The organism is Crossiella sp. SN42, from assembly GCF_023897065.1.
Classification (GTDB): domain Bacteria; phylum Actinomycetota; class Actinomycetes; order Mycobacteriales; family Pseudonocardiaceae; genus Crossiella.
Genome location: NZ_JAMHIV010000015.1, coordinates 1 through 218,267 on the forward strand (window position 1 = coordinate 1; position 218,267 = coordinate 218,267).

Annotated in this window: 176 protein-coding genes, 1 tRNA gene, 2 pseudogenes and 1 riboswitch; of the genes and pseudogenes, 96 read left to right on the forward strand and 83 right to left on the reverse strand. The window is 71.5% G+C overall.

The genetic code is table 11. The features are described 5' to 3' along the window. The 14 genes and pseudogenes from M8C13_RS18950 to M8C13_RS19015 all read left to right on the forward strand — a co-directional run. Positions 1–4,160 (forward strand): annotated as a pseudogene (locus M8C13_RS18950) (hypothetical protein); the annotation flags it as partial. A gap of 68 nt (positions 4,161–4,228) precedes the next feature. Further along, positions 4,229–4,774 carry a hypothetical protein gene (locus tag M8C13_RS18955; RefSeq protein WP_252481961.1) on the forward strand — a complete coding sequence of 182 codons (546 nt, stop codon included), beginning with the start codon at positions 4,229–4,231 and terminating at the stop codon, positions 4,772–4,774. Beyond that, entirely contained in the window at positions 4,771–5,409 is a 639-nt protein-coding gene (locus tag M8C13_RS18960; RefSeq protein ID WP_252481962.1) for a hypothetical protein, read from the forward strand. The genes M8C13_RS18955 and M8C13_RS18960 overlap by 4 nt, the downstream gene beginning before the upstream one ends. A 13-nt stretch (positions 5,410–5,422) precedes the next feature. Next, positions 5,423–5,767 (forward strand): LysM domain-containing protein, encoded by a 345-nt coding sequence (locus M8C13_RS18965; RefSeq protein WP_252481963.1) that lies wholly within the window; start codon positions 5,423–5,425, stop codon positions 5,765–5,767. 2 nt (positions 5,768–5,769) lie between these two features. Beyond that, positions 5,770–6,903: a hypothetical protein gene (locus tag M8C13_RS18970; RefSeq protein ID WP_252481964.1), complete on the forward strand. Its 1,134-nt coding sequence runs from the start codon at positions 5,770–5,772 to the stop codon at positions 6,901–6,903. 19 nt (positions 6,904–6,922) lie between these two features. After that, a complete protein-coding gene (locus M8C13_RS18975; protein WP_252481965.1) occupies positions 6,923–7,441 on the forward strand; it encodes a phage baseplate assembly protein V in 519 nt (172 codons plus the stop codon). A gap of 13 nt (positions 7,442–7,454) precedes the next feature. Next, positions 7,455–7,787 carry a hypothetical protein gene (locus M8C13_RS18980; RefSeq protein WP_252481966.1) on the forward strand — a complete coding sequence of 111 codons (333 nt, stop codon included), beginning with the start codon at positions 7,455–7,457 and terminating at the stop codon, positions 7,785–7,787. A gap of 1 nt (position 7,788) precedes the next feature. Further along, entirely contained in the window at positions 7,789–8,214 is a 426-nt protein-coding gene (locus tag M8C13_RS18985) for a GPW/gp25 family protein (protein ID WP_252481967.1), read from the forward strand. Further along, a complete protein-coding gene (locus M8C13_RS18990) occupies positions 8,211–11,339 on the forward strand; it encodes a putative baseplate assembly protein (protein WP_252481968.1) in 3,129 nt (1,042 codons plus the stop codon). Before M8C13_RS18985 ends, M8C13_RS18990 begins: the two co-directional genes overlap by 4 nt. A gap of 32 nt (positions 11,340–11,371) precedes the next feature. Then, positions 11,372–15,025, forward strand: a complete 3,654-nt coding sequence (locus M8C13_RS45455; RefSeq protein WP_252481969.1) for a putative baseplate assembly protein — start codon at positions 11,372–11,374, stop codon at positions 15,023–15,025. Further along, positions 15,025–17,154, forward strand: coding sequence for a hypothetical protein (locus M8C13_RS19000; RefSeq protein ID WP_252481970.1), 2,130 nt, complete (start codon positions 15,025–15,027; stop codon positions 17,152–17,154). Before M8C13_RS45455 ends, M8C13_RS19000 begins: the two co-directional genes overlap by 1 nt. Positions 17,155–17,169: 15 nt before the next feature. Beyond that, the gene (locus tag M8C13_RS19005; RefSeq protein WP_252481971.1) at positions 17,170–18,534 is read left to right on the forward strand and encodes a DUF6519 domain-containing protein; all 1,365 of its coding nucleotides are present in this window, start codon (positions 17,170–17,172) and stop codon (positions 18,532–18,534) included. 10 nt (positions 18,535–18,544) lie between these two features. Then, on the forward strand, positions 18,545–19,765 hold the full coding sequence (locus M8C13_RS19010) for a hypothetical protein (RefSeq protein ID WP_252481972.1): 1,221 nt from the start codon (positions 18,545–18,547) through the stop codon (positions 19,763–19,765). 51 nt (positions 19,766–19,816) lie between these two features. Next, the gene (locus M8C13_RS19015) at positions 19,817–19,996 is read left to right on the forward strand and encodes a hypothetical protein (RefSeq protein ID WP_252481973.1); all 180 of its coding nucleotides are present in this window, start codon (positions 19,817–19,819) and stop codon (positions 19,994–19,996) included. Between the two features lie 16 nt (positions 19,997–20,012). On the opposite strand, the gene M8C13_RS19020 is transcribed toward M8C13_RS19015, so the two are convergent. From M8C13_RS19020 to M8C13_RS44560, 3 genes are read right to left on the reverse strand one after another with little or no spacing between them, the layout of a single operon-like run. Then, complete coding sequence (locus M8C13_RS19020) at positions 20,013–20,207, reverse strand: hypothetical protein (RefSeq protein WP_252481974.1); 195 nt, start codon at positions 20,205–20,207, stop codon at positions 20,013–20,015. Next, positions 20,204–20,692 carry a hypothetical protein gene (locus tag M8C13_RS19025; RefSeq protein WP_252481975.1) on the reverse strand — a complete coding sequence of 163 codons (489 nt, stop codon included), beginning with the start codon at positions 20,690–20,692 and terminating at the stop codon, positions 20,204–20,206. Before M8C13_RS19025 ends, M8C13_RS19020 begins: the two co-directional genes overlap by 4 nt. Then, positions 20,689–21,495, reverse strand: a complete 807-nt coding sequence (locus tag M8C13_RS44560) for a CAP domain-containing protein (protein WP_308202819.1) — start codon at positions 21,493–21,495, stop codon at positions 20,689–20,691. The genes M8C13_RS19025 and M8C13_RS44560 overlap by 4 nt, the downstream gene beginning before the upstream one ends. Positions 21,496–21,573: 78 nt before the next feature. Between M8C13_RS44560 and M8C13_RS19040 the strand changes: the two genes are divergently transcribed. The 6 genes from M8C13_RS19040 to M8C13_RS19065 all read left to right on the forward strand — a co-directional run bounded on the left by M8C13_RS19040 (position 21,574) and on the right by M8C13_RS19065 (position 29,036). Continuing rightward, entirely contained in the window at positions 21,574–21,861 is a 288-nt protein-coding gene (locus M8C13_RS19040) for an acylphosphatase (RefSeq protein WP_252481976.1), read from the forward strand. Positions 21,862–21,902: 41 nt separating this feature from the next. Further along, positions 21,903–22,337: a hypothetical protein gene (locus M8C13_RS19045; RefSeq protein ID WP_252481977.1), complete on the forward strand. Its 435-nt coding sequence runs from the start codon at positions 21,903–21,905 to the stop codon at positions 22,335–22,337. 98 nt (positions 22,338–22,435) lie between these two features. After that, a complete protein-coding gene (gene smc, locus M8C13_RS19050) occupies positions 22,436–26,101 on the forward strand; it encodes a chromosome segregation protein SMC (RefSeq protein ID WP_252481978.1) in 3,666 nt (1,221 codons plus the stop codon). 54 nt (positions 26,102–26,155) lie between these two features. Next, positions 26,156–26,854, forward strand: coding sequence for a hypothetical protein (locus tag M8C13_RS19055; RefSeq protein ID WP_252481979.1), 699 nt, complete (start codon positions 26,156–26,158; stop codon positions 26,852–26,854). Positions 26,855–26,902: 48 nt separating this feature from the next. Beyond that, complete coding sequence (locus tag M8C13_RS19060; RefSeq protein ID WP_252481980.1) at positions 26,903–28,459, forward strand: NAD(P)/FAD-dependent oxidoreductase; 1,557 nt, start codon at positions 26,903–26,905, stop codon at positions 28,457–28,459. A gap of 163 nt (positions 28,460–28,622) precedes the next feature. Continuing rightward, positions 28,623–29,036 carry a hypothetical protein gene (locus M8C13_RS19065; protein WP_252481981.1) on the forward strand — a complete coding sequence of 138 codons (414 nt, stop codon included), beginning with the start codon at positions 28,623–28,625 and terminating at the stop codon, positions 29,034–29,036. Positions 29,037–29,102: 66 nt separating this feature from the next. On the opposite strand, the gene M8C13_RS19070 is transcribed toward M8C13_RS19065, so the two are convergent. The 3 genes from M8C13_RS19070 to M8C13_RS19080 all read right to left on the reverse strand — a co-directional run bounded on the left by M8C13_RS19070 (position 29,103) and on the right by M8C13_RS19080 (position 32,660). Further along, positions 29,103–30,626, reverse strand: a complete 1,524-nt coding sequence (locus tag M8C13_RS19070) for a sodium:solute symporter (RefSeq protein WP_252481982.1) — start codon at positions 30,624–30,626, stop codon at positions 29,103–29,105. 15 nt (positions 30,627–30,641) lie between these two features. Next, positions 30,642–31,841 carry an anhydro-N-acetylmuramic acid kinase gene (locus M8C13_RS19075; protein WP_252482115.1) on the reverse strand — a complete coding sequence of 400 codons (1,200 nt, stop codon included), beginning with the start codon at positions 31,839–31,841 and terminating at the stop codon, positions 30,642–30,644. A gap of 120 nt (positions 31,842–31,961) precedes the next feature. Further along, the gene (locus tag M8C13_RS19080; RefSeq protein ID WP_252481983.1) at positions 31,962–32,660 is read right to left on the reverse strand and encodes a hypothetical protein; all 699 of its coding nucleotides are present in this window, start codon (positions 32,658–32,660) and stop codon (positions 31,962–31,964) included. 67 nt (positions 32,661–32,727) lie between these two features. On the opposite strand from M8C13_RS19080, the gene ftsY reads away from it, so the two are divergent. The 4 genes from ftsY to M8C13_RS19100 all read left to right on the forward strand — a co-directional run bounded on the left by ftsY (position 32,728) and on the right by M8C13_RS19100 (position 38,279). Then, a complete protein-coding gene (gene ftsY, locus M8C13_RS19085; RefSeq protein WP_374213095.1) occupies positions 32,728–34,074 on the forward strand; it encodes a signal recognition particle-docking protein FtsY in 1,347 nt (448 codons plus the stop codon). Between the two features lie 137 nt (positions 34,075–34,211). Further along, a complete protein-coding gene (locus tag M8C13_RS19090; protein ID WP_252481984.1) occupies positions 34,212–35,549 on the forward strand; it encodes an ammonium transporter in 1,338 nt (445 codons plus the stop codon). After that, entirely contained in the window at positions 35,546–35,884 is a 339-nt protein-coding gene (locus M8C13_RS19095) for a P-II family nitrogen regulator (protein WP_252481985.1), read from the forward strand. Before M8C13_RS19090 ends, M8C13_RS19095 begins: the two co-directional genes overlap by 4 nt. Before the next feature lie 13 nt (positions 35,885–35,897). Beyond that, a complete protein-coding gene (locus M8C13_RS19100; protein ID WP_252481986.1) occupies positions 35,898–38,279 on the forward strand; it encodes a [protein-PII] uridylyltransferase in 2,382 nt (793 codons plus the stop codon). On the opposite strand, the gene M8C13_RS19105 is transcribed toward M8C13_RS19100, so the two are convergent. Then, the gene (locus M8C13_RS19105; protein WP_252481987.1) at positions 38,276–38,842 is read right to left on the reverse strand and encodes a TetR/AcrR family transcriptional regulator; all 567 of its coding nucleotides are present in this window, start codon (positions 38,840–38,842) and stop codon (positions 38,276–38,278) included. The genes M8C13_RS19100 and M8C13_RS19105 overlap by 4 nt on opposite strands. Positions 38,843–39,202: 360 nt before the next feature. On the opposite strand from M8C13_RS19105, the gene M8C13_RS19110 reads away from it, so the two are divergent. From M8C13_RS19110 to M8C13_RS19190, 16 genes are all read left to right on the forward strand, one after another. After that, a complete protein-coding gene (locus tag M8C13_RS19110; RefSeq protein ID WP_252481988.1) occupies positions 39,203–39,799 on the forward strand; it encodes an AAA family ATPase in 597 nt (198 codons plus the stop codon). Between the two features lie 60 nt (positions 39,800–39,859). After that, positions 39,860–41,416: a signal recognition particle protein gene (ffh, locus tag M8C13_RS19115; protein ID WP_252481989.1), complete on the forward strand. Its 1,557-nt coding sequence runs from the start codon at positions 39,860–39,862 to the stop codon at positions 41,414–41,416. Next, positions 41,413–42,498, forward strand: coding sequence for an amidohydrolase family protein (locus M8C13_RS19120; RefSeq protein ID WP_252481990.1), 1,086 nt, complete (start codon positions 41,413–41,415; stop codon positions 42,496–42,498). Before ffh ends, M8C13_RS19120 begins: the two co-directional genes overlap by 4 nt. 16 nt (positions 42,499–42,514) lie before the next feature. Beyond that, on the forward strand, positions 42,515–43,834 hold the full coding sequence (locus M8C13_RS45080; protein ID WP_305883968.1) for a CPBP family intramembrane glutamic endopeptidase: 1,320 nt from the start codon (positions 42,515–42,517) through the stop codon (positions 43,832–43,834). 71 nt (positions 43,835–43,905) lie between these two features. Continuing rightward, entirely contained in the window at positions 43,906–44,718 is an 813-nt protein-coding gene (locus M8C13_RS19130) for a CPBP family intramembrane glutamic endopeptidase (RefSeq protein ID WP_252481991.1), read from the forward strand. Continuing rightward, entirely contained in the window at positions 44,715–45,467 is a 753-nt protein-coding gene (locus tag M8C13_RS19135; RefSeq protein WP_252481992.1) for a LamB/YcsF family protein, read from the forward strand. Before M8C13_RS19130 ends, M8C13_RS19135 begins: the two co-directional genes overlap by 4 nt. Positions 45,468–45,642: 175 nt before the next feature. Beyond that, positions 45,643–46,113, forward strand: coding sequence for a 30S ribosomal protein S16 (gene rpsP, locus M8C13_RS19140; protein ID WP_252481993.1), 471 nt, complete (start codon positions 45,643–45,645; stop codon positions 46,111–46,113). Then, complete coding sequence (locus tag M8C13_RS19145; RefSeq protein WP_086789136.1) at positions 46,110–46,349, forward strand: RNA-binding protein; 240 nt, start codon at positions 46,110–46,112, stop codon at positions 46,347–46,349. Before rpsP ends, M8C13_RS19145 begins: the two co-directional genes overlap by 4 nt. Before the next feature lie 20 nt (positions 46,350–46,369). Next, positions 46,370–46,885 carry a ribosome maturation factor RimM gene (gene rimM, locus M8C13_RS19150; RefSeq protein ID WP_252481994.1) on the forward strand — a complete coding sequence of 172 codons (516 nt, stop codon included), beginning with the start codon at positions 46,370–46,372 and terminating at the stop codon, positions 46,883–46,885. A gap of 177 nt (positions 46,886–47,062) precedes the next feature. Continuing rightward, positions 47,063–47,821 (forward strand): tRNA (guanosine(37)-N1)-methyltransferase TrmD, encoded by a 759-nt coding sequence (gene trmD / locus M8C13_RS19155; RefSeq protein ID WP_252481995.1) that lies wholly within the window; start codon positions 47,063–47,065, stop codon positions 47,819–47,821. A 172-nt stretch (positions 47,822–47,993) separates the two neighbouring features. Continuing rightward, the gene (gene rplS, locus M8C13_RS19160) at positions 47,994–48,353 is read left to right on the forward strand and encodes a 50S ribosomal protein L19 (protein ID WP_252481996.1); all 360 of its coding nucleotides are present in this window, start codon (positions 47,994–47,996) and stop codon (positions 48,351–48,353) included. Between the two features lie 33 nt (positions 48,354–48,386). After that, positions 48,387–49,310 carry a signal peptidase I gene (lepB, locus tag M8C13_RS19165; RefSeq protein ID WP_374213096.1) on the forward strand — a complete coding sequence of 308 codons (924 nt, stop codon included), beginning with the start codon at positions 48,387–48,389 and terminating at the stop codon, positions 49,308–49,310. Between the two features lie 89 nt (positions 49,311–49,399). Beyond that, positions 49,400–50,176: a ribonuclease HII gene (locus tag M8C13_RS19170; RefSeq protein WP_252482119.1), complete on the forward strand. Its 777-nt coding sequence runs from the start codon at positions 49,400–49,402 to the stop codon at positions 50,174–50,176. Beyond that, positions 50,173–50,496, forward strand: a complete 324-nt coding sequence (locus tag M8C13_RS19175) for a DUF2469 domain-containing protein (RefSeq protein WP_086790123.1) — start codon at positions 50,173–50,175, stop codon at positions 50,494–50,496. Before M8C13_RS19170 ends, M8C13_RS19175 begins: the two co-directional genes overlap by 4 nt. 168 nt (positions 50,497–50,664) lie before the next feature. Further along, positions 50,665–51,066: a YraN family protein gene (locus M8C13_RS19185; protein WP_252481997.1), complete on the forward strand. Its 402-nt coding sequence runs from the start codon at positions 50,665–50,667 to the stop codon at positions 51,064–51,066. A 650-nt stretch (positions 51,067–51,716) separates the two neighbouring features. Next, a complete protein-coding gene (locus M8C13_RS19190; protein WP_252481998.1) occupies positions 51,717–53,231 on the forward strand; it encodes a YifB family Mg chelatase-like AAA ATPase in 1,515 nt (504 codons plus the stop codon). 390 nt (positions 53,232–53,621) lie between these two features. Here the strand turns inward: M8C13_RS19190 and M8C13_RS19195 are convergent, their stop codons facing one another. Further along, on the reverse strand, positions 53,622–54,755 hold the full coding sequence (locus M8C13_RS19195; protein ID WP_252481999.1) for an erythromycin esterase family protein: 1,134 nt from the start codon (positions 54,753–54,755) through the stop codon (positions 53,622–53,624). Between the two features lie 55 nt (positions 54,756–54,810). Further along, entirely contained in the window at positions 54,811–56,190 is a 1,380-nt protein-coding gene (locus M8C13_RS19200; RefSeq protein ID WP_252482000.1) for a hypothetical protein, read from the reverse strand. Positions 56,191–56,746: 556 nt separating this feature from the next. Here M8C13_RS19200 and M8C13_RS19205 point away from each other — a divergent pair. Next, positions 56,747–57,874: a class I SAM-dependent methyltransferase gene (locus M8C13_RS19205; protein ID WP_252482001.1), complete on the forward strand. Its 1,128-nt coding sequence runs from the start codon at positions 56,747–56,749 to the stop codon at positions 57,872–57,874. Between the two features lie 9 nt (positions 57,875–57,883). Here M8C13_RS19205 and M8C13_RS19210 read toward each other — a convergent pair whose 3' ends face one another. Next, positions 57,884–61,543 (reverse strand): hypothetical protein, encoded by a 3,660-nt coding sequence (locus M8C13_RS19210; protein WP_252482002.1) that lies wholly within the window; start codon positions 61,541–61,543, stop codon positions 57,884–57,886. A gap of 1,404 nt (positions 61,544–62,947) precedes the next feature. Between M8C13_RS19210 and M8C13_RS19215 the strand changes: the two genes are divergently transcribed. After that, a complete protein-coding gene (locus tag M8C13_RS19215) occupies positions 62,948–63,247 on the forward strand; it encodes a hypothetical protein (protein WP_252482003.1) in 300 nt (99 codons plus the stop codon). A 201-nt stretch (positions 63,248–63,448) separates the two neighbouring features. On the opposite strand, the gene M8C13_RS19220 is transcribed toward M8C13_RS19215, so the two are convergent. Then, positions 63,449–63,913 carry a hypothetical protein gene (locus M8C13_RS19220; RefSeq protein WP_252482004.1) on the reverse strand — a complete coding sequence of 155 codons (465 nt, stop codon included), beginning with the start codon at positions 63,911–63,913 and terminating at the stop codon, positions 63,449–63,451. A gap of 337 nt (positions 63,914–64,250) precedes the next feature. Here M8C13_RS19220 and M8C13_RS19225 point away from each other — a divergent pair, with 337 nt between their 5' ends. Beyond that, a complete protein-coding gene (locus M8C13_RS19225; RefSeq protein WP_252482005.1) occupies positions 64,251–65,912 on the forward strand; it encodes an AbfB domain-containing protein in 1,662 nt (553 codons plus the stop codon). Between the two features lie 14 nt (positions 65,913–65,926). Here the strand turns inward: M8C13_RS19225 and M8C13_RS19230 are convergent, their stop codons facing one another. The 4 genes from M8C13_RS19230 to M8C13_RS19245 form a co-directional block, all read right to left on the reverse strand. After that, positions 65,927–66,160 (reverse strand): hypothetical protein, encoded by a 234-nt coding sequence (locus M8C13_RS19230; protein ID WP_252482006.1) that lies wholly within the window; start codon positions 66,158–66,160, stop codon positions 65,927–65,929. A 232-nt stretch (positions 66,161–66,392) separates the two neighbouring features. After that, positions 66,393–66,872 (reverse strand): barstar family protein, encoded by a 480-nt coding sequence (locus tag M8C13_RS19235; RefSeq protein WP_252482007.1) that lies wholly within the window; start codon positions 66,870–66,872, stop codon positions 66,393–66,395. 177 nt (positions 66,873–67,049) lie between these two features. Continuing rightward, positions 67,050–67,373 (reverse strand): hypothetical protein, encoded by a 324-nt coding sequence (locus tag M8C13_RS19240; protein ID WP_252482008.1) that lies wholly within the window; start codon positions 67,371–67,373, stop codon positions 67,050–67,052. A 1-nt stretch (position 67,374) separates the two neighbouring features. After that, a complete protein-coding gene (locus M8C13_RS19245) occupies positions 67,375–71,034 on the reverse strand; it encodes a chemotaxis protein (RefSeq protein WP_252482009.1) in 3,660 nt (1,219 codons plus the stop codon). Between the two features lie 557 nt (positions 71,035–71,591). Here M8C13_RS19245 and M8C13_RS19250 point away from each other — a divergent pair. Next, positions 71,592–72,065, forward strand: a complete 474-nt coding sequence (locus M8C13_RS19250) for a hypothetical protein (protein WP_252482010.1) — start codon at positions 71,592–71,594, stop codon at positions 72,063–72,065. A 350-nt stretch (positions 72,066–72,415) separates the two neighbouring features. Here the strand turns inward: M8C13_RS19250 and M8C13_RS19255 are convergent, their stop codons facing one another. The 3 genes from M8C13_RS19255 to M8C13_RS19260 form a co-directional block, all read right to left on the reverse strand. Next, entirely contained in the window at positions 72,416–73,837 is a 1,422-nt protein-coding gene (locus tag M8C13_RS19255; RefSeq protein ID WP_252482011.1) for an IS1634 family transposase, read from the reverse strand. A gap of 607 nt (positions 73,838–74,444) precedes the next feature. Continuing rightward, positions 74,445–75,854, reverse strand: a complete 1,410-nt coding sequence (locus tag M8C13_RS45800; protein ID WP_374213097.1) for a tyrosine-type recombinase/integrase — start codon at positions 75,852–75,854, stop codon at positions 74,445–74,447. Positions 75,855–78,195: 2,341 nt separating this feature from the next. Further along, positions 78,196–82,116 carry a helix-turn-helix domain-containing protein gene (locus tag M8C13_RS19260; protein WP_252482012.1) on the reverse strand — a complete coding sequence of 1,307 codons (3,921 nt, stop codon included), beginning with the start codon at positions 82,114–82,116 and terminating at the stop codon, positions 78,196–78,198. 139 nt (positions 82,117–82,255) lie between these two features. Between M8C13_RS19260 and M8C13_RS19265 the strand changes: the two genes are divergently transcribed. Then, on the forward strand, positions 82,256–82,702 hold the full coding sequence (locus M8C13_RS19265; RefSeq protein WP_252482013.1) for a hypothetical protein: 447 nt from the start codon (positions 82,256–82,258) through the stop codon (positions 82,700–82,702). Between the two features lie 1,046 nt (positions 82,703–83,748). On the opposite strand, the gene M8C13_RS19270 is transcribed toward M8C13_RS19265, so the two are convergent. Genes M8C13_RS19270 through M8C13_RS45460 form a run of 3 tightly spaced genes read right to left on the reverse strand, consistent with a single transcriptional unit; the run spans position 83,749 to position 84,630 of the window. Further along, positions 83,749–84,171 (reverse strand): hypothetical protein, encoded by a 423-nt coding sequence (locus tag M8C13_RS19270; RefSeq protein WP_252482014.1) that lies wholly within the window; start codon positions 84,169–84,171, stop codon positions 83,749–83,751. 26 nt (positions 84,172–84,197) lie between these two features. Continuing rightward, positions 84,198–84,374: a hypothetical protein gene (locus M8C13_RS19275; protein WP_252482015.1), complete on the reverse strand. Its 177-nt coding sequence runs from the start codon at positions 84,372–84,374 to the stop codon at positions 84,198–84,200. Between the two features lie 13 nt (positions 84,375–84,387). Continuing rightward, positions 84,388–84,630 (reverse strand): hypothetical protein, encoded by a 243-nt coding sequence (locus M8C13_RS45460; RefSeq protein ID WP_252482016.1) that lies wholly within the window; start codon positions 84,628–84,630, stop codon positions 84,388–84,390. Positions 84,631–85,307: 677 nt separating this feature from the next. Here M8C13_RS45460 and M8C13_RS45465 point away from each other — a divergent pair. After that, entirely contained in the window at positions 85,308–85,619 is a 312-nt protein-coding gene (locus M8C13_RS45465) for a WD40 repeat domain-containing protein (protein ID WP_252482017.1), read from the forward strand. 440 nt (positions 85,620–86,059) lie between these two features. On the opposite strand, the gene M8C13_RS19290 is transcribed toward M8C13_RS45465, so the two are convergent. From M8C13_RS19290 to M8C13_RS19300, 3 genes are all read right to left on the reverse strand, one after another. Beyond that, on the reverse strand, positions 86,060–87,784 hold the full coding sequence (locus M8C13_RS19290; RefSeq protein ID WP_252482018.1) for a trypsin-like serine protease: 1,725 nt from the start codon (positions 87,782–87,784) through the stop codon (positions 86,060–86,062). Positions 87,785–87,888: 104 nt separating this feature from the next. Next, positions 87,889–88,185, reverse strand: coding sequence for a hypothetical protein (locus tag M8C13_RS19295; protein WP_252482019.1), 297 nt, complete (start codon positions 88,183–88,185; stop codon positions 87,889–87,891). Positions 88,186–88,259: 74 nt separating this feature from the next. After that, complete coding sequence (locus M8C13_RS19300; RefSeq protein WP_252482020.1) at positions 88,260–92,003, reverse strand: ALF repeat-containing protein; 3,744 nt, start codon at positions 92,001–92,003, stop codon at positions 88,260–88,262. 245 nt (positions 92,004–92,248) lie between these two features. Here M8C13_RS19300 and M8C13_RS19305 point away from each other — a divergent pair, with 245 nt between their 5' ends. Together M8C13_RS19305 and M8C13_RS19310 are read left to right on the forward strand one after the other, a co-directional pair. Beyond that, positions 92,249–92,602 (forward strand): hypothetical protein, encoded by a 354-nt coding sequence (locus M8C13_RS19305; protein WP_252482021.1) that lies wholly within the window; start codon positions 92,249–92,251, stop codon positions 92,600–92,602. A gap of 1,012 nt (positions 92,603–93,614) precedes the next feature. Next, positions 93,615–94,142 carry a cytochrome P450 gene (locus M8C13_RS19310; protein ID WP_252482022.1) on the forward strand — a complete coding sequence of 176 codons (528 nt, stop codon included), beginning with the start codon at positions 93,615–93,617 and terminating at the stop codon, positions 94,140–94,142. A 70-nt stretch (positions 94,143–94,212) separates the two neighbouring features. Here the strand turns inward: M8C13_RS19310 and M8C13_RS19315 are convergent, their stop codons facing one another. Then, positions 94,213–95,067, reverse strand: coding sequence for an EamA family transporter (locus M8C13_RS19315; protein ID WP_308202820.1), 855 nt, complete (start codon positions 95,065–95,067; stop codon positions 94,213–94,215). A 135-nt stretch (positions 95,068–95,202) separates the two neighbouring features. On the opposite strand from M8C13_RS19315, the gene M8C13_RS19320 reads away from it, so the two are divergent. From M8C13_RS19320 to M8C13_RS19330, 3 genes are all read left to right on the forward strand, one after another. Further along, positions 95,203–95,922, forward strand: coding sequence for an SGNH/GDSL hydrolase family protein (locus M8C13_RS19320; RefSeq protein ID WP_252482023.1), 720 nt, complete (start codon positions 95,203–95,205; stop codon positions 95,920–95,922). Positions 95,923–96,373: 451 nt separating this feature from the next. Further along, positions 96,374–96,835 (forward strand): MaoC family dehydratase, encoded by a 462-nt coding sequence (locus M8C13_RS19325; protein ID WP_252482024.1) that lies wholly within the window; start codon positions 96,374–96,376, stop codon positions 96,833–96,835. A gap of 499 nt (positions 96,836–97,334) precedes the next feature. Beyond that, positions 97,335–98,570 carry a cytochrome P450 gene (locus M8C13_RS19330; RefSeq protein WP_252482025.1) on the forward strand — a complete coding sequence of 412 codons (1,236 nt, stop codon included), beginning with the start codon at positions 97,335–97,337 and terminating at the stop codon, positions 98,568–98,570. A 51-nt stretch (positions 98,571–98,621) separates the two neighbouring features. Here the strand turns inward: M8C13_RS19330 and M8C13_RS45805 are convergent, their stop codons facing one another. Further along, positions 98,622–98,804: an ATP-binding cassette domain-containing protein gene (locus tag M8C13_RS45805; protein WP_374213101.1), complete on the reverse strand. Its 183-nt coding sequence runs from the start codon at positions 98,802–98,804 to the stop codon at positions 98,622–98,624. A gap of 214 nt (positions 98,805–99,018) precedes the next feature. On the opposite strand from M8C13_RS45805, the gene M8C13_RS19335 reads away from it, so the two are divergent. After that, positions 99,019–99,303 (forward strand): hypothetical protein, encoded by a 285-nt coding sequence (locus M8C13_RS19335; protein WP_252482026.1) that lies wholly within the window; start codon positions 99,019–99,021, stop codon positions 99,301–99,303. Here the strand turns inward: M8C13_RS19335 and M8C13_RS19340 are convergent. Next, positions 99,295–100,304: pseudogene (locus M8C13_RS19340) on the reverse strand (MsnO8 family LLM class oxidoreductase). The gene M8C13_RS19335 and the pseudogene M8C13_RS19340 overlap by 9 nt on opposite strands. Positions 100,305–100,368: 64 nt before the next feature. After that, a complete protein-coding gene (locus M8C13_RS19345) occupies positions 100,369–101,496 on the reverse strand; it encodes a class I SAM-dependent methyltransferase (protein ID WP_252482027.1) in 1,128 nt (375 codons plus the stop codon). Between the two features lie 137 nt (positions 101,497–101,633). Between M8C13_RS19345 and M8C13_RS19350 the strand changes: the two genes are divergently transcribed. From M8C13_RS19350 to M8C13_RS19360, 3 genes are all read left to right on the forward strand, one after another. Beyond that, positions 101,634–102,410, forward strand: a complete 777-nt coding sequence (locus tag M8C13_RS19350; RefSeq protein WP_252482028.1) for an ATP-binding cassette domain-containing protein — start codon at positions 101,634–101,636, stop codon at positions 102,408–102,410. After that, entirely contained in the window at positions 102,407–103,267 is an 861-nt protein-coding gene (locus tag M8C13_RS19355) for an ABC transporter permease (RefSeq protein ID WP_252482029.1), read from the forward strand. Before M8C13_RS19350 ends, M8C13_RS19355 begins: the two co-directional genes overlap by 4 nt. Before the next feature lie 88 nt (positions 103,268–103,355). Beyond that, on the forward strand, positions 103,356–103,541 hold the full coding sequence (locus M8C13_RS19360; protein WP_252482030.1) for a CsbD family protein: 186 nt from the start codon (positions 103,356–103,358) through the stop codon (positions 103,539–103,541). Between the two features lie 49 nt (positions 103,542–103,590). Here M8C13_RS19360 and M8C13_RS19365 read toward each other — a convergent pair whose 3' ends face one another. From M8C13_RS19365 to M8C13_RS19375, 3 genes are all read right to left on the reverse strand, one after another. Further along, the gene (locus M8C13_RS19365; protein WP_252482031.1) at positions 103,591–104,214 is read right to left on the reverse strand and encodes a LuxR C-terminal-related transcriptional regulator; all 624 of its coding nucleotides are present in this window, start codon (positions 104,212–104,214) and stop codon (positions 103,591–103,593) included. Positions 104,215–104,423: 209 nt separating this feature from the next. Continuing rightward, a complete protein-coding gene (locus tag M8C13_RS19370; RefSeq protein WP_252482032.1) occupies positions 104,424–107,255 on the reverse strand; it encodes an AAA family ATPase in 2,832 nt (943 codons plus the stop codon). Between the two features lie 430 nt (positions 107,256–107,685). Continuing rightward, a complete protein-coding gene (locus M8C13_RS19375) occupies positions 107,686–108,120 on the reverse strand; it encodes a hypothetical protein (RefSeq protein WP_252482033.1) in 435 nt (144 codons plus the stop codon). 761 nt (positions 108,121–108,881) lie between these two features. Here M8C13_RS19375 and M8C13_RS19380 point away from each other — a divergent pair. Beyond that, complete coding sequence (locus M8C13_RS19380; RefSeq protein WP_252482034.1) at positions 108,882–109,193, forward strand: hypothetical protein; 312 nt, start codon at positions 108,882–108,884, stop codon at positions 109,191–109,193. A 41-nt stretch (positions 109,194–109,234) separates the two neighbouring features. Here M8C13_RS19380 and M8C13_RS45085 read toward each other — a convergent pair whose 3' ends face one another. Further along, positions 109,235–111,304 (reverse strand): helix-turn-helix transcriptional regulator, encoded by a 2,070-nt coding sequence (locus M8C13_RS45085; protein WP_305883971.1) that lies wholly within the window; start codon positions 111,302–111,304, stop codon positions 109,235–109,237. A 64-nt stretch (positions 111,305–111,368) separates the two neighbouring features. After that, entirely contained in the window at positions 111,369–112,553 is a 1,185-nt protein-coding gene (locus M8C13_RS19390; RefSeq protein ID WP_252482035.1) for a cytochrome P450, read from the reverse strand. A gap of 144 nt (positions 112,554–112,697) precedes the next feature. Between M8C13_RS19390 and M8C13_RS19395 the strand changes: the two genes are divergently transcribed. Together M8C13_RS19395 and recQ are read left to right on the forward strand one after the other, a co-directional pair. Beyond that, a complete protein-coding gene (locus tag M8C13_RS19395) occupies positions 112,698–113,468 on the forward strand; it encodes a DUF4352 domain-containing protein (RefSeq protein ID WP_252482036.1) in 771 nt (256 codons plus the stop codon). A 179-nt stretch (positions 113,469–113,647) separates the two neighbouring features. Next, positions 113,648–115,495 (forward strand): DNA helicase RecQ, encoded by a 1,848-nt coding sequence (gene recQ / locus M8C13_RS19400; RefSeq protein ID WP_252482037.1) that lies wholly within the window; start codon positions 113,648–113,650, stop codon positions 115,493–115,495. Positions 115,496–115,498: 3 nt separating this feature from the next. Here the strand turns inward: recQ and M8C13_RS19405 are convergent, their stop codons facing one another. Beyond that, the gene (locus M8C13_RS19405; protein ID WP_374213102.1) at positions 115,499–118,732 is read right to left on the reverse strand and encodes a GH92 family glycosyl hydrolase; all 3,234 of its coding nucleotides are present in this window, start codon (positions 118,730–118,732) and stop codon (positions 115,499–115,501) included. Between the two features lie 289 nt (positions 118,733–119,021). Between M8C13_RS19405 and M8C13_RS19410 the strand changes: the two genes are divergently transcribed. Continuing rightward, the gene (locus M8C13_RS19410; protein WP_252482039.1) at positions 119,022–119,960 is read left to right on the forward strand and encodes an endonuclease/exonuclease/phosphatase family protein; all 939 of its coding nucleotides are present in this window, start codon (positions 119,022–119,024) and stop codon (positions 119,958–119,960) included. A 43-nt stretch (positions 119,961–120,003) separates the two neighbouring features. Then, positions 120,004–120,594, forward strand: coding sequence for a TetR/AcrR family transcriptional regulator (locus tag M8C13_RS19415; protein ID WP_252482040.1), 591 nt, complete (start codon positions 120,004–120,006; stop codon positions 120,592–120,594). A gap of 21 nt (positions 120,595–120,615) precedes the next feature. Here M8C13_RS19415 and M8C13_RS19420 read toward each other — a convergent pair whose 3' ends face one another. Beyond that, positions 120,616–120,837, reverse strand: a complete 222-nt coding sequence (locus M8C13_RS19420; protein WP_252482041.1) for a LuxR C-terminal-related transcriptional regulator — start codon at positions 120,835–120,837, stop codon at positions 120,616–120,618. 345 nt (positions 120,838–121,182) lie between these two features. Between M8C13_RS19420 and M8C13_RS19425 the strand changes: the two genes are divergently transcribed. Beyond that, complete coding sequence (locus M8C13_RS19425) at positions 121,183–122,160, forward strand: methyltransferase (RefSeq protein WP_252482042.1); 978 nt, start codon at positions 121,183–121,185, stop codon at positions 122,158–122,160. Here the strand turns inward: M8C13_RS19425 and M8C13_RS19430 are convergent. Next, positions 122,157–123,374, reverse strand: coding sequence for a CdaR family transcriptional regulator (locus M8C13_RS19430; RefSeq protein WP_252482043.1), 1,218 nt, complete (start codon positions 123,372–123,374; stop codon positions 122,157–122,159). The two genes, M8C13_RS19425 and M8C13_RS19430, sit on opposite strands and share 4 nt — an antisense overlap. 234 nt (positions 123,375–123,608) lie before the next feature. Between M8C13_RS19430 and M8C13_RS19435 the strand changes: the two genes are divergently transcribed. Beyond that, a complete protein-coding gene (locus tag M8C13_RS19435) occupies positions 123,609–123,914 on the forward strand; it encodes a hypothetical protein (RefSeq protein ID WP_252482129.1) in 306 nt (101 codons plus the stop codon). On the opposite strand, the gene M8C13_RS19440 is transcribed toward M8C13_RS19435, so the two are convergent. After that, the gene (locus M8C13_RS19440; RefSeq protein ID WP_308202821.1) at positions 123,911–126,988 is read right to left on the reverse strand and encodes a family 78 glycoside hydrolase catalytic domain; all 3,078 of its coding nucleotides are present in this window, start codon (positions 126,986–126,988) and stop codon (positions 123,911–123,913) included. The genes M8C13_RS19435 and M8C13_RS19440 overlap by 4 nt on opposite strands. A gap of 137 nt (positions 126,989–127,125) precedes the next feature. On the opposite strand from M8C13_RS19440, the gene M8C13_RS19445 reads away from it, so the two are divergent. Further along, a complete protein-coding gene (locus tag M8C13_RS19445; protein ID WP_252482044.1) occupies positions 127,126–127,959 on the forward strand; it encodes an aminoglycoside adenylyltransferase domain-containing protein in 834 nt (277 codons plus the stop codon). Here M8C13_RS19445 and M8C13_RS19450 read toward each other — a convergent pair whose 3' ends face one another. The 3 genes from M8C13_RS19450 to M8C13_RS19460 form a co-directional block, all read right to left on the reverse strand. Then, positions 127,960–128,565 carry a lytic polysaccharide monooxygenase gene (locus M8C13_RS19450; RefSeq protein ID WP_308202822.1) on the reverse strand — a complete coding sequence of 202 codons (606 nt, stop codon included), beginning with the start codon at positions 128,563–128,565 and terminating at the stop codon, positions 127,960–127,962. A 157-nt stretch (positions 128,566–128,722) separates the two neighbouring features. Next, positions 128,723–130,186 (reverse strand): NADP-dependent phosphogluconate dehydrogenase, encoded by a 1,464-nt coding sequence (gene gndA / locus M8C13_RS19455; protein WP_252482045.1) that lies wholly within the window; start codon positions 130,184–130,186, stop codon positions 128,723–128,725. Positions 130,187–130,282: 96 nt separating this feature from the next. After that, the gene (locus M8C13_RS19460) at positions 130,283–131,236 is read right to left on the reverse strand and encodes an alpha/beta hydrolase (protein ID WP_252482046.1); all 954 of its coding nucleotides are present in this window, start codon (positions 131,234–131,236) and stop codon (positions 130,283–130,285) included. A gap of 92 nt (positions 131,237–131,328) precedes the next feature. Between M8C13_RS19460 and M8C13_RS19465 the strand changes: the two genes are divergently transcribed. Beyond that, on the forward strand, positions 131,329–132,354 hold the full coding sequence (locus tag M8C13_RS19465; RefSeq protein ID WP_252482047.1) for a helix-turn-helix domain-containing protein: 1,026 nt from the start codon (positions 131,329–131,331) through the stop codon (positions 132,352–132,354). Here M8C13_RS19465 and cobN read toward each other — a convergent pair. Beyond that, the gene (gene cobN / locus M8C13_RS19470) at positions 132,351–135,956 is read right to left on the reverse strand and encodes a cobaltochelatase subunit CobN (protein ID WP_252482048.1); all 3,606 of its coding nucleotides are present in this window, start codon (positions 135,954–135,956) and stop codon (positions 132,351–132,353) included. The two genes, M8C13_RS19465 and cobN, sit on opposite strands and share 4 nt — an antisense overlap. A gap of 35 nt (positions 135,957–135,991) precedes the next feature. After that, positions 135,992–136,122, reverse strand: a riboswitch (cobalamin riboswitch). Between the two features lie 6 nt (positions 136,123–136,128). On the opposite strand from cobN, the gene M8C13_RS19475 reads away from it, so the two are divergent. The 3 genes from M8C13_RS19475 to M8C13_RS19485 are packed head-to-tail and all read left to right on the forward strand — an operon-like array spanning position 136,129 to position 139,372. Next, positions 136,129–137,250, forward strand: coding sequence for a hypothetical protein (locus M8C13_RS19475; protein ID WP_252482049.1), 1,122 nt, complete (start codon positions 136,129–136,131; stop codon positions 137,248–137,250). Next, positions 137,250–137,876, forward strand: coding sequence for a precorrin-8X methylmutase (locus M8C13_RS19480; RefSeq protein ID WP_252482050.1), 627 nt, complete (start codon positions 137,250–137,252; stop codon positions 137,874–137,876). Before M8C13_RS19475 ends, M8C13_RS19480 begins: the two co-directional genes overlap by 1 nt. Further along, positions 137,873–139,372 carry a precorrin-2 C(20)-methyltransferase gene (locus M8C13_RS19485; protein ID WP_252482051.1) on the forward strand — a complete coding sequence of 500 codons (1,500 nt, stop codon included), beginning with the start codon at positions 137,873–137,875 and terminating at the stop codon, positions 139,370–139,372. Before M8C13_RS19480 ends, M8C13_RS19485 begins: the two co-directional genes overlap by 4 nt. On the opposite strand, the gene M8C13_RS19490 is transcribed toward M8C13_RS19485, so the two are convergent. Continuing rightward, positions 139,347–140,099 carry a cobalt-precorrin-6A reductase gene (locus tag M8C13_RS19490; protein ID WP_252482052.1) on the reverse strand — a complete coding sequence of 251 codons (753 nt, stop codon included), beginning with the start codon at positions 140,097–140,099 and terminating at the stop codon, positions 139,347–139,349. The genes M8C13_RS19485 and M8C13_RS19490 overlap by 26 nt on opposite strands. Before the next feature lie 21 nt (positions 140,100–140,120). After that, positions 140,121–142,505: a glycoside hydrolase N-terminal domain-containing protein gene (locus M8C13_RS45090; protein ID WP_305883972.1), complete on the reverse strand. Its 2,385-nt coding sequence runs from the start codon at positions 142,503–142,505 to the stop codon at positions 140,121–140,123. Positions 142,506–142,793: 288 nt separating this feature from the next. On the opposite strand from M8C13_RS45090, the gene M8C13_RS19500 reads away from it, so the two are divergent. From M8C13_RS19500 to M8C13_RS19510, 3 genes are all read left to right on the forward strand, one after another. Then, positions 142,794–143,138 (forward strand): type II toxin-antitoxin system RelE/ParE family toxin, encoded by a 345-nt coding sequence (locus M8C13_RS19500; protein WP_252482053.1) that lies wholly within the window; start codon positions 142,794–142,796, stop codon positions 143,136–143,138. A 5-nt stretch (positions 143,139–143,143) separates the two neighbouring features. After that, complete coding sequence (locus M8C13_RS19505; protein WP_252482123.1) at positions 143,144–143,449, forward strand: helix-turn-helix domain-containing protein; 306 nt, start codon at positions 143,144–143,146, stop codon at positions 143,447–143,449. Between the two features lie 136 nt (positions 143,450–143,585). Then, positions 143,586–144,497 (forward strand): DMT family transporter, encoded by a 912-nt coding sequence (locus M8C13_RS19510; RefSeq protein WP_252482054.1) that lies wholly within the window; start codon positions 143,586–143,588, stop codon positions 144,495–144,497. Between the two features lie 6 nt (positions 144,498–144,503). Here M8C13_RS19510 and M8C13_RS19515 read toward each other — a convergent pair whose 3' ends face one another. The 5 genes from M8C13_RS19515 to def all read right to left on the reverse strand — a co-directional run bounded on the left by M8C13_RS19515 (position 144,504) and on the right by def (position 151,211). Further along, on the reverse strand, positions 144,504–146,117 hold the full coding sequence (locus M8C13_RS19515) for an AbfB domain-containing protein (RefSeq protein ID WP_252482055.1): 1,614 nt from the start codon (positions 146,115–146,117) through the stop codon (positions 144,504–144,506). Between the two features lie 103 nt (positions 146,118–146,220). Continuing rightward, positions 146,221–148,377 carry a bifunctional SulP family inorganic anion transporter/carbonic anhydrase gene (locus M8C13_RS19520; protein WP_252482056.1) on the reverse strand — a complete coding sequence of 719 codons (2,157 nt, stop codon included), beginning with the start codon at positions 148,375–148,377 and terminating at the stop codon, positions 146,221–146,223. Positions 148,378–148,732: 355 nt separating this feature from the next. Further along, positions 148,733–149,482 (reverse strand): precorrin-4 C(11)-methyltransferase, encoded by a 750-nt coding sequence (cobM, locus tag M8C13_RS19525; protein ID WP_252482057.1) that lies wholly within the window; start codon positions 149,480–149,482, stop codon positions 148,733–148,735. Next, complete coding sequence (gene cbiE, locus M8C13_RS19530) at positions 149,479–150,696, reverse strand: precorrin-6y C5,15-methyltransferase (decarboxylating) subunit CbiE (protein WP_252482058.1); 1,218 nt, start codon at positions 150,694–150,696, stop codon at positions 149,479–149,481. Before cbiE ends, cobM begins: the two co-directional genes overlap by 4 nt. Next, on the reverse strand, positions 150,696–151,211 hold the full coding sequence (gene def / locus M8C13_RS19535) for a peptide deformylase (protein ID WP_252482059.1): 516 nt from the start codon (positions 151,209–151,211) through the stop codon (positions 150,696–150,698). The genes cbiE and def overlap by 1 nt, the downstream gene beginning before the upstream one ends. Before the next feature lie 232 nt (positions 151,212–151,443). On the opposite strand from def, the gene M8C13_RS19540 reads away from it, so the two are divergent. Beyond that, positions 151,444–152,112, forward strand: coding sequence for a peptidylprolyl isomerase (locus M8C13_RS19540; protein ID WP_252482060.1), 669 nt, complete (start codon positions 151,444–151,446; stop codon positions 152,110–152,112). A 54-nt stretch (positions 152,113–152,166) separates the two neighbouring features. Here the strand turns inward: M8C13_RS19540 and M8C13_RS19545 are convergent, their stop codons facing one another. Further along, a complete protein-coding gene (locus M8C13_RS19545; protein ID WP_252482061.1) occupies positions 152,167–152,952 on the reverse strand; it encodes an oxidoreductase in 786 nt (261 codons plus the stop codon). 74 nt (positions 152,953–153,026) lie between these two features. Between M8C13_RS19545 and M8C13_RS19550 the strand changes: the two genes are divergently transcribed. Then, positions 153,027–154,130, forward strand: coding sequence for an XdhC family protein (locus M8C13_RS19550; RefSeq protein WP_252482062.1), 1,104 nt, complete (start codon positions 153,027–153,029; stop codon positions 154,128–154,130). 4 nt (positions 154,131–154,134) lie between these two features. On the opposite strand, the gene M8C13_RS19555 is transcribed toward M8C13_RS19550, so the two are convergent. Beyond that, positions 154,135–154,992, reverse strand: a complete 858-nt coding sequence (locus M8C13_RS19555) for an aldo/keto reductase (RefSeq protein ID WP_308202823.1) — start codon at positions 154,990–154,992, stop codon at positions 154,135–154,137. Positions 154,993–155,090: 98 nt separating this feature from the next. Further along, entirely contained in the window at positions 155,091–157,385 is a 2,295-nt protein-coding gene (locus tag M8C13_RS19560; protein ID WP_374213098.1) for a GH92 family glycosyl hydrolase, read from the reverse strand. Between the two features lie 650 nt (positions 157,386–158,035). Between M8C13_RS19560 and M8C13_RS19565 the strand changes: the two genes are divergently transcribed. Together M8C13_RS19565 and M8C13_RS19570 are read left to right on the forward strand one after the other, a co-directional pair. Next, positions 158,036–158,413: a hypothetical protein gene (locus M8C13_RS19565; protein WP_252482064.1), complete on the forward strand. Its 378-nt coding sequence runs from the start codon at positions 158,036–158,038 to the stop codon at positions 158,411–158,413. A 200-nt stretch (positions 158,414–158,613) separates the two neighbouring features. After that, on the forward strand, positions 158,614–158,997 hold the full coding sequence (locus M8C13_RS19570) for a hypothetical protein (RefSeq protein ID WP_252482065.1): 384 nt from the start codon (positions 158,614–158,616) through the stop codon (positions 158,995–158,997). Here the strand turns inward: M8C13_RS19570 and M8C13_RS19575 are convergent, their stop codons facing one another. Further along, entirely contained in the window at positions 158,998–159,738 is a 741-nt protein-coding gene (locus M8C13_RS19575) for a Clp protease N-terminal domain-containing protein (protein ID WP_252482066.1), read from the reverse strand. A gap of 85 nt (positions 159,739–159,823) precedes the next feature. On the opposite strand from M8C13_RS19575, the gene M8C13_RS19580 reads away from it, so the two are divergent. The 3 genes from M8C13_RS19580 to selB all read left to right on the forward strand — a co-directional run bounded on the left by M8C13_RS19580 (position 159,824) and on the right by selB (position 162,965). Continuing rightward, a tRNA-Sec gene (locus tag M8C13_RS19580) sits at positions 159,824–159,918 on the forward strand. A 12-nt stretch (positions 159,919–159,930) separates the two neighbouring features. Continuing rightward, positions 159,931–161,268, forward strand: coding sequence for an L-seryl-tRNA(Sec) selenium transferase (gene selA, locus M8C13_RS19585; protein WP_252482067.1), 1,338 nt, complete (start codon positions 159,931–159,933; stop codon positions 161,266–161,268). After that, the gene (gene selB / locus M8C13_RS19590) at positions 161,268–162,965 is read left to right on the forward strand and encodes a selenocysteine-specific translation elongation factor (protein WP_252482125.1); all 1,698 of its coding nucleotides are present in this window, start codon (positions 161,268–161,270) and stop codon (positions 162,963–162,965) included. The genes selA and selB overlap by 1 nt, the downstream gene beginning before the upstream one ends. Here the strand turns inward: selB and M8C13_RS19595 are convergent. Then, positions 162,925–163,449: a MauE/DoxX family redox-associated membrane protein gene (locus M8C13_RS19595; protein WP_252482068.1), complete on the reverse strand. Its 525-nt coding sequence runs from the start codon at positions 163,447–163,449 to the stop codon at positions 162,925–162,927. The two genes, selB and M8C13_RS19595, sit on opposite strands and share 41 nt — an antisense overlap. An 89-nt stretch (positions 163,450–163,538) precedes the next feature. On the opposite strand from M8C13_RS19595, the gene M8C13_RS19600 reads away from it, so the two are divergent. The 5 genes from M8C13_RS19600 to M8C13_RS19620 are packed head-to-tail and all read left to right on the forward strand — an operon-like array spanning position 163,539 to position 166,047. Beyond that, positions 163,539–164,252 (forward strand): hypothetical protein, encoded by a 714-nt coding sequence (locus M8C13_RS19600; protein WP_252482069.1) that lies wholly within the window; start codon positions 163,539–163,541, stop codon positions 164,250–164,252. Between the two features lie 19 nt (positions 164,253–164,271). Further along, positions 164,272–164,760, forward strand: coding sequence for a hypothetical protein (locus M8C13_RS19605; protein ID WP_252482070.1), 489 nt, complete (start codon positions 164,272–164,274; stop codon positions 164,758–164,760). Then, positions 164,750–165,310 carry a hypothetical protein gene (locus M8C13_RS19610; protein WP_252482071.1) on the forward strand — a complete coding sequence of 187 codons (561 nt, stop codon included), beginning with the start codon at positions 164,750–164,752 and terminating at the stop codon, positions 165,308–165,310. The genes M8C13_RS19605 and M8C13_RS19610 overlap by 11 nt, the downstream gene beginning before the upstream one ends. Beyond that, positions 165,307–165,447, forward strand: coding sequence for a hypothetical protein (locus tag M8C13_RS19615; protein WP_252482072.1), 141 nt, complete (start codon positions 165,307–165,309; stop codon positions 165,445–165,447). Before M8C13_RS19610 ends, M8C13_RS19615 begins: the two co-directional genes overlap by 4 nt. Positions 165,448–165,501: 54 nt before the next feature. Continuing rightward, on the forward strand, positions 165,502–166,047 hold the full coding sequence (locus tag M8C13_RS19620; protein WP_252482073.1) for a hypothetical protein: 546 nt from the start codon (positions 165,502–165,504) through the stop codon (positions 166,045–166,047). Here the strand turns inward: M8C13_RS19620 and M8C13_RS19625 are convergent. The 3 genes from M8C13_RS19625 to M8C13_RS19635 form a co-directional block, all read right to left on the reverse strand. Further along, complete coding sequence (locus M8C13_RS19625) at positions 166,004–169,114, reverse strand: S8 family serine peptidase (protein ID WP_252482074.1); 3,111 nt, start codon at positions 169,112–169,114, stop codon at positions 166,004–166,006. The two genes, M8C13_RS19620 and M8C13_RS19625, sit on opposite strands and share 44 nt — an antisense overlap. A gap of 223 nt (positions 169,115–169,337) precedes the next feature. Continuing rightward, complete coding sequence (locus M8C13_RS19630) at positions 169,338–170,933, reverse strand: ABC transporter permease (protein ID WP_252482075.1); 1,596 nt, start codon at positions 170,931–170,933, stop codon at positions 169,338–169,340. Continuing rightward, on the reverse strand, positions 170,930–171,808 hold the full coding sequence (locus M8C13_RS19635) for an ATP-binding cassette domain-containing protein (RefSeq protein ID WP_252482076.1): 879 nt from the start codon (positions 171,806–171,808) through the stop codon (positions 170,930–170,932). The genes M8C13_RS19630 and M8C13_RS19635 overlap by 4 nt, the downstream gene beginning before the upstream one ends. 178 nt (positions 171,809–171,986) lie before the next feature. Here M8C13_RS19635 and M8C13_RS19640 point away from each other — a divergent pair, with 178 nt between their 5' ends. Both M8C13_RS19640 and M8C13_RS19645 read left to right on the forward strand, forming a co-directional pair. Continuing rightward, complete coding sequence (locus tag M8C13_RS19640) at positions 171,987–172,688, forward strand: 1-acyl-sn-glycerol-3-phosphate acyltransferase (RefSeq protein ID WP_252482077.1); 702 nt, start codon at positions 171,987–171,989, stop codon at positions 172,686–172,688. A 128-nt stretch (positions 172,689–172,816) separates the two neighbouring features. Beyond that, positions 172,817–174,232, forward strand: coding sequence for a hypothetical protein (locus M8C13_RS19645; protein WP_252482078.1), 1,416 nt, complete (start codon positions 172,817–172,819; stop codon positions 174,230–174,232). A 24-nt stretch (positions 174,233–174,256) separates the two neighbouring features. Here the strand turns inward: M8C13_RS19645 and M8C13_RS19650 are convergent, their stop codons facing one another. The 5 genes from M8C13_RS19650 to M8C13_RS19670 form a co-directional block, all read right to left on the reverse strand. Continuing rightward, the gene (locus tag M8C13_RS19650; protein WP_252482079.1) at positions 174,257–175,495 is read right to left on the reverse strand and encodes a DNRLRE domain-containing protein; all 1,239 of its coding nucleotides are present in this window, start codon (positions 175,493–175,495) and stop codon (positions 174,257–174,259) included. A gap of 52 nt (positions 175,496–175,547) precedes the next feature. After that, positions 175,548–175,973: an NTP pyrophosphohydrolase gene (locus M8C13_RS19655; RefSeq protein ID WP_252482080.1), complete on the reverse strand. Its 426-nt coding sequence runs from the start codon at positions 175,971–175,973 to the stop codon at positions 175,548–175,550. Beyond that, entirely contained in the window at positions 175,970–178,072 is a 2,103-nt protein-coding gene (locus M8C13_RS19660) for an EAL domain-containing protein (RefSeq protein ID WP_252482081.1), read from the reverse strand. The genes M8C13_RS19655 and M8C13_RS19660 overlap by 4 nt, the downstream gene beginning before the upstream one ends. A gap of 257 nt (positions 178,073–178,329) precedes the next feature. Next, a complete protein-coding gene (locus tag M8C13_RS19665) occupies positions 178,330–179,136 on the reverse strand; it encodes an SAM-dependent methyltransferase (protein WP_252482082.1) in 807 nt (268 codons plus the stop codon). Between the two features lies 1 nt (position 179,137). Further along, positions 179,138–179,941 carry an SAM-dependent methyltransferase gene (locus tag M8C13_RS19670; RefSeq protein ID WP_252482083.1) on the reverse strand — a complete coding sequence of 268 codons (804 nt, stop codon included), beginning with the start codon at positions 179,939–179,941 and terminating at the stop codon, positions 179,138–179,140. Between the two features lie 211 nt (positions 179,942–180,152). Between M8C13_RS19670 and M8C13_RS19675 the strand changes: the two genes are divergently transcribed. Continuing rightward, a complete protein-coding gene (locus M8C13_RS19675) occupies positions 180,153–181,361 on the forward strand; it encodes an ROK family transcriptional regulator (RefSeq protein WP_252482084.1) in 1,209 nt (402 codons plus the stop codon). Here M8C13_RS19675 and M8C13_RS19680 read toward each other — a convergent pair. Continuing rightward, positions 181,344–182,045: a class I SAM-dependent methyltransferase gene (locus M8C13_RS19680; RefSeq protein ID WP_252482085.1), complete on the reverse strand. Its 702-nt coding sequence runs from the start codon at positions 182,043–182,045 to the stop codon at positions 181,344–181,346. The genes M8C13_RS19675 and M8C13_RS19680 overlap by 18 nt on opposite strands. Before the next feature lie 181 nt (positions 182,046–182,226). On the opposite strand from M8C13_RS19680, the gene M8C13_RS19685 reads away from it, so the two are divergent. The 4 genes from M8C13_RS19685 to M8C13_RS19700 all read left to right on the forward strand — a co-directional run bounded on the left by M8C13_RS19685 (position 182,227) and on the right by M8C13_RS19700 (position 188,190). Next, positions 182,227–183,378 carry a hypothetical protein gene (locus M8C13_RS19685; RefSeq protein WP_252482086.1) on the forward strand — a complete coding sequence of 384 codons (1,152 nt, stop codon included), beginning with the start codon at positions 182,227–182,229 and terminating at the stop codon, positions 183,376–183,378. Between the two features lie 499 nt (positions 183,379–183,877). After that, positions 183,878–185,029, forward strand: coding sequence for a hypothetical protein (locus M8C13_RS19690; protein ID WP_252482087.1), 1,152 nt, complete (start codon positions 183,878–183,880; stop codon positions 185,027–185,029). 772 nt (positions 185,030–185,801) lie between these two features. Beyond that, positions 185,802–187,217, forward strand: a complete 1,416-nt coding sequence (locus tag M8C13_RS19695; RefSeq protein ID WP_252482088.1) for a carbohydrate-binding protein — start codon at positions 185,802–185,804, stop codon at positions 187,215–187,217. Between the two features lie 157 nt (positions 187,218–187,374). Then, positions 187,375–188,190, forward strand: coding sequence for an ESX secretion-associated protein EspG (locus M8C13_RS19700; protein ID WP_252482089.1), 816 nt, complete (start codon positions 187,375–187,377; stop codon positions 188,188–188,190). A gap of 32 nt (positions 188,191–188,222) precedes the next feature. On the opposite strand, the gene M8C13_RS19705 is transcribed toward M8C13_RS19700, so the two are convergent. Together M8C13_RS19705 and M8C13_RS19710 are read right to left on the reverse strand one after the other, a co-directional pair. After that, complete coding sequence (locus M8C13_RS19705; RefSeq protein ID WP_252482090.1) at positions 188,223–189,524, reverse strand: NAD(P)/FAD-dependent oxidoreductase; 1,302 nt, start codon at positions 189,522–189,524, stop codon at positions 188,223–188,225. Between the two features lies 1 nt (position 189,525). Next, positions 189,526–190,122, reverse strand: coding sequence for a ferric reductase-like transmembrane domain-containing protein (locus tag M8C13_RS19710; RefSeq protein WP_252482091.1), 597 nt, complete (start codon positions 190,120–190,122; stop codon positions 189,526–189,528). 279 nt (positions 190,123–190,401) lie between these two features. Between M8C13_RS19710 and M8C13_RS19715 the strand changes: the two genes are divergently transcribed. The 4 genes from M8C13_RS19715 to M8C13_RS19730 all read left to right on the forward strand — a co-directional run bounded on the left by M8C13_RS19715 (position 190,402) and on the right by M8C13_RS19730 (position 195,370). Further along, positions 190,402–190,962, forward strand: a complete 561-nt coding sequence (locus M8C13_RS19715; RefSeq protein WP_374213099.1) for a sigma-70 family RNA polymerase sigma factor — start codon at positions 190,402–190,404, stop codon at positions 190,960–190,962. 6 nt (positions 190,963–190,968) lie between these two features. Then, the gene (locus M8C13_RS19720; protein ID WP_252482092.1) at positions 190,969–191,967 is read left to right on the forward strand and encodes an anti-sigma factor; all 999 of its coding nucleotides are present in this window, start codon (positions 190,969–190,971) and stop codon (positions 191,965–191,967) included. Positions 191,968–192,142: 175 nt separating this feature from the next. Next, positions 192,143–193,954, forward strand: a complete 1,812-nt coding sequence (locus M8C13_RS19725) for a family 20 glycosylhydrolase (RefSeq protein WP_252482093.1) — start codon at positions 192,143–192,145, stop codon at positions 193,952–193,954. Between the two features lie 315 nt (positions 193,955–194,269). After that, positions 194,270–195,370 carry an N-acetylmuramoyl-L-alanine amidase gene (locus tag M8C13_RS19730; protein WP_252482094.1) on the forward strand — a complete coding sequence of 367 codons (1,101 nt, stop codon included), beginning with the start codon at positions 194,270–194,272 and terminating at the stop codon, positions 195,368–195,370. Here M8C13_RS19730 and M8C13_RS19735 read toward each other — a convergent pair. From M8C13_RS19735 to M8C13_RS19745, 3 genes are read right to left on the reverse strand one after another with little or no spacing between them, the layout of a single operon-like run. Further along, positions 195,345–195,983, reverse strand: a complete 639-nt coding sequence (locus M8C13_RS19735; RefSeq protein ID WP_252482095.1) for a DedA family protein — start codon at positions 195,981–195,983, stop codon at positions 195,345–195,347. The genes M8C13_RS19730 and M8C13_RS19735 overlap by 26 nt on opposite strands. After that, positions 195,983–196,942 carry a lysophospholipid acyltransferase family protein gene (locus tag M8C13_RS45095; RefSeq protein WP_308202826.1) on the reverse strand — a complete coding sequence of 320 codons (960 nt, stop codon included), beginning with the start codon at positions 196,940–196,942 and terminating at the stop codon, positions 195,983–195,985. Before M8C13_RS45095 ends, M8C13_RS19735 begins: the two co-directional genes overlap by 1 nt. Further along, positions 196,939–197,709, reverse strand: coding sequence for a GNAT family N-acetyltransferase (locus M8C13_RS19745; protein WP_252482096.1), 771 nt, complete (start codon positions 197,707–197,709; stop codon positions 196,939–196,941). Before M8C13_RS19745 ends, M8C13_RS45095 begins: the two co-directional genes overlap by 4 nt. A 156-nt stretch (positions 197,710–197,865) precedes the next feature. On the opposite strand from M8C13_RS19745, the gene M8C13_RS19750 reads away from it, so the two are divergent. Together M8C13_RS19750 and M8C13_RS19755 are read left to right on the forward strand one after the other, a co-directional pair. Next, complete coding sequence (locus M8C13_RS19750; RefSeq protein ID WP_252482097.1) at positions 197,866–199,221, forward strand: sensor histidine kinase; 1,356 nt, start codon at positions 197,866–197,868, stop codon at positions 199,219–199,221. Continuing rightward, a complete protein-coding gene (locus M8C13_RS19755; RefSeq protein ID WP_252482098.1) occupies positions 199,209–199,853 on the forward strand; it encodes a response regulator transcription factor in 645 nt (214 codons plus the stop codon). Before M8C13_RS19750 ends, M8C13_RS19755 begins: the two co-directional genes overlap by 13 nt. Here the strand turns inward: M8C13_RS19755 and M8C13_RS19760 are convergent. The 16 genes from M8C13_RS19760 to M8C13_RS19835 form a co-directional block, all read right to left on the reverse strand. Further along, complete coding sequence (locus M8C13_RS19760; protein WP_252482099.1) at positions 199,850–200,590, reverse strand: pseudouridine synthase; 741 nt, start codon at positions 200,588–200,590, stop codon at positions 199,850–199,852. The genes M8C13_RS19755 and M8C13_RS19760 overlap by 4 nt on opposite strands. Next, positions 200,583–201,311, reverse strand: coding sequence for an SMC-Scp complex subunit ScpB (locus M8C13_RS19765; protein WP_252482100.1), 729 nt, complete (start codon positions 201,309–201,311; stop codon positions 200,583–200,585). Before M8C13_RS19765 ends, M8C13_RS19760 begins: the two co-directional genes overlap by 8 nt. After that, the gene (locus M8C13_RS19770; protein WP_252482127.1) at positions 201,308–202,153 is read right to left on the reverse strand and encodes a ScpA family protein; all 846 of its coding nucleotides are present in this window, start codon (positions 202,151–202,153) and stop codon (positions 201,308–201,310) included. The genes M8C13_RS19765 and M8C13_RS19770 overlap by 4 nt, the downstream gene beginning before the upstream one ends. A 52-nt stretch (positions 202,154–202,205) precedes the next feature. After that, positions 202,206–203,147, reverse strand: coding sequence for an AAA family ATPase (locus M8C13_RS19775; protein ID WP_349497418.1), 942 nt, complete (start codon positions 203,145–203,147; stop codon positions 202,206–202,208). 143 nt (positions 203,148–203,290) lie between these two features. Next, positions 203,291–204,220 (reverse strand): site-specific tyrosine recombinase XerD, encoded by a 930-nt coding sequence (gene xerD / locus M8C13_RS19780; protein ID WP_252482101.1) that lies wholly within the window; start codon positions 204,218–204,220, stop codon positions 203,291–203,293. A 62-nt stretch (positions 204,221–204,282) separates the two neighbouring features. Then, entirely contained in the window at positions 204,283–205,398 is a 1,116-nt protein-coding gene (gene ald, locus M8C13_RS19785; RefSeq protein WP_252482102.1) for an alanine dehydrogenase, read from the reverse strand. A 28-nt stretch (positions 205,399–205,426) separates the two neighbouring features. Next, a complete protein-coding gene (locus M8C13_RS19790; protein WP_252482103.1) occupies positions 205,427–206,080 on the reverse strand; it encodes an NUDIX hydrolase in 654 nt (217 codons plus the stop codon). Continuing rightward, positions 206,080–207,783, reverse strand: coding sequence for a CTP synthase (locus M8C13_RS19795; RefSeq protein ID WP_374213103.1), 1,704 nt, complete (start codon positions 207,781–207,783; stop codon positions 206,080–206,082). Before M8C13_RS19795 ends, M8C13_RS19790 begins: the two co-directional genes overlap by 1 nt. Before the next feature lie 172 nt (positions 207,784–207,955). Next, the gene (locus M8C13_RS19800) at positions 207,956–208,894 is read right to left on the reverse strand and encodes a copper transporter (protein WP_252482105.1); all 939 of its coding nucleotides are present in this window, start codon (positions 208,892–208,894) and stop codon (positions 207,956–207,958) included. Continuing rightward, entirely contained in the window at positions 208,891–210,075 is a 1,185-nt protein-coding gene (gene steA, locus M8C13_RS19805) for a putative cytokinetic ring protein SteA (protein WP_252482106.1), read from the reverse strand. Before steA ends, M8C13_RS19800 begins: the two co-directional genes overlap by 4 nt. Positions 210,076–210,159: 84 nt before the next feature. After that, positions 210,160–211,938 (reverse strand): DNA repair protein RecN, encoded by a 1,779-nt coding sequence (gene recN, locus M8C13_RS19810; RefSeq protein WP_252482107.1) that lies wholly within the window; start codon positions 211,936–211,938, stop codon positions 210,160–210,162. A 45-nt stretch (positions 211,939–211,983) separates the two neighbouring features. Continuing rightward, the gene (locus M8C13_RS19815) at positions 211,984–212,883 is read right to left on the reverse strand and encodes an NAD kinase (RefSeq protein ID WP_252482108.1); all 900 of its coding nucleotides are present in this window, start codon (positions 212,881–212,883) and stop codon (positions 211,984–211,986) included. A gap of 20 nt (positions 212,884–212,903) precedes the next feature. Then, complete coding sequence (locus tag M8C13_RS19820) at positions 212,904–213,719, reverse strand: TlyA family RNA methyltransferase (RefSeq protein WP_252482109.1); 816 nt, start codon at positions 213,717–213,719, stop codon at positions 212,904–212,906. A gap of 3 nt (positions 213,720–213,722) precedes the next feature. Beyond that, on the reverse strand, positions 213,723–213,872 hold the full coding sequence (locus tag M8C13_RS19825; RefSeq protein WP_252482110.1) for a hypothetical protein: 150 nt from the start codon (positions 213,870–213,872) through the stop codon (positions 213,723–213,725). Continuing rightward, on the reverse strand, positions 213,869–214,876 hold the full coding sequence (locus tag M8C13_RS19830) for an HAD-IIA family hydrolase (protein ID WP_374213100.1): 1,008 nt from the start codon (positions 214,874–214,876) through the stop codon (positions 213,869–213,871). Before M8C13_RS19830 ends, M8C13_RS19825 begins: the two co-directional genes overlap by 4 nt. 2 nt (positions 214,877–214,878) lie before the next feature. Continuing rightward, positions 214,879–215,958: a hypothetical protein gene (locus M8C13_RS19835; protein ID WP_252482112.1), complete on the reverse strand. Its 1,080-nt coding sequence runs from the start codon at positions 215,956–215,958 to the stop codon at positions 214,879–214,881. Between M8C13_RS19835 and M8C13_RS19840 the strand changes: the two genes are divergently transcribed. Next, positions 215,947–218,061: a hypothetical protein gene (locus M8C13_RS19840; protein ID WP_252482113.1), complete on the forward strand. Its 2,115-nt coding sequence runs from the start codon at positions 215,947–215,949 to the stop codon at positions 218,059–218,061. The genes M8C13_RS19835 and M8C13_RS19840 overlap by 12 nt on opposite strands. Positions 218,062–218,267 lie beyond the last annotated feature (206 nt).

Genomic DNA, 218,267 nt, shown 5'->3' on the forward strand with positions numbered 1-218,267 from the left:
GTCCGGGCCCCGCCCCCGGCCTCACGCCCACCACCCCGACCACCACGCCCGGCCCCGCCGACCCATCCCCGGGCGGCCCTGCTCCCGTCGCCCCCACCCCCGAAGCCTCCCTCGAACCCGGTGGCGGAGCCTGCGCCGGAGCCCCCGAGGCCACCACCACAGCCGCCGCCCCCGAATCCGCTCCCACCGGCGGGGGCGGCGGCCCGGCACCAGCCCCAGCCGAACCGGAACCCGCCGCCCCCGACGTCTCCGCCCAGCCCCCGGAAGCCGCGCTCGCCTCGGTCGGCGCCCTGCCGATCGACCGGATGCGACCCGCACTGTCCCAAGTGGACTCCTCGGTCACTCGCAGCGTTGGCGAGCAGCAGTCCGCGCTCCAGGCCGCGCCGCCCAGCATGGAGCGGCCGGCAGGGGCGCCGCGGACGCTCAGCGGGCCACCGCAGGTCGCGCCGCCCGCGGAGGCGGAGCGGGCGGAGCTGGAGCGGGTGCGGGCGGCGGAGGCGGATCGGCAGCAGCAGGCCAGGGCGGAGCAGGTGCGCAGCGAGCAGCAGCCGGTGCCGCGGCCGCACCTGGCCGGGGACACTCAGGGCAAGGTGACGCCGGGGGACGTGCAGAACGTGCAGCAGGCGGTGCGCAACGTGCCGACCACCGATCCGGCGATGAACACCACGGTCGCGCCGCCGCCGAAGGTCGAGCTGACCGGGCAGGCCGATCCGGCGCGCACCGACCAGCAGAAGGCCCAGCTGGCCGAGCAGTCCCAGCAGCTGCACAGCACCGGGCGCGCGGAGTCGGCCAAACCCCTTGGCGAGGACCAGGTCTTCCCGGACGTGCCCGGCGAGACGCTGGCCGCCGAGGTGCCCGGACCTTCGGGCGGCCCGGCTCCCGGTCCCGGCGGGGCTCCGGTGGACAAGGGCGTCGCCGTGGTGGCGCAACAGGAACGCGGGCCGCAGGTGCAGGCCGCGGTGTCGCAGGGACAGGGTCAGCTGGGCGCCGAGCGGCAGAACCACGAGCAGTCGGCGGCGCGGGAGAACGCCAGGCACGAGTCCGAGGTGACCCGCACGGTCGCGGAGAACTCCGAGGCGCAGGCCGCCGAGCGCGGCAAGGTCGCCACCGACGCCGCGGCCAAACGACAGGAGTGGCGGGCCGAGCAGGACCAGAAGATCGAGGAGAACAACGAGCAGGCGAGCAAGGAGCACACCAAGGCCAACGGCGAGGTGGTCAAGAAGAAGACCGAGACTGACGAGGCCAACGCGCGCAAGGAAACCGAGGAGAACCAGCGGATCCAGCGCGAGCGGCAGGAGGCCGAGCGCAAGGCCGAGGAGGAGAAGCGGCGCAAGGAGAAGGAGGCCGAGGGCGGCGGTTTCTTCAGCTGGCTCGCCTCGAAGGTCACCTCCTTCTTCAACGACCTGCTCGACGCGGTCACCGGCTTCTTCAACGCCGCGATCCAGGCGATCAACGGCATCGTGCGCACCTTCACCGACCTGGTGATGAAGGCGATCGACGTCGTCAGGGACGTGATCGTCAGCGTGATCAACGTGCTGGCCGACGTGCTGATCGCGCTGTGCGACGCGCTCGCGGTGTTCTTCCCCGAGCTGGCCGCGCGCATCCGCAAGGGCATCGAGGACCTCCGCGACGCCGCCATCGCCGCCGTCAACGCCCTCGCCGAAACCCTGAAAGCAGGCGTCAAAGCCCTGCTGGACCTGCTCGCCAAGGCCCTGACCGGCCTGCTCCGCCTGCTGGAAGCCGGACTGAAGGCCGCGGTCGAGGCGGTCCGCAGCGCGGTCAACGCCGCCATCGAGTTCGCCAAGGCCGCCATCCAAATGCTCGGCGAGTTCGCCGCGATCATCGCCGACATCGCCGCCGATGGCGTCGGCACCTGGCTCGGCAAACTCGGCGGCAGCGCCAAGGACGGCGTGCAGAACCACCTGTGGGGCGCGATCCAGACCGGCGTCAGGGAATGGTTCAACGGCAAGGTCGAAGAAGTCCTCGGCCTGGGCAAAGCCGTCATGGACATCCTCATCCGCGGCTGCCTGTCCATGGGCAAGATCGCCAAAATGGCCTGGGACGGCATCATCGCCGCCCTGCCCGTGATCATCATCCAGGTCGTCGTCGAACGCCTGGTCTCCCTGATCATCCCCGCCGCCGGCGCGGTGCTCGCCGTCGTCCAGGGCTTGATGGCCGCCTGGGGCACCATCAGCAAGATCCTGGCCGCCATCGGCGCCTTTGTCGCCTTCCTCAAGGCGGTCCGCGCGGGCCCGGCCGCCGCGCTGTTCGCCAAGGCGGTGGCCGCCGGCGTGGTCGCGCTGCTGGAGTTCATCACCAACTTCCTGATGACCAAGCTCAAGGGCGCGGCGCAGGGGGTCGGCAACACGCTCAAGGGGATCGCGGCCCGGATCGGCAAGGGGCTGGGGCGCGCGGCCCGCGGCACTCGCCGGGCCGCGGGCAACGCGGTGAACTCGGCCCGGCGCGGCCTCCGGTCCGCGAGCCAGGCGCTGCGGCCACCTCGACGGCCAGCGGCTCCGGTCCGGCGGCGGCCTGGGGCGGTGGCTGGTACCAGGGGCCGGCCTGGTGCGGAGCGGCGTCCTGCGGCCCGGCGGCCAGCCGCGCCCACCCGGCGACCGTCCATGATGGACAGAGCGAAGGGGGCGGTCCGCACCGGACTGACCCGGGTGCGCAACGCGGCCAAGGCGCTGGGCACGCGACTGCGCAACAGCAAGCTCGGCAAGGCGCTGGCCAACAGCGCCCGCCGGATCCGTGACCGCTTCAACCGGCTGCGGAACCGGTGGCGGGAACGGCAGCGCCTGCGGCAGGAGCGGCGCCGGCAGCGCGAGGAACAGCGGAACTCGCCCCAGTCGAAGCAGCGCAGGCTGGCGCAGATCATCGCCCGCATCCGGCCCCGCATCCACCGGCTGCTGGTCAAGGGCGTGCCACGGCGAGTGCTGCTGCCGGTCCTGGCCGGGATGCGCCTGTGGTACCGGCTGCGGAAGCTGACCCTCGGCCAAGGGAAACGGGCGCAGATCTCCGCGGGGCTGAGCCCGGAGCAACCGGTCGACATCGGCCTGCTACACGAGAAGACGGAGCTGTACCAGAAGATCGTTGAAGCGGCGCGGAAGAACCAGAAGAACGCCGAGCAGGCCGCGGGCGGGCCAGCCGACCCCAAGGCGACGGAACAGGCGATAGCCGAGCGCGACCTGAAACTGAAGGAAGCGCCGCTGGTGGCGCAGTCTGGTCAGTACGGTCAGCTGGTCAAGGGCCTGCAGAAGCAGGACGAGGGGATCGCGAAGAGCGATCGGCGACCTGCTCAGGTGCGGTTCGGCGACTCGGGTCTCAGCGCGGGCATCGGCTCGGGGTCCGACCCCGGCGGCGAGGTGCACCACCCAGAAGGGCCAGGCAAGGGGCGCTATCTGGACGAGGCCTTCCGCCTCGCGGAGGACGACAACGTCCGCGACGTCTTCCAGCACGCGGACCGGTTCGCTTCCGGGGCTTTCGATGCCGCGGCCAAGGGCGACCCGGTCATGAAGCGCGCGATGTTCATGGCGATGCTGCGCGACATGGTGGAGGCCCAGCGGGAAGAGGCCATGCACCTGTTCGGTCCGCTGGAGCGCAAGCACATCCTCGCCGCGCCTACCAAGAGCAAGGCCAAGGACCGAGCCGTGGAAGTCGTGACGAAGGGGCTCATGGTTCCGCCGCAAACAAAGGACGCCAGGGCAGCCATGCTGGAACTGGTGAACAGCGGTCGCCTCCGAAACATGCGGCAGACCGGAAGCGGCCTCTACGTCCCCGCGGGCGACGAGGACTACGCGTTGACGGAGCCGCGCAAGGAAACGAAGCGGCAAGGCAAGAAGACCACCGTCGAGACCTGGGTGCCACCACGGTTCAACCAGCAGGCCAGGATCGGGTTGCAGAAGGAGAAGGGCTCCGCCAAGGCGCGCGGTCTGCCGGTTCCGGAGCGGGACAAGTTCTATGAGACGGTCGAGTTCCCCCGCAGATATCTCGACCGGGTGGTCTATTGGGCGCACACCTTCCAGAACCTCTGGGGCGATGTGCTCACCACCCCTGAGGGAGGCCAGGAGTACGTGGACGAGTTGGTGCGCAGAGCGCAGGCGATCGTCGCGGCCGACCCGGAACTCAGGAACAGAGTCAAGGGGATCTGGATGCCATGACGGACACGACGACGGGACAGGCGCTGGTGAACGTGCGGGAAAGCACTCGGATGATCCTCCCGGACACGGTGCGGGAGGACGCGGTGGCCTCCTTTGCCGAATCCACCGGATTCACCAAGGTGCGTGACACCCCGGCAGGAGAAGGTCCTGGGGCCATGCGGGAAATCGTCTGGGAGATCTCGCCGGAGCTGTACTTCTGCTACGGCCTCGACGAAGACACCCGGACCGCCTTCCTCATGACCAGAGGGGTGTCCGCCGACGCCGTCACCGAGATGGCCGAGCTGGTCGGTCAGTACTTCGACGCGCTCAGCTGCCAAGACCTGCTGGACGAGCTCGACCGGGCGCGGGAGAGCGCGGATCGCGCCAGAGCCCTTGAACGACTCGGGCTGGGCGCGTCGCTGGAATACCGGGAACAGGTGGTTCGCGCGATTTCCGCCACGCTGACCGCCGAACCGGAGATTCAGCGCGCCGCCATCCGGGGTGCGCTGCTGGCGTTGTGGCGCGATTTCCTTCCGCCTCTGGACCGCGTCAGCCAGCAGGCCGACGCCGAGGACGTGCGACAGCGTGCCCAGTGGGTCGCCGGATACATCAGGGAGAACTCGGTGGAGTCATGACCCGGTATCTCGACATCCCCAAACCCATCCGCTCCGGCATCGTCATCGTCGACTCGGAACGCGGCACCCCGCAACGCGTCATCGTCCTGCAGTTCAACCCCGACACCCTCGAACGCACCCTCGCCCCCCAAGCCTTCGGCGCCGAACAAGGCGACCGCACCGAGGCCCTGCGCCTCAAAGGACCCGCGATCGAGACCTGGAAGTTCACCGCGGAGATCGACGCCACCGACCAGCTCGACGTGCCCGCGCCATTTGGCATCCACCCGCAGCTGGCGGTGCTGGAAATGCTCGTGCACCCCACCAGCGCCCAGCTCCGCGCCAACCAGCGACTGGCGGCCGCGGGCACGTTGGAGATCACGCCCATGGAAACCCCGCTGACGTTGTTCGTGTGGGGCACAAAGCGGGTGATGCCGGTGCGGATCACCGAGCTCGCGGTCACCGAGGAGGCCTTTGACCCTGAGCTGAACCCGATCAGGGCGGCGGTGAGCCTGGGGTTGCGGGTGTTGTCGGTCAACGATCTGCCCGCGGGGCATCGGGGGGCGGAGCTTTACCTGGCGCACCTGGCGCAGAAGGAGCGGTTGGTGGCCGGCAGTGGGGTTGGGCGGTTGGCGCAGCTGGGGTTACCCAGCATCTAGGGAGGGGACGAGGATGGCTGATCCGCTGGAGTTTCTGCCTGATCCGACGGCTTATCCGCGGACCAGTCGGTACCACGGGATCCCGGCCGCGGAGCTGGTGACCGGGGATGGGCGGCGGGTTCCTTTCCTGACCCGGCGGTTGTTGCCGGATCCAGCCACGTTCGCCGATCTCGGTGAGCACGTGGTGCGGGAGGGGGAGCGGGTGGACCTGATCGCGGACCGGCAGTTCGGGGACGCCGGGCAGTGGTGGCGGATCGCCGATGCCAACCCGGTGCTGGACCCCCGGGAGCTGGACGTGCCGGGGCGGCGGTTGCGGATCACCTTGCCCGCCGGGGTTCCCGGGCCGGTGCTGGACTAGCCATGGCCGCTGACCGCACGCCGATCCACCTGACCCTGTTGCTGGGCAGGCGGATTCCGGTGCCCGCGCCACGCGAGGTGACCGAGGCCCTGTTGTCCGCGCAGGTCACCGTGACCGCGGGGCAGCGCAGCGGGTTCCAGCTCTCCTTCGACCTGTCCAAGAAGGGGCTCATCCACAACGAGCTGCTGCCTGCCGGGTTCTTCGACCCGCAGGTGCGGGTGGTGCTGATGGCCACCGTGCGCGGCACGCCCTCGGTGCTGATGGACGGGGTGTGCATCCGGCAGGAGGTCGGCATCAGCAACCAGCCGGGGCAGTCCACGCTGACCGTCACCGGTGAGGACCTGACCGTGCTGATGGACCTGGAGGAACGCGCGGGCGTGCCGTTCCCGGCGATGCCGCCAGCAGCCAGGGTCGCGGCGATCATCGCGCAGTACGCCGGTTACGGCATCGTGCCGGTGGTCATCCCCGAGCTGTTCCCGCAGGCCGCGATGCCCACCCAGCGGATCGACTTCCAGAAGGGCACCGACCTCGGCTACCTCAACGAGCTGGCCAAGGCCAACGGGTACGTCTTCTACCTCGACCCCGGACCGGCGCCGGGGGTCAGCAAGGGCTACTGGGGGCCGGAGGTGCGGCTCGGGGTGCCGCAGCACGCGCTCACCGTCAACTCCGACGGATCGTCCACAGTGGACCAGCTCACGTTCAGCTTCGACGGGTCGGCGCGGGAACAGCCCGTCGCCATGGTGCAGATCCCGTTCACCAGGGTGTCCGCGCCGGTGCCGGTGCCCGAGGTCAGCGTGCTGCGCCCGCCGCTGGCGCTGCGGCCCGCGCCCGCGCTGAAGAAGAAGGTCATCGCCGACACCGCCAAGAAGGACACCCCGATGGCGCTGGCCGAGACCCTGGCCAAGGCGGCCGAGTCCGCGGACGCGGTCACCGGCTCCGGGCAGCTGGACGTGGTGCGCTACGGCCATGTGCTGCGGCCGCGCGAGCTGGTCGGCGTGCGCGGCGCCGGTATCACCTACGACGGCCTCTACTACGTCAAGAGCGTCACGCACAACCTCCAGCGCGGCAGCTACACCCAGAACTTCACCCTCGCCCGCGAAGGCCTGATCGCCCTGCAGCCCAGGGTGATCCCGTGAACCCGCCAGGAGAGCGCCGATGAGTCCTGAGCCGAACCGGTACCTCGGCAAGTTCCGGGGCACGGTGGTGGTCAACGTGGATCCGCTGCGCCAGGGCCGGATCCAGGTCCAGGTGCCGGACGTGCTCGGCAGCGTCCCGTCCTCGTGGGCGATGCCCTGCCTGCCGGTGGCCGGGCCGCAGATGGGGCAGTACGTGGTGCCGCCGGTCGGCGCGGGCGTGTGGGTGGAGTTCGAGCAGGGCGATCCGAGCTTCCCGATCTGGACCGGCTGCTGGTACGGCTCCCAGGCCGAGGTGCCCGCGGTGGCGCTGCTCGGGCCGCCGGTCGCGCCCAACATGGTGCTGCAAACCGTTGCCGGGCACCACATCCTGCTCTCCGACCAGCCCGGCAACGCGGGCATCACCCTGCGCACTGCCACCGGCGCCACCCTGTCGGTCACCGACCGGGGAATCGTGCTCGACAACGGGCAGGGCGCGGTCATCTCGATGGTCGGCGCGACCGTCACCGTCAACCGGGGAGCGCTCACCGTCAGCACCTGAATGGGGGCAAGGCATGTCGATGAACCTGTTGCACGTCAACGCGACCGTCACCTGTCCGCACGGCGGCCAGGCCACCGTGCGCCCGGGGCAGAGCCGGGTGGCGGTGAGCAGCCAGCCGGTCGCGGTGCAGACCGACGTCTACACGATCGCGGGCTGCGGCTTCACCGTCAGCGGGTCCCCGCACCCGTGCGTGACCATCCGCTGGACCCAGCCCTCGACCGCGATCCGGGTCAACGGGGTGCCCGCGCTGCTGGAGAACTCGGTCGGCCTCTGCCTGGCCGCGGACCAGGCGCCGCAGGGACCGCCGAGGGTGGTCACCGTGCAGCGCCGGGCAGGGGGACGCTGACATGGGCGCCAGAGCCGAGAAGCGAGTGGTGGAGCTGCCCGCGGCACGCACCCGGCCGGGCAGGCTGGACTGGGCGTTCCCGTTCCGGATCGACAGCCGCGGCCGCACCGCCGACCGCGGCTACGACGAGCACGTGCGGGACATGATCGAGGAGCTGCTGTTCACCAGCCCAGGGGAACGGGTGATGCGCCCGGACTTCGGCTGCGGCCTGCTGGACCTGGTGTTCGCGCCGAACAGCCCCGAGTTCGCCTCCGCGCTCCAGCTCTCCGTGCAGGCCGGGTTGCAACGCTGGCTCGGCGACGTGATCGACATCTACTCGCTGGAGGTCATCAGCGAGGAGAACCTGCTGCGCGTGCACCTGGTCTACCTGGTCCGGCCGACCGGAACCCAGCGCACCGACGTGTTCGAGCGGAGGGGGACGGCGTGACGGCACAACAGGACTGCCGCACCGACGGCAGACGCCGCAAGCTCCGCGCCGCGCGGTGGAACGGGATCGACGGCGTGGAGGTGGCCGAGGACGGCCGCACGCTTACCGTCACCTTCCTCGGCAAAGCGCCGAAAGACCTGGCCCGCAACAACTTCCGCGTTGACGGTGGCCGCCGGGTAACCGGGCTTCGGGTGGTCGAAGTCCACCTGGAGACCCAGCCGGACCCCGAGCTGGACGACCGGGTGCGCCTCACCTTGGACCGCGCCGGCGACTCCTCCAGCTACACCCTGCACCTGGTCCGCCCCAACGCCTACGGCCGCCCCGGCACCGAGCCGCTGCCCGGCTTCGACCCGCGCTACTCCAGCGCCACCTTCGACTTCCGCCGCGACTGTCAGTCCGATGTGGACTGTCTAGCGGCCCCCTGCCCGCCGGGTGACGACGGCCCGGCACCGGAGATCAACTACCTGGCCAGGGACTACGACACCCTGCGCCGCCTGCTGCTGGACCGGATGACCCTCACCGTCCCGGCCTGGCTGGAACGGCACGTGCCCGACCTCGGCGTCACCCTGGTCGAACTGCTCGCGCACGCCGGCGACCAGCTCAGCTACCGCCAGGATGCGGTAGCCACCGAGGCCTACCTGGACACCGCCCGCCGCCGCACCTCCGTCCGCCGGCACGCCCGGCTGGTCGACTACGCCATGCACGACGGCTGCAACGCCCGCGCCTGGGTGGCCCTGGAGACCGCGCACCCGCACACCATGGACGCCGGGGACTACCGGTTCGTCAGCGTCGACCTCAGCCACCTGCCGCCCGGCGAACGGCCAGAGCTGGGCACCGTGCTCTCCGACGAGCAGCTGGAAACCCTGCCGCCCGGCGCGGTGGTCGAGGTCTTCGAGCCGGTGCGGGACTGCCCGCTCACCGTCCGCCCCGAGCACAACGCGATCCGCTTCTGGACCTGGGGCGATGAGGAATGCTGCCTGCCCAAGGGCGCCACCGCGGCCACCCTGCGCGATGACAAAGACCGGCCGCTGTGCCTCAAACCGGGCGATGTGGTGATCATCGAGGAGGTCCGCGGCCCGGTCACCGGCGCGCCGGCCGACGCCGATCCCGCGCACCGCCAGGCGGTCCGGCTCACCTCGGTCACTCGCGGCTGCGACGACCTCTACGACCAGCCGGTGCTGGAGGTCACCTGGTCAGCCGAGGACGCGCTCACCTTCAGCGTGTGCCTGTCCGCGGTCGGCGGCCCGGACTGCTGCCTGCTCACCGACCTGAGCGTGCTGCGCGGCAACGTGGTCCTGGTCGACCACGGCCGCTCGCTCACCTTCTGCGGCGCGGGACCGGAGGAGGTCCTGGTGCCGCCGGGACCGGTGGCCCCGCCCAGCTGCGCGCCGCCGGAGTTCGGCTGCCCGGACCGCGCCGCCGCCGATCCCGCCGTCGGTCAGCTCCAGTCGCTGATCAGCCAGACCGGCGCGCACCAGCCCCTGGAACCCGGCGACGTCCGCGGCCTCACCGAGGTCTTCGGCGCGGCCGCGGTCGCCCGTGCCGGGCTCGGCATCTCGCTGTCCAGGGACAGCACCGAGCACGAGGTGGTGCGGCCGGAGGTCATCGCCGACCAGCACACCGCGCTGCGCACCCTGCTCGCCCAGGTCAGCTACCCGCCGCTGCCGCGCCCGTTCCGGCCGGTGCTGCGCAACGCCCCGGTCACCCAGCGAGTCGCGTTCCCGTTGCCGCGCACCGTGGCCGCGAGCCAGGCCGAGCTGCTGCGGGCCATTCCCGGCCGGGTGCACGCCTGGCTCACCGACCGGTGGCGGGCGGCCCGCGACGGCACCCCGCCCGGACGCCGCGAGCTGGCCGCGCTGGCCGTGCTGTTCACCGAGGAACTGCTCACCCGGCTGCGGATCACCGAACGCCCCGAGCCCGCGCTGCGCGAACTCCTGGCCCGCCAGCAGGAACTGCTCAAACCCAAGCTCGACCGGCTGCACGTGCTCGCCGGACGGGCCGCCGCCGGGGTGGTGCTCGGCGAGGGGATCGCCTGGGAGATCAGGCAGAGCTGGGGCCGCGAGCACGCCGAGGGCCTGCACCCCGGCTCACCAGCACTTGCCGGATCCGCCCGCTCCGCGCTGCGCACCGACCCCAGGGCCGCGCTGCCCGCGGTGCTGGTCACCGAGCAGTCCGAGGACAGTCCACAGTGGACACCTCGGCGGGACCTGCTGGCCAGCGGAGCCCGCGACCGGCACTTCGTCGGCGAGCTGACCGAGGAGAACCCGGCCCGGATGCAGCTCCGCTTCGGCGACGGGAAACGCGGTCTCGCGCCCGGGCCGGGCAGCACCATCGAGATCGCCTACCGGGTCGGCACCGGTGTTGCGGGCAACGTCGGCGCGGAGGCGATCACCCACCTCGCGCTGTGCTGCGGGGCGATGCACGACGGCGTCACCCGGGTGCGCAACCCGCTCGCCGCGGTCGGCGGCGTGGAACCCGAACCGATCGAGCAGGTTCGCCAGCTAGCCCCGCTCGCGCCCCGGCGCGGCCTGGTGCGCGCGGTCACCGCCGCCGACTACGCCCGCCTGGCCGGTGAAGTCCCTGGCGTGCAACGGGCCGCCGCCCAACTGCGCTGGAACGGCAGCGGCCGCGAGGCCCACGTGGCCATCGACCCGCTCGGCGAAGCCAGTCCAAGCTCAGCACTGCTGGCCGCCGTCTACGCAGCCCTGGAACCCGCGCGCCGCATCGGACACCGGCTCTTCGTCGGCCCGGCGGCCCTGGTGCCACTGGACATCGAGCTGTTCGTCTGCGTCGACCACGGCTACCAGCGCGGGCACGTGCTGGCCGCGTTGCGCGCGGTGTTCGGCACCCGGCGGCTGCCCGGCGGCGCGCTCGGCTTCTTCCACCCCGACGCGCTCAGCTTCGGCGAGCCGGTCCGGGTCTCCCGGCTGATCGCCCGCGCCGCCGCCGTTCCCGGCGTGGTCACCGCCCAGGTCCGCCGCCTGCGCCGCCGCTTCGGCCAGGACAACGGCGAGCTCGCCGCCGGTCTGCTGGCACTGGGACCGCTGGAGATCGCCCAGCTCGACAACGACCCCGACCGGCCGGAGAACGGCCGCCTGAGCTTCGTGCTCGGAGGTGCCCGATGACCGAATGTGACTGCTGCGCCGGGATAGCGGTCGTGACTCCCGTCGAGGTGACCAATCCGCCGTCCCGCACCGAGATCACGCACCGGGCCGGCACGCACGCCGAGTTCCTGGCCACCATGCGCGCCAGGCTGTCCAGCCCCGCCTACCCGGCGCTGGCCGCGCTCACCGTGCGCGGCACCGAGGACCCGGCGATCGGCCTGCTGGACGCGGGCGCGGTGCTCGGCGACCTGCTCACCTTCTACACCGAGCGGATCGCCAACGAGGGCTACCTGCGCACCGCCACCGAGGAACGCTCCCTCACCCTGCTCGGCCGCCTGGTCGGGCACACCCCTCGCCCGGGAGTGGCCGCCGGCGCGTTCCTGGCCTACACCCTGGACGCCGATCCCAGGCAGGGCAGGGACTTCCAGGTGCGCATCCCGCGCGGCGCGCGCACCCAGAGCGTGCCAGGGCCGGGCGAGGAGCCGCAGTCCTTCGAGACCGTGGAGGACCTGCTCGCCCGCTGGTCCTGGAACGACCTCAAGGTCCGGCAGACCCGGCCCTACCAGTTCGGCATGGCGGACCTGGCCAAACGCACCGCGGTGCACGTGGCCGGGGTGGCCGCCAACCTCAAGCCCGGCGACCAGCTGCTGTTCGTCTTCGGCGCGGAACCCGGCCGCCAGCAGCTCACCGTGGTGCCGGGGATCACCCTGGACCGCGAGCGCGATGTCACCACCATCGGCCTGCCCCAGCCCGCGCTGCCCACCCTGACCGAGCTGAACACCAGGCTCAGGAAACTGCTCAAACCCCTGGCCAACCCGGAGACCGGCGACCCGGACCCGACGCCGGAAGTCGTGCAGCGCAGCGCGATCCTGCGCCGGTTCGTCGAAGGCCCGGTGACCGAGCTGTGGAAAGACCTGGCCAAGCTGACCACGCCCACCCGGTTCGCCGACGCGGTGGCCGGGCTGCGCGGGCACACCGCGGAGACCATCGCGCTGGCCGAGCACTACCGGCACATCGCGGGCTGGCTGGAAACCTTCGACGGCCGGCTCCGCGAACTTGAGGAGACCGCCCGCAAACTGGAACCCGCCCAGGAATGGGAGCCCGACACCGAACGCCTCTACCACGCGCTCGCATTGGACGCAGAGGTCCCGGGCCGCAGCGAAGCGGTGCTCGGCCTGGGCGCCCTGCTCGGCGCGCTGCGCACCAGCACCGTCCGCCCACCGGCCGGATCGCGTTACCTGGCCCGGGAGCTCAGCCGGATCTACGCGCCCGGCTCCGACCTCGGCGCGCAGTTGCTGTCCACAGTGGACGAGCGTCTGCGGGACACCCTCTACCCGGCCTGGCGGCAGGCCGACCTGAGCGACCCGCAGGCGTTGCAGGAACTGCACGCGATGCGCGTGGTGGCCACGCCCTTCGGCGCCACCGCGCCGGCCGAGGACTCGCTGCGCACGCTGCAAACCCTGCGGGTGCAGGTCGACTACGACGAGCAGGTCACACCCGGCCGGACCCTGCTCAGCTTCGCCTCGGCCAAGGACACCTGGGAGCACAACCTCACCGACCTCACCGGGGAGGTCACCATCGACCTCGGCCCCGGCCGGTTCACCTTCAACCCCAGCGGCACCCGGCTGTCCTTCACCTTCACCAGGCAGCTGCCCGAGCGGAAGCTGGAGGTGCACCAGGAGAACGCGGAGAAGAAGATCAAGGTCCGGCTGGAGGGCCTGACCGGCTCCGGCCTGGACCCGGTCGAGCACAGCCTGGCCGTGGGCGACGCGCCACCGGGACAGGTGCACGGCAAGGGTTTTGTGGCCTGGTTCCGGCGCACCGCGGCCGATGAGAAGGACCCGCAGCGGGTCGTGTTCACCATCCAGACCTACGCGCTCAACCCGCCCACCATCCTCGCGCTGGACGGCGTGTACGAGGGGATCGGGCCGGGCAGCTGGGTGGTGGTCACCAGGCCGCGCAAGGGCCAGGAGATCGGCGGCGACGAGAAGCTGTCCACCGTCACGGCCAGGGTCACCACCGCGCGCACCGTGGCCAAGCAGGCCTTCGGCATCAGTGGCAAGGTCACCGAGCTGACCCTGGACCGGCCCTGGCTGGACGAGTACGACACGCTGCTCTCCCACCTGCGCGACGCCACCGTCTACGCCAGGGGGGACCGGCTGGAGCTGGCCGAGGAGCCGGTGCCGGAACCGGTGGCGGGCAACGTGATCGAGCTGGCCGAGCTCTACGACGGCCTCACCCCCGGCCGCTGGGTGATCGTCACCGGCGAGCGCGCCGACCTGCCGGGCGGCACCACCGGGGTGCGCGGCACCGAGCTGGCCATGATCGCCGGCGTGACCCAGACGGTCCAGCCGAAGCGGCCGGGGGAGAAGGTGCACACCACGATCACCCTGGCCGCGGCGCTCGCCTACCGCTATGTGCGCAGCACCGTGCGCGTGCACGGCAACGTGGTCCGCGCCACCCACGGAGCCAGCCGGAACGAGCCGATCGGCAGCGGTGACGCGAGCAAACCGAACCAGTCCTTCCTGCTCCGCCAGGGGCCGCTGACCTGGCTGGCCGCGGACAACCCGCTCGGCGCGGAGAGCACCCTGGAGATCAGGGTGGACGGGGTGCGCTGGCGGGAGGTGGACAGCCTGGCCGGGCACGGACCCACCGACCGGGTCTACGTGACCTCGTTGGCGGACAACGGATTCCTCAAGATCGCCTTTGGCGACGGCAGGCAGGGGGCGCGACTGCCCACCGGTGTGGAGAACGTGCGCGCCAGCTACCGGGTCGGCCTCGGCAAGGCGGGCAACCTCACCGCGGGCCAGCTCACCCAGCTCACCACCCGACCGCTGGGCGTCTCCGCGGTCACCAACCCGCTGCCCGCCGACGGTGGCGCCAACCGGGACGACGCCGGACAGCTGCGCCGCAACATCCCGTTGCGGGTCACCGCCTTCGACCGGCTGGTCTCGGTGCCCGACTACGCCGACTTCGCCCGCGCCCGCGCCGGGATCGGCCGGGCCGAGGCGCGCCGGCTGTACAACGGCACCCGGCAGGTCGTGCACGTCACGGTCGCGGGCGTGGACGACATCCCGCTGCACCCGGACTCCGACCTCGTGACCACGCTGCGGGCCGCCTTCGCCGCGCACGGCGACGCCGGGCTGCCCGCCGAGGTCGCGGTCCGGGAACCGGTGCTGCTGGTGATCGCGGCCAACATCCGGGTGCACCCCGAGCACAGCTGGGACCTGGTCGAACCCGCCGTGCGGGCCGCGCTGCTGGCCCGCCTCGGTTTCGCCGGCCGCGAGCTCGGCCAGCCCGCCTACCTCTCCGAGGTGCTGGCCACCGCGCAGGCCGTGCCCGGCGTGGACCACGTGGACGTGGACTCCTTCGCCGGGGTGCCCGGCAGCATCACACCCGTTGGCCTGCAACAGCTGGCCACCGACCTGGCCCGCGCCAACGCCTCGGTGCCCGCCCGGCTTGCCCAGTACACAGTGGACAGATACCGGGTCGAACCCGCCTCAGGCGAGACCGAGACCCTCACCGCGGTCTGCGCCAAGCACGGCATCTCACTGGCCGAGCTGCTGCGGCTCAACCCCGACCTCACCGACGCCTCGCCACTCAAGCGCGGCCGGGTGGTCGTGGTCTTCCGCGGTGTGCGACCGGCCCAGCTGGTGCTGCTGTCGCCGACCCTGCCGGACACGCTGATCCTGAAGGAGGTGCGGTGATGACCGCGCCCGGACCCGACCGCCTGTTCGACCGGCTGCCGCAGTTCCACCGGCTGCGCGACGCCGAGACCGGCGGCCAGCTGCGCGCGCTGCTGGCCGTGCTGGCCGAACAGGTCGAGCTGGTCGACGCCGATGTGCAGGCCCTGTACGAGGACTGGTTCATCGAGACCTGCGCCGACTGGGCGGTGCCCTACCTCGGCGACCTGGTCGGCTACCGCATGCTCCGCGGCTACGAGGAAGCGGTCAGTCGCGGCGACCAAGCGGCCCAACGACTCGCCGCCCGTCTGGCCCCACGCGCCGACGTCGCCGACACGGTGGCCAACCGGCGTCGCAAAGGAACCTTGCCGCTACTGGAAGAACTCGCCCGCACGGTCGCCGACTGGCCGGCCCGCGCGGTGGAGGTGCTGCCACTGCTCGCCTCTCACCAGCCGATCCGGCTCTACCCCAACCGCCCTGCCGCCGCCGACGCCCGCGCGGCCTTCGGCGGCGGCTACCTCGACCTCCGCCGCGGCGCCGACCTGGACCTGCTCGGCTCGCCCTTCGACACCAGCGCGCGCGGCCCGTCCGGGAACCAGGGACCGCCCGAGGTCAGCGTGTTCCTGTGGCGGCTCAAGGCCTACTCGGTCACCCGCGCCCCCGCCTACTGCATCGACCGCGCCCGCAACCTGTTCACCTTCTCCATCCTCGGCAACAACCTGCCCCTGGTGGCCAACCCCGAACCGGAACCCGGACCCGCGCACCTGGCCGGCGCGGCGAACGTGCCCGGGTTCATCCGCCGCCGCGCCCTGGCCGACGCCCTGCCCGACTACTACGGACCGGGCAAGAGCTTCCAGCTCTGGCGCGACCGCGAGGACGAGCCGGTGCCCCTGCCGGACCTGGTGGTGGCCGACCTGACCGGCTGGGCCTACCGCCCGCGCGGCAGGCAGGTCGCGGTGGACCCGGTGCTCGGCCGGATCGCGTTCAGCCCGCGCACCGCGCCCCGCACCGGCGTCTGGGTCACCTACCACCACGCCTTCAGCGACGACCTCGGCGGCGGCGAGTACCCGCGCCCAGCCCAACATCCGTCCACAGTGGACAAATATCTGGTCGGGCCTGGCGAGCACGGCGGGATCATGGCCGCCTTCCAGCAGTGGCGCGCCGACCAGCAGAGCGGCCAGGCCGGTCCCGAGGCGGTCATCGAGATCACGCACAGCGGCGCCTACCAGGAACAGATCGAGCTCGCCCTGACCCACGGCGAACGCCTGGAGGTCCGCGCCGCCGAGGGCGCCCGCCCGGTGATCCGGCTGCTCGACTGGTACAGCAACCGCCCGGACGCGCTGCTGGTCCGTGCTCCCGGCGCGGACGCCGAGGAGAGCTGCTGCCCGGACAAACCCCGGCTGGTGCTTGACGGCCTGATCGTGGCCGGGCGCGGCGTGCACGTGACCGGACCGCTCGGCGCGGTGGTGCTGCGGCACTGCACCCTGGTGCCCGGCTGGTCGCTGGAACCGGAGTGCCGCCCCTCACACCCGGAGGAACCCAGCCTGGTGCTGGAGGACACCACCGCCTGCGTGCAGATCGAGCGCAGCATCCTGGGCACCATCCTGGTCATCGCCAACGAGGTGGACACCGACCCACTGCCGATCTACCTCACCGACAGCATCCTGGACGCCACCGCGCCCGACCGCGAGGCGCTCTCCGCGCCGGACTGCCGCCACGCGCACGCGATCTTGGCCGTGCGGCGCAGCACCATCATCGGCGAGGTGCACACCCACGCCATCCGGCTCGGCGAGAACAGCATCTTCCACGGCCGCGCGCACGTGGCCAGACGGGGCATCGGCTGCCTGCGGTTCTGTTACAGCACACCGGGTTCGCGCACCCCGCGCCGCTACCGCTGCCAGCCCGACGGCGTGCACGGCGAGATCGAGCAGCTGCGCGTGCGGCCCCGGTTCACCAGCACCCGGTACGGCACACCGGGTTACGCCCAGCTCGCCGCCGACTGCGCCCCGGAGATCAGCCGCGGCGCCGAGGACGGCAGCGAGCTGGGCGCCTTCCACGACCTGTTCCAGCCGCAGCGCCTGGACAACCTGCGCGCCCGGCTCACCGAGTTCCTGCCGGCCGGTATGACCGCCGCGACCGTCTTCGTCTCGTAAAGGGGGACAACGAACATGCACGGCGACTTCTCCCGGCTGACCTTCCGGCCGGACAAGCGGTTCTCCGCGGTGCTCGCCCAGCAGGGCCGGGTGCAGCTCGACGCCGAGGCCAACGAGCAGGTGCTGATCAGCCAGCACCGGCACCGCACCGCGATCAGCGACCTCATCGGGCGTCGCGGCGGTCCACGGGACGCCAACGGCTTCCGGATCGCGTTTGTGCCCAAGGGCAAGGAACCCGCGGACCTGAAGATCCACGGCGGCCGCTACTACGTGGACGGCATCCTGGTCGAGGCCACCCGCCCACCCCGCGGCGTGCCGGTCCCCGACGAACCGGAAACCGATCCCGCGCCCCCACCGGCCGCCGAGTGGACCTACTGGGACCAGCCGGACGCCCACCGCGACCGGGAACGGCAGGACGAGGCGCACCACCTGCCGGACCTGCCGTTCCTGGCCTACCTGCTGGTCACCGAGCACCTGGTGACCGCGATCCAGGACCCGGAGATCAGGGAGACCGCGCTCGGCCCGGCCCTGCCGGACACCACCGCGCGCACCAAGGTCAGCTGGCAGGTGCTGCCGCTGACCGCCAAGGACGGCCTCCAGATCCCGGACCGCCCCACCCCGGAGAGCCTGACCGCCGCCTTCGACAGCTGGGTCGACCGCGGCCGCGCCACCGCCCGCCTGGCCGCCCGCGCCGAACGCCCGGCCCGCACCGAGGACGACCCCTGCCTGTCCGCCCCCGACGCCCGCTTCCGCGGCCTGGAGAACCAGCTGTACCGGGTCGAGATCCACCTCGGCGGCAAGCAGCCCACCTTCAAGTGGTCGCGGGAGAACGGCTCGGTCACCCTCCCAGTGTCCACAGTGGACAAAACCTGGGTGACCCTGGCCGAGGGCGCGCGGGACCGGAAGCTGGGCCTGTCCATCGGCGACTGGGTCGAGCTCGCCGACGACGCCTCGGTGGCCCGCGGCGAGGCCGGCCCGCTGGCCCAGGTCCGCGACCTCGACACCGAGGCGCTGCGGGTCGAGCTGTCCAGGGAGCCCGGCACCGGCGTGGGCCGACCGGGCAGGCACGCCTTCCTGCGCCGCTGGGACCAGCGCGGCGACGCGATCCGGATCGAGGAGGGCAGGTGGCTGGACCTGGAGGACGGCGTCCAGGTGTGGTTCGCCACGGGCGGGAGGTACCGCGGCGGCGACTACTGGCTGATCCCGGCCCGCACCCTCAGCGGCGAGGTCGAGTGGCCGCGCGACGAGCGCGGTGCGCCGCTGCTCCAGGACCCGCACGGCATCCGGCGCCACTACGCCCCGCTGGCCTGGATCCCGGCCGGGAACCAGCTCACCGACCTGCGCCTGACCTTCCCACCGCTGGCCCAACACGCGTCCTAGTCTCGGTGGCATGACCGCCGAGCTGACCGTGCCCGAAGCGATCGCGCTGCTCCAGCAGCACGGCCGCACCGACTACAGCGTCTGGTCCGACCGCAACGGCCTGCCGCTGCGCCGGATCGACACCGGCTGGCAGGTCACCGACACCGGCCACGACTGGCTCATCTACCGCACCGAAGGGGGCGAACGGGTCACCCCGTACCGCTGCTACACCAGCGAGTCGCAGGTGTGCGCCGAACTGCTGGCCGGCGTGCTCGGCGCACCCCCGCCACCCCCGCGCCCCGGCGCCGAGGCCGCCTTCGACACCCTGCTGACCCGCTGGCGGCACACCCCGTGGCGGCTGTGCCCGGCCACCCGCGCCCAGCTCAGGGACGCGCTGGCCCGGCTCGGCGTGCCCGGCAGCGCGTACTCGCTGCACGGCGGCGCCTTCGAGGGCAGGCTGTGCCTGGAGGAGCGAACCGAGGGCTGGCGCGTGCACCGCGTCCGCTCCGGCAGGACCGAACCCCTCACCCCCTGGACCACCGAGCCCGCGGCCTGCGCCGAGTTCTGGCGCCGCCTGGTCGAGGAGGACCTGCCCACCCTGCTCGGCGCGGACCCCGCCGCACCGCCCGCCCGCCCCGAACCCGTGGCCGCCCCCGACGACCTGACCATCCCCGAGGCCCTGGCCATCGCCCAGCGCGCCGGGTGGCGCCAACCTCTCGGCCTGCTCGCCCCCAGCCACGGCATCGACGATCCGCTGCCGGGCGACGACGTGGCCAACCTGCACGAGCTGCCCGACGGCCACTGGGAGCTCCGCTACACCGAACGCGGCCACGCCCGCGTCCAGGCCAGCTACGTGCGGGAAGGCGACGCCGCCGCCGACCTGGTCGCACCGCGCTTCACGGTCCCCGGCATCGCCTCCCCCGACCGCCACGCCGACCGCTTCGCCCCCACCCGCTACGAACAACTCCTGCACCACTGGCGCCAACACCCCTGGCGCGCCACTCCGTCCTCGATCCACGACCTGGCCATCGCCTTGCGCGACTTCGGCTTCCCGTACGACAGCTACCGGCTCGCGGGCGGCCGGGCCGGCGACGGGCTGCGGCTGGCGGAGCGGCTGGACTCGTGGCGGGTGTACCGGGTGCGCGACGGCGAGGTGCTGGGGGAGACCCGGCACGCCACGGTGGGACAGGCCTGCGCGGAGTTCTGGCGCCGCGCGGTCGACGAGCTGCTCCCGGAGTTGTTCACCCGGTAGTGCTACGCCACGGCGTGGTGTGCCCGCGTGGCAAGCACTACGAATGTAGGTATGGAGCACATCCCCGACCAGGGTGAGGCCGTCCAGGTCTCGCCGTTCGCGAGGCTGGCGGCCGAAGGGAAGATCGTCCCAGCGGCCAGGGCCGGTCCGATTCCCATGCCGACGATCCCGGGCGGCGACTGTTCCGCCTCCGATGCGCTGATCGCCATGCGTGAGGAGGAACGCTGGTGACCGCACCCATCTCCGGCTAGTCCCGCTTCGCCAGCTCCGCGCGCACGCAGTCCGGGATCCGCCCGGTGTGGTCGATCGGCGTCCACCCCTCCGACCGGATCCACTGCGACCCGCACCCCCGGCAGGCCAGCACCGGCAACCCGTCCAGCTCCGCCCTGGTCTCCGCCCACGCGCACAGTGAGCGGCACGGGTGGATGGCCAGCCCGCTCAACTGCCGGTGGGTGGCCGGGAGGCGCTGGTGGTGGTCGAGGTGGTGCTCGGCACCGTCGACTGGCTGGTGGTCGTGGAGGTCGTGGTGGTGGTCGTCGTGGTCGTGGTGGTGCGCGACGGCTGCTCGATCTGCTTGCTGGTGGTCGGCTGACCGGGGTCGGAGCTGCCGGTGGTGGTGCTGGTGGAGCTGCTGCCCGAGGTGCCCGTGCTGCCGGCCTTCGAGCTGCTGGTGGTGCCGGAGGACGGGGTGGTGGACACCGTCTCGGTGACGGTCACGGTGGTGCCGTTGGAGACCGTCGTGCGCAGCACCACGTTGTCCAGGCGACCGTTGTTCGTGGTCACCGGCGCGGGCTTGCCGGTGGAGCTGAGCGCCGCGATCCCGGCGAAGGCGGTGGCGGTGGCCAGCGCGACCGCGGCCAGCGCGGCGCCGCGCGGCACGTCGGAGCGGCGCGGGCCGGGCTCGGCAGGAGGGGTGTCCATGCTCATCGGCCGAACACCTGCACCCAGTGCGGCCCTCTGGCCTCATGGCCGACGCCGATCGCGACGAACGAACAGTTCAGGATGTTCGCCCGGTGACCTGATGAACCCATCCACGACTCCATGACCTTCTCGGCGGTGCGTTGCCCCTTCGCGATGTTCTCACCGCCTGGCGCTGGGTAACCAGCCGATCGCGCACGGTCAACGAAGGACGTGCCCTCCGGTGCGGTGTGCGAGAAGTAGCCGCGGTTGGCCATATCGGTGGCATGCCGCTGAGCGGCCGTAACCAACCGCTCGTCCACTCGGAGGCTACGGCAGCCCGCCTTGGCCCGCTCCTGGTTCACCAGCTGCACCACCCGCATCGCCGGCGAGGCCGCCGGGTTCTCCGCGGGCGGCGGGGTGGTCGGCGGCGGCTTGGCCACCGTGGTGGTGGGCGCTGGCGGCGGGCTGCTCGGCCCGATGGTCGGCGGCGGCTGCTCGGTGCTGCTCGACGAGGGCGGCGCCTCGGAGCTGCTGACCGGCTGCTCGCTGCTGGTGATGGAGGTGGGCGCGGTGCTGCTGGCCGAGGTGGTGGTCGCGCTGGTGGGGGCGGCCAGCTCACCGTTGCCGTTCCACTGCGGGAGCGCGCCATCGCGGGTCTGGCCGGTCACCTGCTCGCGGGCGGCCTCGGCACTGGCGATGAGGTCCATCCCGGTCAGCGCCTGGAAGGCGGTGGGCGCCAGCAGGGTCAGGCCGCAGGCGCCACCGGCGCCGACCATCATCGCGACGAGACCGAGCACCCCAGGGTTGCGTTCCTTGCGCCGGGTGGTCACGGCCAGGAAACGTACCACTATCGAGTTAACCCGGTTGGTCCTGCGTAGCCGATTTGTCTTGTCCGGCAGGATGAAGCGGTGTCGAACGAGGCAGAAGTGGTGCGTCTCACCGCCTGGGTGCACGGCCGGGTGCAGGGGGTCGGTTTCCGCTGGTCTACCAGGGCAAAAGCGTTGGAGCTCGGGCTGGTTGGCTGGGCCCGCAACGCCAGGGACGGCCGGGTGGAAGTGGTCGCGGAAGGAACCCGCCAGCTCTGCGGAGAACTACTGCGCTACCTCCAGTCAGGTGATACCCCAGGTCAAGTGACCACCGTGGTGGAGCAATGGGCAGGCGCTAAGGGTGGTCTGACCGGCTTTGCCGAGCGTTGAGCGAATCCCTCTCGCACGAAAGATCAAGTAAGGTCAAGCCCATGGCGGGTAGGCCCAGCTTCACCGGTGTCGCAGGTTCAGTCGCGCGCGCAGTCGACGAGATCGGCGACCTCCAAGTCCTGCTCCTCCTGGAACAACTCTTCGCGGGCACCAGCGACCAGGTCGAACTGCGCCGTGGCCTGGGCATGAAGGCAGAGGACTTCGACCCGCTGCTGGCCTACACCGTCGAGCACGGCTTCGTCCGCCGCCGCCCCCGCCCGGAAAGCGGCGCCATCGTCTGGGAGTACGTCGCCACCGAGAAGGCCGAACCCCTCCGCGAGGTCCTCTCCGCCCTGGACCGCTGCGGCCTGGCCTGGCCCGCCCTCGGCGACGTCCGGCTGCCCCGGGCCGCCCGCCGCGGCGGGGCACGGGCCAAGCCGGACGGGCCGGAGGACGAGGTCAGCCGGGTCGTGCCGTTCCCCCGACCGATTCGATAGACCCCGGCACACCAGCCCGGCTCCGACGCTCGAACGGCTGACGTGGGTACCCTTCCCCGGATACCCCCACCGGTGAGCGCGGGAAGGAGCGGGCGCACGTGCACCTCAAGAGCCTGACGCTGAAGGGCTTCAAGTCCTTCGCCTCGGCCACCACGCTGCGCTTCGAGCCGGGCATCACCTGCGTCGTCGGCCCGAACGGCTCCGGCAAGTCCAACGTGCTGGACGCGCTGGCCTGGGTGATGGGCGAGCAGGGGGCGAAAGCCCTGCGGGGCGGCAAGATGGAGGACGTCATCTTCGCCGGGACCTCCGGGCGGCCGCCGCTCGGGCGGGCCGAGGTGACCCTGACCATCGACAACTCCGACGGCGCGCTGCCCATCGAGTACACCGAGGTCAGCATCACCCGCCGGATGTTCCGCGAGGGTTCCAGCGAGTACGAGATCAACGGCAGCCAGTGCCGCCTGCTGGACATCCAGGAACTGCTCTCCGACTCCGGTATCGGGCGGGAGATGCACGTCATCGTCGGGCAGGGCATGCTCGGCCAGATCCTGCAGTCGCGGCCCGAGGAGCGCAGGGCGTTCATCGAGGAAGCCGCGGGTGTGCTCAAGCACCGCAAGCGCAAAGAGAAGGCCATTCGCAAGCTGGACGCGATGCAGGCCAACCTCACCCGGCTCACCGACCTCACCGCCGAGCTGCGCCGCCAGCTCAAGCCGCTGGGCAAGCAGGCCGAGATCGCGCGCAAGGCACAGACCGTGCAGGCCGACCTGCGGGACGCGCGGCTACGACTGCTCGCCGACGAGCTGGTCACCCAGCGCACCGACCTCGCCAGGGAAGAGGCCGACGAGGCCACCGCGCGGCGCAGGCGGGCCGAGGTCGAGCAGATGTTGCAGCTCGCCCAGTCCGAGCAGAGCGAGCTGGAGGAGCGCCTCGCGATCGAGGCGCCGATGCTGGCCAACGCGCAGGAGACCTGGTACCGGCTCTCCGCGCTGGAAGAACGGCTGCGCGGCACGGTCCGGCTGGCCGCCGAACGCGCCCGGCACCTGTCCGCGCCGGTGGAGGCCAGCCGCGGCGGCCGCGACCCCGACGACCTGGAACGCGAGGCCGAGGAGGTCGCGCTCCAGGAGGCCGAGCTCCAGGAAGCGGCCGAGATGGCCGCCGAGGCGCTGACCGTCGCGCAGGCCACCCGCGCGGAGTTCGAGCAGGCGCTGAAGAACGCCGAGCGCGCGCACCTGGCCGCGATCCGGGCCATCGCCGACCGGCGGGAGGGCCTGGCCAGGCTGGCCGGGCAGGTCGAGGCGCTGCGCAGCAAGACCGGCGCCACCGCCGAGGAGATCGAGCGGCTCTCCGTCGCGCTGGCCGAGTCGCGGGAACGCGCCGAGCTGGCCCAGGTCGAGCTGGAGGAGGCCAAGGCCGCCAGCGGGATCGAGGAGGACGACGACACCGGTATCGGCGAGCGCCAGCAGGCCACCCAGGCCGCGCACAAGCAGGCCCGCGCCAGGGTCGAGGAACTGGTCGCCGCCGAGCGCAAGGCCGAACGCGAGATCGCCTCCTGGAAAGCCAGGGTCGACGCGCTTTCCCTTGGCCTGACCCGCAAGGACGGCGCGGGCGCGCTGCTGGCCGCCGGGTCCCGGCTGCCGGGGCTGCTCGGCTCGGTGGCCGCGCTGATGACCGTGGAACCCGGCGCCGAGGTGGCCATGGCCGCCGCGCTCGGCCCGGTCGCCGACGCGGTCGCGCTCGCCGGCACCAGCGACGCCCTCGCCGCGCTGGAGCTGCTCAAGACCTCCGACTCCGGCCGGGCCGGACTGCTGGTCGGCGCCAACCAGGTGATGCCGGACCGGGCGGGCTGGCCGCAGCTGCCGCCCGGCGCGCGCTGGGCGGTCGACCTGGTGCACGTGCCGCAGCAGCTGCGTCCCGCGCTGTTCCGGGCGCTGGACCGGATGGCCGTGGTGGACGACCTGCCCGCGGCCGGCGCGCTGGTCAGGGCGCATCCCGAGGTCCGCGCGGTGACCACCGAGGGCGATGTGCTCGGCGCGGACTGGGCGGTCGGCGGCTCCGGCCGCAGCCAGAGCGTGATCGAGGTGCAGGCCGCGGTGGACGAGGCCCGCGAGCAGCTCGCCGAGGCCGAACGCAGGCTGGAGGCCACCGGGGCCGCGCTGGAAGGTGCCCGCGCCGAGGAGAAGGCCCGCCGCGAGGAGGTCAGCCTCGCCCAGGAGGCGGTCAACGACGCCCGCGTGCAGCGCGCCCGCAGCTCCGAGCGGCTGGCCAGGCTCGGCCAGGCGGCCCGCTCCGCGCTCGCCGAGGCCGAGCGGCTGGAAGGCCAGCGGGCCAAGGTCGAGCACTCCCGCGAGGAGAACCTGACCCGGCTCACCGAGCTGGAAGAACGGCTGCTGGAGGTCGAGGGCGAGCAGGAGACCGACGACGAGCCGGACACCAGCGCCCGCGACGAGATCGCGTCCAACCTGGCTGCCGCGCGGCAGGAGGAGATGGAGGCGCGGCTGGTCCAGCGCACCACCGAGGAACGCGCCCGCGCGCTGCTCGGCCGGGCCGACTCGCTGCGCCGCGCCGCCCGCGCCGAACGTGAGGCCAGGGAACGCGCCGAACGGGCCCGCGCCGCCCGCGGCCGGGGCGCCACCGTGGCCAACGCGGTGGTCTCGGCAGGCGAGACCGCGCTGGCCCGGATCGCGCACTCGCTGGCCCGCGCCGCCGCCGAACGCGACGCCGCGCAGGTGCGCAAGGCCGAGCACGAGGGCCTGCTGGGCAAGGTGCGCAACCGGGTGCGCGAGCTGGGCACCGAGCTGGAGAAGCTGACCGACGCGGTGCACCGGGACGAGGTGCTGCGCGCCGAGCAGCGGCTGCGCATCGAGCAGCTGGAAACCAAGATCGCCGACGACTTCGGCATCGGCCTGGACGACCTGGTCACCGAGTACGGCCCGATGGCCTTCATCCCGCCCAGCGCGCTGGAGGTCGCCGAGTACGAGGCGGCCAAGGAGCGCGGCGAGGAGGTCACCGCGCCGCAGCCGATGCCGTATGACCGGCCGACCCAGGAGCGCAGGGCCAAGCGGGCCGAACGCGACCTCGCCCTGCTCGGCAAGGTCAACCCCCTCGCGCTGGAGGAGTTCGCCGCGCTGGAGGAGCGCTACAAGTTCCTCTCCACCCAGCTGGAAGACCTCAAGGCCGCCCGCCGCGACCTGTTCAACACGATCAAAGAGGTCGACGAGCGGATCCTGGCCCTCTTCGCCGACGCCTACGAGGACGTGGCGCGGGAGTTCGTGCAGGTCTTCCAGACGCTGTTCCCCGGCGGCGAGGGCAGGCTGCTGCTCACCGACCCGGAGGACCTGCTCACCACCGGCGTCGAGGTCGAGGCCCGCCCGCCCGGCAAGAAGGTCAAGCGGCTGTCCCTGCTCTCCGGCGGGGAGAAGTCGCTGACCGCGGTGGCCATGCTGGTCGCGATCTTCCGCGCCCGGCCCTCGCCGTTCTACATCATGGACGAGGTCGAGGCCGCGCTGGACGACACCAACCTGCGCAGGCTGATCACGCTGTTCAGTCAGCTGCGGGAGAAGTCCCAGCTGATCGTGATCACCCACCAGAAGCCGACCATGGAGATCGCGGACGCGCTCTACGGGGTCAGCATGCGCGGCGACGGCATCAGCCAGGTGATCTCGCAGCGGATGCGCGGGGTGGACACCGCCGCGCCCGCCGCCGAGCAGCCCCCGGCGAAAATCACTCCGGAAAACGAAGCCACGGCGGAACCGGCGCCCGCTCCCTGACCCTCTAAGGTCACGCGCATCAGGAACCGCACCCACTCGGGGGAGAGCACTCTCGTGAACCAGCCCTACGGCCAGCAGCCCTACCAGCAGGGGCAACAGCCCTTCCCCGGCCAGCAGCAGCCCTTCCCCGGGCAACAGCCGTTCCCGGGCCAGCCGACCGGGCCGCAGCCCATGCCCGGCCAGCCGTTCCCCGGTCAGGCCCCCGGCCAGCCGTACCAGGGACCGCAGAGCGGCGGTTTCCCGGCGCAGCAGCCCCCGCCCGGCGCCTACCCCGGTGGACCCGGCGGCCCTGGCGGCTACCCCGGTGGTCCCGGTGGCTACCCGGGTGGTCCGGGCGCGCCCGGCATGCAGCCGCAGTTGCCGCCGCCCCCGCCCGGTCAGGGCCGCCTGCTGCTGGACACCTCGTTCTTCCCGCTGGCGTTCATCCTCAACTGGTTCAAGCCCACGCTGATCATCAACGGCAGGCCGGGCCCGATCGAGTGGGGCCAGACCCCGATCGACCTGCCGCCCGGCCAGTACCACGTGAAGGTGTTCTTCCGTTACATCTTCATGGACGCCGGACCGGCCGAGGCGATGATCCCGATCGGCGAGGGCCAGACCGTGCCGGTGTTCTACAAGGCCCCGGCGATCATGTTCGTGGACGGCGCGATCGGCCCGGTGCCGCAGCCCATCCGCGGCATCGGCGCGATGATCGGGATCATGGCCGCCATCTTCCTGCTGGCCTTCCTGATGCCGCTGCTGATCCTGCTCTGATCCATCGCCGCTACCGCGGAGCCCGCCCGCTCGGCCACGATCGCTGTCATGAACGGACACAGCGATGTGATCGTGGTCGGCGGCGGGCACAACGGACTCATCGCGGCCGTGCTGCTGGCCAGGACCGGCCGGTCGGTGCGGCTGCTGGAACGGGCCGGGCACCTCGGCGGCGCGTCCGTCGGCAACCGGGTCTTCGCCGGTCAGCCCGCCCGGTTGTCCCAGTACTCCTACCTGGTCAGCCTGCTGCCGGACGCCCTGGCCGCGGAGCTGCGGCTGCCGCTGGAACTGCGGTCCCGCGCGGTGTCCTCCTACACCCCGGTGCGCCGCGGCGGCCGGGACCTGGGCCTGCTGGTCGAACGCGCGCCCGGCCCGGCCACCGAGGCCTCCTTCGCCGAGGTCACCGGCTCCGCCGCGGCCTGGACGGCCTGGCAGCGCTTCTACCGCCGGGTGGACGCCTTCGCCGCCGCGGTCGGCCCCGCCTTGGACGGCCCGCTGCGCAGGCGGCGCGAGGTGCGGGACCGGGTGACCGCGCTGGCCGGCGCGCGGACCTGGGACGACCTGGTGGAACGGCCGCTGTCGGAGGTGCTGGCGCGGGAGTTCGACGACGACCTGGTGCGCGGGGTGGTCGCCACCGACGGCCTGATCGGCATCGACACCTCGCTGCGCGACCCCGGCCTGGCGCAGAACCGCTGCTTCCTCTACCACGTGGCGGGCAACGGTTCGGGGGAGTGGCGGGTGCCGGTCGGCGGCATGGGCGCGCTGGCCGACGCGCTCACCCTGGCGGCGCGACAGGCCGGGGTGGAGATCCACCTGGGCAGCGTGGCGGAGTCGGTGCGGGAGCACGAGGACCGGGTCGAGGTGTCCACTGTGGACGGCGCGACCTACACCGCCGGGCACGTGCTGGCCGCGGTCGCGCCCTCGGTGCTGGAGCGGCTGCTCGGCCGTCCCGCGACCGATCCCGAGGGCAGCCAGCTCAAGGTGAACCTGTTGCTGCGCAGGCTGCCCCGGCTGCGCAGCGGCGCCGACCCGCGCCAGGCCTTCGCCGGCACGCTGCACCTGGGCGAGTCCTACACCGAACTGGAGGCCGCGCACGCCCTTGTCGCGCAAGGGAAACTGCCCGACCCGCTGCCCTGCGAGGTCTACTGCCACTCGTTGACCGACCCGTCCATCCTGGGTCCGCTGGCCGCCGAGGGCTACCACACGCTGACCCTGTTCGGCCTGCACGCGCCGGCCCGCCTCTTCCGCGCGGGCGCCACCCGCGAGCAGGCCACCGCCGCCGCGCTGGCCGCCCTGCAAGCCTGCCTGGCCGAACCCCTGGCCGACGTGCTCGCCCTGGACGCCGAGGGCAGGCCCTGCGTGCAGGCATCCACCCCGCTGGACCTGGAGGCCGACCTGGGCATGCCCGGCGGGCACATCTTCCACGGCGACCTGAGCTGGCCCTGGCTGGAGGACGACGAACCGGCCGACACGCCTGCGCAGCGTTGGGGGGTGGCGGTGCCGGGACAGCGCCGGGTGCTGCTGGCCGGAGCGGGCAGCCGCCGCGGCGGCGGGGTCAGCGGGCTCGGTGGTCAGGCCGCCGCGCGTGCGGTTGCCGAGAGCGGCTGAGTTCCGCGTCTGCGGCACTAAGCCGGACGGCCCTTTTTCCTGGTGGCGGACATCACCGATCTCAAGGCGATAACGCATTGGCCTGCGATTTGTGCCTTAGGTGACAACATGTCACCATTGCGCGTCGCCCATCTGGGCGAACCTCAACAAGGAGACACTGGGGATGACTAACCCACAGCCCGACGCGCCTCAGGGCCAGCCCGTTCCGCCTGCCGCCGAGCAGGCGCCGGCGCCGAAGAAGAAGAGCGTTCTGCCCAAGGTGCTCGGCATCGTGCTGGTGGTCCTGGTCGCGGGTGGTTTCGCGATCTACCGCTACATGAACTCCGCCAGCAGCGCCCAGGTCGGCGACTGCCTTTCCGGCCAGCTCACCTCGCAGGAGAGCAACAAGCAGCTGAACAAGGTCGACTGCGGCTCCGCCGAGGCGACCCTGAAGGTGCTCGGCCGCGTGCCCGACGTCAAGGACCCCGACGTCAAGGAAGAGCTCTGCGCCCCGTGGCCGGACTTCGAGGGCTACTACTGGGAGGGCAAGCGCGGCGGCAGCGGCGCGGTCCTCTGCGTGCAGCAGATCAAGAAGTAACGGCTTCAGCCAAGCGAATGGCGCCGGCCTCGGAATGAGGCCGGCGCCATTCGTCGTTCTGCCGGACTAAGCCGCCTTCGCCGCGTCGGCGGGTTCCTCGTCCACCGGCGCGGGTGTGCGCGGATGCCGCAGCGACAACAGCCCGCCCACGATCAACGTGATCGCCACGCCCATCGGCGGATACCACGGGTACGCCAGCCCCTTGGTCCCGCTGAGCACCGGCGGCAGGATGATCGCCACCATGGTCAGCACGGTCACCAGGAACGCGATGATCGCGTCCGCCTGCCGGGCCCGTTTCACGATCAGCCCCAGCAGGAACGCGCCGAGCAGCGCGCCGTAGGTGTAGCCGGTGATGGACAGGCCCTGTTCGACGATCGGGTCGCCGCGCTTGGTGAACTGCGCGAACAGCCCGGCGAAGACGATCAGCAGCCCGGCCCAGACCACCGTCCACAGCTTGCCCTGGCGGAGCAGGTCGGCGTCGGAGAGCTTGCGCTTGACCACCCGCGCGTAGATGTCGGTCACCGTGGAGGAGGCCAGCGCGCCGAGTGAGGAGCTGAGCGCGGCGGCCAGGATGCCCGCGATGACGAACCCGGAAAGGCCGCTGGGCAGCTCGGTGACGATGAAGGTGGCGAACAGCTCGTCGTTGTTGTTCAGCCCCAGGTCCTGCACCGGCTTGGCCGCGTTGTAGAAGGCCCACAGCATCACGCCGATGAACAGGAACAGGGCGAACTGGACGAACACCACCACGCCGCTGGCGATCAGCGCCTTCTGGCTGGCCCGCACATCGCGGGTGGCCATCAGCCGCTGCACGATCAGCTGGTCGGCGCCGTGCGAGGCCATGGACAGCACCGCGCCGCCGATCACCGCGGTGATCAGCGCGTACGGGCTGTACAGCGGGTCGGAGGCGAGGTCGAAGACCTGGAACTTGTTGGCGTCAAAGGCTTTCCCGAGCCAGTCGCCGGGCAGCCGGTCGGCCAGCGCCCAGATCACCACGGCCGCGCCCAGCAGGTACCAGAGCATCTGGATCGCATCGACCCAGACCACCGCGCGCACCCCGCCGAAGAAGCTGTACACCACCATCGCGATGCCCAGCACGAACACGATGGTCCAGTAGCTGGCCTGCACGCCGTAGGCGCCGAGCACCACCTTCACCGGGATCGCGGTGGCGAACAGCCGCAGCCCGTCGGCCAGCAGCCTGGTGAACAGGAAGGTCACCGAGGCGGTGGTGCGCAGCCCGTCGCCGAACCGCTTGCCCAGGAAGGCGTAGGCGGTGACCAGGTCACCGGCCACGTACTTGGGCAGCAGCACGAAGGAGACCACGATCCGGCCCAGCAGGTACCCGATGGCCAGCGACAGGAAGGTCATCCCGCCCGCGCCGGGAGTGGCCAGGTAGGCCACCGTCGGCACGCTGAGCACGGTCAGCGTCGAGGTCTCCGCGGAGACCACGGACAGGCAGACCACCCACCACGAGATCTTGCCCTCGCCCACGAAGTAGTCGTTGGCCGACTTCTGCCTGCCGCCGATCCAGATGCCCAGCAGCGGCATGCCCACCAGGAACACCGCGATGATGGCCAGGTCGAGACTGCGCACGTCCCACCTCCTGCTCTAACCGCCGGTTCGCACCGGCTCCCCAGTGATGTGCCCCCCGTCGGCCCCCGTGTTGTTCCCCTGGACGCAGCGCAGCGCGACCGGTTGCCGCGGCCACGGCTCCGGCAGGCGCAGCGCGGTGCGCCCCGGGGTGATGCTGCCCAGCGGGCGCGGGCCAACCGCTCCTGTGGTGGCCGGCAGGTTGCCGGGCTGACCGCAGAAGGTGAGCAGGCCGAGCAGCGCCGCAAGGTAGCCCTCCTTGCCGTCGGCAGGCAGTCCCTCGGCCGCGCTGGTGACCAGCTCGGCCGGGGCGAGATGCCTGCTCAGAGCGGCCATCAGCGTGGCGTTGTGCACCCCGCCTCCGGAAGCCACCACCCGGGTGGCCTCTTGCCGTTCACACTCCCGGGCGACGGTGCGGGCGGTCAGCTCGACCAGGGTGGCGAGCAGGTCCGGTCCCTCGGGCGGCTCGGCCACCCGGTCCAGGGCCGCGCGCAGGTAGTCGGCGGTGTAGTGCTCCTTGCCGGTGGACTTCGGCGGCGCCAGCTCGTAGTAGGGATCGGCCAGCAGGATCGACAACAGGCCCGGGTGAGGGGAGCCGATGGCGGCGAGCCGGCCCCCCTCGTCGCGCTCGCGACGCTCCGGTAGCAGCCGGGTGGCCGCGTCAAGCAGCGCGTTCCCCGGACCTGTGTCGTAGGCCAGCGGCGGCACAGCGCCACCGACCACGCTGATGTTGGCGATGCCACCGAGGTTGAGCGCGGCCGTCCGCCTCGCCCGGTGGCCCAGCCAGAGCTGGTCGAACAACCCGACCAGGGGCGCGCCGTGCCCGCCCGCGGCCACGTCCCGGGCCCGCAGGTCGGCCACCACCGGCAGTCCGGTGGCCTCGGCGATCCAGGCGGGCTGGCCCAGCTGCAGGGTGCCCTCGCAGCGGCCGTCCTCCACCCAGTGGTAGATCGTCTGCCCGAGCGAGCCGACCAGGTCGGCCCGCCCGTCGCACAGTTCGGTCAGCCCGCGCAGCGCGGCCACCCCGAAGGCCCGGCCGACCATGGTGTCCAGCCGGCACAGCTGCCGGGCCGAACACTCCGCGGGCGGCAGCGCGGCCAGCAGCTCGGCGCGCAGCTCGCCGGGATAGGCCAGCTCGAGGCAGCCCAGCGGGCGCAGCTCCAGCCAGCCGTCCTCACCCATGCGGAACTCGGCCGCGGCCACGTCGATGCCGTCCATCGACGTGCCGGACAGCAGCCCGAGCACCCGCCAAGATTTCACAAGATGTGGTCTATTGCATGGCGGAAGTTTACGCAAGAGTGCGTCAAAGCCGCTGACGCAGTTGATAGCGAGTCGAGATCAGCCGGTCAGCGCGGCCACCAGCTCCTTGCCCTTGGGCAGCATGTCGTCCCGGCACCGGTCGATCTCCGGGCCGTGCGTGGCGCCGCCGGGGATGCCCGCGCCCTCCTGGTGCAGGGTCACCAGCACGTTGCCGTCGGCGAAGCGCCCGTAGCAGCCGTTGCCGCCGGTGGACTTGGGGAAGAGCACGTTCTCCCCCTCCACCCGGTCCGCGGCGGACTTGTCGATGGTCAGCCAGTACTGCGCGCCGTCCTTGGTGCCGTTGTGCTGGGGCTGGCTGTCGCTGCGGAACAGGGTGATCTCGGCCCGCAGGTTCACCTCCGGCTGCCGGGATCCCCAGTAGCAGCGGACCTCCACCGTCTGCAGGTCGCCCTGGCCCCTGGCGGCCTGGGTGTCGGTGGTCTTCTTCGAGTTCGCCGGTTCCAGGGCCGGGAACAGGGTGAGCTTGGCGTGCAGCGCGGCGCAGTCGGGCAGGTCGTTGTGCTTGTCAGCGGGACCGGCCTCCGCCGCGGCGGTGTCCTCAGGGGTGTCGGCAGAGCCGCCGGAGGTGAGCGCGATGACCACGCCGATCCCGGCGACCAGCAGCACGGCCAGGCCGACCGCGAGCGCGATCATCGGCCCGTTGGACTTCTTCGGCGGCTGTGGGTAGCCGTAGGGCGGTGGGTACTGCGGCTGCTGCTGGTACGGACCCGGTTGCATGGTCATCATCCTGGCCCAGGCACCACTCCGGCGAGGGCCGAACCGCCCATGATGCGAGGATGGGTCCGTGTCTGCCGAAGTCATGATCTGGATCGCCGTCGCCGTCGCCGCGGTGCTGCTCGTCGCGCTCGTCACCGGGGTCGTGCTGGCCCGCCGCCGCCGGGTCAGCCTCGCCGAGCAGGACAAGCCCGTGGTCGAGGGCCGTCCGGGCTACCAGGCGGACCGCAAGATCAGTTTCGCGCCCGGCGGGGAGACCGCGACGGTCACCGAGCCGAAGCCCGAACCGCCGGTGACCCAGCCGCCGATGACCGAGCACCCGGTGACCGAGCGCACCGAGGTCGACGGCCAGCCCGGCGTCGGCGACGACGCCGCGGTGCCCAGGGACACCCCGCGCCGGGACATCGTGGACGTGCCGCTGCCGCCCGCCGCCCAGGCCCCGGCCCCGATCGAGCCGATCGTGGTGGCCCAGACGCACCCGGTGCCCGAGGACATCGCGCCCACCGCCGGTCGCCTGGAGCGGCTGCGCGGCAGGCTGGCCAAGTCCCGCTCCGCCTTCGGTCAGGGCCTGCTCGGCCTGCTCGGCGCGGGCGACCTGGACGAGGACTCCTGGACCGAGGTCGAGGACACCCTGCTGCTGGCCGACCTGGGCGCGGCCACCACCGCGGAGATCATCGAGCGGCTGCGCGCGGAGATCGTCACCCGCGGGGTGCGCACCCCGGAGGCGGCCCGCGCGGTGCTGCGCGAGGTGCTGGTGGACGCGCTCAAGCCGGAGATGGACCGCTCGGTGCGCGCCCTGCCGCACGACGGCCGCCCGGCGGTGCTGCTGGTCACCGGCGTCAACGGCACCGGCAAGACCACCACCACCGGCAAGCTGGCCAGGGTGCTGGTCGGCGACGGCCGCACCGTGATCCTGGGCGCGGCGGACACCTTCCGCGCCGCCGCCGCCGAGCAGCTGGCCACCTGGGCCGAGCGCGCGGGCGCGGAGATCGTGCGCGGCAAGGAGGGCGCGGACCCGGCCAGCGTGGCCTTCGACGCGGTCAAGCGCGGGATCGAGGCGGGCGTGGACGCCGTGCTGGTGGACACCGCCGGCCGCCTGCACACCAAGACCGGCCTGATGGACGAGCTGGGCAAGGTCAAGCGGGTGGTGGAGAAGCAGGCCAAGGTGGACGAGGTGCTGCTCGTGCTGGACGCCACCACCGGCCAGAACGGCCTCACCCAGGCCAGGGTGTTCTCCGACGTGGTCGAGGTGACCGGCATCGTGCTGACCAAGCTGGACGGCACCGCCAAGGGCGGCATCGTCTTCCAGGTGCAGCGCGAGCTGGGCGTCCCGGTCAAGCTGGTCGGCCTGGGCGAGGGCCCGGACGACCTGGCCCCGTTCACCCCCGGCGCGTTCGTGGACGCTCTGCTCAGCTGAGCGTGTGCGCTCCGCGCAACGCAGCCGTAACACCGGCCTCGGCACAGTTCACTTCGGTGAAACCTCCGGCGTAACCGGACGAAACACCGCCTCTCGATCCTTCACCGCAACGTGGCAGGCACGGGAGGACTACGAGAATGAACCAAGGCGACACCGCCTGGGTGCTGATCAGCGCCGCTCTGGTGCTGCTCATGACGCCGGGGCTTGCGTTCTTCTACGGCGGCATGGTGCGCGCGAAGAGTGTGCTCAACATGCTGATGATGAGCGTCGGCAGCATGGCCGTGGTCGGCGTGCTGTGGATCCTGTACGGCTACTCCTTCAGCTTCGGCAAGGATGTGGCGGGTGGCTGGCTGGCCGACCCGGCCGAGTTCTTCGGCCTCGATGGGCTGATGAGCCCGGAGGCGGTCTCGGGCACCATCCCGACGCTGGCCTTCGTCGCCTTCCAGGCCATGTTCGCGATCATCACCGTCGCGCTGATCTCGGGCGCGATCGCCGATCGCACCCGGTTCGTGCCGTGGCTGGTCTTCGCCGCGGTCTGGGTCACCGTCGTCTACTTCCCGGTCGCGCACTGGGTCTTCGACTTCGACGGCAAGGACGCTGACGGCAACGTCACCGACCCCGGTGGCTGGATCGCCAACCAGCTGGGCGCGATCGACTTCGCCGGTGGCACCGCGGTGCACATCAACGCGGGTGCGGCCGCACTGGCCCTGGTGCTGGTGCTCGGCAAGCGGCGCGGCTGGCCCAAGGAGCCGATGAAGCCGCACAACCTGCCGTTCGTGGTGCTCGGCGCCGGTCTGCTGTGGTTCGGCTGGTTCGGCTTCAACGCCGGTTCCGCGCTGGCCGCCAACACCACCGCCGCGGTCACCTTCGTCAACACCATCGGCGCCACCGCGGCGGCCACCGTCGGCTGGCTGGTGGTGGAGCGCTTCCGCGACGGCAAGCCCACCACCCTGGGCGCGGCCTCGGGCATCGTGGCCGGCCTGGTCGCCATCACCCCGGCCTGTTCCGCGGTCAGCCCGATCGGCGCGCTGGCCATCGGCGTCATCGCCGGTGTGGTCTGCGCCCTCGCGGTGGGCCTGAAGTACAAGCTGGGCTACGACGACTCGCTCGACGTGGTCGGCGTGCACCTGGTCGGCGGCCTGGCCGGCACCCTGCTGATCGGCCTGTTCGCCACCGACGCGGCCCCGGCCGCGGCCAAGGGCCTGTTCTACGGTGGCGGTTTCGAGCTGCTGGGCAAGCAGGCGGTCGGCGCGTTCGCGGTGCTCGTCTACTCCTTCGTGCTCTCCTTGCTCATCGGGTACCTGATCAAGGTCACCATCGGCTTCCGGGTCGAGGCGGAGGCCGAGGTCGAGGGCATCGACGACGCCGAGCACGCGGAGAGCGCCTACGACTTCGCCACCTTCGGCGGTCGGGGCGGCGCGTTCAAGCCCGCGGGCTCCGCATCCACCTCGTCCCTTGAGGAGAGCAAGGCATGAAGCTGGTAACCGCGATCGTCAAGCCGTTCACCATCGACGACGTGAAGGCCGCGCTGGAGCAGCTGGGCGTGCTCGGCATGACCGTCAGCGAGGTCCAGGGCTACGGCAGGCAGAAGGGGCACACCGAGGTCTACCGCGGCGCGGAGTACGCCGTGGACTTCGTGCCCAAGATCCGCATCGAGGTGCTGATCGACGACACCGGGGTGGACAAGGTGGTCGACGCGATCGTCGAGTCCGCGCGCACCGGCAAGATCGGCGACGGCAAGGTGTGGGTGACCTCGGTGGACACCGTGGTGCGGGTGCGCACCGGGGAACGCGGCACTGACGCGATCTGAGGCGGAGCGTCGCATGAGCGCAGGGATCAGCGAGTCGGTCGGTCCCACCGCGGGCGACCTGGTGCGGGCGCGGCAGCTGCTGCTGGCGCCCGCACCGGGCCACCGCAAACTGGCCGCCGAGCCACTACGGGCGGCCCTGGTGGACCTGCACGACTTCTGGCTGGCCGCGCACGCCGGGCTGGCCGGGATCGGCGGGGCGGGCAGCGGCACCGCGCTGGTCGCGGTGGGCGCGCTGGGCCGCCGCGAGCTGGCCCCGTACTCCGACCTCGACCTGGTTCTTGTCCACAATGGACGGACCGAGGTGGGCGCGCTGGCCGACCGGCTGTGGTACCCGCTGTGGAACTCCGGCATCGGCCTCGACCACTCGGTGCGCACCACCGCCGAGGCGGAGAAGGTGGCCGCCGCCGACCTGCGCGCCGCGCTCGGCCTGCTGGAGGTGCGGCACCTGGTCGGCGACCAGTCGCTGTCCGACCGGCTGGCCGCCGGGGCCAGGCAGTCCTGGCGGGCCGGCATCCGGAACCGGTTCGAGGAGCTGGTCGAGGCGGTCGAGACGCGCTGGCAGCGCTCCGGCGAGGTCGCGCACCGGGTCGAGCCGGACCTCAAGAACGGCAAGGGCGGCCTGCGCGACCTGAACCTGCTGGACGCGCTGGCCGCCACCCAGCTGGTGGACCGGCCGGGCCGGGAGGTGCGCGAGGCCCGCACCCTGCTGCTGGACGTGCGCACCGAGCTGCACCGGGCCTGCGGCAAGGCCCGCGACATCATCCGGGCCGAGGACGGCGACGAGATCGCCCTCGCCCTCGGCCTGCCGGACCGCTTCGAGCTGGCCCGGCTGCTCTCCGCCACCGGCCGCACCGTGGCCTACGCGGTGGACGTGGCCCTGCGCACCGCGCGCAACGCCTTGCCGCGCAAGGGTTTCGCCGCACTCAGCAGCCGCGCCCCGTGGAACCGCGGACCGGCGCGGCGACCACTGGACGACGGGGTCGTGCTGCACGGCGGCGAGGTCGCGCTGGCCCGCGACGCGGTGCCGGCCCGCGATCCCGGCCTGCTGCTGCGGGTGGCCGCCTCGGCCGCGCGCACCGGCAGCCCGATCGCCGCGGGCACCCTGGCCCGCCTGGCCGACTCCGCGCCCGAGCTGCGCCGCCCGTGGCCCAGCGAGGCCAGGCAGGAGCTGCTCGCCCTGCTCGGCTCCGGCCGCGGCCTGATCGGCGTGGTCGAGGCGCTGGACCGCACCGGCCTGTGGGGACGGCTGTTCCCGGAGTGGGGCGCGGTCCGCGACCTGCCGCCGCGCGATGCCGCGCACACCTGGACGGTGGACCGGCACCTGGTGCACGCGGTGGCCAACGCGGCCCGGCTGGCCACCACCGTCTCCCGCCCCGACCTGCTGCTGCTGGCCACCCTGCTGCACGACATCGGCAAGGGCCGCGAAGGCGACCACTCCGAGGTCGGCGCGGCACTGGCCACCCAGGTCTGCGAACGCCTCGGCCTGTGGCCCTCCGACGTCGTGATCGTCGCCTCGGTCGTCCGCCACCACCTGCTGCTGCCGCACACCGCCACCCGCCGCGACGTGGAGGACCCGGCCACCGTGCACCGCGTGGTGGACACCCTCGGCGGCGACCCGGTGGTGCTGGAGCTGCTGCACGCCCTCGCCGAGGCCGACTCGCTGGCCACCGGCCCCGGCGTGTGGACGGAGTGGAAGGCCGCGCTGATCGCCGACCTGGCCCGCCGCTGCCGCGCCGCGATGGCGGGGGAGCAACTGGAGGGACCGGGCCCGCTGCCCGCCGAACAGGCCGAGCTGGCCGAGTCCGCGGTGGCCACCGGCAAACCGCACGTGGTGATCACCCCGTCCGGCCACACCGCCACGGTCACCGTGCTGGCCCCCGACCGGATCGGCCTGCTGTCCCTGGCCAGCGGCGTGCTCGCGCTGAACTCGCTGGAGGTGCACGCGGCCGAGGTCAGCGCGCACGCCGGCGCGGGCGTGGAGACCTTCACCGTGTCCCCGCGCTTCGGCACCCTGCCCGATGCCGCGCTGCTGCGGGAGCAGCTGGTCAAGGTGCTCGACGGCACGCTGTCCCTGGCCGACCGCCTGGCCGCCAAGGAACGCGACTACGGCGGGCCGCCGGAGGAGATCGCCCCGCCCAGGGTGCTGTGGTTCGACGACGAGGCCAGCGGCGCGGTGGTGATGGAGCTGCGCGCCACGGACCGGATCGGCCTGCTGCACCGCATCGCCGCGGCCCTGGAGTCCTGCAAGGTCGACGTCCGCTGGGCCAGGGTGGCCACCCTGGGCGGCACGGTCGTGGACTCCTTCAGCATCACCACCAGCGACAACGGCCTGGCCGAGCCGGGCAGCCCAGCCCGCCGCAAGATCGAGAAGGCGGTGCTGGCCGCCGCGCGTTAACCGCGCACCGCGCGCGAGACCAGCCCCGCCACGGCGTCGGCGTAGTCCCGGTCCAGCGGTCCGTGCCCGGTGAGCAGCCGGTAGTGCAGCGGCCCGAACAGCAGGTCCAGCACCGCCTCGGCGTCCAGCCGCGCGTCCAGGCCGCTGAAGGCCAGCGCCAGCCGGACCGGCTCGCGCCGCGGCCGGAACCAGCGCTCCCGCACGGCCCCGGCGAGCTCGGGGTCGTGCTGCGCCGCGCCGAGCAGCTCACGGAGCCGGTCCCCGAGCAAGGTCCCGGCGTAGAGCCGCACGAACCGCCGCGCCAGCTCGCGCAACACGAGTTCGAGCTCGCCGGTGAGCGGCTCCCCGGTCTCCCGCGGCGACCGCGCCAGGAACGCCTCCAGCACCACCTCCCCCTTCCCCCGCCACCACCGGTACACCGTCTGCTTCCCCACCCCCGCCCGCACCGCGATCCGGTCCACCGAGATCCCGCCCCACCCGTCCGCGGCCAGCAACTCCCAGGCCGCGTCCAGCACCGCCTGCCGCGCCCGCTGATCCCGCCGCAGCGGATCAGGACCTGGCATCGTCTTCCCCCTGCTCAATGGCATGCCGCGAGACGAATCGTCTCGCGCCACGGGTCAAGCTACCCCTCCGTACCGGGCGTGCCGCTGCCTAGCGGGACGTAGGTGGTTCTACCCAGGCCGGATCACGGCCCATCACGCTGCGCTGACCTGCGCGAATCGGTCAGGCTGAGCACCGTGACGCGGTTCGGGGACCACGGTGGGGAGCCGTGGCAGGAGGCCACAGCGTCACCAGCGGAGAGCCGGTGGCGGCCCGGCAGAGGGGTCCAGGCCGCCACCGGTGCTCTCCAGGCAGAACCTGTTGACTGGCTGTCGATGGGCTGTGGGCGGAACGCCCGGGTTGCCCCCGTACGTTCTTCAGTTGTGGACAGCACCGGCGTGACCTCCAGCCGCCCAGGCATCGGACCACTCGTGGTCCGCGCAGGCCCCCGCGACCTGATGCTGCTGGCCGGCCTACCCGGCGCGGGCAAGTCCTCGCTGCTCCGCAAGCTGCGCGCCAGCGGCCCGTACACCGTGCTCGACTCCGACCAGGTCCGCGACCCGCTGGCGGCCCGGCTGCCGGACCTGCCCTACCGCTGCTACCGCCCGCTGGTGCACCTGCTGCACCACCTGCGCATCATCTGGGCCGCGCTCACCACCAGGGGGCCGGTGCTCGTGCACGAGCCCGCCACCAGGGTCATCACCCGCAGCTGGCTGTCCGTGCTGGCCCGGCTCACCGGCCGCACGCCGCGGATGCTGTGGCTGGAGGTCACCCCCGAACAGGCGCGCGCCGGACAGCGCGAGCGCGGCCGGGTCATCCCCGCGCACTCCTTCGCCAAGCACGTGCGCCGCGCGCTGCGGATCAGCGCCCGGCTCACCGCCGGACGCCCGCTGCGGGGCTGGCCGAAGGCCACCGTGATCTACCGCAGTGACGTCGCCAACGGGCTGAAACTGGAGTTGGTGGGTTCGCGGTCGAGCTGACGGCTAGCCTTAGGGGCAGGAACTCTGTTGCCGTCCTGACCCCGCTGGAGCCCGTGACCCGTGTTCGACAACCTCTCCGACCGCCTCACATCGGTCCTGAAGAACCTGCGCGGCAAGGGCAAGCTGTCCGACGCCGACATCGACGCGACCTGTCGCGAGATCAGGATCGCACTGCTCGAGGCCGACGTGGCGCTGCCCGTCGTGCGCACCTTCATCGCGCAGATCAAGGAGCGGGCCAAGGGCGCCGAGGTCTCCCAGGCGCTGAACCCGGCCCAGCAGGTCGTCAAGATCGTCAACGAGGAACTGGTCGCCATCCTCGGCGGCGAGACCCGGCGGCTGAACCTGGCCAAGACCCCGCCTACGGTGATCATGCTCGCCGGTCTGCAGGGCGCTGGTAAGACCACCCTGGCCGGCAAGCTGGCCAAGCACCTGGCCGGGCAGAACCACACCCCGCTGCTGGTCGCCTGCGACCTCCAGCGGCCCAACGCGGTCAACCAGCTCCAGGTGGTCGGCCAGCGCGCGGGCGTGCCGGTGTTCGCGCCGGAGCCCGGCAACGGTGTCGGCGACCCGGTCGCGGTGGCCAGGCAGGCCATCGAGGAAGCCCGCAAGTCCCAGCACGACCTGGTCATCGTCGACACCGCGGGCCGCCTCGGCGTCGACGAGGAGCTGATGAAGCAGGCCGCCGACATCCGCGACGCGGTGCAGCCCGACGAGGTGCTGTTCGTGGTCGACGCGATGATCGGCCAGGACGCGGTCAGCACCGCGACCGCCTTCCAGGAGGGCGTCGGCTTCACCGGCGTCGTGCTGACCAAGCTCGACGGCGACGCCCGCGGTGGCGCCGCGCTCAGCGTCCGCGAGGTCACCGGCCAGCCGATCATGTACGCCTCCAACGGGGAGAAGCTGGAGGACTTCGACGTCTTCCACCCCGACCGGATGGCCAGCCGCATCCTCGGCATGGGCGACGTGCTCACCCTGATCGAGCAGGCCGAGCAGGTCTTCGACGCGCGTGAGGCGGAGAAGCAGGCGCAGAAGCTCGGCGCGGGCGAGCTGACCCTGGAGGACTTCCTCCAGCAGATGATGGCCGTGCGCAAGATGGGCCCGCTGTCCAACATCCTCGGCATGCTTCCCGGCGCCGGCCAGATGAAGGACGCCATCGCCCAGGTCGACGAGAAGCACCTGGACCGCGTGCAGGCGATCATCCGCGGCATGACCCCGGCCGAGCGGTCCGACCCGAAGATCATCAACGCCTCGCGTCGGCAGCGCATCGCCAAGGGCTCCGGCGTGCCGGTCAGCGAGATCAACAACCTGGTCAACCGCTTCTTCGACGCGAAGAAGATGATGCAGCAGATGGCAGGCCGCTTCGGCATCGGCGGCGGCAGCGCCACCAGGGGCGGCGGCAAGGGCCGCAAGGGCAAGAAGGGGAAGAAGGGCAAGGGCCCGACCCCGCCCAAGATCCGCGGCGGCTTCCCCGGCATGGGCGGCATGCCCGGCTTCCCCGGCGGCATGCCCGACCTCTCCGGCATGCCCAAGGGCCTCAACGAGCTGCCCCCGGCGCTGTCCAACATGGACCAGCTGCCGCCCGGTTTCGACCCCTCGAAGCTGAAGTTCGACAAGTGACGCAGGCTCGACCCCCGTTCCACCTGCGCGGCGTCCTCCTGCCGGAGGGCGAGCACCGGGACCTGTGGATCGCGGACGGGCTCGTCTCGCACGAGCCCGTCCGCGACGCGGTGACCCTGGCCGAGGGCGGCTACCTGCTGCCCGGCCTGGTCGACGCGCACTGCCACGTGGGCCTGGGTCCCAGCGGTGCGGTCGAGCTGCCCGAGGCGGCCGAGCAGGCCGAGACCGACCGGGACGCGGGCACCCTGCTGATCCGCGACTGCGGCTCCCCGCTGGACACCCGTCCGCTGCAGGAGCGCGCAGACCTGCCCCGGATCATCCGCGCCGGCAAGCACATCGCCCGCCCCAAGCGCTACCTCCCCTACGTCAGCGCCGACCTGGAGCACGAGGAGCTGCTGCCGGCCACCGTGGCCGAGCAGGCGGCCTACGGCGACGGCTGGGTCAAGCTGGTCGGCGACTGGATCGACCGGAGCACCGGCGACCTCGCCCCGCTCTGGTCGGACCAGATCCTCACCGAGGCCATCGCCGTCGCGCACGCCGCGGGCGCTCGCGTCACCGCCCACGTGTTCTCAGAGGACGCGGTCCCCGGCCTGGTCAACGCGGGCATCGACTGCATCGAGCACGGCACCGGCCTCACCGGGGACACCATCGCCGAGATGGCCAGGCGCGGCACCGCCCTGGTGCCCACCCTGATCAACATCGAGACCTTCCCGGGCATCGCCGCCAAGGCGGGCAAGTACCCCCGCTACGCCGAGCACATGCGCGCCCTGCACGCCCGCAACGACGCCACCGTGGCCGCCGCGATCGAGGCGGGCGTCCCGGTCTACGCGGGCACCGACGCGGGCGGCGGCATCAAGCACGGCCGCATCGCCGACGAGATCACCGCCCTGCACCGCGTCGGCATGACCACCGAAGACGCCATCGGCGCCGCCTCCTGGTCCGCCCGCGCCTGGCTGGGCAGGCCAGCGCTGGCCCACGGCGCCCCCGCGGACCTGGTCGTCTACGCCGAAGACCCCCGAGCCGACCTGCGGGTGCTGCGCGCCCCGGAGCTGGTCGTGCTGGGCGGCCACCCGTACACCTGACCCGGGGGAGGACCAGATGACAGGGGCGCCACACCAGGACGACGAGGCCACACCACCCACCGGCTTCGCCCGTCCCGCCGCCCAACCCGCGCCCGCCGGCCAGCCCCCGGCCGCCGGCGAGCAGCCACCGGCCCCGCCCGCCGCGCAGTCCCCGCCCGCCGCTCAGCCCGCATCCGCCGAGCCTCCAGCCGCCCAGCTCGCGCCCGCGGCCACCAGCTCGCCCCCGGCCGCACCCACCTCAGCCGCGCCCGCCGCACCCCTGGCCGCGCAGGCCCCGCCCACGGCCACCAGTCCGCCCCCTGCCCCGCCCGTGCCCAGCAGCCCGTCCCTGGCCCCGCCCGCGCCCGTGGCACCCCCCGTCGCGCAGCTCCCACCCGGCCTCGGCGACCCACCGGCCACCTTCCCGGCCCTCACCCACTCCCCGGCATCCCCAGCCACCCCACCCGGCCTCGACCAGCTCCCGGCCACCGCACCCCCACCCCCGGCCCCCTCGCCGGCCTTCACCCCGATCCAGGCCACCGCACCCCCGTCCTGGTCCGCCTACTCCGCCCCCATGCGCGGCGTCGACCAGAACCAGAACCCCTACCTGCACCCCCGCTTCTACGAGGCCCAGCAGGTCGCCGCCACCCGCACCAGCGTGCACTGGGGCATCCTGGTCTTCGTCCTCGGCTACGGCGCCTTCCACCTGGTCGGACTGGTCATCAGCTCGGTGATGGCGGGCCAGGTCAGCGGCTTCGACCCGGCCGAGCCCCCGGTGCTCGGCCCGCTGCTGCTGCTCTCCTTCGTGCCCAACCTGTTCCTCGGCCTGGTCCCGGCCGTCGCCAGCTGGTGGAAGGGCAGCGGCCTGCGCCGCGACTTCGGCATCGTGCCCACCCTGCGCGACGTCAAGGTCGGCCTGGTCTGCGGAGTGATCTCCATCGGCGCCGCCTTCCTGATCAACCTGATCGTGTTCGGCCTGCGCGGCGAGCCCTCCGGCCCGTCGGGTGGCCTGGTCGCCACCAACGAGGGACGCACGATCTGGCTGGCCCTGTTCGCGCTGTTCCTGTTCATCGGCGCCCCGCTCACCGAGGAGCTGCTGACCAGGGGCGCGCTCTGGGGCGCGCTGGAGCAGTACCGGGTGCCCAGGTTCGCGATCCTGGTGCTCACCGCGCTGGTCTTCTCGCTCATGCACCAGGAGCCCGAGCGCACCCTCGGCCTGTTCGCCCAGGGCATCGCGATGGGCTGGGCCAGGATGCTCACCGGACGGATCGGCGCCAGCATCGTGGCGCACGCGGTGAACAACCTGCTGCCGGCCGCGTTGATCTTCTTCGCGGCGGACCTCGCACAGGCCGGCTGAACCGGGTAGTCCTACTGGCTAAGGTGGGACAGTTCTTCCCGATCGCAACCCCCAGCTGCTCGGAGGCGCCCGTGACCGCATCGCAGACGCCGGGGCCGTTGGGCGAACCCCCGGCCGGACTCCGGTGGTGGACGACGCTGCGCTCCCTCGGCGAGCGTCCTGCCGATGCGCTCTTCGACACCCCCGCCAAGCCGCACAAGTGGGGCTTCGGCGCCTTCCTGATCTCCTTCGGCGCGTTCCTGCTGGTCTCGGTCACGCTCAGCGCCCTGTTCCGGCCCGCCCCCGGCGCCCGGATCGGCCCCTTGGAGCTGGTCGCGGTGCTGTCCCTGCCCACCCTGACCGGCGCGCTGGTCGCGGTGCTGATCACCGTGGTGCGCGGCAACGGCCCGCTGGCCGACCTGCGGCTGCGCTGGAACTGGCGGCACGCCAGCATCGGCCTGGCCATCGGCGCGATCGCCCTGGTGCCCACCCTCTACGCCACCCGGCTCTGGGCGGCCTGGGTGGGCAACGACCAGGCCACCTCCGCGGTCGGCAAGGTGCTCGACGGGGTGTCCATGTCCCCGGTGCTGGCCGGGATCGTGTTCCTGCACCTGTGGCTGGTCGGCCCGCTGTGCGAGGAGATCGTCTACCGCGGCCTGCTCTGGGGCGCGGTGGAACGGCTGGGCTGGGGCCGCTGGGCCGCGTTCGTGCTCAGCACCATGGTCTTCGCGGTCGCCCACTTCGAGCCCGAGCGCACCCCGCTGCTGCTGTTCATCGCCATCCCGATGGGCCTGGCCAGGATGTACACCGGCGGCCTGCTGGCCAGCATCGTGGTGCACCAGGTCAACAACCTGCTGCCCGCGCTGGGCATGCTGCTGATCATGACAGGGGTGATCCCGGCGTGAGGCTGGACCTCAACAGCGACCTCGGCGAGGGCTTCGGCATCTGGCGGCTCGGCGACGACGAGGCGCTGCTGGCGGTGGTCACCTCGGCGAACGTGGCCTGCGGCTTCCACGCCGGCGACCCGGCCACCATGCGCAGGGTCTGCCAGGCCGCAGCCAGCGCCGGGGTCGCGGTCGGCGCCCAGGTCTCCTACCGCGACCTCGCCGGGTTCGGCCGCCGCTTCATCGACGCCGACCCGGCCGAGCTGGCCGACGAGGTGCTCTACCAGATCGGCGCGCTGTCCGCCTGCGCCCGCGCGGCCGGGACCGAGGTCCGCTACGTCAAACCGCACGGCGCGCTCTACAACGCCGTGGTGCACCACGAGGCCCAGGCCGCCGCGGTGGTCGCCGGGGTGCGTGCCTTCGGCGAGCTGCCCGTGCTCGGCCTGCCCGGCTCCCGGCTGCTCGCCGCCGCCGAGGCGGCCGGGCTGCCCGTGGTGCAGGAGGCCTTCGCCGACCGCGGCTACACCCCGGAGGGCACCCTGGTGCCGCGTGGTCAGCCCGGCGCGCTGCTGACCAGCACCGAGGACGTGGTCGAGCGCGCGGTGCGGCTGGCCGAGCGCGGCGAGATCCTCGCGGTGGACGGGTCCGTGCTGGCCAGCGGCGCGCGCTCGCTCTGCCTGCACGGGGACACCCCCGGCGCGGTCGAGCACGCGGTCGCGGTCCGGGCCGCGCTGACCGAGGCCGGCGTCACCCTCACCGCCTTCGCCTGACCCCGAATTCGTCCCCCGGCCACCCCATCTGGCACAATGGCTGGCTGTCCGCCATGGTCGGTCCCTCTCACCGTGCCACGGCTCCGACAACCGAGCGCACCGCTCCCGCAACCCCACGCGGGCAGGCAGGCGCTCACCCGTGAGCAGCACAGAATTTCGAGGAGCACCGCTACCCGTGGCCGTCAAGATCAAGCTCATGCGCCTTGGCAAGATCCGCCAGCCGTACTACCGCATCGTGGTCGCCGACGCGCGCACCCGCCGCAACGGCAAGGCGATCGAGACGATCGGCAAGTACCACCCCAAGGACGAGCCGAGCTTCATCGAGGTCAACGCCGAGCGTGCGGCGTACTGGCTGGGTGTCGGCGCGCAGCCGACCGAGCCCGTGCAGCGCCTGCTCGAGCTGACCGGTGACTGGCAGAAGTTCAAGGGCCTGCCGGCCCCCGCCGAGGGCACCCTGAAGGTCAAGGAGCCCAAGGCCGACAAGAAGGCGCTGTTCGAGGCCGCGCTCGCCGCCGCTGGCGACGAGCCGTCGACCGACGCCACCACCCCGAAGCAGAAGAAGGCCCCGAAGAAGGCCGAGAAGGCCGCCGACGAGGCCCCCGCGTCCGCCGAGGGCGCCGAGAAGGCTGAGGACGCCGGCGCATGACGGTACTCGCGGACGCTCTCGAGCACCTGGTCCGCGGCATCGTCGACCACCCGGACGACGTGCGCGTCCAGCTGATCACGACCCGCCGCGGGCGAACCCTTGAGGTGCACGTGCACCCCGAGGACCTCGGCAAGGTGATCGGCAGGGGCGGTCGCACGGCGACCGCGCTGCGCACCGTCATGTCCGGCATCGGCGGCCGGGGCCTCCGGGTCGACGTCGTCGACACCGACCGCTGAGCACCGCGGACGTCATCTCCGTGAGCACCGAAGTGGTCGTCGGGCGCATCGCCCGGTCGCACGGCATCCGCGGCGAGCTCGTCGTGGACGTGCACACCGACGAGCCGGACGACCGGTTCGCCATCGGCACGGTCCTGACCGGCAAGCCCCGTCAGGGCGCGTCCCGGAGTCTCACCATCACAGCCGCCCGGCCACACGCCGGGCGGCTGCTGGTGACCTTCGAGGGCGTGGCCGACCGTTCCGCCGCGGACGCCCTCCGCGGGGTCCTGCTCACCGTCCCGGTCAGCGAGCTGCCCGAGATCACCGAGCCGGACGCCTTCTACGACCACCAGCTGGAGGGCCTGGCCGCGGTGGACACCACCGGAGCCGCCATCGGCGTGGTCCGCGAGGTCCTGCACGGCCCGGCAGGCGAGCTGCTCGTGCTCGACGCCAACGGCGCCGAACTGCTCGTGCCGTTTGTCAGGGCCATCGTGCCGGAGGTCGACCTCCAAGGCCGCAGGGTTGTCATCGACCCACCCGAAGGCCTCTTCGACTAGGTCGTGTCCGGTGGATACCGGCCGCGATCGCCGGGCTCAGATCGTCCCTGGCCGCACCGCCGCGGTGGCCACGTACAACACCGGTACGAGGCCACCACGGCGGCACGACCAGGAACAATCTGAACTCCGACGCTCATCGACCGGTATCCACCGGACACGACCTAGAAACGAACGCGCGTGCGCCTGGACGTCATCACCATCTTCCCCGAGTACGTCGCCCCGCTGCGCGAGGCGCTGCTCGGCAAGGCCCTCGACCGCGGCCTCATCCAGCTCGGCGTGCACGACCTGCGGAACTACGCGCACGACGTGCACCGCTCGGTCGACGACAGCCCCTACGGCGGCGGTCCGGGCATGGTGATGAAGCCGCAGGTCTGGGGCGAGGCCCTGGACGACATCTGCCCGGCCGAGCCCGCGCCCCGGCTGATCGTGCCCACGCCGGCCGGCCGCCCGTTCACCCAGGCCATGGCCCAGGCCTACGCCAGGGAAGAGCACCTGGTCTTCGCCTGCGGCCGTTACGAGGGCATCGACCAGCGCGTGGTCGACGCCGCCTCGGCGCGGATGCCGGTGGACGAGGTCTCCATCGGCGACTACGTGCTCATCGGCGGCGAGGCCGCGGTGCTGGTCATGGTCGAGGCCGTGGTCCGGCTGCTGCCCGGGGTGCTGGGCAACCAGGCCTCGCACGAGCAGGACTCCTTCTCCGACGGCCTCCTCGAAGGCCCCAGCTACACCAGGCCCGAGGTCTGGCGGGGCCTGCCGGTGCCGGAGGTGCTCCGCTCCGGCAACCACGCCGCGATCAACCGCTGGCGCCGCGACCGCGCGCTGGAGCGCACCTACCACCGCCGCCCCGACCTGCTGGCCGCGCTGACCGAGGACGCCCTGGACAAGCACGACCGCAAGCTGCTCGACCAGCTGCGCGCCGAGGACCACCAGTCCTGACCAGGTCGATTTCGTGCCCGACTACCCCGTCTGGCACACTGGACAGGTTGCTGCTGCCGGTCGCTGATCGGCGCGCACACCGGAAGCTCACCCCTGACGGGCCCTCTCGCGGACACGGCGACGGACCTAGGGCGTAAGTGAGAACTCTGAGAATGACGAGGACGGAACACCCATGAACACCCTGGACGCTCTGGACGCCCAGTCGCTGCGTTCTGACATCCCGGACTTCCGACCGGGCGACACGCTGAAGGTGCACGTTCGCGTCATCGAGGGTTCTCGTGAGCGCGTCCAGGTGTTCCAGGGCGTGGTCATCCGCCGCCAGAACGGTGGCATCCGCGAGACCTTCACCGTCCGCAAGGTCTCCTTCGGTGTCGGCGTCGAGCGCACCTTCCCGGTGCACTCCCCGAACCTGGCCAAGATCGAGCTGGTGACCCGCGGCGACGTGCGCCGGGCCAAGCTCTACTACCTGCGCGAGCTGCGCGGCAAGGCCGCGAAGATCAAGGAGAAGCGGGACACGGTCCCCGCCAAGTGATCGGGGCGAACTCCCGTCACGTAGCCTGACTTGGTGGCCGACATCGTGGCTTCCCAGCCTCAGCACAACGATCCGGATGACTCCACCCCCGCCCACGGCACCCCGCGTGCCGGGGCCGGGGCAACGGAGGAGAAGCCCTTCCATACGAAGAAGCCCAAGAAAAAGGGCTCCTTCTGGAAGGAGCTGCCGATCCTGATCGTGGTCGCGCTGCTGCTCACCTTCCTGATCCAGGAGTTCCTGGCCCGGGTGTACGTGATCCCGTCGCAGTCGATGGAGCAGACCCTCCACGGCTGCGCCGGGTGCACGAACGACCGGGTGCTGGTCGACAAGGTGACCTACCGCTTCAGCAACCCCGAGCCGGGTGACGTCGTGGTCTTCCGCGGCCCCGACTCGTGGAGCCCGGAGATCGTGGGGTCCCGCTCGTCGAACTCCTTCGTCCGCTGGCTGCAGGGCCTCGGCTCGTTCATCGGCCTCGCGCCGCCGGACGAGCGGGACTTCGTCAAGCGGGTGATCGCGGTCGGCGGGCAGACGGTGCAGTGCTGTGACGACCAGAACCGGCTGCTGGTCGACGGCAAGCCGCTGACCGAGCCGTACCTGTACTGGGAGGCCGACCGCGGCGGTCCCGAGGACCAGACCCGGTTCGGCCCGATCACGGTGCCGCAGGGCCATCTCTGGATGATGGGCGACAACCGGAACAACTCCTCGGACTCCCGTGCCGAGGGCCACGGTCCGGTGCCGGTGGACAACGTGATCGGCAAGGCGCAGGTCATCGTGCTGCCGCCGAGCCGCTGGCAGGGCATCGACGACCCGAACCCGCAGGCCGTCGCCCTTGGCGCCGCGCCGTGGCAGGCCGGCATCCCCGCCGGGGTCGGCCTCGCGGGCGCGGTGCCCACGCTCTGGCTGATCCGCCGGGGGCTACGGCCGCTGCGTTCGCGGCAGAAGCGGGAACGCGACTGACCATGGCAGGGGCGAGGACGCGTCCGGCCGGTCGCGCCCATGATCGCCGCGCCGCGCCACCCGCCGAGCTGCCCTGCCCACCGCGCGCGGTGGTCCGTGGCAGCTCGGGCAACTGGGCCTTGCAGGCCGCGCTGGACCGGCGCGGCCTTGGCCCGGTGGCCGGGGTGGACGAGGCGGGCCGGGGCGCCTGTGCCGGACCGCTGGTGGTGGCGGCCTGCGTGCTGCGGCCGGGTGACATCCGCCGGTTCGAGGGCCTGACCGACTCCAAGCTGCTCACTCCGGCCGCCCGCGACCGGATGTACGACCTGGTGCTGGACCGGGCGCTGGCGCACTCCGTGGTGGTGATCGACCCGGCCGAGGTCGACGCACTGGGCATCCACGTGGTGAACCTGGAGGGCATGCGCCGGGCGGTGGCGCGACTGGCCACCCACCCCGGTTACGTGCTCACCGACGGCTTCCGGGTGCCCGGCCTGACCGCGCCGAACATGCCGGTGGTCAAGGGCGACCAGGCGGTGGCCTGCGTGGCCGCGGCCAGCGTGCTGGCCAAGGTCACCAGGGACCGCATCATGACCGAGCTGCACCAGAAGTGGCCGCGGTACGGCTTCGAGGTGCACAAGGGCTACTGCACCGCGGAGCACAGCGCGGCACTGCGGGCGCACGGCCCGATCGACGAACACCGGTGGAGCTACGCGAACGTCATCGCGGCCGCCGCCGAACACGGCATGACCCCGCCCCGGCGGGTGAAAACCGGACTGCTCGCGACCGCCCGAAACGGCGTAGCCCCAGTAGTCCAGAATGTGTTGGTTCCACCAGGACGCCTCGCTGAGGGGGCGGCAGTGTCACGACGAGGGGTCGAAGGCGGATGAGCGCGGAGGATCTCGAGAAGTACGAGACCGAGATGGAGCTTCAGCTCTACAAGGAGTACCGCGACATAGTCGGTCAGTTCGCCTACGTCGTGGAGACCGAGCGGCGGTTCTACCTGGCCAACGCGGTGGACGTGCAGGTGCGCAACGCCGACGGCGAGGTCTACTTCGAGGTGCGCATGTCGGACGCGTGGGTGTGGGACATGTACCGCCCCGCGCGGTTCGTGAAGAACGTCCGGGTGATCACCTTCAAGGACGTCAACGTCGAGGAGCTGGACAAGCCAGACCTCCGCCTCCCCGAATCCGGCCCCTTCGGCCAATAGCACACCCCCCGCCCCACCCGCTCCAAGATCGCGACCTATCCACACCCCCCGGGTCCCCACCCCACCACCAACCCACTTATCCACACCCCGCCCCACCCCACCTGGCATTCCCCACCCGCTCCCACCAGGGTCGAAGAAGACACCCCGTCCTCCGACCCAGGAGCCCCCATGCCCCCCACGGCCACCCTCACCGCAACCCTGGAATCCCGCGCCACCGCCCACAACAAGACCCTGGGCCGCCGCGGCGAGGCCCTGGCCGCGCAATACCTGGAGTCCCAGGGCCTGACCATCCTGGACACCAACTACACCTGCCGCCACGGCGAGCTGGACCTCATCGCCACCGACGGCAAAACCCTCATCGTCTGCGAGGTCAAAACCCGCAGCGACCCGGCCTTCGAGCCCCCCGCCGCCGCCCTGACCCCCCGTCAGGCCCGCCGCATCCGCGACACCACAGAATCCTGGCTAGCCCTGCACCACGTCCCCTGGGTCCCCATCCGCTGCGACCTCATCGCCATCCAATGGCCCCCAGGCGACCCCCCAATCCTCGACCACCGCCGCGCCATCCTCTAGCGCGCCCCGCTCGAGCCCCGGCCCCGCAGGCCCGGCCCCCCGCCGGCCCGAGCCCCCGCAGGCCTGAGCCTCGCCTGCCCCTGCCCCTGCCCCTGCCCCGGCCCCTGCCCCTGCGCTGGCCTCGCGCCTCCCAGCGCCCGGCCGCCCACCCCACCCGCAGGCACCCCGCCCGGGACATCCACCCGCGGTATTCGCCCTCCCTCCCCTCCGCACGCCTCAACCCCAGCCGAGCCCGAAGGCCCCTCGGCTACCCCCGCACGCCCACCCGCGCCCCCAGCCCCTCCGCCCAAGCCGCTCAACACCTCCTCATCCGCCCCAACAGCCCCAACGCCCTCCCGTCTTCTCTGCCACCCCAAGGTCTCTCACCACCCTCGATCTCCTCCTTCCCTCTTCCTTGTCGCACCGACACCTCTCACGGCCTTCCACCTCCTCCATCCCCTCCTCATTTGCCGCACAGCCCTTCCTCCCTGCCTTTCTCCCACCGCTCCTGTTCCCCTTTCCGCCCCTCCCTCTCCCTTCCGCCCTCCCTCCGGCTTTCCCACTGCTCCCGCTCTCCCGCCGCCCCTCCCGCCCCTCCCGCCCTTCTCGTCCTCCCTTCCTCCTTCCTTCTCTCTCCTCCCTTCCCCTTCGCACTGCCTGGAGTTGTCCTCATGCCCCCGGCCCGAGCTTGGTCCGTAGCCCTCTTCGGCGTGGACGGCCTCCTCGTCGAGATCGAGGCCGACCTCGGCGGCGGCCGCCCCGGCGTACAGATCGTCGGCCTCCCCGACACCGCGCTCCAGCAGTCAAAGGAGCGGGTCAGGGCCGCCGTCTGCAACAGCGAAGAACCCTGGCCCGAGCGGAAGATCACCTTCGCCCTGTCACCCGCCGCCCTGCCCAAGACCGGTGCGGGCTACGACCTCGCCCTGGCCTGCGTGGCACTCGCCGCCGCGGCCGCCATCCCCCAGGAGGCGCTCGACTCCACCGCCCTGCTCGGCGAACTGGCCCTGGACGGCAGGCTCCGACCCATCCGCGGCGTCCTCCCGTCCCTGCTCGCCGCCCGGCGCGCGGGCATCCGCCGAGCCGTGGTGCCCACGCCCACCCTCCCCGAGGCGGGTCTGGTGTCCGACCTGGACGTCTACGGCGCCAACACCCTCGCCGAAGTCCTCCGCTGGCTCCGCGGTCAAGCCGACCTCCCCACCCCGTCACCCACCACCGGCGCGCCCACGACCCCCTGCCCCGACCTGGCCGACGTCCTCGGCCAACCCGAGGCCCGCTGGGCCCTGGAGGTCGCCGCCGCCGGTGGCCACCACCTCCTGCTCGTCGGCCCACCAGGCACCGGCAAGACCATGCTCGCCGAACGCCTCGTCGGCCTGGTGCCTCCCCTGACCAGCGAACAGTCCCTCGAGGTCACCGCCATCCACTCCCTGGCAGGCACCCTGTCCCCGGAGTCCCCGCTGGTCACCAGCCCGCCGTTCGTCGCCCCGCACCACTCGGTCTCGGTCGCCGGACTGATCGGCGGCGGCTCCGGCCTGGCCAAACCCGGCGCGATCAGCACCGCCCACCACGGAGTCCTGTTCATCGACGAGGCAGGCGAGCTCGGCCCGCAACGCCTGGAGTCCATGCGCACCGCGCTGGAACAGGGCGAGGTCCGCCTGGCCCGCCGCGACGGCCTGGTCCGCTACCCGGCCCGCTTCCAACTGGTCCTGGCCACCAACCCCTGTCCCTGCGCCCCACCCCGCGACAGCGAATGCGTCTGCCTGCCCCCAGCCCGCCGCCGGTACGCCGCCCGCCTGTCCGGCCCGCTGCTGGACCGGGTCGACCTCCAGGTCCGCATGCGCCCGCTCACCCACATGCACGTCGACCCCGACAACCCACCCGAGAACACCACCACCGTCCGCGAACGAGTCCTGGCCGCCCGCGAGCGCGCCCAGCACCGCTGGGCCAAACAAGGCTGGCTCAACAACGCCTCCGTCCCCGGCCAAGCCCTGCACCGCGAGTTCGCCCTGCCCAAATCGGCCACCACCCTGCTCGACCGATCCCTAGCCCACGGCCTCCTCTCCGGCCGAGGAGCCGACCGCTGCCTCCGAGTCGCCTGGACCCTGTGCGACCTCGACGAAGCCACCCGCCCCACCAGCGACCACGTAGCCGCCGCCCTGGAATTCCGAGACCGAGCCGCCCGCCCCTGAACACCAACCCACCTGCTGCCACCTACCCTCGGCCGCCCGACCCCACAACACCCGAGTTCGCCGCCAACCGTCTGAAAGCCCGCCAACCCTCCGAAGTCCCACCGCCCCGCGAAGCCCCACTGCCCCCCCGAAGCCCCGCCAACCGCCTGAACCTCGGCCAACCGCCCGCAGTCCCCGCCAACCGTCCGAAGTTCCCACCGACTGCCCGCAGTCCCCGCCAACCGTCCGAAGTTCCCACCGACTGCCCGCAGTCCCCGCCAACCGTCCGAAGCTCCACCGACCGCCCGACGCCCCGCCCACCGCCCGACGCCCGACGCCCAGGTGCTGGCCACCGCACTGGCCCGGCTGGTCGCTGGCACCTTGGACGAGCCGAGCCACGAGCGCGCCAAGCTAATCCGGTCGCTGACCGCCCTGCAGCGGTGCGTGCCCACTGACTTCCCGCGTCCGGGTCCGGGTGGTCCTGGCGATGTAGGCGATGCCGTCGAAGTCAGTGTCAAGACAGACCACGGCGCTCTCCTTCTTCAGCAGCGGCCAGAATCCGATGATGGACCCATAGGCGCGCATGCGGTTCTTTCCGGCCAGCCACTGCCGCATCCCGGGATCCGCCAGCGCAGTGCGCAGGTCGAGCACGCAGTCGCCGCCAGCCTGGGCCAGATGCCACTCCACCGTGCCTGGTTCGGCAGGGTCGAGCACGAACTCGGCCAGCTTGCTCGTTTTCAGTTCCACCGCCTGGAAGCTGCCCTCATTGGTGAGCAGGCACAGCGCGTAGTACGCATCCCCCAGCGCGACGCGCAGCTCAGCGCCCAGCGAGACTTCCTTGCGAGTGCGGGTGGCGGCAGCCAGGTGGCCGTTGTGTGCCCACAGCATCACTCGGGCATCTGGTTGTTCGGCCAGGATCCGCTGCACCGCCTCGCCCATGAAGCGGTCGCGCAGGTGACCGCCCTTCTGGCCCAGCAACGGAAGGGTGCGCACCTCCGCTGCGCGTTCCACGGCCCACATGTGCCACAGCGCGTCGCGCCACTGGTCGCTGTCAACCGGGTTGTCGGCCAGCCAACCGGCGATCTCCCGAACCGTGTTCCAGGCGGCGCGCGCCCGGACGCGGTCCGGGTCCTCGGGCACCCAGGGCATTCGGCGCCACACGGGCCGGAGCAACTCCACGATCACGCGGCGGGAGTCGACGGTGCGGAACTCCGGGCGCAGGTCCTTCGCTGCCGCGAGGAAGGCTTGGGCGCGTTCGCCGTCGACCATGGCCAGGAAGTCCGCCACGGCTTCCCTTCCCACCCGTTCCAGCAGCGGGTCGACGCCGCGAAAGCGCACCCGTTTTTCCAACGGCTGGGCCGCGTTGTGCTCCCGCAGCCACTCGACGAGGGCAAGTACCTCCTCGGTGTCCCAGGTCCAGAACCCGAGTCTGTTCAACGCCTGCGACGCCGAGCCGATGCCGTGCACCACGTAGTCGTCCACGGCGCGGCAGTTCGACCAGCCAGCCTCGATGGCGAACACCGTGAACCCCAACTTGGTCACCATGAACTCGACCAGCCGGTGTTTGAGGGTGAAGAACTCCCTGGTGCCGTGTGTCGCCTCACCGAGCCCGACCACCCGGATCCCCTCCAGCGCGGTGGCGAGTGGAGCCAGGTCCTCGACCCCGTTCCCAGGCTCGACCGAGCCCAGCGGAATCGTGTGCTCGGCCAACCAAGAGATGACCTCGGCGTTTTTCGATGTTTGTGACATTCAGTGACCTCCCCAGGGCAGAGAGTACCGAATCCTCGGCAGTTGATCGTCGACTGGGCGGAGAGGAGGTACCGGGGCTGTTGTCAGTGGTGCCTGGCTGCCACTGGACCGTGCTGGGGCGGCGACCGGTTCGGGTGTACTCGGCCGCTACCGCGGCACCCGCCTGGGCCAGGAACTGGCCTGGGCGGAGGCTGCGGGAACGCGGCATCGACCTGTCTGCCTCCCAGGTCCACCAACTGGTCGATACGTTGTTCAGCACTGATGAGGTTTGTGGCGTGGCCGTTCTGCGTGAGCTCCAGGTGCTCGTGCTGGTGTTGTCGTCTTCGATCCCCGCCTTGGTCTCGCCGCTGCTGGCCTGCTTCATCTCCTGGTCGCATGCGCGGAGCTCGGTGTCGCGGGTCGTCAGGTAGCGGGCGCGCATGTCGAGGTCTCCGACATGCTCGACGGCGGCGATCGCGGCGTCCAGCACACCGTCCATCCACAACCGGGTGACGTGCCGACACCCGCGGCTTCCGGCCAAGCTCACCGCCCCGGGTTTGGCCCGGTTGACTTCCCGGCTACAGGCTTTGACTGCGGCAGTGTGCACCAGCGTCCCCTCACCTGCGGGCAGGGTCAGCCTCTTCGCATCGCGCAGATGCAGTTCGTGGTCAAAGGAAGGGGTCGTTTGGCGGCGAAGCCACTCTCGCAGGGCGGAAACCAGCACATCGTGACGCAGACCCCGTCCCTGTCGCCACCAGTGCCTCGGTATGTGCAGGGCCAACCGATAGTGGTCCGTGGCCCAGCGAACCCACCGGTGGGCATCCGGAGGAAGTCCGGTGAGGCCGCAGTAGATCAGGACGGACGCAACGATCAGTGTGGCCACCACGATGGCCCACGTTGGCACTAGCGAACCGAAGACCATCACCAGCACGATCCAGGCAGGCGGCACGAGGGCCAGCGCCCTTACCTTGTACCGCTCGGACCGGGTCGGGCTCCATTCCTGGGGAAACGGCTCTGGCTGTAACCCACGGTGGAGTCGCACGGCATGGTGCCGCTCGGCCACCGGCTCGTAGGCATGCTCAAGAGCAGCTGCGGTCAGGGGATCGGCCAGCAGCTTCTGCAGGACATGTGCCGGTCGCAGCGACAGGTGCCTGATCTCGGCGGCGAACTCCGAGTCACGCACCAGGCGCCAGAGGAGTCCTGTCACCAGCAGGGTCCACCATCGCGGAGCGGTCTCGTCGTCGACCCGCATCGCTTCTGGTCCTCCCCCACGATTGTTCACCGCGGGCCATCCTTGTCTACGGTGAGTGACCTTTCGAGGCTGGTGGTGATGGTCCACCCGACTGGAGCACTAAGCGGTGATGGTTCGGCGGCTCATCGCGGCTGGGAAGCGGCACAGCCGTCACCGCCCGCTTGCCGCCCTCGATCCGACGCCGCACCGCAGGAGACGCCAGCTCGGGCGATACACCCGCCTCGGTCGAGCCGAGCTGATGACGCGGACGGTGACGTCACCGCAGATACGGGTCTGTGTAGGGAGAACTGGCGAGCGCCGCGTCGCGGCTGTGAAGCAATCCAGTCGATCGGGTGCCTCGACAGCGGCGACGGTGTCGCGGGCACCAACTACGCTGGGTCGTGTGGGCCTGCCTCTCCCCCCTTGGCGGGTCCACCCGAAGGGCGCTGGTGTGTCCACCCCCCTGGCCACCAGCGCCCCCCTCGAGGCCAACCAGCCCGCAGCCCGCCGATCAGGCGGTCTCCTCGTGGGCAGTATCGTGGCTGTGAAGCCGATCAAGGCCAGGGGGATACACACGATGCAGACTGACATTTCCCGGCTCATCGCAGCCGCGGGAGGCTACTCCGACGATCTCGCCGCTGTGATCGCTGAGCTGGGCGTGGCCCGCTGTGCCGAGATCGTGGTCGACGAGATCGCCTACCGCCTGGACCCGCCGCGTCTGGATGCCGACGCGAAGATCGAAATCCAGCTGGTCCTCACTCACAGCGGTGCAGCGGCCGAGCATGTGGTGACCGTGGCCGGCTCCGGCGCGACCCACACCGCCGGCCGGTCGGGGAACCCGCATGCCACCGTCGGCCAGGACCTGGGCGAGGTCATCCGTCAGCTGCTCGGCCCCCGCGGCGCCGCCACTGCCTCGACCCGGCGGGTGGAGCTGCGCGAGGTCGGTGACATCGCTTCCTTCCGGCGCCCGCCGGTCTGGTTCGCCGCCACGCAACGTGTGCTGGCCGCGCTGGATCACCGCGACGAGGTCACGCTGACCGAGCTGGCCAGCCGGTACGAGTCGGACAAGTGGGGCATCCACCACTACACCCCGCACTACCCGCGCTACTTCGAACCGCTGCGCGACCGGCCGCTGACCATCCTGGAGATCGGGATCGGCGGCTTCGACAACCCGGCCGCGGGCGGGGCCTCGCTGCGCATGTGGAAGCACTACTTCCCGCGCGCCACCGTCTACGGCGTGGACCTGCACGACAAGACTCCGCACGACCAGCAACGCATCCACACCCTGCGCGCCGATCAGGCCGATCCGCGGGCGCTGCTGGAGGTAGTGGCCGCAACCGGTCCGTTGGACATCATCATCGATGACGGCAGCCACCAGAACGCCCACGTGCTGACCACCTTCGCCACCTTGTTCCCGCATCTGCGGGAGGGCGGCTACTACGCCGTGGAGGACCTGCAGACCTCCTACTGGCCGCGGTTCGGCGGCACCAGCGAGGAACTCGACTCACCGCGCACCAGCGTCGGGTTCCTGAAGTCGCTGGTCGATGGGCTCAATTACGAGGAGATCCTGCCCGGCACGCGGGAGTCCGCGCCGACCGACGGGCTGATCAGGAGCGTGCACTTCCACCACAACCTCGCGGTGATCGAGAAGGGTGTGAACCTGGAGGGCGGCGGTCCGGAGTGGGTGCGCTTCGGCCCGAAGTGACCCTGCTTGTCAGGGGCGGCAGGGGTCCTGGAACGGTAGTTCCGGGGCGTGCAGGCGCCATTGGGGCTCGCTCAGGGTTCCTTGGGTGTTGGCGCAGATCCGCCGGATGACCTGGGCCTCGTCGAGGTTCCACAGCCGGGTGGTCTTGTCGTTGCCGCCGCTGGCCACGTAGCGGCCGTCGGTGGCAAAAGCCACCGACCAGACCGTGTCGTGGTGCCCGGCCAACTCCTGTCCGATCGCGCTGGGGTGGGCTGGATCTCGCACATCCCACAGGCGGATCATGCGGTCGTAGCCGCCGGAGACCAGACGCTGGCCGACGCTGTCAAAGGCCACCGACCACACGGTGTCGCTGTGACCGGTCAACGGTGGCCCGAGCCGGCTGGGACGGCTCGGGTCGCTGATGTCCCACAGGCGGATGGTGCGGTCGCTGCTGGCCGAGGCCAGAATCCGACCACCGGGGTGCAGGGCCAGTGACCACACCGCGCCGGTGTGCTCGGCCAGCGGTGTCCCGATTGGTGCGGGTTTTTGCCGGTCGGTGACTGTCCACAGGCGCACCGTTTTGTCCCCGGCCGAGGCCAGGGTCGTCCCGTCGGCGGTGAAGGCCAGCGACCAGACGATGTCGGTGTGTCCGGTCAAGGGTTCGCCGAGTGGCCGGGGCCGGGTTGGGTCGCTGATGTCCCACAGGCGGATGGTCTTGTCGGTGCTGCCGGTGGCCAGCATGGTGCCGTCGGGGCTGAAGGCCACCGAGCGCACCGCGCCGGTGTGCCCGAGGATCGGTGGTCCCAGCGGCACGGGGCGGGCGGGGTCGCGCACATCCCAGAGGCGGGCGCTGCGGTCATCGCTGCCGGTGGCCATGACGTGACCGTTGGGGCTGAAGCGGACCATCCACACGGTTTCGGTGTGTGCGGTCAACGGTGGCCCGAGGGGTTGTGCGGCCTCGGGATCCTGAAGGTCCCAGAGCCGGACGGTTTTGTCCTCGCTGGAGGTGGCCAGGACACCGCCGTGGGGGCGAAAAGAGGTGGAGAGCACGCTGGCGGTGTGGCCGGGGAGCAGTCCCGGGGATTTTCGCCAGAGGCGCCCGAGGCCGTCTTCGCTGCCGGCGGCGATGGTGTAGCCGGTGGTGCTGAAGGCCACGGAGTAGATCACGCTGGTGTGCCCGGTCAGCGGTGGTCCCATGGAGAAGGCTCGAGCCGGGTCGCGGACGTCCCAGAGCTGGATGGTCTTGTCGTAGCCGCCGGTGGCCAGCACTCGTCCGTCGAAGCTGAAGGCCAGGGTGCCGACGGCGCCGGTGTGCCCGGTCAACGGTGCTCCCACCGGCGCGGGGTTGCCGGGGTCGGTGACCCGCCACAGCCGGATGGTCTTGTCGTAGCTTCCGGTAGCCAGGGTCGCGCCGTCGGGGCTGAAGCGGACCGACCACACCGCGCCGGTGTGGCCGGCCAGTGCCGCTCCACTCCGTGTCGGGCGGGCGGGTTCGGTGAGGTCGTGGAGATGCACGGTCTTGTCATCGCTCGCGGTGGCCAGCAGCTTTCCGTTGGGACTGAAGGCGATCGAGCGCACGATGCCGGTGTGGGTGACCAGTGGCGGGCCGAGTGGTCTGGGGTGGTCGGGGTTGGTGATGTCCCATAGCCGGGTCGTCTTGTCATCCCCCGCGGTGGCCACCAGAGCTGTGTGGGGGCTGAAGGCGAGGGAGCGGATGATGCCGGTGTGCGCGGCGGGCACCTGGCCCCGTGGCTGTGGCCGCGTGGGGTCGGTGACGTCGTGGAGGTGCAGGGCGAGGTCGTCGCCGGCGGTGGCCAGCAGAGTGCCGTCGGCGCTGAAGGCGAGCGAGCGCACGGCAGCAGTGTGGGTGAGCAGCGGTGGGCCCAGCGGTGCCGGGTGGGCCCGGTCCCTGATGTCCCACAGGCGTACCGAGCGGTCGTATCCGGCGGTGGCCAGGGCGTGCCCCTGGGGGTGCAGTGCCACGGCGTAGACCGCGCCAGTGTGCCCGGTCAGCGCGGTGGCCAGTGGGGAGTGCTGGGTGGAGAGCAGTCGGGTGTAGACGGTGGCGTCGTCGGGACGCAGGTGCCGGGAGCGCACGGTGAGCAACGCCGACAGCGACGGGTCGGTCTGTTGAAGCCGGTCGGCTTCGGCGAGGAGTTGCCGGGAGCGGGCGTCGTCGCGCTGGTCGATGACGACCGCGGCGATGGTCGAGGCGATGAAGGCGCACACGACCGCGACGGCCACCGTGGCGCGCCGGGTGACGGTGCTGCGGCGGTGGTGTCGCTGTGAGGCGGCCAGGAACTGCCGTGCCGGTTCGCTCAGGGTGCCGGGACCGCTCTGGGTTGCCCACTGCTGTGCGCCCTCCAGCCGGGCGCCGCGGTAGAGAGCCGAGGTGTCGCGCCCGTCGTCGCGCCACAGCCGTGCGTCTTCTTCTAGCCGTTGACGGATGAGGTTGTCCGCGCGATCCTCCTCGATCCAGGATCGCAACCGTGGCCAGGCGTGCAAGAGCGCTTCGTGGGTGATCTCCACGGTCTGGGCGTGGGTGGTCACCAGCCGGGCGTGGACCAGGGTTTCCAGCACCGCGGCGGTGACGGCCGGGTCGCCGGTCTGGTCGAGGAGTTCCTCGCGGGTGACCCGGCGCCGGGTGTCCTGGCTGTCCTCGCCCAAGCGCACCAGCCGCAGCAGCAGCACCCGTGTCGCCGCGCGGCCGGCGGCGTCCAGGTCAGCCCAGACACGTTCGGCGGAGGCCGCTACGGAGCCGTGGATGCCGCCGGCGGCGTGGTAGCCGGTGAGCGTGAGCCGTCCGTTCTGGCGCCGCTGCCAGCTGGCGCGCAGGGCGTGGGAGAGCAAGGGCAGTGCCCCGGCGTCGTAGGGGCCTTGCTCGGGGGTGCGTGCTCGCCGCGGCCGCACGCCCAGATCGAGCAGGAGCCGGTCGATGAGCCCCGGTTCCAGCTGTAGTCCCACGGCTTTGGCCGGTGCGGTGATCGCGGAGTCCAGCTCTTTGACGTTCATGGGCCCGAGCACCATCTGCTGATGCTGCAGCCCCTCGAGGAGTTCGGGGTAGTCCAGGCAGGCGCTGTAGAAGTCCGCGCGCAGCCCGCACACCACCACCGCCGGCGCCACTTCTCCGTCGGCGGCGGTGCAGGCGCTGGCCAGTGCCCGGATGAACTGATGGCGTTGCCGCGGCTGAGTGCAGAGGGTGAAGGTCTCCTCGAACTGATCGATCACGATCACGGCTCTGGCACCGAGTCCCCCGGCGCGGTGGGCTTGCGCGGTCACCGCGCGGCGGACCTGGTCTGCGATCTCCCGGTCGTCTCCGGTGTCGGCATCGGCAGGGCAATCGGCGTCCCCGGTGGTGTCGGGGAGGACGGTCAGGCCGGGGATCAGGCGGCGAAGTTCCGCCATCGGATCCGGCCCTGGGGCCATGACCCAGATCGGTGGCCGGGCTGACAGTTCGGTGGCGAGTGCGCCGCGGCGGATCGCGGGAATGAGCCCGGCCTTGAGCATCGAGGACTTCCCGGCGCCGGAGGCACCGACCAGCATGACCATTCCGCCGGAGCACGCGGCGGCGGCGACCTGGTTGAGCAGTGCGGCGGTGCTACGTTCCCGCCCGAAAAACCAGGCGGCGGTCTGCTCGTCGAATTCCGCCAATCCCGGATAGGGACAGATGTTCGCCTCGGTGGATGCCACGCTCGGAGCGGATTCCGGGGCGGCAGCGGAAGCCGGTGCCGCGATGGCATCTTGCCACCATTTCAGCCACTGAGTTCGATCGTAGAGACCGGTGATCTGGGGTGTGGGGCGGCGTTTGCGTGCTTCTCCGATCAGCACATCCAGTACTGCGGATAGGGCTGTCCAGGATGCGGGCACATTGCGTCCGCGGCGCCAGTCGCTGATGCGCTGGCCGCTGACTCGCACCGGCCGGGCTCGATCGTCGCTGAGCTGCGCCCGCGTGATGGAGTCGGTGACGCGTTTGAGTGGTGGATCACCCGCTTCGGCGTAGAGCAGCGTGAAGCGCTCAGCGAATTCCGTACGCGGCCCCCCGGTCTCTCCCCTGTCCACTCAGCGACCCTACCGCCGGTGGCCTGGCGGGGCCGGACTCCCGGACCGGGAACCGTACTTTGGGGTCTGAGCAGGCGTGATCTCGTTCCGTTCCGGCTGGAGGTAGCCAGGGGTGAGGGTGGCGGCAATGCTGATGTTGAGCGGGGTGCTCGCCGGGGAGGGAGAGCGCCCGTTCAGTCAGGCCGTCATGGCCGGTGCCGGGATGAGCGGCGTCTGGGGCCCGGTAGGGGGGAACCCGTAGTCGCCGCGCGGGGTGCGAACGTCGATTCGATTGTCGACGTGTTCGTTCCACCCCCAGGGGACGAACATCCTCCTCCGTCATCGGTTGTGACGGCCCACCACAGGAAGAGATGAGGGACCTCGGGTGCAGGGTCGGCAGAAAGTTTGGAACAGCGCGCTGACTCCCCTGTTCTGGACAGCACGGCGATCCCCGGTCTGCGCCGACTGCACTGCTGGCCCGCACCCGCGGTTCTGTTCACAGTGGGACCGAGCGGCTTTTCTGGCCGACTCGTCATTTTGAGTTCGCTGGCGGCTTCTGAGTAGCGGCCGTATTCTGGCCATCCGATGCAGGTTGTTGCGACCATAAGTAGACCGTACGCGGGTCTTCTTGCTGCCGGTGCCGGTGTTGTTCTCCTCCGACCTCACGTTCTCGCCTCTGCTGGCGGCGCAGTGTGACGCGGGTGGACGAAACACGGATCAGCTGACTGTCTGTTGTCGCTCTGGCCCCTTGCGCGTGTCCGCTCGCATGGCGGTCATCACCGTCCTCTGCTGCGGGTCCCACCACAGTGGCCCCAGGGTGGGCGGTGCCGCGAGTACGCTTGCTCGAACGCCTCGATGATGGCGCCACGAATCCGCTCTCCGGCCGGCTAACCGGTGGCCCTGTCGTGCGCACCAGCGGTGCTTACCCATCTACTGCCAGAATGGTCAGAAGGTTGGCAGCGGAGCATCCGGTGAGCAGAGAGACGAGCCGCGTGGCATGGACGACCTGATGGTGTGCTCAGCAAGCCTTCCCCCGCTGCCGAGGGCCGAGTGGTGATGACGATCTCCGACGGGCGCTCGGTGTTGATTGACCCCGGCCTGCCCCACGATGTGATCGCCCTCCTGCACGGCGTGGCCCGAGTGGTCGTCATGCCCAAGATCGACGTCTGCTCAGCGGTGTACTTGGACGGTCCGCTCGCTGGACAGTCGTCTACATATGCGGTCAACGAACTGGGACACCGCATCACCGTCGCGTTGCAGCCGCGTCCCTGCCAGCCGACCGGTGTCTACAAGTTGACCAGGCTGGCCGGTAACGACCACCCAGCAGAGCTCCGCTTCATCGGCTGCACCACCTGACACCGAGCAATCCCGAGAGCCGTCGCCCCAACTAAGCAACCCGCGAGGACAGCCTTGAGGGGTGGGATCACCGATCCACCCACTCTCCGATGGCCTGGATGTAGTTCGACGTCAACGGGCATCTGTGCCTGAGTGCGGCTTGCCCGGCTGTAAGTGCCCGAGCCGCGCTGGACCGGTCGGGATGGCGGTGCATGTCCGCTGTCAGACCAGCAGCAGGTTGTGCGAAAGTGGACGACCACTGTGGCCTCCAGTGAGCAGTCGGCGCTGGTGCCTGGCCAGGTGTACTGCTGGGTCGCCGAGGCTACCTGCAGCGGTTGCCCGAGATGGTCGTACCCCGGTCTTGATGACGTCGCGCACGGGTGGGACCTGAGCCAGGGCGGAGGGCAGATGGTTGGCGTCCTGTCCAGAGATTGACCGCTCTCGGGCGAGCCGTTCCAGCCCTTCACCTTGGTCACGGCGGCTGAGCAGCTGTTCCAGGCGCGCAGACATTGCCTCGCCAGTCCCCGTGGCCTCCGGTGCTGGTGCAACGAGGTCAATGAAGTCCACGAGGTCAATGCCCTCAGCAGCGTCGGTGAGGCTGTCGCCCTCGTCCTCGTCGATCTGGGCTGCAGAAGACCAGGGGAACTCGCCGAGATAGGGCGAGTACGGCTCTCGCGGGTTGGGCATCCATCACGGAATCAGACTGCAAGTACTCAAGAAATCTAGTGTCGCCGCTGTGTGATCACCGCGCACGAGCCAGCTCTACACCAAGTGTCGGTCCCGTCGGTGCTCGAGCGCCAACACGCTCGGGTGTCCGATTCGTCATCACAGTACGGGTGAAGTCGAACACAAGGTGTTCACGAAAACAGCCTGGTGCCGATGTACTGCCGTAGGCCGGACACGTGATAGTGCCGTCAGGGTGGGATCAAGTGCGGCACGGTCTCCGGGTTCCGGCCCTGTGCAAGCAGTGTTGTCTTTCCGCATCAAAGGGGGAATCGTGCGACAAGCACGAGTTTTCGCGCGTGTGTCGGCTGGTCTGGCCGCCACGGCGCTCACCGTCGGGCTGGCCGCGCCCGCGCACGCCATCGCCAACGGCACCGGTGTGCCCAACGGGGCCTACACCTTTACCGCCCAGGTCGACAGTGACTTCGGTCGCTGCACCGGCGCGCTCGTCGATCCACAGTGGATTGTCACCGCGGCAAGCTGTTTCGCTGAGCCTGGCAGCAAACCCGCTGCCGGGAAGCCGGCCAAACCGGCCAAGGCGACCATTGGCCGGACGTTGCTGTCGCAGAGCAACGGCCATGTCATCGAGATCGCCGAGCTGGCTCCGCGCGCTGATCGGGATGTGGTGCTGGCCAAGCTGGCCGATCCGGTCACCGACATCGCCCCGATCCGCATCAGCACCACCGCGCCGAACAAGGGCGAGGTGGTGCGGGCCAACGGGTTCGGCCGCACCGCCACCGTCTGGGCGCCCGACCAGTTGCAGAGCGCCGACTTCACCGTCGAGACGATCACCTCACAGACCGTCGACATCCTAGGCAGCAACCCCAAGGAGGCCAGCCTCTGCCAAGGAGACGCGGGCGGTCCGGTCTTCCGCGACCGCACCGGTGTTCCCGAGCTGATCGCGATCAACAGCACCTCCTGGCAGCGCGGTTGCCTGGAGGAGAGCGAGACCCGCAACGGCGCCACCAACGTGCGGTTGGACGGCCTCAGCGACTGGATCAACACCCAGATCGTCAACGGCCGACGGGTGCCTGGCGTGGCCGTGGACAACATCGTCGAGTTGCGTGGCGTGCAGGCCGGTCGGTGTCTGGAGATCGGTGGCAGGGAGAAGGGCAATGACGCCCAGGCGATCCAGTGGGAGTGCAACGCCGGGGCGACCCAGCGCTGGGAGCTGATCGACCAGGGCATTAACACCTACCTGCTGAGGAACAACAACTCCAAGAAGTGCCTGGAGCCCCTCGGCGGCAACACCGCCAACGGGACCACCCTGGTGCAGCATGACTGCATGGGCAACCGGCTGCAGCAGCGTTGGCAGGTGGTTCCTTCCCGTGGCGGAGCGGTGGTGTTGCGCAACGAGGCCAGCGGGCGGGCCGCGGCGGTGGAGAACTCCGCCACCCACGACGGTGCCCGGCTGGTGCAGTACACCGTCGAGCACGCCCCGGGGCAGCAGTGGAAGGTCCAGGTCGTCACCGCGGCCAAGCATGACCTGGTGACCCCGCAGACTCAGATCCGTTCGCTGCGCACGGCCACACCGGGCTTGTTCGCCTCCGCCCGGCACGCCAACGGCCTTGGCCGCATCGAACGCATCGACGCCAACAGCCCGGAGCTGGACAAGCGGGATGCCACCTGGAAGATCGTGCCCGGCCTGGCCGATCCCTCTTGCTACTCCTTCGAGTCCTTCAACATCCCTGGCGCGTTCCTGCGCCATGCCAACTACCAGGTCCGGCTGGACGACAACACCAACACCGACGCCTTCAAGGGTGATGCGACCTGGTGTGCCCGCAGCGGGCTGGCCGGTGACGGGGTGAGCTTCGAGTCCTTCAACTTCCCGGAACGGCGGCTGCGCCACTACATGGGCGAGTTGTGGCTGGCCGATGCCTCCGGATCCCGGCCGTCGGATGCCGCGCACTCCTACAACGAGGACGCCACCTGGCTCATCGGCGAACCGTGGGTTGCCCGCTGAGCAACGCCGGACAGTCATGACACCAGGCGATGGCCGGGAATCATCGATTCCCGGCCATCGCTTCTGTGGTCTGCGGGTTCAATCCCGATGAGGATATCCAGCGCACTGTCCTCATCAAAGGCCAGGAAGTCACCGAACGGCCGGGAGCTGGCCTGGGACAGGTACAGCTCTGGATGATGCTCGGCCACGTCCGAGCGAAGCACCATCAGCTCGGGCAGTATCGTGACCAGCGTCGAACCGCCGGTCACAAGATCGTCCCTGTTTATCTCCAGAGATTCACCGCGGCGGTCAGCGACCAGATCGGCTACAGACTTGCCGATCCGGCCCGAAATTCCGCCACAGCACACTGATCACGTGATGCCGCCCGACTGGACACCAACGTCGTCCGGGCGCCGCACGAGGGGCGTCGTGGTCTGTCGTAGTGATCAGACCTGCGACATCCGCACCGGGCGTTCATCGCTTCAGAAGTGCTTGCTGCGGCTAGCGCAGAGCTTCCTCGACAGCGCTGCTCAGCTTCGCCTGCTGATCCTCGGGGCACACGAGAACGAAGTTAAAGGGAACCTCGCCGCCTCCCCGCTCCTCTCCGAGTGCGAACGAGTTCGCCCACCGTTTTCCTGTGTCGTGAGCGTTTCTGATGAAGGCGGGCCGATCGAGGGGAGCATCCAGGAGAAGGCGGTCCGCATTGTCGATGATCACCAGGTACGCGTGGGCCGGAAGCCACTCAAGATCGTTGATGCACTCCGCGAAGGCAGACCAGTTTCGTCCAAAATAGGTGGGGAAGCGGAAGCCGTCAGCGAACTGATCGAACAGTTCATCGACATCGGTCATCTTCTTCGCATCGAGTTGGACCACCAGGCCTGAATCAGGCAGGTGGACTGTACGCGGGCCGCCCGCTTCCGACCTGGTCAGCACATGCACCCAAGGGCGGCCCGGGCTCAGGACGGCCTCGCACCGGTTCACCGCAGCTCCTTGACGCAGTACTCACACTGGGTCGGCGCATGCCGATGGGCTGTGTTGATCCCTGTCTCGATCTGCGGAACAGGGCATTGGCGCCGCACGGCCTGGAAGCCGTGCGGCGCCGACTGCATCCGCGATGTCACCGGTCGGCCCCGACCATGGATGCGACCGGAGATCTCACTATTCGACGCTCAGCAGGGTCCTGAGGTATGGCGGCAGTTCGGCCAGTGCCTCGGCGCGGCTGCGGTCACTGTCGCTGAGCGCCGGCTGTCGGAGCAGTTCGTCGCGGTAGTTCACCGCTGAGTCGATGACGGCCTGAGCCAGGCGACCGCGACGCTCCAGCGCCACCAACTCGAAGTCAAGGCAGTTCATCGCCGCGGCCTGCTCGAGCAGGAAGCGGTCCTCAGGATCGGCGAGTTGCTTACCGGCTCGTTCACTCAGCTGACGGAGCGTTTCGTTGCGAACGCTGCGCGACTCGTGGCCGGGGATAACAATGATTGCCATATCAAAACCCGATTCGGATGATCTTTTTGATTTCTTCCGGATTGAGGCCACGCAGGTAGCGGTCAACCGCAGATCGCTGAGGCCCCGTGAAGTCGGTCAGGTCAATGATGGTGTAGTCGATTGACTTGTTGAGGTGGTGCCTGATCGAATTCAAGAAGCTTCCTTCGTTCCAATACTGGGAGGCCCGGGGGTCTCCCATCTGATCATAGGTACGTCCTGCCTTGTCGATGTACTCGCCATCCTGCTCTCTCGCAGCCGGCCGCAGCTCCCGATCAGCAAGCCGGGGATCGCTTCTCGCCCGATCCAGGGTGGTCTGTTCCGACGGTCGGAGCGATCGTGCGGGCCCCTTGTTCTCAGCGATTCGTTTGATGTCCTCAGCAGCGTTGCTGAAGCCCTCGATGGCCATGTAGAGGCCGCCGAGGGCCGCTCCGGCACCAACGACGATCTGCGGGCCACCGGTGAGCACGCAGGCGATGATGCCCACCACCGCACCTACCGCGGCACCAGTAGCCGTGCCACCTCCCGGTAGGACAACGGTGCCTCCTGCAGCACCTGTAGCGGTGGAAGCACTGATTTCGGCCCAACACGTGGCGGCACCGGTGCCCATCATGGACAGTCCGCCGAGCATGCTGCCAATGCCCGCGCCGGCCTGGATGAGGTGGCCGAACAAGGCCAGGAGCTCCCCGGCATGCTCCTGCACGAACTGCAGGGTGGCCCCGCCCATCTGGTCGATCATCGTCAGCAGTCGATCGACCACCTGCAGGTAGTCCTGCATCTTCTGCCGGAGTTCCTCTGGCAGACCGCTCTGTTGCAGAGCTTTGGCAAGCTCGTCGCGGAGCTTACTGATCGAACCCCGCGTGGCGGTGACGCCTTGGCGAGCCTCATCCAGCGCCACCTTGGACTGGGCCGCATTGCGTGCCTCCAACCCGATCTGGAGGGCTTCCGCGGCGGACTTGTTGGCAGCGGCGGCCTCGGCGCGGGCCCGCGCAGCAGCGGCGCGGGCATCGGCGGCGGCTGCTGCGGCTCGCGAGGCGGAGTAGCTGGCCTGGGCTGCAGATCGTTGCGCGGCCTGAGCGCTGGCCCAGGCGGTGGCTGCCGCCTTGCGTCCCTCCTCTGCGGACCTGGCTGCCGCACTCGCTGACAGGCCGGCCCGGTCGGCATGTTCCTGGGCTTGCTTGGCGTACTCCTGGGCGCGGTTGGCGGAGTCTCGGGCCTGTTCGGCCCACTGCCTGCCTTCCTCAGCCGCGCCGCGCGCTGTGGCGGCCACTTCGGCGGCCAACGCGGCGTTTTCCCGGGCCTTGGCGGCGGCGTGTGCGGTGTTGGACAGGTAGCCGTTGATTGTTGTCTCGTGCAGTGCGGTTTCGGCATCCCGGTGCTCGGCCTTGTAGCGACCGATCAGGAGGAACTGCTTCACCAGCGACCGGGGACCTGACAGCGCGGCATTGCCCGCGGCCTTGACCTCCGGGCCGCCGTCGGTGACAGCGCGCTGGACGGCGACCCGGTCATCGGTCTCTGCGGCCTGGTATTGGCCCGCGGCCAAGAACGTCCGGACGTCGTCGATGGTGCCCGAGAGTGCCTTGTCCGCAGCCTGCTTCGTGGCCGGTCCGCCGTTGTTGCGGATGCGCTGGACTTCGATCCGGTCGTCGTCGTCCTTGCCCGGGTAGGCACGAGTGCGTAGGAACTCCTTGACCTGGTCCTGGCTGCCAGCCATCGCGGTCTGAGCCGCTTGGCGCTGAGCCGGGACCATGGCCCCGCCGCCGATGATGCGGACCCCGTCACGCTCGTCCTTGGCTGCGGCGTGGTCGAGGTCCTGACGAACGAATGCCTGTGCCGCCGTGTCGTCGCCGGAGAGAGCAGCGGCGGCGGCGGTGATCACATGGGGACCACCGGTGCGCCAGAGCCTGGCTGCGACTTTGCGGCTGTTGGACACGACAGTCGCGGTCGGCGTTCTGGGATCACGGGCCTCGGCCAGCAGCCGTTGAGCCGAGGCGTCGAGCACGGCGGCCCGGCCAGCTTCCCAGCGCTGTTCGGCCTTGCGCTCGTTCTCCGCTGCGGTGGCTTCCTCGGCCTCGCGCATGCCCTCGCTCTGCCGCAGCTTCAACCGCTCGGCATCGGTCTTGCGCGCGATGTCGGCGATGCGCTGGGCTCGCTCATACGCGCCATCAGCAGCGTCAGCGGCGATCTTGGCCTCGTTGGCAGCCTCCTGAGATCGTTGCGCGGCATGCTCGGCTTCCCCGGCGTGCTCGGCAGCCTGTTCTGCCGCCACCGCGGCATTGTTGGCGTGGGTAGCCGCCGCGGCGGCGGCACGTCGGGCCTCCTCCGCCTGGCCGGCGGCCTCGGTGGCCAGCACTTGGGCGGCACCGGCGGCACGGGACGCCTCCGCGGCGTTGCGGCGTGCCCTGGCCGCGGCGTTGTTCGCCCGTGCCGCACTGGCACCGGCCTTTCCTGCCCAGTAGCCAGCCTGATCAGCAGAGGCACCGGCCGCCTGGGCATCCTTCGACGCAGCGACAGCGGCCTGCGCGGCGTTGACAACCTGCTGCACTGCTTCCATGGCCTTGGCGACCGCGGTCGCGGCATCCTGCGCGCCCACCGCCGCATCCTTGGCGACGCGGGCGGCATCCCGTGCCGCGTCTGCTTTGCCTCTGTCCCTGGCCGCGGCGGCGGCGGCATTGCGGGCCTGGGCCGCGGCCGCGCTGGCCTTGGATGCCGCCCACGCGGCGTGGTTGGCCGCGCTGGCCGCCTGCCTGGCGGCCGCGATGGCAGCCGCCGCGGCGTTGATCGCCGTCTGTGCAGCGGCAGCGGCCCGATTGGCCGCATCCGCTGATCGGTTTGCCGCGGCTGCGGCACGGGCGGTGGAGTCCTGCGCCAACTGCGTCTCGGCGGCAGCACGCTGCGCTGCCTCCTTGGCCGCAGCCGCTGCGGCCACAGCTTGTGCGGAGGCTTCCTTGGCCGCCTCGGTCCGCTCGGCCGAGCGTGCTTGCGCCTCCTGGGCCAACTGGGCCAGCTGGGAGACCGCGCTGGTTTCCTGATCGCGCTGCATGGCCACGGCGTAGCCGGTGCGCAGGAACTCGCGGACGTCCTCGATCGAACCGGACAGTGCCCAGTTCGCCGCTCGTTTCACCGCCGGTCCACCGGAGTTGAGCAGCCTTTGGACGGTGATCCGGTCGTCATTGTCCTGTGCCCGCTGCCACCCGGTACCCAGGAAGGTGAGCTGGTCCTCGGTGCTGCCGTTGAGTGCGGTGTTGGCTTCGGTGCGCACCACCGGCCCTGTGGCACTGGACAACAGCCGGGTCACGCGGATGCGCGCATCGTCCTGCCAGGGCTTTCTCCATCCTGTGGCCAGGAATGTCCGCACGTCCTCAACGGATCCGCTCACCGCGCGTTGAGCTGCCTCCCGCGTTGCCGGGCCGCCGCTACCGAGCATCTCGTGCACGGTGGCGCGGTCGTCGGTCTCCTCGGCCGCGGCTAGCCCAGTGGCGAGGAAGGCCCGGATGTCCTCTTCGGACCCCAGCAGCGCGGCCTCGGCGCTGCCGGAGACGGCGGCGCCACCGACACGCATCAGTCCGAAAATTTTCGCCCGGTCCGAGGGTGGTGGCCCCCCAGGTGCTGGATCGGCTGCCGCCTGTCCACCGGTGGTGGCGATCAACGCCACTACCGTCATCACGGTCACGGTGGCACGCCTGCCGGCCGCCCCCCGTCTCAGCATTGTCACAACGAACTCCATCGGTTCCGCGAGACCCGCGCGACGCGTCGGCGAGGTAGCGGACAGGCGCGAACCGGCCTGCGCAACGGCATCATCGTCCACTCTGGACACCGGCGATCACGGACTCGGTGACGCCAGCAGTTAACTGTGCGTTCGCAGGCCAGCCTTCAGCGCCGTTCGATTCCCCCTGTCAACGCGTCGCCCCCCGGTCTCGACGCACGGTTTCCAGCAGAGAACTATCAGCAAATCCGCAGTGGCACAACATTTTGCACGATCGGCCTAGCCTGTATGCGGCGTACGTCGCTTTCGGGGGACGAGGTCTAGCGAGGTGGGTCACAGATGTTTGGTGGGCGGCCGCATTGCTCTTAGGATCGCTGCGCCGGTGGCTTCGTGTGTGGTCCTTGGGGAAGGGCTTGGCTCCGGAACACGTTGGGGGGAAGTCTCCTTGGCGTGGGTGTTTTCACTCATCCGAACAGGAGTTGCGACACGTCATGCGTGTGACTGCCAGGACAATCATGATCACCGCTGGTGTCGCGGTGCTGGCCTCGGGCGTCGGCTTGGTTGCCGCGTCCGCTCAACAGGGTGATCAGCCGGACAAGCAGCCGTCGTCGGTGGAGTCTTTCGGTTACCCCGGGGCGGCCAAGGTGCTGGCCCAGCGCGGGATCAAGCTACTCAAGGGCGATGGGCACATCATGCTGGCCGCATGTGGCGCGCCTGGCTTGATCGAGGTGCGCAGCACCAGCGTTCCCGGGGACAAGGACCCCGATCCGGGGCACTTCTGTTTCACGGTCACCGGTGCCACGGGCTGGCTCACCCTGAACATTCCCAATGCCTATCAAATCAAGGGCAATGATCACTCGGTGACCGCGACTGTGACGGTCAAGGACAAGACCAGCACCGTGCCGGTGGAACGCAATGGGTGGACTGGGATCGGCCTGGGATCGGGCCCGGATCCGGCGACGCTGCTGGAGCTGCGCGCCGCCAGCTGAACTGACCGTATCGGCGCTTCCTGCAAGGCTGGACGACACTGCGGGTCGGCATGCCACCATCGCTGTTGCGTGGCACCGGGGAGGGTTCGCAGCTGCACGCTCCAGGCGGGTCCAGCAGGCTGCGCACGACGCCGCAGCACCAGCGGCGAAGACCGACGTGAGATCGGGCCATGAGGTCGCCTGCTAGCCGGGTATTCCGCACATAGGGGTTGATCAACTCTGGGTGATCGTCGGATGGGTGCTATTTGATCATCTCGGTCTGGTTGGGTCGACATCGAGCAGGGCCAGCAGCGTGGCTTGTAGTGGTGGCGGTTGAGGTATGCCGGGTGGCTGGCCGTTGATCGCGGGGATCAGGCGGAGTCGAGCCAGGCTTCGAAGATGAGCCGTCCGGTGGGTTTGGCGGGTCGTCCTACGTAGAGCCCATCAAGAGTGGTTTGTGGGGCGATCGCCAGCCGAACTTGGCGTTCGATCAGGCAGAAGATCAGTAGTGCCAGGCAGATCACGGTGATGAGGGCGGCGATGCGCCGGTTGCTCTTCAGAAACATCGGCGCCACCGCCAAGGGGCCTTTGACGGTGCCGTAGCGGCGTTCCACGACTTCCTGGCCCTTGTAGCGGATCAGCACCTCGGCCGGGTCGAGGTCGGCGGGCAGGTTGGTCAGCAGCGCGTACCAGCCGTCGGTGGCCGTCTCGGCATCCAGCGCGGCTTGGTCGAACCACCAGTGCAGGGTGGGTTTGCCGGTGGCGGGATCGGTACCGGTCTCGGTGCGGAGGTAGGCGGTGACCCGGCGGGCGGAGGCGATCGCGGTGATCCGGGCGGTCACCGCTTGGCGGTCGGGGTAGTGCCGGGATCCCAGACCGCGTTGCAGGCGTTGAAGGTCGTCGGTGGCGCGGTCGAGTTTCTTGGCCCGCGCGGTGGCTGCGGCGTGTGCCCGGGCGGTGGAGTGCACGAACACCCGCCGCAGCGTGCGCACCGGGTCCTGCTTGCGTTTGCCCGCCAGGGTCATCGTGTCCTGGCTGACACGCCACCGGCCGCGTTCGGCGGCCGATTTGGCCGCGTCGCGTTGCGCGGCGTAGTTGACCTCGGTGGCGGAGTCGAGGTCCAGCGCGGCCAGTGTCACGGCCGGCGCGTAGGCCTTCGCGGCAGGGGCGATGAAGGTGACACCGGCATCGGTCATGGCCGAGACGTTGTTGTAGGACACCAGTTTGGAGTCCCCGATCAGCAGGAACTCCCGTGGCCTGGCCATCTTCTGCAGTTCGGTCATGGCACCCACCACCTGGGCCACTTCCCCGGCGCCACCGTCGTAGGCGCGGTGGAAGACCGGTACACCGCCATCGCCGGTGACCGCCAGCCCGGCCTGGATCTGTTTCAGGTCCAGGCGGCGGTCCTTGGGATGCCCGAACATCGAGATCGCTTGTGCACCAACGGATCCGACGATGTGATCGAGTTCGGGGGCGATCGCGTCCAGTGCCCGCCCAATCCGGTCATCGTTGAGCAGAGCCGGGTTGATGCCGAAGACTTCCTCGACCGCAAGTTCGCGTGCCCAGTCGGTCATCCGGACCAGCGGCGCTGGTGAGGTCAACCGGTTCGCGACCAATGTTTCGATCACTTGTCCGTGGCTGAGATCGGCGAGATCGCGTATTGGGCAGGCCCGGTCGATGATCCCGGCGAGGTCCAGACGGCGAGCGTAGTCGGCTATCACAGGCAACGCACCCAGCTGTTTCTCGATGCTCGCTGCGACATACCGGGCCTGCCGCCGTCCACGTTTCTCCACGACTGAACACCCTGGCAGAGCCCTTGATCGGGCAGGTCGAGGGCCTGCCCGATCAATTCAACCGCCCTCATGTGCGGAAGACGGGGCTAGCGGACGTCATCTCCCGCGATTGCCTTTGCCGTGGTGAAGGCCTCATCAGCGATCGGTTCCATATAGCCGCACCAAAGGCATGACCACTGGGCTGTCCGGGCGTTGACATCCAATCACCGGGGCATGGCGGAACTGGTCCCGCGCCATCCACACCTTTCCAGGCCCTGCTAGGTGCAAGGCCGCGGCGGCTGCTCTGCTACCCAGGCACGAAGGAGTGCTGTCATCGGGCACTGAGGTCAGGTTCTGGGTGTTTCCGCCAGACGAGAACACGATTGTCACTGTTGGGAGCCGGACACTTCGTGGCTCCTACTCCGCCACCTGCGTGACGCCCTCCGTGCGCCTGGACCGTGCGAATCGGTCATCGACTACCAGTTGCAAGCTCGGGGATGCGTACGTTGGCTGCGTCGGCGGCGACACTGCGTAGCCACAATGTTTCCGTCGTGCAGCTCACGGAGATATTCGAATCCAGTCCTGATGCCCGCCTGTGGCCGCTGTGACCTTCTACTCCGGCCACGTTCTACGCCCTCTGACGCTGTCGGCGCGTTCCTCCGATCAGAACGTTTCGGCGCTGCCCAGATGGGCGCCGTTTAGGATGACAGGTGACCGCAACTCGGGACGATTTGCGGTCACGAATACGGCCGAACGCGCCCAGGGCGCTTTCATCGGTATCGACGAGGGTGTGGACGTAGCGTTCTGTCGATCGGAGGCTACTGTGTCCCAAGCGTTCTCGCACTTGCTGCAGTGTCGCACCTCCAGCAAGCATCCAACTGCCATGTGCGTGGCGCAATCCATGGAATCCGATGGGCCGTTCAACACCGCTCCTCTTCAACGCCGGCTTCCACACTGTACGCTGGAACCATTGCCGCGGGATGTGTCCATCAGTATCAATTGGCCGCCCCACAGGAGGCCTGTCCTTGCCTGCGTAGCGCCTCATGGCCCTGTAGTGGGCGTAGGCCGCGCGACATTGTGAACATCGGCAACGTCCCATCGAGTACCCAGTCAAGGTTCCATGCTGATAGCAACGGCCCGCCGAGTTGGGTTTGGTCACGCCGCTGCCGACAGCGGCACGCGGCTGTGGCGGCAGAGCCTTCTGTTGAGGCATCTGAAAGATGAGTCCATTGCTCTCCAGTCCGAGCTTCCTGACATGGTTGGTTAGCCTTGCGGAAACCCGATGACGTAGCTTCAGGATGCGAAACTTGGCGTTCTTCGTGTAGTTCTTGACGAGGAAACGGCCATGCGTTGGATGAAATCTGGGTGATACTTCCACGCATGATCGTGAAACCGTCAGGCAGCGACTGTATGTTTCGAAGTCTCCTGCGCGAAGTTCTGTCAATTCGCCCCATCTGAGCCCGGTCTCGATCTCAAGCTCGACCAGGAGCGACCATTGCTCACCCTCAACCGAGTCCAGTAAGCGACTGAATTCTATAGGCAAGATCACCCTGAGGGGAAGTACAGGTACAACAGGTATGCGCACTCCGGTACAGGGATGCAGGGTAATCAGCCGATCCGAGAGGGCGGTAGTGAAAATCCCTCCAAGTATAGTCCTACACTTCTGTATTGTCTGAGGCGTTGCACCTAATCGACGTTGACTCGCGATGAAGAATCGAACATCTGACGGAATGATCGAGTCGATCGCCATGTCGCCAAAGTATGGAACGAGGCGCTTTCTGATGACTCCATCGTATACTTCTCTGGTGTTTGCGCCAATCTGATGGTTAGGGAGCCACGTTTCGGTCACATATCGCGAGAAACTCCACCATGACTGTGGAACTGTTCTCCACTCGGTGACTAGCCCGCGCTTTGGCCTCTTGACCCCTGCTTCGGAGTAGCCCTTATGCTTCTTTGATTCCGAGATCCGCGCGGCGCGACATCGGGATACCTTGTTGACGCCTGCTTCTTTTGCGGAAGTAAAACTGGTGAATTCCATGTCGACCACCTCCGGTGATCAACCGTGTGCTGAGAGCGTGAAGCAACGGTCCGTCGTGGCGCGCCGCTTATCTAGAGATTGCCACGTGGTATCGATTCAGCGTCGCCTGAACGGATGACGGATTGTGCTCGCAGATGATCGGCCGGGGTGGTTGACGGTCGCCCTAACGGTAGGGCGTCTTGGTTCAATCCAGACGAGGGCGGGGTCGGCCGACGCAGTTGGTCACTGGCTCTTGCACGGCAAGAGGCGGGGTTCGGCGAGGTCGGCGACTCGGGACGCAAGTGCCAGCGCCCGTGATCTGCATCATGCGTGCGTCGGCCGTGAGGTCGATCGCCTCGCAAGCAGTCTGGAAAACAAGGGGTCGGCAACGTGCGTGAACGGGTGGGAACGAGCGAGAAGGCGCCAGAACGAAGGACTAGCTACCTGCTTGAACAGCGTTTTCGCAGGTCAGCGTAGGTATGACCGCTACCTTGACACGGTAGGGGTCACTGGTTCAATCCCAGTATCGTCCACCAGAAACACGCAGGTCAGAGACTCGCCGACATCGCGTCGGCGGGTCTTTCCTTCTTTCTGACCCTCAGCATGCCCGAGAGCGCCCCTGCCGATATGAGCTATCAGCACCTTCTCCGGGTAGGTCAAATCGTGACGCTGGCCAGGCCTCCGGAAGAGCCGGGGCGGGGGAGGGTTCCTCCCCCGCAGAGCACGGCGATCGGATGCGCGCAGCAAGATCTTCGTCAGTCCCGTGCTGACCGACAGGCGGGAGAAGTGGCGATCTGCTTACCGCAGTCAAGCTCAACACGACTGCGCTGTAGTCGACTACGGGCTCAGTCGGAGGGAATACTAGTTGAGCGTCGCCTGTAGGCGGCTGCTGGCGGCGGTGCTGTGGTCATCGCCGGCTCGAGGCCACCCTTGCTGGTGGCTGGCCCCGACGAGCGGCCCCTAATGGTTCAGACCGTGGCCACCGTTCGGGTTCAACTCACGTGGTTCCGGGCCGTTCCGGCGGGTGATCGCAAGGACTGCGACGTGCTTCCACCCACTCGCAGAGGTTGTGGTCCTACGGCACGGCAACGAGGTGGTTCACGCCGACTACGGGGGTGGTCCAGTCCTGAAACGTAGGGACACCTCGCTGGGTAGTGGCTTCTGGTGGGGTGTGGCCTGGGAAAGTCTTCTCTCGCACTGGATCACGTGCATTCCAGGGCCATGTCGTCGAGCCTGATGAACTGCTCGGCCCCGGTGTTGTTCTCCCACACCTCATCGCCTCGGGAGCACCCTCACGGGCCCATTGACGCGCGAAGGCGGCGGATCGTCCGCAGCACCTCCTCGCGGTGCTTCGCCGACTTCATCCACCTCGGCAGACGCGCCAGCATGCTCATACTGCCGGGATACGCGCGCCGCTCACGTAGCCGCGCCACTACGTAACCCTCCAACAGATCCAGATGGGCCTCGTTGAAGGCCCACAGCGTATGACCGCCGCAGCACTCGGCCTGCAACCACAACGGCACACGGAAAAAGGGATCTACCGGCCCACCTCACACCGAGCAACCAGGCGCCCACGCCGCCAAGTAAGAACAGCTCGTGCACACCAGACGGCGCGGCCACGACGTGACATACCGAGAGCCTGCGGACCACGGCGCGTCCACGGCAGGAGCGTCACACCGCGGACACACCACATGAATGTCCTCGGCCGCCAACATATACAGCCGGATCAACGGGTCCTCGCAACGCCCGTGATCAGCCTTCCACCGCGAGCCCACCGCGCCATCCTCCCAGCACAGGACAACGCAGTCACCCAGATTTCATTGCAGCTCATCACCGTGGACATGGCTGATTTCACCAGCGACGATGGCCCTACCTGCACCAGTCGAGGCTGCCCCCACCACGAATGAGCAAGACCTCCTGCGCTGCAACGGGTTCACCCGCTTCCAGCGGGGCCGGTACAGCGGGCGGGCTGCCTGCGGCCTGGCATCAGCCAGGCCGCCTGATCGCTCACCTGCTCGGAGGAGCTGAAGGGAAGGCGGAGGCAGTAGCTCGCGGTGGTGCCGTCGGCTGCGGTGCGGTTGGCCGGTCAGCACTAATTTCGTGGTGCCCTTCCCCTTCACGGTTGATGTGGCGCCGCTGATGGTCTGGCCGACGCGGTGAACAGCATGTTGGCTCGGTGGGACCGATCTGATGCTGGGTGGCCAGTCGTCGAGCTAAGCGAGTCGAGACCGGTTGTGGCGCCCGCGAAACGGAAACAAGGGCGGTCCTGGCAGCGAGTCCGGCCACTGGGTCAGCGTCAGCTGCCCTGGTCTCAACCGTGGCGCGGAAACGGTGCATGTGCGCTGAAGCCGAAGGCGTGAGGTCAGCGCGGCGGCGGGCAGGTTCGCTGGTAGGGCGTGTCCGGTAGGTGCTGTCGCCACTGATGCTCATCGAGTGGGTCAAGGGTGCTGCAGAGACGGGTGACTGCCCGCTCGAGGTTGAGATCCACGATGCGCACGGTGTTGGTGCCGTCACCGACAAGAAGTCGGTCTCCAGGAAGCAATGCAAGAACCGCCTCAGGCTTAGGCCCGATCAGCAGCTCACCGCCGGTCCACGCGTAATGATTCCGCTCCCCAGCTCTCCACCTCCGCACGGTCTGGTCCGCGCTGGCCGTGATGACGGTATGGCCGTCCGGTGCCCACTCCACCGCGGTGATGTCCTTGGTGTGCCCGGTCAACGGCTCCGGCAACAACACGGGAAGATTGGTCTCCCGCACGTTCCAGAGCCGCGCCACCGGTTCCGCGCTGCTTTCGGCGAGAGTGCTGCCATCGGGGCTGAAGGCCAACAATCCACCGGTTCCGGCCCCTACCGCGGACCCACGCTGCTGTGGGTGGTCGGGATCGCTGACCTGCCAGAGGGTGATGCGCCGGCCGGCGCTCACGGTGGCGACTACTTGCCCGTCGGGGCGAAAGGCCATCGAGCGGATTTTGCTGCCGTGGCGAAGTGTGCCCAGTGGCCGGGGATGGGCAGGATTGCTGATGTCCCACAGTCGTGCGGTGTGGTCGTCGTCGTTGACCATGAGCAGGCGCCCATCCGGGCTCAGCGCGAGCGCGGTGGTGGATGTACTGCCGAGCCGGATCTCTGCGCGCTGCACCGGCCGGCTCGGGTCGGAGACATCCAGCAGCCGGACCAGAGAGGTGTTGGTCAGAGCCACCAGCAGTGTGCCGTCAGGGCTGAATCGGACCTGTGTCCGGCACTGCTCACAGTGCCCGCGCACGGCTGGCGGCTCGATACGCGCCATCTCCCTTGGCCGGTGACCGGTCTCGGTGGACCAGAGGTGGATCACGTCGCGGGCGTCGCCGAATGCGATCAGGTCACCGCGCGGCCGTGTGGCGACCGCGTCGATACGGGTGTGGTGCTCGGGTAGAAGGTCGGGAGGCACGTTCCACAGCCGGATCCGTCCGTCGCTGGTCGCGGTGACCAGTGTCGCGCCGTCCGCGCTGAAGGAGACGGTCCGCATGCTGTGGCCCTCTACAGACAGCGAATGGCCGAGCTTGCTGACCCGGTTGAGGTCTGCGACGTTCCACAGCAGAACCGCGTCATTTCCGGCCGTAGCGAGCACAGTGCCCTGGTTGTTGAACTGCACACGCCACACCGGGCCGTCCTCCACCGGCAGTGGCGCGCCAAGTGGGGTGCCATCGGAGACCCGCCACAGTTGGGCGCCGCCCTGCGTGCCTCCGGTGGCGAGCACGGTTCCATCCGGGCTGAAGGCGATGCTCATCAGTCTGCTCGCTGTCGTGCTGTGCAGCACCGCAGTGCCCCGGCCCTGCCCTCGGCTCGCGTCCCCAAATCTCCAGGTCTGCGTTTCCGTTCCTTCGCCACTGGCTACACCGCGCAAGACCCGAGGCGCTCGGCCGGGACGATCGACTTGCCAGAGCTGGGTCAGCCCATCCTCACCTGCCGTGGCAAGAGTGCCCCCATCGGGGCTGAAGGCGACCGTGTGCAACGCTGCGGCGCCACTGGGCCACTCCGCGGTGAGCTTGGCGTGACCAGGGTCGCTCATCTCCCACAGACGTACAGTTCCGTCGATGTGCACTGTGGCCAGTATGCGCTCTGCGGGGTGGAAGGCGAGATCAGCGACGGGGGCACGCGCTGCGGGAAGCAGTTCGGGCAATCGCACCGGATGCGCCGGGTCGGTGATCCGCCACAGCAGGGTCCGCCCGCGCTGCCCCGCCGCCAACACACCACCGTCTGGGCTGATCTCCGGGGACGAGAGCTCGCCACCGGGGTCGGCGACGGGCTTGCCAATCGGACTGAGCCGCTGGTGCTCACGCGCGTCCCACAGCCGGACCACGCCGTCGTCACCGGCACTGACCACCAGCTTGCCATCCCTGCTGTAGTCAGCCTCAGTACTGCCGCCATGATGAGCGTGGACGCCGGTAGCCGACGGCCGGGGTCGACTGCCCAGCAACCGGGCCTGCACGGCCGCATCCTGGGGTCGTAGGCGGTGGGCGGCCAGCAGGAGCTTCGCCGACAGCGTCGAGTCTGTGTGGGCGAGCCGGTCGGCCTCGGCAACAAGCTTTTGGTAGGTGGCATCATCGCGCTGTTGCGCCGCGATCCCCCATTGCACGCTGGCGACCACCGCGGTCAGACAGGCGACCAAGGCGAAGACGACCACCGCGACGACCAGCTGCCGCTGTCTGCGGGTACGCCGTCGCCCGTGCGCGACCTCGGTGTCCCTCTCATGTCGGGAAGCGGCGAGGAACTCGCTTTCCCGCGCCGTCATGGACGACTCTGGTGTCTGTACCCAGTCCAGTGCCTGGTCCAGGCGGGTACCGCGGTAAAGACCGGCCGGGTCGCGGTCCAGGGATTCCCAGGTGGCGGCGGCCTCGGTGAGCTGGCGGTGCACGCGCAGGCCCTCGCGGTTGGTGGTGAGCCAGTCGTGCAGGCGGGGCCAGCTGCGCAACAGCACCTCGTGGCTGATCTCCAGGGTGCCGGCATCGGCGGTGATCAGGCGTGCGGCGGTGAGCGCGGTGATGACGTGCGCGGCCTGCGAGGAGTCATCGAGTTCAGCGCGGCTGACTCTGCGGCGGGTGTCCTCGGTGCCCTCACCGAAGGCGGTCAGCCGCAGGAAGAGGTCCTTGGCGAAGTCCTGACCCGCCGGGTCGAGAGCGGCGTACACGGTTTCGGCCGTGCGCGCGATGGCGTGCGCGATGCCGCCGGCCTCGTGATAGCCGCGCAGCGTGAGGGTGTTGCCGCGGCGGCGCCGCCAGGTTTCCAACAGGGCGTGAGAAAGCAGCGGCAGCGCGCCTGGCCGGCCCGCGGCCTCGGTCATCACCACCGCCAGCAGTGCGCTTTCCACCCGCTGGCCAGTTTCCAGGGCCGGGCGGGTGACGGCCTCGCGGAGCTCGTCGGTGGTCATCGCCCCGAGGAGCACTTGGGCGTCCTGCAGGGCCTTGGCCAGCTCCGGGTGTGCGGCACAGTGGGTGAGGAAGTCGGTGCGCACACCGAGCACTACGCGCACACGGCTGGTCTCAGCCCGCACCGCGGACAGGAGCAGGCCGAGGAAGGCCTCCCGTTCCCTCTGATCGGAGCAGAGGGTGAAGACCTCCTCGAACTGGTCGATGACCACGAACAAATCTTCGTCGACCTCGGCCAGCAGTTGCCGGGCCACCAGGTGCAGTCCGTCAGTCCCGGCCAGAAGATCATCGCGCAGGGCAATGGCTGAACGATGGGTGAGCACGGCCAGTCTCACCGCGCATTCCTCTACCGGCCGTTGACCAGGGGTCATCAGCAGCACCGGCCCGCGCTGGCTCAACCGGGGGAGCACCCCGGCTCGCAGCACCGAGGACTTCCCTGCTCCTGATGCCCCGAACAAAGCGAGGAACCGCTGCTCAGCGCACCGGTGCACTAGTGTGCGCACGATGTCGTCCCGGCCGAAGAATCGCGCGGAGTCCTCGATTTGGAATGCGCCCAGCCCGACGTATGGGGCGTCGCCGAAGTCGGCGTGAAGATCGGGACTTGATTCAGATCGGGGCGCGAGTTCCGCTGAAGTCGAGCGCCATCGCTGTTCCCATTCGGTCTCATCACCTCCGCACGCGCGCACGAACGCCAGCGTCGCGGCCAGGCTAGGCAGTCGCTTGCCTCCAGCGGCGTCGACGAGGGTGGTCGGCGAGTAGTGACTGCGCCTGGCCAGCTCCCGGTAGGTCGGGTTCCCCGCCGCGGCGCGGAGTTTCCGCAGTTCACGAGCGAAACAGGTGAGCGGCCCGGTGTCGGGCGGCAGCGGTTGTTCAGCGCGCGGCATGGCGTCCCCAGGTGGCCCTCTCGGTGATCGGATCCTGTTGCACGGCTCCTGCTGCCGTGACACCGATCAACTCTGCGTCCATTAGACATCACCACGTCGCACCGCCGAAGCGGTTCGGCCTCAGCAAATCTCGATCATCATGCTCATCAACAGCAAGGTCGCGGTTGATGCGACGCTCACAGCGCGCCGCTGCGTCCAGAAAGGACCGTTCATGAGGTTCAATCGTAAAATTCTTTCGGTTGTCGCGACAGCGGCAGCAGCCGTGCTCATGTCGATGGCTTCGGCCGCACCATCGTCCGCCGCACCGACATCTCCCGCACCGGCGTCCGCCACACCGGCTGCCTTGGCACACTGCCCCAACGGCGTCATGGAGGCGCGATACGACGCGAACGTCTACAGCGGCTGGAATAGCTTTCGGGTCATCGGCCACGTCAAAAGGGGCGATCGGGTCGCCTGCAACACGGGTTACGACCTCGGTCGCCGGTACACCGCATGCGGCGTGACCAAAGGCAACGGTTGGGTCCGGCTGGTTCGCAGTGACGGCGTCTTGGGCTGGTCGCCACAGGGGTGCTTCGCCGACCTGTGACCCACTGAACGACGAGGCGTTCGGGGAGTTGAATCGTCTCATCAACAGACAATCCTGAAGTATTTAAAGACAGAGTTTCAAGGAATGGAACGTGGTTCATTTCAGCAACCGCAGCATTAGTAGCTGTCACTACTACCATGCTCGGGCTAGTCCTGACACAACGCCTCCACTGCAGCTGCGGGTGTCATTTAATCGCTTGTCTGACCCGAGTCCATTGAGGTTGCCCGTCGCGCTCCTGCGGGGTTCTCATCGCGTGACACTGCACTCTGCCACCTCAATGTGAAAGTCATCGGTTTCCTGTTTTAATGTCAGACGTCGAATCATCGACCCTGACAACTCTGTCGCAGTACACCGCAATTTCCCGATTCTCTATCAGGAGGGATGCAATAGATGCGCCGCTCGCGAATAGCGGCAGCCGGTGGCGGAATTTTTATCAGCCTGGCCTCGATCGCCACTTCAACCTCCGGAGCACCTGCGCCAGCGCCAATCGCGAAATCAGCCGTCATGATCGGCTTCACGTGTTCGACCGGCCAAGTGCGGGTCGACAGAGTGCCCGTGAACTTTCGCACCGAACCTCGGGGGGATGCTCCAGTGATCGGTCGTCCTCCTCTCGGTTCGGTCTGGGTGTGCGATTGGTTTGCTGTTGGTGGCCGCGACACCTGCGACGGGGTGAATGGCAACAGCTGGCTCCGCATTTGGATCGGCGATCGATGGGGATACGCGGTGGCACATTGCTTCCGCGACATCTGACCAATCCCTAGGACTAACCCAGAGGCGGGACACGGGCCGCGCGGCAGGCGCCAGCCCGGCCAGCTGCGCTCTTCCCTCGAAGAACACGCAACTGGCCGGGCCTGGGGCAGCTCGACACGGCAACGGCAGCACGAGGTCATCCCCGCGGGGCCCTGCCATCACCGGCGAGCATCACCGGTAGGGAGGTCGATTCAACCGCGTATCTGGACGACGGTCTTCGGGTTCACCTGCACCGCTTCGCAGTCCTCCTAGACCACCCATGGATTCGGCCGAGTACTGGAAGCAGGGACGCAACCTCAGCCCAGTTGGGTCGAGCGGTGTGAGGAAATGTTGTGCCACAACGCCTGACCGGAGCCGGGACCGGTGATCGGGTCGAAGTGCCACTGGCGCAGGTCGTTCAGGATGACCCCGCGGTGGACTCCTCGGCGTGCGCCGGAGTAGTTGGTACCCCAGTGCACCCAGACGTCGTCCAGAGCTCCGGCATGGCCGTCGTTGTGCAAGGACTCCATCCGGTTCCGGCAAGCGCCCAAGTTCGAGACGTTGCCGAGATAACCACCGCAGAAGTTCGTCCGGTTAAGGCCGTTGCAGTACCTCATCTGCCCGCTGGCCTGCACTCCCGTCGGAGCGGGCTCGGCTGCGGCCTGTGCCTGGGCTGGCACGACCGCCAGGGCCGCCAGCGCCGTGGCGGCGCCGGCCAGCGCGGTTCGGATCTTGTTCACGATCTCTCCCCTGTCTCTATTCCCCATCACGCGCCCGCGATGAGGGCACGGGCTTGTGGCAGCGCGGCCGCACGCATCCGGTGATAGGCATCGACCTGCTGCTGGTGCTCGCGCTTGAGCGCGGCGGAGTGCTCGGCGGCGAGGGCCGCGGAGCACTCGCTGAGCTTGAAGCTGAGGGCGCAACTCGCCTCGGTGGTGGCCAAGACGCGTTCGGCCTCAAGTACCCTTGGGCAAGCTCGCGCGCAGTGCCTCTGGGCTGTCGAACGGGTGCCCCGCGGCTCGCATGCACTCAGCCCACGATGGCAGCGCCTCGGCGAACCGCGGATCGGCCAGTACCCGGCCGATGGTCATCGACTCCAAGGCCTCGATCGTCGATTGCGCCTGGAACCAGGCCCCGGCCTCGCCGTAGAGAACGCGGTAGGCCTCGGCCTGGCATCCCTGGTCGCTGCGGGCGAGCACGAGCCCGTCGGGGTGCGCGCCGTCAGGCCCTCTGGCCGTTCACCGTCGAGGACGACGGGCAACCGCGCGCGGCGGTGCTCCGGGAGCGAGTCGGCGTAACGGCGGTTGGGGTCGTTCTGTCGTACCGCGGCTACCTCATCGTCCAGGTCCCGGCCATAGCCGTATTGCCTGGCCCAGTCGGGGCCGTCCACGACGTAGGGGAACTCTCGCATCGCCGGCACCGGACGGGCCGGAGTGGGCCAGTACTCAAGCCCCGCGGCCCGCAAACACCGGCGCAGCAACACCTGCTCCGCGGTGTGCAAAATTTCCCGCTCGTCCACCGGCGTGGGTGTCTGCGGTGCTGGCGGGGCGCATCCCGCCAGCAGCCCCAGCCCCAGCACAACCCCAACCACCGTGCCGCTGTCATCCCCACGCCCCCTGCTCCTGTCCTCGCACCCCCACTGTGCCGGCCGCACCGAGCTGGCCGAACTGTTGTAGGAAGCCATGGTCACCGTCGGCGCGATGAGTACCGAGGAGACCCGCCAATCAATCCTCGGACCCGCCCGCGTAGTCGAAACGCCCTGCTGACCCGCCTCGCGCGCCGGATACCGCTGGAGAACTCGCTCGCCTCCGGACAGGGAAACAGCGCCTTCAGTCCGGACGGCACCCTCATCGCCTCAGCCGGCGACCAAGGTCGGGTGGAGATCCACCACTGGCAAGAGGACTCGCCTGTCCACGGACTGCAAACCAATGCCGGTGTCGCACCGCCGCTGCGGTTCAGTCCCGACGGCCGGTTCCTCGCTGCCGGAGCAGCGGGCAACACGGTCACCGTGTGGGAGACCGCGACCTTTCAGCGATGGGCGTCGCCTCGCGGCCACACCGAACGAGTGCTCGATCTGGACTGGGCGCCGGACAGCCGATCCCTGGCCAGCGCCAGCCAGGATCGCACCATCGTGCTGTGGCAGCTGGATGCTGAGGAGGTCACGGAGGATTTGTCCACCTGGCTCTGAAATTCGGTCTACGACAACAACCTGGACCAGGTACGGCACTGCCCAAGCCGATGAAATCGACCCGGACTTCGACGGGTGGTCAACCAGAAAACCTGACTACAAGCCGGTTCTTCAATGCGCTTCGGGGGTCTGCACCGACTAGGCGGTCCGGCTGGTCAGCCGCGGGGCGATTTCACCGGACAGGGACAGAGGATCTGGTGCGTTTTCTCGCCCTGCCCGGATGCTTCGACCGCTCGTCCGATGCTGGCCTCGTCCTACGCTTGTGCCGTCTTCGCAGCGCAAGTAGGCACGGGAGAGTCCGGGACCAACGTCGCCGGCGCGGCGGTGTTCTACAGCGCTGTGTGCGGCTTCGTGTCCTCTACTTGGCTGAGGAACGCACCGGCCGGTGGTGGTGAGCTCACCTCATCACCACCGGCCAACAGCTGTCGGTCCCGCTCGACTCACTTGCCCCAGGTGTCGTGCTGGACGGGTTTGCCGTTTTCCCACCACCAGTGCCCGAGTTCTCCGTCAGGGCTCATGGTGAAGGCGAACACCCGCTGTTCGTCGAACCACACGTGCGCGGTCGGGTCTCCGGTGATCGGCGTGCCCGGCCAGGTTTCGCGGTCGATGACATCGGGGCGTCGCGTGTCCCACACCCAGTGCCGCAGTTCTCCACCGGGACCGCGGCCGAAGACGTGCTGCTGCTCGCCGTAGGGGAATCCGGCGGGCTTGCCCTCGATCTGGCCGCCCCAGTTGTCCTGCTTGAACGCATCCGCCCACAGCCAGTGCTCCAGGGTGCCGTTGAGCCCGCGGGCGAAGACGTGCTGCTGTCCCTGCCACAGGTAACCGGTGGGATCGCTGCTGATCTTCGGGCCCTGCCACACCTCAGAAGTCAGGCGTTCGGCACGGGCGTCCCACACCCAGTGCACCAGCTGGGAGTCCTTGTCCCTGGCGAAGACGTGCTGTTGCTCGCCGTCGGCGAACCCGGCCGGGTTGCCGACCAGCTGCCCGCCCCAGCTGTCGTGCCGGAGCGACCCGGCCCAGATCCAGTGCGCCAGCGAGCCGTCCTCGGCGCGGGCGAAGACGTGCTGTTCGCCCTTCCAGGTATAGGCCACCGGGTCGCTGGTGATTTTCGGGCCGTTCCAGGTCTCGTGCCCGACTACCTCGGGGTTGGCGGCGTTCCAGTTCCAGTGGCGCAGGCTGCCGTCGGGGCCGCGGCCGAAGACGTGCTGCTGGTCGCCGTCAGCGAAGGCGGCGGGGTTGCCGAGGAGCTGATGGCCCCAGGAGTTGCGTTCGACCCGGCCGTCGCGGGTCAGCCACCAGTGGGCGAGTTCGCCGTTTTGGGCGCGGGAGAAGACGTGCAGCTGGTTCTGCCAGGCGAACCCGACCGGGCTCGGGCGGTCGACGGTGGTGGTGCGCACCCAGTCGGCGATGCTGTCCACCCGCGCCAGCGTGCCGGTGCGCCGGGTCTCGGTCTCTTCCAGGCAGCCGCCTTGCCAGGCGGCGCTGACCAGTCCGAGCAGTTCCACCGCCTGGCCGCGCTGACGCAGCGCCGGCCCGCCGGCATCGCCCTTGCAGATACTGGCCGCGCTGGTGGTGGGTGAGACTGCGACGGAGGAAGCGCTCACGGAGGTCACGCCGTAGGTTCCGCTGTGCGGAGCACCCGGCACCCATTCGATGGCCGTACGCCCGTATCCGGCCACCCGCAACACGTCACCGTCGGTGGGCGCCGTGCTGGTCACCGGCACCGGGGCGATGTCGGTGACCGGGAAGGCCAGCTTGACCAGGGCGACGTCCCGATCGTCCCTGGGCACGACCTCGAGCACCGGTGCTCGGTGCCCGGTCTTGCTTGAGAGAGGGTTGCGGCCCACGGTGACGGTGGTGAGCAGCTCCGGCGGGCCCGGCCGGACCTGCGTCCCTTTGCCGTCCTCGGCGAAGCAACTGCGGGCGGTGAGCACCCACTGCGGGGCCACCAGGGCACCGGAGCAGCTCCGTGTCTGTTCGCCGACCTCCACCTTCGCCAAGAACGGATAGGCACCTGCCGCCACCGGCTCCCCTACGGCAGCGTGTGCGGTGGTCACAGTGCCGGCGCCGATGACGCCGGCGCTGAGCACGGTCACCGCGGTGATGGCGGCGCCGAGGGCACGCCTTGTTCGCTGTTTGTTCTGCACTGCTGTCACATCCACCACTTCACCTGCGGTCCAGTGAACATTTGCGACCATTTCTCGGTTTCTGAGGCACATGCCTCTTGTCAGCTGGAATCCCTGGTCCTAAAAGGAGACCCGGGTACCTACTCAGACCGTGTCACTGGTCCGGATTTCATCCAGGGGGCGAGCAACTCATCGAAGCCTTCGTCAGAGAGGGCCAGCGGGTGGGGTGCCCGCCCTTGCCAGTTCTGTGCGCGAGTCATGGTGGCGATCGGGATGTCAAAGGCGCGTCTGAACGCGGCGATGAACACAATCGCTGAGACCGCGCTGCACTCGCTGAGCAGAGCCTGGGCGAGATCGACCGCGCGGATGCCCGGCGTCCACCGCTGACGAAGCACGCTCTCCGCGGTCTCCACGGATACAAATTCCGGCGTACCCATACCAGTTCACCCTTCTAACGAAGGCCGGCCCGTCGGTGTGGCGGACCGGCCTTCGGTCATCATGCCGGATTCACTCAGGTGAAGCGGAGGTGAACCTCTTCGTAGTTGCCGTGCTCACCCTTTCGACCGAGGATCTCTACCTTCTTGAAACCGAGTCGTCCGGCCATGATTCCAGTGAAGGTTCCTCGCGCAGCGTCCGTGATGTTCTTTCCTTCGCGGAGCAGCCGGTTGAAAGTGTTGATGTTGTCGCCCATGTCCTTGCCCGCGATCCACACGCCGTCGATACCCTTGAGCCGCGGGCCGAAGTGCTCTGCGGCCGCGGTGAGCATTTTCCCGCCGACTCCGGCGATGCCCGTCTTGTTCATGATGGCCATCGTCATGTATCCGCCATTGTCCAGACTCGCGGTGATGCCGGTCTGGCCGTCTTTCAGGAACATCGAGAACTCATCGGCGCTACGGCTAGTCCGGCCGGCTGTGGCCAGCAGTTCTCCGAGTCGGAGAAACTTGGGGTGTGGCATCAACGCGAGCGCGGTCCAGCCGCAGGCTTGAGCCTGCGCGCCGCCCTTTTCCGTGGCGCACTTCCGGAAGTCCTCGATGGTCGCCTTGGCGATCTGCGCCAAGAACTCGGCGGTCATCTCGGCGGTGCTGAAGTGTCCGACGGTGGTGTAGGTGAAGTCGATCGGACTGGTCCCGATTTCGACCCGCTGGCACTGCTCCTTGGCTGTGGCTCCCGCAGGGCAGTTGTAGGTGAACAGCCTGAGGGTCCCGGTGATGTGGTGGTTGACCTTGAAGGTGCAGGTGACGAATCCCTCCGCGCGACCGCCCCAGCAGTCGGCAGAGGACTTGTCCACCGTGACGTTGTCTTTGAGGTTCTCAGGGGCCTTCTCGACACCGAAGGGACTGATGGTCTTCTCGTCGGGAACCTCGCCGGCGTTCTCCCGGGTCTCCTGCAGCAGCGCGAGTTCCGCTGCGGCGTGGCGGGCCTCGCTGGCCGCCCGTTCGGCTGCTTCGGCGTCCTTGCCCGCTTGAATGGCATCAGCGCGGGCTCGCTGGGCATCGGCCTGGGCGGCCGCGGCCGCGGCGCGAGCCCGGGTGGCTGAGGCGGAGGCGCGTGCTGCGGCTGCACTGGCTTCGCGCGCGCTGCCCTCAGCGGCCTTGGCCGCCTCCCTGGCTCGCCTGGCCGACTCAGCGGCCTGGTCGGCAGAGCGTTGGGCGGCGGCGGCGGACTGCTGGGCTGCACGCGCGGCCGCCGCGGCCTGCGCGGCCGATTCCTCGGCTTTGCGGCTCCACTCCTGAGCCTCATCAGCCGCCTGCCGCGCCAGCGCGGCCTGGCTGGCGGCCTGGTTGGCGTTTTCCCGAGCCAGCGCCGCGGACTGGTCAGCCTTGGCCAGATAGCCCGCGATCTGGGCGACGTGTGTAGCGGTGTCGGCATCGCGCAACTGCGCCTTGGGCAGCCCCACCTTGAGGAAGCGCTTGAGGTGGGAGTGCGGACCGGTCAGCGCGGCTTGAGCGGCTGCCTGGACCTCGGGGCCGCCGGTGGCGATGGCGCGGTTGGCTGCCTTGCGGTCGTCATTGACCGCTGCGGTGTGCTGACCTTGTTCAAGAAAACGGCGAAGGGCTTGGGCATCGCCGCGAGAATCCGCGGTCAGCGCCTCGTTACCGGCGGCGTAGACGGCGGAGTCCGCTCCAGCGGCCGCCATGATCTGGTTGACCAGTTTGCGGTCGTCGTTGGTCTTGCCCTCATAGGACCGGGTCCGGAGAAATTCCCTAACCTGCTCCAGACCGGCCCGCAGCGCGGTGACCGCGGCCTCGCGCTCGGCCTGCTTGTCGGTGGTCAGGGCGATGATGTTCGCGCTGGCCCGATCATCGAGCTCCACTGCGCGGGCTACTCCGGTGCGCAGGAAGTCCAGCACGCCGGCGTCGGTACCACCCAACGTCTCCTCGGCCGCACCGCGAACCCAGGGGCCGGCCCGGCTGTAGAGACGCAGTGCCGCCCTGCGAGTGGCGCTCAGCGCGAGCGGAGCCGCAGTGTCCGGATGGGCCGCCTCGGTGAGCAGACGCTGGGTTTCCTCATCCAGCACCGTGGCCTGGCCTGCCTGCCACACCGGCTCGGTGCGCACCCGGCTTGCCTCGTCCTCGACAGCCTCTTGCGCTTCCCGGAGGGCTTGGGACTGCTGCTGGGCCAAGCGTTCGGCGTCAGCGGCTCGCGCGGTGTCCGCGACCTGGTGGGCCTTGTCGGCCGCGGACTTGGCGGCCACCGCTGCCTTGTCGGCCTCGGCCGCCGCAGTGGCGGCACGCTGTGCGGCGTGTTCGGCTTCCCCGGCGTGTGCGGCGGCCTCGTCGGCGGCATCGGCGGCCCGGTTGGCATGCTCGGCGGCAGAGTTGGCCGCATCCCGTGCCTCGAAAGCAGCCTGGGCCGCCTGCTGGGCCAGGGACTGGGTCTTCGCGGAAGCGCGCTGCGCCTCGGCTGCGGCTTGCCGCGCGCGCCGGGCGGCGCGTTCGGCCTCAGCGGCGCTGGCTCCGGCTCGTTTCGCCGAGGCCGCGGCATCCTCAGCGGCCTTGGCCGCATCGTCGGCGAACTTGCCCGCACCCCGCGCGGCGTCCCCTGCCTTGCCTGCTTCGCCGGTGGCCCGGCCGGCCGCGTCGGCGGCCTTGGCGGCCTCGGTGGCGCTCTTGGCCACGTCCCTGGCCTGCTCCGCGGCGACCCGGGCGTCGTGTGCCTTGCCCTTCTCCCGGGCCGCGCCTGCTGCCGCGTCGTGGGCACGAGCGGCGGCGCGTTCGGTCAGCGAGGCGGCAATCGCGGCCTGTCCCGCGGCGTTGGAGGCGACCCGGGCCGCATCGCTGGCCCGGCCCGCGGCGTTGATCGCGGTCTGCGCGGCCGCCGCGGCTCCCTGTGCCGCGTCCGCGGCCCGGGAGGCAGCTTGAGCGGCGCGGCGCGCATCACCCTGGGCCGCAGCGGTTTCCGCCGCAGCCCGCTCGGCCGCTTCCTTGGCTTTCTGCGCCGCGGCGATGGACTGGTTCGCCGCTTCGGTGGCAGCTTCGGTCTGTTCGGCCGCCTTGGCCTGACTAGCCGCGGCGAGCTCAGCCAGTCCCTTGACGGTCAAGGACTCCTCGTCGCGCTGCACAGCGACCTGCCAACCGCTGCGCAGGAACTCCTCGATGTCCTCCACGGTGCCATCCAGCGCACGCTGGCAGGCCACGTAGACCGCGGATCCTTCCCGCGCCGCGGCAAGGATCTTCGTGACCCGGACCCGGTCATCTTGAGCCGCGGCCGCGGTCCACCCGGTGGCGAGGAAAGTCCGGACATCCTCCGCGGTGCCCTTGAGCGCGGCATCGCCCGCGCGGACCACCTGCGGTCCGCCGCGTGCCATGAGCTGGTTGACGCGCCTGCGCTGGTCGTTCTCCCAGGGCTGGCGCCAGCCGGTGTCGAGGAAGGCGCGGACCTCGGAGACGGAACCGCTGAGGGCGGTGTTGGCCGCGTCGCGAACCGCCGGGCCGGCGTCGGCGAGCATGCGCACGAGCCGGATCCGGTCGTCGTGCTCAGCCGCGGTCGGTTGTTCCTCGGTGAGGAACCGGCGTACGTCAGCATCCGTGCCGACCAGTGCGGCTTCAGCCGCACGACCCACCACGGGCCCTGCGGAGGAGTACAGCGCCAGAACGCGGGCACGCTCGGACGGCGCCGGTGCGTTCTGTGTGGCCGCGGGCGAAGGTGCTGCGACCGCACCCGAGGACAGCTCGGGGACCATGCTTGGCCCGAGAGTCAGGCCGAAGACTGTTGTCAGGACGGTGGCGGCGCGCGCCCACCCGGCATCGCGCATAGTTGTGCGCATGCTTATTGAGTCCCCCCTTTTGGACTACAACGAGATCTGCCGATCGAGATCACACTAGCGCCACAGCGGTCGGCATGCCTAGTATCAATCCACCGGATAGGGGGGTGGCCGTGCGGCCTGTTTCGCGATGGACTTTTGTTGGTGTTGCAACCTGCTTGGGGCTGATTAGCGGTGTTGTTGCTGTCTATGCCGCACAGCCGACGCGAGGGGTTGCCGACGAGCAGCCATCGGCGGTGGAACGTTACCTCTACCCTGGCTCTGATCGGATCTTCGCTGAACGCGGAATCCGCCTGATCAGCGGTGATGGCCATATCGTGCTGACCACCTGCGTACCAGGCGGTGCCGGCCAGGTGGTGGTCAACAGCACCAAGTTCGCCGATCCGGTCTGCTTCCAGGTCACCGGCGCGACCGGGTCGCTGACCATGTCGATCCCCGAGGTGTACTCGATCAAGGGAGACGGGCATTTCGGCAAGGCGACGGTGACCACGGGCAGCGCTCAGACCACGACTGAGATCAAGAAGAACAGCTGGACGCCTATCAACGGCGGCGACGGAGCGACACTGCTGAAGATCGAAACGTGGAGCTGACTCTCGTCACCACTGTCGAGCAGGCATCAGTAGCCACTCGAGGCAACATCATTCGCATTTCAGTGAACTAAATCACACGCGCGTAACGCTGGCTGTTTGTTCTGCGATGGAGTGCGCGACTGAATTGAGGCCAGGTCTTATCTTCGGGTCCGTCTGAATTGTGCCAGGTTCACGCTGCGGAATTCGGTGTCGTTTTCCACAGCGTTGAGAACTGTGCTGCACGGGCGGAGTTTCGCAAGTTCGCCAACTGGCATTGCCGGAACCGTGCTCCGGGTGCCGGGGGTGGACGGCCGGCAGCGAACCGGAGGCCGCGGCAGAGGAGACGCGGCGGCTTACCGTCGGCGCAGGGCTGCTTGACGGTGGGCTTCGCAGATGGTGGTCTCCTCCAGGCCGAAGGCTTGTGCCAGGACGAGGCCGTCGATGGTGGCCATGGCCTCGATCGCCCCGGTTTCCAGCTGCCGTAGCGCTCGCGGGTCATGACTTCCCCAACGGATACTCCGAAGCGCGGTTGAGGATGTCCTCGACAGTGAGCCCGGCCGTGATCCGCAGCGCCTGCAGTCCGGACTGGAGGGCACTGTCGTTGAGCAGGGCGGTCGGCGTGACTCCGAGGGCGCGTGCCAGGGCGATGAGGGTGTCGGCATCCAGTCGACCTGACCGGCTTCGCAGCGGGCGAGGAAGCAGGCTGAGGTTTGCGCGAGACGGGCCAGGCGTTCGAGGGTGAGAACGCGCTGCCTGCGCAGCAGGCTTAGCTGGCCGCCGGAGAACGCGGAAACGGGACGGTGCCGCCAGTCCTGGCCACGGCGCTCTGTCGTGGTGGTGTCGCGGGCGACTGGTTCGTCCAGCCCCAGCAGCTTGAGCACGGGGGCGACGGGCACGACGTAGCGGCGGCCGTACAGCCGGGGGCCCGAGCGCCGCTGTCGGCGCTTGTGCCCTCGGGGGAAAGTGTTCAGGGCGCGGGGAAGAAGGTGTTGATCTCGGTCAGGACGCGGTCGGGTGCTTCGCGGACGAGGAAGTGTCCGGCGCCGGGGACGTCGGCGGCGGTGGCGGCGGGGCGGCGTCCTGGAAGGGCGGCACCATCGGCAGCGCCCTCTGGCTGCTCGCCACCCACCCGGAGGCCTGGCAGGCGCTGCGCGCCGACCCCACGCTCGCCCGCCCCGTGGTGGAGGAGATGCTCCGGCTGGAGACACCGCCCAGGTTCATGGCCCGCGCCGCCACCCGCGACGTCGACTTCCACGGAGTGCCACTCGCCCAAGGCGACCGGGTGCTGGCCATGATGGCCTCCGCCAACCGCGACGAGCACCACTACGCCGCCGCGGACACCTTCGACATACACCGCAACCCCACCGACCACCTGGCCTTCGGCTACGGCATCCACGGCTGCGGCGGACAAGGCTTGGCCCGCATGGAGGTGACCGCCAGCCTCACCGCCCTCGCCGAACAGGTCGAACGCATCGAGCTCTCCGGCGAACCGGCCCGCCTGCTCAACAACACGATGCACGGCTTCGAGCACCTGCCGGTGACCTTCGTGCCCGCGGCATAGCCGCACAGCGGGCACGTGGCCGCGCACCTGGGGCACCGGGGCCATGACCGCCCGCTGTGCTGGGTTGGCGTCAAGCCGTCGCCACCGCGGCGATTCCGGCCAGCACCAGGGCCGCGCCGATGAGTCTGCGCACCGGGTTCGCCTCGCCGAACCAGCGCCAGGCCAATAACGCACCGAGCACAATGGACAGTTCCCGCATCGGCGCGACCACACTGAGCGGGGCCAGTCGCATCGCGTACAGCACCAGCACGTAGGCCAGCGGGGAGAGCACCGCGATCACCAGGACCTCGGTGCGGTGCGCCCGCCACACCGCGCGGGTCCGTTCGGGCTGGCGCAGCGCCACCGGGGCCAGGAATAGGCTCTGGGCAAGGGAACCGAGGCAGAAGTAGACCAGCGGCGGGACCGCGAGGGTGGTCACCGAGTAGGCGTCCCACAGGGTGTACCCGGCGATCGCGACGCCGGTCAGTCCACCGTAGACCAGGCTGGTGTTCAGCGCGCCGCGCCGGCCGGTGGGACCGAGGCCGATCACGAACACCCCGGCCACGATCGCGCCGGCGCCGAGCAGTCCGGTCCAGCCGGGGCGTTCGCCGAGCACCAGCACCGCGGCCAGCACGGTCAGCAGCGGGCCGCTGCCGCGCGCCACCGGGTAGACCACCGACATGTCGCCGACGGCGTAGCCGTGCTGGAGCACCAGCGCGTAGGCGGCGTGCAGCACGGCGCTGACCGCGACCGCGAGCAGCCAGGTCCACTGGGCCGGGGTGTCGCCGAAGAGGAAGGCGAGCACCGCGGCCGGTCCGCAGATCACCACCGAGGCGACCTGGTAGAGCCACACGAACGGCGCTCCACCCGCCCCGGCGCGCTTGGCGGCGAAGTTCCACAGCGCGTGCATCACCGCGGCCAGCAGTACCAGGACGATCGCGGTCACCAGCCCATCCTGTGCCCGCGGGCCAGGCCAGTCGAGTGATTTGTGTGTGCGGTCATGCTGATCGATTGACAGCGGCGATCTTCAGGCGCGACAGTTCAGGCAGAGCGAACGCCTTGTGGCCCAAGGGAGTTCGGCATGACGATGCGCAGAGTCGGCAGAGTTCCGGCGATACTGGTCGCGCTGAGCGCGGTGGTCGCCATGGCCTGGGTGGTGCCGCCGCCACAGCTCCGCATCCTGCCCCTGGGCGACTCGATCACCGGCGCGCCCGGCTGCTGGCGCGCCGAGCTCTGGCACCGGTTGCGAGAACGCGGGCACACCGCCATCGACTTCGTCGGCACCAGGACCGGCGGCGCCTGCGGCCCGACCTACGACCGGGACCACGCCGGCTACAGCGGCTTCCAGGCCACCGTGATCGCCAGGCGGAACCTGCTGCCGTCCTGGCTGGCCACCGCCCGGCCCGATGTCGTGCTGATTCATTTAGGTACCAACGACCTGTGGCACGGGGTCGGCACCGAGGCGGTGCTGGCCGCCTACGGGAAGCTGGTCGAGCAGATCCGCGCGCACAACCCGGCCACCCGGATCCTGCTCGCGCAGATCATCCCGATGGCGCCGCGCGGCTGCGCCTCCTGCGGGCAGCGGGTGGTGGCGCTGAACCGGGCAATCCCCTGCTGGGCGGCGGCGCGGTCCACGGCGCGCTCGCCGATCGTGGTGGTGGACCAGTGGACCGGGTTCGACCCGGCCAGCGACACCAACGATGGCGTGCATCCGGTCGACTCCGGATTCCGCAAGATGGCCGCCCGCTGGCTTCCCGCGGTGGCCGCGGCCCTCGCGACGCCCGTCACGTCACCCCGGTGACAGGGCAGCGCGGACCGCACCACTCTTAGCCGAAAAATATGCCCAGCTATCTTGGTCACGGCCTCTTGTGGTCAGCGGCAGAACCGAAGGCCGGTAACGGAATGGCCAAGATTGCCGGAAACTCCGGCGCGTTCTTCAGGTCATTGACGCTGAGAATGGCCCTCCCTAAGCTGCCGACCACGCTGGATTCGATCTGGCGTCTCCGGGAGAGGCAGACTCAGCGCGACGCGGGGCGAAAGCGGTGCGATTCACCGCGTGCTGTTCCCGGGTTGGCACCGATCATGGGGGCTTCATGTGGAGTGGGCGGATTCGCGCTGCCGAGGCGACGTTCGATGACGGGCCGGAGAGCGCTCGTCAGCGGCGGTAACAGCGGTATCGGGCTGGCGACCGCGCGGACGCTGTCCGATGCGGGCGACCGGCTGACCAGCCGACTGAGCCAGGGAGCCGCCCGATGACCGCGATGCAGGTCAAACCGGACGAGCTGGCCGACCTGGCCGGGACCAGCCTCGGCTACAGCGGCTGGCGGCAGATCACCCAGGACCGGATCACCCAGTTCGCCGAGGCCACCGACGACCACCAGTGGATCCACCTGGATGCCGAGCAGTGCGCGCAGGGGCCCTACGGCAGGCCGATCGCGCACGGCTTCCTGATCCTGTCCCTGCTGCCCGCCTTCATCGGCGAGGTGTTCGAGGTCGCGGGCGTCGCGCTGAGCCTGAACTACCGGGTGGACAAGGTGCGCTTCCGCAAGCCGGTCGCGGCCGGGGAGTGGATCAGGGCGAAGGTCGGCATCGGCGCGGTCCGGCAGCGCCCGCACGGCTACCTGGAGGTCACCGCCACGGTGTCGGTGGAGCTGGACGACGGCTCGGTGGCCTGCACGGCGGAGCAGACCAGCCTCTACCCGGGCACGGGGTAGGCGGGCACAGTGGTCGACCTGGTCAGCGGCCCGCTGGTGCAGCAGTTGTCAGCCACTGCCTGACAACGCTTCTCCCCACGAAACACACAAACACACAACTGAGTGTCCCGGTGGAGGATGTCCGGCCGGAGAAGTCCTTCGGCGATGAACTGGACCGGTCCGCATTTCGGACGATGACGCGCTTGGTCTCAAGATCGTCGAGGACACGGTGGCGACAGCCTCGCCCACGGCTGACCGCCCGCCGGTGGGCGGAATCCGAAAGGAAAATCCGGAGAAATCCTCAAGAGTTTGCTGTGCGCCGATTCGGTGCGGAGTTCCGAGGAACTACGGGACCGGGTGGTCCGGACAGCCCAGGTGCTCACCGAGTCCCGCGGGGTCACCCCGGGACCCGCAGGAGCCGCTGACCGCCGAGGGCGGCCGGGGCCGGCACGCGTGGGCACGTGCCGGTTCCGGCGAAGGGCTTGACCCTGACGGTGCGTCAACGTTGGAGGCTGGTCCCATGCCGAACCCGACGACGCACACTGACGCCACCCCGCGCAGCCTGCCGACCGACCGCGACGCCGGTCCCTTCGTGCCGCCCAGCCACCTCACCCGGATGCGCGAGGCCCGCCCGGTCAGCCCGCTGGTCTTCCCCGACGGGCACGAGGGCTGGATCGTCACCGGCTACGACGAGGTCCGCCAGGTCATGGCCGACACCCGGTTCAGCTCCCGGCAGGACCTCGGCGTCGTGCACGAGCCGTACGTGGTCCCCGGCATGCCCGTGGTCACCGAGCCCTCGCCGCAGGTGCCGGGCCTGTTCATCGCCATGGATCCGCCGGACCACACCCGCCTGCGGCGCAAGCTCACCGGCGCCTTCACCGTCAAACGCATGCGGCAGCTGGAAGAGCACATCAACGAGATCGTCGAACGGCAGCTGGACGAGCTGGCCCGGCTGACCCCGCCGGTCGACCTGGTCAAGGAGTTCGCGCTGCCGGTGCCCTCGCTGGTGATCTGCGAACTGCTCGGCGTCCCCTACGCCGACCGCGCCGACTTCCAGGCCAACTCCACCAGGTTCCTGGACATGACCCTGACCATCGAGGAGAAGATGGCCGCCTACGGCGCCCTGGCCGGCTACCTCGCCGCCCTGGTCACCGGCAAACGCGCCGAGCCGGGCGAGGACATCCTCTCCGACCTGGCCGGCCAGGAGGACCTGAGCATCGAGGAGCTGACCGGCATCGGCTTCCTGCTGCTGCTCGCCGGTCACGAGACCACCGCGAACATGTTGGCACTGGGCACTTTCGCGCTCGTGGAACACCCCGACCAGCTGGCCGAGCTGCGCGCGAACCCGGACCTGCTGCCCGGCGCGGTCGAGGAGCTGCTGCGCTACCTGTCCATCGGCGACATCTTCTACCGCTACGCCACCGAGGACCTCGAGCTCGGCGGCGAGACCATCCCCCAGGGCGCCACCGTCGTGGTCTCCCTGCTCACCGCCAACCACGACCCCCACCGCTTCGACAATCCCGCCGCCCTGGACATCCACCGCAACGCCCGCGGCCACCTGTCCTTCGGCCACGGCATCCACCAGTGCCTCGGCCAGCAACTGGCCCGCATCGAGATGCGCGCCGGTTTCGCGGGCCTGCTGCGCCGCTTCCCGACCCTCCAGCTGGCCATCCCGGCGGCCGAGGTGAAGCTGCGCACCAACATGCGGATCTACGGCGTGCACGAGCTTCCGGTCACCTGGACGGAAACAGCCTGAACCGGTTGGCGGGCCACTAGCGATGGTGGTCACCGCCGCGCACCGAGTGCATCAGCGCGGCATACCCGTCCTCCAGCGTCGGCTCCTCCACCGGCGCTCGTCCACCACCAGCAAGCGGGGCTCGCCGAGCAGCGCCTGCGCGATGCCCAGCCTGCGTTTGGCGCCGGTGGAGTACCGGCCGACGCGCTGGTCGGCGATCCCGGTCAGCGCGGACTGGGCCAGCAGGCGCTCGATCTGGTCCGCACGGACTCGACCCGGTCGGCATCCGGGACAGGCACGGCCTGATCCGCGCCATGGCCGAGCGGGGACAGGCGGTGCTGGTGTCCAGTCACCACTTGCCCGAGGTGGCGCTCACCTGCGACCCGGTGGCGGTGCTGGTCTCCGGCAGGATCCGTTATCAGGGCTGGCCGGGACGGGACTGCGCAACCAGGACATGCTGGGCTGCGCGTTGCTGTTCGACGGATACGCCCGCAGCACGGCCCTGCTCGCCCGCAACCTCGCCGGCAACGCCGCGCCCGTGCAGTCGCTGTCCGGCTTCCTGCAGCCACGCCTGCGCGACTTCCCCAGGGTCGCCTCGATCATGGCCAGCGGCGAGTACCGGGACGAGGAGGACGCCGCGCCCGACCTCAAGGAGGACGTCGAGTTCGGGCTCGGCCGCATCCTGGACGGCATCGAGATCCTCATCGCGAACCGGACGGGCCGGCCACCGGGATCCGGCGCGGTGTCAGGCTGAGCGCTCGCCGTTCGCGGTGAGCCGCGCCGGGATGGTCAGCTCGGCCAGGCGGCGGTAGGAGTCGAGCATGTCGGCGCGGTCGTAGGTGCTCATGGTCACCAGGATCTCGTCCGCGCCGGTGCGTTCGAGGAGCTCGCCCAGGTTCGTGGCCACCTCGCCGGGGGTGCCATGCAGCTGGCCGCGCAGCGCCTCCGCCAGCAGCGTTCGTTCCCGCTCGGTCAGCTCCATCGCCAGCACGTCCTCGGGGGAACGCAGCGGCGGGAACTCACCGCGGGTGCGGGAGTGCGCGGTGGACCACGCCTCCGGCAGCAGCAGCCGCCGGGCCTGCTCGGTGGTCTCGGCCACCGCGACCGTCGCGGCGACCACCACATACGGCTCCCGCGCCCACTCCGAGGGCCGGAAAGCGTTGCGGTACCGGGCAATCGCCTCGGTCGAGCGCGGTCCGCCGACCACCAGCGGCAGCCCGAACGCGGCCGCGATCTCCGCCCCCGCCCCGGTCGCCAGCAGGAACGGCGAGACCGTCATCCCCTCCCCCGGCCGGGCGTGCACCCCGGGATGCGCCGACTGCTCCCCGGTGAAGTACCCGAGCAGCTCACCCAGCTGGTCGGCGAAGGCGTCCACGGCCTCCTTGTCCTGCCCCAGGGCCCGCCGCACCCGTTGGTGAACCCGACCGAACGCCCCAGCCCCATGTCGATCCGCCCCGGGTACAACGCCTCCAGCACGCCGAACTGCTCGGCCACCACCAACGGCCGGTGGTTGGGCAGCATCACCCCACCGGTGCCCACCCGGATCCGCTCGGTCGCCGCCGCCACCGCCGCGGCCAGCACCGTCGGCGCCGACCCGGCCAGCCCCGGCACACTGTGGTGCTCGGACACCCAGAACCGGTGATACCCCAGCTCCTCGGCCTGCCGCGCGAACCGCACGGTGTCCCGCAACGCCCGCGCGTCATCCTGGCCCTGCCTGGTGCTCGACCGGTCAAGCACGGAAAGTCGTACCGTCACACCAGGGACAACGCGGGCGGCGGGCGGAGATTCCCGTGGGTGGTCAAGGCCACCGCGGATGCGCTCACTTCGGCCCGAAGCGCACCCAGTCCGGTCCCCCGCCCTCCACGTTCACGCCCTTCTCGATCACCGCCAGGTTGTGGTGGAAGTGCAGGCTCCTGATCTGCTGGTCCGTCGGCGCGGGCCGTCGGCTGCCCGCCAGGATCTCCTCGTGGTTGAGGCCGTCGACCAGCGACTTCAGGAAGCCGAGGCTGGTGTGCGGCGCGTCGAGCTCCGCGCTGGTGCCGCCGAAACGGGGCCAGTACGAGGTTTGCAGGTCCTCGATGGCGTAGTAGCCGCCTTCGCGGAGGTGCGGGAACAGCGTGTGGAAGGTGGTCAGCACATGGTCGACGCGGTGGCTGCCGTCGTCGATCACGATGTCCGGCGGGCCGGTCCTGGCCACCACCGCCAGCAGCGCCTCGGGGTCGGACTGGTCGGCGCGCAGGGTGTGGATGCGTTGGCACGCATGGGGAGTCTTGTCGTGCACGTCGACGCCGTAGACGGTGGCGCGCGGGAAGTAGTGCTTCCACATGCGCAGCGAACAACCGCCGGCGGCGGGGTCGGCGAAGCCGCCGATGCCGATCTCCAGGACGGTCAGGGGGCGGTCGCGCAGCGGCTCGAAGTAGCGCGGGTAGTGCTGGGTGTAGCGGTGGATGCCCCACTTGTCCGACTCGTGGCGGCTGGCCAGCTCAGTCAGGGTCACCTCATCGCGATGGTCCATTGTGGACAGAAGGCGCTGGGCGGCGGCGAACCAGACCGGCGGGCGGCGGAAGGAGGCGATGTCGCCGGAGTCGCGCAGTTCCACCTGGCGGGTGGCCGGACCTGCCGCGCCACGGGGGCCGAGGAGCTGGCGGATCGCTTCCCCGAGCTGCTGGCGGATGGTGGCGTGCGGGGTCGCGGACCGGCCGGCGGCGTGGATGGCGCTGGAGCCGGTGACCGTGACCAGGCAGGCGGTGGTGGTGTCGCGGTGGCCGAACAGGAGCTGGATCTCGATCTCCGTGCCGGGGTCCAGGCGTGGTGGGTCGAGGCGGAAGGCGATCTCGTCGGTGGCGATCTCGGCGCAGCGGCCGGGGCCCAGGTCGTCGATGAGTGCGGCGAGGTCGTCGGGATGGCCGCCCGAGGCGGCGGCGAGTCGCATGACGTCGGTGCGCATCTGTGTCCCCCCTGGATCACGTCGTGTGCCGCCCAGTTCTAGCAGGTTCGTTTCCCGGTGACCGCACGGCGACTGGCCAAGCGATATCCGGGCGGGCAGAGCGCCGTCGTCGATCTCGACCTGCGGGTGCGCCGCGCATGCTGATGGGACTTATCCGGCCCACCGCCGGGCACGCGTCCGTGCTCGGTGAAGCGCCGGGGAATCCGCGCGGACTGGCCGGGATCGGCGCGCTGATCGAGTATCCGGCCTTCTACCCGCACCTGTCCGGCCGGGACAACCTGCGCGTGCTGGCCCGGTCCTGCGGCATGCCCGACTCCCGGGTGGAGCGGGCGCTCGCCCAAGTGGAGCTGGCGGAGCGGGGCGGTGACCGGTTCCGCGCCTACTCGCAGGGCATGAAGCAGCGGCTGGGCACCGCGGCGGCGCTGCTGAAGGACTGCGAGCTGCTGATCCTGGACGAGCCGACCAACGGCATGGACCCGTCGGGCATGGCCGCCATGCGGGAGCTGATCCGCTCGCTCGGCTCGGCCGGGCGCACGGTGCTGCTGTCCAGTCATCTGCTCGGCGAGGTGGAGCAGGTGTGCGACCGGGTGGGCGTGATCCAGCAGGGGCGGCTGATCGCCGAGGGCAGTGTCGCCGAGCTGACCTCCTCGCTGGACGCGGGGCGGCTGATGATCACCGCGAGTCCCCGGCAGCGCGCGGCCGAGGTGCTGCGGCGGCATCCCTCGGTCCGCGCTGTCCGGCAGGAGGGGGAGGATCTGCTGGTCAGCGCGCCGGTGGAGCTCATCGGCGCGCTGAACCGGGAGCTGGTGCTGGCGGAGGTGACGGTGACCCACCTGCGTGCGGTGCGCCATTCGCTGGAAGAGGTCTTCCTGGAGCTCACCGTGGACCAGGAGCCTGCGGCGGTGCCGTCATGACCGCCGCGCTGCGCTCGGAGCTGCTCGCCATCCGCAAGCGCCCGGCCGCCTGGCTGCTCGGCGCCTGCTGGCTGGCGCAGACCTTGCTGTTCACCTTCACCGTGCCCTACCTCGTCTACCGCGCCCAGTCCGGCAGCGCGGCGGCGAACCCGGAGCAGATCGGCGCGATGCTGGGCAACCTGCTGCCGGAAAGCCTGGTGGCCAACACGCTCATGTCCTTCCCGATGTTCGGCGGCGCGATCATGGTGATCCTGGGCGCGGTGCTGATGGGCGGGGAGTACCGGTGGCACACCTGGGGACCGCTGTTCACCCAGGGGCCCGGCCGGATGGCGGTGCTGCTGGCGAAGTTCCTGACCATGGCGCTAGCAGTGCTAGGGATCGTGCTGGCCACCTTCGCGTTCAGCTCGGTGCTGCGCCTGGTCGTGGCCGGCCTGGAGAACGGGCCGGTGGTCTTCCCCGACCCGCTCACCGTGCTGGCCGGGATCGGCGCCTGCTGGCTGCTCGGCCTGGCCTGCGCGACGCTCGGCTTCTTCCTCGCCTCGGCCTTCCGCAGCACCGGCACCGGCCTGGCCGTCGGGCTGGTGTGGTTGCTGGCGCTGGAGAACGCGGTCAACGGGCTGACCTTCGCGCTGCCCGCGGTCAAGGCGGTGCAGACCCTGCTGATCGGGCCGAGCGGCGGCGCGATCGCGGCGGAGCTGGGCGCGCGGCCACAGGGTTCGAGCGGCGGCGTGGCGATGCTGGTGGTCGACGTGACCAGCGCGCCGGTCGCGGTGCTGGTGCTTCTCGGCTACGTGCTGGTCTTCCTCGGGCTCAGCCTGCGCCTGGCCCGCGGCCGGGACATCCAGGGAGCCGGTTAGTCAGGCCACAGCCACGATCGTGGTTGAACCGGCCTGGGGTGGGCACCCTGCTGCTCGTACAGCCGCTGTCTAGCAGGGGAGCTGACATATGAGTACCGGAGACAAGATCGACGCCAAGGCCGACCAGGTCAAGGGCAAGATCAAGGAAGCGACCGGCCGCGCCACCGATGACGAGGGCATGGAGGCCGAGGGCCGTGGCGACCAGGCCAAGGGCGACCTGAAGCAGGGTGTGGAGAAGGCGAAGGACGCGGTCAAGAACATCGTCAAGGACTGACCCGTCCGGCTCGGCGGCGGGTGAGGCCCTCATCACCCGCCGCGCCGGGTCAGATCATCCCGGCGCGCATCGCGTAGGCCACCGCGTGCGGCCGGTTCTTCAGCTTCAGCCGCTGGGTGACACCGGAGATCACGTTCTTCACGGTCCGCTCGGAGTAGCAGAGCCGGGTGGCGATCTCCGCGGTGTCCCAGCCGTCGGCCATCAACCGCAGCACGTCGACCTCGCGCGGACTCAGCCCCGCGGCGTTCATGCCCTTGGGCGCCAACAGTTCCCGTTGCAGCCGCTCCACGTGCTTGAGCAGCTCGCCGAGCATCGCCGGCGGCAGCACCCCGCCGCCCGCCGCGGCCGCCCGGACCCCGTGCACCAGCCGGTCGCCGGTGGTCGCCGCCCTGGGCAGCACCGCGACCACCCGGCACTCCACCGCCGCGAGCAGTTCGGACTCCTCTAACTGGTTGACCACCAGTACAACCGGTACGCCACCGTTGTTGGCCGCCCGGCGCAGCAGCGAGAGCAGCTCGGGGGTGAGCGCGTCGGCGGCGACCACCCGGACGTCGGCGCGTGGCGACTGCAGGCCTTCCTCGACCACCATCTCGGCGCAGGCGCGCAGCGTGCCGGAGAGGCCGGCGGCGGTCAGTGGATCTGGTGCGTAGACCGCGACGCGGATTGCTTCCACTGCGTTCTCCCCGTACGTGGTGGGCCAACGCCGTCAATCCTCACCCTGAGTGACGCCGAAGACATCGGTCACCTGACGGTGTCCCCGCGGCAGTGGGTTGACCTGCGCTGATCGTGGTCCGCAGGGGCAACTGCGCTGGTGCGCGAGGGCAACCTGCGGATACCTGCGGTGGCCACCTGTGGACGACGTGCCTCGTCATCCGCCCCGGGTCAGCCGGCGCGGCGGCGGAAGACCTCTCTGGCGATCTCCACCCGGCCGCGCATGCCGAGCTTGCCGAGGATGTGCGAGATGTGGGTCTGCACGGTCCGCGGGGAGAGGAAGAGCCCGGCGGCGATGCCGGGGGTGGACTGACCGTCGGCGACGAGCTCGGCGATGCGCAGTTCGGTGGGGGTCAGCGCGTCCCAGCCGGTCAGCTCGCGGGCGGCGCGGCGGCCGCGCACACCCCGGCGGACCCCGTGTTCGCGGAGCCTGCCCTCGGCGCGGCGGATGTCCCACTCGGCGCCGAACTCGCCGTAGCGGGTGACCGCCTCGTGCAGCGCCTCCCTGGCCTCGGCGTGCGCACCGGTGGCGGCGAGCACGGTGGCCAGGTCCTCCAGGGTCGCGGCCAGCTCGACCGCGGGACCGGTGGCGCGGTAGTGCTCGACGGCGGCGCGCAGCGGCTCGGGGTCGCCGTCGAGAAGTCCTTGGCAGCGCAGCAAAGCCGCGGCGGCCCGGCCGGGCGCGGACTCGGCGTCGGCCTCGGCGCGGCAGGCGGCCAGCGCGGCGCGGGCGGTGTCCGGGTCCTCGTTGGCCAGGGCGAGGCGGAGCAGGTCGGGCAGCCACTGGTGGATCAGCGACATCTCGCCCGGCCGCCGGTCCAGCAGCGTGCCGGCCAGGGTGGTCATGGCCGCGCGCGGGTCGCCGTCCTGTTCCAGCACCACGCTGCGCGCGGCGATGAGGAAGTCCTGGTTCTCCCGGTCGCCGATGGTGCTGACCGGCAGGGCGGCGCCGTCGCGCAGGTGCGCGCGGGCGGCGTCGCGCTGGTCCTGGCGGGCAGCGATCAGCGCGGCCACCCCGTGCCACAGCAGCGACGGCCCGGGCTCCCGCAACCCTGAGTAGGTGAAACCAACCTCGGTCAGGTGCTCCGGGTCGAGCTCGGCGCGAGCGTCCGCCCACTCGCCGAGCCAGTACCGCAGCACCGCCGTGGTCACCCCCGGCCTGACCGCGGCCGGACCCCGCACGCCGCTGTCGCGTTCCTGGCGCAGCGCGGCCGCGGCCTCCGGCCAGCGGGCCAGGTTCTGCAGGGTGAAGATCCGCGCGTCCTGGGCGAAGGCCAGCAGGTCGGTGTGGTCCGGTCCGGCGCGCAACACCTCCAGCGCGCGGTCGAGACTGGCCAGCGCGGCGAGGTGGTCGCGCCGGATGGACTGGTTGACCCACAGCACGGTCAGCGCGTAGGCGGTGCCGAAGGAGTCGCCGACGCTCTCGGCCATGTGCAGCGCCTGCCGCGCGGTCCGCTCGGCCGCTTCGACATCGCCCTCCCCCGCCCGCTGATACATGGCCAGCGACCCGAGCAGCCGGGCCCGCCAGGCCACCGGCAGGTCGGTGCGGGCGAGCGCGCGCCGCACCGCCTCCACCGCCTCGCTGTTGCGGCCCAGGCTGAACAACGCCCGCACCAGCACGAAGTACATCTCGGCCCGGTGCCCGCTCCGGCTCGCCGCGGCCAGGGCCTGCCGCGCCCGCACCACCGCCTCGTCGTGGCGGGCGACGCCGAGCAACACCCAGGCGAGCACCACCAGCAGGACCTCGCCGTGCTCGTCCTCGACCACGGCCTGGTCCACATCGCGGCAGAGCAGCTCGATGGCGATCTCCGGCGCGTGCGCCGCCAGCGCGGTCGCCGTGCCCGCCAGCCACTCCCGCGCCCAGGCGTCCCCCGGCTGCCCGGAGGCGAGCAGCTGCTCGGCCACCCGCAACGCCCCGCCACCGGAGTCGGCCAGCGTCTGCGCCGCCTCCCGGTGCAGGGCGGCCCGCAGCGCGGCGGGCATGCCGTCGTAGAGCGCCTGCCGGATCAGCGGATGCCGGAACGCCATGTGACTGCCCGCGTCCACCACGATCCCCGCGGCCAGCGCGTCCTGCAGCCCCAGCACCAGCTCCGCGGCCGGCCGCCGCATCAGCACCGCGACCTCGGTGACCGCGAACCGCCCACCCAGCAACGCCGCCATCCGCAGGATCTCCGCCGACCCCTCCGGCACCACCCGCAACCGCCCGGTCAACGCCTCCGCGAACGAGCTCGGCAACCGCGCCCCCCGCCCCGAGGCGCCACTGCGCCGTGCCGCGTCGGCCAGCTCCCGCAGGTAGAGCGGATTGCCCAACGCGAGCTCCCGCAACCGATCCCGCACCGACGCCGGCAACTCCCCCAGCCCAGGCAACCCCGCCAGCAACGCCGCGGCCTGCCCGTCCGCGAGCGGCTCCAGCACCAGCAACGGATGCCCCCGCCGCGCCAGGGCGGCACGCAGGTCCTGCACCTCGCGGCGGCGCGGCACCGGCCGGCAGGTGGTGACGAGCAGTAGCGGGAGCTGGTCGACCGCGGTCACCAGCCGATGCCACATCAGGAAGGAGACCTCGTCGAGGTACTGGAGGTCGTCCACCACGAGCACGGTCGGCCCCGCGGTGCACAACTCGTCCACCAGCCCGGCCAACAACTCGATCTCCACCCACCCGACGTCCGCCGCCTCCAGCAACCCCAGCCGCCGCTCCCGCAACGCCGCCGCGATCCGCGCCCGCCGCGGATCAGCCGACCGCGGCCCGACCTGCAACAGATCCAGCATCACCCGCAACGGCGACCGCTGCGACATCGGATCGGCCACCCCGGCCAGCACCCCATACCCGGCCTCCCGCGCCGCCTCCAGCCCCCGCGCCACCAACGCCGACTTCCCAATCCCCGGCTCCCCCTCAACCCACACGGCCGCGCCGGTACCGCGACCAAGGTTCTCCACGGCGGACCGGAGCACGGCGAGTTCCGCCTCACGACCGATCCACACGTCGGACGGGGACTCGGGCTGCATGCGCAGTAACTTACGACCCGGTCGGATCCGGTCGCCACAAGCCCGCGGGCGGGTTGCGGCGGGGCGCGCAGGTCACGCGGGGCGCGGGGCGGGTGATCGGGATCGTTGTGGCGGAGTGGCGTCGGCTGTCTGCCGCCGACTCCGGCGCGGGCGGGACCGGTGCTGTCGAGGGGACAACCCGGGCTGCCCGCGACGGCGAGCGAACGCGTGACGGCAAGGCGACAAGGCGCGGCGCGATGGCGAACAGGTCGCGAGCGGGCGCGAACGGCGGCGGGTGGCAGCGGGTGACAGCGGCGGGCGGCAGCGGGCAGCCGCGGTGGCGAACAGCGAAGCGGCAGCTAGCGAGGGCCGTGGCGGCAAACGGCGGCGTGACTGGTGGACAGCGACGGGCGGTGCCGTGGCGGCTACCGGCGGGACCCGGAGCGGTTGGTCAGTCCGCGAAGCTGCCGGACAGGTTGGCGGTGTTCTTGGTGCCGGGCGAGCCGCCGCCACCGGTGCGCGTCACGAGCTTTCCGTTGACCGTGGCGGTCGCGGACATGGTTCCGCCGGTGTGCTGCATGGTCAGCTTCCACTCGTGGCGTCCGGTTCCGACCGGGACCGTGACGGTTTTACGCCACGGCAGTTTCACCGACTCCTCCTCGCTGACCTTCCCGTCGAGCGTGAAGGTGACGGTGGAGAGAGTGGCCGAGCCGGTCACCTCGATCTCCAGCTGGTGTTGTGCCGCCGCGGAGCTGTCGGAGGTCGCGGCACCACTCGCCGAGGACGCGGGGGCCTGGGGCGGCGTGGGCGAGGCTGGGGGTGCCGGGTTCCCGCACGCGGTGAGCAGGGCCGCGGACAGGAGTGCGACGACGACGGTTCGGGTCATGGCTGCCAGTAGATCCGCGGCCGCGGGAACGGGCAACGCGGCGGGCCGGTTCCTGCCATGCTCCCCGCGGCTGCGGACTCGCGCCACGCTCGGGCTCGCCCGTGCGTCTGCCTCGCTCCATGCTTCTGCGGCATCGGCGTGCGACCCGGCGGTTCGCTGCCGGGTGGCCCGGCGGTTCGCTGCTGCGCGGCCCAACGTTCCGCTGGCGTACGGCCTGGTGCTCCGCCGCTGCCGTCGACCGGGGCTTCCCCGCTGCAGTCGACCGGCGCTCCGCCGCTGCCGTCGAGCCGCCTCCGCTCTGGTCGGGTGGGCTGCCTCCTTTGTGGTCGGCTGGATCGCTTCCACTTCCGCCTCGGTTGGGGTGCTGGGCTTCCGCCTCGGTTGAACTGCTGGGTCGTGGCGGGGGGCTTGAGGGCGTCGCGGGGGTGGGTGCCGCGCGGGGGCGCCGCTCTTCTTTCGCGCAACGCGGGAAACAGTGATTCGGTTCCTTTCTGTCTTGATCTTGGCGGCGAAATGGGGGCGGAATCTTGCGGAGCGCGTGCTCCGGTTGAGACTTAGCATAGCTGAGCTGGGGGTTTGAGGGAGGCCCGAGCCCAGGCGCGAATGGGGGTTCACTCGAAAGCGTGGCGGGCGTGGCGGGCGGGGAGGGTGCGTGCGGGCAAGGTCGACTGGGGGTGGGGGCAGATTTGGCAGTGGGGACTGTCGGGCGGGGCGGCGGAGGTAGTGGACTCCCGGGTGGCGTGATCGGCGGGAGGCGGCGGATGGCTGGCAGCGACACCGGATACGGCGGGCTGGCCGGCGATCTGTTCCTGCGGCTGGCGGCCGATGGGCGGCTCGCGCTTGATCCGGCGCAGGCGGCGGTGATCGTGGATGAGCTGGTGCGGACGCTGGACTCGGTGTGCCTGTTGTTGCGCTGTGCCGACGCCGAACCACGGGAGTCGGCCGCGGACTGGTTGATCCCCGGCGGACGGAGGCCCGCGCTGGACATCGACCAGCCGAGGCTGGAGGCGGCCCGGAGGGAGCTGCCGAAGTACATCGAGGCGTTCCGGCTGGTGCGGGACCGGGCGTCCTAGACCGGGTTCCGATGTCACGCGGGCGGCGTTCGGCGCGCGGGCTAGTCGAGTTCCGGGCCGGACCAGGCGGCCAGGTCACGGCGGCCGGTGATGCCGAGTTTGCGGTAGACGCTGGAGAGGTGGAACTCGACGGTGCGGCGGGCCAGGGTCAGCTCGTCGGCGATCTGGGCGTTGGTGTGGCCGCGGGCGACCCGGCGGGCGATGCGTCGTTCCTGCGGGGTGAGGACGGGGCGGTCGGCCGGGGCGGGGGCGCCCAGGATGGCGCCGCAGTGGGCGGCTAGTTCGCGGGCGCGGGCCAGGTGGGGTTCCGCTTCCGCTGGGGAGCCTGCTTGGCGGAGGGTTTGGGCCAGGTCGTGGCGGGCGCGGGCCTCGGCCAGGGCGGCGCCCGCGGTGGCGAGCAGGCTGGCGGCCTCGGTGAGCAACGCGATCCGTTGGGGGCCGTTGCTGGTCAGCGCGCGGGCGTAGGTGGCGAAGCCGAGGGCGCGCGGGGTGCCCCAGGCCTCGGCGGCGGTCTGGTCGGCCTCGGCCAAGGCCTGGGCCTCGTCGTGGCGGTCGGCGCGGAGCAGGGTACGCACCGCCTCGAAGCGCCAGGGCAGGAACTCGGCGTTGAGCTCGGCCCAGCCGGTGACGTGCCTGCCGCAGTCCAGTTGCGCCGTCAGCGCCGCGTCCAGGTCGCCGTTGGCGGCGGCGACCGCGCCCCGGCCGCGCAGCACGCACATCGAGGCGGCGGTGTCGCGGAGCTCGCCGTCGAGGCGGTACTCGGCGAGCACCTGTTCGGCCCGGCGCAGCGCCCCGGTGTGCACCAGGGCCTCCGCGAGGTTGGCCGCGGCGGTGGCCACGATCGGATGGTCGCGGGCCAGGCCGTACGCCGCGCACCCGGCCAGCAGTGAGTCCAATGTGGACATTGTCCCGCGCAGGTTTCCCTGACGCCGCAAGGAGTACGCCCGGGCCAGCTCGCAGCCGAAGCGCTGGGTCTCGGCGCCCTCGACCGGCAGGGCGGCCTCCAGCTCGCGGCTGGCGCGTTCGGTGGCCGCGTCGTCCCCGGCGAGCAGCAGCGCGGAGAGCGCGAGCCAGCAGGCGTCCCACTCGTGCCGCGGGTCGGCCTCGGCCAGCACCGCGGTGGCCAGCTCGACCGCGTCGCCCGCGCGCGGTTCGCGCAGCGCCGCCAGGCAGGCCCGCACCGCGGCCAGGCCCCGGCGCGCCGGCGGATCGGCCAGGTCGGCCTCGGCCAGCCAGTCCGCCAGCCTGCTCAGCCGGGTGGTCCCGCCCGGCCGGAACAGCGCGAACCCGGCCCTGGTGAGCTGCAACCGGATCGCGGCAGGCGGATCGTGCAGGTGCAGCCGGTCGGCGGCCTCGTCGAAGAGGCGCAGCGCGTCCTGGGTGCCCGGCAGCCTGGTCGCCAGCCGCCGCAGCAACCCGGTGGTGGCGGTGACCTCGACGACGGTGTCCTCCCGCCGCAGCTCCCGCAGCAGGCAGGTGAGGGCGGCCAGCGGGTCGGTGTCGGTGAGCATCGCGGCCAGCTGCTGGGTGTGCGCGACCCGCTCGGCCACCGGCATCGGTTCGGCCAGCGCGTGCCGCAGGTACTCCGCCGCCGCTCGCCAGTCACCCCGGTCCAGCGCCTGCGCGGAGGCGGCGCACAGCGCGTCCGCCGCCCAGTCCAGGCCGACCGAGCCGATCCGCACCAGCTGGTCGGCGGTGCGTTCGGCCGCGCCGGGCAGCGCCCGCAGCAGCTCCGCCGCGCGCAGCCGCACGGTGATCCGCGCGCCCACCGGGAGCCCGCCCAGGACGGTCTCGGCGGTGTCCGGCTCGCGGAAGGACAGCGGCACCCGGTTGACCAGCACGCCGGCCGCGGTGAGCACGTCCACCGCGGCCAGGGTGGCGGGCAGGCTCAGCTGGGCCAGCGCGGCGGTGTCGCCCAGTGGCGCCTCCGGGCCGAGCACGGCCACCGCCACCGCGACCGCGTCCGCGTGCGGGCCGAGTCCCTCGAACACCGGCGGCAGCGGCGCGGCGCTGCTCTCCGGCCGTGGCGCGGGGGCGTCCGGCACCCCCTCGACGGCGCGCAGCGCGTCGACGTTCAGTCCCAGTCGTCCCGCCCAGGGCGATCCTGCCAACGTCCCTCTCCCACCCCTAGACCCGGTTCCGACCGTAGTCCTCCTCCCCCGCGCGGGTGGCGCCTCAGCATCCCCGCAGTGAAACGCGCAGGCCGCGGAGCTCGTAGGCGGCGATCTCCGGCCGGTAGGCCACCGTCGGGCCGCTTTCCAGGGTGATCCCGGGCTGGTTGAGCAGGGCGTGCAGGAACAGGTCGCTCTCCAGCATCGCGATGTGCGCGCCGGGGCAGCGGTGCGGGCCGTCACCGAAGGCCAGCGCGACCGGCGAGGCCCCGTCGGCAAGCCCGCGACCTGGGCGGATGTCGGCCGGGTGGTCGCCGACCGCGGCCGGGTCCACGTTGGTGGCGCTGACCTCGATGTCCACCAGGTCCCCGGCCGGGATGGTGACCCCGGTCAGCTCGATCGGGGCGGTGGTGCGGCGGCTGAGCCTGCTGACCACCGGTTCCAGCCGGAGCAGCTCGTGCAGCAGCGCCAGCCGCTCCGGCTCCGCGGCGGTGCGGTAGCGCTGTCCCAGGTCGGCGTCGGCGAGCAGGTGCCAGCCGGCCAGGTTGATGAACTCCCTGGTGGTGACCATGCCCGCGGCGGCGAAGGTCAGGCATTCGCCGAGGATCTCGCTGTCCCGGCAGCCCTCGTCGATCAGGTGCGAGATCAGGTCGTCGCGGCGTTCCCGGCGGCGGGCGCGCACGGCGGGGCGGACGTCGCCGAAGTGGAACCGCAGCCAGGCCAGGTTGAGCCGCAGGAACCCGGGCGGGGCGGCCGGGAAGAACGCCTCCAGCCGCCGGTCGATGCCGGGCCTGCTGTCGGTGAGGCCGACGACCTCGGCGACCACCTGGAGCGCGAGCTGGAAGCTGAGCCTGCTCAGGTCGGCGCTGCCCGCCCCGCGCAGTACGGCGAGCTGCTCCTCGACCACCCGGCGCATCAGCGGCCGGTAGTGCTGCTCGACCCGGCGCGGGGTGAAGAACCGGGCGGTCTGGCGGCGGTGCTCGCGGTGCTCGGGACCGTCGCGGTACAGCACGGGGCGGCGCAGGCCGCTGGGCAGCTTGTCCATCCGCTCCACGGCGAGCCCGGCCTGGCGGGTGTCGGTGCTGCGCAGCACGGTGCGGCCCTCGGCCAGGCCACGGACGGACCAGTGCCCGGCCGCCACCTGGGTGATGGGGCAGCCTGCCTCGCCGTCCCGGACCCGCCGCCGGTCCCGGCCGGTGCTCGCCTCGCTGACCATGTCGCACTCCGGCTTCTCGATCTCCGCGGGCAACGTTACGCGGTGGCCCAGTCGTGACCGCCGCTTCCCTGGTTCGTTGTCCCAGCTCACCCGTAGTGGTGAACGAAGGGGCTGGGGGCTAACGACTTTCCGTCACCGCGCGAGGTCCGGGCATAACTTCGCACGCAGGGAGCGACCATGACCTACCAGCTGCCCGTCATGCCCGAGGCGCCGCCACCGCCGCCGCGGCCCAGGTTCAGCGGGCTCGCGCTGACCGCGCTGATCCTCGGCCTGGTGGGCCTGTTCGGCTCGCCGATCATCATCCTCAACAACGTCACCGCGATCGCCGCCGGGGTCGGCGTGGTGCTCGGGGTGATCGCGCTGTTCGGCGCCCGCAAGGTGATGGCCGCCATCGGCGTGGGCCTGTGCGTGCTGGGCATCGTGATCACCGTGGTGGTGCAGGCGGCCGCGGTGAAAGCCCTGGACGAGGCGTTGCGGGGCACCACGAACCAGGGCCAGGTCAGCGAAGGCGAACCGGCCCAGGCGAAACCCGCCGACAACCCGCCACCCGCGGAGACGCCGACCTGGGGCAAACGCTACACCTGGCCGGACGGGCTGGCCGTCGAGGTGGCCAAGCCCGTCGCGTGCAAGCCGGGCAAGTACGCCTCACCGTCCACAGTGGAGCGTGCGGTGAAGGTCAGCGTCACCGTGGTCAACGGCACCAGGGAGCCGGTGCAGACCGGCCTGCTGCTGGGGCTGACCGACGCCCAGTTCGACGGCCGCGAGGCGAGGTCGGTCACCGACTTCAACGGTCCCTGCGGCACCGGCCTGGACAGCGGCACCGTGCTGCCCGGCAAGAGCTTCACCTATGAGGTCGCCTACGCGGTCGGGGCGAAGCCGGGTGAGCTGCAGCTGGCGTTCCAGCCCGGTTTTGGCAAGGACAAGGCCGTCTTCGTCGGGCAGGCCTGACCCGCGGCCGACACCGACGGGGACACCCGTGCAGTGGCTTTTCCAGCGCCGGATCTCCTGCCTGCACCAGGTCAACCGGGGTGGCCGAACGGAATCTCACGGTCGGTCACCGCCCTGGTGCACCCGTTCGGAACGCGGTGCGGCACGGCCTGTCGGCGGGGATCGGTAACCTCGGCCCCGTGACTTCGACGGAGACCGGATCGGACGTGGGAGACGCGACGCAGGTGCTGCGGCGGGTCTTCGGTTACGACTCCTTCCGCGGTGAGCAGCAGGCGATCATCGAGCACGTGGTGGCGGGCGGGGACGCGCTCGTGCTCATGCCCACCGGTGGCGGGAAGTCGTTGTGCTACCAGATTCCCGCGCTGGTGCGGCCGGGGGTCGGGGTGGTGGTCTCGCCGCTGATCGCGTTGATGCAGGACCAGGTGGACGCGCTGACCGCGGCCGGGGTGCGGGCCGGGTTCCTCAACTCCACGCAGCTGCCGGATGAGCGCCAGCTGGTGGAGTCGCTGTTCCTGGCCGGGGAGCTGGACCTGCTGTACCTGGCGCCGGAACGGCTGCGGCTGGAGTCGACCATGCGGTTGCTCGACCGCGGCCGGGTGTCGCTGTTCGCCATCGACGAGGCGCACTGCGTGTCCCAGTGGGGGCACGACTTCCGGCCGGACTACCTGGGCCTGTCCGAGCTGCACGAGCGGTGGCCGGACGTGCCGAGGATCGCGCTGACCGCCACCGCGACCAAGGCCACCCACGGCGAGATCGCCACCCGGTTGAACCTGACCGAGGCCCGGCACTTCGTGGCCAGCTTCGACCGGCCCAACATCCAGTACCGGATCGTGGCCAAGAACGACCCGAAGCGGCAGCTGCTGGAGCTGCTGGCCAACGAGCACAAGGGCGACGCGGGCATCGTGTACTGCCTGTCCCGGGCCTCGGTGGACAAGACCGCGGAGTTCCTCTCCGCCAACGGTTTCGAGGCGGTGCCCTATCACGCGGGGCTGGACTCGGCGACCAGGGCGCGCAACCAGGCCCGGTTCCTGCGCGAGGACGGGCTGATCGTGGTGGCCACCATCGCCTTCGGCATGGGCATCGACAAGCCCGACGTCCGCTTCGTCGCGCACCTGGACCTGCCCAAGTCGGTGGAGGGCTACTACCAGGAGACCGGCCGGGCCGGGCGCGACGGGCTGCCGTCCACGGCCTGGCTGGCCTACGGGCTGCAGGACGTGGTGCAGCAGCGGAAGATGATCGACACCTCCGAGGGCGACGAGGCGCACCGCCGCAAGCTGGCCCAGCACCTCAACGCGATGCTCGCGCTGTGCGAGACGGTGGAGTGCCGCCGGGTGCAGCTGCTCAACTACTTCGGCCAGCAGGGCCAGCCCTGCGGCAACTGCGACACCTGCCTGAACCCGGCGGAGTCCTGGGACGGCACGGTCGCGGCGCAGAAGCTGCTCTCCACGGTGTACCGGCTCAAACGGGAGCGGAACCAGAAGTTCGGCGCCGGTCAGGTGGTGGACATCCTGCTCGGCAAGAAGACCGCGAAGGTCATCGAGCACGACCACGACTCGCTGACCGTCTTCGGCATCGGCGCCGACCTGCACGAGCAGGAGTGGCGGGCGGTGGTGCGGCAGCTGCTGGCGCAGGGGTTGCTGGCGGTGGAGGGCGACTACGGCACGCTGGTGCTCACCGAGGCCAGCGGGCAGGTGCTGAGCAAACAGCGCGAGGTGATGCTGCGCCGGGAGCCGGAGCGCCCGGCGAGCAAGTCCAGCCAGGCCAAGGCGAAGAAGGCCGCGGCCGTGGTCGACCTGCCTGCGGAGGCGGCGCCGCTGTTCGAGCGGCTGCGGGCCTGGCGTGGCGCGCTGGCCAAGGAACTGGGCAAACCGGCGTATGTGATCTTCCACGACGCCACGCTGCGCACCGTGGCCGTCGAGCGCCCGGCGACCCTGGAGGCGCTCGGCGGCATCAGCGGTGTCGGCGAGGCGAAGCTGGAGAACTACGGGCAGCAGATCCTGGACGTGCTGCACGGAGGTGGCGAGTGAGGTTCAGGACAGGGTCAGGGCGTACAGCTCGACCCTCGGATCGTTGGGGAGGCTGATCGAACGGAGAGACTTGGCCGGGTTGAGCGGCACGGTCTGGCCGAACAGGCGGACCGGTGGGCCGTCGATCCCGGTGCCCGCCTTGATGCGGTGGGGCATCTCCAGCAGCACCACGGTGCCCGCTGGGGTGGAGCCCGCCCAGTCGCCGACGGAGAGGGCGACGTCCTCGGTGGTGCCGTCGGCGTAGCGCAGGGTCACCGGTGCGGTGACCGGGCCGTTGTGGCTGGCGGAGACCACTTTCAGGCTGCTGCGCCTGCCTTCGGGGAGCAGCAGGGCCTGGCCGCGGGCCTCGACGAAGTTGGGTTCGGCGCCGGCCGCGTTCGGGGCGGTGTAGGTGGTGCCGGCCCAGGTGACCGTGCCCGCCGGTGGCAGCAGGGCGGCGTCGTAGCTCCAGCCGCTGCCGTCGAAGTTGCCTTCGGTGGAGGCGGTCACGGTGGCGGTGCCGTCGTGGTCGGCGAAGGTCTTCAGCTCCACCGCGCACTGGGTTCCGCTGGTGCTCGCGCAGGTCGCGGCTGCGCGCAGCTCCACGGTCAGCTCGCGGACGACCTTGTTGCCGCCGAGGGCTTCCACGCGCACCACCACCGGGTACTTGCCGACCGGGGCGGCCGCGGGGACGGTGAGCGTCAGCGGCACGGTCTCCTGGGTGGGCAGGCGGTGGGAGCGCAGGAAGATGGGCGCGGCCGGGGCGTCGATCCGCCAGCCTGCCGGTGCGGTGGCGCGGACCTGGGCGGCGATGACGCCTGGGGACTGGCCGAGCACGTCCAGCGGCAGGCTCGTCTGCTGGCTGCCGGTGGAGGTGGGCAGCACCGCGGTGGGCTGGCGCAGCGAGGCGTCCACGTGGTGCCGGAGATCGCCCGCGGCGCGGTTGATCGAGGGCGGCTCGTCCTGGCGGCCGGTGCCCCAGTCCGACGGGGTGCTGCCCAGGGTGTGCGCCAGGTTGCCGCCGCGGGCGAGGTCGGCCCAGGACAGCCAGGTCTTGCCGACCGGGCGGTCGTTCAGCGCCACCCGCTGCACGTAGCGGTTGGTGTCGCTGGCGCCGGGCGCGGTGACGGTGAGCGTGCCGCCCTGGCGGCCGCCCCAGTCGCCGATGCGCACGGTGGCGGTGGGGAACTGCGGGCTGGACAGCGCCAGGAAGTTGGCGCCGCTCATCGTCGGGTAGAGGCCGAGGCTGGAGAAGACGTACCAGGCGGACATGGTGCCCAGGTCGTCGTTGCCGGTCATGCCGTCCGGGCCGGTGGTGAACAGGGTCATCGCGGCGCGGACCACGGTCGCGGTCTTGGCCGGGGCGCCTGCCCACAGGTACATGTACGGCGCGTGCAGGTCGGGCTCGTTGTTCGGGTTGTAGGTGGGTTTGCCGTAGTAGTCGTAGGGATCGGTGATCCAGTCCTTGCGGGCGGTGCCCGCCGGGTCGCGCAACAGCTTGTCGTAGGCGAAGAAGCGGTCCAGGCGCTGCTCGGTGGCCTTGCGGCCGCCCATCAGCTCGACCAGTCCGGCCGGGTCCTGCGGGACCAGCCACTGGTACTGGTGCGCGCCGCCCTCGTGGAACTGGTGTGCGGCGCCGACCGGGTCGTAGGGGGTGAGCCAGGTGCCGTCCTTGGTGCGCGGGCGGAACTGGCTGATGTTCTTGTCCCACAGGTTGCGGTACCACTGGCCGCGGTCGGCGAACATGCGCGCGTCGGCGCGTTCGCCGAGGGCCTCGGCGAGCAGGGCGAGCGCGGCGTCCGCGGCGGCGTACTCCATGGTCGCCGAGGCGGGGTGCGCGCAGTCGTTGTCGCCGCCCTTGTGCGCGCAGTCCACGCCGAGCTTGAGGCCGGAGGGGATGTAGCCGCGGGTGTTGTAGTAGTCCGCGCCGGACCGTCCATTGTAGACGGAGTTGGCGGGCGGGGTGGCGGTGGCGTTCTTGCGCAGCAAGGCATACGCCTCGCGTTCGTGCCCGGCGAGCAGGCCCTTGGACCAGGCCTCGACCAGGAACGGGGTGACCGGGTCGCCAGTCATGATGTTGGTCTCGCTGTTGGCCAATGCCCAGCGCGGCAGCCAGCCGCCGTCGCGGCCCGCGGCCAGCACGGACAGCGCGACATCGCGGGCCACCTGGGGTTCCAGCATCTCCAGCAGCTGGTTCTGCGGGCGGTAGGTGTCCCACAGCGACAGGTTCTGGTACGGGGTGAAGTCGGTGGCGGTGCGCACCTTGTCGTCGAAGCCGAGGTACTTGCCGTCGACGTCGCCTGCCAGGTTGGGGTGCAGCAGTGAGTGGTAGAGCGCGGTGTAGAACGCGGTCTGCCGTTCGGTGCTGCCGCCGCCGACGCTGACCGAGCGCAGTCGCTGGACCCAGGACTGGTGCAGCTTGGCGCGGACGGCGTCGAAGTCGTGCGCGTCGGCGGTCTCCGCGGTCAGGTTGCGGCGGGCGCCGTCCACGCCGGTGTAGGACAGGCCGACCTTGACCACCACGTCCCGGTCGGCGGTGGCGTCGAAGGTGACCCAGGCGCCATTGCCGCCCGCACCGGCGGCGTCCCTGGTGCCGGGGCGTTTGGTGGTGCCGCGCCAGGTGCCGAAGTCGGTGAACGGGCGGTCGAAGCTGGCGGTGAAGTAGACGGTGTGGTCGTCCTTGCCCGCGCAGAACCCGCCTGCGCGGACCCGGCCCTCCAGGGTGCGGTCGCCGACGACGTGGATCTCCGAGTCGTGCACGCCCTGGTTGGCCTTGCCGGTGTTGAACAGCACGTTGGCCGCGGCGGTGGCCGGGAAGGTGTAGCGCTGCCAGCCGGTGCGCTCGGTGGCGGTCAGTTCGGCGTTGACGCCGTAGCGGGAGAGCCCGACCCGGTAGTAGCCGGGCTTGGCCTCCTCGTCGGCGTGGGAGTACTTCGAGCGGTAGCCGGTGTGCTCGACCGAGTCGACCGGCCCGGTGGTGGGCATGATCGGCAGCTCGCCGGCCACTCCGCAGCCGACGCCGGAGAGGTGGGTCTGGCTGAACCCGTGGATCTGGTCCTGCTTGTAGTCGTAGCCGCCCTGGCCGCCGGTGTCCGGGCTGACCTGGACCATGCCGAAGGGCGCGCTGGCGCCGGGGAAGGTGTTGCCGAAGTTCTGGGTGCCGACGAACGGGTTGACCAGCGTGGTCGGGTCGGCCACCGGCTGGGCGGCCGCGGTGGCCGGGGCGAGCAGCCCACCGGCGAGCAGCGCGACGGCCAGTGCTCGCGCGACGGTTCTGCCGGGCGCGACGGTTCTGCCGGGAGATGGTGACACGGTTCCGCCCCCTCGCTGACAACGTTGTCGGAGTCAGAGCGACCATGCCATGTCCCGCCGGGCCGGGAAAAGGGTCTGTCCGGGGAACTGTCCGAATTTGGTCCGGAACCGGGGCGCGTCGGGAATGGGACGAGGGCGCGGGGGGGGTGGGGCGCGCGGTGCGAGGCGGGGCCGCGGGTGCAGGTGCGGGCGGGCGGCGGGATGGCTGGCCCGGGTGCTCGGGCAGACTTTCGGTATGACCGTTGTTGATGTTCGGCCGCGGCGGCGGGTGGTCGCGTGGCTGGGGTGGGCGGCGCTGGCTCCGGTGGCGGGGCTGGTGCTGGTGCGGGTGGCTGGGCTGGACGACGGGAATGTGCTCGCGCTGCCGATGGCCGGTTTTCCGCTGGTGGCGGCGGGGACCGTGTTGCTGGCGGTGGTGTTCGGGGTGTTGCGGATGAAGGCCGCCTGGCTGGCCGCGGGGCTGGCGGTGGTGCAGCTGGCGGTGCTGGTGCCGCGGTTCGTGCCGGATGGCGGCGAGGTGGGGGCGGTGCGGCTGCGGGTGGGCACGATCAACGCCCTCGTGGGGCGGGTGGACGCGGCGGCGCTGGTGGAGCTGGCGCGCGCGGAGCGGCTGGATGTGCTTGCGGTGCAGGAACTTCCGGGGGCCGGGGTGCGGTCGCTGGCCGCGGCCGGGATCGACGAGGTGTTGCCGTACCAGGAGTTGCACCCGGAGGAGGACACCTCGATCTACTCGCGGTTGCCGTTGCACGGGGGTGGGTTGCTGGCCGCGCCGACGACCTGGGGGCAGACCGTGGCCAAGGTGGAGATCGGCGGGCGGGTGGTCCGGCTGGTGGGGGTGCACACGCTGTATCCGTTGGGCGACGCGGCGAAGTGGGGCCGGGACCTGGCCGCGTTGCGGGTGGCGGCGGGGCCGGATGTGGTGATGCTGGGCGACTTCAACGCGACGCTGGACCACGCCTCGCTGCGCGGGCTGCTGGACGCGGGGCTGGTGGACACGCACGCGGAGCTGGGTCGTGGGTGGGCGCCGACCTGGCCCTCGGGGTGGTGGGTGCCGCCGGTGACGCAGCTGGACCACGTGCTGCACGGGGCCGGGTTGCGCGGGGTGTCGGTGGGCGAGCACACGTTGGGTGGCTCGGATCACCGGATGGTGGTTGCCGAGCTGGCCCTCGCCTGACCTGCGCCTAGTACAGTATCGGCTGGTACTGAAGGAGGCGGTGATGGCGATCGGGCGGCCCCGGGAGTTCGACCTCGACCAGGCGCTGGACCGGGCGCTGGAGGTCTTCTGGCGGCACGGCTACGAGGGCGCGGCGATGTCCGACCTGACCGCGGCCATGGGCATCAACCGGCCCAGCCTGTACGCGGCCTACGGCAACAAGGAGTCGCTGTTCCGCAAGGCGCTGGAGCGCTACACCGAGGGCCCGGCGCGGCATGTCAACGAGGCCTTGGAACAGCCGACGGCGCGGGCCACGGCCGAGCGGCTGCTCTACGGCACGGTGGACACGGTGACCGCGGCCGGCCGTCCACGCGGGTGCCTGGTGGTGCAGGGCGCGCTGGTCACCGGCAGCGCGTCGGACGGGGTGCGGGCGGCGGTGTCGGCGGAGCGGATGGCGACCGAGGTGCGGTTGCGGGAGCGGTTCGCGCGGGCCCAGGAGGAGGGCGACCTGCCGGAGTCGGTGGACGCGGCGGCGCTGGCGCGGCTGGTGATGGTGGTCAGCCAGGGGATGGCGGTGCACGCGGCCGACGGGGTGGAACCGGCGGACCTGCGCCGGGTGGTGGAGATGACGATGGCGAACTTCCCAGGGAAGTAGGGCCGCTGGCCGCCGCGACCCTCACACCAGGCCCCGGCGCACCGCCCACACGATGACCTGGATGGAGCTGGAGAAGCCGAGCTGGTTGCACATGGCGCGGGTGCGCCTGCGCACGGTGCGCTCGGAGAGCTCGAGCCTGCGCGCGACCGCGTCGATCGGCAGTCCGGTGGAGAGCAGGCGGAGCAGGGTGACCTCTTCCTCGCTGAGCACGGCGTGGTCACGGATGTTGTCGGCTACCACCATCGTGGTCCCTCCTGGGGGGTGCGTTGACCAGTTGGAAGCTCATCTCAGGAACGCCCGGGTTGCCGTTGTCCTGGATGTGGTGTTCCCCCAGTGCCGCCACGAGCGGGGAGCGTCGATGCGCGGGCGGATCGTGTTGTCCCGCAAGGTGTTCTCGCTCATTCTCGACTCCCCCTCTCAGCGGTCGAACCCTCGACGGTGTCCTTGACCAAGGCCGTCGGTGGCCTTGACACGATCTCACCCGATTGGCCGATCGCGGTACTCGCCGAGGCTGCCCGCGCCGAACTTCTGCCCTTGCGAACCAGTCACCCTGCCCGAAGCGAGCGCCGCGACATCTAGCCTTGGCTGATGAGTGAGCGGTCAATCATGGCCTTGGCGGATCTGGCCACACCGATGGCGATCCGGGTGGCGGCGACACTGGGGCTGGTCGAACGGGCTGGGGCCGCGGGGGCTTCCGTGGAGCGGCTCGCAGCGGAGACCGGGACCTCCGCGCCGGCGTTGCGCCGGTTGCTCGACCACCTGGTCGCGGTGGGGGTTTTCGCGGTGGAGTCCGGGTGTTACCGGCCGACGGAGCTGGGCGCGCAGATGGAGCCTGGGCGGTTCAAGACGCTGCTGGACATCAACTGCGCCGGGGGCCGGGCGGAGCTGGCGTTCGTGGAGCTGCTGGAGACCGTGCGGGATGGGACTCCCGCTTATGAGAAGCGGTACGGGCGGGGGTTCTGGGCGGACCTGGACGCGCACCCGGAGTTGCGGACGTCCTTTGACGCGCAGATGAACTGGCGGTTCCGGGTGCAGGTGGGGCAGATCGCGGAACGGTTCGACTGGGGGCGGTTCGGGGAGATCGTGGATGTGGGCGGGGGTAACGGGTACGTGCTGGCGGAGATCCTGCGGGCGCATCCCGGGGTTCGGGGGCGGCTGGTGGACCTGGCGCCGACGGCCGCGGCCGCGGCGGAGCGGTTTGTGGCCGCGGGACTGGAGGATCGGGCTTCGGCGGTGGCGGGCAGCTTCTTCGATCCATTGCCGACGGGGGCGGATGCCTATGTGCTGTCCGACATTCTGCATGACTGGGACGACGAGCGGGCCAGGCGGATTCTGCGGCGGTGCCGGGAGGCCGCTGGGGATGACGGGACCGTGGTGGTGATCGAGCCCGTCTGGTCGGACGGGACCGGGACGAGGATGAGCCTGTTCATGCTGATGTGTTTCGGCGGCAAGGAGCGGACAGTCGTGGAGCTGGTGGAGCTGGCGGCGGGCTGCGGGCTTGAGCTGCGGCAGTCGGGGCCGATCGCGGATGGGCGGATGGTGCTGGAGTTCGGGGCGGTGGGTTAGCGGGGTGCGAAGTCGCGGACGGTGAGTGCCGCGGCCAGGATCCGCGCGCCCGCTGGGTCGGCTGGGCTGTGGCCGGTGAGGGTGGCGATCCGGCGCAGGCGGTGGTTCAGGGTGTTGCGGTGGATGTGCAGCTCGGCGGCGGCCTGGTGCCGGTTGTGGCCGCTGGCCAGGAACACGCGCAGGGTCCAGAGCAGGTCCTGGTGCTGGGTGAGCTCGTCCAGGATGCGGTGCAGGCGTTCCCGGCCGGGGCCTGGGCGGCAGAGCTGGTACTCCAGCAGGACGTCGTCGAGCTGGTAGGCCCCGGGTGGGCGGCCGAGGCGGGTGGCCAGGTCGGCGATGTCGGTGGCCTGGTGCACGGCGGCGGGGATGGCCGCGCGGGTGGCGGCGGTGGCGATGCCGGTGAGCAGGGTGGTGCCCGCGGCCAGGTGCAGGCGTTCGGACAGGGCCAGGGCGGTGGCCAGGCCGTCCACGGGGGCCTCGCCGGGGTCGTCGGCCGGTAGGAGCAGGGTGCCGCCGGTGTGGTTGACCGCGGCCAGGGTGTGCGGGGGCAGCTCGGCGTGCAGGCGGCGGACCAGGGTTCTGGCGGCCAGCTGAGGGTCGGCGCCGTCGGACTGCGGGGGCGGGCCGAGGCGGAGGTGCAGCACGGTGTGCGCCTCGGCCAGCGGGATGCCGAGGCGTTCGGCCAGGGGTTCGGCGGGGGCGCCGGTGAGCAGGGCGGTGACCAGGGCGCGGCGGGCCTCGCGGTGTTCGGCGTCCAGGGTCTGCTGCTCGTGCAGGTAGGAGGCGGCCACGGCGGGCACGGCGACGCTGAGGTAGCCGAGCAGGCCGGGCACGCTGGAGAGCAGCTCGGGCAGCTCGTCCGGCTCGGCCAGGGCGGCCATCGCCTCCCAGCCGACCTGGGCGGCGATGTGGTAGGTGCCCAGCACCACCTCCAGCGGCACGCCCTGCTGGGCGCGGCGGATGGCGGCGCCGATCTGCTCGGTCAGCTCCTCGGGGCGCGGCGGGCGGCGCTCGCGCAGGCAGTGCAGGTACAGGCGCAGGTTGAGCGCGATCGCGGCACTGATCTCCCTGCTCACCAACTGCGGCGGCAGCTGCTGGTAGCCGGCGGCCCTGGCGAAGAAGGCGGCCAGCACGTCCTCGGCGATCCGCGGGATCGCGGCCTCGGCTCGCTGGTACAACTTGGCCAGCGGATCGGGTTCGGGGATGTCCACCACCGCCTGAGCCTGCTCGACCGGCGTGGCAAGCGCAATCCACCCCCGCCCTGCTACCCAGGTAGGCAGCTGCACAACGGTGGCCGGGCGGGTTGTGCAGCTGACCAGCGGTCCTCCCCTGATCGAGCGATGACCGCCGTCAGTGCCTTGGCACCCGGGCAGAATCGTGTGCTCCACGGCGGCGGGAGGACCATGGGACAGGACGACGGAGCCGGGCCGATATCGGTCTCGGAATGCATGAAAATGCTGCGGCGCAAGGGCTTCCGGCAGAGCGTGATCCGGGACGAGGTGGCCAGCACGGACGCGGTGATGTTCAACCGGGTCTGGCGGGGGGTGCGGGAGACGGTGCTGGCGTACTCGGAGTCCGAGGCGCTGGCCTACCGGGTGCGGGCGGAGGACGTGGACGCGGCGGATCCGTTCACGGTGGACCCGGACCGGCGGATGTGGCACCGGGGCGGGGAGTTCCTGGAGGTGGCGCGGCAGCTGCTCGCGTTGCCCCCGCCGCCGGGGCACAGCGCGTTCCCGGCGGCCGGGCTGGCTTAGCCGGTGGTGAACGTCCAGGTGCCGGAGCCGACGCGGTAGGGGGCGTGGCCGGGGATGGGGGGCAGGGTGACCGCACCGGGCGGGGCGGTCACCTGGTGGGCGGGGGCGGCGGGCACGTGGATCTCCGCGGTCGCGCCGACCGGGACGGTGGCGGTGAGGGTGAGGCCGGTCTGGGTGGTCTCCCAGCTGACCGCGGCGCGGCCGCGGACGGTGTCGATGCTGGTGCGGGCCCAGGCCACGCCGGCCCTGGCGTCCGGGCGGATGAGGATGCGTTCGTAGCCGTTGGCCAGTGGGCGCAGGCCCGCCACGTTCTCGTACAGCCACTGGGTGACGGTGCCCTGGAAGTAGTGGTTGCGGGAGCGGGAGTCCTGGTGCCACATCTCCCACATGGTGTCCGCGCCCTGCTCGATCCAGTAGCCCCAGCTGGGTTCGGTGCGCTGCACGGCGATCGCGTGCGCCAGGTCGGCGTGGCCGTGCGCGGTGAGCACCGGCAGCAGCACGCTGGTGCCCAGGCAGCCGGTGTTGAGGTGGTTGCCGCGCTTGCGGATGTCCGCGGCGAGACTGTCCACAACGGACTGGACTGACGCCGCTGGCACCAGGCCGAAGGCCAGCGGGATGGCGTTGCTGGTCTGGCGGTAGCCCTGGTCGCGGTCGCTGCGGTAGTGGCCGCCGCGCAGGAAGGTGCGGTTGAGGGTGTCCTTGGCCTGCGCGGCGACCGCGCGGTAGCGGGCGGCGGTGGCCTGGTGGCCGAGCAGCTCCCCCATTTCCGCCACCCCGGTCAGCGCGCGGTGCAGGTAGGCGGTGGCGGTGAGCCGGTTGTCCTCGGGGGCCACGCCCCAGGGCGCGTCCGGGGACAGGAAGTCGCCGAGGGCGGTCAGCGCCAGGCCGCCGCTCATCCGGTTGATCTCCCAGTCCAGGTAGCGGGTGAGCGCGGGCCAGTGTTCGGCGGCCACCCGGTCGTCGCCGTACCAGCGGTGCATTTCCCTGGCCAGGAACGGGAAGACGGTGGTCCACTCCGGGGTGGGGGCGAGCTGGCGGTAGCCCCAGCGGCCGCCGTTGGGCACGATCACCGGGACCTGGCCCGCGCTGTCCTGGGCGTCGGCCAGGTCGCCCGCCCACTTGGCGAACAGGCGCTGCATGCCGAAGGCGTAGGCCATGCTGGGCGCGCCGACCTGGGCGTCGCCGGTCCAGCCGTTCTTCTCGTACGTGGGGGTGTCGGTGGGCAGGGCGTGCAGGTTGTTCACGATGGTGCGGCGCATCATCCGGTCCAGCTGCTCGAACATCGGCTCGGCGCAGCGGAACTCGCTGACCTCGGGCACATCGCTGTGCACCAGCCGCCCCAGCACCTCCGCCGGCCGCGGCCCGGTGATCTGCACGTAGCGGAAACCCTTGTAGGAGAACCGGGGTTCCCAGGTCTCCGCGCCGGTGCCCGCGGCTATGTACTCGTCGCGCTGCTGGCGGGTGTCCTTGACGTGCTCGTTGACCGACTGCACGCTGCCGTCCGGGTTGAGCTTCTCCCCGTGCAGCAAGGAGATCCGGGTGCCTGCCGGGGCGCGGACGGTGATCTTGGTCCAGCCGGCCATGGTGCGACCCATGTCCGCCACGTGCACGCCGGGCCGCAGCTCGGTGATGCTCGCCGGGCGGATGGTCCCGGTGACCCGGATGGGTTCGTTGGGCTGGGCGCGCAGGACCCCGGCAGGGGCGGGGACCAGCTGGGCGTCGGTCCAGTGCTGGGGAACGTGCCGGGCGTCGTAGGTTTCGCCGGAGTACTGGGAGTTCGCGCGGGTGGGGCTGTCGGTGAGCCGCCAGCTGCCGTCGGTGCCGATGGTGGTGCGCCCGCCGTCGGGGTGGTCGATCTCCAGCTGGGCCAGCAGTCTGGGCTCGCCGTGCCACTTGGCCAGGTGCCAGTCCCAGACGTTGATCGTGGTCATGCCGTAGAAACCGCGGCCCAGTGTGACGTCGAGCCGGTTGTCGCCTTGCTGGAGCTGGCCGGTGATGTCGTGCACGGCGTAGAGCACGGTCTTGTCGTAGCCGGTGAAACCCGGGTCCAGGACCTGGTCGCCGACGCGGTGGCCGTTGAGCTGGGCGTCGTAGTAGGCCAGGCCGCTGAGGTAGAGGCGGGCCCGGGTGACCGGGCGGTCGAGGTGGAAGTCCTTGCGCAGCAACGGGGCCGGTCGCGGCGGGGCGGGCACGGTGACGTCGCGGGACCAGGGGCCTTCGCCGTAGCGGGCCAGGACGGCCGCAGCGGGCCAGCCGGAGTCGTCGAAGCCGGGACTGGTCCAGTGGGGGTGCGCGCTGTCGGTGGCGCGCCAGCCCGGGCCGGTGGCCAGTTCGCGGGTGCTGCCGTCGGTGTGCTCGACGAGCAGGCGCAGCAACAGCCCGGCCGGGCCGCCGCGGTTGGCGGCCTCGACCGCGACGGTGAGCCGGGGGCCGACGGCGCGCACCTCCTCGGTGACGTCGAGCAGGTGCGCGGCGGTCCAGGCGTTGCCGGAAGTGTTGGCGGACAACACTTCCCGGCCGTGCAGGTGCACGTTCAGCGCGTCGTCGGCGGTGGCGACCAGGGTGGCGGCGCGGACCTCGGCCGGGAGGTCCAGGGTGGCGCGGAACCAGCGAGAGCCGGTCGGTGCCCCGGTCAGCGTCCAGCCGGGGCCGCCGATCCAGGACGCCTGGTCCAGGGCCGGTGGCGGCGGCGGTGCGGCGGGGCCGATCCAGCTGGCGGACCAGGGCTGGCCCAGGTGGCCGGTCTCCCACCAGGCCGGGGCGCTCCAGGGGCTGGGCCGGTTCTCGCCGTCCCAGACCCGGACCCGCCAGTGGTAGCGGGTGCGGGGACGCAGCGGCGGGCCGTCGTAGCGGATGCCCAGGGTGCGGTTTGAGTCGACCCGGCCGGTGTCCCAGCGGGGGCGACCCTCGGCGAGGCGTTGCGGGTCGGGGTCGGCCTGGACCTGGTAGGCGGATTGGGTCGCGCCGTTGACATCAGCTTGCAGCACCCAGGCCAGCCGGGGGTGCGGGACGTCGGTGCCGAGCGGGTTGTCCGCGTACTCGGTGGTGAGCCGGGTGATCGACACAGCGCACACGGGTTGGTCCTCCCCAGCCTCGGCGGTCCCGCCACCCGACAGTGCCACCGCCGCCGCGCCCGCGCCAGCGCCGCGGCAGAAGTCCCGCCTTCGGCGGTCAGCGGCGAACGGGTGAGCTTCGCTGGCACACTGGGCTGATGCCGTATCCCGGGGCCGAACGCACCGCCGCCCGCTACCTGGCCGTGGCCGACCGGCTGCTGCCGGGCCGGATCACCGGCTGCTACCTGGTCGGCTCGGCCGCGCTGGGCGCCTGGCGGGCCGGGCGCAGCGACATCGACTTCATCGCGGTGGTGGACGGCGGTTTCGGCGAGCGGGAGCTGCGCCGCCTGCGGGTGCTGCACCTCGCGGGCAACCTGCCCGCCGCCGGACGCGCGCTGCTCAGGGCGGACCCGACCATCCCCGGCACGATGAACGGCGCGTTCGTGCCCGCGGCGGAGCTCGCCAAGCCGGTGACCCAGATTCGGCCGCTGGCCTCGCACAGCGGCCGTTCGTTCAAGCGCGGCCGCGGGTTCGACGTGAACCCGGTGATGTGGAAGGTGTTGCGGGAACAGGGAATCACGGTGCGCGGCCCGGCCCCGGATCAACTAGGGCTCGACCCGGAACCGGACCGGCTGCGGGAGTGGAACCTGGGCCAGCTGCGCTGCCACTACCGGGACTGGGCCCAGCAGTGCGTCACCGGCCGGGCATCGGGCAAACCGCTGGTGCCCGCGCACCGGGCGGCGCTGGCCAGGGTGCTCGGCCCGCCGCGCCTGCACCACACCATCGCCACCGGCGCGGTGATCTCGAAAGAAGCGGCGGCCGAATACGCCCTCGATGCCTTCGACACCCGCTGGCATTCATTGCTGCGCGCCGCCTTGGCCCAGCGCACCGGCGGGCCGGGCCCGGAAATCCCGGAACCCGGCCTGCTGCGGCGACTGGCCGGTGAGTTCACCCTGGAACTGATCAGCGATGCCGAACGGTTGGCGCGCTGATCAGAAAGTGACGTCGATGCACTGGTAGAACGCGTTTCCGGTGTCCGCGATGTCCCAGACCGCCAGGATCAGGTGCCTGCCGGTCTTGCCCGCCGGCACCGTGCCGGTGTGCGAGACCGCGTTCGGCGGCCGCGCGCCACCGTTGCTGACACTGATGAACGGGGCGGGATCCAGCGCGGCGCGGGTCAGTTTCGCGTTGGCGTCCCAGCCGTTCTTGGTGATGAAGTACTTGAACGAGGTGGTCGCGTGCGGCGCGGTCAGGTGCCAGCTGAACGTGCGGCTCGCGCCGCTGGTCAGCTGGGTGGACGGCCAGCTCCCGCCGCGCGGGTCGTCCAGCTGCGCGAACTGGCGGAGCCCGCCGGCACAGATGCTGCCGTCAGCGGGTCCGCGGGCCGGGAATCCCTTGGGGCCCTCCACACTTTGTGGTTCCCACTGGATCGGCCCGCAGTTCTTGGCGGTGCCGAGTTTGCAGAAGTAGGCCCGGCTGTTCGGGCCGTTGGTGTAACCGTGCGCGCTGGCCGTGGCCGGTACCAGGACGGAAAGCGCCATCAGCGCCAGGCTCATCAGGCCGACGAGAATCGAGCGCGTGATCGGAGTGGTGTGCAAGGCAACCTCCGCGGTGTTTCCGGCGGCGGGGGTTGCACCTCATGATGACAGCGCGCGGAGAATTCCCGGCAGCGACTAACGTCGGATTACCGGTTCTCCGGCGAACGCCAGGGCCGGGTGTCGCCGGAATCGCGGCGGCACCCGGCCCGGCGTGGCTTCACCCGGCCTGTTCGGTCTTCTCCGGCGTGGCCCACAGGGTGTGGAAGGAGCCCTCGGCGTCCACCCTGCGGTAGGTGTGCGCGCCGAAGTTGTCCCGCAGGCCCTGGATCAGCGCGGCCGGCAGGCGGTCGCGGCGCAGGCCGTCGTAGTAGGCCAGCGAGGAGGAGAACGCCGGGGTCGGCACGCCTTCGCGGACCGCGTCCACGACCACCCGCCGCCAGCTGTCCACCCCACTGGAGACGGCCTCGGCGAAGTACGGGGCGACCAGCAGGCTGGGCAGGTCGGGGTTGGCGTCGTAGGACTCGCGGATGCGGTCCAGGAACCGGGCCCTGATGATGCAGCCGCCGCGCCAGATGGTGGCGGTGGCGCCCAGGTCGATGTCCCAGCCGTACTCCTGGCTGCCCGCGCGGATGTGGTCGAAGCCCTGGGCGTAGGCGACCACCTTGGAGGCGTAGAGCGCCTTGCGCACGTCCTCGATGAAGGCGTCGCGGTCGCTGTCCTTCACCCAGCCCGCGCCCGCCTCGCTGCCGAAGGCCTCGGCCGCGGCGGCGCGCTGGCCGGCGTGCCCGGACAGGGACCTGGCGAAGGTGGCCTCGGCGATCCCGGTGATCGGCACGCCCAGGTCCAGCGCGCTCTGCACGGTCCAGCGGCCGGTGCCCTTCTGCTCGGCCTGGTCCTGCACCACGTCGACGAACGGCTTGCCGGTGCGGGCGTCGGTGTGCGCGAGCACGTCCGCGGTGATCTCGATGAGGAAGGACTCCAGGTCGCCCTCGTTCCAGCCGCGGAAGATCTCCGCGATCTCCGCGGGGGTGGCGCCGAGTCCGGCGCGGAGCAGGTCGTAGGCCTCCGCGATGAGCTGCATGTCGGCGTACTCGATGCCGTTGTGCACCATCTTCACGAAGTGGCCAGCCCCGTCCGGGCCGACGTGCACGCAGCAGGCCTGCCCGTCCACGGTGGCCGCGATCGACTCGAACACCGGCCCGAGCCGCTCGTAGGACTCCTTGGAGCCGCCCGGCATGATGCTGGGCCCGAGCAGCGCGCCCTCCTCGCCGCCGGAGACGCCGGCGCCGACGAAGTGCAGGCCCTTCTCCTTGAGCGCGGCCTCGCGGCGGCGGGTGTCGGCGAAGTGCGCGTTGCCGCAGTCCACCACGATGTCGCCGGGTTCGAGCAGCTCGGCCAGCTCGTCGATGACCGCGTCGGTCGGGCCGCCGGCCTTGACCATGACGATCGCCACCCGCGGGCGCTCCAGCGCGTCCACGAAGTCGGCGAGGGTCTCCGCCGGGACGAAGGCGCCCTCGTCGCCGTGCTCGGCGACCAGGCTCTTCATCCGCTCCACCGACCGGTTGTGCACGGCGACCGGGTAGCCGTTGCGGGCGAGGTTGCGGGCCAGGTTGCGGCCCATCACCGCCAACCCGGTCACCCCGATGCGTGCCGTCGCGGTCCTGGAGGTCTCGCTGCTCATCCTGCCCACCGTTCCGTGTCTGTGGCTGGTGCTACCTAGCGCAACACCAACCCTGCCACTCCTACTCCCTGTTCAACGTGCGGGACCAAGGATCGTTCACCCGCGGCCACCCCGCAGCGCACGGCGGAGCGCGTCGGTGAGGTCCCGGCCCATGCGGAGGGTGACCGCGGCCCCGGCGACGAACGAGGAGCCGTGGAAAGTTCCCGGGTACAGGTGCAGTTCGGTGGACACTCCGGCCTGGACCAGTCGCTGCGCGTAGTCGAGTCCCTCGTCCCGGAGCGGGTCGAACTCGCACACCGCGACGAAGGCCGGGGGCAGCCCGGACAGGTCGGTGGCGCGGGCCGGGGCGGCGTACGGGGAGACCTCCGCGGTGCCGCGCTTGCCGTCGCCGAGGTAGAAGTCCCAGCTCAGGATGGCGTTGGGCCGGTGCCACATCGGGGTGTCGGTGAAGGCGGTCATGGACGGGGTGCTCAGCCGGTCGTCCAGCTCGGGGATGTTGAGCACCTGGTAGGCCAGCGCGGGGCCGCCGCGGTCGCGGGCCAGCAGCGCGACCGCCGCGGTCAGGCCGCCGCCCGCGCTGTCCCCGCCGACCGCGATCCGGTCCGGGTCCACGCCCAGCTCGGCGGCGTGCTTGACGGTCCACTCCAGGGTGGCGTAGCAGTCCTCCAGCCCGGCCGGGAACGGGTGCTCCGGGGCCAGCCGGTAGTCCATGGCGACCACGACCACGCCGACCTCGTCGGCCACCCGCAGCGCGGTCCGCTCGGCCATGTCCAGGTCGCCGATGACGAACCCGCCGCCGTGGATGTGCACCAGCGCGCCCAGCGGACCGGGCTCGGCGGTGGGGGTGTAGACCCGGATGTCCACCTCGGGCGCGCCCGCCGGGCCGGGGATGCTCAGCGCACGCACCTCGACCGGGTTCACCGGCTGGTAGGCGGGGATCACGTCGGCCATCTCCCGCATCCGGGCGCGGATGGCCGCCGGGTCGGCGAAGTCCACCTCGGGGACCATGGGGATCCAGGTGGCCAGTTCGGGGTCGATCGGGTAGCTCATGATCGAAGTCTGCGCCGCCCGCGGGGGCCGCGCCCACCGCCAACCGCCGGTGGTCACCGGGCCTGGACCCGCCAGCTGGCTACGCTGACGGCATGGAGGGCCTGCTGCTGCGCCTGTCCGCGTTGGACGCCGACGCGGCCGGTGAGGTGCGCGTGATCGCCTTCTTCGACTCGCTGATCGCCCGCCGGGCCGGTGTGGACACCCTGCTGGCCACCACGGCCCAGCTGGCCGAGTGCCCGGTCGGCCTGGACGCCGCCGAGCGGGGACTCGCGCTGGCCGCCGATCCGTCCGGCGAGGTGCGGGCCGGGGCGTCAACGCCGAAGGGCGCGCGGGCGCGGGAGCTGCCGGACGGGTCGCGGGTGTGGCTCGCGCGGCCGGGGGCTGGGCTGCCGATGGATGAGATGGTCCTAGAACGGTTCGCGATCGCCGCGGAGCTGGTGCTGGCCAGGGGCGCCTTGCCGGAGCTGGGCGATCCGGCGCTGGTGGAGCTGGTGCTGGCGGAGCGGGCCGGGGAGGCGGAGCGGTCGCGGGCGCTGCACCTGCTCGGGCTCACGCCGGGCACGCGGGTGCGGGTGCTCGCGGTGGCGGGGGACTCGGCCGGGCTGGGCGGGTGGTCGGCGGAGCTGGGGCAGCTGCGGGCGGTGCTGCTGGCCGGACCGCCGGAGCTGGACCAGGTGCGGCCGCCCGCGCGGGTCGGGGTCGGCGGCGAGGTGGCCGCGATCGAGGCGCGCCGTTCCTGGCGGCAGGCCCGGCTCGCGGTGCGGCTGGCCGGATCGCTGCCCTGGGACCCGCCGGTGTGCTGGTGGGAGCGGCTGGGCGCGCTGGCCACGGTGGCCGAGGGCTTGCGCGGCAACGACATCGGCCAGATCGAGGACGTGCGCGCGCTGGACCGGCTGGCCGAGGGCCCGCTCGGCGCGGACCTGCTGCTGATCCTGTCCGCGGTGTGCGCGCACGACTCGGTGCGCAAGGCCGCGGCCGAGGTGCACCGGCACCACAGCTCGGTCGCCGCGCGCCTGGCGCACGCCGAAAGCGAGCTGGGGTTCCCGGTGACCACGGCCGCGGGCCGCTTCCGGCTGCACCTGGCGATGGTGCTGCGCCGGTTGCGGGACAACGCTTAGGCCTCGCCCTCCAGGTCGCCCTCGGTGGCCAGGTAGGCCTCCCGGAGAGCGTCCAAAGTGGACTGTTCGGGGCTTTCCCAGAGCTTGCGCTCCGCGGCTTCGAGGAGCCGTTCGGCGATGCCGTGCAGGGCCCACGGGTTGGCCTCGGTGAGGAACTTGTGGTTCTCCTCGTCCAGCACGTAGCTCTCGGCCAGCTTCTCGTACATCCAGTCCGCGACAACGCCGGTGGTGGCGTCGTAGCCGAACAGGTAGTCCACGGTGGCGGCCATCTCGAAGGCGCCCTTGTAGCCGTGGCGGCGCATCGCGGACAGCCAGCGCGGGTTGACCACCCGCGCCCGGAACACCCGGGAGACCTCCTCGTTGAGGGTCCTGGTGCGCACCGCGTCCGGCCGGGTGCTGTCGCCGATGTAGGCGGCGGGGGCCTTGCCGGTGAGCGCGCGGACGGTGGCCACCATGCCGCCGTGGTACTGGAAGTAGTCGTCGGAGTCGGCGATGTCGTGCTCGCGGGTGTCCACGTTCTTGGCGGCCACCGCGATCCGCTTGTACGCCGACTCCATGTCCCCGCGCGCGGGCAGGCCGTCGAGCTCGCGGCCGTAGGCGTAGCCGCCCCAGACCGCGTACACCTCGGCCAGGTCGGCGTCGTCGCGCCAGTTCCGGCTGTCGATCAGCGGCAGCAGGCCCGCGCCGTACGCGCCGGGCTTGGAGCCGAAGATGCGCATGGTGGCGCGGCGTTCGTCGCCGTGCTCGGCCCGGTCGGCCTCGGCGTGTGCGCGGACGAAGTTCTGCTCGGCGGGTTCGTCGAGGGCGGCGACCAGCCGGACCGCGTCGTCCAGCAGCGCGACCACGTGCGGGAAGGCGTCCCGGAAGAACCCGGAGATCCGCACGGTGACGTCGATGCGCGGGCGGCCCAGCTCGGCCAGGTCGATGACCTCAAGGCCGTTGACCCGGCGGGACTGGTCGTCCCACACCGGGCGGACGCCAAGCAGGGCAAGGACTTCGGCGATGTCGTCGCCGGCGGTGCGCATCGCGCTGGTGCCCCACACGGACAACCCGACCGAGGGCGGCCATTCGCCGGTGTCCTTGCGGTAGCGGTCCAGCAGGGAGTCCGCCATCGCCTGCCCGGTCTCCCAGGCCAGCCTGCTGGGCACCGCCTTGGGGTCGACGGAGTAGAAGTTGCGGCCGGTGGGCAGCACGTTGACCAGGCCGCGCAACGGTGATCCGCTCGGCCCGGCCGGGACGTAGCCGCCGTCCAGGGCGTGCAGCAGGTTGCCGAGCTCGTCGGTGGTGCGGGAGAGCCGGGGCACCACCTCGGCGGCGGCGAACTCCAGCACGCGGGCGACGTCCTCGTTGTCCTTGTCCAGCACCGAGCGCACCACCTCGGTGGCGCTGCCCTGGGTCCAGCCACCGGCCTCCATGGCCACGACCAGCTCACGGGCCTGGGCCTCGATCGCGTCGGTCTCGGTGCGCGAGGCGCTGCCGTCCTCAACCAGGCCAAGGGCTTCCCGGATGCCGGGCAGCGCGGCGACCTGTCCGGCCCACATCTGCCGGGCCTGGATCATGGCCAGCACCAGGTTGATCCGCGCCTCACCTTCGGGCGCGGCGCCGAGGATGTGCAGGCCGTCGCGGATCTGCACGTCCTTGACCTCGCACAGCCAGCCGTCGACGTGCAGCAGGAAGTCGTCGAACTCGGCGTCGTGCGGCCGGTCGGTCAGGCCCAGGTCGTGGTCGAGCTTGGCGGCCTGGATCAGGGTCCAGATCTGCGCGCGGATCGCGGGCAGCTTGGCCGGGTCCATCGCGGCGATGTTGGAGTGCTCGTCCAGGAGCTGTTCCAGGCGGGCGATGTCGCCGTAGCTGTCCGCGCGGCTCATCGGCGGCACCAGGTGGTCGACCAGGGTGGCGTGCGCGCGCCGCTTGGCCTGGGTGCCCTCGCCGGGGTCGTTGACCAGGAACGGGTAGATCAGCGGGATGTCGCCCAGTGCCGCGTCGGTGCCGCAGCCAGCGGACATGCCGACGGTCTTGCCGGGCAGCCATTCCAGGTTGCCGTGCTTGCCCACGTGCACCATGGCGTGCGCGCCGAACTCCTGCGCCAGCCAGCGGTAGGCGGCCAGGTAGTGGTGGCTGGGCGGCAGGTCGGGGTCGTGGTAGATGGCGATCGGGTTCTCCCCGAAGCCGCGCGGCGGCTGCACCATCACCACCACGTTGCCGGCGGTCAGCGCTGCTAGGACGATCTCGCCGTCGGGGTCCTGGGAGCGGTCCACGAACAGCTCGCCGGGCGCGGGACCCCAGTGGTTCTCCAGCTCCGCGCGGAAGTCCGCGGGCAGGGTGTCGTAGTACTCGCGGTACTTGGCCGCGCTGATCCGCACCGGGTTGCCGGTGAGCTGGGCTTCGGTGAGCCAGTTCTCGTCCTGGCCGCCGGCGGCGATCAGCGCGTGGATCAGCTTGTCGCCGTCCTGCCCGGCCACCCCGGGCAGCGCGCCCTCACCGTCGGCGGGTCCGATGTCGTACCCGTTGTCCCGCAGGGCCGCGAGCAGCTTGACCACGCTGGCCGGGGTGTCCAGGCCGACCGCGTTGCCGATCCGGGAGTGCTTGGTCGGGTAGGCCGAGAGCATCAGCGCGATCCGCCGTTCGGCGGGCGGGATGTGCCGCAGCTGGGCGTGTTTCACCGCGATCCCGGCCACCCGGGCGGCCCGTTCGGCGTCGGCCACGTACACGGTGAGGCCGTCCGGGTCGATCTCCTTGAAGGAGAACGGCACCGTGATGATCCGGCCGTCGAACTCCGGGATGGCCACCTGGGTCGCGGTGTCCAAAGGGGACAGTCCGTCGTCGTTGGACGCCCAGCTCTCCCGGCTGGAGGTCAGGCAGAGTCCTTGCAGGATGGGCACATCGAGCGCGGCCAGCGCGCCGACGTCCCAGGCGTCCTCCTCGCCACCGGCGGAGGCCGCGGCCGGTTTGGTGCCTCCGGCGGCGAGCACGGTGACCACCAGCGCGTCGGCCTTGCCCAGCTCGGCCAGCAGCTCGGGCTCGGCGGTGCGCAGCGAGGAGCAGAACACCGGCAGCGCCTGGCCGCCCGCGTCCTCGATGGCGGTGCACAGCGCCTCGACGAAGGCGGTGTTCCCGGCCACGTGGTGCGCCCGGTAGTAGAGCACCGCGACGACCGGGCCTTCGGTGGCGCGGGCGTCGCGTTCGAGCACGCCCCAGGTCGGGGTGGGCTGCGGCGGGGCGAAGCCGAGGCCGGTGAGCAGCACGGTGTCGGAGAGGAAGTTGTGCAGCTCGGCCAGGTTGCCCGCGCCGCCGTGCGCCAGGTAGGCGTGCGCCTCGGCGCAGACCCCGCCGGGCACCGTGGACAGCTCCATCAGCTGGGCGTCCGGGGCCTGTTCGCCACCGAGCACCACCACCGGGCGCGGCCCGGCGAGCAGCCAGTCCAGGCCCTCTTCCCACATCCGGCGGCCGCCGAGGATGCGCACCACGACCAGGTCCACGCCCTCGACCAGGGCGGGCAGGTCGTCCACGAGCAGCCGCGCCGGGTTGCCCAGCCGGTAGTCGGCGTCGCTCGCGCGCGCCGAGAGCAGGTCGGTGTCAGAGGTCGACAGCAGCAGGATCACGCCGGTCTCCACATCCCTCGGGGTCCGCGCCCCACATCGGTCGGGACGGTGACGGAGTGTCTGGCTCCCAGGCGGGCCTGGTGACAGTGGCGGGACCGCGCCGGACTCGCACCGGCTTCCTCCGTGGTTCACCGTTCGGAGAGGACCCTACCCGCCGCGTAGCATCCGGCGCGTGCCCTCTTCACCACATCGCTCGCGCCCGGACGCCTGTCCCGGCGCCATCGAGGTGCACCCGGCCGCGGACGGCGGCCTGGCCAGGGTGCGGATCCCCGGCGGCACGCTGACCGCCGACCGGCTCGCGGTGCTGCGCAAGGCCGCGATCGAGCTGGGCGACGGCTCCCTTGAGCTGACCTCGCGGGCGAACGTGCAGATCAGGGGCCTGACACCGGGTTCGGAGCCGGAGCTGGGCAAGCGGCTGGCCCAGGCCGGTCTGCTGCCCTCGCTGACCCACGAGCGGATGCGGAACATCATCGCCTCGCCACTGGCCGGCACCCAGGACCTGGTCGACGCGATCGACGCGGCGCTGTGCGCGCGACCGGAGTTGGCCGAGCTGCCGGGCCGGTTCCTGGTCACGGTGGACGAGGGCGGCGACGTGAGCGGGCTGGGCGCGGACGTCGGGCTGCACCGGGCAGGCGCGGCGTGGGTGTTGCTGCTGGCCGGGACCGATTCAGGGCTGCGGCCGGGCGATCCGGTGGCGGCGGTGACCAGGGCCGCGGCGGAGTTCCTGGCGCTGCGGGCCGAGCGCGGCGGGGTGGCCTGGCGGCTGGCGGAGATCGAGGACGGTGTCGCGGAGATCACGCGCCGGCTCGCGGCGGGCGGCGACGCCGTTTCCGCCGATCGCGTCCAGCCCGCGCGCTCCCAGCCACTCCCGCCTGGCCCGCTGCCCGATGGCCGGCTCCTGGTCGGCGTGCCCCTCGGCCGCCTGGACCCGGCCCAGTCCGAGGCCCTGCTCGCCGCCGAGCACCTCCGCCTCACCCCCTGGCGCAGCGTGCTGCTCCCGCACCCGATCACCCTGGGGCACGGCCTGATCACCGACCCGCACTCGCCCTGGCACGCGGTCACCGCCTGCACCGGCCGCCCCGGCTGTGCCAAGGCCCTGGCCGACGTGCGCGCCGACGCGCCCCGGCTGCTCGGCGGCGCGGGCCGGTCGGTGCACTTCTCCGGCTGCGAACGCCGCTGCGGCCGCCCGCGCGGCGCGATCGACGTGCTGGCCACGGCGGAGGGCTACCTGGTCGACGGACAACGGCACGAGGACACGGCCGCGGCGATCGACGCGGCCCGGAGGAAGCAGTAGTGACCGACTACATCAAGGACGGCGCGGAGATCTACCGCCGGTCCTTCGCCACCATCCGCGCCGAGGCCGGCCTGACCGGTCTGCCCCCGGACGTGGCGCGGGTGGCCGTGCGGATGATCCACGCCTGCGGGATGGTCGACCTGGTCGAGGACCTCGGCTACTCCCCCGGCGTGGTCGCCTCGGCACGGGCCGCGCTCGATGCCGGTGCGCCGATCCTGTGTGATGCCAACATGGTCGCGGCCGGGGTGACCCGGCGACGGCTGCCCGCGGACAACGAGGTGGTGTGCCTGCTCGGCGATCCACGGGTGCCGGGGCTGGCCAAGGACATGGGCAACACGCGCAGTGTGGCGGCGCTGGAGTTGTTGCGGGACAAGCTCGGCGGGGCGGTGGTGGCCATCGGCAACGCGCCGACCGCGCTGTTCCACCTGCTGGAGATGATCGCCGGTGGCGCGCCCAAACCCGCGGCGGTGCTGGGGATTCCGGTGGGGTTCATCGGCGCGGCGGAGTCGAAGGAGGCCCTGGCCGCCAACGCGCTGGGGCTGGAGTACCTGGTGGTGCGGGGCAGGCGGGGCGGCAGCGCGATGACCGCCGCCGCGATCAACGCGATTGCGAGTGACGAAGAGTGAGTGAGCTGGGACGGCTGTACGGCGTCGGGCTGGGCCCTGGCGACCCGGAGCTGGTGACGGTCAAGGCGGCACGGCTGATCGGCGCGGCGGACGTGGTGGTGTTCCACAGCGCGCGGCACGGCCGCAGCATCGCCCGCTCGATCGCCGAGCCCTACCTGCGCCCCGGTCAGATCGAGGAGCAGCTGGTCTACCCGGTGACCACCGAGGACACCGAGGACTACCAGGGCGAGATCGACGCCTTCTACGAGCAGAGCGCGCAACGCCTTGCCGCGCACCTGTCCGAGGGCCGGACCGTGGTGGTGCTCGCGGCCGGGGACCCGTTCTTCTACGGCTCCTACATGCACATGCACAAGCGGCTGGCGCACCGGTTCCCGACCGAGGTGGTGCCGGGGGTGACCTCGGTGAGCGGGGCCGCCGCGGTGCTCGGGCGGCCGCTGGTGGAGCGGGACGAGGTGCTCACCGTGCTGCCCGGCACGCTGCCGCAGGAGGAGCTGGCCGAGTGGCTGGCCACCACCGACTCGGCCGCGATCATGAAGCTGGGCCGAACTTTCGGCGTGGTGCGCGAGGCGCTGCACGCGGCCGGACGGCTGGAGGACGCCTGGTACGTGGAGCGGGCGACCACCGGGCGGCAGCGGGTGGCCCCACTGTCCGAAGTGGACCCCGAAGGCGTGCCGTACTTCTCGCTGGCGCTGCTGCCCAGCCAGGCGCACCAGACCATCGAGGCCGCCCCGGACACGGCGACCGGCGGTCCGGGCGAGGTGGTCGTGGTCGGCCTCGGTCCCGCCGGACGCGAGTGGCTCACCCCGCAGGCGCAGGACGCGCTGGCCACCGCCGACGAGCTGATCGGCTACGGCCCCTACCTGGACCGGGTCCCGCCCAACCCGCGCCAGCGGCGGCACCCCTCGGACAACCGGGTGGAGGCCGAGCGGGCCGCGTTCGCGCTGGACCTGGCCAAGAACGGCGCCCGGGTCGCGGTGGTCTCCTCCGGTGACCCCGGCGTGTTCGCGATGGCCAGCGCGGTGCTGGAGGTGGCCGGTGAGGAGCAGTTCACCGGGGTGCCGGTGCGGGTGCTGCCGGGGCTGACCGCGGCGCACGCGGTGGCCAGCCGGGTGGGCGCGCCGCTGGGCCACGACTACTGCGTGCTCTCGCTGTCGGACCGGCTCAAGCCGTGGGAGGTCATCGAACGGCGGCTGGCCGCGGCGGCCGCGGCCGACCTGGTGATCGCGATCTACAACCCGGCCTCGCGCAGCCGCACCTGGCAGGTCGAGTCGGCCAGGGAAACCCTGCTGGCGCACCGGTCCCCGGATACGCCGGTGGTCATCGGCCGGGACGTCGGCGGCCCGGAGGAGTCGGTGCGGGTGGTCCGCCTCGCCGACCTCGATCCGTCCACTGTGGACATGCGCTGCCTGCTGCTGGTCGGCTCCTCCACCACCCGGTTCCGCACCGGCCCCGACGGCGAGCCGGTGGTGTTCACCCCGCGCCGCTACCCCGCCTGACCCACTCGACGGCCGCGGCCACGGTGCCTGCCGTGGTCGCGGCCGGCAGCGGCGGACGGCGGACCAGGACCACCGGCAGGCCGAGCCTGCGGGCCGCGGTGAGCTTGGCCGCGGTCTGCTCGCCGCCGCTGTCCTTGCTGACCACCACGTCGATCCGGTTGGCGCGCAACAGCTCCAGCTCACCGTCCACTGTGTACGGTCCCCGGTCCAGCAGGACGGTCACGTTTGGCGGGGGCCGCTCCGGCGGGTCGACCGAGCGGCTGAGGATCCACAGGTCCGGGTTGGCGAAGGCGGGCAGGTCGCGGCGGCCGGTGGTGAGCAGCACCCGGCGGCCCAGCGCGGGCAGCGCCTCGGCGGCCTCGGCGATCGAGGACACCCAGTGCCAGCGGTCCCCCGGCTGCTCGGCCCAGCCCGGCCTGCGCAGCACCAGCAGCGGCAGCCCGAGCTCGGCGGTCGCGGCGGCGGCGTTGCCGGTCATGGTCGCGGCGAACGGGTGCGTGGCATCGACCACCAGGTCGGCCCCGTTGTCCCGCAACCACTCCCGCAGCCCGGCCACCCCGCCGAACCCGCCGATCCGCACCTCGCCGACCGGCAGCACCGGTTCCCGCACCCGCCCGGCCAGCGAGGACACCACCCGCAGCCCAGGGATCCCGGCCAGGGCCGCGGCCAGCTTCCGGGCCTCGCCGGTGCCACCCAGCACCAGCACCGTCGTCGTCACGACTGGCATCCTGCCACCCGAGGGCCAGGGTCAGTTCGGCCGGATCGTGACGGACTCGCCGGGCCGCACGCTGATCACCCGCTTCCAGGAGCCCGCGCGCACCTCGGTGCTGGTGCCGCCGACACTGCGCAGCACCGCGGTGGTGACCTTGCCGTCCCGCCAGCGCAGGTCGACCTCGAACCCGCCCTTGACGCCGACACCGGTGACCCGGCCCCGTTTCGCCCACGCGCCGGGCAGCGCGGGCAGCAGTTCGACCACGCCCGGCCGGGAGTACAGGATCATCTCCAGCATCGCGGCCGGCGCGCCGAAGTTGGCGTCGATCTGGAAGATGGCCCGGTCGTTGTTGCGGTACATGTCGAAGAAGTTGGCCGAGGTGCCGTTCTCGTTGGCGATGGACGGGCGCAGCACGGTGAGCAGCAGCTGGTAGGCGCGGTCGGCGTCGCGGAGCCTGGCCCAGCAGGCGGACCGCCAGGCGCAGGCCCAGCCGAAGCTCTCCATGCCGCGCACCTCCAGCAGCTTGCGGATGCCCTCGATGGTGGCCTGGGGCGTGTCGTCGTGGTTCATGTGATCGCCGGGGAAGAACCCGATCAGCGGCGAGAGGTGCCGGTGGGTGCGCTCGCCGATGTCATCCGGGTGCATCCACTCCTGCAGCATGCCGGTCTTCGGACTGACCTCCGGCAGGTACAGCCGCGACTGGAGGCCCTTGACCCGCGCCGCGAACTCCTTGTCCCGCCCCAGTCTCGCCGCCGCGAGCTGGAGTTCGCGGAACAGCTCCCAGACGATCTCCTGGGCGTAGCTGATGCCCAGCGCGTCCTGCGGCCCGTGCTCCGGCGACCAGTCCTTGTCGTCGACCAGCACCTCCCGGGTGCTGCCGTCGGGGTAGGTGTGCGTGATGGTGACCAGCCGCGCGGCCCAGAACTCGGCCGCGCCCTTGAGCAGCGGGTAGATCCGTTCCAGGTGCTGGGCGTCCAGGGTGAACTCGTAGTGCTCCCACAGCGACTGGCACAGCCAGGCGTTGCCTGCGGGGTGCCACCACCAGCCGAGACCGCCGTGGGTGTTGGCGGAGAAGGCCACCGTCCACCCGGCGACCTTGCCGGAGGAGTTGCGGAACCGGTTGCGCGGATCGTTGAACAGGCGCTGGGTCTGCCGCGACCACTCGGGCAGCTGGGCCAGGCAGTAGTCGGCGAGAGCGGTGAAGCAGCGGCCGAGACCGGCGCGGTCGGTCAGCCAGTAGTTCATCTGGAGGTTGATGTCGGTGTGGTAGTCGGCGTACCAGTCCGGCGAGTTGTTGTGCAGCCACAAACCTTGGAGGTTGATCGGCAGACTGTCCCGGGACCCGGTGATCATCAGGTACCGCCCGAACTGGAGGTAGCTGGCCTCCAGCTCCGGGTCTGGCTGCCCGGGATTGGTGTGCCGCACCGCGAGCCGGGACCAGGAGTCCAGGTTCCGCTGAGCGCGGCTGGACTCACCGAGGTCCACGGTCATCCGCCGGTACAGCGACTGGTAGTCGGCCACGTGCGTGTTCAGCAACGCGCCCCCGGCCACCTTCGCCTTGGCCAGCGCCCGCTCCCGCGCCACCACCAGCGGGTCGATGGCGGTGTTCCGGAACCCCCTGGCCGCGTCCGCGAGGTAGTCGGTGCCACCGGAGACGATGACCAGCACCTCCCGGCAGTCCCGGAAAACCAGCTCGTTGCCGGTCACCGTGATCGTCCCGGTCTCGCTGAACGCGGTGACCACCGCGGCATAGCGCAACCCGTTGCCGAACCGCGAGCTCAACGAGATCGTGCGGCTGGCGGGCTCGCCCACCACCGTCTCGGTGCGGGTGGCCTCCAGCCGGATCCGTCCACTGTGGACACCGCCGCCGCGCTGGGTCAGCCGCACCACCACCACGTCGTCCGGGCGACTGGAGTAGGTCTCCCGCCGGTACTGCGCGCCCCGGTAGCGGTAGGAACTGGTGACCAGCCCGTTGCTCAGGTCCAGCCGCCGCCGGTAGCCGGTCACCGCGGCCTTGGTGTGCCCGGTGGCCTCCACCCGCACCTTGGCCAGCAACCCGAAGGACCCGAAATCGTTGGGCCCGTATGGGAACTGCCCGTCGTCCTGGAGGACGTCGTTGCGGTGCCCGGTCCACAGCGTGGCATCGGTCAGGTAAAGCACGTCATCGGCCGGATCGGAGCCGACCAACGCCCCCAGCCGCCCGTTCCCGATCGGCAGACCCTGCTGGATGATCCGGCTCTCCTCAGCAGGCGCCGGGTACCAGAGACTGGTCGCCTCACCCTCCGGCACCAGACTGACGTTCTCCGGCCGAGCCACCTCCTCGGCCTGGGCGATGAACGGCCGGACCCCGCTCAACATCATCCCGGCGCCCACGGCGCCCGTGATGCGCAGGAAGTCCCGGCGCGACGGCGAGTCGGACATGGTCGAGTCCCTTCGACGGCTGTGGCGGAAGGTCCACTCGAGGCTCGATGTGGTGCGGCGCAGGAAAGATACGATCTCTGGCCAGGTGCGTCAACGGTCCGTGGTCGTCGACTGAGCAGAGCAGCCTTCAGAAAATGCTGGTAGCAACCAAATCAGCGGAACTTCGCCGTCCGAAACTTACCCTTGATAGATCATCCAGATACTCAACACATCGGATGACTACTCGCCGTTATCCCTCAACTACGCCCTGTTGCTGGAGCGTTTTCGACTACATATAGCATCGATGGTATGAACTGGGGTACGGTTGAACTGGAGCCGGAGGTTCGGGACTGGTTGGCGGGTCTGCCGACAGCTCACTTCGCCACGGCGGCGTTCTACATCGATCTGGTCGCCGACCAGGGACCGCTGCTGGGTGAGCCGTACAGCCGCCAGCTGGACAGGAAGCTGCGGGAACTACGGTTCCACCTGGATGGCGAGGCGATGCGGGTGACCTACTGGATCGCCCCGGGACGCCGGGTCGTGCTGCTGACGGTCTTCCGCAAGACTCGGATGCGCGAGGTCCGCGAGGTCGCTCGCGCGCAGCGGGCCCTGCGGCGATGCGTTGCCGAGGAACACAGTGTGGACGGGGAGTGAGCGCGATGGTTGACGGCAACGACTGGGCGGAGCTGCGCGAGCGCAGGCTCGCCGAGCCGGGCGCGGCCGAGGCGTACGACGCGGCGCGGCTGGCCTACGAGCTCGGCAAGGCCGTGCGGGAGATGCGGGAGCAGCGCGACTGGACCCAGTCCCGGCTGGCCGAGGTCGCGGGTATGACCCAACCGGCGATCGCGCGGTTCGAGGCCGGCGGCACGGTGCCGACCATCCCGGTCCTGGAACGACTGGCCCACGCGCTGGACGCCGAGCTCGTGGTCCGGCTGACCCCGCACCTCCGCCCGGTGACGGCGTAGGCCCAACGGCCGCCGCCATAACCAAGCGTTATGACGACGGCCGTGCGGGTGGTGCGGTCGACTCAGCGGGCCAGACGGCAGGCGTCCGGACCCTGCCAATTCGCCGCACCCGACTCCGCCAGTGAGGATGCGGTCCGTGCCCCATCGTCTCCCACTGGCCCCGCTGCTGGCGCTGGTCGTCGCCGTGCTCGCGGTGTCCACCTCCGGCCCGCTGATCGCCTTCGCCGCCGCGCCCGCGCTGGCCATCGCGTTCTGGCGCAACACGATCGCGGTCGGCCTGCTCACCCCGTTCGCCGCGCTCCGCCGTGGACCCGAGTTGCGCGCGGCGGTCAGCGGTGACAAACGCGGCCAGGGTGGGTACAGCATGCTGGCCGGGGCGATGCTGGCGCTGCACTTCGGCACCTGGATGTCCAGCGCGCAGCTGACCACGGTGGCCACCTCGATCGCGCTGGGCTGCACCCAGCCGGTGTGGGCCGGGCTGATCGCGGTGGGGCAGGGCAAACGGCTGCCGCTGACCACCTGGCTGGGCATCGGGCTCGCGGTGGCCGGGGCGGCCTGGACCACCGGCGCGGACTTCCAGGTCTCCGGCGCCGCGCTGTGGGGCGATGTGCTCGCGGTGCTCGGCGGGATGGCCGCGGCCGGGTACGTGGCCCTCGGCGAGCACGCGCGGGCCAGCCTGAGCACCACGACCTACACCACGATCTGCTACGCCACCTGCGCGCTGGTGCTGCTGGTGGTGTGCCTGGGCGCGGGCATCCCGCTGGCCGGTTTCCCGGACTCCACCTGGCTGGCCATCCTGGCCATCGCGCTGGGCGCCCAGCTGCTCGGGCACTCGATGTTCAACTACGCGCTGCACGCGGTCTCGGCCACCACGATCAGCCTGGTCACCCTGCTGGAGGTGCCGGGCGCGGCGCTGCTGGCCTGGCTGTGGCTCGGGCAGGTGCCCAGGGCGGCCGCCCTGCCGGGGATGGCGTTGCTGCTGGCCGGAGTCGCGGTGGTGGTGCTGGCCGGGACCCGGCGACCCGCGGCGGCGCGGGTCGCCGGGTAGCGGCGGTCAGGGCTTGAGCGGCGGCGCGACCACCCAGCTGCTGTCCGGCTCGAAGAAGGCCGGGTTCTCATACCACTGGGCGCCGCCCTTGTAGGCGCTCCACACCTCGCCGCGGATGTGCCGCAGGTAGTTGTCCGGGAAGTTCAGCGCGGCGAAGGACACCCCGGTGCCGCTGAGGCCGTCCCTGGCGCACCAGGTGGCGTCGGCGTCGAACGGGCCGCCACCGACCCTGTCGTCCAGCCGGATCCGGCCGTACTGGTGGCGCAGGTACGCGCCGGGAATGTTGGATGCCTCGAAGGAGTAGCAGTCGGCGTTGGCCAGGCCGGGCACCAGGCGGAAGGTGGCGTCGGCCTTGTCCAGGTCCGGGTTGCTCGCGGTGATCAGGTTCAGCCAGCCCTCGCCGCGGCCGTGCCGCAGGTAGTGGTCGGGCAGGCCCTCGTTGGTGGCCTTGAGCGAACCGCGCTGCGGCAGGTCGTGCCGGGCCTTGCCCTTGGCGGTCAGCCGCCACAGCTGGTAGGCGTAGGGCTGGTTGGCGCGCAGCACCGGCTTGGTCTGCTCGACCAGCTCGGGCACGGTCAGCGGCTTGTTGTGCTGCTGGTTGACCAGCTGCACGGTGCCGCCCTTGCCGGGCAGCAGGGCCCAGCCCTGGGCCGGGTTGTTCGCGTCGCAGGCCTGCGAGGCCAGCGAGTTGCCGTCGATGCCCAGGCACTGGCGGCTGTGCAGGTTGCGCAGCCGCTTGTGCTCGCCGGCGCCGAGCAGCTCGAACTCCTGGGCGGAGCGGCCGGAGCCGCAGGTGGCGGTGGTGTCGCCGTTGAGGCAGCCGCCGGTGATGTTGTTGGCCAGCTCGACGATCCCGCTGTCTGCCACGGCCGGGTTGGCCCGGCTCGCCGCGACGCTCTCCTTGATCCAGGAGACCAGGTCGTCCACCCGTTCGGCGGCGGAGCTCGCGGCCTGCTCGGTCTCGCCGAGGCAGTTGCGCTGCTTGGCCGAGGTGACGATGCCGCCCAGCTCCAGCGCTCCGTCGCGCTGGCGCAGCACCGGGCCGCCCAGGTCGCCGGAGCACAGGTCCGCGCCTACCGGGGTGGCCGCGCCGAAGGTGAGCTGGGTGCCGGTCACCGCGCCGAGGGCGAAGGCCGCGGTGTGCAGGCGGTCCTCGTCCTCGCTGGCCGTGGCGAGCGCGCCGTAGCCGGTGATGGTGAGCTGCTCGCCGGTGGTGAAGCCGGCCGCAGCGGGCAGCGGGACCGGTGCGACGTCGGCGACGGGATCGGCGAGCTTGGCCAGGACCACGTCCCGGCCGGTCTGGGTGGCGATGCTCTGCACCTCCACCACCTCGCCGGAGCCGTGCGCGAGCTTGGTGCGGCCGACCGTGACCACGGTGCGCTCGGCCGGCGTGCCGGGCCTGACCTGGCCGGGTTCGCCGAAGCAGCGGGCGGCGGTGAGCACCCACTGCTGATCGACCAGCACCCCGGAACAGCTCTTGGTGCCCACCCGGACGTAGGCGGTGTAGCCGTGCGCGCCATCGGTTGCGGCGGTGCCGCCGCTGATCGCGTGTGCGGGCAGTGCGGTCAGCACTCCGGTGATCACCGACGCGGCCAGTACCCCAGCCAGCGCTTTGCTCAACTCAGGACGCGCCACAGCGCAGTTCCCCCTCATGACGAAGTCATTGCATGCCAAGGGGATGCGCTCCCCCAGCTGGCGAGCGTAGGCAGGCCGCCGGGGGCCGTCAATCCGCTGTTTGCCGTCCGGTCGCGCCGACCGGGGGCGCGCCGGCGTCGGGGGCCAGCGGCACGAACCCGCCGGTCTCCGGGTCCACAATGGACAGTTGAGCTCGGCCGATGTCGAAGAACAGCCCGATGACCTGCAACCGGCCCTCGGCGATCGCGGTCCGCACCATGGGCAGCCGGGCCAGCGCCTCGGCCTGCACCGCGACGTTGACCCTGGCCAGCCGGTCCACCTCCGCGCCGTCGCCCTGGCCAGCCGGGTGCCCGGCGCGGAAGGCGTGCAGGCTGGGCAGTCCGGCGCGCAGCCAGCGGCCGAGCGAGTCGTCCTGCTCGGCGCGGCCGGAGAGCAGGCTGGTCATGCCGGCGCAGGCGGAGTGGCCGCAGACCATCAGCGTGGGCACCCGCAGCACCTCTACCGCGACGTGCACCGAGGCCTCGATGCCGTCGTCCCCGGCGGGCACCAGGTTGCCCACGTTGCGCACGGTGAACAGGTCGCCGGGCCCGCTTGAGGTGATCATGTTGGGCACGATCCGGGAGTCCGCGCAGGTCAGGAACAGCCCGTGCGGGCGCTGCAACAGGGCGAGCTGCTCGAACACCGGGCGCAGCAGCGGGGCGGAGTACCGATGGTACTCGGCCACGCCGGTGACCAGCGGGGAGGACGCGCGCTGGCTGGGCACCTCGGCCTGCCAGTCCGACCAGGGCGCGAACCAGCGCGGCAGCACCGGTTTCCGGCCGCCGCCGACCTCCTCCACGGTGACCGTGCCGCCGCGGTCCTCGTGCTGGCGCTGCCAGGAGGACAGGTGCTCGTAGGCGGCGTGGTCCAGGTAGTCCGCACGCAGTTCTATGTCCACAGTGGACTCATCGGGCACCTGGGCGAGCACCCGGGCCAACCGGGGCAGGGACAGGAAGCTCAGCGTCCCGGCCACCGTCACCCGCCAGTGCCCCGGCGCGGTCTCGGTGGCCCGCACCTTGGCCCAGACCACCCGGCGCAGCACCAGCACCACCGAGATGGCCAGCCCGATCAGCACGCCCCGCAACAGGTCCAGGAACACCACGCCGACCACGGTGGCCAGGTAGGCGGCGGCCTCCCCGTGCCGCCAGGCCGCGCGCACGTCCCGCAACCGCACCAGTTGCAGCCCGATGAAGACCAGCAGCCCGGCCAGCGCGGCCATCGGGATCCGCTCGATCGTCCCGGCCAGCACCAGCGTGAACAGCAGCACCCAGAGGCTGTGCAGGATGGCCGAGGCCCTGGTGCGGGCCCCGGCGGCGACGTTGGTGGAGGCGCGCACGATCACTCCGGTGACCGGCAGCCCGCCGAGCAGGCCGGAGGCGGTGTTGGCCACGCCCTGGCCGACCAGCTCGCGGTCCAGGTTGCTGCGGGTGCCGCCGAGCTTGTCCACCGCCACCGCGGAGAGCAGGCTTTCCACGCTGGCGATGACCGCCAGGGTGAACACGGCGAGCGCCACCGCGCCCCACTCCCCGCCGGGCAGTTTGGGCAGGTGCAGCGAGGCCAGCACGGAGTCCGGCAGGTCCACCCGGACCAGCTGTAACCCGGCGGTCTCGGCCAGCACGGTCGCGCCGACCACCGCGACCAGCGGCCCCGGCACCTTGCGCACCGCCGCGGGCAGGAACCCCCACAGCAGCAGCACACCCAGCACCAGCAGGCCGATCAGCGCGGCCGGTCCGTGGATGTCGATCAGCTGGCCGGGCAGTTCGAGCAGGTTGGTCAGCGCGCTGGTGCCCGGCTGCCCGCCGAGCAGCACGTGCAGCTGGCCGAGCACGATGACCACGCCGATCCCGGCCAGCATCCCGTGCACCACCGCGGGCGAGATGGCCAGCGCCGCCCTGGCCACCCGGCACAGCCCGAGCACCAGCTGCACCAGCCCGGCCGCCACGGTGATCGCGCAGGTGACCGCCCAGCCGAACTGGTCGACGAACCCGGCCACCACCACGGTCAGCCCGGCGGCGGGTCCGCTGACCAGCAGCGGCGAGCCGCCGAAGGCCGCGGCCAGGATGCCGCCCACCACCGCGGCGACCAGTCCGGCCACGATCGGCGCGCCGGAGGCCACCGCGATGCCCAGCGACAACGGCACCGCGACCAGGAAGACCACCAGCGAGGCGGCCAGGTCGTGCCGCAGGTCCTGTCGCAACCAGCGCATGTGGTTCCCCCTTTCCTACCAACACTATGGACCAATTGTCCGATTAGTCGGAACAGGGCGCGATGGCACCACTACGCAGGGCAAGGGCGGGCGGCCCAGCTTCACTCGATCGACAAGTGGCAGGCGGGAACTCTGGCCGGGTTGGCCGGTTCGTGCGCGTGCGTGGCCCGGCGGCGCGGGCGGGCGGGGGTGGCGGCGGGCGCAGGAGTTCACCCGCATCGGTGACCCCGGGCGGGGGTGGCGGCCGTGGATAGCTGGGCGGCTGACGGCAGCCGGGGTGGCCGGGCGGGGGTGGCGGCCGGAATGGCCGGGCGGCTGACGGCGGCCGAAATGGCCGGGCGGGAGCGGCGGCCGGTCAGTCCGTGCTGCGGCAGCGGTCCGCGGAGTACAGGTGGCTGTCCGGGAAGGAGGACGCGGTCAGCACCTCGCCGACCACGATCACCGCGGTCCGCTTGACCCCGGCCGCGTGCACCGCCCCGGCGATGTCCCGCAGCGTGCCGCGCAGCACCAGCTCATCGGCCCTGCTGGCCCGCGCCACCACCGCGACCGGGCAGTCCGGCCCGTAGTTCGGCAGCAGCTCGGCCACCACCTCGTCGATCCGCTGCACGGCCAGGTGCAGCACCATCGTCGCCCGGCTCCGGCCCAGCGTGGCCAGGTCCTCCCCCGGCGGCATCGGGGTGGCGCGCGCGGAGGTGCGGGTGAGCACCACGGTCTGGCCGACGCCCGGCACGGTCAGCTCCCGGCCCAGCGCGGCGGCGGCCGCGGCGAAGGCGGGCACGCCGGGGACCACGTCGTAGGGCACCCCGGCGGCGTCCAGGCGGCGCATCTGCTCGGCCATCGCGCTGTACACCGAGGGATCGCCGGAGTGCAGCCGGGCCACGTCGAAACCGTTGGCGTGCGCGGAGACCAGCTCCTCGGTGATCTGGTCCAGGTCCAGGTTCGCGGTGTCCACCAGCCGCGCGCCGGGCGGGCAGGAGGCCAGGAGCTCTTGCGGCACAAGGGATCCGGCGTACAGGCAGACCGGCGAGGCGGCGATCACCCGCTGGCCGCGCACGGTGATCAGGTCGGCCGCGCCCGGCCCGGCCCCGATGAAGTGAACCGTCACCGTTCCTCCTTCGTCGCCACCCAGGTGGTCACCGGCAGCATCGGTCGCATCGCGGTGAACCCGCCGACCGGCGCGGCCCGGCTGATCGCCACCCGCAGCAGGTCCCCGCCAAGTCGGGCATGCCATTGCGCCACCAGGGACTCCGACTCCACGGTCACCGCGTTGACCACCAGCCGTCCGCCGGGCAACAGGCTCTGCCAGCACTTCTCGATCACGCCGGGCCCGGTCGCGCCACCGCCGACGAACACCGCCGACGGCGCTTCCAGACCGTCCAAAGCGGACGGTGCCTCGCCTAAGACAACCTCGATCCCCGGCACGCCAAGGGCATAGGCGTTGCGGGTGATCCGCTCCGCGCGCTCCGGCTCGCGTTCCACCGCGACCGCCCGGCAGCTGGGATGGGTGCGCGACCACTCGATGGCCACGCTGCCCGCCCCGGCGCCGACGTCCCAGAGCAGCTGGCCGGGCACCGGGGCCAGCCGGGACAGGGTGAGCGCGCGCACCTCGCGTTTGGTCAGCTGGCCGTCGTGGTCGAAGGCGGAGTCGGGCAGGCCGGGCACGGTGGGCAGCAGCGGGGTGCCGGGATCGGCCACGCAGTCCACCGCGATCACGTTCAGCGCGGCGGTGCGCGGCAGCGACCACTCGCCCGCGGTGCCGCTGACCAGTCGTTCGTCCTTGCCGCCCAGGCGTTCCAGCACGGTCAGCCTGCTCGGGCCGTAGCCGCGCACGGTGAGCAGCGCGGCCACCTCGGCCGGGGTGCCGCCGCCCGCGCTGAGCACCAGCACCCGCCGTCCCGGCTGCACGAACGGGTGCAGCAGCTCCACCGGCCGCCCGACCGCGCTGACCACGTCCACCGCCTCCATCGGCCAGCCCAGCCGGGCGCAGGCCAGCGAGATCGAGGAGGCGTGCGGCAGCACCCGCAGCCGCTGTGGGCCGAGCAACCTGGCCAGGGTGGAGCCGACGCCGAAGAACATCGGGTCGCCGCTGGCCAGCACGCAGATCCGCCGGCCGCGGTGGCGTTCCAGCAGGCCGGGCAGGGCGGGCAGCATGGGCGAGGGCCAGGCCACGCGTTCGGCGGTGACCTTGTCGGGCACCAGGTCGAGCTGGCGGGAGCTGCCCAGCAGCACCTGCGCGGCGCGCACTTCCAGCTGGGCGGGCTGGGCGAGGCCGGGCCAGCCGTCCGCGCCGATGCCCACCACGGTGACGGGCTCGGTCATCAGCGCAGTCCGGCCTCGGTCAGGATCTGCTTGCGCTGCTTGGCAGGCAGCCGGTCCACGTAGAGCAGGCCGTCGAGGTGGTCCACCTCGTGCTGGAGGCAGCGGGCGGCGATCCCGTTGGTGCGCACGGTGACCGGGTTGCCCTCGGCGTCGAAGCCGCTGACCTCGGCGTGCTCGGACCGGGCCAGCTCGGCGTGCTGGCCGGGCACGGACAGGCAGCCCTCGTCGAACAGGGTCAGCTCGCGCGGGGCGGGCGGCAGCGTGAGCACCGGGTTGACCAGGGTCGCGACCACCGGGTTGCCGTCGGCGTCGGGGCAGTCCATGACGAAGACGCGGGCGTCCACGCCGATCTGGTTGGCGGCCAGGCCGACCCCCTCGGCGGCGTACATGGCGGCGAACATGTCCGCGACCAGGGCGCGCAGATCGTCATCGAAGCTGGTCACCGGGGCGCAGGACCGGTGCAGCACCGGGTCTCCGTAGTACACGATCGGCCGCGCGGTTCCGGTGGAGCTCATGGTCAGCATCGTAAGGTGGTCGCTTCGCCGGGTTTTCTCCGGCCCGGGGCCGGGCTAGTGTCCTGAGCTGGCCGTTCGGTGGCGGTATCGGCGGTCCAGCTTTCCGCTGGGCGTGCCGAGGGGAAGCCCTCGTACCGGGTTGTACGTGGGCTTTCCCGCGGTGCGGTCAGCGGGAAGCTGGGCCGTCGAGACCGCTGGCGAACGGCCAGCTCAGGACACTAGGTTGACCGCTATGAGAAAACGCTGGTCAGTTGGTGTTGTGGTGGCCGCGATGCTGGCCGCGCTGCCGGTCGGCGCGGCTCAGGCGGCGCCGGAGCCCGTCTCCGGGGGCTCGGTTCGCTGCACCTTCACCCCCACCCCGGAGGACCCGGCGGCCAAGCCGGTCCGCCCGCCCCGGTCGAAGGCGAAGGCCAGGGGCACGGTCACGGTGACCATCTCCACCAACCACGGCAAGATCGTGATGGAGCTGGACCGGGCGAACGCGCCCTGCGCGGTGCACAACTTCCTCTCCCTCACCCGGCAGCGGTTTTATCACAAGACCCAGTGCTGGCGGCTGACCAACTCCACCCGCCTCGGTGTGCTGCAGTGCGGCGACATCTGGGCGGCGGAGAAGGGCGGTCCCGGCTACAAGTTCGACGACGAGGTCACCGGCAAGGAGACCTATCCGCGCGGCACGGTGGCGATGGGCAACTTCGGGCCGAACACCAACGGCAGCCAGTTCTTCATCGTGCACAGCTTCGCCAACATCAAGCCCGCCTACACCGTGCTTGGCAAGGTGACCAGGGGCATGGCGGTGCTGGACAAGATCGTGGCCGGCGGCATCATCCCCGGTCCGAGCAACCCGTTGGACGGCCTGCCCAAGCTCCCGGTGCACATCCAGCGCGTGCGCTACGGGCACTGAGCACCGGCCGCGGAACCCGTTGCCCCACACCGGGTTCCGCGGCCATCCCGGTGGTCAGTCCACCTGGCGGATGCTGCCGCCGTCGATCCGGAACTCCGCGCCGACCACCCACTCGGCCTGGTCGGAGGCCAGGTAGGCGACCGCGTTGGCGATGTCCTCCGGGGTGCCGACCCGGCCCGCCGGGATACCGCCGACCAGCTCGACGATCTGCGCCTTGCCGTCCACGCCCTGGGTGTCCTGGATGTGCTGGGCGAAGGTCTGCACCGCCTCGGTCCAGATCATGCCGGGAGCGATCCGGTTGACCCGCACCCCGCGCGGCGCGACCTCGGTGGCCAGCGCCTTGCTGTAGGCGTTGAGGGCGGCCTTGGCCGCGCCGTAGTGCGTCAGCGGGGGCTGGACCAGCTGCGCGGCGATCGAGCTGATGTGGATGATCGAGCCGCTGCCACGCTCCAGCATGCCGGGCAGCAGCGCCCGGTCCAGCCGCACCGCGGACATCAGGTTGAGCTGGTAGGCGTCCTCCCAGAGCTGGTCGGACAGCTCGGGGATGGTGCCGGTGCCAAGTTCGGCCCCGCCGGCGTTGTCCACGACCACGTCCACCCCGCCGAGGTGGGCCAGCGCGGCCTCGGCCAGCGCGGTCACGCCGGACTCGGTGGCCAGGTCGGCCTTGACGAAGTGCACGTTCGCCGGCAGCGACTCGGGCGCGGAGCGCGCCGCCACCACCACCGAGGCGCCTGCCCCGGCCAGTCGCGCGGTGATCGCCGCGCCGATTCCCTTGGTGCCACCGGTGACGACGACCCGCTTGCCCGCCAGGCCGTCCGAGCTCGCAACGTTATTGACCATACGGTCCACAATGCCCATTCTGGACCGCCTAGTCAAATACAACTTCTTGACCGCCCGCGGCGCACAATGGGCCGATGCGCGAACTGATCGCCCCACTGCTCGCCTGGTACCGCGAGGGACAGCCGTTCGCGCTGGCGACGGTGGTGCGGACCTGGCACTCGGCGCCGCGGCAGCCCGGCGCGGCGATGGCGGTGTCCGCGGCGGGTGAGGCGCTGGGCAGCGTGTCCGGCGGCTGCGTGGAGGGCGCGGTGTACGAGCTGGCCCAGCAGGTGCTGCGGACCGGCGTGCCGGAGCTGGCCACCTACGGGGTCAGCGATGACGACGCGTTCGCGGTCGGCCTGACCTGCGGCGGCACCCTCCAGGTCTTCGTGCAGCCGGTAACGCCCGAGCACTTCCCGGAGTTCCCGGCCATCGGCGAGTCCATCCGGTCGAGCGAACCGGTCGCGGTGGCCACGTTGCTCGACGGCGCGGCCAACCCGGGCGCGCACCTGCGGGTGACCCCGGCGGAGACTGTCGGCGCGCTGGGTTCGGCCCGGCTGAACGAGGCGGTCCGGGACCACGCCCTGGGCATGCTCGCCTTGGGCAGCACCGGTTTCCTGCACATCGGCGCGGACGGCGAGCAGCGCGGCGACGAGCTGTCGATCTTCGTGGAGTCCTTCGCGCCGCCGCCCCGGATGCTGGTCTTCGGCGCCATCGACTTCGCCGGCGCGGTGGCCCGCATCGGCAAGTTCCTCGGCTACCACGTGACCGTCTGCGACGCCCGCCCGGTCTTCGCCACCAAGCGGCGCTTTCCGGAGGCCGACGAGCTGGTGGTGATGTGGCCGCACCAGTACCTGGCCCGGACCGAGGTGGACGAGCGCACGGTGATCTGCGTGCTCACCCACGACCCCAAGTTCGACGTGCCGCTGCTGGAGCTGGCGCTGCGCACCAAGGCCGCCTACATCGGCGCGATGGGCAGCCGCCGCACCCACCAAGATCGGCTGAACCGGTTGCGGGAGCTGGGTTTGACCGAACCGGAGCTGGCCAGGCTGTCCTCCCCGATCGGGCTGGACCTGGGCGCGCGCACGCCGGAGGAGACGGCGGTGTCCATCGCGGCCGAGATCGTGTCGCTGAACTGGGGCGGATCGGGCCGCCGCCTGGCCGAGACGGACAACCCGATCCACCACCCGCGCGGCTGAGCGCTCAGTCCCGGATCGCGTCCAGCGCCGCGAACTGCTTGTCGCTGAGCTCGACCGTGGCCGCGCCCAGGTTGTCCTCCAGGTGCGAGACCGTCTTCGTGCCGGGGATCGGCAGCATCACCGGCGACCGCTTGAGCAGCCAGGCCAGCGCCACCTGCGCCGGGGTCGCGCCGAGCTCCGCGGCCACCGCGGCGACCGGGCTGTCCGGTTTGGTCAGGTCGCCGGTGGCGATCGGGAACCACGGGATGAAGGCGATGTTCTCCTTCTCCGCGTGGTCGAGCAGCTCCTCGCTGCCCCGGTCGATGAGGTTGTACCGGTTCTGCACGCTGACGATCGGCGTGATCTGCCGCGCCTGCTCCAACTCGGCCACGCTCACCTCGGACAGCCCGATGTGCTTGACCTTGCCCGCCTCCCGCAGCTCCACGAACGCGCCCAGCTGGTCGGCCAGCGGCACGGCCGGGTCGATGCGGTGCAGCTGGATCAGGTCGATGTGGTCCAGGCGCAGGTGCCGCAGGCTCAGCTCGACCTGCTGGGTCAGGTACTCGGGACGGCCGCACACGGTCCACTGACCAGGCCCCTGCCGGGTGAATCCGGCCTTCGTGGCGATGATCAAATCTTCCCGGTACGGGTGCAGGGCCTCGGCGATCAGCAGCTCGCTGACCAGCGGCCCGTAGGAGTCGGCGGTGTCGATGAAGGTGACGCCCAGTTCGACCGCCCGGCGCAGCACGGCCAGCGCACCAGCCCGGTCCGTCGGCCAGTCCCACACGCCGGGGCCGGTGATCTGCATGGCGCCGTAGCCGAGCCTGCCGATCGGCAGGTCGCCGCCCAGGTCGAACCGGCCGCCGAGGAAGTTCTCTGTCACTGCTGCGATCTCCCGCTGTTGGTTGGACTCGTATCCGGTGGTCACCGCCAACCAACGTCGACGAGCGGGTGTCTGTTCCACCTCCGCCGGTTTTTCCGCTATCCGGGCACCATCGTCCGCCGCACGTGCAGGCTCCTGGGCAGTCCGCTGATCTTCCAGTCCCGGTGCGCGCGACCGTCCACGCTCACCGCCGAGGTGTACGGCCCCGCGCCGCTGGTGTCGATCAAGCTCGGCGTCCGCCCATCGGGTGAGATGAGCGCGCGCGGGAACAACGGGGTGGCCAGCAGGAGTTCCGCGCTGCCCGGGGTGCGCGGGAACAGGCCGAGCGCGCCGAAGACGTACCAGGCGGACATGGTGCCGAGGTCATCGTTGCCGGGCAGCCCGGCCGGGCCGGTGCGGTAGACGGTGTCCATCAGCCGCCGCACCGTCTCCTGGGTCTGCCACGGCTGACCGAGCTCGTTGTACAGCCAGGGCGCGTGGATGCCGGGTTCGTTGGCGGGGTCGTAGCGCAGCGGCCCGCCGCCGCCGAGGAAGAACTCGTCCAGCCGCCGGACCGCGTTCTCCTTGCCGCCCATGGCTTCGGCCAGCCCACTGACGTCCTGCGGCACCATCCACACATAGGTCGCGGCACTGCCCTGCGCGAACCCCTGCTGACTGGCTGGGTCGAACGGCACGAGCCAGGAACCATCCAGCTTGCGCGCCTGGACGTACCCGGTGGCGGGGTTGAACACGTTGCGCCAGTACGTCCCCCGCTGCCGCAGCTCAGCGGATTCCTTGTCGCGCCCCAGTTCCTTGGCCCACCGGCCCAGCGCGTCATCGGCGACCGAGGCCTCCAGGGTCTCCGCCGCGCCGCCCCAGCAGTGGCAGACGTCGTGCGCGCTGTACCGGGACTGGAGGTACTGACCCAGGTTCGGCCGCTGCCCGACACACTGCCCGGGACAGCCCGCGTCCAGCAGCCCTTCCGGCCGGGGCACGGTGGCCTGCCGGTACAGCGAGTCGAACGCGCCCGCGACGTCGAAGTTCCGCACTCCCATGGCGTGGAAGGTGGCCAGGGTGGCCGCGGACGGGTCGCCGGTCATCACGTGGGTGGCGCCGTTGACGTGCACCCACCGGTCCCAGACCCCGTCGTTCTGCCGCGCGTAGTTGAGCAGCGACTGCGCGAAGTCCCCGGCCAGCCCCGGTTTCAGCAACGCCAGCAGCTGGATCTGCGCCCGGTACTGGTCCCACCCGGAAAAGTTCCCGTACTGCGCGCCCTGCCCCGCCCCGACCCGGTGCACCCGCCGGTCCATGCCGGGATAACGACCGTCCACATCAGACACCAGGTTGGGCTGCTGCAAGGCGTGGTACAGCGCGGTGTAGAACACGGTCCGCTGCTCGGCACTGCCCCCAGCGACCCGAACCCGCCGAAGCTCTCGGTCCCAGGCCCGGAACCCGTCCCGCGCCACCCCCGCCACGGTGTCCGAACGCCGGATCTCCCGCCGCAGGTTCTCCTCCGCGCCAGCAAGGTCCACATAGGACATCCCGATCCGCATCCGCACCGCACTCCCCGGCGCGAAGCTGACGTACCCGCCGGAGCCACGCCCGGCCCGCTCCGCCCCGGTGGCGTAACCCTCCCCGCCGCTGACACTGGTGCCGCCGGGCGTGAGCGTGCCGTCCCGCCACACCCCGGTGCCGGTCACCGGCTGGTCGAACTCGGCGGTGAAGTGCAGCCGGTAGTAGCTCTTGCGGTTGTTCACCCCGCCGTTGGCCCGCCGCCCGCAGAACGCCCCGGTCAGCACCGACCCGGTGACCCGGCGTGCGGTGGGGTCGATCCGGATGTCGGCGTCCTCGCTGCCGTTGAGCGAGTTGGACGTGCGGAACAACAGGTTCGCGGCCTTCCCGGCGGGAAACCCGAACTCGGCGATCCCGGCCCGCTCGGTCACCGCGAGATCAACCCGTGCCCCGGAAGCCAGCCCCACCGAGTACCGTCCGGGCCGCGCGAGCTCGTCCTCGTGCGAGAAGTCGCTGGCGTACACGGCATCCGTGACATCCGCACTCGGCGAGCTGAGCACCTCGCCCACTTGCGGCATGATCGGCACATCCCCCGCCGCGCCAGGATTGCACCCCGCCCCGTTGACGTGGGTCAGCGAGAACCCCCGCACCCGGGTGACGTCGTAGGAGTACCCGTTCGCCGCCCCGGTCCCGGTCTGGTCACCACGCGTGCTGGTCGGACTCCACGCGATCATCCCGAACGGCCGCTGCGCGCCAGGAAAGGTGTTCCCATCCCGCGCCGACCCGATCAACGGATCAACGAACCCCGCGGGCTCACCCACCCACTGCTCCCGGGCCTCGGCCACACCCCCAGCCGCCAGAACCCCAACCAGCCCAACCCCAACCACCCGCCACCACACCACCCCGCGACCCTGACACGCCCCGGGCAGTCGACCCCTGAACCTGTCCGAATTCGGCCAACCCGAGCGACAAGCGGCCAACACGGTGACAACAACGCCCAACACGCGCGCAGCTCGGCCACCGAGCCCGCCGAAGCGGATGGCGAACGGCTCGGCAACCAGCCTGGGGCGGGGCGAGCGATGTGCGGGTCAGGAAAGCCGCGTCCGACCGGGCGTCCGGCTCCGACCGGGCGCCGGCTTCCGCCCAGGCGTCTAGCTACCGGCCAGGCAGCCAGCGTCCGACCAGGCAGCCAGCGTCCGACCAGGCCGCGAGGGTGCGGGCTGCGCAGCGAAGGTGCGGGCCGCGCAGCGAAGGTGCGGGCCGCGCAGCTAACTTGCAGGCCACGCAGTCAGGGGCAGGCCGCGCAGCCAGAGTCCGGGCCGGACGGCCAGGGCACGCGCCGGGCAGCCAACGTGCGGGACGGGTAGGCGGTGCGGGACGGGCAGCCAACGTGCGGGACGGGTGGGCGGTGCGGGACGGGGTGGGCGGTGCGCGACCGGAGCGGCGTGTTCGCGAAATCGGCCAACACTGCGCAAACGCGTGATCGGCGAAACCCGGCGATAGACTGGATGCCGGGGGGCCGAGGGCCGCCCTCGAGCCTGCTGGGGGCGGCGTGGTGGCGGATGCGGCGGTGGCGCGGGCCGGCCGGGCGGCGGGTTTGGGCTGGTCGGTCGGGGTGGCGGTGAACCTGGCGCTCGGGGTGGCCGCGTACTTCCCGCTGTTGTTCACCCGCATGTTCTTCTCCGCGATCGCCTACCGGCTGGGTGATTTCTCCGCGTACCCGGCGCGCGACGGCATCGACATCCCGATCATGATGGCCGGGGTGTGCTGGTTGCTGTTCCTGCCGCTGTGGTTCCTGGCCAACCGGTTCATCGCCCGCTGGACCGCGGTGCCGAGGCGGCCGTACTGGCTGATCGCGGTGCTGTTGCCGGGTGTGCTGTTCTTCGCGGACGCGGTGTTCGCGCTGCGCCTGCTCCAGCTGGTGTTCTGAGATATCAGCCGTTCGCCGCCGGGATCGCCGCGGCGAGCACCTTGCAATGCGGATCCGGGATGAACATGCCGAGCTCGGTGCTGCGGTCGACGGCCGCCGGCATCGGCGTGCACCACGACCCCATCGGTTTCGCGCCCCGCGTTGTCGCCGAAGGAGCGGGCGCGTTTGGTCGCCGAGCGGGACGGCCGCAACCACCAGCGGTGTGTTGCGGCCGATCCCGAGTTCACGCGCAATCTTTCCACTGCCAACATCGCGCGGGACATGGACCGGATCCGGCCGGCCCTGACGGCATCTTCTGGGGCACCTCGCTGGGCGCGCAGTACCGCACGCGGTTCGCCGACCTGATCACCTTCGCCCGCCGGGACTGGGCCAAGTCGGCCCGGCGGTGGGCCGGACTGGGCGAGGGCAGCCAGCGTGAGCCGGTCGCGCCACCGAGGGAGCCGACCATGCTGGGCTGGGACAGCGAGCAGGTCGGCTTCAGCCCGTTCCACCAGACCTCGTTGCTGTGCAACGACTCCGCGAGCACCCGCGACTTCGAGCAGATCTGGCGCAGCCGCCAGGAACTGGTCCCCGCGCGCGGCTGATCAGCCCTGGACCCGCTTCATGATCTTCTCCAGCTCGGCCACCGTCCACTCCTCGATGGGTTCGGCGGTGATGCCCAGCTCGGCGAGGGCCCGTGCGCCGGGTGAGTCCTGTTCGGCCAGCACGCCCAGCAGGATGTGTTCGGTGCCGATGTAGTTGTGGCCGAGGCGCAGCGCGGTGCGGCCGGTCAGTTCGAGCACTTTCACCGCGGCCGGGGTGAACGGGACCTGCACGGTCATCTCCGCCACCGGTTCCGGCAGCAGCGGGGTGACCGCGTCGCGGACCTGGTCCAGGGTGACGCCCTGGGCCTGGATCGCCTTGGCCGCCAGGCCTTCCGACTGGTCCAGCAGGCCGAGGATCAGGTGTTCCGGGGTGCCCTTGCCGCTGCGCGCCTCGCGGGCCGCGTCCTGGGCGGCGACCACCACCTGGCGGGCGCGGTCGGTGAACCGGCTGAACAGGGTGAGGTCCAAGGTCTCGCCGCCTTCCTTGGGCACGAACCGCTTCTGCGCCGCCTGTTTGGTGACGCCCATGCTGCGGCCGATCTCGGTCCAGGACGCGCCGTTGCGGCGGGCTTGGTCGACGAAGTGGCCGATCAGGTGGTCGGCGAGTTCGCCGAGGCGTTCGCCGAGCACCACGGCGTCCTCCAGCTGGTGCAGGGCGTCGTGGTCGGGGTCCTGGTTGCGCAGGACCGACATGCGCCGTATCGCGGCGATGAGCTCGTCAAGTCGGGGTGCGTTGTCCATGCCGTCAACTCTAGGTTGACGCAGCGACTGCCGTCAACCTTGGGTTGACGTATCTAGCTACTGGCAAGATGGCCTGGTGGCTCAGGGAGGCGTATCCGGCCTGGTGACCGGCGCGGTCTTCAACACCGTTGAGCGGCAGCAGCTGTCGCTGGCGGGTTCGATTCCCGTCCGCCTCCGCCACCGGGGGCTCCGATGACCGATCCGCGCGCCGACCAGCGTGGGCTCCCGCACACCGACGCCCCACCGGCCGATCCCCGCAGGCAGATCCCCCGCACCGACGCCTTGCTGGCTGACCCGCGCCTGGCCGCGGCGGCCGCCACCCTCGGCCGCGACACGGTCAAGGCCGCCATCACCCGCTCCCAGAACCTGGCCCGCTCCGGTGAGATCGCGCCTGCCGAAGTGGCCGGGCACGCGCTGGCGGCGCTGCCCACGGGGGCCAGCAGCCTGCGCCCGGTGCTCAACGCCACCGGTGTCCTGGTGCACACCAACCTCGGCCGCGCCCCGCTCTCCCCCGCCGCTGTGGCCGCCATCGCCGCGGCCGCCGGGCCGACCGACGTGGAGTTCGACCTGGCCACCGGCGCCCGCGCCCGCCGGGGCCGGGACGCGCTGGCCGCGCTCGCCGAGGCGGTGCCGGCGGCCGGTGGCGTGCACGTGGTCAACAACAACGCCGCCGCCCTGCTGCTGTGCGCGCTGGCCATGGCCGCCGGGCGGGAGATCGTGATCAGCCGGGGCGAGCTGGTGGAGATCGGCGACGGCTTCCGCATCCCGGACCTGTTGCGCAGCACCGGCGCCCGCTTGCACGAGGTCGGCACCACCAACCGCGTGCACCTGCGCGACTACGCCGAGGCGGTCGGCCAGGACACCGGCTTCATCCTCAAGGTGCACCCGTCCAACTTCCAGGTCACCGGGTTCACCTCCACTGTGGACACTGCCGAGCTGGCCGGCCTCGGGGTACCGGTGGTGGTGGACATCGGTTCCGGTCTGCTGCACCCGCATCCGCTGCTGCCGGACGAACCGGATGCCACCACGGCGCTGCGCGCGGGCGCGACCCTGGTCACCGCGAGCGGGGACAAGTTGCTCGGCGGCCCGCAGGCCGGGCTGCTGCTCGGCGAGGCGGAGTTGGTCGAGCGGCTGCGGCGGCATCCGGCGGCCCGGGCGCTGCGGGTGGACAAGCTCACCCTGGCCGCGCTGGAGGCGACCCTGCGCGGACCGGAAACCCCGGTGGCACAGGCACTTTCCGCTGACCAGGCCGAGCTGCTGGCCCGTGCCGAGCAGCTCGCGGCCGCGCTGGCCGGATCCGGTGTGGACGCGGTGGCGGTCCGGAGCATCGCCGCGGTCGGCGGTGGTGGCGCGCCGGGGGTGCCGCTGCCGAGTGCCGCGGTCAGCTTGCCCGAGCGCTACGCCGCCGCCCTGCGCGCGCTGGCCGTGGTCGGCCGGGTGGAGCGGGGGCGCTGCCTGCTCGACCTGCGCACTGTTGCCCCGCAACAGGACGATCAGCTGTGCGCGGCGGTGCTGGCGGTGCCGCGCTGATGCGGGTGGTGGCCACCGCCGGGCACGTCGACCACGGCAAGTCCACCCTGGTCCGCCTGCTCACCGGGATGGAGCCGGACCGCTGGGCCGAGGAACGCCGCCGCGGCCTGACCATCGACCTCGGTTTCGCCTGGACCACGCTGTCCGGTCAGGAGATCGCCTTCGTCGATGTGCCGGGGCACCACCGGTTCGTGCCCAACATGCTCGCCGGGATCGGGCCGGTGCCCGCGGTGCTGTTCGTGGTGGCCGCGGACGAGGGCTGGAAACCCCAGTCCGCCGAACACCTGGCCGCGATCCGCGCGCTCGGCGTCCGGCACCTGCTGCTGGTCATCACGCGCGCCGACCTCGCCGACCCGGAAACCGCGCTGCGCCAAGCGAAACAGCACTTGGGCCAGGTTCCGCACGTGGTGGTCAGCGCGACCACCGGGCAGGGACTGGACGAGCTGCGGGCCGCGATCCTCGCGCTGACCGACCGGTTGCCCGCGCCCGAGCCCGCGGCGGATGTGCGGCTGTGGCTGGATCGCTCGTTCACCGTGGGCGGCGCGGGCACCGTGGTCACCGGGACGCTCAGCGCGGGCACCATCGCCAAGGGCGAGGAGCTCCAGCTGGCCTCCACCGGGCAACTGCTCCGGGTGCGCGGCCTGCACACCTTGGGCCGTCAGTGCGACGCCGTGCCCGCGGTGGCCCGGATCGCGGTCAACCTGCGCGGGGTCGACCGGGCCGAGCTGGTGCGCGGGGACGCGCTGCTCTCCCCCGGCCGCTGGCGCACCGCGACCGTCGTGGACGTCCTGGTTGCTGCCGAGCTGCCAACGGAACTGGTGGCGCACCTGGGATCGGTCGCGGTGCCCGTCCGGGTCCGTCCACTGGGGACGGTCGGGGCGCGGCTGCGGCTGGCCCGGCCGCTGCCGCTGCGGATCGGGGATCGGTTGCTGCTGCGCGATCCCGGCCGGGGCGAGGTGCTGGGCGGGGCGGAGGTCGTCGATCTCGACCCGCGCCCACTGCGCCGGGGCGGCACTGCGGCCAGGGCGGTCGAGCTGACCACGAATCCGTTGACGATCCACTTGCGCACCAAGGGTTTCGCTCGGACCGACGAGCTGCGGGCCGCTGGGTTGCGTGCGCCGGAACCGGTTTTCGCGGACTGGCATGCCGATCCGGAGCACTGGGCCGCCGTGGTCCGGCGCGCGCCCGGGGAGGTCGAGTCGTGGCGGCAGGCGCACCCGCTGGAACCGGGGATGCCCGCCGAGGCCCTGCGGCAGCGGCTGGACCTGCCCGAGGTGGCGCTGATCGGGCCGCTGGCGAACGCGGCGGGGCTGGCGGTGTCGGCAGGGCGGGTTGGCGGCGCGGTGCTGCCCGCGCGGATGGAGCAGGCGCTGGGCGCGCTCGCGGCGGAACTGGCCGGGAACCCTTTCGCCGCACCGGATTTGGCCCGGCTGGCCGAACTGGGGCTGGGTGGCAAGGAGGTGGCGGCGGCGGTGCGGGCTGGGCGGCTGCTGCGGGTCGCCGAGGGTGTGGTGCTGTTACCCGAGGCGGTGACTCAAGCCGCGAACGTGCTGGCCAGGCTCGCTGGCCCGTTCACGGTGAGTCAGGCCCGGCAGGCACTGGGCACCAGCCGCCGGGTGGCGGTGCCGCTGCTGGAACTGCTGGACCGGCGCGGGATCACCGAACGGCTGGCGGACTCGTCCCGCCGCCTGCGCTGAACACCGGGGCCAGCCAGGCGATCGCGGCGAGCACGAGACTTGCGGCCAGGGTGGGCAGCAGCCAACCTTCCGGCAGCGGCGGCGCAAACGTGGTCACCAGCGTTGCGGCCGCGGCGAGGACCGCGCGCGCCACCGTCGCCCAGGTGGCTGGGGAGCGGGAGTTGAAGCAGCCGCAAGGCGTGCCGGGCCTGGTGCGCACCAAGATGCCCAGGTACCCGGCGAAGGCCAGGTAGAGGGCAGTCTGTGGCAGCAGCAGAGCACGGGGCAGGGAGGGCAGCAGCACGGTGGCGGTGGTGAGGGCCGCGGCCAGAAGTTCGGTGGCAGGCGTGAGCAAGGACACGGGGCGGTGCAGGGCCGGGGGCAGCAGGCGTTGCGCACGGAGCGTGGCCAGGAAAAGTCGGCGTTCGCGCAGGTGGCCGAGTCCGGCTACCAACAGGAGCAGTGCGGCGCCGAGCGAACAGGCGTTGAGCACGGCGGAGAACACCCGATGAGGGTAGCCGGACACCCGAATGACGGCTGTTGATCGTCTCTTCGGCCGTGTTTCATGAACCAGCCCTGGCGAGAGGAAAGGTGATGGCGACCCAGCAGTTGACGCTGACCGCGCCCAGCGGGCGCCGGGTGAGCGTCACGCTGCCCGCGCACACCCCGGTGTCCAGCGTGGCCGCCGGTGTCCGGTTCGCCGGTGGTGTGCACGGCACCGGCTTCCAGATCGGGTCGCGCGGCTACCACGAGTTCGCGGTCACCCAGGTCGCGCCGATGCGGCAGCGGGAGCGGTTCCTGGTGCACGGCAGGGAGGTCGTGGTCGCCGAGGCCACCGACGGGCAGTCCTCGCTGGCCACCCTGTTCGGGGTCTACCACGAGCTGATGACCGTCTACTCCGGACCCGCGCCGCACCGGGACGCGGTGTTCGCGCTGTTCAACTCGTTGCGGGTGCAGGACACCGTGGCCGGGATGGTGGTGCGGCCGCGGTCGGCGACCATGCTGGAGCTGATGAGCGAGCAGCTCGTCCTGGCCGTCCGGGACCACGGTTCGCTGTCCATTCCCGGTCCGCGCCAGGCCGCCGCGCTCACCCCGCGCTTCGCCGGGGCGCGCACCCGGCACGGCGAGGTGTGGAAAACTCCTTATCCTGGCGCGGAAGGGTCCTCGCGGGCCAGCGAGCACGCGTTTGTGCTGGGCTGCCCGGCAGGCACCGCCGAGGTGCACCTGTGCGACACCGGCGCGACCACCGAACGGCAACGGCTGGACTGGCTGAACGAGATCAACGTGGTCTGGCACAAGGCGAACTGAGACGGATATGTCACCGGAAATGGCCTTCAACATCATCACCTGGGTGGCGATCCTGGTGCTGTTCCTCGGACTCGCCGCGGTGCTGCGGGAGATCCGCCTGCTGCGCAACGAGGTCCGGCGCAGCCCGGAGGCCTTCGCGGCCGCCCCGCCGGAGCTGCTGCTCGGCGCCCGGTTCGCCGGGCGGGGGCGGCGGATCGTGCTGGCCGCCGACTCCGGCTGCCCGCTCTGCCACGCCGTGCTGGACCGGCTGCTGGCCGTGGCGCCCGGCTCGGTGCTGCTGACGCACGAGCCGGAAGCGTTGTGGGCCAAGGTGTCCGGCCAGCTGGAGGTGGTCAGCGACGCCGAGGTGTGGCGCGCGGTCTCGCACCTGTCGCCGCCGGTGCTGATGCTGGTGGACGGTGCGGGCCGGGCCGAGCGGGTGCACCTGCCGGTGCGGGTGGCCGAGGTGGACACGGTGCTGGCCGAGTGGCAGCGGATCGTGGTGCGGGGGCACGCCGATGCCGCTTGACTTCACCGACATCCCGGACACCGACCAGGTCCCCGTGGACGCGCGGCCGACCACCGCGTTGCGCGAGCTGGACTTCACCGGCAGCCGCCGCACCCTGTTCAAGGCCCTCGCGCTGGGCGCGGTCACGGTGGGCGCGAGCGCGCTGAACCTGTTCGGCGCGCGCCCGGCCGGCGCGGAGCCCGGTCCGTACGCCCTGTCCGGCTGGGACCGCAACGACTGCAAGGACGCCTACCCCAACGGCTACGCCGAGGTGGGCGACACCACCGGCGCGTACGTCAACACCTACGCGGCCTGCCTGTCCGGCACCTGGCGCGGCTCGGTGTACTGCGAGAACGGCTGGCACAAGTACGGGACCTATGAACACGGACCGGTGCAGAGCCAGCACGTGCCGATCTCCACCTCCTGCGGCACCTCCACCACCAAGAACGCGTGGAAGTGGACCACCCCGGACGGCAAGGTGTGGCGCTGTTCTGACGGCTACTCCACGTTCTGGGGTCCTGGCCACAGTGGACAGACGTACCTGACGATCTGCCGGGCCCCCGTGCTGTGACCAGGCTGCACTGGCATCCGCTGGCCGGAGCCGCCGTGGTGCTCGCGCTCGCCGCCGCCGCGACGGGTTTGCCCGTGCCGGCCGGGTGGCTGGCGATGGGCGCGGCCTCGGGGTTCGCCACCAGCGGCTCCACCTGAAGCCGGAACTCGGCCCTGGTGCTGAGCTCGCCGGTCTGGCGAGGCACTCCGGCGGTGGCCTTCTGCCTGGGACTGCTGGGCGGCGGCCTGGTCACCGCGACCGTACTGGTGGTCCTCGGCTCGCTGCTGCGCGCCCCGCTGCCCGCGCCGGTGCCCTGGCTGCTGGTCGGGCTGATGCTCATCGTGGTGCTGGGCAAGGAGATCGGCTGGCTGCGGATCCGGCTGCCGGAGAACCGGCGGCTGGTGCCGGAGACGGTGTTCCGGCTGGGGCGGCACGCCGGGCCGTTCCAGTTCGGGCTGGAGATGGGCACCGGGGCGCGCACCTACCTGCCCAGCGGGCTGCCGTACGTGGCCGCGGTCGCGGTGCTGTTCCTGGCCTCCGTCCCGGCCGCGCTGTGCGCCGGGCTGGGTTTTGGCCTGGGGCGGGCGCTGATGACCACGGCGAACCTGCGCTTCGGCGAGAGCGGGGCGTGGGACGCGGCGTGGACCCGCCACCGCCGCGTCCTCGCCCTGTTGGTGGGGCTCGCGTTCCTGTTGGCGCTGCTGGTGTTGCTGCTCAGTGATCCGACAGTCCGTATGCCCGGTGCACGGTCTGGCTGACCGAGTTGCCGTCGGCGTCGGCCGCGGTGAGCCGGAGCGCGGCGAAACCGTTGCCGCGCGGGTGGTTCAGCAGCGTGTAGCCGTTGGCGCCGAAGCGCAGCACCGGGCTGCGGGTCCAGCTCTGGCCCTCGTCGTAGGAGACCTCGGCGGTCAGCGCGGTGATCGGGGCGGTGGGTGCGCCCGGCTGGTGGTGCGCGGATAGGTTCAGCAGGTAGGGCGCTCCGGCGCGGGCGCGGTTGTGCTCGTCGACCTGGCCGGTGGCGCGGATGGCCAGCACCGGCAACGGTTTCCCGTCGCCCGCGTCGCGGAAGGTCCAGCTGACCTCGGCGCGGCTGCCCAGGTCGGACCAGGGCACAGCGCGGGTGGCGCTGGCGTGCACGGTGTAGCGACCGCCGGTGGTCGGCACGGTGAACACGCCGGAGCCTGGGGTGTCGGCCGCGCCGATTTGCTGGCCGTCGCGGGAGAGCGTGGTGCGGCCGGTCATGCCGACCGGCGGTGGCTCGGTGACCAGCGCGGGATCGTTGCCGGACAACAGCGGCACGCCGAACTGGAGGGTCTCGCCGGTGCGGTGCGCGCCCCAGCCGCGTTCCGGGTCGCCGAAGGCCGGGCCGAGCGGGGCGCGGTTCCAGGCGGTGGCGGACCGGCCGGGGCGCAGGGTGCGCACGGACCAGTGCAGTTCGGCGTCGGACTCATCCGGCGGGCGGAGCACCAGGAGCTGCTGCCAGGTGACGTCGGGGTGCGCGGTGAAGTACTCCACCCGCTGGGCGGGCAGGGCGAGCGGGTAGGAGATCAGCATGCCGTTGGTGGTGCCGGGCACCGGCAGCCGGGCGTAGTCGGCGCGCAGGCCGGTGGCCGGGTGACCCTGGTCGTGGTAGCGACTGTCCACTGTGGCCAGTTCGTGGTCCCGGACGCGGCGGTCCAGGGTGGCCGGGATGCGGCCGCGTTCCAGGAAGGCCAGGTGGTAGAGGTAGGGGACCGGGCCGGTGGCCGGGTGCGCCGGGCCGAGGGTGGCGCGCTGGAAGTAGGCGTAGGTGTGGTCGGTGACCTGGCCGGGGGTGGCGACGGCGAAGAGCTGCTGACCGAGGCCGGAGGTCCAGGACAGGGTGGAGGTGCGCACGCCGGACTTCTCGCCGGAGACCAGGCCGAACTCGCCGTACTGGTGCCGCGCGCCGGGCCGGTCCACGGTGGCGCGGACCGGTTTCGCGGTGGTCGCGTCCAGGGTCAGCTCGGTGTCGCGGGTCAGGCTGAGTCCGGTGCGGGACAACAGGGTCACCACGGTGGACTGCTCGGCCAGGTCGAGGGCGTTGATGTCGTAGCGGCCCTTGGGCAGCCGGAGGACCGCGGTGCCGGCGGCGTTGAAGCGGGGTCCGGTGGCCGCGCCGGTGCTGGTGTCCACGGCCTGGGCGAGGGCGGCGCTGAACTTGCCGCCACGGCTGCGGATCTTCAAGGTCAGCTGGTAGCTCTCCGGCTCCAGGACCGCGCCGAGGGCGGTGCGCACGGAGATACCTGGCGCGGTGGCGGTGAGCCGGATGCCCTGCGGCCCGGCCGTTCCGGTGGAACGGGCGGTGACCGCGACCTCGGCACTGCCCCCGGCGGGCACGGTGACCTGGTTGGCGGACAAGGCAAAGGCCGGGTTCTGGTCCAGGGCCAGGTTCAGCGTGACCGGGGCCGGTCCGTCGTTGTGGTAGCGGACGGTCTTGGTGGCGGACTGCCGGTAGGGTAAGAACCCGAAGCTGACACTGCCGCTGTCGCGCACGGACTGGCTGATCGCGCGGGCCACGTCCACCCGCCCCGCGCCCTGGTCGAAGACGCCGGCGGTCGGGGTGGCCGAGCTCATCAGCTGCGGCTTGAGCCGATCTACTGTCCACTGTGGATTCTGTTGCAGCAGCAGGGCGGCCGCGCCGGTGACGTGCGGGGCGGCCATCGAGGTGCCGCTGGCCCTGCTGTGCCGCTGGTCCACCGGGTCGGCGTCGCCGGTGGGGGTGCCGGGCACGCGGGCGGAGACGATGCCGCTGCCGGGCGCGGCGAGGTCGGGTTTGACCGCGTGGTCACCCAGGCGCGGGCCGTGGCTGGTGAACGGGCTGGGCGTGTCCTCGGCGGTGACGCTGCCGACGGCGAGTGCGGCGTCGGCCGAGGCGGGTGCGGTGACCCCGGCCAGCGGGTCCGGCGGGTCGATGCTGCGGTCGTTGCCCGCGGAGACCACGAACAGCGTGCCGTGCTTGGCGCTCAACGTGTTCAGCGCGGTGGACACCGGGTCGGCGCCGTCGGTGGTGTCGCCGCCGAGGCTGAGGTTGACCACCTTGGCGCGCGGCGCGATCCACTCCAGCCCGGCGATGACCATCGAGTCCGGGCAGCCGAAGGCCACGCACACCTTGCCGCTGACCAGCTTCACATCCGGGGCGACCCCGCGGTACTCGCGGCCGGCCGAGGCGATGATGCCGGCCACGTGCGTGCCGTGCCCGAGGTCGTCGCCGCCCTGCGGCAGGGTGCCGGTGAAGTCCTGCTGGACCAGCAGTTTCCCGGCCAGGTCGGGGTGGCCGCCGTCGATGCCGGAGTCCAGCACGCCGACGGTGACCCCGCTGCCGGTGAGCCCGCTCTGCCAGGCGGCGGCCGTGCCGATCTGCGGCACGCTGGTGGCCAGGGTGGGTTGGGCGGTCCCGTCCAGCCACACCTTGCCGAGTCCGGCCGGGCGGGTGCGCACCCAGTCCCAGAACTCGGCGCCCTTGGCGCGCACGGCCGCGCCGTTGATCGCGGGCAGCGCGCGGACCGTGCGGCCGCCGACCACCCCGGCGGCGCGGGCGCCGGTGTAGGTCAGGATGACCGGGGTGTCCCCGGCGGGCTGCCGGGCCAGGGTGGTGACGTCGAACAGGCGCGGGTCCAGGCGGCCCTCGGCCAGCAGCGGCACCGCGTCCGCGGGCACCACCCGGTGGTGGACGCCGTCCTTGCCGGTGGTGGTCTCGCGCAGGAAGCCGAGTTTCTCCCGGCCGGGCGCGGGTTCCACCAGCAGGGTGACCGTGCGGTCGGGGGCGGTGGCCAGGCGCACCCGGTCGCCGGTGACCAGGGTCACGGTCCGATTGTCCTTTGTGGCAGCCGGAATGGCCGGGGCAGGGTTGGCCGCGGCCGGTTCTCCTACCGGCAGCAGGGCGGCTACCAGGACCAGCGCAGCCATTCGGACGAAGTGGACACCACCTGATTGGCGGTCGGCATTCCGGGACACCGCCGGAGTATCACCGGGTTGGCGCAATGGGTGTAGCCGCCAGGCAGGTGACGGCCTCACCCGGTTGGCGGGTTCAGCCCAGATCGCGCCGCCGCAGCCCGAGCACACCGGTTCCGGCCAGCGCCAACGTCACCGCGGTCAGCGCCAGCAGCGGCAGTGTGGTGAACTCGCCGCCGGAAAGCACCTTGGGTATGTGGTGGAACGGCACGATCTGGTTGGCCAGCCAGTAGTCCACGCCGAGCACCGGGCCGAGCTGTTCGCCGAGCAGGTTGCACAGCAGCCACACCGACCAGGAGATCGCCGCGGCGGCCCTGGGCAGGAACCCGAAGGCGAGCACCGCGACCGCGCCGATCGTCCAGGCCGCCGGGACCTGCACCAGCGCGCCCAGCAGCACCCGGCCGAGCTGAGTCGAGTCCGAAGTGGACAGTGCGTGCACGGCGCCCGCGGCCAGGCCGCCCGCGCCCAGCATCACTGCGGTGCCCAGCAGCGCGAAGGCGAGGTGGCTGAGCGCCCAGCGGGTCCGGCCGACGGTGGTGGACAGGGTCAGCTCGGCCCGGCCGTCGGCCTCCTCGGCGCGCAGGCGCAGTGCCACCAGCATCGGGTACAGCGCGGCCACGCCGCCGAGGCTGAGCAGGACCAGCCACAGGTAGGTGTCGGCGATCCCGGCCTCCGGACTGGCGGCGTACCGGCGGAAGAACTCCTGGATGGCCGGGCCGCCGCGACCGGCGATCTCCGGCATGCCCGTGGCCACCGTCGCGGTGGCCGCCCCGGCGACCGCGAACCCGGCGGTCCAGCCGAGCAGCTGCCCACGGTGCAGCCGCCAGGCCAGGCCGAAGGCCGACCGCAGCCGCATGGCGGTCGCGGGTCCGGGCCGGGTGGGCAGCACGCCGGCGCCGTGGTCGCGGCGCGCCACCAGCAGGACGGCCAGCGCGGTCAGCGACACCGTGGCCAGCAACGGAAGCAGCAGCACCGCCCAGCGCGGGTCGCCGGTGGGTTCGAGCAAGTGACTCCAGCCGGTGGGGCTGAGCCAGCGCAGCCAGAGCAGGCCGCTGCCGTCGGCCAGGAAGCGCAGCAGGTAGGCCAGGCCGAAGCCGGTGGCGGCCAGCGCGGTGGCGGTGCGGGCGCGCGGGGTCAGCTGCGCGGTGACCGCGGCCAGCGCGCCGAACACCAGGCCGGGCGCGGCCACCGCGAGCCCGAGGGCGAGCGCGTTGACGGCGGGGAATCCCATGGCGGGCAAGCCGATCGCGACCAGCGTGCCGGCGCCGAGGGCGGCGATCCAGGTGAGCAGCAGGGCGGCGGCGAGCCCGGCGTGGCGGCCGATCGCGCCCGCGCCCAGCAGTTCGGCGCGGCCGGACTCCTCCTCGGCGCGGGTGTGCCGCACGGTGATCAGCACGGCCATCAGCGAGACCAGCGCGTAGGCGATGTCGCCGATCTTCCAGGCGGTCAGCGCGGGCAGCCCGGCGCCGTGCACCTGGCCGGTGAAGGCGCTCAGCGCGGTGTTGCCGGTGACCTCGGCCAGGAACGCCTGCCGCAGCTCGGCGGTGGGGAACAGGCGCGCGTACTGGGCGGCGGTGCCCAGCACCAGCAGCGTGACCAGGCCGACCCAGGCGGGCAGCAGCAGCCGGTCGCGGCGCAGGAACAGGCGGAACAGCAACCCGGCGCCGGTCATCGGCTCGCCTCGTAGTGCCGGCGGAACAGCTCCTCCAGGGTCGGCGGATGGCTGGCCAGCGAGCTGATCCCGGCCCCGGACAAGGCTTTCAGCACCGGCGCGAGCTGCTCGGGCTCAACCTGGCAGCGCACCCGGTTGCCGTCCACGGCCAGCTCGTGCACCCCGGTCAGCGCGGGCACCGGCCCGGTCAGCTCGGCGGTGATCGAGGTGCGGGTGAGGTGCCGCAGCTCGGCCAGCGTGCCGGTCTCCACGGTGCGCCCGGCGCGGATGATGCTGACCCGGTCGCACAGCGCCTCCACCTCGGAGAGGATGTGGCTGGACAACAGGATCGTGCGCCCCCGGTCGCGCTCCTCGGCCACGCACTGCTGGAACACCGCCTCCATCAACGGGTCCAGCCCCGAGGTCGGCTCGTCCAGGATGAGCAGTTCCACGTCGGCGGCGAACGCGGCGACCAGCGCGACCTTCTGCCGGTTGCCCTTGGAGTAGGCGCGCCCGCGCACCCGGGGGTCCAGCTCGAACCGGGCCAGCAGCTCGGCCCGGCGCGCGGGGTCCAGACCACCGCGCAGCCTGCCGAGCAGGTCGATCGCCTCGCCGCCGGTGAGGCCGGGCCACAGGTTCACATCGCCCGGCACGTAGGCCAGCCGCCGGTGCAGCGTGGTCGCCTCCCGCCACGGATCGCCGCCGAGCAGCCGGGCCCGCCCCGCGTCGGCGCGGATCAGCCCGAGCAGCACCCGGATGGCCGTCGACTTGCCCGCCCCGTTCGGCCCGAGAAAGCCGTGCACCTCCCCCGCCGCCACAGCGAGGTCAAGCCCGTCAAGGGCGCGGGTCCGGCCATAGCTCTTGACCAGGCCGGACACCTCGATCACTGGAGTCACACCGATGAATCTACAGAGATTTCATAAACTTGTGAACGTACGAAACGCGTAAAGACGCGGAGATCACCCCACGGTGATGTGCTCCAGCACGTCCTCCGTCGCCGATCTGGACCCACGGAGGTATGGCACAGACTGCATTCGCAGGTGTTTGCCCGATCAAGCCACCTACTGTGGTGACATGAAGCGCAGGGAACGCGGCGGGTTCTGGGTCGGACTGACCGCCACCATCTTGTACCCGGTGACCTGGCTGCTGGCCCGGCGCCGCACCGCGGGCGGCACGATCCCCGCCGAAGGCCCGGCACTGCTGATCATGAACCACCCCTCGCACCTGGACCCGGTGCTGGACGCGGTGTTCGTGCACCAGCAGCGGCGGGTGCCGCGGTTCTTCGCCAAGCACAGCCTGTGGCGGGTGCTGGTGGTGGGCAGCGTGTTCCGGGCCACCGGCCAGATCCCGGTCTACCGCGGCACCTCCGCCGCCGGGGACAGCCTGCGCGCCGGGGACACCGCCCTGGAGGAGGGCAAGGTCGTGGTGATCTACCCGGAGGGCACGCTCACCCACGACGAGGACGGCTGGCCGGTGCTCGGCCGCACCGGCGCGGCCCGGCTCGCGCTGGCGCACGACGTGCCGATCATCCCGGTCGTGCGCTGGGGCACCAAGGCCATCCTGGACGCCCCGCGCAAGCGGTTCCGCCCGTTGCCGCGCAAGACGGTGGACTTCCTGATCGGCGAGCCCCTCGACCTGTCCGCCTTCCGCTCCCGGCCGGTGGACCGCGAACTGCTGCAGGAGGTCACCGACCTGATCCTGCTGCGGCTCCAGGAACTGCTGGGCACCCTGCGCGGCGAGACCCCGCCGGGCCTGCGGCCGGGGCAGGCGGCCTGACCGCGGAAAGTTCCGGGTTCCCTTAAGGGCAGGGTGATCCTCTCCAGCGCCGGGGTTTCGGTATACCTGGAAGCGGGCGGTGTTCGTCGCAGGGGGCGACGGGAGTCACCGCCCATGGGGGAAACACCATGAGCGACAACGTCATTGTGGGCGCCATCGCCCAGCCCGAACCCGGTCACCGCCTGGCGGAGCTGTACGCGGACAAGCCGGTGCAGCGCATCCTGTGCTACACCGACTCCGTCCGCGACGTGCAGCTGAACAACGTGGCGGCCTTCGGCGTCGGGCTGCTGCGCGACCTGACCGAGCGGAACGCGCCGTTCCACACCGACTTCCGGCTGGACCTGGTGCAGCGCCACGGGAACGGGCACGCCAGCGACAAGCTGACCGCCGAGCTGCTCGGCAAGTACGACCAGGTCTGGTTCTTCGGCATCCAGCCCTGCGACCTGCCGGAGCAGGACCAGCCGGAGAACGAGCTGACCGGTCCCGAGGTGGCCGCGCTGCGGGCCTGGATGGACGCCGGTGGCGGGGTGCTGGTCACCGGCGACCACTCCAACCCGAAGCCGCCCGGCGCGGACCCGGCCCTGGACGAGCTGCTGAACCTGGGCCGGGCCATCGCGCACCGGGTGCCCAGGGCCGGCGAGCTGCGGGTGTGGGAGGGACTGCCGGACTCCAGCATCGAGTTCAGCCACAACACCCACCAGCCCGACGACCGGGGCAGCGACATCAACAACCCGATCCCGATGGACGCCGACCACCACCCGCAGCAGCTGATCCTCAAGCGGTACCTGCCCTCCGGCCGGCCGCACTCGCTCTTCAGCGGCAAACGCGGGCCGATCACCGTGTTCCCGGACCACATGCACGAGGGGCAGCTGCGCATCCCGGACAGCTATCCCGCCGAGGTCTGGCCCAGCGGTCCGTTCGGCCAGCCGAAGCCGGAGATCGTGGCCCGCGGCACCGACAAGCGCAACGGCTCGGTCTACGGCGTGGTCAGCACCTACGACGGCCACGCGGCCGGGGTGGGCCGCATCGTGGCCGACTCCACCTGGCACCACTACTTCAACATCAACCTGTTCGGCTTCCTGACCGAACCAGCGGTAGCGGCCAAGCTGGGCGAGTACTACGTCAACCTGGCGCTGTGGCTGGCCCCGCCCCGCGCGCGGCAGCAGGCGCGGGCCAGGATGCTGTGGTGGCTGGTCAACCACCCGGTGGTGCGGATGGCCTTCGGCAACCCGGCCGCCGACGTGGGCCGCACCGCGCTGGGCCTACTCGCCTCGGTGACCAACCCGGCCACCGCGCACGACCTGGCCTGGCCGCTGCCCACCGCCACCGACCTGCCCGCCGAGCTCGCGCTGGGCGGCCAGCTGGTGGCGTACTGGCAGGAGCTGAACTCGACCGCCGACACCGTGCCCAGCCCCGCCGAGCTCATCGACCGGGGCCTGCGCGCGGCGGCCGAGGAACACGCCGCGAAACTCCGCGAATCCCTTGCCCGCACGGAGAACCTGAGCGAGAGCATCGAGTCGGGCCTGCGCCTGACCGCGAGCTGAGGCCGGTCGGGGCGCCCCGGCGACTCAGCCGGGGCGCACCCCGAACTCGTACCGCTTCAACGGACTCCGGTGCCCAGCCTGGTCGATGCTGTAGACCTCGATCCACAGCGGCCTGGACCGCGACGGCTTGTACACCACGGACGCGGTGCCATCCGGCCCCGCGGGCACCCGGCCGCCCTCACCGGTCAACGCCTGCCAGTCGTAGGCCACCACATCGGTGACCCCGTTGGGGGAGAACACGAACGTGCCCGGCTTCGGCGGACCCGGCTGCCACTCGCCTTCCGGGTACTCCGCGGAGCTCACCAGCGGCGCCACCCGCGGCGGCTCGGCGTCGACCCGGACACCGCACCACCCCGACCACGCCCCGGTGGCCATCCGGTCCTTCGCCCGGACCCGCCAGGAGAACACCGACTCATGCGCGAACACCCCTCGGGGCACCGTGACCTGCGCCGCGCTACCGTCTGGGATCGTGGTGGCGACCGCCCCGCCGACCCGGGAACCGCCGGCCCACCACTCGAACTCGGCGTCCATCACGTCACCGTCCACATCGGACAGTGTCGCCCGCAGCACCGGCGCGGGGGTGAACAGGACCAGCTCGGCCGGGGACGGCGGGCAGTCCATGATCTCCACCTGTTGCCGCCCGGGAGTCCCGGGCGCCGAGTTGTAGTCGACGGTCAGCCGCGGCGCGGTGCCGAAGGACTTCCACGACCCGCGGTTCCACTCCTGCTCCGCGCGCAGGCCCAGGGTGAGCCGCCCGCTGTCGGCCGCCTGGGCCACCGCCGCCGTGGCGTTCAACGCGACCGGCTGGGCCGGGCACCCGGCCGCGCCTGAGGACGCCGGTTTGCTGTCTACTTTGGACAGCCAGGCCGGTTGCCGGTCCCAGCTGGTGTCCTGCTCCACCGGGCCGGTGCGCCACAGCTCGACCGCGCTCGGGCGGCAGCTGCCGGTCCCGGTCTGGTCGAGGTAGAGCCGCGCGTCCAGGATCTGCTTACCGCGCAACCGGCTCAGGTCGAAGCCGAAGAACGAGCGGGTGACCTCCCAGCGCTCGCCATCGAGTCCCACGGTCACCGGAGCGTCCCGGTTGTGGTCCGGCAGCTTCGGGGTCCGGCTGGACACCACGGCCCACTCCCGCGGCCGGACCGTGGTCAGGTGCTCGGCCGCGCCCGCGCTCGCCTCGTCCAGCGCGGCCGCGGGCAGCGCGGTCACCCCCGAGGCGGCCAGCAGCACCGCGATGAGCAGCAACCGACGGGCAGCACAAAACATGGTTCCCCCCTTGAGTCCCTGCCGGAACCCTACGAGCGCGGACCGGCCCCCGCTATCGGCCAGTCGGCCCAGTCGCCGCGCCGCGGCCCGCGTCCGGCCGCACCGTGCTCGGCCCGGTCACCGCCGCCCCCAGCGCCAGCACCCGCTCCCGCAACCCGCGATCCGCCGTCACCACCAGGCAGGGCCGCTGCTCCGCGCGCACCAGGTCCACGATCGCGTCATCCCCCGACCCGCGCGCCGCGACCACCCGCACCGCGCCGGTCGCCGCCACCCGGGACGCCTTGCCCTCCACCACCAGCACGACCTCCACCGGCCCGAGCGCCCACTCCGGCACCCCGCTCACCGGCGGCAACCCGTTGCCCGGCAACGCGTTCAACGTCTCCAGCAGCCGTGCGGTGGCGCCTGCCCGGTCCCGCCACCAGCCGTCGGGCACCGAGCCGACCACGTTGGCCGCGTCCACGATCACCAGGCCGGTCAAGGGAAACTCCGCGCCAGCACCGCCGACATGGTCGCGGGCGGTCCCGGCGAGCCGAAGAACGAGCCCTGGGCCAGGTCGGCGCCGAGGTCGCGGCAGCGGCGGGCGTGTTCGGCGGTACCGACACCGTCCATCAGCACCGCGGCCTCCAGCCGGTGCACCATGGGCAGCAGGGTCTCCACCGCGTCGGCGAGCAGGCCCGGCGGGGCGGGCTGGCCGAGCCGGTGCACCAGGCGCGGGGACAGCCGGACCGAGCTGACCGCCAGCTCGTCCAGCAGGGTCAGCTCGTCGGTGCCGCAGCAGAACTCGTCCAGCAGCACCGGAACCGCCATGTCCGCCAAGGTTTCCACGTTGTCCTCGATCTCGCCGAACCCGGCCAGCAGCGCGGCCGCCGGCACGCCCAGCCACAGCTGGTCCGGCGCGATCGCGAAGCCGTCGAGCACCTTGCGCACATCGCCGACCAGGTCCGGATCGGCCGCCTGGCTGCGGCCCAGCCGCAGGCCGATCGGCGGCATCCGGATCTGGAACTCCTGCTGCCACAACGCGAGCTGCTCACAGGCCGCGCGCAGCATCCACTGTCCGATGAGGATGGTCAGGCCGGTCTCCTCGGCCAGCCGCACGCACTCGTCGTGCCGGATCTCACCGAGGTCGGGGTGCGCCCAGTGCAGCAGCACCTCCACCCCGGCCAGCCGGTCGTCGGCGAGCTGGCGGACCGGTTGGTACAGCAGGCGCAGCTGGCCGTTCTCCCAGGCGCCGGGCATGGTCGCGGCCAGCGCGAACCGCTCCCGGTCCCGCCGGTCGGCGTCCTGGTCGTGCAGGCCCCACTGGCGGCGGCCGGAGGCCTTGACCCGGCGCAGCGTGGCCGCCGCGGCGCGCAGCAGCTCCACCGGTTTGATCCGCCCGGCCTGCTGCTGCACCACGCCGATGCTGGCCGAGACCGCCACCCCGCGCTCGTTCAGGTAGACCGGCTCGCTCAGCTCCTCGTTGATCCGGGCGGCCATGGTGGCCACATCCGGGGTGCTCGCGGTGTGCTCGATCAGGATCGCGAACTCGTCCCCGCCGAACCGGGCGACCAGGGCCTTCTCGTTGTCCACCAGCGCGCGCAGCTTGTCCGCGACCAACCGCAGCACCTGGTCGCCGACCTCGTGCCCGAGCCCGCTGTTGATCATCCCGAAGCCGTCGATGTCCAGGTGGTACAGGCTCATCCCGGTGGCCGGGTCGATCCGGCCGAGCACCGACTCCAAGCGGGACAGGAAGAACTGCCGGTTCGCCAGCCCGGTCAGCCGGTCGTGCAAGGCCTGGTGGTGCAGGCGGTCCTGCACCAGCTTCAGCTCGGTGACGTCCTCCACCATGGTCACGCAGCCGGTCGGCTCGCCCTGCTCGTCGCGCAGCAGCGACACCGCGAGGTAGGCGAACCCGGTCTCCTCATCGCCCTTGCGCAGCCTGGCCATCACCCGGAACCGGTCCAGCCGCCCGGCGAAGAGCGCGTCGTAGGCGCGGGTGACCTCGGCGGCGGTGTCGGCGTGCACGAAGTCCATCAGCCGCCTGCCGCGCAGGTCCGCCGGGTCCTGGCCGAGGATCCCGCACAGCGCCTGGTTGAAGTGGACGAACGTGCCGTCCAGCTCGGTGATCGCGATGCCCACCACCGAGCTGGTGAACACCTCGCGCAGCCGCGCCTCGCTGCCGCGCAGGGCCCGCTCGGCGTTGTCCTTGGCCCGCAACAGCGCCTGCTTGACGTCCTCCTGCTGCTCGAAGGTGCGCTGCCGCGTCGCCTCGGCGTACCCGGCGGAGACCGCGCCCAGCGCCAGCACCACCCGCTGCACCAGCTCAGGCGCCCCGGCCAGCTCGGCCAGCCTCGGCAGCCCCGAGCCCAGCACCTTCATCGTGCACAGCAGGCTTTCCGCCGGGGTGAACTGCCCGGCCACCAGGCGCTTGCCCACCTCGCCCGCCCGCGCCAGCCCGCCCGCGGGCGCCAGCAGCTCCTCGACCAGCTCGTCGAGCAGCTCGCGCAGGAACGCGGCGATCTCCGCCTGGGACCGCGGCACGTACACGGTCCGGCTGATCTCGTGCAGCCACTGCCCCGCCAGCTCGGCCCGGTTCACCGCGGCACCTCGCCCAGCACGGCACGCCACGGGGCGGCCGGACACGGCAGCGGCACGGCGAACACCTCATCGCGGTCTCGAGACGGTGGCGGGACTCGGGCGGAACACGCGATCCGAATCCCACCACCATATTCCGCCGATCCGCCCCCGGGCGGGGACCGATACCCGGGGGCGCCTGGATCGTCGCCCGATCGGTACCCGGATGGCCCAGTGCCTCACCCGGGCGGCTGGATTCCGATGAGCGGTCGCCGGGATACCTAGACCTTGCGGCCCACCGCGGCGAACAGGTTGGAGTGGCGCACGTCCTCCTCGGCCACCTCGCCGGTCTCCGGCCGCCAGTTCGGCGTGTAGACCAGGCCGGGCTCGACCAGCTCGAAGCCATCGGCGAAGCGCAGGATGTCCGCCCTGGTGCGCGGGTGGATCGGCTCCTGGGTGTTCTTGAAGACCTCCACCGCCTTGGTCATCGCCTCCCGGTTGCCGTCCCAGGTGAAGGCGGAGAAGGCCAGGTAGCTGCCCTCGGGCAGGGCTGCCCGGTAGCGCTGGATGACTGCCCACGGGTCGTCGGCGTCCGGGATGAACTGCAGCACGCCGACCATCAGCAGCGCGACCGGCTGGGTGAAGTCCAGCAGCCGCCTGGTCTCCTGGTGGTTCAGGATCGTCTCGGGGTCGCGCAGGTCGGCCTGGATCGCCCCGGCGTTCGGGTTGTCCCGCAGCAGCAGCTCGCTGTGCGCCACCGCGACCGGCTCGATGTCGACGTAGACCACCTTGGACTCCGGCGCGGCGGCCTGCGCCACCTCGTGCACGTTGCCCACCGTCGGCACGCCCGAGCCGAGGTCCAGGAACTGGCGGATGCCTTGGCCCACCAGGTACTGCACCGCGCGGCCGAGGAAGGCTCGGTTGAGCCGGGCCATGTCCCTGGCCGGCACCACGGTCAGCAGCCGGTCGGCCAGCGTCCGGTCCATCTCGAAGTTGTGGCCACCGCCGAGCAGGTAGTCGTAGATGCGGGCCGAACTCGGCAGCTCCATGTTGACCCCTTCGGGCACCCAGCTCAGTTCGTTCGACACGTCACGCTGTCCCTTCGGTGGAGGATGACTTGCGGCCGACACCGGCGAAGGACCACTCGCCGACGGCGCCGGGACCGGGGCGCACCGGGTTGCGCCACTGCCCCGGATGTACCAGTCCCGGCGCGACCAGGTCGAAACCGGTGAAGAAGCCCTCGATCCGGTCCCGGCCGCGTGGGTGCACCGGGTCACTGTCGACCATCCAGCCCTGCGCCTGCTTCACCGGTTCGGGTGATACGTCGAAGGTGGCGTGGCTCAGCGCCAGGAAACTGCCCACGGCCAGCCGGTTCGCGTAGCCGGTGAGCATCCCCTCGGGATCTCGCTCGTTGGGCACGTAGTGCAGCAGGGCTATCGCGAGCAGGCCGATCGGGGCCGTGAAGTCGAGCATCCGGCGGACCTCGGGCGCGGTCAGCACCGCGCGCGGGTCGGCCGCGTCCGCGCGCAGCACGGTGGCCCGCTCGTCGCCGTCGAGCAGCAGTTCGGCGTGCGCCACCGCCAGCTCGTCGTGGTCGACGTAGACCACCCTGGTCTCCGGCGCGGCCTGCCTGGCGACCAGGTGCACCGGGTCCACGCCGGGGATGCCGCAGCCCAGGTCCAGGAACTGGCGCACCCCGGCGGAGAGCATGAAGTGCACCACCCGGCGCACGAACGCCCGGTTGACCACCGCCGAGTGCGCCACCCACGGCATCTCGGCGACCATCCGGTCGGCGAACTCGCGGTCCACGGCGAAGTTGTGGCCGCCGCCGAGCAGGTAGTCATAGACCCGGGCGGACCTGGGCCCTGCCCAGTCGCGCTGCGCTCCGGTCACGGCACACCTCGGGGATGTCGGCGGGTGGCGAACACACTACTGAGGGTGGCCAGTCCCCCAGTAGCACCCCGTTGCGCGACGGCTCGCGCCGATATGCCGGACCGGACCCGGAGGAGGTCCTACGATTCGGCGGGCACCCGCGCTCGGGTGACACCTGGATGGCCGTATCCGGTGACACGTCCAGTTACGTACGTGTGAAGGGGGAGTGGTGGTGCGAGCCGGAAGTCCGCGTCTGCTGCGGGAGATCAACGATCGGGCGGCCATCGAGATCCTCCTGGCCAACGGGGCGATGACCCGTTCCGAGCTGGAGACCGCGATCGGCCTGTCCAAACCGGCCACCGCGCAGCTGCTGGCGCGGCTGGAGGAGGACGACGTGGTGCGCCGGGAGGGGCTGCGCGGCGGCGCGCGCGGGCCGAGGGCGCAACTGTGGGCGGTCAACGGGGCGCTGTGCCACGTGGCCGCGGTGGACCTGACCGCGGCGTCGGTGGACATCGCGGTCGCGGACATCTCCGGCAGGCTGCTGGCCGAGCACCGCGCGGTGATGCCCGCCGGGCCGACCGAGGCGGTGCTGGCCGCCTTCACCACGGCGCTGGGCGCGGCGGTGCGGCTGGCCGGGCTGCCCGAGGACGGGCTGCGGCACGTGGTGGTGGGCAGTCCCGGCGCGGTGGACCGGGCCACCGGACAGCTCGGGTTCGCCCCGCACCTGCCCGGCTGGGAGGGCTTCGACCTGCCGGGGCGGCTCAGCGAGCTGCTCAACGCCACGGTCACGGTGGAGAACGACGTGAACCTGGTCGCGCTGGAGGAGATGGTCTCCGGCAAGGCCGTCGACGTGCGGGACATGGTGCTGGTCTGGCCCGCGGACGCGGTGGGCAGCGCGGTGGTGGTCAACCGGGTGCTGCTGCGCGGGGCCACCGGCGGCGCTGGCGAGATCGACTGGATGCGGGTGCCGGACCGGGCCCAGGCCGGCAGCGAGGTCGGCCGGGAGGGGATCCGCTTCGGCGACCTGGTCAGCTCGGCCTCGATCACCGGCCTGGCCGCGGCGCACGGGGTGGTGGCCGAGACCGGGATCGAGGCGGTGCGCGCCGCGGTGGCCGACCCCGAGCTGGGCCTGCCGTTCCTGACCGACCTGGCCCGCCGGATCGCCACCGGGGTGGCCAACCTGGTCTCGGTGCTCGATCCGGAGCTGGTGCTGCTCTCCGGGGAGACCGCGGAGACCGGCGGGCAGCTGCTGTGCGAGCTGGTGCAGACCGAGCTGCACCAGCTGGTGATCCCGAAGACGCCGGTGGAGCTGGCCTCGGTGACCGGCAACGCGGTGCGGGCCGGCGCGCTGCACGCGGCCTACGCGATCGCCCGCGAGGAGATCTTCGGGCTGCCCGCCGCGGACTTCATGAAGCCGGCGGGGTCACGGTCGCACCGGTAGCTGGTCGATCTCCCACATGCCCAGCGCCTTGTCGGCGAAGGCGCCGTCCTGCTCGGTGCAGTTCTCCACCAGCACGGCGACCGGGTCGGGCAGGCGGAACGGGGCGCGCTGCAGGTTGAGCGGGCGCCAGTCGCCGGTGGCGATGTCCTCGTTGTGCTCCAGTTCGAGGAAGGTGGTGGCGAGCAGGTAGCGGGAGCCGCTGCGGCGCAGGTTGTCCAGCGCGTCCCAGACCTGCTCGAAGCTCAGGTGCACCAGGCAGTCCCGGCAGAGCACCGCGTCGGTGCGCGGCAGCGGGTCCCTGGTGAGGTCGAGGGTGTAGAAGCGGCGGTTGCCGCCGTGCCGGAAGTACTTGGCCAGGTTGGCCGCGATCAGCTCCTCCACGATGTCCGCGCCCAGGTAGGTCTCCAGGCCGAGGTCGCAGCCGGCCAGCCAGCCGAAGTCGCCGCACGGGATGTCCAGCAGGCTGCGGATGCCGAAGCGGCGCAACAGCTTCGGCAGCTCGGTGCGCAGCACGGCGGTCTGCTCCAGCGCGGAGCCGCAGCCGGAGACCGAGTCCGCGCTGCCCCACATGTTGCTGTGGAAGATGTGCGCGAACACCTCCCTGGTGCTCAGCCCGGTCAGTTCGTCGGCCTTGGCGAGGTAGTTCAGGTGCGCGGGCACCGGTGGGCGGGGGCTGTGGTTCACGGGTCTCATTGTGTGCGGCGGAAAACACGGATCGGCCACGGAACGCCGACGACCCGGCACCTGACCCCCTCAAGCACACATCGAGTGATGCCCGTTCGCCCCCAGCGGAATCACCCGATCGCACCCCTGCCCACCCGGCAGTCTGAACCCACCACACCACCGCCACCCTGGGGAGAGAAAGGTGCTTCGAACCCGCTTCACCGCCCTGCTCACCGCGTTCCTCCTGCTGCTGACCACCGTGCTGTCCACCGCCACCGCGGCGGCCAAGCCCACCCTGGACCTGCCGGCCACCGGCGGCCCGTTCCCGGTCGGCACCACCAACCTGCACCTGGTCGACCACGCCCGGCCTGACCCGCGGGCGCCCGCGCCAGGACCACGCGAGCTGATGGTCCAGCTCTGGTACCCGGCCGTGCCGGTGGGCGCCCGCGCCCGCTACGGCGATCCCTCGGTCGACCGGCACTACGCCGACCTGATCACCGCGCTCGGCCTCGGCCGCGGCGAGCCGTTCCTGGACCGGGTGCGCCCCACCGCCCGCCTGGACGCGCCGGTGCTGCCGGGCAGGTGGCCGCTGCTGCTGCACAGCCACGGCCGAGGCTTGATGCGCAGCACCACCACCGCGATCGCCGAGGGCCTGGCCGCCAATGGCTACGTGGTGGCCGCCGTGGACCACACCTACGACGCCGCCGCGGTCCGCTTCCCGGACGGCCGCACCGCCACCGCCAACCGCCCGGCCAAGCCCACCGAGCCCGTACTCTCCGCCGAGGTCCAGGTCCGGGTCGCCGACCTGCGCTTCACCCTCGACCAGCTCAGCACCACCGCCACCCCGCTCCGCCACCGCCTCGACCCGCGCCGGACCGGCGTCTTCGGCCACTCCATCGGCGGAGACACCGCGGCCGAGGCCATGCGCGCCGACCGCCGCTTCCGAGTCGGCGCGAACCTCGACGGCGCCTTCTGGGGCGAGGTCAGGGACAAGGGCACCCCCGGCCCGTTCGCCCTGTTCAGCGCGGGCACAGTCGACCACCCCAGCTTCGCCAGCTGGCGCGCGAACCAGCGGTCCTGGGGCCGCCACTTCACCCTGCCCGCCGGCGTGCACAGCACCCCCACCGACATCTCCCTGTTCCCGGAAGTCTCCGGCCTCCGCGACCTCCTCAAGGACCACCCAGACCTGTACCGCCAGCTCTTCGGCACCCTGGACGGCGTCCGCACCACCCAGCTGTACCGCGCCTACCTCACCGCCCTGTTCGACCACCACCTCACCGGCCGCCCAGCCCCGTTACTGGACCAGAACTCCCCACACTGGCCAGAACACAACCTCCTCTGGTCCCACCCCTGACCCCGCAACGGCGACCACCGCCGTAGCTCCCGCCCGGCGAGCACGCCGCACTACCGCCGGCCCACCCGCACTTGCCGACGCAAGACTCGACGTGACCGCAACCGAGCACCCGCTGCTCGCCGCGGCCCCGCCACTGCTCAGCACCGCCTTCCTCGACCTCACCCCGCATGCCGCCCGCCAACTCGGCACGGACACCGTGGCCGACCGTCGAAGCCCGCTGGCGCCGGCCGCCGACGCTGAACCGGCCAAGCCCAAAAACCTGGCCGCCAGCCAACGCCGGCCATCCACCGCTCGCAGGCGTCCCAGCAGGCCAGCCCACCGAACTCCGCAGCCAGGCCCGCGGCCCGGATCGAATACGCGCGCCCGCGAACCGCGCCACCACTTCGGCAGCTGAGAATCCTGAGAGCCCCAAAGGGCAGACCCCGCCCGCCAACGATCATCACCCCATTTCCGCTGGCAGGGTGAAAGGACGGTGAACCACCACTCCAGAGGGGACTCCATGCGTTCAACACGGCTGCTGGCCGTGCTGCTGACCCTGGCCGCCGGCACCGCCACCGCCCTGCCCGCGGCGGCCGCGCCCGCGCGCACGCAGCACCTGGACCTGCCCACGCCCACCGGCCGCCTGGCCGTGGGCGTCACCGACCTGCACCTGACCGACCCGTCCCGCCCCGATCCCTGGTCCCCAGCCCCGGCGGCCCGCGAGCTGATGGTCCGCGCCTGGTACCCCGCGATCGCGGTGACCCCAAGAGCCCGCTACACCGACGACACCATCAGCACCACCGTGGCCGCCCACCTCAACGGCGTCATCGGCGGCGGGGTCAGCCCGTTCCTGGACCGGGTGCGCCCGCACGCGCGCCAGGACGCCCCGGTGTTCGGCGCGGGCTGGCCGGTGCTGCTGTACAGCCAGGGCCGCGGCGGCATGCGCGTCCTGTCCACCTCACTGGCCGAGGACCTGGCCAGCCACGGCTACGTGGTGCTGTCGGTGGACCACACCTACGACGCCGCCGCGGTCCGCTTCCCGGACGGCCGCGTGGTCAGGGGAAACCGCCCCGAGATCCCCACCGAGGAACAACGGGCCGAAGAGCTCCGCGTCCGGGTCGCCGACCTGCGCACCACCCTCGACCAGGCCGTCACCACCCCCCGCTTCCGCGGCCGCCTGGACGTGACCAAGATCGGCGCCTTGGGCCACTCCATGGGCGGCGCCACCGCCGCCGAGACCATGCGCGCCGACCCCCGCTTCCGCGCGGGCCTCAACCTGGACGGCGGCTTCTGGAACGGAGCCGCCAACCACGGCGTCCCCGGCCCCTTCCTCCTGCTCAGCACAGCCGCCCCCGACTACCCCACCTTCACCGCCTGGAAGGCCAACCACCGAGCCTGGGGCCGCCACTTCGCCCTGACCGGCGCCTCCCACTACTCCGCCACCGACCTGTCCCTGTTCCCCGACATCTCCGGCGCCCGCGCCCTGCTGCACGACCGCCCAGCCGTCTTCACCGCCCTGTTCGGCGACCTGTTCGGCCCCAGGGCGACCCAGATCAACCGCACCTACAGCCGAGCCTTCTTCCACCAACACCTGCACGGCATCCCCAGCCCCCTGCTCAACGCCCCATCCCCCGACTACCCAGAACAAACCCTCCGCTGGTCCCACCCATGACGAACCCCGGGCAGCGGCCCCACCCCGCCGCTGCCCGGCCAGCCCCGCCACAACAGCCCCGCCTTGCCCGCCGCACCCGGCCCACCGCCGCCCACCACCGCCGCTCGCACAATCCACCTGCCCCGGCCAACCGCACGCAGCCCTGCGCCGCTGCCCGCCGCGCCCCGACCTTGCCCGCCGCACCCGGCCCTACTGCCGTTGCCCGCCCGATCCGACCGGACCCACCGCTGCCGCCAACCCCGCCCCGCGCAGCCCGACACAGCCCACCGCTGCCGCCCGACACTCCGCCTGCCCGGCCCCGCCTCGCCTAGCCCGCCGCGGGCGGCCCATCGCCGCCCACCCACTCCGCCCACCCGACCCGGTCCACCGCGCGCAGTTCTGCGTCGCCACCCGCGCAATCTGCCTGCCCAGCCCCTGCCCGCCCCGCATGGCCCACCGCTGCCACCCGACACTCCGCCTGCCCGGCCCGGTCCACCCCGCGCCGCCCGCGCTGCCACCCGCGCCGCCCGCGCTGCCACCCGCGCCGCCCGCCCAACCCCTCGCTCGCAGCCCCGCGCCGCTGCCGACCCGCCCCAGCCCACCCCACCCGACCCCGCCTGCCCTGCCCCTCCCCCATTTGTTGTTTCTCCCCCAAAATCCCGCCCAATCGTTGACAACACCCCCTGAGAGCGCTCTCATCAACCCACGGCAACGCGGCCGGAGACGCACCGACCGTGGCCCGCACCCCTTCCCCCTGCTGTGCCGCCGCCACGGACCGAGGAGGCGCTCGCCCATGTCCACCGCCAGTCCCCCCATTCGCCGATCTCGTTCCCGTCGCTGGGCGATCGGCGCCGCCGTGGCCGCCGCGGCCACGGTCGTCCCCCTCTCCCTGTTCGCTCCGGCAGGCGCCGCCGTTCCGCCGCCCCCGCCTGGCTGGTCCCAGGTCTGGGCCGATGACTTCAACGGGCCCTCCGGCTCGCTGCCCTCGGGCAACAACTGGATCTTCGACATCGGTCACGGCTATCCCGGCGGGCCCGCCAACTGGGGCACCGGGGAGATCGCCTACCACACCAACAGCCCGAACAACGTCAGCCTGGACGGTGGCGGCAACCTGCGGATCACGCCGCTGCGGGACGGTGCCGGGAAGTGGACCTCGGCCCGGATCGAGACCCACCGCGGTGACTTCCAGGCGCCCGCGGGCGGGGTGCTGGCCATCGAGGGCCGGATCCAGATGCCCAACGTCACCGGCACCGCGGCGCTTGGGTACTGGCCCGCGTTCTGGGCGCTGGGCACGCCGTATCGCGGGAACTACTGGAACTGGCCTGGTATCGGCGAGTTCGACATCATGGAGAACGTCAACGGGGTCAACTCGGTCTGGGGCGTGCTGCACTGCGGGGTCAACCCCGGCGGCCCGTGCAACGAGACCGACGGCCTCGGCGCCAGCCGGGCCTGCCCCGGCGCGAGCTGCCAGTCGGCCTTCCACACCTACCGGTTCGAGTGGGACCGCTCGGTCTCGCCCAACCAACTCCGCTGGTACGTCGACGGCCAGCAGTTCCACAGCGTGCGCCAGGACCAGTTCGACGCGGGCACCTGGAACAACATGACCAACCACGGCTACTTCATCATCCTCAACGTGGCCATCGGCGGCGCCTTCCCCAACGGCGTGCACGGCGGCACCACTCCGGTGGCGGCCACCGTGCCGGGGCGGCCGATGCTGGTCGACTACGTCGCGGTCTTCCAGCGCGGCGGTGGTGGCGGCAACCCGACCACGACCAGCGCGCCGCCGCCCGCGGGTGGCAGCGCGTACAGCCGGTGGGAGGCCGAGCGGTTCGCCGCGCAGTCCGGGGTGCGCACCGAGTCCACTTCGGACAGTGGGGGCGGCTCGAACATCAGCGGCGTCGGCAACGGCGACTGGGTGCAGTACCGGGGCGTGGACTTCGGTTCCGGGGGTGCGCGGCAGGTGCAGGCCAGGGTCGCCTCCGGCGTGGGTGGCGGGGCCAGCGGGCTGGTCGAGGTGCGGCTGGACAGCCGGACCGGTCCGGTGATCGGGTCCTTCTCGGTGGGCAACACCGGCGGCTGGCAGAGCTGGCGGACCGTGCCGGCCAACCTCAGCCACACCACCGGGGTGCACGACGTCTACCTGACCTTCGCCAGCGGGCAGCCCGCCGACTTCGTCAACGTCAACTGGTTCACCTTCGCCGCCAGTTAGCCAGACCCGCGGCCGGCCGGTGGAGACGGCGGCGACCCACCGGCCGGCCGCACCCCAAACTGACCGCACCGAATGTGACCTGGTTTACACACGTAGTCACCGGCCCGGGTTAGTTTGCCCCCTTGACCGAGGTCTCTCGGCGCAAGGGGGCTGGGCGATGGGCGGCGAACCGCACGCGATGACCACGATGGTGCTGACCGCGACCGAGTTCGAGGTGGTGTGGGCGCGGCTCTCGCTCGGCGAGCCGCCGCTGGCGCTGGAGCTGCCCAGCTTCGGCGCCACCGACTCCGAGCGCCGGATGCTGACCGCGCTGGCCATGGAGTCGCTGCGGCAGCGCGGCCTGGCCGACCGGGTCGGGCCGACCTCCTGGCTCACCGACGCCTGCCTCGGCCTGGCCGAGTACACCTGGTCCCTGGACGCCCGGCTGTGGACCGGCGAGCTGCTGCGCGCCTTCGGCGCCGCCCGCGGTGAGAGCGGCACGCTGGCGGTGCGCATCGGCGACACCGTGCACCTGACCCGCCTGCCCGACTACCTGCTGCCCACCGACCTGGCCACGCTGGCCGGCGGCACCCCCAGCGGTCCCGGCGAGGCGCTGAGCGTGCGCGGTGACTCCCTGGACGCCGCCGCCCGGGCCGCGGGTTCGGACCCGGTGGCCTTCGCCGAGGTGCTCGCCGCGCGCGGCGAGACCCCGCAGGCCGCCCGCGAGCTGGCCCGGCGCTGCGCCGGATCGGGCTGGTGGGGCCAGTTCGGCTGCACGGTGCGGGACCGGTTCGGCGCGACCAGGCGGGGCAGCCGGGTGGTGGCCTTCCACGACGTTCCCGGGCGCGGCCGGTACCTGGTGCTGCGCCGGGTGGAGAACGGCGGCGTGGTGTGGGTGACCGTGCTGCCCGGCGGCAGCAGGCAGCTGGTCGCGCAGCTGATCGCGCTGCGGGATGAGACCACCGCGGTGCACGGGGCCAACGGCAGGCGCTAGCCCCGGCGGCAGGCGCTGACCCCGCTCACCGCTCACCGCTCACCGCTCCCCCGGCGTCCGCACCAGCGACCCCGCCGCGCCCGCCCGCTCTCCGAGGGCATCCCCCTCGGCGTCTCCGTCTCCCCCGGCGAGGGCCGCGGCGAGCCCACCGCGGACTGCCGGTCCAGCTCCGCGGTCCACTGCCGCATCCCGCGCGGGCTGTCCCAGGCCGCCACGCCCACCAGCCAGCCGCGCCGCACGTACCCGCAGACCTGGTGGCCCAGCGAGCGCGCCCCGGCCAGCGCGATGGTGTCCCCGGCCAGCGCGGGCGCGCCCGCGGCCTGGATCCGCACGCCGTGCTGGGCCGACCAGAACCGCGGCAGCGGGGTGAACGGGCGGGCGCCCGGGCCGGCCAGCAGGCTGTCCGCGGCGGCCCGGCCCATCTCCACCGCGTTGATCCAGTGCTCCACCCGGCGCGGGACCTCGTCGAAGCGCAGGTTGGGCCAGCGGGCCAGGTCACCGGCGACCACCACGTCCCTGGCGCCGACGGCGTGGCAGGTCGCCTCGCACAGCACGCCGTCCTCCAGCACCAGGCCGGAGCCGCGCAGCCAGTAGCTGGCCGGGACCGCGCCGACGGCGAGCACCACGCAGCGGGCGGAGACCAGCTGGCCGTCGGTGAGCTGCACCGCGATCCCGCCGGGATAGGGCGCGAACCGCCACACCGTGGCGCCCAGGGCCAGCCGGACCCCGGCGTCGCGGTGCAGGCGGGTGACCGCGGCGCCCATCCGCTCGCCCAGCACGTCGCCGAGCAGGTCGCCACCGCGGTCGACCAGCAGCACCGGGATGTCCATGGCACGCAGGCTGGCGGCCAGCTCACAGCCCAGGAACCCGCCGCCGACGATCACCACCGGCCCGCTGCCGGTGGTCACGTTCCGGTGCAGGGCAAGGCCATCGCTCATGGTGCGCAGCACCTGCACCCGCCGGTCGTGCCGGGGCGCGCCGGGCAGGTGCCGGGCCTGCGACCCGGTGGCCACCACCAGGCCGTCGTAGCGCAGCTCCTCCCCACGCGGCAACAGCAGCAACCTGCGGTCCACGTCCAGCGCGGCGGCCCGGGATCCCAGCCGCCACACCACATCCAGCTCCGGCAGTCCGGGCAACGTCAGCTCCTCCGGCCCGGCCTGCCCCAGCAACAGCTGCTGCGCAAGGGCCGGACGGTGGTAAGGCAGCCGCGGTTCCTCACCCACCACCAGCAGCTCACCGGAGAAACCCTGCTCCCGCAAGCGTTCCGCCGCGTTCAGTCCGGCCGGACCCGTGCCGACGACCACGATCCGTTCGGCCCGCCCGGTCAGGGCCATCTCACGGCGCCTCCTCGATGATCCGGGCGGAGACCAGCACCCGCGCGGGCAGGAAACGCAGCACCGCCAAGGTCAGCACCGGCACCACCAAGGTCACCCCGGCCAGCCACAGCAACGCGATCCGGCCACCGGCGAGGGCGCCCAGCAGCACGTGCGCCACCCCGAGCAGCGCGGCTGGATAGGCCAACCGGTGCAACCACAGCCATCTCCGGTAGCCCAGCAGCCGGCGCAGCGCCACCGAGAGCGCGACCACGAGCATCAGCTCGAAGGCCAGCGCGCCCAGCGCCTGCCGCAGCGGCGCGCCCGCCGCGGCCGGGAACAGCAGGTTGACCAGCCCGAAACGCTCCTCCCGCAAGGACAACAGGGTCAGCACGTGGCTGAGCACGAAGGCCAGCGTGACCGTGGCCAGCAGCAGGTGCCCAGACCGCACGGTCTGCCTGCCGGTGGCCCTGCGCACCCAGCCAGCGCTGGTGAACACGCCCCAGCACAGGGTCAGGCACAGCAGGCCGTAGGCCAGCCAGCCCGACAGCGCGGCCGCCGCGCGCACCCCCTCGTCCTGGGTGCTGGCGGCGAGTTGCAGGACCGGATGGTGCGGCATGGGCGCCTCCGGGGCGGCACGGGCGAGGAGGAACCCGGGTAGGCCAGGGGGTGCGGCCCGGCCTACCCGGGCTTTTCCGGTGATCCGGGAGGGAAAACCGGAAGCTCTGCGGACGATGACCTCATGTGTCCATAGTGGACAGTCCCTTCGTGACGACGCGCCAACGATTACGGATCCCCGGCCGCGGTGGTTCAACCTCGCCGCAAAATCAGTCCAAATCCGTCGCGGACACAAAAAGATCGGCCGCAGCCCTGTACGAAACCCGTTGCTGGGGACAGGATGTGCGCCGTGGGCCGACATCGGGTCACCAGAGCAGAGTCAACCGGCACCGCCGAGGTTTCCGGCCGGGACGACGATCTGGTCAGGGCGCTCTACCGCGAATACGGCGGGGCGCTGTTCGGGCACGCGTGCAAGCTCACCGGCAACGACCGCCAGTGGGCAGAGGACGTGGTGCAGGAAACCTTGTTCCGGGCCTGGCGCAATGCCGAGAAGCTGGACCGGGAGCCCGGGCTGATGCGGGCCTGGTTGTTCACCGTCGCGAGGCGGATCGTGATCGACGGAAGGCGCAGCCGCAGTGCGCGGCCGCACGAGGTCGAGGCGAGCCCCTTGGAGTCCGTGCCGGTGCCTGACAGCGCCGACGCGACCCTGTCCGCGCTGGTGATCACCGAGGCGTTGCAGCAGCTGAGCGAGGAGCACAGGGAGGCGATCACCCAGACCTACCTACGAGACCGCACCATCAACGAAGCGGCCGCCGTACTGGGCGTGCCACCGGGTACCGTCAAGTCCAGGGTGTACTACGCGTTGCGCGCCCTGAGACGGTCACTCCAGGATCGGGGGTGAGCGGGGATGTCATCCCCACCTGACCACTCCGACGTCGGCGCCTACCTGCTCGGCGTGCTCAACGAGGCGGACACCATCGCCTTCGAGGAGCACCTGACCCACTGCGTCCGCTGTCAGGACGAGCTGCAGGAGATGCTGGACCTGCCGGATCTGCTGGACGTCGCCCGCGCGCTGGAACAGCAGCGCGGGACGGTGGACCAGCGGCGCAACGGCACGCCGCCAGGACAGGCCGGCACCCCGCCGGGCCGTCCGCTGCGCAGTGTGCCGCCACCGGGCAGACCGCGGCCGGTCACCCCGGCCCAGCGCGTCGGCTCGGCCCTGCCGCGCGGCGCGGTCGCACCGCAACCGAGGGGCACGCTCGGGCCGCCGCCGCGGCCCCAGCCGCACCGCGGCGCCGAACCCGCGCCGGACGGTCCGGGCGACCGGGTGCTGGCCCAGTTGCTCGACCAGGTCGGCGCGCGCAAGCGGTCCAGGAAGAAGGTGGTGCTGTGGTCGCTGGCCGCGGCCGCCTGCCTGGCCCTGGTGCTGACCCCGCTGGTGGTCTCCGCGACCACCGGAGCGGGCCAGGGCGGCGTGGCGCTGCCCAGTCCGATCCTGAGCCTGCCCGGCCGGCCGCCGACCACCGGCCAGTCCGTCCCCAGCGGTCCGGTCACCCCGAGCGTGGACGCGAACACCCTCACCGAGGAGACGCTGACCGGCAGCAACCCGGCGAACAACGTCTCGGCGACCCTGGGGCTGACCGAGAAGGGCTCCGGCGTGCAGGTGCGGATGGAGCTCAAGGGCATCTCCGGGCCGCGGCGCTGCCAGCTGGTGGCCATCGGCAAGGCCGGGGAGACCTTCCCGGTGAACAGCTGGGTGGTGCCGGAGAAGGGCTACGGCGTGGCGGGCTCGCCCGACCCGCTGCAGCAGAACGGCAACGTGGCGCTCTCCCGCACGGAGATCGCCAGCTTCGAGGTGCGCACCATGGACGGGATCGGACTGCTGTCCATCCCGGCCGGGAGTTAGCAGCGGGCACAAGGGCAGCGGTAACGGCTACCGGGGTGAACCTAGTGGTCTAGACCCTTGACAGGCGGAGTGCCGCCAGATTCGATGGCTGCACACCGCCTTTCCGGTATGTCCGTATGCCGGGTCACCGCCGCCGCTTGTGCACGCCTGTCCGAACTCTCCGGGAGGACACCCCGTGAAAACCCTCAGCACGCGGCCACTGCGGTCGCGGTTGGCCGGCGGCCTGGCCGCCCTCGTCGTGCTCGGCGGCGCTGCCACGGGCTGGGCCTCGGTCCAGCACGACGCGGCCGCTCAGGAGGCCGCGAGCCCGTTGCGGAGCATCGTCCCCGCGCCCGCCTCGGTGACCCCCGCCGCCGGCGTCACCTTCACCCTGGGCAGCGGCTCCCGCATCCAGGTGCAGGCCGGTTCGCCGGAGGCCACCCAGGTGGCCGAGTACCTGGCCGGCATCCTGCGCCGTTCCACCGGCTACCCGCTGCCGATCGTGCCCGCCGCCGGTGACCCCGAGGGCATCGTCTTGCTGCTGGGCGGCGCGCCCGCCGGCGTCGGCCAGGAGGGCTACCAGCTCGACGTCACCGCCAAGGCGGCCACCGTGCGCGCGAACCGGGCGGCCGGGCTGTTCAACGCGGTGCAGACGCTGCGCCAGCTGCTGCCCGCGGCGATCGAGTCCAGCTCGGTCAAGCCCGGCCCGTGGACGGTGCCCGGCGGCACGATCGTGGACCAGCCGCGCTTCGGCTACCGCGGCGCGCACCTGGACTCCGCGCGGCACTTCTTCACCGTGGACACGGTCAAGCGCTACATCGACCAGCTGGCCCTGTACAAGGTCAACAAGTTCCACTGGCACCTGACCGACGACCAGGGCTGGCGGATCCAGATCGACAGCTGGCCGAACCTGACCAAGCACGGCGGCAGCACCCAGGTCGGCGGCGGCCCCGGCGGCTTCTACACCAAGGCGCAGTACACCGACGTGGTGAACTACGCCAAGGCCAGGCACATCGAGGTGATCCCCGAGTTCGACATGCCCGGCCACACCAACGCCGCGCTGTCCTCCTACGCCGAGCTCAACTGCAACGGGGTGGCCCCGCCGCTGCGCACCGACACCGAGGTCGGCTACAGCTCGCTGTGCATCACCAAGGAGATCACCTACAAGTTCGTCGAGGACGTCATCAAGGAGATCGCCGCGATCACCCCCGGCGAGTACTTCCACCTCGGCGGCGACGAGGCGCACGCCACCAGCGACGCCGACTACAACAAGTTCATGCAGCGGGTCATGCCGCTGGTCGGCAAGTACGGCAAGAAGATCATGGGCTGGCACGAGTTCGTCAAGGCCAGCCCGGCCCCGCCGACCTCGGCCGTGCCGCAGTTCTGGGGCACCACCACCTCCGATGCCAACGTGGCCGCGCACGCGGGCCGTGGCGGCAAGGTGCTGCTGTCCCCGGCCAACAAGGCCTACCTGGACATGAAGTACAACCCCAGCACCCCGCTGGGCCTGAGCTGGGCCGGGTACATCGAGGTGCAGGACGCCTACAACTGGAACCCCGGCGGCTACCTCTCCGGCGTGGCCGAGAACGCGGTGCTGGGCGTGGAGGCCCCGCTGTGGTCGGAGACGCTGACCAAGACCGCCGACATCGAGTTCATGGCCTTCCCGCGGCTGCCCGCGCTGGCCGAGCTGGGCTGGTCGCCGAGGTCCACGCACAACTGGGACGCCTTCAAGCAGCGCCTGGCCGCCCAGGGCCCGCGCTGGGACGTCATGGGGATCAACTACTACAAGTCCCCGCAGGTCCCGTGGCCGACCACCAACCCGACCAGCACCACGACCACCTCCGGCGGCGCGTGCAACGCCCCGGCCTGGAAGAGCACCGACACCTACGTCAAGGACAGCAAGGTCTCGCACAAGGGCAAGGTCTGGACCGCGAAGTGGTGGACCCGCGGCGAGGAGCCCGGCACCACCGGCCAGTGGGGCGTCTGGCAGGACAGCGGCCCCTGCTGACCCGCTGAGCACGCACGGCCCCGGTTGGACCAGCTGGCCCAACCGGGGCCGTTGCCGTCTTTCCGGTCCCGAGCGCAAGGCGTTGGCCGTTTTTACCGGCTCGCGTCCATTCAACTTCTCTGTGCCTGACCGCGGCCCCGGGGTAGCGTCATGGCCGCTCGCGCCTATACCCGGACGGTGAATGGGTGACCACTTAGTACAACAAATCGAAAGTTCCTCACCCCTTCGGCCCTTATGAGTTCCGGAACCAGCTCTTACCGTCGACTGACCCACTTCTCTGGGGTTCCCTGCCCCCAAGACGAGGGAGTCGTCGTCATGTCGAACCCTGCACGCAATCCGATCGGCCGCCGCGCTTTCTTACGCGGCGGCCTCACCGTGACCGCGGCCGGCGCACTCGGGCTGGCCGATCCCCTGCTGGCCGGCGCGACCGAGTCCGGCGCGCTGGCACCGGCCATCCACGGCACCGGCGTCTGGGGCGCCCGGCCGGCCAAGGGCGCCATCTCGGTGCTCAACAGCAGGCCGGTCAAGATCATCGTCCATCACACGGCCACCGCGAACGTCACCGACTACTCACTGGCCCGCGCGTTCGCGCTGTCCAGGTCGATCCAGAACTACCACATGGACTCCAACGGCTGGATCGACACCGGGCAGCACTTCACCAACAGCCGCGGCGGGCACATCACCGAGGGCCGCCACCGCAGCCTGGCCGCGCTCAACGGCGGCACCCAGCACGTGGTCAGCGCGCACACCTCGGGCCAGAACAACGTGGCACTGGGCATCGAGAACGAGGGCCTCTACACCAGTGTCGGCCCGACCACCGCGCAGTGGAACTCGCTGGTGGCGCTGTGCCGCTACATGTGCCAGCAGTACCGGATCGCGGCCAGCCAGATCTACGGCCACCGCGACTACAACAACACCGCCTGCCCCGGCAACGTGCTCTACGGCCGCCTGCCGGAGCTGCGGCGCGCGGTCGCCGCGGCCATGGGCGAGCGGGAACGGATCGTCGACCCGGTGACCTGGCCGCTGCTGCAGCCGGGCGACCGGGGGGAGAAGGTCCTTGTCGCACAACGCCTGCTGCACCACGCGGGCGAGCGCGGCGTGCCGCTGGACGGGGTGTTCGACCCGCGCACCGATGAGGCGGCGCGCAGGCTGGAGACCAGGATCGGCGTCGCCGAGACCGGTTTGGTCGGCGCGGAGTCCTGGCCCGCGCTGATCCCGGCCGCCCTGCGCAAGGGCGATCGGGGCGACGCGGTGCACGCCGTGCAGCTGCTGCTGGTGGCCAATGGGCTGCGCACCCCGGCCGACGGCGAGTACACCGGCGCCACCGAGACCGCGGTGCGGGAGTTCCAGACGGGCCACCAGCTCCCCGCCACCGGGGTGGCTGACCAGCTCACCTGGCAGTACCTGCTTCGCTGAGCCCGGCCAGCTCTGGCCGGGGTGTGTCGCGACGCCGCCGCGACAGCGCGCGCACCCCGGCCACGGCCCCGGCCACCGCCGCCGCGATGCCGAGGGCCAATACCAGTCCCAGCAACGGGTTCTGCTCGAAGGCCCGGCCGCCGAGGTAGCCGAGGGACACGCAGGCCACCGCCCAGATGGTGCCGGCCACGGTGTCCCACAACAGGAACCGCCCGCGCGGGTAGCGCACCGCGCCCGCGGCCAGCATGCTGGCCAGCCGCCCGGCCGGGACGTAGCGGGCCACCACGATCACCCACGGCCCTCGCCGCTCCATCGACCGCCGAGCCCAGTCGTAGACCTGCTTTCCCTTGGCACTGCGGGAGATCCGCCGCTCCAGCCCCGGGCCGGCACCACGCCCGGCGAGGTAGGTGGCGTAGTCGCCGAGCAGCACCCCGGCCACCGCGGCGAGCAGCACCAGCCAGATCGAGGGCGGTCCGGTGGCCGCGGCCACGCTGATCGCGATCACCGTGCTGTCGCTGGGGGTGAACGGCAGGAAGGCGTCCAGCGCGGCCAAGGCGAGCACCACCGCGTACAGCCAGGGCGAGGCGAGCAGCGCCTGCAAGAACTCGGGCATCAGGCCGCCACCCGCAGCTCCGGCGCGGAAACCACTGGCACGCCAAGGATTTCCGCCTGCGCGCGAGCCGCCAGTTCCCGCCGCTCCCGCCCTGCCTGGGCACGGGCCGCCAACTCCCCCGCCTGAGCGCGAGCCGCTGACTCCCGCCGCTCCCGCGCAGGACCGGCCAACCCGCCCCGCTCGCCCGCCGCCTGCCCCGATCCCGCCCCGGGCCACAGCGTCCGCCCCTCCCGCACGTGCACCGACAGCCCCCTGGCCCGGATCACCCGGCGCAGCGAGTCCAGCACCTCTTCCTCCCCCAGGAAAGCCGCCGACGCCGCGACCCGGCCACCCGGCCCCCGGTACTCCACCCGCACCGGCCGCACCGCCACCCCGGCCTCCACCGCGGCCTGGAAACTGGCCGGGCGCAACACCGTTCCGGCCACCGCGCACCGGGTGGTGCCCTCCGGGAACACCGCCACCGAGGTCCCGCTCGCCAGCCGCGCGCGCATCTCCGCGACCGTGCCCGGCAGCGTGGACAACCGGTCCCGCTCGATGAACACCGTGCCTGCCCGCACGGCCAGCGCGCCGAAGACCGGGATGTCCCTGATCTCCGACTTGGCCACCTGGTGCAGCGGTTCCCTGGCCAGCAGCACCAGCCCGTCCAGCCAGGAGATGTGGTTGCCCACCACCAGCGCCGGACCGGGCCGTGGCGGATCCGCCACCACCCGCACGCCCAGCGCGCGCAGGATCCCGCGCGCCCCGCTGCTGGCCAGCCGCCCGCGAACTCCCTTGGGCAGCAACGGAAACACCCAGGACACCGGCACCGCGAGCGCGAACACCCCGGCCAGCGCGAGCCAGCGCCGCAGCTGAACCCCCAGCGGCACAACGGGTTCGGCGTCCCGGCCCGGCACGCAGCTGTCGTCGCACGGGGTCGACGGGGTCCAGCGGAAGGCCCCCGCCCGCCCGGCCGCGGTCACCGGAACCGCCGCAGGTACCGGGGATCCATCCGCTGGGTGTCCAGCAGCAGGAAGAAGTCCGCGCAGCCGAAGTCCGCGTCGTAGGCCGGTTCGCCGCAGACCCACGCGCCCAGCCGCAGGTAGCCCTGCATCAGCGGCGGCAGCGCCACCCGCCCGGCCGGTCGCGGCACTTCCTGGTGCGCCCACGGGATCCGCGGCCGCACCCGATGCTCATCGGGTGCGAGGTGCCGGGTGAGCACCCGGTCCCGGACCGCGGCGGCCAGGTGCCCGCCGTCGGCCAGCGGCACCGAGCCGCAGCCGGCGACCCAGCGCCCGCCGACCAGGTCCACGTACCTGGCCAGCCCGGCCCACATCAGCCCGATCACGCTGCCGTTGCGGTGCTCGGGGGCGACGCAGGAGCGGCCGACCTCCACCAGCGTGGCGCGCAGCCCGGCCAGCGCGTCCAGCTCGAACTCGCCGTCGGAGTACAGCGCGCCGCGCCGGGCCGCCGCGCCGGGCGGCAGGATGCGGTAGGTGCCCACCACCTCGCCGGTGCGCTCCTCGGTGATCAGCAGGTGCTCGCAGTGCGCGTCCAGCTCGTCGGCGTCCACCCCGGACGGCCCGGCCAGCGCCGCGCCCAGCTCACCGGCGAAGACCCGGTGCCGGAGCCGTTGCGCGGCAAGGACTTCCGCCTCGGTGTCGGCGATGACCATGCGGTACCCGGGGCTGTGCTCGGTGGCGGCCCGCGCGAGGAGCTTGGGCAACGGCCTGGCCAGTTCGGCGATCATGGCTTCAGCCTGGTCCGGATCGGCCGCCGCGTCGCCAGGGTTACCTCCTGAAATGACCGGGGTGCTAGCACGGGGGTGGATCCCCGTGCAGACACGGTGGCCCCCTAGGGGACGCGCTCCTACGCTGGGGTGGCCACCGTCCGAAAAGGAGCGTCGATGACCTGGCCGAGCCCGCGGCAGAACCTGCTGCGCGACGTGGTCGCCAAGCGCACCTGGCTGAGCACGGTGCTGCTGCTGATCGGCCCGTTCTGGAGCCTGCTGCCGCTGGCGGTGATCGTGCTCGCGATCGTCGGCAGCCTGTTCCCGCTGTTCGCGGTGCTGCTCTCGCAGAAGATCTACCTCGCGGTGCCGTTCCTGCCCACCCTGCTGGCCAGCCCGCTGATCGTGTGGCTGGCCGTCTGGCTGCTCTACGGCTTCGGCCGCCTGGAGGCCTGGCAGCTGCGCGTGGTGACCGGCGAGTCGGTGACCCCGGCGCTGTCCCCGCCGCAGCGCCGCAACCCCTACCGGGGGACGGTGCAGCTGGTGGTCAACCCGACGCTGTGGCGCGGCATCGGCTACTGGGCCGCCCGCGGCGCGCTGTCCGTGGTGACCGGCCTGCTCACCTTCTTCACCTGGTTCGGGCCGATCTGGCTGATCTTCGTGGCGATCATGGAGTCCTTCCACCCGCACCAGACGATGGTGCCCAGGCCGGGCTTCCTGCACTCCTACAGCGGGCTGGTGTTCTTCAGCCAGCCGGGCTGGCAGTTCTGGGTGATGGCCTTCCTGCTCGGCGGCATGCTGCTGCTGCCGCTGGCGCCGATCCTGGTGCGCGCCATGACCAGCGTGCACCTCGGCCTGACCCGCACCATGCTGGAGCCCAAGTCCGTGGCCGACCTGGCCGAGCGGGTGCAGCAGGTGGAGGAGCGGCGCTCGGTGGCGATGCAGGCGGCCGAGGCGGAGCGGCAGCGGATCGAGCGCGACCTGCACGACGGGGCGCAGCAGCAGCTGGTGGCGCTGGCGATGAAGCTGGGCCGGGCCCGCGGCAAGCACGGCCAGGACCCCGACGGCGCGCTGCGGCTGATCGAGGAGGCGCACCAGGAGGCCAAGGAGGCCATCGACCAGCTGCGCAGCCTCACCCGCGGCCTGCACCCGCCGGTGCTGGAGGACCGCGGCCTGGACGCGGCGCTGTCCGCGCTGTCCGCGCGCAGCCCGGTGCCGGTGCGCATCCGCTACTACGTGCAGCAGCGGCCGGCCCCGACCATCGAGGCCATCGCCTACTTCATGATCTCCGAGGCGCTGACCAACATCGCCAAGCACGCGCACGCCACCAAGGCCTCGGTCGACGTGCGCCGCACCGGCGACCGGCTCAAGATCGTGGTCACCGACGACGGGGTCGGCGGCGCCAAGGCCGGTCCGGGCTCGGGCCTGTCGGGGCTGGCCGACCGCGCGGGCGGGGTGGATGGCACGCTGACGGTGTACAGCCCCGAGGGCGGGCCGACCATCCTGACCATGGAGCTGCCGTGCGAGTCGTGATCGCCGAGGACGCGGTGCTGCTGCGCCAGGGCCTGATGCTGCTGCTGGCCGAGAGCGGGCACGAGGTGCTGGAGGCGGTCGGCGACGCCGAGCAGCTGCTGCGCGCGGTCGGCAGGCACCGGCCGGACATCGCCGTGGTCGACGTGCGGATGCCGCCGGCGCACCGGGACGAGGGCCTGCGCGCGGCACTGGTCATCCGCCGCGAGTGGCCGGAGACCAAGATCCTCATCCTGTCCCAGTACGTGGAGGAGCGCTACGCGGTCGACCTGCTCAGCAACGAGCTCAGCGGCATCGGCTACCTGCTCAAGGACCGGGTCGCCGACGTGGAGGACTTCCTGCGCGCCCTGCACCAGGTCGCCGACGGCGGCACCGTCTTCGACCCCGAGGTGGTCGCCCAGCTGCTGGCCCGCAGCCGCCGCCAGGACCCGCTGGCCACCCTGACCCCGCGCGAGCGCGAGGTGCTGGGCCTGATGGCCGAGGGCCGCTCCAACGCCGGCATCGGCGAGGCGCTGACCATCACCGAACGCGCGGTGGAGAAGTACGTGGGCAGCATCTTCACCAAGCTCGGCCTGCCCATCGCGGGCAACGACCACCGCCGGGTCCTCGCCGTGCTGCGCTACCTGGACAACTAGAGCCCGACGTTCTTGTACAGCGCACCCACCTCGGCCCTGGTCAGCGGGCGTAGGGTGCCGGGGCGCAGACCGGCCAGGCGGACCTCGCCGACCGCGGTGCGCACCAGGCGCAGCACCGGGTGCCCGACCGAGTCGAACAGCCGCCGCACGATCCGGTTGCGCCCCTCGTGCAGCACCACCTCGATCAGCACCCGGCCGCCGTTGGCGTCCTTGACGTGGTACTTGTCCAGCCGCACCGGCCCGTCGTCCAGCTCCACCCCGGCCAGCAGCCTGCGGCCCAGGTCCCGGTGCACCGGACCGGCCACCTCGACCAGGTAGGTCTTGTAGACGTTGTAGGAGGGGTGCATCAGCCGGTGCGCCAGCTCGCCGTCGTTGGTCAGCAGCAGCAGGCCCTCGGTCTCGGCGTCCAGGCGGCCGACGTGGAACAGGCGCTCCTCGTGGTCGGCCACGTAGTCGCCGACGCAGGGCCGGCCGCGGTCGTCGGACATGGTGGTGTGCACGCCGCGCGGCTTGTTCAGCGCCAGGTGCACCAGGTTGCCGGTGACCATCACCCGCAGCCCGTCCACGTGGATCACCGCCTGCTCCGGGTCGACCCGGCGGCCCTGTTCGGTGACGATCTCGCCGTCCACGGCCACCCGGCCCTCGGCGATCATGTCCTCCGCCACCCGCCGGGAGGCGATCCCGGCCTTGGACAGCACCTTCTGCAACCGCACACCCTGCGGGTCGTTCTCAGACATCGTCGATCGAGTCCACTTCCGGCAACAACGGCGCGAGCGGGGGCAGTTCCTTCACCGAGGACAACCCCAATCGCTCCAGGAACAGCTCTGTGGTGCGGTACAGGAGTCCGTTGGTGTCCGGATCCGCACCTGTCTCCTCAATCAGACCACGAGCGAGCAGACTGCGGATAACCCCGTCCACATTCACCCCGCGCACCGCGGCCACCCGGGCCCTGGTGACCGGCTGACGGTAGGCGATCACCGCGAGGGTCTCCAGCGCGGCACGGGTCAGCTTGGCCCGCTGCCCGTTGAGCAGCAGCCGCTCCACGAACGGCGCGTGCACGTCCCTGGTGTAGAACCGCCAGCCGTCGCTGACCCGGCGCAGGTCGATGCCACTGCCGGCCTCGGTGTACCCGGCGGCGAGCCTGCGCAGCGCCTCGGTGGCCCGCGCCACCGGCACGTCCAGCGCGTCGGCCAGCACCTCCTCGGGCGCGGGCGCGTCCACCACCAGCAGCACCGACTCCAGGGCCGCGTCCAAGGCGGCGTCCTCGGTGAGGTCGGGCAGGCCGCCAACCACGACCGCGTCCTCGTCCTCCGCCTCGGGGACGTCGATCCCGTCCGCCAGCACCGGCGCCGCGGCGGCGTCGGTCCCGTCGGCGAGCACCGCCACCGGCTCGCCTGCCTGTGGCGCGACCGGATCCAGCTCGGCCTCGGGCGCCACCGGCGTGCCGTTCTCGGTCACCCGTACTCCTCCTCCTCGCTCGCGGCCAGTGCGGCCGCGGCGGCTTCTTCCGCCTGCTCCTTGCTCCCGCCGACCCAGCGCACCAGCAGCTCGCCCAGCGGCTCCTCCTGCTGGAAGAGCACCACCGTCTCCCGGTACAGCTCCAGCAGCCCCAGGAACCGGGCCACGAACTCCACCGTCTCGGTGCAGTCCTCGGTCAGCTGCCCGAAGGTCGCCTCGCCCAGCTCGGCCAGCCGCACCCGCATGATGGCCGCGTGCTCGCGCACCGACACCGGGTGCATGTGCAGGTGGGCCAGGCCCACCACCGGCGGCGGCTTGGGCCGGAACACCGAGGCGGCCAGCTCGGCGAAGCGCTGCGGGTCGACGCCGAGCATCACCTCGGGCATCAGCTCGACGAACCGGTCCTCCATGGCCACCGAACGCGGGTACCGGCGCAGCGCGGTGGCCTCCAGCTCGCCGAAGAGCGCGGCGACCTGCTTGTACGCCCGGTACTGCAACAGCCTGGCGAACAACAGGTCCCTGGCCTCCAGCAGCGCCAGGTCGTCCTCGTCCTCCACGTCGGCGGCCGGCAGCAACCGGGCCGCCTTCAGGTCCAGCAGGGTGGCCGCGATGACCAGGAACTCGGTGGTCTCATCCAGGTCCCAGGCGTCGCCGAGCACCCGGATGTGCGCGATGAAGTCCTCGGTGACCTGGTGCAGCGCCACCTCGGTGACGTCCATCTGGTGCTGGGAGATCAGTTGCAGCAGCAGGTCGAACGGACCGGTGAAGTTGGCCAGCCGCACGGTGAACCGGCCGCCTGGCGCGTCCTGCTCGGTGGGCTGTGCGGGATCCGGGGTGTCCACTGTGGTCACTCGGCCGGCTCCGCGGGCAGTCCGCGCCCGCGAACGAGGCGACTCACCTGGCGATCACCTCGCGGGCCAGCGCCCGGTAGGCCTTCGCCCCGCCGGAGCGGGGGGCCCACCGGGTGATCGGCTCGCCGGCGACGGTGGTCTCGGGGAACCGCACGGTGCGGTTGATCACGGTGTCGTACACGATGTCCCCGAACGCCTCCACTACCCGGGCCATGACTTCTCGGGAGTGCAGCGTACGCGGGTCGTACATGGTGGCCAGAATCCCGGATATCTCCAGCTTCGGGTTGAGCCGTTCACGCACCTTCTCGATGGTGTCGATGAGCAGCGCCACCCCGCGCAGGCTGAAGAACTCGCACTCCAGCGGAATGATCAGCCCGTCCGCGGCGGCCAGCGCGTTCACCGTGAGCAGGCCGAGGGAGGGCTGGCAGTCGATGAGGATGTAGTCGTAGTGGTCCAGCACCGGCCGCAGCGCCCGCTGCAGGGTGTGCTCGCGGCCGACCTCGGAGACCAGCTGCACCTCGGCCGCGGACAGGTCTATGTTGCTGGGCAACAGGTCCATGTCCTCGACGCAGGTGCGCAGCACGGTCTCCTCGATGGTGGCCGAGCGCTCCATGATCACGTTGTAGATGGTCCGGTCCAGGTGGTGCGGCTGCACACCAAGGCCCACCGAGCACGCGCCCTGCGGGTCGAAGTCCACCAGCAGCACCCGGCGCCCGTACTCGGCCAGCGCCGCGCCCAGGTTGATGGTCGAGGTGGTCTTGCCCACCCCGCCCTTCTGGTTGCACATCGCGAGCACCTTCGCCGGCCCGTGCCCGGCCAGCAGCGAGGGCTCTGGCACGTGCCGCAGCGGCCGTCCGGTGGGGCCCATCTCGCCCACCACGACCTCGGGCACGTGCTCCTCGGTCAGGTCAGCGGGCTTGGGCGCCAGGCTGAGGTCAGCCACCTCTCCGCGGGGCCGCCCGTAGGCAGGCTGCGGTGTGGACATCTGACCTGACTCCTCGTGTCGGCGAATACACCCTGTTGGCGAGCGTAGGCTTCGCGGCGCACAGCGGCAACGCGCCTCGCCGGGGCACGTCCGACCTGGTCACCAAGGCCCCAGCACGCATTTGGAGCAGTCGCGCGCGCCGGTCAGCCCTGGGCGCGGGGGTGCGCGGTGGCGAAGACCTCACGCAGGGTGTTCACCGTGACCAGGGTGTAGACCTGGGTGGTGGTCACCGAGGCGTGCCCGAGCAGCTCCTGCACCACCCGGACGTCGGCCCCGCCCTCGATGAGGTGGGTGGCGAAGGAGTGCCGCAGCGTGTGCGGCGAGACGTCCCCGGTGACCCCGGCCCGCTCGGCCGAGTCCTTGAGCGTCTGCCAGGCGCTCTGCCGGGACAGCCGCCCGCCGCGGGCGTTGAGGAACACCGCCGCGCTGCCCCGCCCCTTGGCCGCCAGCACCGGCCGGGCCCGCACCAGGTAGGCCTCCAGCGCGGCCAGTGCCGGCCTGCCCACCGGCACCAGGCGCTGCTTGCCGCCCTTGCCGTCGAGCAGCACGGTGCGCTCGGTGGCGTCCACGTCGTCCACGTCCAGCCCGACCGCCTCGGAGATCCGCGCCCCGGTGGAGTACAGCAGCTCCAGCAGCGCCCGGTCCCGCAGCCCGCGCGGGTCCTCGCTGCCCGCCCCGTCCAGCAGCCGCAGCACCTCGGCCACCGGCAGCGCCTTGGGCAGCCTGCGCGGCGGGGTCGGCGGATGCACCCCGCTGGCCACGTCGGCGGGCAGCAGGCCCTCGCGGTAGCCGAAGCGGTGCAGGCTGCGCACCGCGACCACCGCGCGCGCCGCGGAGGAGGCGGCCAGCGGCGGCCGCTGCCCGTCACCCTCGCGCAGGCAGGCCAGGAACTCGGCCACGTGCCGCTCGGTGACCTCCGGCAGCGAGCCCACCCCGGCCGCGGCCAGGTGCTCGGTGTAGCGGCGCAGGTCCCTGGCGTAGGAGTCCAGCGTGTTGCGGGCGGTGCCGCGTTCCACCACGAGGTGGTCCAGGTACCGGTTGACGGCGGCCGAGAGCGCGGCGGGAACCGCCACGGGGCTGGAGTCCTCGTTCAGTGCGCCGGTCCCTCCGCCGCTGGCGAGTGGTCAGGGGCGCATCATGCCAGTGCCTCGGCCAGTTCGACGTGCGGCAGCCCGTGCGCCGCGGCGACCTCCGCCAGCACCACCTGACCGCCGAGCACGTTGACCCCCTTGGCCAGCGTGTGGTCCTCCCGCACCGCGCCGCGCAAACCTTTGTCCGCCAAGGCCACCGCGTACGGCAGGGTCACGTTGGTCAGCGCCCAGGTGGAGGTGTGCGGCACCGCGCCCGGCATGTTGGCCACGCAGTAGAACACCGAGTTGTGCACGCCGAAGACCGGGTCGGCGTGCGTGGTCGGCCGCGAGTCCTCGAAACAGCCGCCCTGGTCGATGGCGATGTCCACCAGCACCGAACCGGGCCGCATCCTGGCCACCAGGTCGTTGCTGATCAGCGTGGGCGCCTTGGCCCCTGGCACCAGCACCGCGCCGATCACCAGGTCCGCCCACAGGCAGGCCCGCTCGATCTCGTAGGCGTTGCTGGCGATGGTCTGCAGGTGGCCGCGGTAGACGAAGTCGATCTGCCGCAACCGGTTGATGTTGTTGTCCAGCACCACCACCTCGGCCTGCAAGCCCAGCGCGATGGTGGCCGCGTTCATCCCGGACACCCCGGCCCCGATCACCGCGACCTTGCCGGCCGGCACCCCGGACACCCCGCCCAGCAGCACCCCGCGCCCACCGGCGGCGCGTTCCAGGGTGTGCGCGCCGACCTGCGGGGCCATCCGCCCGGCCACCTCGCTCATCGGCGCCAGCAGCGGCAGCGCGCCGTCGGGCAGCTGCACCGTCTCGTAGGCCACCGCGTCGATCCCGGCGTCCACGATGGCCTGGGTGCACTCCTGGCTGGCGGCCAGGTGCAGGTAGGTGAACAGGGTCTGCCCGCGCCGCATCCGGTGATATTCCTCGGCGATCGGCTCCTTGACCTTGAGCACCAGGTCCGCCTCGCCCCACACCTCGTCGGCCGAGCCGAGGATCTTCGCCCCGGCCGCGAGGTAGTCGGAGTCGGGGAAGGAGGAGCCGAGGCCGGCCTCCCGTTCGATCAGGACCTGGTGGCCGCGGCGCACCAGCTCCACCACGCCCGCCGGGGTGATGGCCACCCGGTACTCGTGGTTCTTGACCTCACGAGGGACACCGACCCGCACGTCGACTCCTCCTTCGCCTTGCGCCTGCTCAGCCGCTCCGGCGCTGTCCTGACTGGCGCTGAGCGAACCGGTGCGGCCTGGACTCCCACGGGGCGTCGACCGGGCGGGTCTGCGCCGCGCCGGAGAGCACCGCGTGCGCGGCCAGCACCCCGGAAACCGTGGCCGCGTTGATGATGGCACCGCTGAGCACCATCCGCACGGCCTCGCTCAGCGGCACCCGCCGCACCACCAGGTCGGCCTCCTCGTCACCGGTGTCCGCCAGCTGGTCCACAGTGGACAGACCGCGGGCCAGGTAGACCCGGATGACCTCGTCCATGAACCCGGGCGAGCCGGAGACGTCGACCAGCACCGACCAGTCCGCGGCGGCCAGCCCGACCTCCTCGGCCAGCTCCCGCGCGGCGGTGACCGCGGGGTCCTCGCCCTCGGCGTCGAGCAGACCGGCGGGCAGCTCCCACAGCCGCTGCCCGACCGGGTGCCGGTACTGGTGGATGAGCACCACGTTGTCGTTCTCGTCCAGCGCGACCACGCCGACCGCGCCGGGGTGCTCGATGACCTCGCGGGTGGCCACCTTGCCGCCGGGCATCACCACGTCGTCCACCCGCAGCGCCATCACCCGCCCGGCGTAGACGTCCTGGCTCTTGGCCACGCTGAACTCGTGCGCGCCGCGCTCCACCGTGCCCATCAGGCGCCTGCCGAGCTGGACGCGGTCTCCGGCAGCTCCACCGGCAGCCGCTCGGCGGCCTGGTAGTCCAGGGCCGCGCGGACGAAGGCGGAGAACAGCGGGTGCGGCCGGGTCGGGCGGCTCTTCAGCTCGGGGTGCGCCTGGGTGCCGACGAAGAACGGGTGCGTCTTGGCCGGCAGCTCGACGAACTCCACCAGGTGCCCGTCCGGCGAGGTGCCGGAGAAGACCAGCCCGGCCTTGCCGAGCTTGTCCCGGTAGGCGTTGTTGACCTCGTATCGGTGCCGGTGCCGCTCGGTGACCTCGGTGGCCCCGTAGGCCTTGGCCACCTGCGAGCCGGGCACCAGCTTGGCCGGGTAGGAGCCCAGCCGCATGGTGCCGCCCATGTCCCGCTCCCCGGCGACCACGTCCTGCTGGTCGGCCATGGTGGAGATGACCGGGTGCTTGGCGGACTCGTCGAACTCCGCGGAGTTGGCCCCGTCGATCTTGGCCAGGCCCCGCGCGGCCTCGATCACCATGCACTGCAAGCCGAGGCACAGGCCCAGGACCGGGATGCCGCGGGTGCGGGCGTGCTGGATCGCGCCCACCTTGCCCTCGATGCCGCGCACGCCGAACCCGCCGGGCACCAGCACGCCGTCCACCCCGGCCAGCGCCTGCGCGGCGCCCGCGGGGGTCTCACAGAGGTCGGAGGGCACCCACACGATGTTCACCCTGGCCCGGTGCGCGAAACCGCCCGCGCGCAGCGCCTCGGTCACCGACAGGTAGGCATCGGGCAGGTCGACGTACTTGCCGACCAGCGCGATCCGGGTGGTGTCGCTGGGCTTGTGCACCCGCTCCAGCAGGTCGCCCCACACCGTCCAGTCCACGTCCCGGAACGGCAGCCCGAGCCGGCGCACCACGTAGGCGTCCAGGCCCTCGGAGTGCAGCACCCTGGGGATGTCGTAGATGGACGGGGCGTCCGGGGCGGCCACCACGGCCTCGCCGTCCACGTCGCACATCAGCGCGATCTTGCGCTTGAGGCCGTCCGGGATCTCCCGGTCCGCCCGGCACACGATCGCATCCGGCTGGATGCCGATGTTGCGCAGCGCGGCCACCGAGTGCTGGGTGGGCTTGGTCTTGAGCTCGCCGGAGGGCGCGAGGTAGGGCACCAGGGAGACGTGCAGGAAGAACACGTTGTCCCGGCCCACGTCGTGCCGGACCTGCCGGGCGGCCTCCAGGAAGGGCAGCGACTCGATGTCGCCGACGGTGCCGCCCACCTCGGTGATCACCACGTCCGGCGTGACGCCGTCCTCACCGGCGGCGGCCATCGCGGTGATCCGCGACTTGATCTCGTCGGTGATGTGCGGGATCACCTGGACGGTGTCGCCGAGGTACTCGCCGCGCCGCTCCTTGGCGATCACCTCGGAGTAGACCTGGCCGGTGGTCACGTTGGCCGCCGCGCCCAGGTCGCGGTCCAGGAACCGTTCGTAGTGGCCGATGTCCAGGTCGGTCTCGGCGCCGTCCTCGGTGACGAAGACCTCGCCGTGCTGGAACGGGTTCATCGTCCCGGGGTCCACGTTGAGGTAGGGGTCGAGCTTCTGCATGGTCACGCGGAGTCCGCGAGCGGTCAGCAGCTGCCCGAGGCTGGAGGCGGTGAGCCCCTTGCCGAGAGAGGAGGCCACGCCTCCGGTGACGAACACGTGCTTGGTCGTGCGGGCCTGCAACACCAAGGGGTACTCCCGTGAATCAACTCAACGCCGTCGCTGGTCGGGTGTGGTTTCGGGGCTCCCGACCGGCGCGAGCGCCCCCTCGATCCACGGGAGGCGACCGTAACACGTCGCCTCCCCGCTACCGCACCCCCACCTCCGTCGTCGGCCTCCGAACGGGTGATGTATGGAGCTATGCCAGCCCCTGCGGTGCCGGAGCCTGCGCGTTGCCCGCGGTGCCGTACCGCCCGGACCGCCCGTCGAGCTGTTCCCGCAGCGCCAGCACGGTGACCACCCGCCCGGCGGCGGTGTCGATGTTGTCCACGGTGGTCAGGATCGAGGTCGCCGAGGTGTCCGCGCGCACGATCCCCAGCGGCCCGTTGCCGTCGGCGGAACCGGATCGCCCGGCGAGCACCGCGCCGGTGCCGGAGCGGTCCAGCTGGGTGGCGAACCGGGCCAGGATGGCCGAGCGGTCACCGGGATCCTCACCGCCGGCCGAGCCGCCGGTGAGCACCACCGCGAGCTGCGCCGGCGTGATCCCGCGGCCGAGCCGGACGAAGCCGCCGTTGGCCAGCCCGCTCATCGCCGCCGAGGCCTCCTCGCCGCTGGCCTGCGGCTTGTTCTGGCTGTTGAGCAGCAGCAGCGGGCCGAGCAGGCCACCGGCCAGGGTGCCCGGATCGGTGGCCGCGGTCGGCAGCTGCACCCCCGCGGGCACCAGCCTCGGCACCAGGTCGCGCAGCTGGTCGGCCTTGGCCGGGTCGGCGAAGGTGTCGGTGAGCTGGAGCTCGCCGGTGACGCTGCCGCCGGAGGCCTTGATCAGCTCGGTCAGCGCGTCCCGGTCGGCGGGGTTGGCGTCGTGCGTGCTGATCAGCACCACGGTCCGCTTGTCCAGCTGCCCGCGCACCGCCAGCGGCCCGACCACGGTGCCGAAGCGGTCCGCGTCGGACAGCCGCGCGTTCAGCGCGTTGCGCTCGGACTGCAAGTCGGAGACCTTCTGCCCGAGCGAGTCCTTCTCCCCGGTCAGCCCGGAGAGCAGCCGGTCGCTGATCACCGTGGAGCCCAGCATGATGCCGAGGGCGAGGGCGAGGAACACCGCCGCGATGGAGACGACGTGGTACCGCAGAGTGATCACGAGAAGAGCCCCTTGAGCCAGGTGAGGAAGTCGTTCCAGTAGTCCACGCCGATGTCGACGTAGGCGCTGCCCACGCTGGTCACCGCGACCGCGGCGATCAGCACCGCGACCGCGGAGACGACCAGCAGCAGGACGGAGAGCACGGAGACCCGGCTGCGGTAGAGGCTGACCACGGCGTGGCCGTCGACGACCTTGCTGCCCAGGCGCAGCCGGGTGAGGAAGGTGGAGGGGTTGGAGCCGGAGCGGCCCCGGTCCAGGAACTCGTGCAGGGTGGCCTGGAAGCCGATGGTGACCACCAGGTCGGCCCCGTGCGCCTCGGCCAGCAGCAGCGCCAGGTCCTCCGGGTTGCCGGAGGCGGGGAAGGTGACCGCGCCGATGCCGAGGTCCTGGATGCGTTCCAGGCCGGGCGCGTGCCCGTCCATCTGCGCCGGCAGCACCACTTCCGCGCCCGCTTTGAGGGTGGCGGTGCTGATGCCGTCCGGGTCGCCGACGATCACGTCCAGCTTGTACCCGGCCTCGTGCAGGGTGTCCGCCGCGCCTTCCACGCCGATCACCACCGGCCGGTACTCGCGGATGTAGCGCTTGAGCTTGCGCAGGTCGTCGCGGTGCCCGTAGCCGGGCGCGATGATCAGCACCTGTCGGCCCTTGACCGGCACGAACAGCTCGGGCACGCCGACTCCGTCCAGGATCAGCGTGCGCTCCCTGCGCAGGAACTCGATGGTGTTCGCGGAGAAGGCCTCCAGCTGCGCGGCCATGCCCGCCTTGGCCTCGATGAGCTGGTCGGCCACCGAGTCCGCGGTCTGCTCGGTGCCCCGCCCCAGCTCGGTCTCACCCTGGAAGATGCCGCCCTCGAACAGCCGGATCCGGGCGCCGTCCTTGACCTTGCGCAGCAGCTCGGGGCCGACCGCGTCGATCAGCGGGATGCCCGCGCTGATCAGGATCTCCGGCCCCAGGTTGGGGAACCGGCCGGAGATGGAGGCCGAGGCGTTGACCACCCCGGCGACCTCGGCGGCGACCAGGGCGTCCGCGGTGCGGCGGTCCAGGTCGAGCTGGTCGAGCACGGCGATGTCGCCTGGTCCGAGCCGCCGGAGCAGGTCGCCGGAACGACGGTCCACCCTGGCCGGCCCGTGGACTCCAGGCAGCGACTGACTGGTGCGGTTGAGCAGGCCCGTGAGCTTCATGTGCGGATGGTGACAAAACCGCGGCGTGTCTGTGCCTAGGCACGCCGGGAAGTCACCGCACGTCAACCCTTGGGGGACACCTGCCTATGGGCGCAGCGCCTGGGTGTAGGCCTCCGCGGTGGCCAGCAGCTCCTCGGCGTGCGCCCGGCCGGACTCGGTGGACTCCATCCCGGCCAGCATCCTGGCCAGCTCCACCACCCGCTGGTTGTGGTTGAGCACCCGCACCCCGGACTTGGTCAGCCCCTCGGCGCCGATGTTCTTGTCCACCAGCAGGTGCCGGTCGGCGTAGGCGGCCACCTGCGCCAGGTGCGTGACCACGATGACCTGGTGGCTGCGGGCCAGCTTGGCCAGCCGCCGCCCGATCTCCACCGCGGCCCGGCCGCCGACCCCGGCGTCGACCTCGTCGAAGACCAGCGTGGGCACCGGGTCGGTGTGCGCGAGCACCACCTCGATGGCCAGCATCACCCTGGACAGCTCACCGCCGGAGGCGCCCTTGTGCACCGGCAGCGCGGGCGCGCCGGGGTGCGCGACGAGCAGCAGCTCGACCTCGTCCACCCCGTCCGGCCCGGCCTGCAACAGTTCGTTGCCGACCTTGAGCGCCTGCTCGTCGCCCTCGGCGGCGGGCTTGGGCTGCACGGTCAGCTCGATCCGGGCGTGCGCCATGGCCAGCCCGGCCAGCTCCTCGGTGACCGCCTTGGCCAGCTGTTCGGCCGCGGTGCGCCGGATCGAGGTGACCGTGCGGGCGACCTTGGCCAGCTGCTTGGCCAGCGCGTCCCGCTTCTTGGCCAGCTCGGCCAGGGTCTCCTCGGAGGTGTCCAGGGTGGCCAGCCTGGCCTGCGCGTCGGCGGCCCAGGCCAGCACGCCGTCGACGTCCGCGGCGTACTTGCGGGTCAGCTGCTTGAGCTCGGCCTGCCGGGCCAGCACCCGTTCCAGCTCGGCCGGGTCGGCGTCGAGCTGCTCCAGGTAGCCGGTCAGCTCGGTGCCCACGTCGGTGAGCAGCGCGGCGGCCTCGACCAGCCGCGGCTCCATCTCGCGCAGCGCCGGGTCCTCGGCCGCGGCCAGCCTGCGCCGGGCCTCGCCGATCAGTCCGAGCGCGCCGGGTGAGTCGGGGTCGCCATCCGCGGCGCCGGCCACGGCGTGCGCGGCCCCGGCCGCGGTCTCCCGCAGCTGGTCGGCGTCGGCCAGCCGGCGGGCCCGGTCGACCAGCTGGGTGTCCTCGCCGGGCTGCGGGGCCACGGCCTCGATCTCGCCGAGCCCGTGCCGCAGCATGTCGGCCTCGCGGGCCATCTCGCGAGCGCGCTCGGTGCGCTCGGTCAGCTCCTTGGCCACCGCGAGCCACTGCCCGCGGATCTTCCGGTACTCGGCCAGCGGTTCGGCGATGCCCGCGCCAGCGAACCGGTCCAGCACGGCCCGCTGCTCACCGGTGCGCATCAGGCGCAGCTGGTCGTTCTGCCCGTGCACGGCGAGCAGCTGTTCGGTCAGCTCGGAGAGCAGCCCGACCGGCACGGCCCGCCCACCGAGGTGGGCCTTGGACCGCCCGTCGGCGTTCACCGAGCGCACGGCGATCAGGCTGCCGTCCTCGTCGACCCCGGCGCCCGCCTCGGTCGCCACCTCAAGCGCGGCGGCGGCCCCGGCGCGCGCGTCGTCGCCGGTGAGCTGGAAGGATCCCTCGACCACAGCCCGGTCCGCCCCGGTCCGCACCCTGGAGGCCTCGGCACGGCCACCGGAGAGCAGGTGGAGCCCGGTCACCACCATGGTCTTGCCCGCACCCGTCTCACCGGTGACCACGGTGAGACCCGGATGCAGTTCGAGGGTGGCGTCGGCAATCACGCCGAGGCTCTGGATGCGCATCTCGGCCAGCACAGCCCAGACACTACTGGGCCGCGCCGACATTCGCGCCGGGGGTGCCTACCGGTTGGGGATAACCGGCCCGCGCCAGCCCTGGACCGGCAGCGAGAACTTACGCACCAGCCGGTCGGCGAAGGGCTCGCGCTTGAGCCGGACCAGGTTCACCGGCACCTTCCCGCCCGCGACCTCCACCCTGGCCCCCGGCGGCAGCTCCACCGTGCGCTGCCCGTCACAGCACAGCACCGCGGGATGCCCACCGGGCGCGACCTCCACCGCGACCAGCGAGGACGGTGAGACCACCAATGGACGGGCGAACAGCGCGTGCGCGTTGCTGGGCACCACCAGCAGCGCCTCCACCTCGGGCCAGATCACCGGCCCGCCGGCGGAGAAGGCGTAGGCGGTGGACCCGGTCGGCGTGGCGACCAGCACCCCGTCGCAGCCGAACCCGGAGACCGGCCGCTCGTCGACCTCCAGCACCGCGTCCAGGATCCGTTCCCGGCTGGACTTCTCCACACTGGCCTCGTTGAGCGCCCAGGTGCGGGCCAGCACGGTGCCGTTGAGCCGGACGATCACGTCCAGGGTCATCCGCTGCTCGACGTGGTAAGTGCGATCCACGATCGCGGCCACCACCTCGTGCAGCTCCTCGGAGTCGGCCTCGGCCAGGAACCCGACCCGCCCCAAATTAACCCCCAGCACCGGCACCCCGGCCGGCCTGGCCAGCTCGGCCGCGCGCAGCAGCGTGCCGTCGCCGCCGAGCACCAGCACCAGCTCGGTGCCCTCGGCGGCCTCGTCGGTGTGCGCGACGATGGTGTCGTAGCAGGAGGAGCTGATGTCGGGGGACTCCTCGACCAGCACCCGCAGCTTCAGCCCGGCCTGCCGTAGCTTCCCGGCCACGTACTCGGTCGTGCGACGGTTCTCCGGCCGGCCGGTGTGCACCACGAGCAGGAGCTCACGGGTCATGAACGGTCTACCTCCAGTGCCTACTGCGGGCCCGCGGCGACCGCGGCCCGGACCAGCTGCTCAGCCTCGGTCTCGGCCAATGGCACGCCCCGGCGAAGCCAGAGAAAGTACTCGACGTTGCCCGAGGGTCCGGGCAGCGGGCTCGCGGTCACCCCGCGCAGGGTCAGCCCGGCCTCCGCGGCGGAGGCCACCACCCCGGTGACGGCCTCGATCCGCAGCTCGGGATCCCGCACCACCCCACCGGAGGGCAGCCGTTCCTTGCCCACCTCGAACTGCGGTTTCACCATCGGCACCAGGTCCGCGCCCTCGCCCATGCAGGCGGCCATCGCGGGCAGCACCAGCCGCAGGTAGATGAAGGAAAGATCGGCGACAACCAGGTCGACCGTCCCACCGATCTGCTCGGGCGTCAGGTTCCGCACGTTGGTCCGGTCGTGCACGATCACGCGGTCGTCGGTCTGCAGCTTCCACACCAGCTGCCCGTACCCGACATCCACCGCGACCACCTCGCGTGCCCCGCCCCGCAGCAGCACATCGGTGAACCCACCGGTGGAAGCCCCCGCGTCCAGGCACCGCCGCCCAGCCACGCTCAACCCCTGCGGCCCAAAAACTTCCAGCGCGCCAAGCAGCTTGTGCGCCCCCCGCGAAGCCCACCCGGCGTCGTCGGCGTCTTCCCGCACCACCACGGGCGCGTCGGTCTCCACCGCGGTCGCCGGCTTGCCCGCGACCGTGCCGCGCACGGTGACCCGGCCCGCGTTCACCAGCTCCACGGCGTGTTCCCGGGAGCGGGCGAGCCCGCGGCGCACCAGTTCGGCGTCCAGCCGTACCCGCCGAGGCACGGCTCAGACCTGGTCGATCGTGGCCAGCGCCGAGGTCAGCGCGGTGTGCACGGCATCGAACCTGGCCACGTGCTCAGGCAGCGGCACGGCGTCCAGGTTCTCCAGACCGGCCAGCGCCGCGTCGATCTCCGCGACCGGCTGTTCGGGCGTCATGCGCTCCACGCTATACCCAGTTTCCGCAACGCCGCCGCAGCCGCGTCCCCATCCGCCACCACCGACGGCACCCCGCCACCGGCGCCCCACCACACCGAGCACAACGACCGCAGCGCCGACAACGGTTCCCCGCTCTCGTCAGCACCCCCAAGCCGAACCCGGTCACCGTCAACTTCCACCAGCCACCCCGGCCGCACGCCCACCTCAACGTGCGCCACCGGCGCGACCAGCCCACCAAGATCCTCAGCCACAAACCGGCACCGCTGCTCAGGAACGGCCGCCAGCAACCCCTCCGGCGTGGCCACCCCCGTCAGCACCACCAACGCGGGCAACCCGGCCGCGTTCGCCCCAGCGATATCGGTGTCCAGCCGATCCCCGACCACCAGCGCCGAAGACGCCCCGGCCGACTCCGCGGCCAGCACCAACTGCGTCGGCTCCGGCTTCCCCGCCACCTCCGGCGACTGCCCGGTGGCGGTCCGCAACGCGGCCACCATCGACCCGTTCCCCGGCAACAGCCCGCGCTCGGTGGGCAGGGTGGCATCCACATTGGACGCGAGCCAGTAAGCCCCACCCCGGATGGCAATGCAGGCTTCCGCCAGCTGAGCCCACCCGGTCTCCGGCGAATGTCCCTGCACCACTGCCACAGGTTCGTCAGCCGCGGACTTCACCACCCGAAGCCCCACCGCCCGAACCTCAGCCCGCAACGCCTCGGCCCCCACCACCAGCACCGGAGCCCCAGCCGCCAGTTTCGCGGCCAGCACCGCCGCCGCGGCCTGGGAACTGGTACTCACCTCGCGGACGTCGGCCGGAAACCCCAGCTCCCGAAGGTGCTGAGCCACCGCCTCCGGCGCCCGCGAGGCGTTGTTGGTGACGTACCGGAGCGCACGCCCACGCCGCTTGGCCTCAGCAACCGCCTCCGGCGCCCCGGGCACCGCGGTCCCACCGCGGTACACGGTGCCGTCGAGATCCAAGAGCAACGCGTCGTACGCATCCAGCAACGTCATCATCAGTTGTCCCGACCCACCCCATCAGTGGACTCACCGTTCACAGCCTTGCCAGCCTCAGCCGCCTGAGTCCCGGCCTCAGCCGCAACCACGTCAGCATCCGCCGCCACTACCGCATCCGCCTCAACCGAAGCCCCCGGCTCAACCGATTCCCCGGCCAGCACGGTCTCCTCAGCCTCCCCGGCTTCCGCAGCAGTCCCAGCCTCGCCAGCGTCCGCAGCCTTGTCAGCCGTTCCGGCGTCCGCAGCCTTGTCAGCTACCTCAGCCTCGCCAGCCTCCACGACCTTGTCAGCTTCCTCAGCCTCGGCAACCGTTCCGGCCTCCGCAGCCTTGTCAGCTACTTCAGCCTCGCCAGCTTCCGCAGGTTCGTCAGCCGTCCCGACTTCGGCAACCGTCCCGGCCTCCGCAGCGTCCCCAGCCCCGTCACCAGAGCCCGAACCCTGCGCACCGTCCCGGTCGTCCGAGACCCCGTCCTCGTCCCCATCCACGTCCTCGACGTCAACGGGCACCACGGGCCCCGCCCCGAGCTCGATGGCCCGCTCAGCGGCGTCGGTCTCACCGTCGTCATCCACCTCGGCAGCCGAGATGAACCACTGGATCGCCTCGTCGTTGCGCCCAGCCGCGGCCAGGTTGTCCGCGTAGGCGTAGAACAGCCGCGCACTCCACGGATCCCGCCGCTTCACGTCGAGATCGGGTCCCTGCAACGCCACCACCGCGGCGTCCAGCTCACCCAGGTCCCGGCGTGCTCCGGCAGCCACGATCCGCAGCTCCACGGCCTCTTCCGCGCTCAGCGCCTTGGCCTCGGTCGACCGCGCCAGCTCCAGCGCCCGCTCCGGCCGGCCCAGCGCCCGCTCGCAGTCGGCCATGACGGCCAGGTGCGCGGAGCTACCGGTCATCCGCCGCGCGGCCCGCAGCTCGGCAAGCGCCTCAGACCACTCACCAGCGTGGTAAGCGGCCAACCCGGTCGCCTCCCGCACCAGCCCGATCCGCGAAGCCTTCCGCCGAGCGAACCGAGCGTGCGCCAACGCCCGCTCCGGCTCCTCGTCGATCAGACGCCCCGTCATGACCAGGTGCTTGGCCACCAGCTCAGCCAGACTCTTGGACAACGTCCGCAGGTCAGAACGAACCCCAGCGTCGAGATCACCGGGCTCGACATCCATCGGAAGCTCCGGCTCCACCAGCTCCTCGAGCTGATCCCGCCGCAACTCACCAGCGTCGAACCGGTCATCACGTCCACGAGGACGCTCTTCCCGCCCCGGGTACCGGCGCTCCTCACCAGCCGAGTCTGCCCGACCGTGCCGGACCTCCCGAGCAGGCCGATCCTCCCGGTTCCCATAAGCAGGCTTCTCGTACCGAGGCCGATCCCCAGCCCCGCCCGAACGCTCCCGAGAATCCCGCCCGGCCCCACGCTCACCCTGGAACCCACGCCGGTCACCCCGGTCATCCCGCCGGAACCCACCGCGGTCGCCCCGATCGCCACCGCTGTCCCCGCGGTACCCACCTCGGTCGCCACCGCTGTCTCCGCGATAGCCAGCACGATCGCCGCCGCTGGTCCCGCGGTACCCGCCACGGTCACCACCGCTGTCCCCGCGATAGCCACCCCGGTCGCCACGGTCGTTCCCGCGGTACCCACCACGGTCATCGCCCCGGCCACCCCGGTCGTCCCGCCGGAAGCCACCCTGGCCCCCACGGTCCTCCCGCTGGTACCCACCACGATCCTCGCGCGGCCCCTGCTCGTCCTGCCGAGAGCCACCCGCGTCACCACGGTCGGCCCCCTGGACATCGCCCCGGTCGCCCTGACCCTCGCTCAGCCCGCCAAGGTCCTGACTGTCCTGGTCCCGGCCACCACGGTCCTGGTCGCCACGGTCCTGGCCGCCACGGTCCTGGTCAGCCCGTCCCAGCTCAGCACGGTCCGGTTCGGCACCGCCCTGGCTGTCCCGCTCGCCGCCACCGTCGTCCTTGCGGACCTCAGCACGGTCGCCCTGCTCGGCCGCCGGGGAGAAGCCCCCGGTCTCCGAACGCTCCGCGTCCTGGACACCGCCGGTCTCCTCGACCGAACGCCCATCCCGGAACCCGGGCTTGCCATCCCGACGAGGCCGGTCATCCCGCTTCTGGTAGCGGGGACGGTCCTCCCCATCAGTCCGAGGCTTGTCGAACTTCGGCTTGTCATACCGAGGCTTGTCCCCGTACGGCCGGTCCTGACGAGGCCGGTCATCCCGGCGGAACCCGCCCTGACCACCACGGTCATCGCGCCGGAACCCACCACGGTCGTCCTTCCGGAACCCACCGCGGTCACCCCGGTCGTCCCCGCGGTATCCACCACGGTCATCGCCCCGGCCGGCACCACGATCGTCCTTGCGGAAGCCACTCTGGCCCCCACGCTCGCCCTTGTCCCGGAAGTCACTCCGGTCATCCCGGCGGAACCCGCTCTGACCACCACGGTCATCACGCCCGCGGTACCCGCCCTGGCCGCCACGGTCATCGCGCCCACGGAAACCACCCTGACCAGCCCGGTCGTCCCGGCTGCGGTATCCGCCCTGGCCACCACGGTCGTTACCGCGGAAGCCGCTCCGGTCACCCCGGTCATCACGACGGAAACCGCCCTGACCGCCACGATCATCGCGCCGAGGGCCACCCTGGTCGTCCTTCCGGAACCCACCGCGGTCGCCGCGGTCGTTCCCGCGGTATCCACCACGGTCCTCGCTCCGGCTACCGCCACGGTCATCCCGCTGGAAGCCACCCTGGCCACCACGGTCGTCCCGGCCCCGGAAACCACTCTGGCCACCGCGATCGTCGCGGCCGCGGTATCCGCCCTGGCCAGCGCGATCATTGCCGCGGAAGCCGCTCCGGTCACCCCGGTCATCACGACGGAACCCGCCCTGACCACCACGGTCGTCGCCACGGCTGTCCTGCCAACGCGGCCGGTCCCCCTGCGAGGAACGGTCGTCGCGGCCGGCACGCTGCGGCCGATCACGATCCTGGTCAAAACGACGCGGCCGATCATCGCGCTGGCCATAGCCACCACGCGAGCCGCCGTCGCTGCGCCCGCCTCTAGGCGAGTCACCGCCGAAGTTCCGGTCCTGACGGTCACCGCTCCGGCCCGAACTGGTACCGCCGCGCTCACGCCGGTCGCCCGACTGCGCGTCGCGATATCCACCCTGCCTGCGATTGTCGCCAGATCCTGAACGATCACCGCTCCACGAACTACCGGACCGGCCGAAGGGTGGCTTGTCGCCACGCGGCCTGCCCGCTCCACCGGAGCGTCGAGGAGCACCGTCTCCGCGGTCCTCACTGGGCCGCCTGTCTGAAACCACCAAATCCTCCCGAACAACCAACAACGCGAGAAGGGGCCTGTCCACCTTACCGGCGGACAAGCCCCTCTCGAATGATT

Coding starts and splice junctions, on each gene's coding strand:
- M8C13_RS18960 (WP_252481962.1), top strand. CDS start 4,771: ATGACCCGGTATCTCGACATCCCCAAACCCATCCGCTCCGGCATCGTC.
- M8C13_RS18965 (WP_252481963.1), top strand. CDS start 5,423: ATGGCTGATCCGCTGGAGTTTCTGCCTGATCCGACGGCTTATCCGCGG.
- M8C13_RS18970 (WP_252481964.1), top strand. CDS start 5,770: ATGGCCGCTGACCGCACGCCGATCCACCTGACCCTGTTGCTGGGCAGG.
- M8C13_RS18975 (WP_252481965.1), top strand. CDS start 6,923: ATGAGTCCTGAGCCGAACCGGTACCTCGGCAAGTTCCGGGGCACGGTG.
- M8C13_RS18980 (WP_252481966.1), top strand. CDS start 7,455: ATGTCGATGAACCTGTTGCACGTCAACGCGACCGTCACCTGTCCGCAC.
- M8C13_RS18985 (WP_252481967.1), top strand. CDS start 7,789: ATGGGCGCCAGAGCCGAGAAGCGAGTGGTGGAGCTGCCCGCGGCACGC.
- M8C13_RS19000 (WP_252481970.1), top strand. CDS start 15,025: ATGACCGCGCCCGGACCCGACCGCCTGTTCGACCGGCTGCCGCAGTTC.
- M8C13_RS19005 (WP_252481971.1), top strand. CDS start 17,170: ATGCACGGCGACTTCTCCCGGCTGACCTTCCGGCCGGACAAGCGGTTC.
- M8C13_RS19010 (WP_252481972.1), top strand. CDS start 18,545: ATGACCGCCGAGCTGACCGTGCCCGAAGCGATCGCGCTGCTCCAGCAG.
- M8C13_RS19015 (WP_252481973.1), top strand. CDS start 19,817: ATGGAGCACATCCCCGACCAGGGTGAGGCCGTCCAGGTCTCGCCGTTC.
- M8C13_RS19025 (WP_252481975.1), bottom strand. CDS start 20,692: ATGAGCATGGACACCCCTCCTGCCGAGCCCGGCCCGCGCCGCTCCGAC.
- M8C13_RS19045 (WP_252481977.1), top strand. CDS start 21,903: ATGGCGGGTAGGCCCAGCTTCACCGGTGTCGCAGGTTCAGTCGCGCGC.
- M8C13_RS19060 (WP_252481980.1), top strand. CDS start 26,903: ATGAACGGACACAGCGATGTGATCGTGGTCGGCGGCGGGCACAACGGA.
- M8C13_RS19065 (WP_252481981.1), top strand. CDS start 28,623: ATGACTAACCCACAGCCCGACGCGCCTCAGGGCCAGCCCGTTCCGCCT.
- M8C13_RS19075 (WP_252482115.1), bottom strand. CDS start 31,841: ATGGACGGCATCGACGTGGCCGCGGCCGAGTTCCGCATGGGTGAGGAC.
- M8C13_RS19080 (WP_252481983.1), bottom strand. CDS start 32,660: ATGCAACCGGGTCCGTACCAGCAGCAGCCGCAGTACCCACCGCCCTAC.
- M8C13_RS19090 (WP_252481984.1), top strand. CDS start 34,212: ATGAACCAAGGCGACACCGCCTGGGTGCTGATCAGCGCCGCTCTGGTG.
- M8C13_RS19095 (WP_252481985.1), top strand. CDS start 35,546: ATGAAGCTGGTAACCGCGATCGTCAAGCCGTTCACCATCGACGACGTG.
- M8C13_RS19100 (WP_252481986.1), top strand. CDS start 35,898: ATGAGCGCAGGGATCAGCGAGTCGGTCGGTCCCACCGCGGGCGACCTG.
- M8C13_RS19105 (WP_252481987.1), bottom strand. CDS start 38,842: ATGCCAGGTCCTGATCCGCTGCGGCGGGATCAGCGGGCGCGGCAGGCG.
- M8C13_RS45080 (WP_305883968.1), top strand. CDS start 42,515: ATGACAGGGGCGCCACACCAGGACGACGAGGCCACACCACCCACCGGC.
- M8C13_RS19145 (WP_086789136.1), top strand. CDS start 46,110: ATGACGGTACTCGCGGACGCTCTCGAGCACCTGGTCCGCGGCATCGTC.
- rplS (WP_252481996.1), top strand. CDS start 47,994: ATGAACACCCTGGACGCTCTGGACGCCCAGTCGCTGCGTTCTGACATC.
- M8C13_RS19175 (WP_086790123.1), top strand. CDS start 50,173: ATGAGCGCGGAGGATCTCGAGAAGTACGAGACCGAGATGGAGCTTCAG.
- M8C13_RS19185 (WP_252481997.1), top strand. CDS start 50,665: ATGCCCCCCACGGCCACCCTCACCGCAACCCTGGAATCCCGCGCCACC.
- M8C13_RS19190 (WP_252481998.1), top strand. CDS start 51,717: ATGCCCCCGGCCCGAGCTTGGTCCGTAGCCCTCTTCGGCGTGGACGGC.
- M8C13_RS19195 (WP_252481999.1), bottom strand. CDS start 54,755: ATGGTGACCAAGTTGGGGTTCACGGTGTTCGCCATCGAGGCTGGCTGG.
- M8C13_RS19200 (WP_252482000.1), bottom strand. CDS start 56,190: ATGCGGGTCGACGACGAGACCGCTCCGCGATGGTGGACCCTGCTGGTG.
- M8C13_RS19205 (WP_252482001.1), top strand. CDS start 56,747: ATGCAGACTGACATTTCCCGGCTCATCGCAGCCGCGGGAGGCTACTCC.
- M8C13_RS19215 (WP_252482003.1), top strand. CDS start 62,948: ATGACGATCTCCGACGGGCGCTCGGTGTTGATTGACCCCGGCCTGCCC.
- M8C13_RS19220 (WP_252482004.1), bottom strand. CDS start 63,913: ATGCCCAACCCGCGAGAGCCGTACTCGCCCTATCTCGGCGAGTTCCCC.
- M8C13_RS19240 (WP_252482008.1), bottom strand. CDS start 67,373: ATGGCAATCATTGTTATCCCCGGCCACGAGTCGCGCAGCGTTCGCAAC.
- M8C13_RS19245 (WP_252482009.1), bottom strand. CDS start 71,034: ATGACGGTAGTGGCGTTGATCGCCACCACCGGTGGACAGGCGGCAGCC.
- M8C13_RS19250 (WP_252482010.1), top strand. CDS start 71,592: ATGATCACCGCTGGTGTCGCGGTGCTGGCCTCGGGCGTCGGCTTGGTT.
- M8C13_RS45800 (WP_374213097.1), bottom strand. CDS start 75,854: ATGGAATTCACCAGTTTTACTTCCGCAAAAGAAGCAGGCGTCAACAAG.
- M8C13_RS19260 (WP_252482012.1), bottom strand. CDS start 82,116: ATGCCGCGCGCTGAACAACCGCTGCCGCCCGACACCGGGCCGCTCACC.
- M8C13_RS19265 (WP_252482013.1), top strand. CDS start 82,256: ATGCTCATCAACAGCAAGGTCGCGGTTGATGCGACGCTCACAGCGCGC.
- M8C13_RS19295 (WP_252482019.1), bottom strand. CDS start 88,185: ATGGGTACGCCGGAATTTGTATCCGTGGAGACCGCGGAGAGCGTGCTT.
- M8C13_RS19300 (WP_252482020.1), bottom strand. CDS start 92,003: ATGCGCGATGCCGGGTGGGCGCGCGCCGCCACCGTCCTGACAACAGTC.
- M8C13_RS19320 (WP_252482023.1), top strand. CDS start 95,203: ATGACGATGCGCAGAGTCGGCAGAGTTCCGGCGATACTGGTCGCGCTG.
- M8C13_RS19325 (WP_252482024.1), top strand. CDS start 96,374: ATGACCGCGATGCAGGTCAAACCGGACGAGCTGGCCGACCTGGCCGGG.
- M8C13_RS19330 (WP_252482025.1), top strand. CDS start 97,335: ATGCCGAACCCGACGACGCACACTGACGCCACCCCGCGCAGCCTGCCG.
- M8C13_RS19345 (WP_252482027.1), bottom strand. CDS start 101,496: ATGCGCACCGACGTCATGCGACTCGCCGCCGCCTCGGGCGGCCATCCC.
- M8C13_RS19350 (WP_252482028.1), top strand. CDS start 101,634: ATGCTGATGGGACTTATCCGGCCCACCGCCGGGCACGCGTCCGTGCTC.
- M8C13_RS19355 (WP_252482029.1), top strand. CDS start 102,407: ATGACCGCCGCGCTGCGCTCGGAGCTGCTCGCCATCCGCAAGCGCCCG.
- M8C13_RS19360 (WP_252482030.1), top strand. CDS start 103,356: ATGAGTACCGGAGACAAGATCGACGCCAAGGCCGACCAGGTCAAGGGC.
- M8C13_RS19370 (WP_252482032.1), bottom strand. CDS start 107,255: ATGCAGCCCGAGTCCCCGTCCGACGTGTGGATCGGTCGTGAGGCGGAA.
- M8C13_RS19375 (WP_252482033.1), bottom strand. CDS start 108,120: ATGACCCGAACCGTCGTCGTCGCACTCCTGTCCGCGGCCCTGCTCACC.
- M8C13_RS19380 (WP_252482034.1), top strand. CDS start 108,882: ATGGCTGGCAGCGACACCGGATACGGCGGGCTGGCCGGCGATCTGTTC.
- M8C13_RS19395 (WP_252482036.1), top strand. CDS start 112,698: ATGACCTACCAGCTGCCCGTCATGCCCGAGGCGCCGCCACCGCCGCCG.
- M8C13_RS19410 (WP_252482039.1), top strand. CDS start 119,022: ATGACCGTTGTTGATGTTCGGCCGCGGCGGCGGGTGGTCGCGTGGCTG.
- M8C13_RS19415 (WP_252482040.1), top strand. CDS start 120,004: ATGGCGATCGGGCGGCCCCGGGAGTTCGACCTCGACCAGGCGCTGGAC.
- M8C13_RS19420 (WP_252482041.1), bottom strand. CDS start 120,837: ATGGTGGTAGCCGACAACATCCGTGACCACGCCGTGCTCAGCGAGGAA.
- M8C13_RS19425 (WP_252482042.1), top strand. CDS start 121,183: ATGAGTGAGCGGTCAATCATGGCCTTGGCGGATCTGGCCACACCGATG.
- M8C13_RS19435 (WP_252482129.1), top strand. CDS start 123,609: ATGAAAATGCTGCGGCGCAAGGGCTTCCGGCAGAGCGTGATCCGGGAC.
- M8C13_RS19445 (WP_252482044.1), top strand. CDS start 127,126: ATGCCGTATCCCGGGGCCGAACGCACCGCCGCCCGCTACCTGGCCGTG.
- gndA (WP_252482045.1), bottom strand. CDS start 130,186: ATGAGCAGCGAGACCTCCAGGACCGCGACGGCACGCATCGGGGTGACC.
- M8C13_RS19460 (WP_252482046.1), bottom strand. CDS start 131,236: ATGAGCTACCCGATCGACCCCGAACTGGCCACCTGGATCCCCATGGTC.
- M8C13_RS19465 (WP_252482047.1), top strand. CDS start 131,329: ATGGAGGGCCTGCTGCTGCGCCTGTCCGCGTTGGACGCCGACGCGGCC.
- M8C13_RS19490 (WP_252482052.1), bottom strand. CDS start 140,099: ATGCCAGTCGTGACGACGACGGTGCTGGTGCTGGGTGGCACCGGCGAG.
- M8C13_RS45090 (WP_305883972.1), bottom strand. CDS start 142,505: ATGTCCGACTCGCCGTCGCGCCGGGACTTCCTGCGCATCACGGGCGCC.
- M8C13_RS19500 (WP_252482053.1), top strand. CDS start 142,794: ATGAACTGGGGTACGGTTGAACTGGAGCCGGAGGTTCGGGACTGGTTG.
- M8C13_RS19505 (WP_252482123.1), top strand. CDS start 143,144: ATGGTTGACGGCAACGACTGGGCGGAGCTGCGCGAGCGCAGGCTCGCC.
- M8C13_RS19520 (WP_252482056.1), bottom strand. CDS start 148,377: ATGCGCTGGTTGCGACAGGACCTGCGGCACGACCTGGCCGCCTCGCTG.
- cbiE (WP_252482058.1), bottom strand. CDS start 150,696: ATGACCGAGCCCGTCACCGTGGTGGGCATCGGCGCGGACGGCTGGCCC.
- def (WP_252482059.1), bottom strand. CDS start 151,211: ATGAGCTCCACCGGAACCGCGCGGCCGATCGTGTACTACGGAGACCCG.
- M8C13_RS19540 (WP_252482060.1), top strand. CDS start 151,444: ATGAGAAAACGCTGGTCAGTTGGTGTTGTGGTGGCCGCGATGCTGGCC.
- M8C13_RS19545 (WP_252482061.1), bottom strand. CDS start 152,952: ATGGTCAATAACGTTGCGAGCTCGGACGGCCTGGCGGGCAAGCGGGTC.
- M8C13_RS19550 (WP_252482062.1), top strand. CDS start 153,027: ATGCGCGAACTGATCGCCCCACTGCTCGCCTGGTACCGCGAGGGACAG.
- M8C13_RS19575 (WP_252482066.1), bottom strand. CDS start 159,738: ATGGACAACGCACCCCGACTTGACGAGCTCATCGCCGCGATACGGCGC.
- selA (WP_252482067.1), top strand. CDS start 159,931: ATGACCGATCCGCGCGCCGACCAGCGTGGGCTCCCGCACACCGACGCC.
- selB (WP_252482125.1), top strand. CDS start 161,268: ATGCGGGTGGTGGCCACCGCCGGGCACGTCGACCACGGCAAGTCCACC.
- M8C13_RS19600 (WP_252482069.1), top strand. CDS start 163,539: ATGGCGACCCAGCAGTTGACGCTGACCGCGCCCAGCGGGCGCCGGGTG.
- M8C13_RS19605 (WP_252482070.1), top strand. CDS start 164,272: ATGGCCTTCAACATCATCACCTGGGTGGCGATCCTGGTGCTGTTCCTC.
- M8C13_RS19610 (WP_252482071.1), top strand. CDS start 164,750: ATGCCGCTTGACTTCACCGACATCCCGGACACCGACCAGGTCCCCGTG.
- M8C13_RS19630 (WP_252482075.1), bottom strand. CDS start 170,933: ATGACCGGCGCCGGGTTGCTGTTCCGCCTGTTCCTGCGCCGCGACCGG.
- M8C13_RS19640 (WP_252482077.1), top strand. CDS start 171,987: ATGAAGCGCAGGGAACGCGGCGGGTTCTGGGTCGGACTGACCGCCACC.
- M8C13_RS19645 (WP_252482078.1), top strand. CDS start 172,817: ATGAGCGACAACGTCATTGTGGGCGCCATCGCCCAGCCCGAACCCGGT.
- M8C13_RS19650 (WP_252482079.1), bottom strand. CDS start 175,495: ATGTTTTGTGCTGCCCGTCGGTTGCTGCTCATCGCGGTGCTGCTGGCC.
- M8C13_RS19690 (WP_252482087.1), top strand. CDS start 183,878: ATGCGTTCAACACGGCTGCTGGCCGTGCTGCTGACCCTGGCCGCCGGC.
- M8C13_RS19695 (WP_252482088.1), top strand. CDS start 185,802: ATGTCCACCGCCAGTCCCCCCATTCGCCGATCTCGTTCCCGTCGCTGG.
- M8C13_RS19700 (WP_252482089.1), top strand. CDS start 187,375: ATGGGCGGCGAACCGCACGCGATGACCACGATGGTGCTGACCGCGACC.
- M8C13_RS19705 (WP_252482090.1), bottom strand. CDS start 189,524: ATGGCCCTGACCGGGCGGGCCGAACGGATCGTGGTCGTCGGCACGGGT.
- M8C13_RS19710 (WP_252482091.1), bottom strand. CDS start 190,122: ATGCCGCACCATCCGGTCCTGCAACTCGCCGCCAGCACCCAGGACGAG.
- M8C13_RS19715 (WP_374213099.1), top strand. CDS start 190,402: ATGTGCGCCGTGGGCCGACATCGGGTCACCAGAGCAGAGTCAACCGGC.
- M8C13_RS19720 (WP_252482092.1), top strand. CDS start 190,969: ATGTCATCCCCACCTGACCACTCCGACGTCGGCGCCTACCTGCTCGGC.
- M8C13_RS19730 (WP_252482094.1), top strand. CDS start 194,270: ATGTCGAACCCTGCACGCAATCCGATCGGCCGCCGCGCTTTCTTACGC.
- M8C13_RS19735 (WP_252482095.1), bottom strand. CDS start 195,983: ATGCCCGAGTTCTTGCAGGCGCTGCTCGCCTCGCCCTGGCTGTACGCG.
- M8C13_RS19745 (WP_252482096.1), bottom strand. CDS start 197,709: ATGATCGCCGAACTGGCCAGGCCGTTGCCCAAGCTCCTCGCGCGGGCC.
- M8C13_RS19750 (WP_252482097.1), top strand. CDS start 197,866: ATGACCTGGCCGAGCCCGCGGCAGAACCTGCTGCGCGACGTGGTCGCC.
- M8C13_RS19760 (WP_252482099.1), bottom strand. CDS start 200,590: ATGTCTGAGAACGACCCGCAGGGTGTGCGGTTGCAGAAGGTGCTGTCC.
- M8C13_RS19775 (WP_349497418.1), bottom strand. CDS start 203,147: ATGTCCACACCGCAGCCTGCCTACGGGCGGCCCCGCGGAGAGGTGGCT.
- M8C13_RS19790 (WP_252482103.1), bottom strand. CDS start 206,080: ATGGGCACGGTGGAGCGCGGCGCGCACGAGTTCAGCGTGGCCAAGAGC.
- steA (WP_252482106.1), bottom strand. CDS start 210,075: ATGAAGCTCACGGGCCTGCTCAACCGCACCAGTCAGTCGCTGCCTGGA.
- M8C13_RS19815 (WP_252482108.1), bottom strand. CDS start 212,883: ATGACCCGTGAGCTCCTGCTCGTGGTGCACACCGGCCGGCCGGAGAAC.
- M8C13_RS19825 (WP_252482110.1), bottom strand. CDS start 213,872: ATGACGCCCGAACAGCCGGTCGCGGAGATCGACGCGGCGCTGGCCGGT.
- M8C13_RS19830 (WP_374213100.1), bottom strand. CDS start 214,876: ATGACGTTGCTGGATGCGTACGACGCGTTGCTCTTGGATCTCGACGGC.